187 protein-coding genes and 1 tRNA gene (2 of these 188 running past the window's edge) are annotated in these 230686 nt (G+C 66.9%); 116 read left to right on the top strand and 72 right to left on the bottom strand.

Annotated elements, in window-relative coordinates; translation table 11 throughout:
• Positions 1 to 144, bottom strand: the start of a protein-coding gene (locus ACFWZ1_RS09775) for a phosphatase PAP2 family protein (protein WP_231320289.1). It extends 474 nt beyond the left edge of the window; the window shows 144 of its 618 coding nt (coding positions 1-144); the start codon lies at positions 142 to 144; its stop codon lies off the left edge, out of view.
• Positions 145 to 259: 115 nt separating this feature from the next.
• Here ACFWZ1_RS09775 and ligA point away from each other — a divergent pair, with 115 nt between their 5' ends.
• The 5 genes from ligA (at position 260) to ACFWZ1_RS09750 (ending at position 5537) form a co-directional block, all read left to right on the top strand.
• Positions 260 to 2641 (top strand): NAD-dependent DNA ligase LigA, encoded by a 2382-nt coding sequence (gene ligA / locus ACFWZ1_RS09770; protein WP_439666277.1) that lies wholly within the window; start codon positions 260 to 262, stop codon positions 2639 to 2641.
• An 11-nt stretch (positions 2642 to 2652) separates the two neighbouring features.
• Positions 2653 to 3033, top strand: coding sequence for a VOC family protein (locus tag ACFWZ1_RS09765; RefSeq protein ID WP_439666276.1), 381 nt, complete (start codon positions 2653 to 2655; stop codon positions 3031 to 3033).
• A complete protein-coding gene (gene epmA, locus ACFWZ1_RS09760) occupies positions 3030 to 3989 on the top strand; it encodes an EF-P lysine aminoacylase EpmA (RefSeq protein WP_439666275.1) in 960 nt (319 codons plus the stop codon). Before ACFWZ1_RS09765 ends, epmA begins: the two co-directional genes overlap by 4 nt.
• A gap of 65 nt (positions 3990 to 4054) precedes the next feature.
• Positions 4055 to 4219, top strand: a complete 165-nt coding sequence (locus ACFWZ1_RS09755; RefSeq protein WP_231320285.1) for a LiaI-LiaF-like domain-containing protein — start codon at positions 4055 to 4057, stop codon at positions 4217 to 4219.
• Positions 4220 to 4241: 22 nt separating this feature from the next.
• A complete protein-coding gene (locus tag ACFWZ1_RS09750; RefSeq protein WP_439666274.1) occupies positions 4242 to 5537 on the top strand; it encodes an MFS transporter in 1296 nt (431 codons plus the stop codon).
• A 21-nt stretch (positions 5538 to 5558) separates the two neighbouring features.
• Here ACFWZ1_RS09750 and ACFWZ1_RS09745 read toward each other — a convergent pair whose 3' ends face one another.
• Together ACFWZ1_RS09745 and sbcB are read right to left on the bottom strand one after the other, a co-directional pair.
• Positions 5559 to 6242: a DUF2461 domain-containing protein gene (locus ACFWZ1_RS09745; protein ID WP_439666892.1), complete on the bottom strand. Its 684-nt coding sequence runs from the start codon at positions 6240 to 6242 to the stop codon at positions 5559 to 5561.
• Positions 6243 to 6380: 138 nt separating this feature from the next.
• Entirely contained in the window at positions 6381 to 7829 is a 1449-nt protein-coding gene (sbcB, locus tag ACFWZ1_RS09740) for an exodeoxyribonuclease I (protein WP_439666273.1), read from the bottom strand.
• 72 nt (positions 7830 to 7901) lie between these two features.
• Here sbcB and orn point away from each other — a divergent pair, with 72 nt between their 5' ends.
• Genes orn through ACFWZ1_RS09720 form a run of 4 tightly spaced genes read left to right on the top strand, consistent with a single transcriptional unit; the run spans position 7902 to position 11723 of the window.
• The gene (orn, locus tag ACFWZ1_RS09735) at positions 7902 to 8462 is read left to right on the top strand and encodes an oligoribonuclease (protein WP_231325824.1); all 561 of its coding nucleotides are present in this window, start codon (positions 7902 to 7904) and stop codon (positions 8460 to 8462) included.
• 8 nt (positions 8463 to 8470) lie between these two features.
• Complete coding sequence (gene folP, locus ACFWZ1_RS09730) at positions 8471 to 9379, top strand: dihydropteroate synthase (protein ID WP_439666272.1); 909 nt, start codon at positions 8471 to 8473, stop codon at positions 9377 to 9379.
• Between the two features lie 47 nt (positions 9380 to 9426).
• The gene (gene glmM / locus ACFWZ1_RS09725) at positions 9427 to 10794 is read left to right on the top strand and encodes a phosphoglucosamine mutase (RefSeq protein ID WP_439666271.1); all 1368 of its coding nucleotides are present in this window, start codon (positions 9427 to 9429) and stop codon (positions 10792 to 10794) included.
• Entirely contained in the window at positions 10791 to 11723 is a 933-nt protein-coding gene (locus ACFWZ1_RS09720; protein ID WP_439666270.1) for an isopenicillin N synthase family dioxygenase, read from the top strand. The genes glmM and ACFWZ1_RS09720 overlap by 4 nt, the downstream gene beginning before the upstream one ends.
• Positions 11724 to 11855: 132 nt before the next feature.
• Here the strand turns inward: ACFWZ1_RS09720 and ACFWZ1_RS09715 are convergent, their stop codons facing one another.
• The gene (locus ACFWZ1_RS09715; protein ID WP_231325818.1) at positions 11856 to 12530 is read right to left on the bottom strand and encodes a DUF6445 family protein; all 675 of its coding nucleotides are present in this window, start codon (positions 12528 to 12530) and stop codon (positions 11856 to 11858) included.
• A gap of 55 nt (positions 12531 to 12585) precedes the next feature.
• Positions 12586 to 13392, bottom strand: a complete 807-nt coding sequence (locus ACFWZ1_RS09710; protein ID WP_439666269.1) for an SDR family NAD(P)-dependent oxidoreductase — start codon at positions 13390 to 13392, stop codon at positions 12586 to 12588.
• 121 nt (positions 13393 to 13513) lie between these two features.
• On the opposite strand from ACFWZ1_RS09710, the gene tpiA reads away from it, so the two are divergent.
• From tpiA to ACFWZ1_RS09680, 6 genes are all read left to right on the top strand, one after another.
• Positions 13514 to 14263: a triose-phosphate isomerase gene (tpiA, locus tag ACFWZ1_RS09705; protein ID WP_439666268.1), complete on the top strand. Its 750-nt coding sequence runs from the start codon at positions 13514 to 13516 to the stop codon at positions 14261 to 14263.
• A gap of 22 nt (positions 14264 to 14285) precedes the next feature.
• Positions 14286 to 14717, top strand: a complete 432-nt coding sequence (gene secG, locus ACFWZ1_RS09700) for a preprotein translocase subunit SecG (RefSeq protein WP_231325815.1) — start codon at positions 14286 to 14288, stop codon at positions 14715 to 14717.
• 16 nt (positions 14718 to 14733) lie between these two features.
• Positions 14734 to 14818, top strand: a tRNA-Leu gene (locus ACFWZ1_RS09695).
• Positions 14819 to 14993: 175 nt separating this feature from the next.
• Complete coding sequence (locus tag ACFWZ1_RS09690; protein ID WP_439666267.1) at positions 14994 to 16568, top strand: tyrosine-type recombinase/integrase; 1575 nt, start codon at positions 14994 to 14996, stop codon at positions 16566 to 16568.
• 311 nt (positions 16569 to 16879) lie between these two features.
• A complete protein-coding gene (locus ACFWZ1_RS09685) occupies positions 16880 to 18736 on the top strand; it encodes a hypothetical protein (protein ID WP_439666266.1) in 1857 nt (618 codons plus the stop codon).
• Positions 18737 to 18789: 53 nt separating this feature from the next.
• Entirely contained in the window at positions 18790 to 20334 is a 1545-nt protein-coding gene (locus ACFWZ1_RS09680; protein WP_439666265.1) for a DUF2357 domain-containing protein, read from the top strand.
• Here ACFWZ1_RS09680 and ACFWZ1_RS09675 read toward each other — a convergent pair.
• Positions 20312 to 24241, bottom strand: coding sequence for a DNA methyltransferase (locus ACFWZ1_RS09675; RefSeq protein ID WP_439666264.1), 3930 nt, complete (start codon positions 24239 to 24241; stop codon positions 20312 to 20314). The genes ACFWZ1_RS09680 and ACFWZ1_RS09675 overlap by 23 nt on opposite strands.
• A gap of 219 nt (positions 24242 to 24460) precedes the next feature.
• On the opposite strand from ACFWZ1_RS09675, the gene ACFWZ1_RS09670 reads away from it, so the two are divergent.
• Both ACFWZ1_RS09670 and ACFWZ1_RS09665 read left to right on the top strand, forming a co-directional pair.
• A complete protein-coding gene (locus ACFWZ1_RS09670; RefSeq protein ID WP_439666263.1) occupies positions 24461 to 27820 on the top strand; it encodes an STY4851/ECs_5259 family protein in 3360 nt (1119 codons plus the stop codon).
• Entirely contained in the window at positions 27817 to 33948 is a 6132-nt protein-coding gene (locus tag ACFWZ1_RS09665; RefSeq protein ID WP_439666262.1) for a DEAD/DEAH box helicase, read from the top strand. Before ACFWZ1_RS09670 ends, ACFWZ1_RS09665 begins: the two co-directional genes overlap by 4 nt.
• A gap of 188 nt (positions 33949 to 34136) precedes the next feature.
• Here the strand turns inward: ACFWZ1_RS09665 and ACFWZ1_RS09660 are convergent, their stop codons facing one another.
• The 3 genes from ACFWZ1_RS09660 to ACFWZ1_RS09650 form a co-directional block, all read right to left on the bottom strand.
• A complete protein-coding gene (locus tag ACFWZ1_RS09660; protein WP_439666261.1) occupies positions 34137 to 35024 on the bottom strand; it encodes a recombination directionality factor in 888 nt (295 codons plus the stop codon).
• A 212-nt stretch (positions 35025 to 35236) separates the two neighbouring features.
• The gene (locus ACFWZ1_RS09655) at positions 35237 to 35659 is read right to left on the bottom strand and encodes a hypothetical protein (protein ID WP_439666260.1); all 423 of its coding nucleotides are present in this window, start codon (positions 35657 to 35659) and stop codon (positions 35237 to 35239) included.
• 120 nt (positions 35660 to 35779) lie between these two features.
• Positions 35780 to 36337, bottom strand: a complete 558-nt coding sequence (locus ACFWZ1_RS09650; protein ID WP_439666259.1) for a DUF4339 domain-containing protein — start codon at positions 36335 to 36337, stop codon at positions 35780 to 35782.
• A 295-nt stretch (positions 36338 to 36632) separates the two neighbouring features.
• On the opposite strand from ACFWZ1_RS09650, the gene ACFWZ1_RS09645 reads away from it, so the two are divergent.
• Positions 36633 to 36980 carry a helix-turn-helix domain-containing protein gene (locus ACFWZ1_RS09645; RefSeq protein WP_439666258.1) on the top strand — a complete coding sequence of 116 codons (348 nt, stop codon included), beginning with the start codon at positions 36633 to 36635 and terminating at the stop codon, positions 36978 to 36980.
• Between the two features lie 83 nt (positions 36981 to 37063).
• Here the strand turns inward: ACFWZ1_RS09645 and ACFWZ1_RS09640 are convergent, their stop codons facing one another.
• The 5 genes from ACFWZ1_RS09640 to ACFWZ1_RS09620 form a co-directional block, all read right to left on the bottom strand.
• Positions 37064 to 38038 (bottom strand): YqaJ viral recombinase family protein, encoded by a 975-nt coding sequence (locus ACFWZ1_RS09640; protein WP_439666257.1) that lies wholly within the window; start codon positions 38036 to 38038, stop codon positions 37064 to 37066.
• Positions 38039 to 38124: 86 nt separating this feature from the next.
• Positions 38125 to 38535 (bottom strand): JAB domain-containing protein, encoded by a 411-nt coding sequence (locus ACFWZ1_RS09635; protein WP_439666256.1) that lies wholly within the window; start codon positions 38533 to 38535, stop codon positions 38125 to 38127.
• 95 nt (positions 38536 to 38630) lie between these two features.
• The gene (locus tag ACFWZ1_RS09630; protein ID WP_439666255.1) at positions 38631 to 39587 is read right to left on the bottom strand and encodes a DUF932 domain-containing protein; all 957 of its coding nucleotides are present in this window, start codon (positions 39585 to 39587) and stop codon (positions 38631 to 38633) included.
• Between the two features lie 388 nt (positions 39588 to 39975).
• Complete coding sequence (locus ACFWZ1_RS09625; protein ID WP_439666254.1) at positions 39976 to 41361, bottom strand: DUF3987 domain-containing protein; 1386 nt, start codon at positions 41359 to 41361, stop codon at positions 39976 to 39978.
• A gap of 192 nt (positions 41362 to 41553) precedes the next feature.
• Complete coding sequence (locus tag ACFWZ1_RS09620; RefSeq protein ID WP_439666253.1) at positions 41554 to 41886, bottom strand: hypothetical protein; 333 nt, start codon at positions 41884 to 41886, stop codon at positions 41554 to 41556.
• A gap of 137 nt (positions 41887 to 42023) precedes the next feature.
• Between ACFWZ1_RS09620 and ACFWZ1_RS09615 the strand changes: the two genes are divergently transcribed.
• Both ACFWZ1_RS09615 and ACFWZ1_RS09610 read left to right on the top strand, forming a co-directional pair.
• The gene (locus tag ACFWZ1_RS09615; protein ID WP_439666252.1) at positions 42024 to 42227 is read left to right on the top strand and encodes a hypothetical protein; all 204 of its coding nucleotides are present in this window, start codon (positions 42024 to 42026) and stop codon (positions 42225 to 42227) included.
• Between the two features lie 16 nt (positions 42228 to 42243).
• Complete coding sequence (locus ACFWZ1_RS09610; protein ID WP_439666251.1) at positions 42244 to 43449, top strand: hypothetical protein; 1206 nt, start codon at positions 42244 to 42246, stop codon at positions 43447 to 43449.
• 71 nt (positions 43450 to 43520) lie between these two features.
• On the opposite strand, the gene ACFWZ1_RS09605 is transcribed toward ACFWZ1_RS09610, so the two are convergent.
• From ACFWZ1_RS09605 to ACFWZ1_RS09590, 4 genes are all read right to left on the bottom strand, one after another.
• Positions 43521 to 44096 (bottom strand): hypothetical protein, encoded by a 576-nt coding sequence (locus ACFWZ1_RS09605; RefSeq protein ID WP_439666250.1) that lies wholly within the window; start codon positions 44094 to 44096, stop codon positions 43521 to 43523.
• Between the two features lie 491 nt (positions 44097 to 44587).
• Positions 44588 to 45553: a hypothetical protein gene (locus ACFWZ1_RS09600; protein WP_439666249.1), complete on the bottom strand. Its 966-nt coding sequence runs from the start codon at positions 45551 to 45553 to the stop codon at positions 44588 to 44590.
• Positions 45554 to 46098: 545 nt separating this feature from the next.
• On the bottom strand, positions 46099 to 46956 hold the full coding sequence (locus tag ACFWZ1_RS09595; protein WP_439666248.1) for a ribonuclease H-like domain-containing protein: 858 nt from the start codon (positions 46954 to 46956) through the stop codon (positions 46099 to 46101).
• Positions 46953 to 49322, bottom strand: coding sequence for a DEAD/DEAH box helicase (locus ACFWZ1_RS09590; protein WP_439666247.1), 2370 nt, complete (start codon positions 49320 to 49322; stop codon positions 46953 to 46955). The genes ACFWZ1_RS09595 and ACFWZ1_RS09590 overlap by 4 nt, the downstream gene beginning before the upstream one ends.
• A gap of 205 nt (positions 49323 to 49527) precedes the next feature.
• On the opposite strand from ACFWZ1_RS09590, the gene ACFWZ1_RS09585 reads away from it, so the two are divergent.
• The 4 genes from ACFWZ1_RS09585 (at position 49528) to ACFWZ1_RS09570 (ending at position 51840) form a co-directional block, all read left to right on the top strand.
• Positions 49528 to 50496, top strand: a complete 969-nt coding sequence (locus tag ACFWZ1_RS09585; protein WP_439666246.1) for an SOS response-associated peptidase family protein — start codon at positions 49528 to 49530, stop codon at positions 50494 to 50496.
• Positions 50497 to 50533: 37 nt separating this feature from the next.
• Entirely contained in the window at positions 50534 to 50827 is a 294-nt protein-coding gene (locus ACFWZ1_RS09580; RefSeq protein ID WP_439666245.1) for a hypothetical protein, read from the top strand.
• Positions 50796 to 51329 carry a 2'-5' RNA ligase family protein gene (locus tag ACFWZ1_RS09575; RefSeq protein ID WP_439666244.1) on the top strand — a complete coding sequence of 178 codons (534 nt, stop codon included), beginning with the start codon at positions 50796 to 50798 and terminating at the stop codon, positions 51327 to 51329. Before ACFWZ1_RS09580 ends, ACFWZ1_RS09575 begins: the two co-directional genes overlap by 32 nt.
• Positions 51330 to 51603: 274 nt before the next feature.
• Positions 51604 to 51840, top strand: coding sequence for a hypothetical protein (locus ACFWZ1_RS09570; protein ID WP_439666243.1), 237 nt, complete (start codon positions 51604 to 51606; stop codon positions 51838 to 51840).
• Positions 51841 to 51876: 36 nt separating this feature from the next.
• On the opposite strand, the gene ACFWZ1_RS09565 is transcribed toward ACFWZ1_RS09570, so the two are convergent.
• Positions 51877 to 52638 carry a S1/P1 nuclease gene (locus ACFWZ1_RS09565; RefSeq protein WP_439666242.1) on the bottom strand — a complete coding sequence of 254 codons (762 nt, stop codon included), beginning with the start codon at positions 52636 to 52638 and terminating at the stop codon, positions 51877 to 51879.
• A gap of 66 nt (positions 52639 to 52704) precedes the next feature.
• Positions 52705 to 52920 (bottom strand): hypothetical protein, encoded by a 216-nt coding sequence (locus tag ACFWZ1_RS09560; protein WP_007508478.1) that lies wholly within the window; start codon positions 52918 to 52920, stop codon positions 52705 to 52707.
• A 183-nt stretch (positions 52921 to 53103) separates the two neighbouring features.
• Here ACFWZ1_RS09560 and ACFWZ1_RS09555 point away from each other — a divergent pair, with 183 nt between their 5' ends.
• The 12 genes from ACFWZ1_RS09555 to ACFWZ1_RS09500 all read left to right on the top strand — a co-directional run bounded on the left by ACFWZ1_RS09555 (position 53104) and on the right by ACFWZ1_RS09500 (position 66845).
• Positions 53104 to 53679: a LexA family protein gene (locus tag ACFWZ1_RS09555; protein ID WP_439666241.1), complete on the top strand. Its 576-nt coding sequence runs from the start codon at positions 53104 to 53106 to the stop codon at positions 53677 to 53679.
• On the top strand, positions 53679 to 54968 hold the full coding sequence (locus ACFWZ1_RS09550) for a Y-family DNA polymerase (protein WP_439666240.1): 1290 nt from the start codon (positions 53679 to 53681) through the stop codon (positions 54966 to 54968). Before ACFWZ1_RS09555 ends, ACFWZ1_RS09550 begins: the two co-directional genes overlap by 1 nt.
• A 194-nt stretch (positions 54969 to 55162) precedes the next feature.
• Complete coding sequence (rmuC, locus tag ACFWZ1_RS09545) at positions 55163 to 56812, top strand: DNA recombination protein RmuC (protein WP_439666239.1); 1650 nt, start codon at positions 55163 to 55165, stop codon at positions 56810 to 56812.
• A 579-nt stretch (positions 56813 to 57391) separates the two neighbouring features.
• Positions 57392 to 58156, top strand: a complete 765-nt coding sequence (locus ACFWZ1_RS09540; RefSeq protein ID WP_439666238.1) for an RNA polymerase sigma factor — start codon at positions 57392 to 57394, stop codon at positions 58154 to 58156.
• A complete protein-coding gene (locus ACFWZ1_RS09535) occupies positions 58153 to 58782 on the top strand; it encodes a hypothetical protein (protein ID WP_439666237.1) in 630 nt (209 codons plus the stop codon). Before ACFWZ1_RS09540 ends, ACFWZ1_RS09535 begins: the two co-directional genes overlap by 4 nt.
• 3 nt (positions 58783 to 58785) lie before the next feature.
• Positions 58786 to 62157 carry a UvrD-helicase domain-containing protein gene (locus ACFWZ1_RS09530; protein ID WP_439666236.1) on the top strand — a complete coding sequence of 1124 codons (3372 nt, stop codon included), beginning with the start codon at positions 58786 to 58788 and terminating at the stop codon, positions 62155 to 62157.
• Between the two features lie 131 nt (positions 62158 to 62288).
• Complete coding sequence (locus ACFWZ1_RS09525; RefSeq protein ID WP_439666235.1) at positions 62289 to 62792, top strand: hypothetical protein; 504 nt, start codon at positions 62289 to 62291, stop codon at positions 62790 to 62792.
• Between the two features lies 1 nt (position 62793).
• Entirely contained in the window at positions 62794 to 63249 is a 456-nt protein-coding gene (locus tag ACFWZ1_RS09520; protein WP_439666234.1) for a DUF7665 family protein, read from the top strand.
• 7 nt (positions 63250 to 63256) lie between these two features.
• Entirely contained in the window at positions 63257 to 63721 is a 465-nt protein-coding gene (locus tag ACFWZ1_RS09515) for a hypothetical protein (RefSeq protein ID WP_439666233.1), read from the top strand.
• Positions 63714 to 65093: a ThiF family adenylyltransferase gene (locus tag ACFWZ1_RS09510; RefSeq protein ID WP_439666232.1), complete on the top strand. Its 1380-nt coding sequence runs from the start codon at positions 63714 to 63716 to the stop codon at positions 65091 to 65093. Before ACFWZ1_RS09515 ends, ACFWZ1_RS09510 begins: the two co-directional genes overlap by 8 nt.
• 321 nt (positions 65094 to 65414) lie before the next feature.
• Positions 65415 to 65891, top strand: a complete 477-nt coding sequence (locus ACFWZ1_RS09505) for a DUF6998 domain-containing protein (RefSeq protein ID WP_439666231.1) — start codon at positions 65415 to 65417, stop codon at positions 65889 to 65891.
• Between the two features lie 303 nt (positions 65892 to 66194).
• Positions 66195 to 66845 carry a response regulator gene (locus tag ACFWZ1_RS09500; protein WP_231325814.1) on the top strand — a complete coding sequence of 217 codons (651 nt, stop codon included), beginning with the start codon at positions 66195 to 66197 and terminating at the stop codon, positions 66843 to 66845.
• Positions 66846 to 67032: 187 nt separating this feature from the next.
• Here ACFWZ1_RS09500 and ACFWZ1_RS09495 read toward each other — a convergent pair whose 3' ends face one another.
• Complete coding sequence (locus tag ACFWZ1_RS09495; protein ID WP_439666230.1) at positions 67033 to 69993, bottom strand: Rne/Rng family ribonuclease; 2961 nt, start codon at positions 69991 to 69993, stop codon at positions 67033 to 67035.
• Between the two features lie 341 nt (positions 69994 to 70334).
• Between ACFWZ1_RS09495 and ACFWZ1_RS09490 the strand changes: the two genes are divergently transcribed.
• Positions 70335 to 71351, top strand: a complete 1017-nt coding sequence (locus ACFWZ1_RS09490) for an RluA family pseudouridine synthase (protein ID WP_439666229.1) — start codon at positions 70335 to 70337, stop codon at positions 71349 to 71351.
• Here ACFWZ1_RS09490 and ACFWZ1_RS09485 read toward each other — a convergent pair.
• Positions 71305 to 71643: a 4a-hydroxytetrahydrobiopterin dehydratase gene (locus ACFWZ1_RS09485; protein ID WP_231325812.1), complete on the bottom strand. Its 339-nt coding sequence runs from the start codon at positions 71641 to 71643 to the stop codon at positions 71305 to 71307. The genes ACFWZ1_RS09490 and ACFWZ1_RS09485 overlap by 47 nt on opposite strands.
• Positions 71644 to 71870: 227 nt before the next feature.
• On the opposite strand from ACFWZ1_RS09485, the gene ACFWZ1_RS09480 reads away from it, so the two are divergent.
• Entirely contained in the window at positions 71871 to 72476 is a 606-nt protein-coding gene (locus ACFWZ1_RS09480) for an NfuA family Fe-S biogenesis protein (RefSeq protein WP_231325810.1), read from the top strand.
• A 188-nt stretch (positions 72477 to 72664) separates the two neighbouring features.
• Here the strand turns inward: ACFWZ1_RS09480 and ACFWZ1_RS09475 are convergent, their stop codons facing one another.
• From ACFWZ1_RS09475 to ACFWZ1_RS09450, 6 genes are all read right to left on the bottom strand, one after another.
• Positions 72665 to 73018: a c-type cytochrome gene (locus tag ACFWZ1_RS09475; RefSeq protein WP_231325808.1), complete on the bottom strand. Its 354-nt coding sequence runs from the start codon at positions 73016 to 73018 to the stop codon at positions 72665 to 72667.
• 18 nt (positions 73019 to 73036) lie between these two features.
• Positions 73037 to 73360 (bottom strand): c-type cytochrome, encoded by a 324-nt coding sequence (locus ACFWZ1_RS09470; protein WP_231325806.1) that lies wholly within the window; start codon positions 73358 to 73360, stop codon positions 73037 to 73039.
• A 112-nt stretch (positions 73361 to 73472) separates the two neighbouring features.
• On the bottom strand, positions 73473 to 74699 hold the full coding sequence (locus ACFWZ1_RS09465) for a TraB/GumN family protein (RefSeq protein WP_439666228.1): 1227 nt from the start codon (positions 74697 to 74699) through the stop codon (positions 73473 to 73475).
• 78 nt (positions 74700 to 74777) lie between these two features.
• Complete coding sequence (locus ACFWZ1_RS09460; RefSeq protein ID WP_439666227.1) at positions 74778 to 75668, bottom strand: carbon-nitrogen hydrolase; 891 nt, start codon at positions 75666 to 75668, stop codon at positions 74778 to 74780.
• Between the two features lie 86 nt (positions 75669 to 75754).
• Positions 75755 to 76792, bottom strand: a complete 1038-nt coding sequence (locus ACFWZ1_RS09455; RefSeq protein WP_439666226.1) for an agmatine deiminase family protein — start codon at positions 76790 to 76792, stop codon at positions 75755 to 75757.
• A gap of 125 nt (positions 76793 to 76917) precedes the next feature.
• On the bottom strand, positions 76918 to 77253 hold the full coding sequence (locus tag ACFWZ1_RS09450) for a hypothetical protein (protein ID WP_439666225.1): 336 nt from the start codon (positions 77251 to 77253) through the stop codon (positions 76918 to 76920).
• Between the two features lie 144 nt (positions 77254 to 77397).
• On the opposite strand from ACFWZ1_RS09450, the gene ACFWZ1_RS09445 reads away from it, so the two are divergent.
• The 6 genes from ACFWZ1_RS09445 to ACFWZ1_RS09420 all read left to right on the top strand — a co-directional run bounded on the left by ACFWZ1_RS09445 (position 77398) and on the right by ACFWZ1_RS09420 (position 85327).
• Complete coding sequence (locus ACFWZ1_RS09445; protein ID WP_439666224.1) at positions 77398 to 79446, top strand: ABC-F family ATP-binding cassette domain-containing protein; 2049 nt, start codon at positions 77398 to 77400, stop codon at positions 79444 to 79446.
• Positions 79443 to 80378: a phosphoglycerate mutase gene (locus ACFWZ1_RS09440; RefSeq protein ID WP_439666223.1), complete on the top strand. Its 936-nt coding sequence runs from the start codon at positions 79443 to 79445 to the stop codon at positions 80376 to 80378. The genes ACFWZ1_RS09445 and ACFWZ1_RS09440 overlap by 4 nt, the downstream gene beginning before the upstream one ends.
• Positions 80375 to 82159, top strand: a complete 1785-nt coding sequence (locus ACFWZ1_RS09435; RefSeq protein WP_439666222.1) for a DHH family phosphoesterase — start codon at positions 80375 to 80377, stop codon at positions 82157 to 82159. Before ACFWZ1_RS09440 ends, ACFWZ1_RS09435 begins: the two co-directional genes overlap by 4 nt.
• A 176-nt stretch (positions 82160 to 82335) precedes the next feature.
• The gene (locus ACFWZ1_RS09430) at positions 82336 to 82719 is read left to right on the top strand and encodes an STAS/SEC14 domain-containing protein (protein WP_231325798.1); all 384 of its coding nucleotides are present in this window, start codon (positions 82336 to 82338) and stop codon (positions 82717 to 82719) included.
• Positions 82720 to 82981: 262 nt separating this feature from the next.
• Positions 82982 to 84670 carry an asparagine synthase B gene (asnB, locus tag ACFWZ1_RS09425; protein ID WP_439666221.1) on the top strand — a complete coding sequence of 563 codons (1689 nt, stop codon included), beginning with the start codon at positions 82982 to 82984 and terminating at the stop codon, positions 84668 to 84670.
• 243 nt (positions 84671 to 84913) lie between these two features.
• Positions 84914 to 85327: a VOC family protein gene (locus ACFWZ1_RS09420; protein WP_439666220.1), complete on the top strand. Its 414-nt coding sequence runs from the start codon at positions 84914 to 84916 to the stop codon at positions 85325 to 85327.
• A gap of 7 nt (positions 85328 to 85334) precedes the next feature.
• On the opposite strand, the gene ACFWZ1_RS09415 is transcribed toward ACFWZ1_RS09420, so the two are convergent.
• Entirely contained in the window at positions 85335 to 85694 is a 360-nt protein-coding gene (locus ACFWZ1_RS09415) for a response regulator (protein WP_231325794.1), read from the bottom strand.
• 1 nt (position 85695) lies between these two features.
• Entirely contained in the window at positions 85696 to 87102 is a 1407-nt protein-coding gene (locus ACFWZ1_RS09410) for an RAD55 family ATPase (protein ID WP_439666219.1), read from the bottom strand.
• Between the two features lie 490 nt (positions 87103 to 87592).
• Between ACFWZ1_RS09410 and ACFWZ1_RS09405 the strand changes: the two genes are divergently transcribed.
• Positions 87593 to 88930 carry a tyrosinase family protein gene (locus ACFWZ1_RS09405; protein WP_439666218.1) on the top strand — a complete coding sequence of 446 codons (1338 nt, stop codon included), beginning with the start codon at positions 87593 to 87595 and terminating at the stop codon, positions 88928 to 88930.
• Positions 88931 to 89020: 90 nt separating this feature from the next.
• On the opposite strand, the gene ACFWZ1_RS09400 is transcribed toward ACFWZ1_RS09405, so the two are convergent.
• The gene (locus ACFWZ1_RS09400; protein WP_439666217.1) at positions 89021 to 89821 is read right to left on the bottom strand and encodes a glucose 1-dehydrogenase; all 801 of its coding nucleotides are present in this window, start codon (positions 89819 to 89821) and stop codon (positions 89021 to 89023) included.
• Positions 89822 to 89955: 134 nt separating this feature from the next.
• On the opposite strand from ACFWZ1_RS09400, the gene ACFWZ1_RS09395 reads away from it, so the two are divergent.
• Positions 89956 to 90729, top strand: coding sequence for a CPBP family intramembrane glutamic endopeptidase (locus ACFWZ1_RS09395; protein ID WP_439666216.1), 774 nt, complete (start codon positions 89956 to 89958; stop codon positions 90727 to 90729).
• A gap of 10 nt (positions 90730 to 90739) precedes the next feature.
• On the opposite strand, the gene ACFWZ1_RS09390 is transcribed toward ACFWZ1_RS09395, so the two are convergent.
• Positions 90740 to 91774, bottom strand: coding sequence for an NADP-dependent oxidoreductase (locus ACFWZ1_RS09390; protein WP_439666215.1), 1035 nt, complete (start codon positions 91772 to 91774; stop codon positions 90740 to 90742).
• Between the two features lie 220 nt (positions 91775 to 91994).
• On the opposite strand from ACFWZ1_RS09390, the gene ACFWZ1_RS09385 reads away from it, so the two are divergent.
• Positions 91995 to 93485 (top strand): ATPase domain-containing protein, encoded by a 1491-nt coding sequence (locus ACFWZ1_RS09385; protein WP_231325981.1) that lies wholly within the window; start codon positions 91995 to 91997, stop codon positions 93483 to 93485.
• Positions 93482 to 95515 (top strand): ATP-binding protein, encoded by a 2034-nt coding sequence (locus ACFWZ1_RS09380; protein ID WP_439666214.1) that lies wholly within the window; start codon positions 93482 to 93484, stop codon positions 95513 to 95515. Before ACFWZ1_RS09385 ends, ACFWZ1_RS09380 begins: the two co-directional genes overlap by 4 nt.
• Positions 95516 to 95622: 107 nt before the next feature.
• Here the strand turns inward: ACFWZ1_RS09380 and ACFWZ1_RS09375 are convergent, their stop codons facing one another.
• Positions 95623 to 97092: an acetyl-CoA hydrolase/transferase family protein gene (locus ACFWZ1_RS09375; protein WP_439666891.1), complete on the bottom strand. Its 1470-nt coding sequence runs from the start codon at positions 97090 to 97092 to the stop codon at positions 95623 to 95625.
• 347 nt (positions 97093 to 97439) lie between these two features.
• On the opposite strand from ACFWZ1_RS09375, the gene ACFWZ1_RS09370 reads away from it, so the two are divergent.
• Positions 97440 to 98441: a sensor histidine kinase gene (locus ACFWZ1_RS09370; RefSeq protein WP_439666213.1), complete on the top strand. Its 1002-nt coding sequence runs from the start codon at positions 97440 to 97442 to the stop codon at positions 98439 to 98441.
• Between the two features lie 30 nt (positions 98442 to 98471).
• Here ACFWZ1_RS09370 and ACFWZ1_RS09365 read toward each other — a convergent pair whose 3' ends face one another.
• Positions 98472 to 98900, bottom strand: a complete 429-nt coding sequence (locus ACFWZ1_RS09365) for a hypothetical protein (protein ID WP_439666212.1) — start codon at positions 98898 to 98900, stop codon at positions 98472 to 98474.
• A gap of 450 nt (positions 98901 to 99350) precedes the next feature.
• On the opposite strand from ACFWZ1_RS09365, the gene ACFWZ1_RS09360 reads away from it, so the two are divergent.
• The 8 genes from ACFWZ1_RS09360 (at position 99351) to ACFWZ1_RS09325 (ending at position 112024) form a co-directional block, all read left to right on the top strand.
• Complete coding sequence (locus tag ACFWZ1_RS09360) at positions 99351 to 100238, top strand: restriction endonuclease (RefSeq protein ID WP_439666211.1); 888 nt, start codon at positions 99351 to 99353, stop codon at positions 100236 to 100238.
• A 47-nt stretch (positions 100239 to 100285) separates the two neighbouring features.
• Positions 100286 to 101770, top strand: coding sequence for a type I restriction-modification system subunit M (locus tag ACFWZ1_RS09355; protein WP_439666210.1), 1485 nt, complete (start codon positions 100286 to 100288; stop codon positions 101768 to 101770).
• On the top strand, positions 101767 to 102948 hold the full coding sequence (locus ACFWZ1_RS09350) for a restriction endonuclease subunit S (protein ID WP_439666209.1): 1182 nt from the start codon (positions 101767 to 101769) through the stop codon (positions 102946 to 102948). The genes ACFWZ1_RS09355 and ACFWZ1_RS09350 overlap by 4 nt, the downstream gene beginning before the upstream one ends.
• Positions 102949 to 102950: 2 nt before the next feature.
• The gene (locus tag ACFWZ1_RS09345; protein WP_439666208.1) at positions 102951 to 106427 is read left to right on the top strand and encodes a DEAD/DEAH box helicase family protein; all 3477 of its coding nucleotides are present in this window, start codon (positions 102951 to 102953) and stop codon (positions 106425 to 106427) included.
• 296 nt (positions 106428 to 106723) lie between these two features.
• Entirely contained in the window at positions 106724 to 107482 is a 759-nt protein-coding gene (locus ACFWZ1_RS09340) for a hypothetical protein (protein WP_439666207.1), read from the top strand.
• A 399-nt stretch (positions 107483 to 107881) separates the two neighbouring features.
• Entirely contained in the window at positions 107882 to 110527 is a 2646-nt protein-coding gene (locus tag ACFWZ1_RS09335; RefSeq protein WP_439666206.1) for a M1 family metallopeptidase, read from the top strand.
• A 346-nt stretch (positions 110528 to 110873) separates the two neighbouring features.
• Positions 110874 to 111257, top strand: a complete 384-nt coding sequence (locus tag ACFWZ1_RS09330) for a carboxypeptidase-like regulatory domain-containing protein (protein ID WP_439666205.1) — start codon at positions 110874 to 110876, stop codon at positions 111255 to 111257.
• A 398-nt stretch (positions 111258 to 111655) separates the two neighbouring features.
• Positions 111656 to 112024, top strand: coding sequence for a carboxypeptidase-like regulatory domain-containing protein (locus ACFWZ1_RS09325; protein WP_231325777.1), 369 nt, complete (start codon positions 111656 to 111658; stop codon positions 112022 to 112024).
• A 182-nt stretch (positions 112025 to 112206) separates the two neighbouring features.
• On the opposite strand, the gene ACFWZ1_RS09320 is transcribed toward ACFWZ1_RS09325, so the two are convergent.
• From ACFWZ1_RS09320 to ACFWZ1_RS09310, 3 genes are all read right to left on the bottom strand, one after another.
• Positions 112207 to 113412, bottom strand: coding sequence for an acetyl-CoA C-acyltransferase (locus ACFWZ1_RS09320; RefSeq protein WP_231325776.1), 1206 nt, complete (start codon positions 113410 to 113412; stop codon positions 112207 to 112209).
• Positions 113413 to 113488: 76 nt separating this feature from the next.
• Positions 113489 to 115858: a 3-hydroxyacyl-CoA dehydrogenase/enoyl-CoA hydratase family protein gene (locus ACFWZ1_RS09315; protein ID WP_439666204.1), complete on the bottom strand. Its 2370-nt coding sequence runs from the start codon at positions 115856 to 115858 to the stop codon at positions 113489 to 113491.
• A gap of 80 nt (positions 115859 to 115938) precedes the next feature.
• Entirely contained in the window at positions 115939 to 116553 is a 615-nt protein-coding gene (locus ACFWZ1_RS09310; protein WP_231325774.1) for a TetR/AcrR family transcriptional regulator, read from the bottom strand.
• 227 nt (positions 116554 to 116780) lie between these two features.
• Between ACFWZ1_RS09310 and ndk the strand changes: the two genes are divergently transcribed.
• The 7 genes from ndk (at position 116781) to der (ending at position 123644) form a co-directional block, all read left to right on the top strand.
• Positions 116781 to 117206 (top strand): nucleoside-diphosphate kinase, encoded by a 426-nt coding sequence (gene ndk, locus ACFWZ1_RS09305; protein WP_231325773.1) that lies wholly within the window; start codon positions 116781 to 116783, stop codon positions 117204 to 117206.
• Positions 117207 to 117214: 8 nt separating this feature from the next.
• A complete protein-coding gene (gene rlmN / locus ACFWZ1_RS09300; RefSeq protein ID WP_439666203.1) occupies positions 117215 to 118381 on the top strand; it encodes a 23S rRNA (adenine(2503)-C(2))-methyltransferase RlmN in 1167 nt (388 codons plus the stop codon).
• A complete protein-coding gene (pilW, locus tag ACFWZ1_RS09295) occupies positions 118371 to 119156 on the top strand; it encodes a type IV pilus biogenesis/stability protein PilW (RefSeq protein WP_231325771.1) in 786 nt (261 codons plus the stop codon). The genes rlmN and pilW overlap by 11 nt, the downstream gene beginning before the upstream one ends.
• Complete coding sequence (locus ACFWZ1_RS09290; protein WP_439666202.1) at positions 119153 to 120133, top strand: helix-turn-helix domain-containing protein; 981 nt, start codon at positions 119153 to 119155, stop codon at positions 120131 to 120133. The genes pilW and ACFWZ1_RS09290 overlap by 4 nt, the downstream gene beginning before the upstream one ends.
• 223 nt (positions 120134 to 120356) lie before the next feature.
• A complete protein-coding gene (locus tag ACFWZ1_RS09285; protein WP_439666201.1) occupies positions 120357 to 121007 on the top strand; it encodes a YfgM family protein in 651 nt (216 codons plus the stop codon).
• 11 nt (positions 121008 to 121018) lie between these two features.
• Positions 121019 to 122218: an outer membrane protein assembly factor BamB gene (gene bamB / locus ACFWZ1_RS09280; RefSeq protein WP_439666200.1), complete on the top strand. Its 1200-nt coding sequence runs from the start codon at positions 121019 to 121021 to the stop codon at positions 122216 to 122218.
• A gap of 25 nt (positions 122219 to 122243) precedes the next feature.
• The gene (gene der, locus ACFWZ1_RS09275; RefSeq protein WP_439666199.1) at positions 122244 to 123644 is read left to right on the top strand and encodes a ribosome biogenesis GTPase Der; all 1401 of its coding nucleotides are present in this window, start codon (positions 122244 to 122246) and stop codon (positions 123642 to 123644) included.
• On the opposite strand, the gene ACFWZ1_RS09270 is transcribed toward der, so the two are convergent.
• The gene (locus ACFWZ1_RS09270; protein ID WP_439666198.1) at positions 123580 to 124251 is read right to left on the bottom strand and encodes a GNAT family N-acetyltransferase; all 672 of its coding nucleotides are present in this window, start codon (positions 124249 to 124251) and stop codon (positions 123580 to 123582) included. The genes der and ACFWZ1_RS09270 overlap by 65 nt on opposite strands.
• A gap of 159 nt (positions 124252 to 124410) precedes the next feature.
• On the opposite strand from ACFWZ1_RS09270, the gene folD reads away from it, so the two are divergent.
• The 4 genes from folD (at position 124411) to tadA (ending at position 129113) form a co-directional block, all read left to right on the top strand.
• Positions 124411 to 125262 carry a bifunctional methylenetetrahydrofolate dehydrogenase/methenyltetrahydrofolate cyclohydrolase FolD gene (gene folD, locus ACFWZ1_RS09265; protein ID WP_439666197.1) on the top strand — a complete coding sequence of 284 codons (852 nt, stop codon included), beginning with the start codon at positions 124411 to 124413 and terminating at the stop codon, positions 125260 to 125262.
• A 160-nt stretch (positions 125263 to 125422) separates the two neighbouring features.
• Positions 125423 to 126880, top strand: coding sequence for an IMP dehydrogenase (gene guaB, locus ACFWZ1_RS09260; RefSeq protein ID WP_439666196.1), 1458 nt, complete (start codon positions 125423 to 125425; stop codon positions 126878 to 126880).
• A 147-nt stretch (positions 126881 to 127027) separates the two neighbouring features.
• Positions 127028 to 128608: a glutamine-hydrolyzing GMP synthase gene (gene guaA, locus ACFWZ1_RS09255; protein ID WP_439666195.1), complete on the top strand. Its 1581-nt coding sequence runs from the start codon at positions 127028 to 127030 to the stop codon at positions 128606 to 128608.
• Between the two features lie 22 nt (positions 128609 to 128630).
• Positions 128631 to 129113 carry a tRNA adenosine(34) deaminase TadA gene (gene tadA / locus ACFWZ1_RS09250; protein WP_439666194.1) on the top strand — a complete coding sequence of 161 codons (483 nt, stop codon included), beginning with the start codon at positions 128631 to 128633 and terminating at the stop codon, positions 129111 to 129113.
• An 86-nt stretch (positions 129114 to 129199) separates the two neighbouring features.
• Here the strand turns inward: tadA and ACFWZ1_RS09245 are convergent, their stop codons facing one another.
• Complete coding sequence (locus ACFWZ1_RS09245; RefSeq protein ID WP_231325761.1) at positions 129200 to 130009, bottom strand: NAD-dependent protein deacetylase; 810 nt, start codon at positions 130007 to 130009, stop codon at positions 129200 to 129202.
• 212 nt (positions 130010 to 130221) lie between these two features.
• Between ACFWZ1_RS09245 and ACFWZ1_RS09240 the strand changes: the two genes are divergently transcribed.
• From ACFWZ1_RS09240 to ACFWZ1_RS09195, 10 genes are all read left to right on the top strand, one after another.
• Positions 130222 to 130437, top strand: a complete 216-nt coding sequence (locus ACFWZ1_RS09240; protein WP_209618091.1) for a DUF3606 domain-containing protein — start codon at positions 130222 to 130224, stop codon at positions 130435 to 130437.
• A 113-nt stretch (positions 130438 to 130550) separates the two neighbouring features.
• The gene (locus ACFWZ1_RS09235; protein WP_439666193.1) at positions 130551 to 133679 is read left to right on the top strand and encodes a maltotransferase domain-containing protein; all 3129 of its coding nucleotides are present in this window, start codon (positions 130551 to 130553) and stop codon (positions 133677 to 133679) included.
• A 169-nt stretch (positions 133680 to 133848) separates the two neighbouring features.
• Positions 133849 to 137151 (top strand): maltose alpha-D-glucosyltransferase, encoded by a 3303-nt coding sequence (gene treS, locus ACFWZ1_RS09230; protein WP_439666192.1) that lies wholly within the window; start codon positions 133849 to 133851, stop codon positions 137149 to 137151.
• The gene (gene glgB / locus ACFWZ1_RS09225) at positions 137148 to 139325 is read left to right on the top strand and encodes a 1,4-alpha-glucan branching protein GlgB (protein WP_439666191.1); all 2178 of its coding nucleotides are present in this window, start codon (positions 137148 to 137150) and stop codon (positions 139323 to 139325) included. Before treS ends, glgB begins: the two co-directional genes overlap by 4 nt.
• A gap of 133 nt (positions 139326 to 139458) precedes the next feature.
• Positions 139459 to 141642, top strand: a complete 2184-nt coding sequence (gene glgX / locus ACFWZ1_RS09220; protein WP_439666190.1) for a glycogen debranching protein GlgX — start codon at positions 139459 to 139461, stop codon at positions 141640 to 141642.
• On the top strand, positions 141639 to 143408 hold the full coding sequence (gene treZ, locus ACFWZ1_RS09215; protein WP_439666189.1) for a malto-oligosyltrehalose trehalohydrolase: 1770 nt from the start codon (positions 141639 to 141641) through the stop codon (positions 143406 to 143408). Before glgX ends, treZ begins: the two co-directional genes overlap by 4 nt.
• Positions 143409 to 143556: 148 nt before the next feature.
• Positions 143557 to 145653, top strand: coding sequence for a 4-alpha-glucanotransferase (malQ, locus tag ACFWZ1_RS09210; protein WP_439666188.1), 2097 nt, complete (start codon positions 143557 to 143559; stop codon positions 145651 to 145653).
• 181 nt (positions 145654 to 145834) lie between these two features.
• Positions 145835 to 148516, top strand: a complete 2682-nt coding sequence (treY, locus tag ACFWZ1_RS09205; protein ID WP_439666187.1) for a malto-oligosyltrehalose synthase — start codon at positions 145835 to 145837, stop codon at positions 148514 to 148516.
• Between the two features lie 93 nt (positions 148517 to 148609).
• Positions 148610 to 149236: a sigma-70 family RNA polymerase sigma factor gene (locus ACFWZ1_RS09200; RefSeq protein ID WP_425600842.1), complete on the top strand. Its 627-nt coding sequence runs from the start codon at positions 148610 to 148612 to the stop codon at positions 149234 to 149236.
• 5 nt (positions 149237 to 149241) lie between these two features.
• Positions 149242 to 149901 (top strand): ChrR family anti-sigma-E factor, encoded by a 660-nt coding sequence (locus ACFWZ1_RS09195; RefSeq protein WP_231325751.1) that lies wholly within the window; start codon positions 149242 to 149244, stop codon positions 149899 to 149901.
• Between the two features lie 106 nt (positions 149902 to 150007).
• On the opposite strand, the gene ACFWZ1_RS09190 is transcribed toward ACFWZ1_RS09195, so the two are convergent.
• Positions 150008 to 150586: a lipocalin family protein gene (locus ACFWZ1_RS09190; RefSeq protein WP_439666186.1), complete on the bottom strand. Its 579-nt coding sequence runs from the start codon at positions 150584 to 150586 to the stop codon at positions 150008 to 150010.
• Positions 150587 to 150819: 233 nt separating this feature from the next.
• Between ACFWZ1_RS09190 and ACFWZ1_RS09185 the strand changes: the two genes are divergently transcribed.
• Positions 150820 to 151317, top strand: a complete 498-nt coding sequence (locus tag ACFWZ1_RS09185) for a TspO/MBR family protein (RefSeq protein ID WP_439666185.1) — start codon at positions 150820 to 150822, stop codon at positions 151315 to 151317.
• A 10-nt stretch (positions 151318 to 151327) separates the two neighbouring features.
• On the opposite strand, the gene ACFWZ1_RS09180 is transcribed toward ACFWZ1_RS09185, so the two are convergent.
• The 11 genes from ACFWZ1_RS09180 to ACFWZ1_RS09130 all read right to left on the bottom strand — a co-directional run bounded on the left by ACFWZ1_RS09180 (position 151328) and on the right by ACFWZ1_RS09130 (position 161140).
• Entirely contained in the window at positions 151328 to 152743 is a 1416-nt protein-coding gene (locus tag ACFWZ1_RS09180) for a cryptochrome/photolyase family protein (RefSeq protein WP_439666184.1), read from the bottom strand.
• A 265-nt stretch (positions 152744 to 153008) separates the two neighbouring features.
• Positions 153009 to 153281, bottom strand: coding sequence for a hypothetical protein (locus ACFWZ1_RS09175; protein WP_231325746.1), 273 nt, complete (start codon positions 153279 to 153281; stop codon positions 153009 to 153011).
• A gap of 128 nt (positions 153282 to 153409) precedes the next feature.
• Positions 153410 to 154210 carry a 4-hydroxy-tetrahydrodipicolinate reductase gene (gene dapB / locus ACFWZ1_RS09170; protein WP_439666183.1) on the bottom strand — a complete coding sequence of 267 codons (801 nt, stop codon included), beginning with the start codon at positions 154208 to 154210 and terminating at the stop codon, positions 153410 to 153412.
• 167 nt (positions 154211 to 154377) lie between these two features.
• Complete coding sequence (locus tag ACFWZ1_RS09165) at positions 154378 to 155217, bottom strand: class I SAM-dependent methyltransferase (RefSeq protein ID WP_439666182.1); 840 nt, start codon at positions 155215 to 155217, stop codon at positions 154378 to 154380.
• 199 nt (positions 155218 to 155416) lie between these two features.
• The gene (locus ACFWZ1_RS09160) at positions 155417 to 155872 is read right to left on the bottom strand and encodes a DUF411 domain-containing protein (protein WP_439666181.1); all 456 of its coding nucleotides are present in this window, start codon (positions 155870 to 155872) and stop codon (positions 155417 to 155419) included.
• Positions 155869 to 156930: a c-type cytochrome gene (locus ACFWZ1_RS09155; RefSeq protein ID WP_439666180.1), complete on the bottom strand. Its 1062-nt coding sequence runs from the start codon at positions 156928 to 156930 to the stop codon at positions 155869 to 155871. Before ACFWZ1_RS09155 ends, ACFWZ1_RS09160 begins: the two co-directional genes overlap by 4 nt.
• A 9-nt stretch (positions 156931 to 156939) precedes the next feature.
• Positions 156940 to 157812, bottom strand: coding sequence for a copper resistance protein B (locus tag ACFWZ1_RS09150; protein ID WP_439666890.1), 873 nt, complete (start codon positions 157810 to 157812; stop codon positions 156940 to 156942).
• 254 nt (positions 157813 to 158066) lie between these two features.
• A complete protein-coding gene (locus tag ACFWZ1_RS09145; protein WP_439666179.1) occupies positions 158067 to 159800 on the bottom strand; it encodes a copper resistance system multicopper oxidase in 1734 nt (577 codons plus the stop codon).
• A gap of 98 nt (positions 159801 to 159898) precedes the next feature.
• The gene (locus ACFWZ1_RS09140; protein ID WP_439666178.1) at positions 159899 to 160303 is read right to left on the bottom strand and encodes a hypothetical protein; all 405 of its coding nucleotides are present in this window, start codon (positions 160301 to 160303) and stop codon (positions 159899 to 159901) included.
• 59 nt (positions 160304 to 160362) lie between these two features.
• Positions 160363 to 160713 (bottom strand): hypothetical protein, encoded by a 351-nt coding sequence (locus tag ACFWZ1_RS09135; protein WP_439666177.1) that lies wholly within the window; start codon positions 160711 to 160713, stop codon positions 160363 to 160365.
• 97 nt (positions 160714 to 160810) lie between these two features.
• On the bottom strand, positions 160811 to 161140 hold the full coding sequence (locus ACFWZ1_RS09130) for a ferredoxin (protein ID WP_231325733.1): 330 nt from the start codon (positions 161138 to 161140) through the stop codon (positions 160811 to 160813).
• 147 nt (positions 161141 to 161287) lie between these two features.
• On the opposite strand from ACFWZ1_RS09130, the gene ACFWZ1_RS09125 reads away from it, so the two are divergent.
• The 3 genes from ACFWZ1_RS09125 (at position 161288) to ACFWZ1_RS09115 (ending at position 163827) form a co-directional block, all read left to right on the top strand.
• The gene (locus ACFWZ1_RS09125; RefSeq protein ID WP_231325732.1) at positions 161288 to 161938 is read left to right on the top strand and encodes a trimeric intracellular cation channel family protein; all 651 of its coding nucleotides are present in this window, start codon (positions 161288 to 161290) and stop codon (positions 161936 to 161938) included.
• A gap of 207 nt (positions 161939 to 162145) precedes the next feature.
• Positions 162146 to 163078 (top strand): L,D-transpeptidase family protein, encoded by a 933-nt coding sequence (locus tag ACFWZ1_RS09120; protein WP_439666176.1) that lies wholly within the window; start codon positions 162146 to 162148, stop codon positions 163076 to 163078.
• A gap of 53 nt (positions 163079 to 163131) precedes the next feature.
• Complete coding sequence (locus ACFWZ1_RS09115) at positions 163132 to 163827, top strand: murein L,D-transpeptidase catalytic domain family protein (RefSeq protein ID WP_439666175.1); 696 nt, start codon at positions 163132 to 163134, stop codon at positions 163825 to 163827.
• Here ACFWZ1_RS09115 and ACFWZ1_RS09110 read toward each other — a convergent pair.
• From ACFWZ1_RS09110 to ACFWZ1_RS09100, 3 genes are all read right to left on the bottom strand, one after another.
• A complete protein-coding gene (locus ACFWZ1_RS09110; RefSeq protein WP_439666889.1) occupies positions 163746 to 165032 on the bottom strand; it encodes an acetate/propionate family kinase in 1287 nt (428 codons plus the stop codon). The genes ACFWZ1_RS09115 and ACFWZ1_RS09110 overlap by 82 nt on opposite strands.
• On the bottom strand, positions 165005 to 167386 hold the full coding sequence (locus ACFWZ1_RS09105; protein ID WP_439666174.1) for a phosphoketolase family protein: 2382 nt from the start codon (positions 167384 to 167386) through the stop codon (positions 165005 to 165007). The genes ACFWZ1_RS09110 and ACFWZ1_RS09105 overlap by 28 nt, the downstream gene beginning before the upstream one ends.
• A gap of 77 nt (positions 167387 to 167463) precedes the next feature.
• Positions 167464 to 168267, bottom strand: a complete 804-nt coding sequence (locus tag ACFWZ1_RS09100; RefSeq protein ID WP_439666173.1) for a universal stress protein — start codon at positions 168265 to 168267, stop codon at positions 167464 to 167466.
• Positions 168268 to 168551: 284 nt separating this feature from the next.
• Between ACFWZ1_RS09100 and ACFWZ1_RS09095 the strand changes: the two genes are divergently transcribed.
• The 4 genes from ACFWZ1_RS09095 (at position 168552) to ACFWZ1_RS09080 (ending at position 171232) form a co-directional block, all read left to right on the top strand.
• A complete protein-coding gene (locus tag ACFWZ1_RS09095; RefSeq protein ID WP_439666172.1) occupies positions 168552 to 168989 on the top strand; it encodes a universal stress protein in 438 nt (145 codons plus the stop codon).
• Positions 168990 to 169121: 132 nt separating this feature from the next.
• Positions 169122 to 169694, top strand: coding sequence for a GNAT family N-acetyltransferase (locus tag ACFWZ1_RS09090; RefSeq protein ID WP_231325724.1), 573 nt, complete (start codon positions 169122 to 169124; stop codon positions 169692 to 169694).
• 10 nt (positions 169695 to 169704) lie between these two features.
• Positions 169705 to 170595 (top strand): universal stress protein, encoded by an 891-nt coding sequence (locus ACFWZ1_RS09085; protein ID WP_439666171.1) that lies wholly within the window; start codon positions 169705 to 169707, stop codon positions 170593 to 170595.
• 76 nt (positions 170596 to 170671) lie between these two features.
• Entirely contained in the window at positions 170672 to 171232 is a 561-nt protein-coding gene (locus ACFWZ1_RS09080; protein WP_439666170.1) for a cytochrome b, read from the top strand.
• Positions 171233 to 171340: 108 nt separating this feature from the next.
• Here the strand turns inward: ACFWZ1_RS09080 and ACFWZ1_RS09075 are convergent, their stop codons facing one another.
• On the bottom strand, positions 171341 to 172144 hold the full coding sequence (locus ACFWZ1_RS09075; RefSeq protein ID WP_231325721.1) for a universal stress protein: 804 nt from the start codon (positions 172142 to 172144) through the stop codon (positions 171341 to 171343).
• A 203-nt stretch (positions 172145 to 172347) separates the two neighbouring features.
• Here ACFWZ1_RS09075 and ACFWZ1_RS09070 point away from each other — a divergent pair, with 203 nt between their 5' ends.
• From ACFWZ1_RS09070 to ACFWZ1_RS09060, 3 genes are all read left to right on the top strand, one after another.
• A complete protein-coding gene (locus tag ACFWZ1_RS09070; RefSeq protein WP_231325720.1) occupies positions 172348 to 173175 on the top strand; it encodes a universal stress protein in 828 nt (275 codons plus the stop codon).
• Positions 173176 to 173184: 9 nt separating this feature from the next.
• Positions 173185 to 174168 carry a zinc-dependent alcohol dehydrogenase family protein gene (locus ACFWZ1_RS09065; protein WP_439666169.1) on the top strand — a complete coding sequence of 328 codons (984 nt, stop codon included), beginning with the start codon at positions 173185 to 173187 and terminating at the stop codon, positions 174166 to 174168.
• 110 nt (positions 174169 to 174278) lie between these two features.
• The gene (locus tag ACFWZ1_RS09060; RefSeq protein ID WP_439666168.1) at positions 174279 to 175001 is read left to right on the top strand and encodes a Crp/Fnr family transcriptional regulator; all 723 of its coding nucleotides are present in this window, start codon (positions 174279 to 174281) and stop codon (positions 174999 to 175001) included.
• Positions 175002 to 175006: 5 nt separating this feature from the next.
• On the opposite strand, the gene ACFWZ1_RS09055 is transcribed toward ACFWZ1_RS09060, so the two are convergent.
• On the bottom strand, positions 175007 to 177037 hold the full coding sequence (locus ACFWZ1_RS09055; RefSeq protein ID WP_439666167.1) for an ATP-binding protein: 2031 nt from the start codon (positions 177035 to 177037) through the stop codon (positions 175007 to 175009).
• Positions 177038 to 177041: 4 nt separating this feature from the next.
• Complete coding sequence (locus ACFWZ1_RS09050; RefSeq protein WP_231325715.1) at positions 177042 to 177788, bottom strand: response regulator; 747 nt, start codon at positions 177786 to 177788, stop codon at positions 177042 to 177044.
• Between the two features lie 224 nt (positions 177789 to 178012).
• Here ACFWZ1_RS09050 and ACFWZ1_RS09045 point away from each other — a divergent pair, with 224 nt between their 5' ends.
• Positions 178013 to 178804: a universal stress protein gene (locus tag ACFWZ1_RS09045; RefSeq protein ID WP_231325713.1), complete on the top strand. Its 792-nt coding sequence runs from the start codon at positions 178013 to 178015 to the stop codon at positions 178802 to 178804.
• 100 nt (positions 178805 to 178904) lie between these two features.
• On the opposite strand, the gene ACFWZ1_RS09040 is transcribed toward ACFWZ1_RS09045, so the two are convergent.
• Positions 178905 to 179327: a host attachment protein gene (locus ACFWZ1_RS09040; RefSeq protein WP_231325711.1), complete on the bottom strand. Its 423-nt coding sequence runs from the start codon at positions 179325 to 179327 to the stop codon at positions 178905 to 178907.
• A 167-nt stretch (positions 179328 to 179494) separates the two neighbouring features.
• On the opposite strand from ACFWZ1_RS09040, the gene ACFWZ1_RS09035 reads away from it, so the two are divergent.
• From ACFWZ1_RS09035 to ACFWZ1_RS09025, 3 genes are read left to right on the top strand one after another with little or no spacing between them, the layout of a single operon-like run.
• The gene (locus ACFWZ1_RS09035) at positions 179495 to 179941 is read left to right on the top strand and encodes a CBS domain-containing protein (protein WP_439666166.1); all 447 of its coding nucleotides are present in this window, start codon (positions 179495 to 179497) and stop codon (positions 179939 to 179941) included.
• Between the two features lie 9 nt (positions 179942 to 179950).
• Positions 179951 to 181486 carry a thymidine phosphorylase family protein gene (locus ACFWZ1_RS09030; protein ID WP_439666165.1) on the top strand — a complete coding sequence of 512 codons (1536 nt, stop codon included), beginning with the start codon at positions 179951 to 179953 and terminating at the stop codon, positions 181484 to 181486.
• Complete coding sequence (locus tag ACFWZ1_RS09025) at positions 181483 to 182376, top strand: ribose-phosphate diphosphokinase (RefSeq protein WP_439666164.1); 894 nt, start codon at positions 181483 to 181485, stop codon at positions 182374 to 182376. The genes ACFWZ1_RS09030 and ACFWZ1_RS09025 overlap by 4 nt, the downstream gene beginning before the upstream one ends.
• A gap of 32 nt (positions 182377 to 182408) precedes the next feature.
• Here the strand turns inward: ACFWZ1_RS09025 and ACFWZ1_RS09020 are convergent, their stop codons facing one another.
• Entirely contained in the window at positions 182409 to 183200 is a 792-nt protein-coding gene (locus ACFWZ1_RS09020) for a universal stress protein (RefSeq protein WP_439666163.1), read from the bottom strand.
• A gap of 104 nt (positions 183201 to 183304) precedes the next feature.
• The gene (locus ACFWZ1_RS09015) at positions 183305 to 183649 is read right to left on the bottom strand and encodes an ArsR/SmtB family transcription factor (RefSeq protein WP_439666162.1); all 345 of its coding nucleotides are present in this window, start codon (positions 183647 to 183649) and stop codon (positions 183305 to 183307) included.
• A gap of 140 nt (positions 183650 to 183789) precedes the next feature.
• On the opposite strand from ACFWZ1_RS09015, the gene ACFWZ1_RS09010 reads away from it, so the two are divergent.
• From ACFWZ1_RS09010 to ACFWZ1_RS08975, 8 genes are all read left to right on the top strand, one after another.
• Positions 183790 to 185091, top strand: a complete 1302-nt coding sequence (locus ACFWZ1_RS09010; RefSeq protein ID WP_439666161.1) for an NAD(P)/FAD-dependent oxidoreductase — start codon at positions 183790 to 183792, stop codon at positions 185089 to 185091.
• Positions 185088 to 185294, top strand: a complete 207-nt coding sequence (locus ACFWZ1_RS09005) for a YgaP family membrane protein (protein WP_439666160.1) — start codon at positions 185088 to 185090, stop codon at positions 185292 to 185294. Before ACFWZ1_RS09010 ends, ACFWZ1_RS09005 begins: the two co-directional genes overlap by 4 nt.
• Positions 185295 to 185314: 20 nt before the next feature.
• Positions 185315 to 185698, top strand: a complete 384-nt coding sequence (locus tag ACFWZ1_RS09000; protein WP_439666159.1) for a DUF302 domain-containing protein — start codon at positions 185315 to 185317, stop codon at positions 185696 to 185698.
• Positions 185698 to 186774 (top strand): efflux RND transporter periplasmic adaptor subunit, encoded by a 1077-nt coding sequence (locus ACFWZ1_RS08995; RefSeq protein WP_439666158.1) that lies wholly within the window; start codon positions 185698 to 185700, stop codon positions 186772 to 186774. The genes ACFWZ1_RS09000 and ACFWZ1_RS08995 overlap by 1 nt, the downstream gene beginning before the upstream one ends.
• Positions 186771 to 190001 carry an efflux RND transporter permease subunit gene (locus ACFWZ1_RS08990; RefSeq protein WP_439666157.1) on the top strand — a complete coding sequence of 1077 codons (3231 nt, stop codon included), beginning with the start codon at positions 186771 to 186773 and terminating at the stop codon, positions 189999 to 190001. Before ACFWZ1_RS08995 ends, ACFWZ1_RS08990 begins: the two co-directional genes overlap by 4 nt.
• A complete protein-coding gene (locus ACFWZ1_RS08985) occupies positions 189998 to 190477 on the top strand; it encodes an OsmC family protein (protein ID WP_439666156.1) in 480 nt (159 codons plus the stop codon). Before ACFWZ1_RS08990 ends, ACFWZ1_RS08985 begins: the two co-directional genes overlap by 4 nt.
• Positions 190478 to 190570: 93 nt before the next feature.
• Positions 190571 to 190774: a dodecin family protein gene (locus ACFWZ1_RS08980; RefSeq protein WP_231325692.1), complete on the top strand. Its 204-nt coding sequence runs from the start codon at positions 190571 to 190573 to the stop codon at positions 190772 to 190774.
• Between the two features lie 53 nt (positions 190775 to 190827).
• Complete coding sequence (locus ACFWZ1_RS08975; RefSeq protein WP_439666155.1) at positions 190828 to 192198, top strand: alpha/beta family hydrolase; 1371 nt, start codon at positions 190828 to 190830, stop codon at positions 192196 to 192198.
• A gap of 112 nt (positions 192199 to 192310) precedes the next feature.
• Here ACFWZ1_RS08975 and ACFWZ1_RS08970 read toward each other — a convergent pair whose 3' ends face one another.
• From ACFWZ1_RS08970 to ACFWZ1_RS08960, 3 genes are read right to left on the bottom strand one after another with little or no spacing between them, the layout of a single operon-like run.
• On the bottom strand, positions 192311 to 192985 hold the full coding sequence (locus tag ACFWZ1_RS08970; protein WP_439666154.1) for an ABC transporter ATP-binding protein: 675 nt from the start codon (positions 192983 to 192985) through the stop codon (positions 192311 to 192313).
• Complete coding sequence (locus ACFWZ1_RS08965) at positions 192985 to 194232, bottom strand: ABC transporter permease (protein WP_439666153.1); 1248 nt, start codon at positions 194230 to 194232, stop codon at positions 192985 to 192987. The genes ACFWZ1_RS08970 and ACFWZ1_RS08965 overlap by 1 nt, the downstream gene beginning before the upstream one ends.
• Positions 194229 to 195311, bottom strand: coding sequence for an efflux RND transporter periplasmic adaptor subunit (locus tag ACFWZ1_RS08960; RefSeq protein ID WP_439666152.1), 1083 nt, complete (start codon positions 195309 to 195311; stop codon positions 194229 to 194231). The genes ACFWZ1_RS08965 and ACFWZ1_RS08960 overlap by 4 nt, the downstream gene beginning before the upstream one ends.
• Before the next feature lie 680 nt (positions 195312 to 195991).
• Here ACFWZ1_RS08960 and ACFWZ1_RS08955 point away from each other — a divergent pair.
• The 11 genes from ACFWZ1_RS08955 (at position 195992) to trhA (ending at position 208018) form a co-directional block, all read left to right on the top strand.
• Entirely contained in the window at positions 195992 to 197200 is a 1209-nt protein-coding gene (locus ACFWZ1_RS08955) for a tyrosinase family protein (protein WP_439666151.1), read from the top strand.
• Positions 197201 to 197360: 160 nt separating this feature from the next.
• Positions 197361 to 198896 (top strand): copper-containing nitrite reductase, encoded by a 1536-nt coding sequence (gene nirK, locus ACFWZ1_RS08950; RefSeq protein ID WP_439666150.1) that lies wholly within the window; start codon positions 197361 to 197363, stop codon positions 198894 to 198896.
• 218 nt (positions 198897 to 199114) lie between these two features.
• Positions 199115 to 200308, top strand: a complete 1194-nt coding sequence (locus tag ACFWZ1_RS08945; protein WP_439666149.1) for an alginate export family protein — start codon at positions 199115 to 199117, stop codon at positions 200306 to 200308.
• Positions 200309 to 200549: 241 nt separating this feature from the next.
• Entirely contained in the window at positions 200550 to 200795 is a 246-nt protein-coding gene (locus ACFWZ1_RS08940) for a DUF2249 domain-containing protein (RefSeq protein ID WP_439666148.1), read from the top strand.
• Positions 200776 to 202020, top strand: coding sequence for a hypothetical protein (locus ACFWZ1_RS08935; RefSeq protein ID WP_439666147.1), 1245 nt, complete (start codon positions 200776 to 200778; stop codon positions 202018 to 202020). The genes ACFWZ1_RS08940 and ACFWZ1_RS08935 overlap by 20 nt, the downstream gene beginning before the upstream one ends.
• Positions 202017 to 202877 carry a ubiquinone anaerobic biosynthesis accessory factor UbiT gene (gene ubiT / locus ACFWZ1_RS08930; RefSeq protein ID WP_439666146.1) on the top strand — a complete coding sequence of 287 codons (861 nt, stop codon included), beginning with the start codon at positions 202017 to 202019 and terminating at the stop codon, positions 202875 to 202877. The genes ACFWZ1_RS08935 and ubiT overlap by 4 nt, the downstream gene beginning before the upstream one ends.
• Before the next feature lie 16 nt (positions 202878 to 202893).
• Positions 202894 to 203919, top strand: coding sequence for a quinolinate synthase NadA (nadA, locus tag ACFWZ1_RS08925; protein WP_439666145.1), 1026 nt, complete (start codon positions 202894 to 202896; stop codon positions 203917 to 203919).
• Complete coding sequence (locus tag ACFWZ1_RS08920; RefSeq protein WP_439666144.1) at positions 203919 to 205352, top strand: L-aspartate oxidase; 1434 nt, start codon at positions 203919 to 203921, stop codon at positions 205350 to 205352. The genes nadA and ACFWZ1_RS08920 overlap by 1 nt, the downstream gene beginning before the upstream one ends.
• 283 nt (positions 205353 to 205635) lie before the next feature.
• Complete coding sequence (gene fabA / locus ACFWZ1_RS08915; protein WP_231325674.1) at positions 205636 to 206151, top strand: 3-hydroxyacyl-[acyl-carrier-protein] dehydratase FabA; 516 nt, start codon at positions 205636 to 205638, stop codon at positions 206149 to 206151.
• Positions 206151 to 207359 (top strand): beta-ketoacyl-ACP synthase I, encoded by a 1209-nt coding sequence (gene fabB / locus ACFWZ1_RS08910; RefSeq protein ID WP_439666143.1) that lies wholly within the window; start codon positions 206151 to 206153, stop codon positions 207357 to 207359. The genes fabA and fabB overlap by 1 nt, the downstream gene beginning before the upstream one ends.
• Positions 207356 to 208018: a PAQR family membrane homeostasis protein TrhA gene (gene trhA, locus ACFWZ1_RS08905; RefSeq protein WP_439666142.1), complete on the top strand. Its 663-nt coding sequence runs from the start codon at positions 207356 to 207358 to the stop codon at positions 208016 to 208018. The genes fabB and trhA overlap by 4 nt, the downstream gene beginning before the upstream one ends.
• Before the next feature lie 21 nt (positions 208019 to 208039).
• On the opposite strand, the gene ACFWZ1_RS08900 is transcribed toward trhA, so the two are convergent.
• Complete coding sequence (locus ACFWZ1_RS08900) at positions 208040 to 208915, bottom strand: U32 family peptidase (protein ID WP_439666141.1); 876 nt, start codon at positions 208913 to 208915, stop codon at positions 208040 to 208042.
• 14 nt (positions 208916 to 208929) lie between these two features.
• A complete protein-coding gene (gene ubiU / locus ACFWZ1_RS08895; RefSeq protein ID WP_439666888.1) occupies positions 208930 to 210042 on the bottom strand; it encodes a ubiquinone anaerobic biosynthesis protein UbiU in 1113 nt (370 codons plus the stop codon).
• 42 nt (positions 210043 to 210084) lie between these two features.
• Here ubiU and ACFWZ1_RS08890 point away from each other — a divergent pair, with 42 nt between their 5' ends.
• Positions 210085 to 210555, top strand: coding sequence for a DnrO protein (locus ACFWZ1_RS08890; protein WP_439666140.1), 471 nt, complete (start codon positions 210085 to 210087; stop codon positions 210553 to 210555).
• A gap of 125 nt (positions 210556 to 210680) precedes the next feature.
• Here the strand turns inward: ACFWZ1_RS08890 and ACFWZ1_RS08885 are convergent, their stop codons facing one another.
• From ACFWZ1_RS08885 to ygiD, 7 genes are all read right to left on the bottom strand, one after another.
• Complete coding sequence (locus ACFWZ1_RS08885; protein ID WP_439666139.1) at positions 210681 to 212162, bottom strand: UbiD family decarboxylase; 1482 nt, start codon at positions 212160 to 212162, stop codon at positions 210681 to 210683.
• A 128-nt stretch (positions 212163 to 212290) separates the two neighbouring features.
• Positions 212291 to 213394, bottom strand: a complete 1104-nt coding sequence (locus ACFWZ1_RS08880; protein WP_439666138.1) for a diguanylate cyclase — start codon at positions 213392 to 213394, stop codon at positions 212291 to 212293.
• The gene (locus ACFWZ1_RS08875) at positions 213373 to 214482 is read right to left on the bottom strand and encodes a PLP-dependent cysteine synthase family protein (protein WP_439666137.1); all 1110 of its coding nucleotides are present in this window, start codon (positions 214480 to 214482) and stop codon (positions 213373 to 213375) included. The genes ACFWZ1_RS08880 and ACFWZ1_RS08875 overlap by 22 nt, the downstream gene beginning before the upstream one ends.
• An 8-nt stretch (positions 214483 to 214490) precedes the next feature.
• Positions 214491 to 216434, bottom strand: coding sequence for a pyridoxal phosphate-dependent decarboxylase family protein (locus ACFWZ1_RS08870; RefSeq protein WP_439666136.1), 1944 nt, complete (start codon positions 216432 to 216434; stop codon positions 214491 to 214493).
• Complete coding sequence (locus ACFWZ1_RS08865; RefSeq protein WP_439666887.1) at positions 216431 to 216835, bottom strand: SirB2 family protein; 405 nt, start codon at positions 216833 to 216835, stop codon at positions 216431 to 216433. The genes ACFWZ1_RS08870 and ACFWZ1_RS08865 overlap by 4 nt, the downstream gene beginning before the upstream one ends.
• A gap of 191 nt (positions 216836 to 217026) precedes the next feature.
• A complete protein-coding gene (locus tag ACFWZ1_RS08860; protein ID WP_439666135.1) occupies positions 217027 to 219309 on the bottom strand; it encodes a nitric-oxide reductase large subunit in 2283 nt (760 codons plus the stop codon).
• Between the two features lie 125 nt (positions 219310 to 219434).
• Positions 219435 to 220211, bottom strand: coding sequence for a 4,5-DOPA dioxygenase extradiol (gene ygiD, locus ACFWZ1_RS08855; RefSeq protein WP_439666134.1), 777 nt, complete (start codon positions 220209 to 220211; stop codon positions 219435 to 219437).
• A 178-nt stretch (positions 220212 to 220389) separates the two neighbouring features.
• Here ygiD and ACFWZ1_RS08850 point away from each other — a divergent pair, with 178 nt between their 5' ends.
• The 3 genes from ACFWZ1_RS08850 to ACFWZ1_RS08840 all read left to right on the top strand — a co-directional run.
• Positions 220390 to 220962 (top strand): NADPH-dependent FMN reductase, encoded by a 573-nt coding sequence (locus tag ACFWZ1_RS08850; RefSeq protein ID WP_439666133.1) that lies wholly within the window; start codon positions 220390 to 220392, stop codon positions 220960 to 220962.
• A gap of 324 nt (positions 220963 to 221286) precedes the next feature.
• Positions 221287 to 221451, top strand: coding sequence for a hypothetical protein (locus ACFWZ1_RS08845; protein WP_439666132.1), 165 nt, complete (start codon positions 221287 to 221289; stop codon positions 221449 to 221451).
• A gap of 81 nt (positions 221452 to 221532) precedes the next feature.
• On the top strand, positions 221533 to 230686 hold the 5' portion of the coding sequence (locus tag ACFWZ1_RS08840; RefSeq protein WP_439666131.1) for a putative Ig domain-containing protein. It continues 4250 nt past the right edge of the window; the window shows 9154 of its 13404 coding nt (coding positions 1-9154); the start codon lies at positions 221533 to 221535; the stop codon falls past the right edge of the window.

Below are 230686 nucleotides of genomic sequence, written 5' to 3'. Positions count from 1 at the left end.
CAACAGCGCCTTCTGGTTGCTGCGCTTCCAGATGCCGCTGTTGTCGTAGTGCAGGCGGTGGTCGATGCCGAGCGGGCCGCCGCTGGCAAAAACAGGCCCCGAGGCCAGGAAAAGCACGCAGGCAAACCACTGGAAAGGACGCACGGCCCACCTCCCGCGGCGGCAAGAGGCCACCGGCACCGGCACGCTAGCGCCGCGCGCTTTCGGTTCCCTTAGCGACGGCCTGCCGCACATACGGGCGTGTCGCTACACTCGCGCCATGCATCCGAACACTCCCGACTGGCGGGTCCGCGCCGCCGAACTGCGCGAGCGCATCGAACAGGCCAACTACTGCTACCACGTCCTCGACGAGCCGGAGATCACCGACGCCGAGTACGACGCACTGATGCGCGAACTGGAAGCGCTCGAACTCGCGCACCCGGAGCTGGCCACGCCCGACTCGCCCACCCGCCGCGTCGGCGCCCGCGCCCACGGCGGCTTTGCCGAGGTGCGCCACGCGTTGCCGATGCTGTCGCTCGGCAACGCCTTCGAGCAGGAGGGCGACACCGAGCGCGAGCGCTTCCGCGAGATCGCCGAGTTCGAACGGCGCGTCGAGCAGACGCTCGACCGGCGCGAACCGGTGTTCTCGGTCGAGCCCAAGCTCGACGGCCTGGCGATCAGCCTGCGCTATGAGCAGGGCGCGTTCGTGCAGGGCGCCACGCGCGGTGACGGCGAGACCGGCGAGGACGTCACCGCCAATCTGCGTACAGTGCGAGCGATCCCGCTCAGGTTGCGCGGTACCGGCTGGCCCGGCGTACTGGAGGTGCGTGGCGAAGTGATCATGCTGCGCAAGGATTTCGAAGCGTTCAACGATTACGCCCGCACGCACGGAGAGAAGCCCCTGGCGAACCCGCGCAACGGCGCGGCCGGCTCGCTGCGCCAGCTCGATCCGGCGATCACCGCGAAGCGCAGGCTGAGTTTCTTCGCCTATGCGGTCGGCGTGGTCGAGGGCGGGGAGCTGCCGGCGACCCACTCGCTGACGCTCGCATGCCTGCGCAAGTGGGGTTTCCCGGTCTCGCCCGAGGCGGACGTGGCGCGCGGGTTCGATGGTCTGATCGCCTACTACAAGCGCATCGGCGCCAGGCGTGACGCACTGCCTTACGACATCGACGGCGTGGTCTACAAGCTGGACGACTACGAAGGCCAGCGCGAGATGGGCTTTGTTTCCCGCGCGCCGCGCTGGGCCATCGCGCACAAGTTCCCGGCGCAGGAACAGAGCACGCAGGTCGAGGCGATCGAGATCCAGATCGGCCGTACCGGGGCGGCCACACCGGTCGCGCGGCTCACGCCGGTGCAGGTGGCGGGTGTCACCGTCACCAACGCCACCCTCCACAACGCCGACCAGATCGCGCGGCTGGACGTGCGCGTGGGCGACACGGTGATCGTGCGCCGCGCCGGCGACGTGATCCCCGAGGTCGTGCGCGTGCAGACCGAACATCGACCTGCCGGCACGCACCCGTGGACGATGCCGGCGCGATGCCCGGTGTGCGGCTCGGCGCTGATGCGCGAAGAGGGCGAGGCGGCCTGGCGTTGCAGTGGCGGCCTGGTCTGCCCGGCGCAGCGCAAGGAAGCGCTGATCCACTTCGCGTCGCGTCGTGCGATGGACATCGAAGGCCTGGGCAGTCGCTTCGTCGATGCCCTGGTCGAACTGGACATGGTGCGCACGCCGGCCGATCTGTACGACCTGACGGTCGAGCGCTTCGTGGCCATGAAGCAGACCATCGACGAGCGAGAGGGCACCACACCGGAAACCGTCAAGGCCGGCAAGATCGCCACGAAGTGGGCGGAAAACCTGGTCGAGGGCATCGACGCCAGCCGGCGCACCACGCTGCCGCGCTTCCTGTTCGCGCTGGGCATCATGCACATCGGTGAAAGCACCGCGCGCACGCTGGCTACATGGCTCGGCAGCCTGGACATGGTGCGCAGCATGCCAGCGGCCGTGCTGCGCGCGCTGCCGGACATCGGCGAGGAAGTGGCGTCTTCCATTGCCGGTTTCTTCGCACAGGAAGGCAACCAGCGCGTGGTCGATGCGCTGCTGGCCGCGGGCATCACTTTCGCCGACGAAACGCCGCCATCCCCGCGCCTGCGCGAGAAGCTTGGCCTGGCCGCGCTGCTCGACCACGCGAAGGTGTCCAAGCTCGGACCCAAGAGCACGCAACTTCTGGTGGAGCACTTCCCCACGCTCGATCGCCTTATCGCAGCGGGTGAGGCGCAATGGATCACCCACGGCCTGCCGCAGGCCGCGGCCAGCAATCTTGCGGCCTTCCTGGCCGACGAAACCGGCCTCGCGCCGTTGCGCGACGCCGAAGCGGCCATCCAGCGCCTGCTTGCCGCCGTTCCGCAGGCCGACGTCAGCGCCGCGCCGCTGGAGGGGCAGACCGTCGTCCTCACGGGCACGCTGCCCACGCTGAGCCGCGACGAAGCCAAGCAGCGGCTGGAGGCGCTAGGTGCCAAGGTGGCGGGCTCGGTATCGAAGAAAACCTCGTTCGTGGTGGCGGGCGAGGCGGCCGGTTCCAAACTCGACAAGGCGCAGGAGCTCGGCGTGCCGGTGTGGGACGAAGCGCAGTTGCTGGCGTTGCTGGCGGAGCATGAGGCGTCATGACAGGCGCAGTCATGCGCGTTGCGCGAGCGTGCCGTGATATCGATGCGATCGCCGCCCAGTACGTCGGCGGACTCGGCTTCGACGTGCTTTCCTCGTTTCGGGATCACGAAGGCTTCGACGGGATCATCCTCGGGCATCCGCGTGGGCCCTACCACCTGGAGTTCATCCGCGATCACCGGGCGCCGCCGCCGCCGCCATCGCCACACGAGGAACAACTGCTGGTCTTCTATCTGGACGAGGTGGTGGACTGGCAGCGCCGCTGCGACGCGATGCTTGCGGCAGGGTTCACTGTCGTGCAGAACGCCAACCCGTTCTGGGAGAGGAACGGCCGCACGTTCATGGATATGGAAGGTGGCCGGGTGGTGCTGCATCGCGGTGCCTGGCCTCGATGAACACGCATTCTCCGCAAGAGGCGTTGCACCTGCGTGCCGGGCTCTACCGGCTGCTGCGTACCTTCTTTTTCGAACGCGACGTGCTCGAGGTCGAAACGCCCATCCTTTCCGCCGCCGGCAATACCGAGCCCAACATCGAAAGCTTCACCACGGTATTCCATGGGCATGTGGACGCCGGCGTGCGCGAGCGGTGGCTGCGCACGTCGCCCGAATACCCGCTGAAACGCCTGCTCGCGGCCGGCCTGGGTGACTGTTACGAGCTGGGCCGCGTGTTCCGCAACGGCGAGGCGGGCGGGCGGCACAATCCCGAGTTCACCATGCTCGAGTGGTACCGCGTCGGCTGGGACCATCGGCGACTGGCGGGAGAGGCCATCGAATTGGTGCAGGCCGCGCTCGCCCTCGTTGGCCGCCGCGCCGAAGTGCGGGCGTGCAGCTATCGGGAGCTGTTCCTCGACGCGCTGGGCCTGGATCCGCTCACCGCGCCGCTCGAAGCGCTGAAGCAGGCGCTGGGCCGGTCCAGCATCGACCCGCAAGGCCTCACCCGCGACGACTGGCTGGACCTGCTCATCACCCATCGCCTGCAACCGGATTTTCCGCGCGAGCGCATGACGCTCATTTACGACTACCCGGCCAGCCAGTGCGCGCTGGCCCGGGTCCGTCGCGACGACCCGCCGGTGGCCGAACGTTTCGAGCTCTACCTCGGCCCCTACGAGCTGGCCAACGGTTACCACGAACTCAACGATGCCGCCGAGCAGCGCGCGCGCTTCGAACGCGACAACTCGCGGCGCCGCGCCCGCAACCAGCGCGAGGTGCCGATCGACGAGCGCTTGCTGGCCGTCCTAGACGCGATGCCCGACTGCGCCGGCGTTGCGCTGGGTGTCGAACGATTGCTGATGTGCCTGGCCGGCACCGACGCGATCGCCGACGTGCTGGCGTTTCCTTTCGCCAGGGCGTGATGGGACGTTGACGGGCGGAGGTGTCGTGCGCACAGTGGCCGCTTCCGTCCCTACCGAGATAACCGATGCGCCCGAGCGTGCCCGGCATCCTGCTGATCGTCATCGGCATCCTGTTCCTGTTGCGCAACCTGGGTTTCGACCTGCACCTCGGCGAGCTCTTCGCCACCTGGTGGCCGCTGGCGCTGGTAGCACTGGGCGCAGGCATGATGTTCAAGAACGCTCGCGGCTGACGGCGAGCGGCCGGGGGATCGCATGAACGCATCGACGCTTGCCTTGAATGCCGGGCGCCTCCGGCGTGCGGACATGCGCACGCTGGCGCTGGCGGCGCTCGGTGGCGCGCTGGAGTTCTACGACTTCGTGGTGTTCGTGTTTTTCGCGATTCCGCTCAGCAAGCTGTTCTTTCCGCCCGACAGCGCGGCGTGGCTCGCGCAGGTCAAGATCTACGGCATTTTTGCCGCCGGCTATCTCGCGCGCCCGCTCGGCGGCATCGTGATGGCGCACTACGGCGACAAGCTCGGGCGCAAGCGGATGTTCACGCTGAGCGTGTTCCTGATGGCGCTGCCTACGCTGGGTATCGGTCTGCTGCCGGTCTACGCGCAGATCGGCATGCTGGCGCCGTTGCTGCTGTTGCTGTTGCGGGTGGTGCAGGGGATCGCCGTGGGTGGCGAGGTGCCGGGGGCGTGGGTGTTCGTCGCCGAGCACGTGCCACCGCAAAGGGTGGGCTTTGCCTGCGCCAGCCTGACCTCCGGGCTCACCGTGGGTATCCTGATCGGCTCGCTGGTCGCCGCGGGCCTCAACCGGTCACTCTCGCCGGACGCACTGCTTGATTACGGTTGGCGGTTGCCGTTCCTGATCGGCGGCGTGTTCGGCTTCCTGGCGGTGTGGCTGCGCCGCTGGCTCAGCGAGACGCCGGTGTTCGAGGCCATGCACGCGCGACGCGAACTGGTCGCCGGGCTGCCGCTGGCGCAGGTGGCCGCACGACACCAGCGCGCGGTCCTGCTCTCGATGCTGGTGACCTGGATGCTGACCGCGGCGATCGTGGTGCTGATCCTGATGACACCCTCGCTGGTGCAGTCCGTGTTCCACGTCGCGCCGGCACGGGCGTTCCTGGGCAACAACGTGGCGTCGTTCGCGCTGGCGGTGGGCTGCCTCTTCTATGGCGGCGTGTCGGACCGCATCGGGCCGGCGCGGGCGCTGCTGTTCGGTGCGGCCGGGCTGCTGATGGCCGCGTACGCGTTGTACATGGACCTGGCGGCGGGCGGCGCGCATTTCGTGATGTTGTACGCCCTCGCTGGGTTCGCGGTGGGCGTGGTCGGCGTGGTGCCGGTGCTGATGGTGCTGGCATTTCCGCCGGCCGTGCGATTCTCGGGGCTGTCGGCCTCGTACAACGTCGCCTATGCGCTGTTCGGTGGCCTGACGCCGCCTTTGATCGGGCTGCTGGTGAAGCGCTTCGGGGTGCTGGCGCCGGCGCACTACGTGGCGGCGACGGCGGTGCTCGGGATGGTGGTGGCGCTGGTGCTGCTGCGTCGCCAGCGCGTACCCCTTTAAGGCGCTCTTACAGCGCTGCGGCTAGAACTCGAGTTCCTGCGCGGCGCACAGGTAATCGACCATCGGCGCCACGCGCCGGAAGCTCTCCACCGCCCACGGCAGCAGTTCCGACGAACAGGCGAAAGCGTCGTCGAAGTTCTCACCGGCGGCAAAATCCTTGCGCTTGAGATCGTCGATCAGTTCGTGATCCGGATCGAAGCCCCGCGGCGGGCGACTCAGGCTCTCGCCCCAGAAGCTCAAGCCCTGGAAGGATTTGCCGCGAGTGGCGCGCTTCCAGGCTTCGGGGTTGTCGGCGAGGAAGCCACGGATGTTCTTGAGCGTGTCCGCTTCCGGATGCCACATGCCGCCGCCTGCGAAGCAGTCGCCCGGCTCGATGTGCAGGTAGAACGACGGCGCCGGGATCTCGTGGCGGCGCGCGTGGAAGAAGCGCGACCCTTGCCAGGTCTTGTAAGGCAGCTTGTTGTTGGAAAAACGCGTATCGCGGTGGATGCGGAACAGCGAGCCGCCGTTCTTGCGTGCGTCGGCGCGATAGTGCGGACTGATCTTTCCCAGCGGCGCGGCCATGTCGGCGATCAGCGCCAGGAACGGCTCGCGCACGTGGCGCTCGTAGTCGGGCTTGTGTGCCGCGAACCATTCGCGGCTGTTGTTGCGGCCGAGGGCACGCAGGAAGCGGAAAGTGGCGGGGGTGAAGTAGGGCTGTGGCATCGGCCGATTATCGGTCATTCGTGTTCGCCTGCAGGAACGGCTCTGCGCGTGGCGCGGATAACGGCCGCACACAGGATGCGCTCCTGCAGATGCGTGCGCGCGACCGGGATGATCCACGGTCGCGCCCAAGGGGCGCTCCTACAGGAGGTCTGCGGCCATGGCCGGGATCGGGGCGAGTTCGCGGCCCCAGGCTTCGAGCTGGTCGAGCAGGGCGGCCTGGTCGGGGCGCTCGGGCCGCAAGGTGGCGATGCGCGCGAAATAGTCATCGAGCGTGCGCGCGGTCAGCGCGGTGGGGCGAGTGAGGCGCGCCAGCCGGAAGGTTTCCCAGCGCGCTTGCTCCCCGGCATCCAGGCTGTGGGGCCAATTGCGCGCTCGGTAGCGGAACAGCAGTTCCGGGTAACGCGGGTCGCGGAACGGAAAGTTGCGCCGGCCCAGTTGTTCGGGGGGCGTGGCGCGGACCTCGGCCAGCAGGCGCTTGTCGGCGTCGGGCAGGAAACCGCTGTAAAGGGCGAGTTCGGGATCTTCCGGCGCGGGCATCTCGGAGGCGCGGGCGAACACGTGGCGCAGTTTGTCGACCAGGCCTTCGGTGGCGCGCAGCAGCGCGTGGTGGCGCAGGCAGCGCTCCAGGTCGAGCTGCAGACGACCATGGTCCACATCGCGCAGGACCGACAAGGGCGCCAGCGCAGGTGCGCGGTTGGCGCGCACGGTGCGCAGCGGGATGCGCTCGATCCCCTCGGGAAGGTCCGCCCGCGCGGTGAATATGCGGTCGGCGATGTCGTCCTCGTCCAGGTCGAGCCACGTCGCCGGATCGGCGTCCAGGTCGTAGATGATCACTTCACCTGGCCGCGACGGGTGCGGCGCCAGCGGTGCGATCACCGCCAGGCAATGGCGGCTGGCCGGGTAGCGCGAGGACACGTGCACCAGCGGCGTCATGCCCGCCACGTCGAGCAGGCCGAAGACCTTCTGCTTGCGACGCAGCTCGAAGTGCCAGTCCCACAGCCGCGGCTGGCGCACGCGAATCAGCCGCGCCAGGTCGATCAGCGCGTAGACATCGGACAGGGCATCGTGCGCGCGCTCCTGCTTGAGATGGTTGGCCGCGGCCAGGTGTTCGAGCCTGAAGCTGGGCGTGCCGTCCTCGCGCGTGGGCCAGGCGATGCCCTCGGGCCGCAGCGCCTGGCACATGCGCACCAGGTCGATCAGGTCCCAGCGCGAGTTGCCGTTCTCCCATTCGCGACCGTACGGATCGAAGAAATTCCGGTACAGCAGCTGCCGGGTGAATTCGTCATCGAAGCGCAGCGAGTTGTAGCCCACGCCGCAGGTGCCGGGCAGGGCCATTTGTTCGTGCACGCGGGCGGCGAACTCGGCCTCGCAGACGCCTTCGCGCTCGGCCTGCTGTGGCGTGATGCCGGTGATCAGGCAGGCGTCCGGGTCCGGCGCCATGTCGCGCGGTGGGCGGGCGAAGAACATTACCGGCTCGCCGACGATCTCCAGGTCCGCCGTGGTGCGGATGCCCGCGAACTGCGCCGACCGGTCGCGCCGGCTGTCCGCGCCGAAGGTTTCGTAGTCGTGCCAGAGGAAGGTCTGCATGGCCTCGATCATCGCATGGCACGGGGCTTTGGGCGGGCTCCTGCGCTAGACTGCGCGCTCCAAGGAGGATGCATGAACCAAGCGAACGACGACAACCTGATCTGGATCGATCTGGAAATGACCGGCCTGGATACGGACAACGATTCCATCCTGGAAATCGCCACGATCGTGACGGACAAGGAGCTGAACGTGCTCGCCGAAGGGCCGGTCTTCGCGATCCGCCACGAGGTCGACCGGCTGGAATCGATGGACAGCTGGAACCGCAACCAGCACAGCAAGTCGGGTCTGTGGCAGCAGGTGCTCGATTCGACCACCGATCACGCGCAGGCCGAACAGGCCACGCTCGAATTCCTCAAGGTGTGGACGCCGCCGGGCAAGTCCCCGATGTGCGGCAACTCGATCTGCCAGGACCGGCGTTTCCTGCATCGTCAGATGCCCCGCCTGGAGCGACATTTCCACTATCGAAACCTGGACGTTTCCACGCTCAAGGAACTGTCGCGCCGCTGGTCGCCGACGATCGCGCGCGGCCTGAGCAAGGAGTCGGCGCACACCGCGCTGTCCGACATCCGCGATTCGATCGACGAGCTGCGCTACTACCGCCAGCACATGGGCGCGCTCGGCGGCCAGGCCTGAGCCAGACGATGTTCGACGACCCCTTCGCAACCGTGCTCGACTGCGCCGGCCGCGCCCTCGTGCTCGACCGCCCGCGCGTGGTCGGCATCCTCAACGTGACGCCCGATTCGTTCTCCGACGGCGGTGCCTTTGCCGACACGGACGCGGCCGTGGCGCATGGCCTGGCGATGGCGGAGCAGGGCGCCGACATGCTGGATGTCGGCGGCGAGTCCACGCGGCCCGGTGCCGACGATGTCCCGGTCGACGAGGAACTGCGTCGCGTGATTCCAGTGATCGAGCAGCTCGTCGCGCGTACCGCGCTGCCGATCGCCATCGACACCTCCAAGCCCGAGGTGATGCGTGCCGCGGTGGCCGCCGGCGCGGGCATGATCAACGATGTCTACGCGCTGCGCCGCGAGGGCGCGCTGGATGCCGCTGCCGAGCTGCGCGTGCCGGTCTGCCTGATGCACATGCAGGGCGAGCCGCGCGGCATGCAGGACGATCCGCAGTACGACGACGTGGTGGGCGAAGTCCACCGTTTCCTCACCGACCGCCTGTTCGGATGCGAGCTGGCCGGCATCGACAAGCGACGCGTGCTGGTCGATCCGGGCTTCGGTTTCGGCAAGGCGCTGGAACACAACCTCGCGTTGCTGCGTGCGCTGGAGCGTTTTGCCGATCTGGGTGCGGGCGTCTACGTGGGCCTGTCGCGCAAGTCCATGATCGGTACGCTGACCGGTCGTCCTTCCGGCGAGGCGCGCGCCGCGGGCTCCGCCGCGGCGGCGTTGATCGCCGTGCAGCGTGGCGCGCGCATGGTGCGCGTACACGACGTCGCCGCCACCGTCGACGCCCTTGCCGTCTGGCGTGCGGTGCACGAAGGCGATACGCCCGCACGACGTGATACGCGTCCGCCGGCTCCACGCTGGCCAGACGAAGATTGAGTTATCTAGGTGACGCCCGCCCCGTGGCGCCACCACAAGGAAAGATGATGAGCACACGCAAGTATTTCGGCACCGATGGAATCCGTGGCCAGGTCGGGGAGTGGCCGATCAGCGCCGATTTCATGCTGCGCCTCGGTCGCGCCGCGGGCGCGGTGCTGGCCCGCGGATCAAGTCGCAAGCCGACCGTGTTGATCGGCAAGGACACGCGCGTGTCGGGCTACATGTTCGAGTCCGCGCTGGAGGCGGGCCTGGTCGCCGCCGGTGTGGACGTGGGGCTGCTCGGCCCGATGCCCACGCCCGCCGTGGCTTTCCTCACGCGCTCGATGCGGGCGGCTGCCGGCATCGTGATCAGCGCCTCGCACAATCCGCATACCGACAACGGCATCAAGTTCTTCTCGGCGATGGGCGAGAAGTTTTCCGACGAGGTCGAGCAGGCGATCGAGGAAGAGCTGGACGCGGAGTTCGTCACGGTGTCCTCCGAACAGCTCGGCAAGGCGACCCGGGTGGCCGACGCGGTCGCGCGCTACGCCGAGTACTGCAAGGCGACCGTGCCGGAGGAATTCACCCTGCGCGGCACGAAGATCGTGCTCGACTGTGCGCATGGCGCGACCTATCAGGTGGCGCCCAAGGTTTTCGCCGAACTCGGCGCCGACGTCACCGCCATCGGGGACAAGCCGGACGGCTTCAACATCAACCGCGACGTGGGCTCGACCCATCCGCAGGCGCTGCAGCAGGCGGTGCTGGCGCAGAGCGCCGACGTCGGCATCGCCTTCGACGGCGACGGCGATCGGGTCATCCTGGTCGATCGTAACGGCACCATCGCCGATGGCGACGACATCCTCTACGTGCTCGCGCGCAGCCTGTTCGCGCGCGGCTGCCTGCGCGGGCCGGTGGTCGGCACGCTGATGAGCAACTACGGCCTGGAGCAGGCGCTGGCGGAGTTGGAAGTGCCGCTGATCCGCGCCAACGTGGGCGACCGTTACGTGCTCCAGCAGCTGAAGGCCAATGGCGGCATGCTCGGTGGCGAGACCTCAGGCCACATCCTTTGCCTGGACCGTGCCACCACCGGTGACGGCATCATCGCCGCGCTGGCGGTGCTGGAGACGCTGGCGGCGTCCGATCAGGACCTGGCGCTGGCGCGCCGCGGCCTGCAGAAGTTGCCGCAGGTGATGGTGAACGTGCGCGCACCCGGTGCGCGCGAGGCGCTGGCGAGCGATACCGTGCGCCACGCGCTGACCGAGGTCGAGCGCACGTTGCAGGGGCGCGGGCGCGTCGTGTTGCGCGCGTCCGGCACCGAACCCCTGGTGCGCGTCACCATCGAGGGTGCCGATGCCGGCGAGGTGCAGCAATTGGCCGGCTGGCTGGCCGACGCCGTAAAATCCGCCGCGCATGTGCACATGACGGAAAACCCATGAAGCAAGTCCCCACGCTCGACATCCGCCGCTACGACACCGACCGCGATGCCTTCGTCGCCGAACTGGGCGCGGCCTACCGCCAGTTCGGCTTCTGCTGCATCAGCGGCCACGGCATTCCGCGCGAGCTGATCGACGGCGCCTACCGGGCATTCGAGCAGTTCTTCGCGCTGCCGGCCGACACCAAGATGAAGTACCACGTGCCCGGTTCCGGCGGCGCGCGTGGCTATACCCCGTTCAAGGTCGAAACGGCCAAGGACAGCCGCTATCCGGACCTCAAGGAGTTCTGGCACGTCGGCCGCGAGATCCCGCGCGATTCCAGGTTCGCCGACGTGATGCCGCCGAATCTGTGGCCTGAGGAAGTGCCGCAGTTCAAGCCCTGCGGCTACGGCCTGTACGAGGCGCTGGACCAGCTAGGCACCCGCGTGCTGCGCGCGCTGGCGCTGCACATCGACTTGCCCGAGAACTATTTCGAAGACAAGACCGACCAGGGCAACTCGATCCTGCGGCCGATCCACTACCCGCCGATCACCCAGGAAAACATCCCCAACGTGCGCGCCGGTGCCCACGAGGACATCAACTTCATCACCCTGCTGGTCGGCGCCAGCGCCGAGGGCCTGGAGGTGTTGAGCGAGGGCGAGTGGCTGCCGATCACCACCGAGGGCGATGCCATCGTGGTCAACATCGGCGACATGCTGCAGCGGCTGACCAACCACGTGTATCCGTCGACCTCGCACCGCGTGGTCAACCCGCAGAACGAGAACGCGCGCAAGCCGCGCTACTCGGTGCCGTTCTTCCTGCACCCGAACCCCGACGTGGTGCTCGACCCGCTGCCTCAATGCGTGACGCCGGACAACCCGAGCCGATACGACACATCGCTGACCTCGCACGAATACCTGATGCAGCGGCTGCGCGAGATCAAGCTGATCTGACGCAACCCACGCCCTCTCCCCGTCCGGGAGAGGGCGAGCGTGAAGGGCGATGCCCCCCTCGAACCACGCCGCTTCCTCGCTTGTGGCGCGTACGGGTGCCGTGACCGCGGGCCGAAGCGCACCCTGCGCAGTTCAGGCCATCCAGAAAAACACCGCGGTCATGCGTTTGCTGGCCATGTCCTCCAGCCCCCAATACGCGCTGGCGCTGTGCACGATGTTGGCCTTGTAGACCAGCAGCCGGTTGAAGCGGTGCGCCACGCGCACGTCCTCGGCAAAAGCATTGGGCATCACGAAGCGGTTTCCCAACGCATCGACCAGGTTGCGATGCGGCGGCGCGACCATGTTGCCGCCCAGCTGGCCGTTGGGCATGCGCTGGCGGAAAAAACTGGTGCCGCAGCTATCCGGTACCGCGGGATTGAGGTACAGCACGGCTGCATAGCGGCACAGGTTCAACGAGTCGGTATGCGGTTTGACAGCTCCCTCGACTGCGCCGACGACCTGCACGCAGTTGTGATTGAGCTTGTGTCCGGCTTCGGTTTCGCCGACCCAGAGTTTCTTTGCGCCGGTGACATGCCGCACCTTCGCCTCGATGGCGGCGAGCTCGTCCAGCTCCAGGGCCGGCATGGTCCGCATCCCGGGCCAGACTTCGCCGGTGGTCGGAAAGCCGTACTCCCAGTCGGTCTTGGCCAAACAACGTTCGCGCACCGCCATCGGGTCGGGCAGTGCATCGTCGATCACCCAGTAGTCGCGTCCCTCGGTGGGTTTGCGATAAGGCAGCGGGCGCATCTGGGTCGGAAACAGGCTCATGGTCATCTCGCGAGCGGCAGGCGGTTGACGTTAGCGCAGTCGGCCCGTGTTCGCGTCAATCGAGTTGACGATAGCGCCGGGATTCGCGCGCCGAGAGCCACAGCGCGAAGCGGTCGGGCATCAGCTTGGCCAGTGCCTTGATCGCACGGTTCACGCGCCCGGTGACGCGCACCGCTTCGCCGCGCTCGACCGCGTCGATGCCTTCGCGCACGACCGACTGCGCGTCCTGCCACATGAAGCGTGGCAGCTTGCCGACCAGCGCGCGGGTGCCGGTGACGTCGTGGAATTCCGACCATGTGAAACCGGGGCAAAGTGCGCATACGTTCACGCCCCGGTGCCGGTTTTCCAGCGCCAGCGATTGCGAAAATTTGATCAGGTACGCCTTGCTGGCCGCATACAACGTGTGCCCGGCCGATCCCGGCACATGCCCGGCCAGCGAAGCGACGTTGACGATGCGGCCGTAGCCGCGCTCGAGCATGCCGGGAAGCAGCCGCCACGCCAGCTCGGTGGGTGCAGTAAGCAGCACCTGCAGGAATTCCGCATGGACCGGCCATTCGCTGGCCTCGAACGTGCCGGGCACGCCGTAACCGGCATTGTTGATGAGCCAGTCCACTGCCAGTCCCTGCTTGCGGAGCGCATCGGCCAGCTGGCGCGGCGCGTCCGGATTGGCGAGGTCCGAGGGCAATACGTGGATCTGCGCGCCCTGGTGCCCGCGCAATTCTTCCGCCAGTGCGTGCAGACGCTCGGCACGGCGCGCCACCAGCACCAGGTCATGCCCGCGCGAGGCCAGTTCCCGCGCGAATGCGGCACCGATACCAGCCGAGGCACCCGTGACCAGGCTTAAGGGACGATGGCTGGACATCCGCGTTTCCATGAGATGGGTCGGGCCATGATCGCCGAGCCCGGACCTCGCGGCCAGCGCCCGTTTGCCGGCCTGCGGGGCGGTCGCTATGCTTGCCGTTTTTCATCGGACGACTCCGCATATGCGCAGGAAACTCATCGCCGGCAACTGGAAGATGCATGGCAGCCGCTCGATGGCCGAGGCCCTGGTATCCGAGATCGTTGCGCAGCGCCCGCAGACCGCCGATGTGCTGGTGTTCCCGCCGTTTCCCTACCTGGCCGAGCTGGCCGCGCGCCACGGTGCCGGCGGCATCGGTTTCGGCGCCCAGGACGTCAGCGAGCACGAGGGGCAGGGCGCCTATACCGGTGAGGTATCGGCCGCGATGCTCGCCGACGTTGGCGCGCAGTGGACGCTGGTCGGCCATTCCGAGCGTCGGCATTACCATCGTGAAAGCGACGAGCTGGTGGCGCGCAAGTTCGCCGCAGCCTGCGCTGCCGGCCTCACGCCGATCCTGTGCATCGGCGAAACGCTGGAAGAGCGCCAGTCGGGCCAGACCGAAGCGGTGCTCTCGCGCCAGCTCGGCGCCGTGATCGCCCACTGCGGCATCGCCCCGTTCTACACCGCCGTGATCGCCTACGAACCGGTGTGGGCGATCGGCACTGGCCAGACGGCCTCGCCGGAGCAGGCGCAGCAGGCGCACGCGTTCATTCGTAGCCAACTGGAACGTGAGGATGGTATGATTGCCCGTCTGACCCGGCTGCTTTACGGCGGCAGCGTCAAGGCGGCGAATGCCGCGGCATTGTTCGCGCAGCCGGACGTGGATGGGGGCCTGATCGGCGGTGCTTCGCTCACCGCAGACGATTTCCTCGGCATCTGCGCCGCAGCGCATTGAAGCCTACGGATCCCTAAAGAACATGTTCGTCATCTTCAGCGTGTTTTACATCCTGATCGCCGCGGCGATGATCGTGCTGATCCTGATGCAGCGCGGCGCCGGTGCCGATGCGGGCTCCGGTTTCGGCGGCGGAGCATCGGCCACGGTGTTCGGTGCGCGCGGCTCGGCCAGCTTCCTCACCCGCGCGACTGCGGTGCTGGCGGCGCTGTTCTTCGTGCTGAGCCTCGGCATGGGTATCTACCTGAGCCGCAACGGCGCGCCGCAGGCGAAGCAGGCCGATCTCGGCGTGATGTCCGGTCTTGCCAAGAAGCCCGCGCCCGCCCAGAATGCGCAGCCCGCGGCTCCGGCCGGCAGCGACGTGCCGCAGGCGCCGGCCAAGAACAATAGCGATGTGCCGGCCGCCGGCGCTCCCGCGAAGTCGGACGTTCCCGCCCCGGCGGGTTCGACGAAGTAACACAGGCAACACACCTGCCCAGGTGGCGGAATTGGTAGACGCACTACCTTGAGGTGGTAGCGCCGAGAGGCGTGGGGGTTCGAGTCCCCCCTTGGGCACCAACACTAGATTCTGAACAGTCCACTATCGTTCGGAATTGCACATAACCCCGCGATTCGCGGGGTTTTTTTGTGCCTGACTATCGAAGTCGTCCGATCGTGTCCGAGGGTGTCCGAGAATTTTGGGTATAAATTTGGGTACAATTTGCATCGTTTGTACCCAAGTAGGTCCCAAACCATGCCCCGCCTCGCGGTCTCACTGACAGAGCTACAAGTTCGTCGGGCCAAGCCAGGCAACAAGCCGTACTGCATGTCCGATGGCAACGGGCTGGTGCTTTGGGTGAGCCCGGCTGGCCTCAAGGCTTGGCGGGTGCGCTATCGCCTTCCGGATGGCTCCAGACCTGCTCCCGCGACGATCGGGCACTACCCAGAGGTGTCGTTGAGCCAGGCGCGCATCAAGGCGATCGAGATACAGCGCGCGGCCAAGCAAGGCAAAACTGCGGCGGGAATTCGAAAGGCGCAGCAGGAGGCGAGGGCTGCACTCGGGGCCCGACAGGATGCCGTAGCGCAAGAGCGCTCTGAAATTGAGCACGCGTCCTTGCGTGCTGTGTCGGCCCGATGGATGGCGGAAAAGCGTGCAACTTGGGCGATGGAGACCTACCGCAAGGCCCGCTTGGTGGTGGAGTCCTACCTCGTACCCAAGGTCGGCGACCTCGACGTTCGAACGATGGAGACGAAGGATGTCCGCCCTTTGCTGGTCGAGATGGCCAAGGAAACCCCGCAGCTTGCCCGTAAGGCACGGCAATACATGGCCAGCATCGTGGAGCATGCCATCAACGAAGGCCTGCGCCCCGACGACAGCCGGCTCCGGCTGGACCGCATCCTGCCGACCCATCGCAGCGGCCATATGCCCGCGGTAACCGAAAACGCCAGCAAACTGGGCGATGTCATGCGGGCGATCGATGCGCACGAAAACCGTGTCGTACGTGCCGCTCTGGTCTTGGCCGCCTTGACAGCGATGCGATCAGGCGTAGTGGCCAGCGCTCGATGGGATGAGATCGACTTGGAGGCTGCCGAATGGCGTGTACCCGGGAAGAATCCGGATGGCACCCATCGCATGAAGACGGGGCAGGACTACAGCACGTCGCTGCCTCGGCAGGCTCTCCAAGTGTTGCGTGAGATGCGGGAGCGGAACATGGGAAGCGAATACGTGTTCCCTCCCCAAGCTCGCCAGAAATCGGCGCATCTCAGTCGAGATGCCTTGAGCAAGGCCTTGCGCGAGATGGGCTTTCAGGGCGAGCACACCACCCATGGCTTCCGTGCATCACTACGTACCCTGGGGCGTGAGCGCCTGGGTATCGACGTAGACGTGCTCGAAGCCCAATTGGCCCATGCGCCTAAGGACGAGGTGGAGGCGGCTTACGCGCGCGTCAAATTTCGCGAGAAGCGTCGTGAGGTCATGCAGGCGTGGGCCGACTATTTGGATCAGCTGAGGATTGGCCCGCGAAAGCCTGTCCCCTCTAACAAGGTGATACCACAAGGGGCTGTCGCCCCAGCCCAGGCTAAGCCTGCAGAACCACGTTCAACTCCTGACCGTTGCGATCAGCAAGCGGCCATTCTTCATAGGGAACAAATGTCAACGCGCCGTAAGCCATGGTTGAAAGATCGAGGGGCGCAAAGCGCGGTTCCAGATGTAGGAGCTCAATCAGTCAAGTGTCCTGCATCTGTCGATGGGGTCGGAGAGCGGAAGGATGCGCTTAACGGAAAAAAAATCTCTGAACGCTCTAAGCCGTGGTTGCGTAAAGATTCTTGATCAAGCAACTGCCAGTGCAGCTGACGCATACACCAGGGGAGGGCGGCGGTTGCTTTTTTGGTGATTGTTGCCAGGATGGCAACGACGATGGAGAGCGGGGGTGTAACTCTGGATTCGTGTTTCTTTTTTGCTTCGACAGCGCCTAGTCAACTACCCTCTCGATGGGCCTGTATTCCGACGCAAGACAAATTCGGGGTCCCCTAAAGATGGCGCGCTGGTGTCTTTGCATGTGACGCTTGCTTAAGGCAACATCGTTTGGGACCTTGGGCGGTTGTCGTCAAGGGTTAACTCGCAAGAAGGCTACGCAAGTCATGGCGCTGAGCGCGATCGATCAACGTGCAATGCTCAAGGGGTTTGAGGCTGGCGGCTACGCGCTCACCCAACAGCAATCTCCGCTGCCGGCCAATCCAATGCGCTTGAAATGGCGCGTGGAAGGTAAGGAAATCGCCGTCCGAATGTGGGTGTTTCAGATCACCCCTGGGGGCGGCGGCTCCGAAGTGCGGGCAGCAGATGAATTTCGAATTCAAATAACAAACGGGCCTGCCAGGACGGCGGAGTTCGACAAGGGTGGATACGTCGATCTGCTCTTTGGTTATGCGCCTGGAGAAGAAGACGCAATAGTCGCGATTGATCGGCAATATCTGGAGCTTTGGACGAAGCGAGAAGAAGAAAAGCCAGGAAGTGGGGGGTCACCTTCAGTTCAAATCAAGGACGCGGACATCCGGAGCGGGGTATCGAATGGAATTCATCATTTCAAGAAGGCTACCAAGCTCTTCGGTGACGTTAACATTGTCTCCATGCATCCTAATTTTCTGCCCGGATATTTGATGGAATCGCAGCAAGTCTTGGGCGGAGCCCTTGACGCGGAAGCCGTCAGTGATCTAATTCCTCCCGCAGATGCTTTAGACATCGTGGAGTATTGTGAGGAGCGTGGTTTTGCTTTCGAGCCGGAACTCGTTGCGCGTTACATTGCATCGTTTCTGACGAAGCCGTTCGTTATCCTCGCCGGGGTAAGTGGCACAGGAAAATCAAAGCTGGCCGAATTGGTGGCTGAGTTTTACAGTCGAAAGCCAGCTGATTACGCAGCCCTAAGTTCGCAAGACGCCGCGCCCGATGTTGCGGAAGGGCCTGATTTTATCTTCGAGAATCGTTCCTTTGCAAAAGATCCCACACGGTCTGCCCTTGTCGCCGTGCGGCCCGATTGGCTCGACAACCAATCCGTGTTTGGGTTCGTCAATCCCATCACACAAGCCTATGAATCGACCCAAGCGCTGGATCTGATTCTTCGTGCGAAGGACGCATTAACGTCGTCCTCGGTTGCAGAAGAGAGCCCGCGTTATTTCATGCTGCTCGACGAAATGAACCTGGCGAAGGTCGAACACTATTTCTCAGACTGGTTGGCGTGCTCGGAGAGTCGTCGCTACCAGCCGGATGGCTCGATCTCACAACAGCCCATCGCGCTGCATCGATCTGCAGACGATCTGCATGCATTGGTTACCGACTGTGACGGCAACGAGCATTCATTCACCGTTCCCAAAAGCTTGGAGCTCCCCATCAACCTTGTGGTGACAGGCACGGTAAACGTCGACGAGACGACGTATGGCATGAGTCCAAAGGTCCTCGATCGTGCGATGGTGTTGGAATTCGATGCTGTTGATTTGGATCGTATGCGGGGTGGGATCGAAGTTGGCGAGGGTGAATTTCGTTTCCCAGCTACACTGCCGAAATTTCAACTTCCAAGCGCGGGCGATTACGAAAGTATGCCCGAGGAGACGCACCGGCATCTCAAGAACATCAACGGTATCTTAGAGGGAGCGCGCCTCCATTTTGGTTACCGATCGGCGGCTGAAATGGCGCGATTCATGGCGATATACAACGACTTTCTCCCGGAGCTCGTGGCCCCTAGCGAAGACAAGGAATGGATGCGCGCGCTCGATATTGCGCTACTCCAGAAAGTGCTGCCGCGTCTCCAGGGCAACCGTGCGAAATTGGAAGGGGCCTTGGTTGGTCTCTGTGCATATCTGCGAGATGGTGCCCTCAGCAAGGGTCTGGCGACGACAACCGTCTTTGACGCGAACGCACAAGCAGTATTGCCAAAATCATATCGTCGGGCGTTGGATATGCTCGAATCACTGCGTGATTTTGGATTTGTTTCTTTCTTCAAATGACGGAAGCGTTTCGCTATCGGCTTCGTCGTGGGGACCCTCAAGAACACATAGCTGTGGTCGGCACTTCAATCGACTTTGAAGAGCGACGCGAATACCTGCTGACGTTCCCTGAGGCTTGTGACCTGCGCTTACGAGCGCAGATTACCGAGCTAGGCGGGGAGATGCTTGGAGATGACACCGCCCTCATTGGCTTTGGCAATTTTGTCGGCGAAACCCAGTTGGCCGGGGTCGCGATCGATGTGATCTCCAGCAAGATTGGTCCGGACGGCGTTTCTAAGCTGCTGGAGGAGGTCTCTGAGCTCGCCACTTCCCTGATCTTCTCGCATGGCTCGCCCACCATTTTTCGGTCGGATGGCGTTCAAAGCCACACCTCGCCGGTGCCTTACCACCAGCTTCAATTGCTCCGAAAAACTATGCTGGGTGACCAGCCCGGTAGGAGACTCCAGGACTGGCTGGCGGTGATTGAGCGCAACCCTACCCGTCGTTTCGAGCAGGAGCGACCGGTAGTATCTGTTGATCGCGTACGTCGATTGGACCAGCGCGCCATGGCGTCGGTATTTCACCGGATGGAGCGACTCTCGGTCGTGCCCGCTGGGTCCGCCGTGGTAACAAGCCCGTTGGCTAAGGTCCTTAAATTCGGTGCGCCGCCGGCGCTCCATTTCCCCAACCACGTGGCCACCCCGCGTGGTCGGCTCTCCTACGATACCGCGGAAAACCGGTTCGTTCGGCATGCCGTGGAGGGGTGCCTGGCTCTGATCTATCGCTTTGTTGATCATCCCAAGCTTCACCCGCGATTACGGGCCGATTGCCGGTTAATGCTATCTATCCTGGAGCACACGACGGCTCAGCCGTTCGTCACTGGTGCTACGCGCCTCAATGGCTTCGCGTCACCAAGCCAGGCGCTGGCAAAGGCTGACGGCTATCGGGAAGTATTTAGTTTCTGGATGCGGCTCCAAGAGCAAGTTTCGTTGCCCACCGAGCCGGGCGAGACCCAGCGACTACTGGAAGGTCGCGACATGGCCTCGCTTTACGAATACTGGGTCTTCATGAAAGTGTTGGAGGCGGTAGTGGCGGCCACTGGCGTACCACCTGATGCGCCCCCGACGATCATCCGTAATGAGATGGGCGACAGTATCCAGATCGCTTTACCCACCTTCCTCGGTGAGGATCTGTCGGTCTCGTATAATCCGAGCTATACGCGATCCGAGCAATCGGCCTATTCGACCCCTCTTCGGCCTGACGTAATCCTTCGCGTCGGAGCAGACCTCCACGCGTTTGACGCCAAATATCGATTGGATTTTTTGAACACCAATGAAGACGATGCCGACGAGGATTCGGCGACCTACAAGCGTGCGGATCTTTACAAGATGCACACCTACCGGGACGCTATTCGCGGTCTCAAAACGGCGTTTGTGGTTTACCCAGGATCACAGTTCCGCTTCTTCGATCGCCAAGCAGGTTTGGCGATTGATCCTCAGCATCTCGTCTCGGCCGACGGCGTCGGAGCGATACCGCTTCGGCCGGCGACGGTTGAAGCGGCCGCCGCGCTGCGCGTAACCATCCAACGACTCATTGCTATTTCTTACGCTTGCTCTTGAGCTCGTGAGTGAATGCTTCACAGATGGTACGCACGTCTCCGTAGTCCACGAAACGTTCCGAACCCAGCGAGGCGAGACGCCGCATCACCTCGGCATGGACCCCTTGAATACCGTGTGCGATCTTGGTGCTCTTAACGACACTCCGAACGAGCTCGAACAACTCTTCGCGCGACGGAGGATTGACCTTCGCGTGCGCCGACGAAGGCGCTTCGGGGTCGAGCGGCTTGCGCAAGTTGAAAATCACATCGAAGTGAGCCACATCCTCGGCACCGGACTTGCCCTTGTAGCCTTTGTGGCTTTGTTGCTTGCGATCCAGTGATGTCGCCTGATGGAAGGTGAACCCTGCACGCGCAGAAGCATCTCGGATCGACTGCCAAACCTCGGCATCCGTATTATGAAAGACAACCGTGGCCCAGCCGCCTGGCTTAAGCACGCGTGCGATTTCCTTCATCGCGTTTTCCATGAGGTCCGTATAACCTCTGAGCGTTTTACCGCCATTTTCCTCGCGCAGGGATCGGTTGATGACGGCTTCGTTCGTGCGGTTGGTCAATCGGCCGAGCCATGATTCCCAGATCAGATTGCAGTCGGCATAAAACAGGTTAGATCCAAACGGCGGATCGGTGAACACATAATCGATGCTGCCGCTTTCAATCTGGCTAAGATCCGTCGCGCTGCCAATTTGGACGTAGACGTTGCCGCCCTCGGCCGCCTTAAACGACTCGTAATAACGCCGAAGCTGCTTGATCTTGTTGCGCATGACTTCGAGCACGTTGGCTTCGGACGACAATTGAGGGATATAAAGCGTTCCTGTCAACGGCCGCTGGCCCCCGCGCGCGTTGAATCGGCGCATGCGCGTGCCATGCCATGCCGTATTGGTGAAGGCGAACGCCAGCGCGCGGCGGGTACGGTCGTCCGGCTCCTCCTGGATCGCGTTCCATAGCATCGACAGCGCTTTTAAATTCCGCGGGGTATAGAAGTCGGCGACTGACGCGACACCCTGGCGGCCCAACGCACACCGGATATACATCTCGCGATCTTGGCCAATGGGGACCGCCGGAAACCATTTGTCGATCGTATCGCGGCTATGGGCTAGAGCGAGTTTTACATCGTGGGCCGAGGCCGCCTTTTCGTGACGCTTGCCATCCTTCGTCTCATACGCAATCCATACAGGGATCGACCCCAATGATTCCAGCCGGGAGCGCTTGATATCGTCACCGCACTTGGGACATTGAATCAGGCTGCCCAGCCGCCCCGTGACTTGGTCCATCGCATCCCATAGGCGAAACTTCTTGCCGCACTCGGGACAGAGGTGTTCGGTGCTCCAAAGGGTCCAATGGATATAACCCGCCCCCCCCTTTGGGTGGCGAGTGGCATACATGGTTTCAAAGACCTTTAACAGACGTGCTTCAATCGTTGCAAAGGCTTTTTCGAGCACGTCCGGATCAACCGCATGGGTGTGGTTCCACGCGAGATGCGCGGCGGCCGGTGACAGGTCATTCAAAATGGCCTTTCGCCCCGACATAGCCGCGGCCACGCCCGTCATGCCCGATCCGCAGAAGGGATCCAAAATCACGTCGCCAGGTTTCGTGAAGTGCGCGATAAACGGCGCAATCGATTCGGGCGGCACTTTCGTGTGATAGCTGTGCGCTTGGTAAAATGGGCTGGAACGGCTGCCCGGTACGCTGCGCGCGACCGGTGCGGACGCCGGCGTCTCGCTGCCAGTGCTCCGCGGCAGATCAACCGGATTGGCGAGGTAACCCGCGACGAAATCGTGCTCCTGAATGATGTTCACCTCGAACTGCCAATGGCCATCCACCTCCCGCGCGCCAAGGGCGCGGCACTTGGAGGCGATCGCTGGCATCGTGATGCCGGCCACGGAGAAATGGGCCGCGAGACTGGCGCGGATCACTGCCGAGTAGACTTCATCGGTGCGACAACGGGACGCTTTCACGGTATCTCGGATCACTTGTTCCACGAATCCGATTGGGGGGCCATTCTCCACGTCGGTGGCAACCGATACCGATGTCTTGGAGGTGTGCTTCAGGCACAGAAGCAAGTCAAGAGTGGTTACGGATTCTTTGCCGGTCACGCCCTTGACGCCTTTGATCGAGGGTTGCCCCTTGTTCAACACGTGGACGCTTGCGCTCTCAAACCCCGCCTCTCGGAGCGCGTCCTGAACCGCGGTCCAAACCTTGTCGTCCGAGTTGGAAAAGGCCAGGACCGCGCGGCCTCCGGGCTTGAGAACTCGCGACGTATGCGAAAACGCTTGCTGCATGAGGTCGCCGTAGTCACTGAGGCTTTTGCCGCCCATTGAACCTTTGCGACTTTTATTGACGACAATTTCTGCGTTTTCATCGGTTAGCCGACCCAGCCATGAATCCCACAGTAGAGACGCGTCGGCATAGAAAATGTTGGACCCAAACGGTGGATCCATAAAAACCATGTCGATGGAGCGATCGGGCAGGCAGTCTAGATCGGCAGCGGACCGCTGAAAAACGTCCACCTTGGCGCCGGTAGACGGGAACTTCGTGTAGTAGCGAAGCGCATCCTCGGCCTTACGGCGAAATAAGCTCCAGACGTTCCATTCATAACGCAAGGACGAGATATAAAGAGTCCCAGTCATCACGTTAGTAGGCCGTTTCGCATTCCATTGGTAGCGCTTCGAAGCTCGATTGACGCACGCTGTGAACGCAAACATTAATGCTTCCCGCACTCGTCCGGTCGATTCGCACACGATCGCGTGCCGCAAGGCCGCCAGCGCATGTAAGTTGCGACGCGTGAAAAACCCCTCGATAGTTGTAATACCCATGGCGCGATGACTACCGCGCCACATTTCGCGTTCGGGGCCGAACGGAATGTGCGGGGTCCAGTAGGGGATGGGCGCGGCGTTGGCATCTTCGATTAGCGCCAACTCGTGCCGGGTCATCGCATGGCTATTGATGCGATTCGAGGTGCCTGACGATGTGTGACTTTGGACCGCCTGCTCTCCAATCCACGTGAGCTCCGTTTTGCGATGGGCTACTTTGCAGTGCGTGCAGAGAATTCGGTCTGTGTCCGATGTCACACTGGCTTGTACAGCATCCCAATACAAAATTGGTCCAGCGCAGGTGGGGCAACGGAAGATATCGCTCCATGTCGTGTATTCCACGAACCCGTCGTGGTTCAGCGGCCGATAGAGCCAATCCATGGTCGAGCGCACTGCGGTAAAGACGCGGAATAGCCCTGCGGATAGCTCATCCGGAGAACACGGAGCTGTGTAGTTGCGAGCGATGTGGACCGCCGACGGCGACAGGTCGGAGAGCAAGCCGTTTCGGCCCTCTGATAGCGCCGCCACTCCTGTCATTCCTGAGCCGCAGAAGGGATCAAAAATTGTTTCACCTGGACGCGTGAAAGCACGAATGAAGGGCGTGATGGCCTCCGGCGGCACCTTGGTGTGGTAACTGTGAGCGCGGTAGGACGTCGAAGTTTTCTGCGCGTCAATGCGCTCCGGAATGGCTGCGTTACTGGCGCGGCTAATCGTCGGTGTCGCGCCTGCGATCGGAACAAATGAGGGCACGTCGGCATAGTGCACGGCCTCGGCTTCACAGAATTGGCGAATGGCCGCGACCGCGGCAGAGGCGTCCGAATCAAAGATGTCTCTAACGTCTTCCGGCATCCTTCCGGAGCCCAGCATGAGAAGCTCGGTTGGCATTCGTAACAGCGTGGCCAACGAACTCACCTGCTCATTGGTGAGCGGTCGGTTGCCATTCTCGATATGGCTGAGCGCTGATTTGGTGATGCCGAGGGACGCTGCCAAATCAGTTTGAGAAAGGTTCAGTTGTTCGCGACGGGCGCGAACGGCACGGTGTAGGGACCAGGTCATAGTGGAATAGTATTCGTGTTGACAAAGGCGGTAAACACCGATCATCAGTGGAGGTCGTCTCAGTCGCTGCGACCCACCGTGACCACAATCGGCAGCCCTGTCCCTGGCGTGAGCGCTTCGGTGCCCTCGACGTGCTCGCAACTGCATAGGCTTGCTCGCGCAAAGCGATCTAGAGGGAGCGATCAGCCTCGCCGTTGCGTGACGCGGTAGGGTCGGGTGCGCAGATCACGTAGGCCAACCGGTACAGCGCGCGCCAACCGGGCGATGAACAGCCCGAGACACGGCTCCGCGGCGAGCGAACGCGAGGCCCCAGCGCCGAATCCTCACGTTCGGCTTACCGATGTGATAGAAACAGGCACTAGGGGGCGCGACATGGTTGTGATTGATAGGACGGCGGTTCGGGGGCCGGCTGCGGTACTCGACAGGATGTTGCAGGCGCGGGGTCTACCAGCTGGGCCCGACGGAAGAGCGCTTTACCGATACGAATGCGATCCCGCCGACCTGGCGGCCTTGGAAGCATTCTTGGCTGACGCTCTCTATCCACTTGAGCAGAGAATGCGACTCGTTCCCTTGGTGGCGGCAGAGCGTTTCCGGCGCTCCTACCGTGAAGGTCCTTGGTCCTGGGATCACTGCGGGCCCGCCATTGTGGCGCTTCGTCGGGCAGGGGGATTGCGCTTTGGTCCTCTGCTGTTTCAAGCCCTGAATTTTTGGAAGCTACAAGTGATCAGGGGCGACGGTATGCGTCGCCAGTTCCTGGAGACCCTCGTTGTCAATGGCGGGTTTCCAGTGGCCTTTGTCGAGGGCCAGAGCGCACTGCGCGCGCTACTGAAGCGGCTGATTGCGGAGCATGTTCGTAATGGTGAAGCGGCGGCGCAACACCGAGCCGCCCTCGAGATTCCCGTGTCTCGGCTGCCACGGGGCTACCGCCAATCGCAAGATTTCGAGCGCTTGTGCGTCGAGTTGACTGGGCAGCTTTCACTGCTGGCAAGGGGCCATGACCCTAGTTTCGAACCGCTTTCGGAGTATTTGGAAGGAGTCCCTGGCTGGGAAAGTCGATTGCCGCTGCGACTGGATTCGCACGAAGCAAAACAGCTCGTCGAGGAGTTGCTGCTTACCGCTCGGGAGGCACGCAACACCGGGACGCTGGACAGCGCGGTTTGCATTCGCAAGCTGCACTTCGAAGCTGGAATGTGGCGTGCCATGACCTTCTTAGCGCCCTTGCCCGACTCCCTCGAGCTTCCGGGTAGCGAGGTTCCCGCGGTACTCAGACTGGGCGTGACGGCTGACGGCGTAGCGGTACGACAGCTGGCCTCTCTATCCCGGCAGCCTAGCGGCAGGTATGCCGTTCGGCCCCGGCCGGTGGACTCACAGCTACGAATTCCTGCGCCGTTCGATAGTCCAAACATCGCAATTGGACTCGCTGCCACGGGGGCGGGTTACCTAAGCACGTTGCCCGTGCGGGACGGTGATGCGCTCGATCACGAAATGCCCTGGGTATTCGTCAGGCGTGACGCACCTATTCCTGGCATGCCGAGCGAGGATTGGCGTTTTCTTGCGCAGGGTGATGCCCGCGCCCGAGACGAAAGCGTGCTGCTGTGCATTCCAGAGGGATCCAGCGTCGAGGGTGATGCCGTGGACCGAGGGTTCATTGGACTCCATTCGGGACGCCGGCAGCTGGTAGAGGTGGCGGGACGCACTGAAGTGCGGTGCGGCGGTGAGTCTTTTGTCATCCGAACCGGCGACACTGCCGACACGGTTGCTATCGATCTGCGGGGCGCACTGCTGTCGTTGCGCTCGCCTGACGCTCCAGCGGTGTTCGCCGGTGCACCAACTGCGCAACTACGGGAGGCTGATCCGGGGACCGTTGTTGAATGGAGATCAAGCCATGGCAGTCAGTGGTCCCCGACGCTTCGGGACGCGATAGGGCTAGTGGTGTATCGGGCGCGCGTCGGCGAGAAGGTGGTGGCTCGTCGGAAAGCGCTCGTCTTGCCCGCGCAGTTTGAGTTGCGTCTTCAGCCGGGCAACGAGTTTCGTCTGACTCTGGCGCCGGGCTGGTTTGCCGCAGGCAAGCCGCCCAGCCCACGACAGGCCCCAGACCTAACTGGCCAGTGGTATGTGGCGGCTGAGGCCAACCCAGGCCAGCCCGCCAAGGCTACCGTCATGGTGCGACCACCGAAGAACGCCCCGGCTTCGGTGGCGACCATAGAGCTGCGCTCGCACGCACGAACTTCCGGCTTTCGTGAATTGGTCACGGGATCAGTGGCACCGCCGAGGGCAGCCCTTGACGAAATCGGCCGCTACGAGGCGTTCATCGCCCGCCATGCGGGTCGGCTGGTGCATGTTAGCTGGGGCGGTAACCGCACTATGCCGGTAGCGTGCGAACTGGAACACGCCGACGGGTTTAGCTTGCCCTTGTCGTGGATATCGGACGATCTTCGTGACCTTCAAACGAGCCGTGAGCTCATGGACGAGTCGCTCCGCTTGGAATTGTTCGACCGGGGCAGTACAAGCGTGTTGGAGATTGCGCCGGCTCGATTACGGCGCCAAGGCGACCGCATAACAGTGCTGGGGGTGCGCGCGGTCGACAAGCTTGAGCTCGTGGTCCGTCACTTCTCTTCAGATGCCTTGGCGGTTCTTTCGCGTGATCCAGATCTGCCTGGGGACTGGCAATTGCCCGGCGTCTTTGAGCCAGGATGGGCGCTGGTCTCGGCCAACTTGCCCTCGATCCGGCCCATGGCTGTGTTGTTTGGCGAAGAGCCAGGCAAACCGGAGGAGCATTCGCTCGCTTCCATTCTCCAGGTCGATCAATCTGTTGACGAGCGCATCCGCATGCTTCGCGAGCGCCTGCTCGCAGTCGCCGAAGAGCCGCTCAAGCCGGCCAATGACGTCGATCTTGCTTTTCTCAACAGCTGGCTGCGGCGCTTTCGCGATGTGCCAGGGCCATACTTGGACATCGTGAAAGCGCTGGTCGATGCGCCCGAGGCCATGGTCCGGTTGATCGCTTACTCTGGTGCCGGCTCCTCTGATGCGCTGGTACAGCGGGCGGACGAATCTGCGTTGTGGTGGCATCTGGTGCCGGTTCGTACGTGGCAGGGGCTGTCAACCTGGTGGGCGAAGGCCATGCTGGGAGTGAACAACAGCCACGCGGTGGACCCAGCAGTGTTCGACAGTGTGGTCACCGCCTGCACGGAAAGCCTCCACCTCTCCGATGCCGATCGTGGCGCATTTGCAAGCGTGCTGCAGAACGCTGTTGTTAGCCAACGTCTCACGCAGCCCCAAAGGGTCGCGCTAGGTGCGCAGGCCGCATCGCGCTACGCCCACGAATTCGAACAGTGGAACCAATGCCTCGCCACAGCGGAAGACGGGGGCGCGCGGTTGTCTCCGCTCAGTGCCCTGGCTGAGCAGGCCAGCGTTGTGCAGCGCTTGCTTCCCGCTGCATTGCCAAGGGCATGCGACCCAGATCGCCTGCCTTATCTCATTGCGCCGGTTGTATGCGCCCTTGCTCCCGATGCCGGCGCGGTTGGTCCCGATTTGCGCCGGGAACTCGTGCTCGCCCGTCGCTTTGACCGGGGCCTCTTCGACTCGTTGTTCGCCCTCTCTCGAATCCAGCTCGCCTGCGCATGAAAACCAACAACTACTTGAAGGTCGCCCCTTTGCTGGAGGCGCTCCCGGCCCGTGTGGCTGACGCCGCGGTGAGCATGCTGCGTCCCGCCAACGATTCCCTACGCGCGCTAATGCATAGGGTGTTCTCTGCGCCCGCAGGAAGCGCCCCAGGCATCACCGCTGACCCTGCCTTTGAAGCGATGTTCGGGTGGGAGCAGGCTCCGGTCACGCTTGGGCAGCTGGCGCAAGAAGGTCTACTTGACGCTCGATTCATAGATGCGATCGGTGATCCGGCGCCCCGCTATGCGGCTGAATACGCGTTTCCGGCGACGCGCCAGCCTTTTGCCCACCAGTTGGCGGCGTGGCGTGCTGCGCTCGAGGAGCGCAAGAGCGTCCTGGTCTCAAGTGGTACCGGCTCGGGCAAGACCGAAGCGTTCTTGTTTCCCATCCTTAGCGATTTGTCGCGCAGTCTCGATGATCACCCGGGTGCTGGGGTGCGCGCCCTCTTTATTTATCCGCTCAATGCGCTCATCCGTAGCCAGCGGGAGCGCTTGGCCGCATGGACTGAGCCGTATGGTGGTCGCATCCGTTTTTGTCTGTACAACGGACGGCTAGAGGATGAGTTGCCACAGCGGATCCGCGCGAATTACTCGGCGGCTGAGGTGCCTGATCGCAAAGAGCTACGCCGCAACCCGCCGCAGCTGCTGATCACCAACACGACGATGCTGGAATACATGCTCGTTCGCCACGAGGACGCCCCGATACTCAATGCGTCGCACGGCAAATTGCGCTGGATTGTGATCGATGAAGCTCACTCGTACATGGGCACACAGGCGGCGGAACTGGCACTACAGCTGCGGCGAACGATGCAGGGATTTGGTGTCAAACCGGATCAAGTCCAAATCATCGCTACGTCGGCAACCATTGGGGATGACTCGCCAGCTTCGGACGAGGCATTGCGTCGCTTCCTGGCTGACTTGTCGGGTACCTCGATCGAGCGCGTGTCGGTGGTTAGGGGGCGTCGCCAGATCCCGACATTGAGCGACAGCCGCCATGGTGGCCAGGAACCATCCCTCGATGAGCTGGAAGCCGAGCAGGACGGGGCCAGGCTCTTCGAGCGGCTCGCGGGTTGTCGGCGTGCCCTTGAATTGCGTGCCGTTCTTGGAAGTCGACCACGTAGCCTGTCAGAGATCGCATCACGGCTGGGCGTTGGTTTGGCGGATGCCGCACGGTGGGTGGATGTGGCCAGCTCCGGTGTCGCCGGCGAAGGCATGTTACCGGAGGGGCAGGATGCGCGATTCTTGCCGCTGCGTGCCCACGTCATGCAGCAAACCGTCGAGGGTGCTTGGGCCTGCCTCAATCGCGACTGCCCTGGCCGGGCGGAGCAAGAACTGGACGAGCGCTGGGCTTTCGGCCCGGTCTTCTTCAAGGAACACCGTGCCTGCATGCACTGCGAATCGGTCGTGTTGCCGTTACGCCTGTGCGTGCACTGTGGCGCCGAGTCGTTGGACGCAACGGCGGTCGCGCGCGACGGTCGCATGTATCTGGCGGGCGATGCGTCACGTGAGGACGAGTTTCTTTGTGACATGGATGGAGGCGATCCCGTCGAGGACAGCAACGACGCCGAACTGGAGACTACGTCGACACCAGCAGTGCAAACCGCTTACGTAGTGTTGCCTCAGCCTTCTGAGCTTGGGGGAGACGTCCTGGAGTCAATGCAGATCGACTGCCGGACCGGCGAGGCATACGGGGATAACTGGCAGACCGAGCTGACGGTTGGTGAGCGCACTCACCTTACAATCTGCCCGGCTTGCGGAGGCGACTGGCGCTCGACGCGCGCGCGCCGCGAGGTTCGCGTGCCCGGGCCGTTCACCCTAGGGACCGTTATTCCGGAGCTGTTGCGTGCGGCACCTCCGGACCCCGATGTAGGCGACGGTCCGGAGGTGCTAATGCAAGGTCGCCGGCTACTGGCGTTTACCGACAGCCGCCAGGGCACGGCACGGGGCGCGGTTCGGTTATACGACCGTTCTTTGCGTGAGTTCATCCGCTCAGCCGTTCCACACATGCTTGCGGAAGCCCGTCTGGACGCGGGGGCGTCTGTGGATCGGGACTACTTGGAGATGGCCAGGGTTGGTTTCGCGCAGCAGATGGCCACAGCCACCGACGAGCCGCAGCGGCGCGTAGTAGCAGAGAAACTGGCCGCTTTTGAGGCGAAGTTCGCCCCCAAGAGCGGCTGTATGACCTGGAAGGAGATGACTGCGCGTCTTGCCGGACGAGTCGAGCTCGAGCACATTGCGCGCTATTTCGGGGAGGTTGCCAGGCTCTTCGGCCACCCTCGCGAGGCTGCCGACCAATTGTTGCTCCGCGAGCTTTACCGCCGCCCCAAGCGCATGAATTCGCTTGAGACGCTAGGCGTGGCAGAGTTGCGTTACGACGGTCTCACAGCGCTGCGCGCGCCGCAAAGCTGGCGTGGCCTCGGGGGCTCGGATGAGACCTGGCGAGATCTCCTCACGATCATCTTGGACATGCTCGTTCGTGAGAACGCTGCTGTCGACATCAGCGATGACAGCGCGCGCTGGATCGGCGCGCCCTTGATGGCCAAGCGCCTCTACAGACACCGCGAGGAGGTTCCCCGACCTCGCTCTGGAGAATGGGGACCGCGCATGCGCCCCCTTTTTTGGCCCGCCCCGTTGCGAGCCGGACGTTTGCCCCGCCATCGCCTGCATCGCCTGGTCATAGCGGCATATCAGCTCGATCCGCTCGATCCGGACGTGCTGGCTTTGCTCAACGCTGTGTTTGACGATGCCATTGGCCAGCTTGCCCGTGGCGTGCGACCACTGCTTCACGCGGATGGCAATGGTTACTTCCTTCGGCTCCAAGACCACAAGATTGCCGAACCCGATCGACTCTGGTTGTGTCCGGTCACCAATCGCTTGTTGTCCACGACACTGAACCAGGTCACCCCCTACCTGCCAGATATGGGGGGCGAGCATTCGCGGTCCCGAGCTGTCGCCTTGCCGAAAATCCCAATCGCGCATTGGCGAGAGGGGCATCAGGTCTGGCCGATGGAGCGCCGGAAAGCGTGGCTTAGTGCGCAGCCTGAAGTGGAGGCCCTTCGTCGCGCGGGTGTCTGGAACGATGCCCTGGACCTCGCGTATCTGGGTGCGGACTTCTTCGCTGTGCGAGAGCACTCGGCTCAGATTACGAGCGCAACTCTGGACCGGCTCACCGAGGCGTTTAAGGCGGGCGAGCTCAATGTACTCAGCTGCTCCACGACGATGGAAATGGGCGTGGACATCGGCGGTCTATCTGTGGTCGCGATGACCAATCCACCGCCGCTTGCTGCGAACTACTTGCAGCGGGCCGGCCGCGCCGGCCGCCGAGGCGAGACACGTGCTCTCGCCTACACGCTTTGTCGGCCGGAGCCGCGCGCACAGGCGCTTTTTGACCAACCAGGCGCTTATCTCTCACAAGTAACTCGCGTCCCCCGGGTAAGCCTGGAAAGTGCTCTGATCGTGCAGCGGCATGTGAACGCCTGGTTGCTTGGTCACTTTCTCAACCTCAAGGGAACCCCGCGCGGGGACAAGCTGTCCGCCGGGCTCTTCTTCGGTGCGCTTGAAAATGGGTCGCGGGCAAACTCGCCAGAGGACAAGGAGGCATCTCCAGCGATGCGCTTGGCGGACCGACTGCGTACGCATCCGTTGGCGGGAAATGAAGAGGAAGTCCTGGCGACGCTCGTAAAGGGTAGCCCGCTTGCAGGCCGTGCCGCGGAAGACTTGGCCTACGCTTGCGGCCAGGCCCTATGCGCCGTACTAGACGCGTGGTGGGCTGAATACGTACCGCTGCTTGAGGAGATGGAGGAGGCGACCGGCCGGGCGCGCCAGGCAATTGGCCTTAGGCTGGAATACCTGCGTGATCAACCGTTGCTCTCGTTGCTCGCGACGAAAGGTTTCCTGCCCACGCGAGGTTTCCCTACTCACGTACGCGAACTCGTTTTGCCTGACGCCCAACATCGTGAGGGGGAGGGGGATAGTAAGCGCGACAGCAGCCTGAGTCGGCCCATGGCAATCGCATTGCGCGAATACCAACCCGGGGTCGACATCGTCGTCAATGGCGCCAAATATCGCGTTGGCGGGGTGACGCTCAACTGGAAGCGCCCTGCCTCCGAGGACGACGGGCGCTCACTACAAAACTTCCGCTGGTTTGCGCGATGCAACCGCTGCGGTACCGTCTCAGAAGAAAGCCACCGGCCGATCGCGTGCCGCGGTTGTGGCGAGGATGGCGCCGCTCTCCAGCGTACTGAGTACTTGGAGCCAGCTGGCTTCGCGGTAGGCATCGAGTGCAAGCCCAGTGACGAAGTCTCGCTTCCGGCATACCGGCCGCTTGAGCCGCCTGCGTTTGCCGTGCCGGCGACCTGGGCTGAGCTCCCGGGCGGTGTTGGGCGAGTCCGCGCTGCTGCCGAGAGCGAGGTCTTCTACGTCGCCCGCGGCGAACACTACACCGGGTTCGACGTGTGCCTACAGTGCGGGCGTTCAGAATCGGCGCACGCGGATCCCACGAGCGTCGCGCTCCCTGCGAGGCACTTGCGCCTGCGGCGTGGCGGATGGTGCGAGTCGGAGGATAGGCCCTGGTCAATCAAGCGCGTCGGTGCCCTCGGCACGCGCGAGCTCAGTGACGTGCTTGAGCTCCAGTTGGTCGACGTGGCCGGGCTGCCCCTGGCGGATGAGTCCACTGCAGTGTCATTTGCGCTCCTGCTGCGCAACGCCGCCGCCGAGCATCTGAGTATCGAGCCGGATGAGTTGGGCTTTGCGGCCCAGCGGGCGTTGCATGGCTGCCACCTGGGCTATTCAGTCGTGTTATTCGATCGAGCCTCCGGTGGGGCAGGGTACGCCACCAAAGCCCTGGATGACATCGCGCAGTTGGTGCGCCGCGTGGCAGAGCTCGCACGGTGTGCAAAGGGCTGTGAACGCGCCTGTACCCACTGCATGCTCTCGCACGATGCGAAGGACGTTGGCGAGAAACTTGACCGCCACAAGGTCATCCGGCTGTTGGCTCCTGACTTGCTAAATCGCTTCGCCCTTCCTGCGGAACAGCAAGTTTTCGGGGCCTCAAGCGTCGTCGAGACGGCGCCGGTTGGCCTCTCAATCGGGCGGGCGCTTATGTCTGGCGGCGGAACGCTGCGCGTATTCGTGCGTGCGGACCAAGGTTGGGATGCTGGCGTATGGCCATTGCGTCAGGTCCTTCTGCAGAATGCCGCCGACGTCGTAGCCCCGGCAGCGGTGTATATCGTGCTCATGACGTCGCTGGACTCGATGGATCCTGCCGCACGCGATGACTTGAACGCGTGGTTGGCGGCGGACCTCGTAGACGCGGTGGAAGTGACTGAGCCTCGCTCAGACTTGGTTTTCCCGTTGGCGGAGTACGTTGGCGGTGATGGTTTAACGCGCGCCTGGGCGATTGTCGGGCCGGACGCCTCATCACTCCGACCAGGCTTAAACTGGGGCACTGGTGGGGTCGTGGTTCGGGGAAGCGTGGCATTCGATAGCCTGTACGCAACGGTCGATCCTGCACAGTTGCAACGCTCGCCACGTGGCGGAAACGCCGGTCACGTGACAGTCGGCGCACATGGACCGATCCCAGCACGTCGATTTGGCGAGTGGCTGGCCAGCGAGCTGGAAAAAGCGTTGCCGGGTGTGCGCGAGAGATTGGAGCAGCGTCCGCAGCGGATCGAATACTCCGACCGCTATTTCCGTAGTTTCGATTCCCCCGCAGTCTTGGCCGCATTCGTCCAGATGCTCGCCCCTCCTGGGGACGCACCCGTACCAGTCTGTATCCGGACTGCCGAACTCGAACGCTGTGACCATAAAGGAAGCGGCCGAGATTTCGCTGACGAGCGAGCGCGGGAACGCGCAATCAAGGAGGCGTTCAAGGCGAGGCCTGACTTCGCTATCGAAAGCACGGTTCGAAGCAAGCCGCAGGTCGAGCACGCACGTCTGCTCAAAGCTTGCTACAGGGACGGTAGCACGCTAACTCTCCACTTAGACCAGGGCGTAGATTACTGGGCCTGCGACCCGCCGCTGGGCCTGGAGGGGCGAATCCGGCCGAGATACCCTAGGCAGAAAACGAAGGTCACCGCGTGGGTCGAATAGCTGCGCCGAGTTGTCGCGGCACTCTAAAAAAAAAGAGCGACAAAATTGAAGGGCGTGGGGGGCCTGAGCCCCCCTCGCTTTATGCTTCCGTTGCCTCTGGGCATTATTTGCGTGTGAGTTCTTCCCTGGCCTGTACAAAGCAATACCACAGCTTGCTAGCGCCAACTGCTTTGAATGCTGCACGCCCTCTAGGTTGCCGCATTACGCACCACCTTCGCGTGCAAGCATTCGCGTAGATTGCCTGTCGGTGCCTGGAAAGTGCCCTCGGCAACACCGATGGACAGAAACTCCTCCACCACCGCTGACCCATCCTCTTCAAGTTCTTCGAAGGCACCATTGGCGAAGCCGCGGTGCGCCGCCTGATCCAACGCCACCTGATCGAAACCCGCCTCATGGCGGCGCGCGGCAGCCTGCTGCGCATCCGCAATGGCCTGTTCCAGCGACAGCCCTGCACGCGGTACCAAATCGACATAGTAGATCGGTGCTCCGAAGCTCATGGCCGTGGACTTGCCCCGCAGCTTGAGTTCCAGCGGCAGGCAGGCGAGGTTCCCACCGGACGCCGCGTGGAGGTACTCCAGTCGGGCCGCGAGCGTGCGAATGGTGTTGTAGGAGGTGGTACGAAGCACGAAACCGCCGAGCTCATCGCCCTCACCATCGCTCACCAGCGCATGCAGGCGGGCGTACGCCTTGCAATCACCCTGCGCGAAGCCGCAGGCATCCGCTCCGGGGCAGGGCAGTTGCTCGATCGCGTCCTTTCCCCGTCGCCGGCACGTCTCTCCGTTGCCCACGCAAATCGGCCGGCCCTTGGTACGGTCGAAGAGCGAGTAGTTTGCGCGCAGGTTGAGCGCCGGGTCGTTGAACAGCATCCGCACGGGAATCGACCGCAACTTTCCCCCGGCGGCCTTGCGCAGATCTTCGTCCAGCGGATGAAGCACCCAGCCATCGCGGGTCTGCACTTGGGTGGTGAGGGTGAACTGGTCGTCCTTTTCGGGCAGCCGCTTGCCGTTGCGTTCGACCACGCGGCCGATGGAAATGCGCCCGATGACGGGCGGGGTGATAGCCAAGCCCTTGAGCATGATTGTTTTCCTCGTGGGTTTCGGAAATCAAATACCTGCTGCGCGAGGGGAGGGCGCGACCGCCGCATTCCGGTGTTTCGAGAGGCTCGGCGTCGGCCTTCCGATCGGTGCAGCCTGCCTGCAGGTTTGTAGGTAGCAGAAACGCCAAGAGCCCGGCATGCCGGGCTCTTGGTTTGACTAGCGCTGGAGACAGTCTGGTGGCTGCCGGCCCTTCAGAAGCCTGGGGCGTGCTTTCTTTCCTTGCACCAGCTGTTCCACTCGTCAAGCTGATCCTGCGTGACCACGGCATCTTCGCCCACTTCTTTGCGGTAGGCATCGGTCCAATGACCGACGCATTGGTCTGCATCATTACTGGATGGCTCGCTCATGGCGGCGTCCAGGTCGGCAAGGGTCTTGTAAGCGGGCGCCGTATTTTCGGCCTGCGCATAGTTGGTGGCCATGTGGTTGCCAATCAGCAAGCAGATCCCGCCCAGCACCCAGGCTCCCACCATCAGGAACCACCACTGCCACAACTGGCGCTTGGTGGGGGTGATCTTCTTCTTGCGCAGCCGGATCCGGTTGGCAATACCGAAACCGAAAAAGAACCAGCCAACGATCGTCAGGATCTTGCTCAGCCCGGTGAAAAATTCAGCCATCGTCATTCTCCATGTCACAACAGAGTCGTCCCATGTGCGCAAGCGTCATGGGTTGGTGCCTAGAGGGGCATCAGGAAGGAAGGGGAGCGGATGCGCAGGCCGCGCATCGCGAGGCAGCAGTCAGGTGAGCAGCGTGAGGACGAAGCAGGCCATCCAGACGATGAAGTAGCCGAGGCTCTGATTCAGGGCCTTGGCACGCTTGTACAGGTACACCGGCACAAGCCAGGCCAGGGCCTTGAATTTCCCGGTGTCATAGCCGGCACGATTGAGCCTGCCTTCATCGAAATACGAGAGACCGACGTTCAGCGCGAGCGTGATGAACCAGTACTTCGAGTCGCTCATGGCGGCATCCGCCGCGCTGTCGCTGCTATTGACGGCGTAGGCGAAGGCGCTTTCGAGAACGTAGCCGATGAGCGGGGCGAAGGCGAGCGTCCACACTACGCCGTTGCCAATGTGCTTGCCCGTGATCGGGGGCGGTGCCACGCGCTCCAGATGGCTTCGCAGCTCGCTGTCCTCGGCCTTCAGCCACTCGGGAAACCCGGCCTTCCAGATCAGCGTGCCGTAGGTGACGATGCCCTGTTTGATCAAAGCGAGCATGCCTTCTTCGGAAACTGGCCCCTTGCGTTGTCCATCCGTTTCGTAGAACCAGCTCACCGTTTCGGTGGTTGATGCGTCCATCTGCACTCCTTTGGCGCGAGGTGTTCGAGAGGTTGAGAGGCGTTAGGTGCCGGACACACGGTGAGAGGAGCCAAGGCGTAGCCATAGCCATCGGCACAAGATGGAAGAGTCAGCGGCAGACAATCGGCTGCAACGGCAACATGCCGTTCATGTATGCGACGCAAGGCGTGCCCCCTGGCTGCTTCAGGCCGCGTGAGGCCTGCTTCGTCGTGCGATATATACTGTTGCGGTATAGTCTGTCGCACGATGCAAGCTTGCGCAATGCTGGGGCCGCCAGACCAAGCCCTGCCGCCCCTTGTCCAAGCCCATCGGATCCATCTTTGCGACACGTCTGAAGGCCGCGCGCGAAATGCGTGGTCTATCCCAGCGCGCGCTTGGAGGCCTTGTGTCCGAGAGCAAGAGCAACGGAAGCGTCCGAATCAACCGCTACGAGCAGGGCGTCAATCGCGCGGACATGGACACAGCGGCGGCGCTTGCCGAGGCACTGGACGTGCCGCTGGCCTATCTGTTTGCCGAGAAAGACGACCAGGCCGAGTTGCTGCTCGCCTTCGCCAAGCTATCAAATGCGGATCGCGCCAAGCTGGTTGCACTGGCCAAGCAGATGGGCGAAAAGCGCGACAGCAAGGGCGCGAAAGCTCCTTGAGGAATATGCCGGAGCGTACTCGCATCCTGATCACCCCGAAGCCTGGCGCCTATAGCGCGCCCACTGAGCCGCGACCAGGTCGTTCATGCTTTATGAGGCGTCAGGACAAACCGTCGTGTGCCGGGTCGGGTGACCACATATTGCGCGGCAATTCCCGGGTGCTCGGCGGCGAGCCTTTTGAGATCGACGGTGGCTCCATCCTTAGCGCGCTTGAACGTCACCTCGCCGCTGGCAAAACGCGCCTTGCTGGCGTCGCCCATTGCTTCCTGGATCGTCTGCTTGAGCTGCTCGGCACGCCCTTCCGTTGCGTTGAGCTCGCCCTTGAGCTCCACCAAAGATTCGAAGACTGTATTTAGTGCGGGATCCCCGGTGAAGTCCAGGCTGGTGTCGTTGCCTGGGTACAGTTGACGCAGGGCCTGGGCGGCCGAGGCACTCCCATCTGCCGGTGGTGGCGTGTCGGATTCCACGTGCTCCCAGAACCGCGTCTCCAGGATGATCAGGCGGGCGATAAGATCGTTGTCCCGCTCGATCCGGTGAATGGTCAGCTGCTGCCCGCACAGCAATACCGCCACGTCCGCCGCCTGCTTGCCGGTGACGGCCAGCTGATGCTGAACTTGCAGCTGCACGTAGTCAGGCACTCCGTCCTTCCACAGCCGCGCCCCGAATTCGCCGGCGGTCTTGCATTCCAGAATCTGCACGTCCGGATTGCCTACGATTTCCCGGTCCAGGTTCGCGAGCATGAAGGGGAATGTGGGGTGCTGCAGGACCGCATTGACCCTGCGCACCTTGCGCTGGGTCTTGGCCTGGTAAGCCGCGGCCACATAGGGCTCCAGAAGGGTGCCCCAATAGCGGGGATCGTCCATGGCCTGGGCACTGGCCTCTTCAGGTGGGCTGCGCCCGGTCTTGTCCATCCACAGCGCCAGCGGACTCTTGTAAGGATTGAGGCCCACGGCCGCCGCGGCGTCGGAGCTACCGATGCCGCCACGACGCACCTCCAGCCACTGACGTCGATCAAGGGTGCGCGTGTCGACCAGCCGTAATGCTGCTTGCTTCTTCATGTGATCTCCCAAAAAGAAACGCCCGGCCTCATGGTCGGGCGCTATGTCGATTGCCTCGTCGGATGCCGCTGGTCGGCGCACTCGCTCTACATCAAGCCGCGGGTCGCCATTGAAACTGCTTGCTGGGCGGTGACCACGAAGTGATCCAACACCCGCACATCGACCAGGGACAACGCCTCCCGCAGCCGAAACGTCAGCGACCGGTCGGCGGTCGACGGCTCTGCTTGCCCGCTGGGGTGGTTGTGGGCCAGCAAGACGGCCGCCGCGTTCAAAGCGAGGGCGCGCTGCACGACGACCCGGGGATGTACCTCTGTGGCCTGGATGGAACCGGAGAACAGGCGTTCGGCCGAAATCAGCCGGTGCTGGTTGTCGAGGAACGCGACCTCGAAGTGCTCGCGCATCTCACTACCCAACCGTAGGCGAAAGAAGTGCCCGCAGGTTTGCGGATCGCTCAACAGCTCACCGGAGGTTGCGGCCCGGCCCTCGAGGATGCGCAAGGCCCGCTCGATGGCCCAGTCCTCGCTGGCACGGGATGGCCGGCGTGTTGCCGACCCCGCCGGCTCCCCGGGCCGTTGTGTGGAGAGCGCACGCATCAGGCCACCAGCTTCATCAGTTCATCCCACGCCCGCTGTTTGATCTGGGCGCCCTGGCCGAACCAGGCGGCATCCCGGCGGTGATCGTCCGTACGGGCTCGCCGGTGGTGGTCGACGAACTCGGTCACGCTGTTGAGCAGGCCCCAGGCCGTTCCGCGGCTGGAAGCCATCTGGGCACCCCGGCCACCGCCTTCGTACAACGCCCGCACCGCAGTGACGGCCTGCTCGTTCACGACGGCAGTTCGCCCGTCCTGTCCCGGATAGGTCAACGCTCGGCGTAGCAGGCCCTCGGCCCAGTCTGGGTCAACCGGCTTGTCGACCAGCGCTTTCATCCGGGCGACGAAGCCGTCCCAGGACGACACCGTGATGCCGAGCTGGCGTTTCACCGCATCGGCATCGAAATGGCTGCGGTGTGGCACCTTGATGACCCCCTGGCCCTTGCCCAGCGCGATCTGCAACGTGTTGTTGCAGACCACACGGACGCTGGTGAACTGCGCCGTGGTGGCCAGCGTGCCATCGCAGGCCGTGGCCAGCAGCAGGTATCCTTCCACCTTGTCCTTGCCGCGCAACGTCACGTTGTGGCCCGTGCGGGCCAGCGCCCAGAACTTGCGACCTTCGCGCAGCACGCCGGCGGTCTCCAGCTCGAACCCGCCAACCTCGGTCAGGTCGCGGTAGAACTCCAGGATCTCGCCCGGCTGGACGACCTGGAAGCGCTTGGAGACCACCGCCAGCGGCGCCTTGGTATCCGAGCGGTACAGCACCCTGTGGCTCGGAAAGGACTGGATGACGCCCAGCCCCTGGTTCCCCACCACGTAGCGCACGTCGGCGTCCTCGATGGACCAATTCATGCCGGCGCGCGCCCTCCAGACCTCGATGGGCTGGCCGGCTTCGAGCCGGGTGCCCAGGCCGTGCCAGGGTTTCTCGCCTCGATAGGCGATCGATTCGACCAGATGCATGTGCAATTCCTCGTTCAGGCGGCAGAAACGCCGAAGGCCCGGTTTCCCGGGCCTTCGGCGAGTCCTGGCGGTTCGGTGGACGGGTCAGGGAACCTTGGTGAGGTTCCCTGAGCAGCGGACGAAGCCCAGCAGCAGCGCGGCGGTGACCACCAGGACGCAGGTCAGCGGGTTGGGTTTTTCGGCAAGCATGAAACATCTCCGTTGAAAGCAGGCATCAAAGCGGACGCCGCTCACGCGATGCTGAGAATCTACCCAGCTCCGGAAGGTGATATAGGCTTCAAAAAAGTTTCATTTACGAAGATATCGCCCCGCTTGATCGGGCTTGTCATCGTGAAGAGCCAGATGGCGCTCAACGGATGGGTAGTGGGCTCATCGATGGGGCCACGAATTAAAGTGACGCTGTTGCCCAGTGGCGTGATTGTTCGATGCCCGTTTCAACGAAGAATTTCGGAAGGAACCGAATAATGGGATCTCTGCCGCCCAGCATTTCCACCTGGCCGCCGCTTTGCATGTGGGCGAGCACGGTCGAGAACTTGTGCGCGCTCAACCACGAAAGCCGCTGGGCGAGACTCCACGGCATGGTCTCGATACCGTTCATGCGCAAGTGGTTGTACAGGTGTCCCTTGGCACTGCGCGCCTCCTCCAGCTGGCGCTCCTTGACCCTCGATGGCTTGGGTGGCTTGGGCATGGGGGGCGGAAAGACCTTCGAAAACTGTCCAAGGGACCACTCGACAATCGCCCACGCCTGGCGGACGGTTTGGGCAGGGATCGGTGGGAAGGGAGGGAGGGGATCGCTAGCAGTTGTCGGGACAGGGAAGGACTGGTAGCAGTGCAAGATCGCCGCGATCCGCCAGGTCTTCTCGGTGGCGCGGCCGGCTGAGTCCTGATAAGCATGGAAGCCGGAGGCTGCGCGCGCCTCGATGTCCTGTTTCAGGTGTACCCAGCATGCCTGCGCTTCCTGGGACAGGGACAGCATTACCCGGTCCGTCTGCCCAGCCAGCAGGCGTTGAAGACGTTGCTCCAAGAACCAGACGGCAAGACGGTGGAACTCGTCGAGAGCCGGTGTTGCCATGTTTGGCACCTGGGTGCCACGTCCCTGCAATGTGTGAGCGAAAAGAATCCTGGACGCCAGGCCGGACTTGCGATCGCTGTTGCGCGTCGCGAGCTGGTAGTCCTGGTAGATGTCGGGCTGGACCAAGCCACAGATGCCCACCGAAGGATAGTAGGCAACAAGGCGGTCATGATCACGGCGAATGAGCGACTCCTTGATGGAGCCGTCAAAGAAGCGGTTGAGCTTCCCTCGGCGCTTCATGACATCGCTCTTCAGCAGATCGAAGCAGTCGTCGTCCGCGATCGTCAAGCCGAGGCCTCTGCCCTCGAGTGCCTCAATTAAGGACGACCCCGTGACATCCATCTGGAGGACATCACGGAAGGCCGGATGACTGCGCCGCTCGGTATTTAGGGCGCGACGCTCGTCGAGCGCCTGGTCGAAGTTGCGAATGGGCGCGTAGAACTCCCGCATCGCGGAAGACTTGCCGCATACCGGCGGGCCAACGCCAAAGCAGTACAAGGCGAGTGGCATCCAGCCACCACCCGGGGGGCGGAGCGCGAAACCGTGCAAGGACGTCGACATCGCGGAAATTGCCACGAGGATGACGATCTCGATGGGGGCCCCCGTTTTGTTGTGTACCTCCAGAATGGCGCTGGCGATATTGGGTGGCAGATTTTTAATCAATTCGAAGTTCGGATCGGTCATGTTGGGGTTGGGGTACACCTACGCCTCCATGGGCCTGTTCGCAGCAACGCCCAGCCTGGGCGGGGCGGTTGGCGATGGGCCTCGAGTGTTGGATGCCGGCACGCGGCTGTGCTCGCCGTCTCTGCAAAGGTCGCGTGGGTCACCGGAGGCCTCGACGATCCCACATGGGAACGGATCTCGCTCCCCCGGGAATGACCACATTTCCTGTGTCTAGTCAGGAATCCGGCGGTGGGACAATGGCTTAGACAGCAAAAAAGTCGTGTTACCCGCAAGGCTTCCCGCTGCTCCAGCAGTCCCGAACATAACGTCGATTTTCTTTTTTTTCGTGGGCAGTTGGCGCGAGGCCTTGAGAACGCACAGGTCCACGTGGAGGGCGAAAAAAAATTCGTGTCGCCCATATTGCAAAAGCGTATCCCTAGCCGCGGTGCCACCGCTGACCCGCTTGGCTGACTTTAGGAGCGGTAGCTTCGGCGGCAAATCATTGATGCGCTTTGTAAAGCGGTGAGCCGTCAATCCAGGCGCTTCCAAACTGCCGATATTCATCTGCGGTGCCAAGCGTTGCTTAGTGATATCACTTACGGGTCGCTCCCCGACATACCGGGTGCGGCGGCCGATCCATCGGGCTTCAACTCGACGGGTTGTCGGTGTTTTCTGGCGCTATCTCAACATGGCTTTTTTTGTTGAACGAGATGCGCCGAATTGCTGGTGCAATCGGACGCTTACTTGCTAAGCATGTGAGTCGGGAGGCTTTTTTGTTTCCGGTTCGTATTCTTTTTAGATCAATCAACCTATTTGGTAATCGATTAGTGATCAAAGGTAGTTTGGTTGAATCGGCGGCGTTGCGGGTGGGTACATTAACGACGACAAAGGATCCGATGATGTGATCACGGATGGAGTGGAATGAATTTGATGGATATTGAGCAAGAGTGCATACGTAGGGAGCGGTTTCATAACCTGGTGTCCTCGGGCCTCCTGAATCCGCGCGACTATTACGACGACATAGGGAGGGTCGCCCATGTCTATGAAGTGGATGCGAATCGGCGCGCCAAGGATCACTTGCGTATGCTGAAGAAGGCGGTAAGGCAGGTCGCGGAGACGACAACTGTGCCAATCAAGCGCCAGGAGATGGGGGGCGTTGTCCGCTATGCCTTGTCCCGGGAAGCGCGTCGACTGTGGCACGCCATGCGGGGCATTGGCCTTGCGCCGAAGGCGTGGGGTCGCGAGCGTGAGATGCATCCGCACCTTGCTCTCGGCATGCGCATGGCACGGAAGTGGGAACCGAAGTTGCGGTACTTCAAGAACACCAGCGATGAGCTGCTGGTCAACGAGGAATACCCGAGGCGCATTCTGACCCACGTGGTGAAGGTCATCCGGCGTGTTGGTTGCTCACCTAAGGTAATCAGTCGGATCCAGCGACTGACTCGCCAGCGTTCGGATAACCTCGAGGAGTGCTGCAAATACGTCCTGGCTATCCTCCGGGTGCATGCTCGCCCCTTGGTGCTTCGTGTTGATCTGTACGTCGAGGCCGAGGCGAAGGAGGCCGCCAAGGAAGGCAAGATCAAGCGGGCCTTGCGCAAGCTCGCTCGTAACCTCGGCGAAGACCGTATCGTCCCTGATGTTCTTGGTTACATCATCAAGCTTGAGAACGGCTACGACCGCGGTATCCATCTGCACGTCATGGTCATCCTTGACGGAGACAAGCACTTCCAGTCGTACAAGTTGGCTGAGCAGCTCAGGATGTACTGGATCCACGAGTGTGTGGGGTCGCCGCAGTTTGCGTCAGGCTTCAACTGCTATCTTCGAAAGGACGAGTACCCCTTCAACTGCATCGGTCACGTCCATTACCTGGACGGGAACGCGCTGCGAGGGGTCCTCGAGGCGCTGAAGTACGTCACGAAGACAGACATGGAATTCCTGCTGCCCAAATCCTTGGGGAAGTCCCTGCGCAAGGGCCAGGTCCCCCCGGTGCCGCTGGATGGGAAGCGGCGTGGAGCGCCTCGGAAGAATGGGGACGACGTGGCGCTTGCCGAAGGCATCCTGCTCGGGTGGAAAGCTGAGCAGCGCTCGGCAAGGAAGGGCTCCAGGAGGACGCCTCAGAGGGTCTGACTGCTGCCAAAAAAAAGGAGCCGCTCGTTTTGCACGAGCGGCTCCTGGCGCTGGGAGCTTGGTGGCCCGGTCTACCACTTCACAGCGTGGGCACGACGGCGGAAAAGTCGGAGGATTGCCTGCCGCTCCCCGCAAAGGAACCCGAAGGCCTTCAGCTTCTCGTCCAGATCAGCCGTGGTCAACGGGTTCACGCGCGGCTGGATCGACCGCTGACCCTGTTCGAGCGTCCACCACTTGGCCGCGCAAATGATCAAGCTCAATCCGGCGGTCAGGTGGGCGTCTCCGGGGAACGTCTGCCTGAACCAACTCAGCGTTTCATGGTTAAACCGCGCGCTGTTTGCGCCATGCCCTCGCGGATTGATGAACTTGAAGGCTTGGCGGACGACATAGCCGTACTTGAAGGGCGAATGGGGTGGGAGCTTGCCCAGACGCTGAATCACCGCCTCCTCACCCAAACGTCGGTTCAGAAGGCCCGGAAAAAGTTCGGTGGCGGTCTTGTACATCGCGAAAACTGCGGGTGCGCTGATGCACAGGCCATGTGGATCTACGGAGTTCGACTCAACTGCTGCGGTGACGCCGAAAGCCCCACCGTGGCAGGCCTCTTTCGAGGCAAGATGCTCCTCATTCACCGCATCAAGCATGCTCATGCCCCCCCCTTGATCGGGGTTTGCTCAATCAGCGCCCGGATGCTCTCGACACGCCATGCAGCAATTCGTGGGCCCAGTGCACGACTCGGCGGGGGGAAGCGGCCGCTCCGGACCCCAGCCCACCAGGTCGAGCTGCTGACGGGGATGACCGGCGGGATTGCCGGTGAGCGTGCGGTGGCCTGTTTGCCGATGATATCGCGAAGACGAACGTAACCGGTTGCTGGGAGGTTGCGCGGCTCAGGAACCAGAGAGCGATCAGGGCTCCACACAGGCGTCCGGGCGTTTTGTTGAACTACCGGATTTGCATCCGACACGTGCTGAAGGGCCAAAACATCATCGTGCGGCGCGTCAGCGCCGCCTGAAGTAACCGTATGTGACATGGGTCGTTTCTCCGTTGTACAGCGGCACCCAATTGCGTCGCTGTCCGGCGGAGTCTCAGGAGGTGCAACACGCTTGCCGACGCGATTGCCGGCTATTGGCTTGACAAGGTCTTACTTGTGTCGTAGAGGATTCTTGGCGTGATGGGCCTGGTGATGTGCCCGTTCGAACGCGGTCACAAGCTCAGGGTACATCGGCTTCTTGGCAGTAACCCACTTGATTAACGTGTCGAGGATCCGATGTTCCGGCTTATTGGTAGTCTTTTTGCCTGAAGTTGCTTGCGCGTTGTAGCGTGCTAAGACCGCTGCCTGGCGAGGGTCGCGCTGAATATTTTCCACCACGATACCCAAGAGATGGATTGGATCCGTCATTTTTTTGGTCACCTCAAGAGCGTTGAGCTCGTTGGTTACCATGGTCGCGACGGCATCCCTAAGTGCCTTGCCTTGCTTTCCACCCGCATCGCTCTTGGCTTCGCTTTCTGTCCTGGCTGAAAGGGTTTTTCCGATATTCCTCCAGCACTCAATCAGGGCATGTAGACAGCGTAGGTCGTCGTGGTCTTTCCTCGCATTGGTTGCCTCAATCCAGTAGGCTATTGCGACCTCAACAATGTCGTCGATCTCAAACTTGATTTTTGCTTCAAAATTCTCGCATTCGCGCTCTGCGGCTTCGAAGGCATTATCGCACTCTACCCCTAGGGCCGGATCCTTTTGACGATCAATCGATATGCGTTCAACCCAAAGAGCGGCTGCCTTTTTCCGAAGCTCCTCCATTGCCTGGATCGGTTTTTTCGCAAGTGATGCGCTCTTCCAATGCTCGAAGGACGTTGCATTCTTTTGATGCTCCAGTCCCTTGCACACCTTGTTCCAGAGCTTGTTGAAGTCCTGGGATCCTCGATCCCGAATCACGTGCGCCCGTTCGATGTCCTCAAGCGTTCGCTCAAGGAGCCGATCAAGGTCGGGGAGGCCGGCGCTCTCGTACTTTCCCGAATCTCGCGTAGAGTTGCGCAGGGTCGTAGGAACGCGTGGCATGTCATCTACACGCCGGTTGGCAAATGAATTGAGCGGGGCGTAAAGTTTCATGGAATGCCGAAGTTGTTAGAAAACAGGATGGTCCAAGACATTAGTAACCGTGACGATATGCGGCACCCTTACTACGAATAATGGGTCGCAGCGCAACGACAACCGGTTCATGATGAGGTTTCGCCACTTTATCGCTGACTGGCTCAGGTCGACGAGGATTTTCGACCTTGCAGCCTGGGGCATCCCGTCCCGGAGCATTTCGGTCGCTTGCTGAGGAGCCCGGTGCTGTTCGTGACAGCTTACGTGGAACTGGACGACTTCGAGCCCTTCAAGACCTCTACGCACGCTTCCGTGGAGACGGGATGACCAAGTTGCTCGGCGGCATCTTGGCCGCACGTCAATGCGCACGCCGACTTCGTGACCAATCAGCGGCGACGAAAAGCTGCCACGGTGTTGACAGGCCTTCGCACAGGTTGCGCGCCCTGTTCGACTCGCACACTTCAGTCATGGATTCCCTCCTGGCAGCTTTCGGCGAAGCGTTGCAACCAAACGCCAGCAGCTTCTACATGCGCAAATCGCTTTTAGCCGGTAGCAGATATGCTGAATTACGCAACCTCTCCTGCGACCGGCGGATTCGCGCCGAGCGTCGAAACCCGCAGGAGCACGCCGGCTAAGCTACGAAGGTCCTGCGCATTGTGGTGAGCCACGCGACGTAGGTTCGTGGCCGGCCCGCCTCGCAGGAATGTCAGCCAAGCCGCGGGCGCTTCCGACCCCGGAAGGTCGTCGTCGCGCACCACGCCCAGAAGCTGCCGCTCGGCGGTCGCGAGGCGGCAGTTGTCCCAGACGCCTTTCCAGCGCCGGCGGACCGGGTGGAGCAGGTCGAGATGGCCGAGGCCCGTGAGTGGGTTGGGCAACCGCGCCAGTCGGTAGCGAGTTGCGAGCAGCGGCGCGTCGTAGCTCTTGCCGTTGTAGCTGACGAGTACGGTGTCCTCGCGCAGCCAGCCGGCGAAGGTCTGCAGCATCGCGGTCTCGGCCGCCATGGTGGTGATCGTCAGCTGGCGGATGCGGAAGCGGCCGTCCGGCTCCCAATGGGCCGCGCCGATCATGAAGGCGCGGGTGCCGGTACCGCCGGCCAGCCCGGTGGTTTCCGTATCGAAATGCAGCAGCCGGCCGCTGGCGACCGCCTCGCTCCAGCGGGCGAACGCCGTGTCGAGCACGGGCGGTGGCGGCAGCCAGTCAACCACCGCTTCGGTGAGGAACAGCCCGTCGGCGATCTCTTTGCCCGGCACCATGCGATCCGAAGAGGTCGCGCGTGGCGCCGCGCGCTGCATCCGCGAACGGCCGTAGATCAGGCGCAGCACATCGGCCGGCAGGGCGGGTTTCGGCGGCGACGTCGGAGCTGCTGGGACCGATAGTCCGGATTGCGTCCGCAGTTGGCGCAGCCGATCGGCAAGCGCGCTCACAGAGCCACCAGCAGGCCCAGGACTCGCAAGGCCAGGGCCTTGGGCGTGTCCGCGGCTGCCTCGTCTGCGGCCAGGATCGGTCCGACGCAGGCCGGGCAGCCGGCCGCACATTCGCAGCGCTCGACCAGCGTCAAAGCCAGGCGGACAAGGTCCTCGCGCCGCTCGAACAACGGCGCGCTCAGGCCCACGCCGCCGGGGAAGGCGTCGTAGAGATAAACCGTCGGGGTGAAGGGCGCATCGGGCGCCAGCGCCGTGGGCTGTCCGTCCATCCCGCGCAGCTGGCCACGGCCCGCGATGTCCGAGGCGACGAACCACGCCCCGTCTGCGCTGCCCACCGACTTCTGCAAATCGCGAGACTCAGCCATCACCGCCACGGTGGCGACGATGTGCAGCGCATAGGTGGCCCCGAGGAAACCGTCCAGCGCCTGCTGTCGACCATCGAAGGCCTGCTCGAGCTCGCGCTGGGCTAGCTGCCACCAGACGGCGGTGGTGTGCAGCTCCTGGTCGGGCAGGTTGACCGGGCCGTAGCCGATGTTTTCGTGGGTGTAGTAGCGGATCTTCTTGTAGCCCGCCACGCGCCGGACCACGTGCACCTCGCCGTGGTGGGCCTCGCCGCGCCCCGCGCTGGAGCTGCCGAAGCAGTCGAGGACCTTGAGCTTGGTGTAGTCGATGGCGTCGGTGTAGTAGTCCACCTGGGTGCGCGTCACGAACGCCTTGCGGCCCTCCCAGTCGAACCGTTCGACCTGGTAGGGCATCGACTGGATCATGTGGATCGCCCCTTCGTAGAGCGTCACCGGCACAGCGGTGAAGTCGACCTCGGCGATGATGGTCTGCTTGCCGCCGGTGCGGTCGACCACCACGAAGTTGCCATCGGCCACGCTGCGCAGCGAGACCGCGTTGGCCGGATAACTGTCAGCGATCCATTCCCAGCGGTCGCATTCGCGGTGGAGCACGCCCTCCTCACCGAGCACTTCCAGCCAGGGCGTGGCCGCACCCGGTCCGAACTCCTCGGCGCCCACGAACGGCAGCTCGAACGCGGCGCAGCGGATATGGTCGAGCAGGATCAGCGGCTGGTCCGCCGCGATGCGCGCGTGCTCGGGTGGGGCGCCCTCGAAGAACTCCGGATGGCGCACCAGGTACTGGTCCAGCGGATCGCTACTGGCCACCAGCACGCCCAGCGCCGGCTGCTGGCGGCGGCCCGCCCGGCCAAAGCGCTGCCAGGTCGCAGCCATGGACCCCGGGTAGCCGTTGAGTACCACGACATCGAGGCTGCCAATGTCCACGCCCAGCTCAAGCGCCGAGGTACTCACGATGCCGTCGATGCTACCTGCGCGCATCTCACGCTCGGCGGCGCGCCGCTCGGTCGGCAGGTAGCCGCCGCGATAGGCACGGATACGTGGAGGTTTGCGTGGATCGTGATCGAAGACGTCCTTCAGGTACTTGGTCAGCACCTCGACCATAGTGCGGCTCTGCGCGAACACGAGAGTCTTCATGCCGGCCTTGATGGCCAGCCGGGCGATCCGGTTTGTCTGCGAGCGTGCCGACGCGCGCAGGCCAAGGTCCGGGTTGACCACGGGCGGATTCCACAGCAGCACGTGCTTGTCGCTCGAGGGCGCGCCGCTCTGTGTGATGGCGGTGATCGGGTGCTCGATCAGCGCCTCGGCGTGCTCCCTGGGGTTGCCAATGGTCGCCGAGCACAGGATGAACTGTGGGGTGACGCCGTAGAACGCGCACACGCGCTTGAGCCGGCGAATCACGTTGGCCACGTGCGAGCCGAACACGCCGCGGTACGTATGCACCTCGTCGATCACGATGTAGCGGAGGTTCTCGAAGAACTGCGCCCATTTGGTGTGATGCGGCAGGATGGCCTGGTGCAGCATGTCCGGGTTGCTCACCACGATATCGCCGTGAAGACGGATCGCCTGGCGGGCATCGCCGGGCGTATCGCCGTCGAAGGTGAACGCCTTGACCCCAAGCTCGCCGGCCTTGTTGAGCTCCAGTAGCTCGGCGACCTGGTCCTGCGCCAGAGCCTTGGTCGGAAAAAGGTACAGCGCCTTCGCTCCCTGCTGCATGGCAGCACTGATGACCGGCAGGGTGTAGCAGAGCGACTTGCCCGAGGCCGTCGGGGTCACGATCGCTACCTGTTCGCCACGTTGCGCGGCGGCCCAGGCCTCGGCCTGGTGGCTGTAGAGCGCATCGATGCCACGCGAGCGCAGGGCCGTCGCGAGTGCTGGCGGTAGATCCGCGGGTAAGGGTTCGAATGAGCCCTCGCGGCCCGGAACAACGAAGGCACCGGTGATGCGTTCGGCGTACCGTTTGGAAAGGCGCTGGGCGAGCGCGCGGCCGTCGCTGGGGCCGGGTAGCATGAGATCATCAGAGGCTTGATATCGGTCGGGAAGAGCGTTCAATGGAGGAGCCGCCTGTGTTCGTTGGCGGCAGTACATGGGCAGAGCGTCTCGCCAGGTGAGACTGTCAGGCTCTCTGGTGCATGAAGCTCAGCCAGGATGCCGTTGTCCGCGCGCCTTCGACATGCGGTCGGTATGCTGGTTCTCCCGCGCCGGAGCCTCCGCCATGTGTTACTCCGCCCAGATAAAGGCCGACTATGTCCGCTACGTTCGCCACTTTGGCGCAACGATCAGTCTGCAACGCTTCACCGAACTCTTCTGGGAACGCCGCCGGGACGGCACGTGGACGAAGATCCCGAAGGCCTTGCGCGAGAGCTTCCGGCATCCGGACAGCGAAGCCGGCTTTGAACTCGCCAAACTGGTGGCGGAAGGGGATCGCGAGTTGGAGCAGCGCTATCGGGAGGACCTGGTGGCCCAGCGGGAGCGTCTGACCAAGGCAGAGGCCGTGCTGGCTGGCCCAAAGCCGACCAAGAAGGCGGCTGAGGACAAACGAATCGCGAACAATAAGATCGCGGCGACAGAGGCCAACCTGGCTGCACTCCAGCGACGCGACCTGGTCGACGACGACGCCCGCATCTTCCCAGGCTCGTATGCGCCGGTGCTGATCGAGCGCGATGGACAAAGGTTCGTGGTACCCATGCGCTACCAATGCCGCATGCCCGGCTGGACTGCCGCCGTGGAGCGCAAGTATCCCGGCACCTACAACGCCAGGCGCGACAAGCTGGAGGAATCTTGGGGCCAGCTCTTCGGTTACCGCCACGGCATCCTGGTGATCACCCGCTTCTATGAGAACGTGGCGCGCCACCGGCGGGAGGGCAGAGAGTTGGCGCCGGGCGAAAAGGAGGAGAACGCAGTGCTCGCCTTCGACCCTCAGCCGCCTCAGGACATGCTGGTGGCCTGCCTGTGGAACGTGTCCAAGGGGGCGGACAACGGCTCCGATCTCTTCACCTTTGCCGCCATTACGGACGAACCCCCGCCCGAAGTCGCGGCCGCAGGCCACGACCGCTGCATCGTCCCCATCAAGCCCGAGCACGTCGATGCGTGGCTGAATCCGGCAGTGGCGCCGCGCGAGGCGCTGTACGCCATCCTGGATGATCGAGCGCGGCCGTACTACCAGCACCGGCTCGCGGCTTAGCCTGCCGGTGTTTGGGTAGACGGCGTAAAATCGAGCCATGAACGAACCCACCGCCGAAGGCCGCCGCCGCTATCCGTACACGCACGGGTACTTCCCCGACCCGGGGCAGATTGAGGCTGCTCCGGACCGAGAGTTGCCCTGCACCTGCACGAATGGGTGCCCGAGCCGCTGCGCAGGAGAGTGCGGCTGCAAAGCGTGCGAACAGGCCTTTGCCGAGTTTTGTGATGTGGCGGGCTTCTACGGTCCCGGCGAGTTCGATGAAGCCGCCGCGCTGTCGGCCTATCGCGAGGTGCACGTGCATGGCGGCGTTCCTGGCGGTACTGGCGCCTGAAGCCGACGCCGTTGTCGGGCACTTGCGCGAGCGCTGGGATCCGTCAGTGCAGCGCGGGCTCGGCGCGCACATCACCCTTCGCTACCCGTTCCTCCCGCTCAGGGCGCTGAGTACACGCGATCGGGAGATGTTGGTGGACGCGATCGCCTCGGTGCCCAGCTTTCACTACACGCTTGCGCGCGTTTCCAATTTCCCATCGACGGTGTTCCTCGACCCGGAGCCGGTCTCACCGTTTGCCGCCCTCCGCGCCGCGGTGGATCAGGCGTTCGAGCGGCGACTGCCGGAGGACCCGTTCCCACGGTATGCGCCGCATCTGTCGGTGGCACGCCAAGTACGGAAAGACCGCACAGAGGTCATGGAAGCGCTTGGAGCAGCTCTGGCCGGCAGCGGTGATGGTGCAATTCACGCGACGTGCAAGATGGTCATGCTGCTAGAGCGAACATGTGGCGGCCCATGGCAAGTGCAACTGGACTTGCCGCTCGGCCCGCCTCGCATTGGTTGAGGGAACCCGGTCCCGCCAGGGACCATGCACCTTCATGCCATCCGGCCTTGCGATGGAGAGACGGTGTGCTACCAGGCAGTGCGCGGAAGAAGTATCGGTGTTGCCCTACAAAACGAGGAGCGGGCGCCTGATAGGCGGGCAATGCAACACGCAGCAAGCTATGGCTGCCCCGCGAGTCAGGTCCAAGGCGACAGGGAGTCAGGCGCGAGCCGACGATGGGATGTCCAGGCGCGGACCGATGACCGGGGTTCCTTCCTTTTCTTGAGCATGACCCATGCGGTTCGTCTTTTCCGTCGAAGAGAGCGCTGTGGGCTGGCGCGTGCGTGAAGGTAAGTCCGGTGTCGCCGAAGGGCTCACCTTGGGCAAGGCCATCAAACGTGCGCGACAGCTAGGCCGCGAGCGTCACGAACGCACGGAGTTCGCGGTCACCGTCGAGTTGGTCATTCCCGAGAAGACGTTGCTGCTGGCGCAGTATCCGCGTCAGATCAGGGAAGCGACGGCCGCGGCCTAAAGCTTGGGGTGCGAGGCAGCGAGTTGCCGTCAGCCCTTAGCCCAAGAGGCGGTTGAGGACGGCGGCCAAGCGCAACCCGGCCTGTCCCAAGCGCTGCTCGACCACGGGGCGCCACACACGCACGTATTCGACGCCGACCTTGCGGGGCGGGTAAAAGCCCGGCGAGCCAACCAGTGCTCCGCTCTCGTGAACCCAATCCTCGACGTCGCCACCGGTCGGCGCATGGGGCACGTCCATCTCGACTCGGCGCGCCAAGTCGGTCGGTGCCAGCCCGAACGTCTCGATCAGCCCCGTGTCCCAGATGTGGTGCAGGTTCGATCCGCGTCCCTGCCAACGCACCTGATACGTATTGCCGCCCTTGTCGTCGCCGTAGCCGGCATGCAGCGGCTGGTGCGCGTCACCCACCAGGTGGACCACATAGCGCAGTGCCTTTGCCCGATCCTCGTCTGAGGCATGGCGGTTGCCCAGCACCAGCTCCTGACGTTTCAGTGCAGCAACCAGGCACTGGTCGCCGCCGGGACATTGCTCGGGCGTGTAGTGAAAGTCCGAACCGCGTGGAAAATTGACGTAGTGCCACTTGCCCGTGGCGGGGTTGCGGTGCTCGTCGGCCCAGGAGGCGATGGATTCCAACGTGGCGCCTGGCTCCAAGCTGAGCAGCCGCTGGATTTCCGCGTGGGCGGCGGGCGTCAGGTGATCGGCAGCAATCCGGGCGACGACGGCATGGCCGTCGCGACCCCATGCGTAAAGATGGGTGGCAGGCAGGAGGAGGGCGAGAGCCAACAGGAGGCGTGTATTCATCACGCCATGGTAGCGGCTGGTCGACCGGATCTCGGCGCCAGGCAGCGCTTTTGGGGCCGCGCAGGTCTAGCGCGTACGGGCTGCAATGAGTTGCTGCAGGTAGGCGATCCCTTCCTCTTCCGGAAAGAAGGTCACGACGTCCGCGACGGTCAGGCCGTAGCGCTTCCTGAGGGCGAGAAACTCTTCCTTTGCGAGTTCCATGGGCGTCTTGGAAGGGCGACTCGCATCAAGGGCCGCCAGTTCGGCCTGGAAACGGCGGAAGGCGTCGGTAGGCATGGTCATTAGCGCATTCTCCCATGCGGCTGGAACGGTGATCACTTGATCGGTGGTGCCGGTCAGAGGCAAGCCGGCCTGGAGGACGTCAAGACCCCGGACTCAAGGTACGGCGCGGGCTAGGTAGCCGATCTCGCGTTGTGAGCCAGACTGCGTGGTAGCTTTGATTTCTGTCCCAGAAATCAAACAAGCATGAGCACGTCCAGCAACAACCGCGGGGGCATCCGCCCCGGCGCCGGCCGGCCCGGCGCGCCCTCTCAGCGTATCCGCGTCCCCGAGCCCCACGTGCCCGTGGTCCTTAGCTTGATCGAACGTCTGCGCAGGGAGGACGCCGAGGGCATCGAGCACCTCGGCATCGTCGCCGAGGCCAGCCCCTGGCTACTCCGACACTTCACCGAGGTGCCGTGCGGTTTTGCGTCCCCCGCCGAGGACTACGAAGAGAGCCCGATCGACCTCAACACGGTGGTGATGGATCCGCATCACCGTGAGGCGACCTACCTGGTGCGCGCCAAGGGGCACTCGATGACCGGCGCGGGCATCAACGATGGTGACGAGCTGGTCGTCGATCGCGCCCTGGAGCCGCGCAATGGCTCCATCGTCATCGCCGTCTACCAGGGCAAGGCCACCTGCAAACGCTTGCGCTACATGGCGAACGGCCGCCCCTTCCTGAAAGCCGAGAATCCTCACTACGAGGACCGCATCATCGCCGAAGGCGACGAATTCGAGATCTGGGGCGTGGTCCGGTACGCCTTGCACAAGCTCATCTGATGGCCACGCGCTTCGCGCTCGTGGACGTCAACAACTTCTACGTCTCCTGCGAGCGGTTGTATGACCCTACGCTCCTCGGCGTGCCGACGGTCGTTCTCTCCAACGGGGACGGTTGCGTGGTCGCGCGCTCGGCGGAGGTAAAGGCGCTGGGGGTGCGCATGGGGACCCCTTGGCATCAGATGCAGGGCTTGGCGCAACAGCATGGCATTCAGTACCGGTCCTCGAACTACACCCTCTATGGGGATATGAGCCGTCGAACGATGAACGTGATCGGGCAGTTCGTGGCGCGCCAAGACCAGGAGGTCTACAGCATCGACGAATCGTTCCTGGATCTCCGTCGCTACCCGCGCGCAGATGGTGCTGCACTAGGCAGGCAGATCCGCCAGCGTGTAGCCCAGTGGTGCGGGCTGCCGGTATGCGTCGGCGTGGGTGCCACACGCACGCTGGCCAAACTGGCCAATCACCTGGCGAAGAAGCGGCCGGAGTTCGGTGGAGTGTGTGACCTCACGGCCATGGCTGCTCGGGATTTCACCGACGTTGCCGCGACGGTCGCCGTCGGCGACGTTTGGGGCATCGGCGGCAAGCTCTCGGCCCACCTGAACAGCATGGGCATCCATACGGTCGCGCAGCTTACGGGCACTGACCCCAAACGCCTGCGGGAACGCCTGGGCGTGGTGGTCGAGCGCACGGTACGCGAGCTCCAAGGGATCGCCTGCCAAGGGCTGGACGTGGTCGGACCGCGCCAGCAAATCATTGCCTCGCGGTCCTTCGGCAACCCGGTTTACACGCATGAGGATCTGAAGGCGGCAGTGCAGACCCACGTCGGCCGCGCGACTTACAAGTTGCGGGGGCAGGGGAGTCGGGCCGGCACCGTGAAGGTCTGGCTGGAAACCAATCGCTTCCGACCGCAGGACGCGCAATACCACCCTTGTGCCGGGGTGCGCCTGCCAACCCCAAGCGATGATCTGGCCGAGTTGACGCGCGCCGCCGACGTCGTGCTCGCGCGGATTTTCAAGGCGGGCTACCGCTACACCAAGGCCGGCGTCACGCTCGAAGACCTGGCCGACCAAACGCACGTGCAAGGAGGGTTGTTCGATGCGGCCGAGGCAAGCCCCCGACGCCAAACCTTGATGGGCACGCTCGATCGCATCCACGCCCGTTTCGGGCGCATGGAAATTGGCATGGGGCACGCCGGCGTCAAAGCAAGCAAGGGATGGACGATGCGGCGCGGGCAGCTCTCTCCGGCGTACACCACCGACTGGGCCCAACTGCTGGTCGTCGAAGCGTAGTTCACCAAGTTATCGGGGTAGGGTCGACGTCTGCTTCCGACCCGAAGCGGACATTCGGGCGAAAAACTTGAATCGAGGCAACTCCGGGTTGCTACGTCTGAATGGGGCGCCTCAGGGTTCTGGCGACAACGGGGTTGCGGGGTTTGCGCCCGCACGCCCCTGTGCGTAGGCTTTAATGCACAGGGGGGAGTGCCATGGTGATGCCGATTTGGGGATGGGGTCTTGTCGTACTGGCGAGCACTTTGGGTGTGCTCTGGCGCTGGACGACGCGCCGCCAGCTGCTCAGCCAACTCAGCGAGCGCGATCGTCAGGTCCAAGAGCTACGCGATCGCGTTGACGCACTCGCCCGTGATGCGGCACGCCTGCCGGACGCCTTGGATCGGGTCGTCGAAATGGAGACCACGGCCAAGCAGCTCCAGCAGGCAATCACCGAGGCCACCGCCCGAGAGGCGGGTCTGCAGGCCCAGCGGCAAACCGCGCTGGAGCAGGTCGCGGTCCTACAACAAGAACGGGACACTGCCCGCGCTTCCCTTGAGCTCGAGAGAGACGCAGCGTCCCAGTTGCGGGCCGCACACGAGCGGGCTGCGGCCGAACGCACGGCCGCCACCGACCAAGCGGGTGTCCTGCAGGCGGAACGCGATGCTGCCCGGCTCGCACTCGATGCGGAGAAGGACGCGACGGCCCAACTGCGCGCCGCGAACGCGCGCGCCATTGCCGAACGCGCGGCCGCCGTTGAGGCCTACGAGGGCGTCAAGCAATTCCTGACCAACGCAGAAGAACAGCTGCGCAACGCATTTCTTGCCGCGTCGAGCCAGGTATTTGATCAGAAGGCCGCCGCGCTCGATCAACGCATCAAGGACTCCGGCGAGGCTTCCAAACGCGGTCTCGATGAGACCTTGAAGCCCTTCGCAGACCGCATCGCGGAATTCCAGGCCGAGGCGCGCAAGTTGCACGACGACTCGGCCACTAAGGTCGCCACACTCACCGGCAATATCCAAAATCTCCAGACGCTGAACCAGCACATGGCGACCGCGACGGAGAATCTAGCGCGCGCGCTCAAGGGCAACGCCAAAGCGCGTGGCGACTGGGGCGAAATGATTCTCGATACCGTACTCAAGGCCTCGGGCCTCGAAGAAGGCACGAACTTCCTCAAGCAAGATCCCAACCGCGACGAGGAATCCGGCCGTTTGCGCAAGCCCGACGTCATCGTGAACCTGCCCGACGGACAGCAGGTCGTTGTCGACTCCAAGGTCAACTTGGTCGCTTGGGCAGACGCATGCAATGCGGAGTCGCCGGAAAGCTACCAAGACGCGCTCATTCGCCACACGGCCGCGCTGCGCCAGCACGTGCGGGACTTGGCCGACAAGAATTACCCCAAGGTCGTCGGTCCGTCCGCATTGGACATGACCATTCTCTTCGTACCGATCGAGGGGGCGTTGGCGGCCGCCCTGTCGGTCAACCACGACCTGCAGACCGAGGCGTTTGCCAAGCGCGTCGTGTTCGCATCACCCAACACGCTTATGGCGATGCTGCGAGTGGTCGAACGTCTGTGGATGCGCGACAAGCTTCAGAAACAAGTCGGCAAGATCGGTGAGGAAGCCGGCAAGCTGCTCGATTCGCTGGCGGCATTCTTGGAGGAATTCCAAGCCATCGGCAACAGTCTCGACAAGACCCGCGGCGTCTTCGACACGGCGCGCAACCGCCTCATCGAGTCGCCGCAATCGGTGACTGCGCGCGCCAAGCGCCTGGTCGAGGCCGGGGCCAAAGGGAAGAAGGCTCTCCCCGATGAGCTGCTGCCTGTCATGGATGTCCCCGCGCTTTCGCTGGAGACGACGCTCGACTAGTCCGGGCGACGACCCTGTACTGCGCCGGCACGGAAGCGGTTGCAGGTCCAATCAAGCAGCCGTTGAAGCCTAAGAGAAGGGAGGCCGCTTTAACCCGAAGCGGACATCGGAATGTTCAAGGCGCATTTCCTGTCAGCAGATTCGTAATCCCGTCGTCGTCCGGATAGATAGGTAAATCAGGGTGCAGGCCGCTGCCGGGGCTGACCCGGCAGCGGCGGGGGCTTTCCGGCTTTTAGAAGGGGGGCGATTGGCTGACCAGTGACTCGATCGTCGGGGCATGGGGACTTCCGGTTTTTCCGCCCAGGGCCCGACCGAAGGTATGCTCCTCCAGGGTTGGGGGCGCCGGCAAGGACTTCCGGTTTTTGAGCCGACGCTTCGACTGGGGACACTAAACGACCCGCTGCTCGGGGGCGTGCCGAAGGGCTTCCGGTTTTTTTACCCACGCTACGACTGGTGGGGAAACGACCCCATTGCACGTTCGACGCTGGCCCGTGGCCTGCCGCGATCGCGTAAGGCGCCAGATCGGATGGTCCGCTCTTGCGCTCGAAGAGGTCGGAAAGCCTGGAGGAAAGTAGCCGCATGAAAGCCGACCTAGAACCACCTGACAGCGAACGAGGGCAGCCGCCCCAAGGCCGACTTCCCGAAGTGATAAGCCAAATCGACGCACTCGAAGCGCTCAGCCGCGATGAGCGACTGGCCCGCCTCAAGCAAGCGGCACGAAAGAGAGATCTGCGCGCCGAAGCGTTGCTGTACAGCGTATGTGCAGGCCATGACGCCAGAGACCAAGAGCTTTACTGGGCCGCATTCGAGGCTTTGGTCAAAGCCGCCACCCCGATGATCGCCGGCCGCATGCGCCGGTTGTACGGCATCTCCCATGACGATCTGCTCGATCACCAGCAGCTGATCTTCGAGAGCGTGCTCAAGAGCGTAGAACGCAAAGATCCGGGCCTGGAGTACGGCATCCGACGCTTCTCCTCTTACCTGATCTGTCGTTCGATCGATGCCATGCGCTCGCGGCACCACCCCTGGACGCGCAACCTCGAGCCGGCGTTGGAAAAGGTCGATGAGGATGACGACGGCGACGGCAAGCTGATCGCGCCTGACTGGGATCCGCCGGATCTGGAGTTCGAGCCCGAAGCCCGTGCTCTGGCTCACGAAGAGCTCGTGGCTCTCCAGCGCCGCCTGTCCGATCTGCCCCAAAAGGCCATCGAAGCGTTCTTGCTCTGGCGCGTGCTGCAACGAACCCAACCCCAAATTGCACAGCAGCTGGGCGTCTCCGACCGCACCGTTCGCGAGTGGGTCGGCAAGGTCGCCAAAGCGCTTGGTGAAAGGAAAGATCTATGAACCACAAGAATATTCCCGACGACGTCCTCGGCGCCTTCGCCGCGGCGGCAGACCGCCCGTCCAAGGCCCTAGTGGACGAATGGACCGAAAAGTACCCGCAGTTCGAGAAGGAAATCGTCGACTTCGCCCTCGAATGGATGGCGACGGTGCTGGTCGGCAGCGAGCCGCTAGCCGAAGAGGACGAAGACCAGCTAGTCAGCAACACCATAAGCCACCTGCAGCGGGTTAGCCAAAATCAAGATCATGTCGCCGCCGCGCCGGCGCCGGAGCGATCGGCCGGAGCGACCCGCGACCAGATCCAGCGCGTGGAGGCGGCGTTTCGTGCGCGCGGACCCCAGGCCGCGTGGACGAAGAGCCTGGGAATCGACGATTCAATCCTGGCTCTGTTTGAGGAGCACATGATCTTGCCGCCGGTGCCTCAACGTCTGCTCAGCGCCCTTTCGTCCGCGCTCAACGAAAGCGTGGAGGCAGTCAGCGCCTGGTTGTTTCAAAGTAACCGGCGAGTGGTCCTGGCGCGCTCGGCGACCAAAGCACCCACGCGTACGCACTGGACGTTCAAGCAGGCCGTCGAAAACTCCACGCTATCGGATGAAGCCAAGCAGCAATGGCTTCGTGAGAGCGTATAGACCATGCCCGCCGTGGATGCGTTCATTTCGGTCCGACTCCAGGCGCAAGAGGTGCGCGAGCGCCTGCAGCAAAAAACAAGCTGTGGCCAAGCGGCCCAGGAGCTGTTGCAGGCCGCGATGGAGGATGCCGAGCTCACCGTCTTGCACGTGCCCGCCGACTACCCCTTGCTCGGGGGCGGCATGGGCGCGCTGCAACGCAAGAGTCAGCGCATCATCGTTTCTGCCGCGCTTGGCCCGGAAGCGAAGGTCTTCGTCCAAGCCCACGAGTTCGGTCATTGGGTGATTGAATCGCCCGCCGATCCGGTGCTGGTGAGCTTTGATGTCGACCCCGAAGGCCCTGAGCAGGCCACGCCCCTCGGCATCGGGCGCGTGGAAGGCTACAGCGCGCTGGAATTGCGCGAGCGCTATGCCAACGTGTTCGCGCGCGAATTCTTGTTGCCGGTCGGCCTAGCCCGGCACCTGTTCATCGAGCAGCAGTGGCCGGCCTCGAAGATCGCCAGCGAGCTTGGAATAGCATCGGGCTTGGTCTACCAACAGCTTCAGTACGCCTTGCTGGTGCCCGATCCGCCGCCTGTGCAACCGGACAAACCGCTCGCGAGACTGGACCCGTCACAGCGAATCGCCGCCCATCACGTAGGCACGCCGGCGCTGGTGGAAGCCGGGCCGGGCACGGGCAAGACGCGCACGCTGATTGGGCGCATCGAGCATCTGCTCAAGGAGGACACCGATCCGCGTTCGATCTTGGCGCTGACCTTCTCCAACAAGGCGGCGCGCGAGATCAAAGAGCGCATTGCACGCACTATCCCGGCCGCGAACGAGCTGTGGGCTGGGACCTTCCACGCCTTCGGCCTGGAATTGTTGCGCAAACACGCCGCCCAAGCGGGCCTACCCGAGCCAGTGCGCGTGGTGGATCCGGCCGAAGCCCTCGAGCGCCTGGAAGCGGTGCTGCCCAGCCTGGAGTTGCACTACTACCTGCGCGTGAACGATCCGCTCGCCCAGATCCAGCCGGTGCTGGGCGCGATCTCGCGCGCCAAGGATGAGCTATGCACGCCGGCCCAATACGCCGCGTTGGCGGCGCAAATGGCCCAGGGCGCGCAAACCGATGCCGAACGCGAAGCGGCTGAACGAGCCGACGAAGTATCGAGGGTCTATGCCCGCTACGAGTTGATGCTCGAAGAAGCGGGGGCGGTGGACTTCGGCGACCTGATCTGGCGCGCCATCCGCCTGCTGGAAGAGCACCCCGAGGTACTGACCGAGGTCCGCGGCCAGTTCGCCCACGTGCTCGTGGACGAATACCAGGACGTCAACCGCGCTAGCTCGCGCTTGCTGAAGTTGCTTGCGGGCGAGGGCGAGCGCTTATGGGTGGTCGGTGATGTGCGCCAGGCGATCTACCGGTTCCGCGGCGCATCGCCGGGCAACATGCGCCTGTTCACCACCGAATACCCAGGGGCCAAGGTGTTGCCGCTGGAGTGCAACTACCGCTCCGGGCAACGCATCATCGATACCTACACGACCTTTGCCCGAAGCCTGGACGATTCGGTCTGGCGCGCGGCCATGCAGCTCAATGCCGATCGTGGGGAAGGCCATTGGCCCCAACTGCTGGCCGCACCGGACCTAGATTCGGAAGTCAGTGCCATCGCGCAGACGATTGAGGCCCACCGCCAGCAAGGCGTGGCCTACCGCGACCAGGCCATCATCGTGCGCACTCATACCCACGCCGAGCGTATCGCCGTGCGTTTGCAGGCATTGGGCGTACCGTCGATGTATTTGGGGGACATCTTCGAGCGCGCGGAAGTGCGCGATTTGCTGGCGCTGATTTCGTTCGTCGCCGAACCCAGCCGCGGTGCCCTGCTGCGACTGGCGGCCACCGGCGCCTACGGCATGCCCCTGGAGGACGTGCGCGCCTTCTTGCAGCACGCGCACGCGGCCCAGCGCATGCCGCTAGCGGCTTTATCAGACCCCGTGGTCGTCGCCGCGTGCTCGCCGGCCGGGCGCGCGGCCCTGGAGCGCCTGCGCGATGACCTGGCCGGCGTGTCGTTCGAATCGACCGTCCCGCAAGTGCTCCATCACGTGCTGTTCGAGCGCCGCGCCCTAATCGATGCGCTCTTGGAAGGAGAGGGTAGCTCCGCCCAGCAGCGCCGTCTGGCCGTCTTCCAGCTGCTGCAGTTCGCCGCCGAACATTTTGACCCACGCAAGGGCAACTCCAAGAAGAACCTGTTGCGCTGGATCCGCCGGCTCGAGCAATTCGGTGAGGAGCGAGCCCTTCGCGAGTTGCCGGTGGCCGCCGCCTCGATCGATGCGGTGCGGCTGATGACAGTCCACGCGAGCAAGGGCCTGGAATTTCCGGTGGTGTACGTGCCGTACCTGGCCACCAGCCACTTTCCGCAGTCAGGCCGGTACGTTCCGTGCCCGCCGCCGACCGGCATGCTGCGCGCCGAGGATGTTAGCGACCGGTTCGAGGAAGAGAGCTTGTTCTACGTGGCGCTCTCTCGCGCACGCGACCATCTGCATCTGTCGCGAGCCCAGCGGCTGGGCGCACGCAATGCCTCCGAATCCAAGTTCCTGTCGGCCATCGCGGGGCATGTGACGCGCACCAACGCCCCCCAATGCGCGTCCTTGCCGATCGCCGAAGACCTGCCCGCGCGCCCAGAGCTCAAGCTGGAGCCGCCGATCCACGAGGCACGCGAGCTGGACCAGTACGAGCGGTGTCCACGCAAGTACGCCTACTCACGAAGCTTGGGTCTGCACGCCAGCGGGGACGATGACGGCTACGCACGCTTCCACCGTTCGGTCTACGCGGTCTTGTCGTGGGTGTTGCAGCAGCGGCAAACGCGTGAGGTGCCACTGGAGGAGTACTGGCCTCAGCTTGAGCAAGTGTGGGCGACCCAAGGGCCCGGCGATCATCCGTTTTCGCCGCTCTACAAAGACTTCGCCGTGCGCTTGCTCACCAAGGCGCAAGAGCATCTAAGCGCGCCCGGGGCGATTTCCCAGCCGGTGGAGGTGGACGTGGGCGGCGTGCGCGTGCGCGTGGAGCTCGACCAAGCCGAACCGGGCAACGGCGGCATGGTGCGCCGCTACAAGACTGGACGCCGCCCCAAAAAAGTGAAGGCGGAGCTGCCCGACATCTTGCGGCTGCTGGCCGGCCAGCAGCTCTACGGAAAGCGCGCCCGTTTGCAGATGCACTATCTGACCTCCGGCGACACCGTCGATCTGGAAATCACCGGCAAGCAGTTCGATGCCACCGTGGACCAGGTGCGCACGATTGCCAACGCCATCGCGGCCGGCGATTTCCCTCCAAACATCAGCGATCAATGCCCACGTTGCCCCTTCTTCTTTTTGTGCCCAGCGATTCCGGCGGTCGCGGTGGCTTCCTGAGTCGGGCGCGCCTGGCCGCTGTTTCTTCGCGACTTTCATAATCATCTTCCGGTTTTTTCTAGCGCTACGCGACTAGCTGTGTGACGGCATTGGAATTCCCCAATGACGAATGACACAGAGGGTGCTGTAGCGTGAAAAACATCAAGATCGTATTGCAGCGCGGCGGCGCTGCGCGGGTGCTGGTCGGCGACGTGAACGGCCAACAGACGGTAGGTGAGGCGCTCGAGGCGCTGGGCGGCACCGACATCGGGCAGGACTTAATTCACGCCGAGGACCACGACGGTCCGGTCGACCTGAAGACGCCGGTACAGGCGCTGGTTTCGGGCGAAGGCGAGGGCGGGCCGGCGCTGCTGCGCTTGCACCAGGGACGCTGCCAGCGCGTCAGCGTCAACGTCACATTCAACGGGGTGACGAAGTCGCGCGACTTCCCCCCGGTGACGCGAGTGGGCCACGTGCATCAGTGGGCGACGCACAGTGCCTTCGGGATGTCGCCGCGCGATGCGGCCGAGCACGTGCTCGAGCTCGAGGGTGGCGACGAACGCCCCGACTCGGACACCCAGATCGGCACGCAGACCGATGGCACGCTGTGCGCGGTGGCCTTCGACCTGGTGCCCTTCAAGCGGGTGGAGGGCTGACATGACGTCCTTGGATCAACAGGCCTTCGAGGCCGACGTCAATTCCGGGGCTTTCCTCAATGGCTCTTTTTCGGGCCGTTGGGGACTGAACTCGATCGCCTGGCCGCACGCACTGATCTGGGTGCGTGCCGGCGACGGCAGCCAGCTGCTGCTGCGCTTCGAGCTGACCAACTACCCGCGCGACGCACCCACGGCGCAGCCGTGGGATGGCGAGTCCAACGCCGCCCTGCCTCCGTCGCGTTGGCCGCGCGGCCACGACCGGATCAACGCCGCGTTCAACCCGAACTGGAACGCCAGCGCGCTGTACATCCCTTGCGATCGCATCGCGATCCAGGGGCACGAGGCCTGGCGCCAGCAGCATCCGTCGATGCTGTGGGATCCGGCCGTGGGTATCCACCGTTACGTGCGGGTCGTGTCCGACCTGCTGGGGTCGCCTGATTATGCCCGCGCCCAGTGAACTTCGGATGCCGTGCCGGCTGTGGGACGGTCTGGTCGCGCAATTGCATGCGCGCACTGGCGGCGAGACCCACGAATCGGGCGCCTTCCTGCTCGGGCAGATGACCGAGCACGTCCGTCGCGTCAGCGAAGTGCTGTACTTCGATGACCTGCACCCGGATGTGCACGCCCGTGGCGTCGTGGACTTGCCCGCGGCGGCGTTTCGCCGTCTGTGGGCGATCGTGCGCGAGCGCGGCGTGCAGGTGGTGGGCGATATGCACGTGCACCCGCGCAGCGCCCGTCAAAGCTGCATCGATCGCCAGAACCCGCTGATCGCCATGCGCGGCCACGTCGCAATCATCTTGCCCAACTTCGCGCGACCGCGAATCCGCCGCTGGTCAGTGGGCGTGTACGTCTACGAAGGGGACCACCAATGGCAGGCGGTAGGCGGGTGCGGCCACCGGTTCTTGGTGCTGGAGGATGACCATGAGTGAGTCGATGGAAGAACTGGGCGAGCGCCTGAGCCGCGTGCTCAAGATGGTTCTGGACACCGGCGAGGCGGCTTCCGAGGCCGAGGCGCTGGAAATTTTTGCCCGCTATCGCGTGCAGCTGATCTTTGGTCCCGACTTGGATGAGATGGCGCAAGCCGCCTTGCTCACTGCCGCCGCCACCGCGTTGCCGTGCCTGCTGGGCGGCGTGAGCTACCTGGGGCCCGAGCAGCCGCTGCGCGCGCGCTGGCGGGGGCATCCGGATGCGCCGGCGCCTTCGGGCTTGGCCGCGACCCTGGAAGCCTTCGGTGTCACGCGAGCAAGCGGGCGAGATCCCCAGCTGCCTTGCCTGGTGATCGGACGGGCGCAGGCCGACGGTTTTGGCGTGCGCGCCAGCTTCGATGGATGGACAGCCGCGGTGCTGCAGTTGGAAGACGAGCCACTGGCCGAGCAGGGCAACTGCGCGGCCGCGGCCGTGCTCGCAGGCGCGATGGCAGTGAGCGAGATCTTCCAGTTCTTCCGGGGCACGCAGCCGCTGGCCTGCCATCGGCGCATCGGCTGGTCGTTGTGGGATCCCGCGGTGCCGTGGGCGGCGGCCGCGCCTGGTCCGGCGCTCACGGTGCTGCCGCAAGCGGCATGGCTGGTGGGCTTGGGAAACTTGGGCCAGGCCTACCTCTGGACCTTGGGCCTGCTGCCTTACGGCGCCGACCCGTGCGAGCTGGTGCTGCAGGATTTCGATCGGGTTTCGCTCGCGAATAAGAGCACCTCTTTGCTCAGCCGCGAGGTCGATATGGGACGCCGCAAGACGCGCATGGCGGCGGACTGGGCCGAGCACCGCGGCTTTCGCACGACGCTCATCGAACGGCGTTTCGCCGCCAACTTCACCATAGCCAACGACGAGCCGGTCGTGGCGCTGATGGGTGTGGACAATCCGGCGGCGCGACGGCTGGTCGAGCAGGTGGGCTTTTCCCGGGTGATCGAAGCCGGCCTCGGACGCGGCCCGGGGGATTACCTCGGCATCACCGTGCACACGTTTCCGGCCTCGCGGCCGGCGCTGGATTGCTGGAGGGACCCGGCAACCGTGCAGAGCGACGTGACTCCAGTTCCCTTCGACCAAGCGGCCTACCAGCAGTTGCTGGCCGACAGCGGCGATCGCTGCGGCGCACTGCGCCTGGCCGGGCGCAGCGTTGCCACGCCCTTCACTGGTGCGGTCGCGGGCGCGTTAGTGATCGGCGAGTTGCTGCGGCTTTGTCACGGCGGGGCGCGAGTGGAGTACACCGCGCTGCATCTGGCTCGGCCGCATGAGCGCACGGTCGTGGCCGGGGTGCCGTGGCCGGTCAGCAACCCGGGGCTCGTCGCGCCCGCGCTGCCGGTGTAGGCGAGCCTGGAGTTAACGCAGCTGCTTGTACACGGCCGCGCCGGCGGACGTGTGTTTTGGGACTGAACACGCTGCGGATGTCCGCTTTTGGCCGGGAGCAGACACCTGGCCCTCGACCATAGCTCGTCGCGTTCGCGGAGCGCGCGCTGTGATGCGACCATGGCACTGGTGAGAGCGCTGCATTTCGACGGTCGAGGCCAGCTACGGCTGTTTGAGCAGCCGCCGCGAAGCGCGAGCAAGAGCTTCCTCGTCGTTGATCAAAAACCCGTCCGGCACCAACTGATGCCCCGTCTCAAAATTATCGTCACCTAGGGATTTCGCATGGCAGCTCTAACGATTCCCGGCGCCGTGGTCCAACTACTTGCGATCGTCGAGCAACTTCGTGCTAGCTACCCAAGTAAGCGGTTCACGCTCGACGGCCGACTGGTCGGCGACATCGGCGAAATCCTCGTCGAGCAATCCTACGCCTTGAGGCTTCACGAGGGCTTGCAACGTCACCATGACGGGATTTGCTGGGCCGGGCGCAATGTGCAGATCAAGGCTACGCTGAAAGACAGCGTGACCTTTCCATGCGACCACGTCCCCGATCACTACATCGCGGTCAAGATCAGGCCGGACGGTTCGTTCGACGAAGTGTTCAACGGGCCTGGGGCGGTAGCGCAACGGGCGATTGCCAAGCGCAAGGTCAGCAAGACGAACTTGCATTCGATCTCACTCAGCGCCCTCCGCAGTTTGCAGAAGACAGTCAGACAGCAGGATCAAATCCCGCGGCGCGCGGAGCTTGAAGTGGTCACCTAGCCTAATGCGCTAAAAGCCGGTCCGCGCGCGAGCGGCGGACAGCTAGATGGGCGAGCGCTCTCTCGATATTTTGGGTACATGCGTGGGTATAAATGGCACTCCATGCTTAACAGACGCCAATCTAAACAATGGTTTGTGCTGCTTTACGAGTCTCCCCTTGGCACCAACATCGGAGCGAACGATTCGTACGCTTCCCGAAAGACCCGCCGGATGGCGGGTTTTTTGTTTGCGCGGCGCGCGAATGCTTGCATTGCGGAGAGCGCCCGCCTACTTTTCGTTGACTATTCCCAAGGAGGGCTTGAAGTGATCAACATCGTGCTCGTGGACGATCACGAACTGGTACGTACCGGCTTTCGGATGATCCTGCAGCAGCAGCCGGACGTACGCATCAAGGGTGAGGCAGGGACGGCGGAAGAGGGGTTGCGGTTGATCCGCACGCTGGCGCCGGACGTGGCGCTGGTCGACGTACACATGCCGGGCATGAGCGGCATCGAGCTGACCGAGCGGGTCATCCGCGCCAAGCTCAACACCCACATCATCATCATCACCGTGGTCGACGACGCGCGCTTTCCCAAGCGGCTGCTCGACGCGGGCGCGCTCGGCTACCTGACCAAGGGTTGCTCGGCCGACGAATTGCTGGTGGCGGTGCGCCAGGTGGCCAGTGGGCGCCGTTACCTGGCGCCGGCGGTCGCGCAACAACTGGCCCTGGCTACGCTCGACGGCAACAGCGGCTCGCCGTTCGACGCGCTGTCCAGCCGCGAGCTGGAGGTCGCCATGATGCTGGTCCGCGGCAAGCCGCTGACGGTGATCGGCGATCAGCTCAACCTGAGCCCCAAGACCGTTTCCACCTACAAGCAGCGGCTGATGGAGAAGCTGCAGGTGGAGCACGTGATCGGCCTGGCGCACCTGATGACGGTGCACGGACTGCTGGACGCACCCAACCAGGTGGGCTGAGGCCTGCGCGCACGGCCACCTGCAGGCAGGCACGGCTATTCCAGACGGGTTGCGGGAGAGCATCTGCGCGCGACCATCATGTCCGGTCACAGCACAGCCGCGCTCCTGCAATCGACGTTCGCTGGTCGGGGACAAAAAAAAAGCCGGACTTGCGTCCGGCTTTTTCATGCTTCGGTTCGGCGAAATCTCAGCCCTGCGCGGCATCCTTGGGGGGATGCTGGTCATTCGACGGTGCCGGCTCATGCGGCGCTTCCACGGGCGGGACGACGCTCGCGCGAGGGGTTGCCTGACCAAGCAGATCGCCCTGCTTCGGCATCGGCGCCGGAGCGGGAGCTTCGGACGGAGCCGGTTGTTGCCCGGCTTCCTCGCGAGTTGGCGTTTCCGCCTCCGTCGCGGGTTCGGCGGCCATGACCGGCGTTGCGGGCGGTTCCTGCACCGGTTCCGGCGCGGAAATGGCCAGCGGAGCCTCCGGCACGGGTGCCTGGACTGGCACCGCAGCCACGGGGGTAGCAGCCGGCGCAGGTGCCGATTCCTCGACATCGACCCCGGTCGCAGCCGGGATCGGCGGAAGCGGCGGCAGGTTGAATGCGGTGGGCGTCGGCGCGGGAGTGACTGCCTCCGGCACCCTGGACTCGCCTGGCTGGAATTCGGCCCGCGATGTGACCGCCGGCATGGCCTCGGTCTCGACCTGGATCGACTCGAGGCCCGGACCAGCGGCCACGGCGGCGGTGACGGCCGCGGCTACCGGGGCACTCGACGGCGCCTGATCTGCGCGGCCGGTCGGTGCGTCGGATTCGCCACCCTCGCCACCCTCGCGATCCTCATCATCCAGCTCATCGAGCTGGGTCGACGCTCCATCCTGGGCGACCGTGCCATCCTCGTGACGGCGACGACGACGACCACCACGACGGCCACGACGGCGACGCGGCTGGCTGCCTTCCGACTCGGGCTTGGCTTCCGGAGCGACAACACCCGTATCGGTCTGGGTCACGACCGGTGCCTCGATCTCCTTGACCGGCTCGCTGGCCGGTGTCGGCGCGGAGGCCACAGCCGGCTGCTCCGCCCGCGGCGGACGCGGGGCGCGCTCCGGCCTGGCTGGCGTCTGCTTGCGCGGCTCCTGGTTCTCGTTGCTGGCCGACATCTCGGGGGCGGGTTTGGGCTGGCGCGGTTGCTGCTCCTTGGCCGGCTGCTGCTGCGGTTGACGCGAACCCGCCTCGTTGCCGCGCTGGCGCGGGTTGTTGTTCTTCCCCGCGCCGCCCTTCGGTTGCTGCTGCGACTGTGCCTGAGCCTGGTCACGACGTCCCGAGCGCTGGCCATTCTGGCCCTGCTGCTGCGGGCGGTTGCGATCGTCGCGACGACCCTGGCGGGTGGTCGGCTGCTCGGTCCGTTTACGTTCCCTGGTTTCGACAGGTGCCGGTTCGGCGGTGCCGCGGAACCAACCCAGCAGGCGCGAAATCACGCCGCCCTGCGGAGCGGGCGCGCTTGCAGGACGCGGACGCGGTGCGGCCGGGGCGGGCGCCGGAGCCGGCGTTTCCTCGCGCACCGGCGCCGGCGTGGCCGGCACGATGCCGCTGACGGCCGGTTGCTCGGAGCTGCCCAAGGCCTGGCCCATCTTCGGGATCGGCGCGGCCTCGACTGCGGTCAGGCGCTCGTAGCTGGGCTTGCTGTGCTCGCCCATATCCGCTTCGCGGATGCGCTGGATCTCGATATGCGGGGTTTCGAGGTTGTCGTCGGCGACGATGACCACGTGCACCTTGTTGCGCAGCTCGATCTCGACCACGCTGGCGCGCTTCTCGTTGAGCATGAAGTTGGCCACCGCGGGCGGGGCCTGCACCAGCACCTGGCCGGTGTTGTCCTTCATGGCATGCTCTTCGATCAGCCGCAGGGTCGAGAGCGCCAGCGATTCGATACCACGGATGTGGCCGTGGCCCTCGCAGCGCGGGCAGACGATCTGAGTGGCTTCGCCCAGGCTCGGGCGCAGGCGCTGGCGCGACATTTCCAGCAGGCCGAAGCGGCTGATGCGGCCAATCTGGACACGTGCGCGATCGAGCTTGAGCGCGTCCTTGAGCTTTTCCTCGACCTCGCGCTGGTGGCGCGGACTGTCCATGTCGATGAAGTCGATGACGATCAGGCCGCCGGCGTCGCGGATGCGCAGCTGGCGGGCGATCTCGACCGCCGCTTCGACGTTGGTGTTGAACGCGGTCTCCTCGATGTCCGAGCCCTTGGTGGCCTTGGAGGAGTTGATGTCGATCGCGGTCAGCGCTTCGGTCTGGTCGATCACGATCGAGCCGCCCGAAGGCAGGCGGACCTGGCGGTCGAACGCGCTCTCGATCTGCGTTTCGATCTGGTAGCGCGAGAAGAGCGGGGTATCGTCCTTGTACAGCTTGAGCTTGCGCAGCGCGTTGGGCATCACCTGCTGCATGAACTCGCGCGCGTCGTTGTATAGCGATTCCTCGTCGATGAGGATCTCGCCGATGTCGTTGCGCAGGTAATCGCGCAGGGCGCGGATGAAGAGCTTCGATTCCTGGTAGATCAGGAACGGGGCCTTCTGCTTGGCCGCGGCCTCGGAGATCGAGCGCCACAGGGTGAGCAGGTAGTCCAGGTCCCACTGCAGCTCTTCGGCGTCGCGGCCCATGCCGGCGGTGCGCACGATCAGGCCGACGTCTTCGGGAACGGTGAGATGGTCGAGCGCTTCCTTAAGGGCCTGGCGGTCCTCGCCCTCGATCCGGCGCGAGACGCCGCCGGCCTTGGGGTTGTTCGGCATCAGCACCATGTAGCGGCCGGCCAGCGAGATGAACGTGGTCAGCGCCGCGCCCTTGTTGCCGCGCTCTTCCTTCTCGACCTGGACGACCAGTTCCTGGCCTTCCTTGAGCAGCTCGCGAATGCTGGACTTGTTCGGGTTCAGGCCCGGGGTGAAGTACTGGTCGGCGATTTCCTTCAACGGAAGGAAGCCGTGGCGCTCGGCGCCATAGTCGATGAAGCAGGCTTCGAGCGATTGCTCGACGCGGGTGATGCGGCCTTTGTAGATGTTGGCCTTTTTCTGCTCGCGGGAGGGGATCTCGATATCGAGGTCGTACAGGGTCTGGCCATCGACAATGGCCACGCGCAACTCTTCACGCTGAGTTGCGTTGATCAACATGCGTTTCATTGTAGTTATCTTCCTTCGGCCTGGCCGCGCGTCGCGTGCCACGGTGGCGCCTAGAGGGGCTGCCTGCCGGGATCGCGCCGCTGCGGGTGGGCGGCAAATAAAACCGGCATCGTCCGACACCGGGGTGATTCGTGGCACGCGCTCCTGCCGTCTCGCCACCCCCTGGCGGCGGACAACGACACCCCGAACCGTTACGATGAAAGGGAGTTTACGGCCGGCTGCCGGGGTGGCCACCGGCGCAATCCTCGCCGACGTCGCGGACGGGCGTCCCCCACCAAATCGAGCTCGATAGAGGGACATAAAGCGCCCGCCGAGTATCCTATTACCCCAGGTTTTTTTCAATGCAGACGGTAACTTCCCATGACGCACCTAAAGGTGTGCGTCAAGTCGATATCGGCCCCGAGCGCGACGGCCAGCGGATCGACAATGCCTTGGTGACCCTGCTCAAGGGCGTCCCCAAGAGCATGATCTACCGCCTGCTGAGGACCGGGCAGGTGCGAGTGAACGGCAAGCGGGCCAAGCCGGACACCCGTCTCAGCGCTGGCGATACGCTGCGCATCCCGCCGGTGCGCACGGCCGAGAAGGCGCCCGATCGAGGGCCGTCCGCCGAGATGGTGGCCGCGGTCGCCGAAGCGGTCATCTTCGAGGACAAGCACTTCCTGGCGATCGACAAGCCCTCCGGGATTGCCAGCCATGGCGGCTCCGGCGTGAGCCACGGCGCCATCGAACTGCTGCGCGCCGCCCGTCCGGACCAGCACCTGGAACTGGTTCATCGGCTCGACCGGGATACCAGCGGCGTGCTGGTGTTTGCCAAGACCCGCGCCGGACTTACCGGGCTCCAGGCGGCGATCCGCGCCGGCGAGGTCACCAAGCAATACCTCTGCCTGATGGTCGGCCATCCGCCCAAGGCGCGCTTCGACGTCAACGCGCCCCTGCTGAAATCGGTGCTCCAGGGCGGAGAACGAATGGTAAGAGTGTCCGATAACGGCAAGCCGTCATTGACTTTTTTCCGCGAGATGGAGCAGCTCACCGGCGCCCGCCTGATGCAGGCGACCTTGGGCACCGGGCGAACCCACCAGATCCGCGTGCACGCGGCCCACATCGGCCATCCCCTGGCCGGTGACACCAAGTACGGTGATCGCGAGGCCAACAAGCGCTTCCGCGAAAAGGGGTTGCAGCGGCTGTTCCTGCATGCCGCGCACATGGGTTTCGAGTTGGAAGGCCGGGCGTATGGCTTCTCCGCCCCCTTGCCGGACGACTTGAAGAATTTCCTCGATGTCCTTGGTGACAAAGGGAAAAGCAACCGCTGGCTCAGGCCAGCAGCGCCTCGACCCGGGCCGCGCAAACAAAATCGTTGAGTGAAAGACCGCCCACGTCGTGGGTCGACCACAGCACTTGGCAATGCCCGTAACCGGCCTCGAGATCGGGGTGGTGGTCCTCGCGATTGGCCATGAAGCCGACCGCGTTGATGAAACCCAGGGTGCGGTGGAAGTCCTCGAAGCGGAAGTCCTTGACGATGGCCTTGCCGTCGTTGGCCAGCTCCCAACCGGGTAGTTGCGCCAGCAGTTCCTGCACCTGGTGTGGTGCGATCGCGTGTTCCTTGCCCTTGCGCGGTTGGCAGTGCTGGTTGGAAAGATCGGTGCGGTTCATTGCGGACTCCGGCCATGGAAAAGGCGAAGCGTCCGAGTTGCACCGGAAAAAGTCAAAACTGACCGGTACGGGGCCACTGGTGGGTCATGCTGTTTGGCTCCGAACGCCAACGCATCGCCCACAAGTGAGTCCCTGCGAAGAGGGGATGGCCGGACTTTTGCGCGAAACAGGACTAAAATGGTGCTGTTTCGCCGGACGTCCCCGCCGGCGCTGGAGAGTTCGCCCAGATGATCGATATTTCCGACCGCGCACAACAGCATTTCCGCCGCCTGCTCGCACAGCAGGGCGATGAGCTGGGCATCCTGCTGCGCGTGACCGAGCCGGGCACGCCGGCGGCCAACTGCGAGCTGGAGTTCTGCGAGCCGCGCGACCTGGCCGGCAACGAGTGGCTGGTCGAGTGCGAGGGATTCAATTTCTACCTGGAAGGCGACAGCGCGCGCTGGCTGGATGGCGCGAGCATCGATTACGAACCCAATCCCACTGGCGGCCAGCTCAACATCCGCGCGCCCAGGATCAAGGGCGAGGTTCCCGGCGCCGACGCGGGCCTGATCGAGCGGGTGCGCTACGTGCTGGAGGCCGAGATCAATCCGCGGATCGCCTCGCATGGCGGGCGTGTGAGCCTGCTCGAAGTGACCTCGGATGGCGCCGTGCTGCTCCAGTTCGGTGGCGGCTGCCACGGCTGCAGCATGGTGGACGTGACGCTCAAGAACGGCGTGGAGAAGACGCTGCGCGAGCGGGTGCCGGAGATCACCGCGGTGCGCGATGCGACCGACCACACTGGCGGGCGCAATCCGTACTACAAGGAAAAGGCTGGCAGCTCGGCGATGGGGTGAAGCCTTTGCCTCGCTCCCTCTCCCTTCGGGGTGAGGGGCGGGGCTCGCGACTCTGCAGCATCAAGGCGTGCCCCTGAGAGTGCTCGCCGCCAGTCTTGTCCCCTCACCCAACCCTCTCCCGGAGATGAGAGGGGCAAACGAAAAAGGCCCGCCGAGGCGGGCCTTTTGCTGTATCGAATAAGGGCGGGTTACTTGTCGCCCTGGATGTGTCCGTCCAGCGTGTGCAGCTTGGTCGGCAGGCTCGAGAAGTAGGCGGCGACGTCCTCGATGTCCTGGTCGGACAGGGTGGCGACGAAGCCCTTCATGATCGGGTTGTTGCGGCGGCCGTCCTTGTATTCGTGCAGCGCCTGCTGCAGGTACATATTGTACTGGCCGGCCAGGCGCGGGTACTGCGGATCGACTGCGTTGCCGTCCGCACCGTGGCAGGCGAAACAGGCCGCGGCCTTGGTCTTGCCGTCGGCTGCCGTGCCTTCGGCCAGCAGCGCGGTGGAGGACAACGCCAGCACGGCGCCGAAGATGAGCAGGGTGAGCGCACGCTTCATGCGGGATTCCTTCGAGACTTACTTGGCGAGGCTGGAAAGATAGGCGGCGATGTCGTCGATGTCCTGGTCGGACAGACTCTGTGCCTGCGCCATCATGGTCGGATGCGTGCGGTCGCCGGTCTTGTAGCCATGCAGCGCGTTGATGATGTACTGCTCGTTCTGCCCGGCGATCTTCGGCACGGGGTAGTCCGGGTAGGCGTTGGTGTAGCCATCGACACCGTGGCAACCGTTGCAGGTATAGACCAGCTTGCGGCCGTTGGCCTTGTCGCCAGCGGCATGTGCGTTGCCGGCGGCGAGGAGGGCTGCGGCCACGGTCAGGCCGAGCAGTTGCAGTCGAATCATCGAGTCATTCCCACGCTTGGGGTACAAAGTCGCGGAAGTATAGTGTCTGCGTCAGGCGACGGACAACTTGACGCATCGCCCTGATCGAAATCAGGCGGCCGCGGGCGCACTTTCAGAACAGGCTCTTGACGATCTGGATGCCGGCGGCGTACTCGCCGATCACCGTGCCTGCGCTTACCAGGATGAAGTTGAGCAGCGTGCGCGCCACGCGGTTCTTCCACCAGCCCTTCCAGTCGGCGATGTCGTCGCGCAACGTCTCGAAGTCGGCCACGCGAGGACGGCGAATCCAGGCTTCGGCCATCGCGCTGATGCCGCCAGCCGGAATGCCGGGCCGGAACGGCTTGATCGGCGCGGCGATGAAGGCCGCCAGGATGCTCAGCGGATGCCCGCCCGCCGCCAGTGCGCCCAGTGCGGCGCAGCCGCCGGTGAACAGCACCCAGTTGCGCAGCGCCAGCGCCCCGAGCGATGGGTTGCGATGGAACGCGTAGGCGATGGCCGCGAACACCAGCAACACCAAGCCCAGCGCGAGCCACTTGGGCCAGCGCGCCTTGGGTGGCAGTTTCGCCAGTTCGGCGATGCGCTTGGCTGGGGGTTCCTGCTGCTCGCGCAGGTATCCGCTCAGGCCCTTGAGATGGCCGGCGCCGATCACTACCAGCACGCGGCGCACGGCCGGCGCGCCTTGCGCCTGCTCGCGCAGGCGTAAGGCCATGTATTCGTCGCGCTCGCCGATCAGGCTGTTGTAGAGCGGCGCCGAATTCTGCGCAAACTCGCCGAACGCGCTCTCCAGAAGGTCCCCCTCCTTGAGCTTTTCGATCTCTTTTTCGTCGACCTGCTCGCGCTCGAACACGCTGGCGACCAGCCCGCCGAGCAGGCCGAAGCGCGCCCACGTGCCGACGCTGCGCCAGGCGCGCTTGAGCGTGGTGCCGACCTCGCGATCGATCAGCCAGACTGGCAGGTTGGCGCGCTCGGCGCCGTCCATCGCCGCCTTCATCTCGGCGCCGGGCTGGATGCCGTACTGCGCGGCCAGCCGTTGCTGGAAGGAGGACAGCACCAGGCTTGCCGCCACCATGCCGACCTTGCCCTGGCGGATTACGTGGAACAGGTCCATCTGCTTGAACGCGTCCGGATTGCGCATGCCCTCGGCGCGGCTCGGGCAGAGCTCGACCGCGATCGCGTCGAATGATTCGTTGGCCACCAGCGACTCGACCGCCGCCACGCTGGCGCGGGACACGTGCGCCGTGCCCAGCACGACGTATTCCACGCCGTCGCGGGTCACGCGCTCCAGTGGCTGGTCGAGCAGGGCGTTGGGCTGGGCGACGTCGGAATCGGGGAGGGTCATGCGTGGTCCGGGATGCGGGTGGTGGGCGGAAGCCCACCCTACAGGGTGATTCGTTGGATGGGCTTCAGCCCACCGTTTTCAATCCCGATAGCGTTTGAGGAGATCGCCGTACGCATCGATGCGCCGATCGCGCAGGAACGGCCAGATCCGCCGCACGTGCTCGCTGCGCTCCAGGTCGACGTCGACCACCAGCAGCTCGCGCCCGTCGGTGTTCGCCTTGGCCAGAAACTCGCCCTGTGGTCCGGCCACGAAGCTGGTGCCCCAGAACTGGATGCCCGCGCCCACGCCCGAGGGGTCGGCTTCGTAACCGGTGCGGTTGCAGGCCAGCAACGGCAACCCGTTGGCGACGGCATGGCCGCGCTGCACGGTGACCCAGGCCTCGCGCTGGCGATCCTTCTCCGCCAGTTCGTCGTTCGGATCCCAGCCGATCGCCGTTGGATAGAGCAGCATCTGCGCGCCGGCCAGCGCCATCAGCCGCGCGGCCTCCGGATACCACTGGTCCCAGCACACCAGCACGCCCAGTCGACCGACCGACGTATCGATGGGCTCGAAGCCCATGTCGCCCGGCGTGAAGTAGAACTTCTCGTAGAACGCCGGATCATCGGGAATGTGCATCTTGCGGTACTTGCCCGCGATGGTCGCGGAGCGATCGAAGACCACGGCGGTGTTGTGATACAGGCCCGTGGCGCGCTTCTCGAAAATCGAAGCCACCACGACGAGCTTGAGTTCCTCCGCCAACTTGCCGATGCGCTCGGTGCCGGGGCCGGGAATGGTTTCAGCCAGTTCGAACTCGCCCACGCACTCGCGCTGGCAGAAGTACGGGCCGTTGTGCAGCTCCTGCAGCAGCACGAGCCGCGCGCCGGCCGCCGCGGCTTCGCGCAGGCCGGCCTCGATCGCGTCGAGATTCGCGTCGCGGTTGCCGCGGTTGGTTTCCTGCAGCAGCGCCACCTTGAGTGTCTTGCCGGTCATGCCTGTCTCTTGCACTGAGTCGAGACAGGCAGTTTAGCGGAGCAGGGTGGCGCGGTTGTCGCCAAAGTGTTGCCGGCGGCGTGTGTTCAGCCCAGCAAGCCGGCCGGCAGCTGCATGGTGATGCAGTGAAGGCTGCCGTTCTGCCAGATCAGCGGGCGGCACGGCACCTGAACGACCTCGCGCCCGGGGTAGGCGGCGCCGATGATGCGTGCCGCCTCGTCGTCCGCGGCGTCGCCATAAGCGGGCACCAGCACGGCGCCGTTGATGACGAGGTAGTTGGCGTAGGAAGCGGCCAGTCGGCGCCCTTCGTCCAGGATGGGCTGCGCCCAGGGCAGCGGCGAGAGACGGTAGGGCTTGCCTTCGGGCGTGCGCAGCGAGGCGAGCTCGGCGGCCATCCGGCCCAGTTCCTGATGATGCGGGTCCGCCGGATCGTCGCAAGCCTGGAACACGATGCGCTCGCCCGGCGCGAAGCGGGCGAGGGTGTCGATGTGGGCGTCGGTGTCGTCGCCCTCGAGGTAGCCGTGATCCAGCCACAGCACGCGCGGGGCATGCAGGCTTTCGCGCAGGATAGCGTCCATCGCCTCGCGCGATTGCTCGGGATGGCGCTGGTGCAGGCAGCGCCAGGTGGTCAGCACGGTGCTGCCGCCATCGCTCTCGATGCCGCCACCTTCCAATGCCCAATCCACGCGCTCGTGCGCGGCGGGGCCGAACACGCCGGCGGCGACCAGGCCGGCGACCAGCGCGTCGTCCTGGTCGGCGCCGAACTTGCCGCCCCAGCCGGTGAAGCGGAAATCGGTGAGCTGGAAGCCCTGGGCCGAGACGAGCGTGATCGGGCCGGAGTCGCGCAACCAGGTGTCGTCGTAGGGAAGTTCGACGAAGCGGACGCGCTCCAGGTCAACGCCCGCGCCATGGAGCGCGCGTTCGGCGGTCGCGCGCACGCCCTCGTCGGCGACGATCACGACCAGCGGCTGGAAACGGGTGACTGCGGCGGCCAGCGCGGTATAGGTGGTCTCCACCTCGGCCAGGCGCTCGGCCCAGTCGGTGCCTTCGTGCGGCCAGGCGATCAGCACCGCGTCCTGCGGTTCCCATTCGGCCGGCAGGCGCAGGTTGGGAGAGGAGGTCATCGCGCGCTCGCTTGAAGTCGGAAAGCGGCGGAGTGTAGTCGAGCGGGCGACACCGGGCGATGAGGCCCAAACGAAAACGGACCCTCGCCATCGCGGAGGTCCGTTGTGGTGTGCTGCCGTGGGGCTTACTGCGCCGCGGCGGGATTGTGGTTGTTGCCGGCGGGCGTATTGAGCACCGAATGGATCACGTGGTCGTGCTCGAAGTACACGATGAAGGTCTTGTAGTCCCAGCGGTTGATCACCGGATGCTTCTGGCTGTCGCCACCGCGCGGCTGCAGCTTGCGCTCGGGCGCGCCGTAGCGCTTTTCCACCTGCGCCATGGTCATGCCGCGGGTGGGCAGGTTCATCCCCTGTTCCTGCTGCACGCGATTGATCAGCAGGCTGTCGCCCGCATGCGCGGCCATCGGTGCGCCGAACGCGATCGCGGCGAGCATCGCCAGACCGCCAGTGAGCTTGACCATGATTCCCCTCTCCGCAAAGGTCCTGTGCGGCGCCGTTGTAGCAGATGTGCGACAACGGCGCCACGGCGACCGCTGGCGTCTGCGATGGGCTAGGCATTCCAAGGCCGGCTATCATGGCGGGTCGCCCGTGCACGTTTCCTACCGATGATCGCGTTCCGCCATTTCGCCCTCCGCCGTGGCAGCCGCCTGCTGCTGTCCGATATCGATCTCACCATCCAGAGCGGCTGGCGCCTGGGCGTGATCGGCCGCAACGGCTGCGGCAAGTCCAGCCTGTTCGCCGTCCTGCAGGGACGGTTGGAGGCGGACGCGGGCGAACTGGACCTGCCGGCGAAGCTGCGCCTGGCGTCGGTGGCGCAGGAGACGCCCGCGTTGCCGGACGCCGCGCTTGACTACGTGCTCGGCGGCGACGAGGAAGTCGCGGCGGTCCTGCGCGAGGAGGCCGATGCCCAGGCACGCGGTGACGCCGAGGCGATGGCGCGCGCTCACCACCGCATCGAAGAGTTGCACGGCTACGACGCCCGCGCCCGCGCCGGCCGCCTGATGCATGGCCTGGGCTTCGCGCCGGAAACCCACGAGCGGGCGGTGAAGGAGTTCTCGGGCGGCTGGCGCGTGCGCCTGAACCTGGCGCGTGCGCTGATGGCGCCGTCCGACCTCCTGCTGCTCGACGAGCCGACCAACCATCTGGATCTGGATGCCGTGCTGTGGCTGGAGGAGTGGCTGCGCCGCTACCAGGGTACGTTGCTGGTCATCTCGCACGATCGCGAGTTCCTCGATGCGGTTACTTCGCACACGCTGCATCTGCACGACGGTGGCGCGCGGCTGTACACGGGCAACTACACCGCGTTTGAACGCCTGCGCGCCGAGCAGCTGCGCCAGCAGCAGATCACGCACGAGCGCGAGCAGGCCGAGCGCGCGCACCTGCAGTCGTTCGTCGATCGCTTCAAGGCGAAGGCGAGCAAGGCCAAGCAGGCGCAGTCGCGCATGAAGCGGCTGGAAAAGCTGGCTGGCACCGAAGCGGTGCGCGCCGAGCGGCCGTTCCGGTTCCAGTTCGCGGTGCCGGATCGGTTGCCCGATTCGATGCTGCAGCTGGAAGAGGTGTCGGCGGGCTACTCGGCTCTGCCCCCTCTCCCCGCTGGGGTGAGCGGCGGGGCTCGCGGGGATGTTGGTTCGGGGCATTTGGTGGAGTTCGGGGCAAGCCTTGGCCCCTCACCCCAACCTTTTCCCCCGGGGGGAGAGGGAGCGGACGTCGTCCTTGCGGACGAGAGTTATCGATCAAAGGCAGCAGTCGTCCTTACGGATGTCCGCTTTCGGTTGGAAGCCGGCGAACGCATCGGCCTGCTCGGCCCCAACGGCGCCGGCAAGTCGACCCTGGTCAAGACGCTGGTCGGCGAGCTGCCGCCGCTGGCCGGTGAGCGCAAGGCCCACAAGGACCTGAAAATCGGCTATTTCGCCCAGCACACGGTCGAAAGCCTGCGCGAGGGCGCCAGCCCGTTCGACCACCTGCAGGACAAGGCGCCGGGCGTGGCCGCGCAGGTGCTGCGCGACTTCCTCGGCGGCTGGAACTTCGCCGGCGACCGCGCGTTCGAGTCGGTCAATGGTTTCTCCGGTGGCGAGCGGGCGCGCCTGGCGCTGGCGCTCATCGCCTGGGACAAGCCCAACCTGCTGCTGCTCGACGAGCCGACCAACCACCTGGACCTCGATATGCGCGAGGCGCTGGCCGATGCGCTGGCGGACTTCGATGGCGCGCTGGTGCTGGTGTCGCACGATCGCCACCTGCTCGGCCTGGTCTGCGACAGCTTCTGGCGCGTCGCGGACGGCGCGGTGGAATCGTTCGACGGCGACCTGGACGACTACGCACGCTGGCTGCGCTCGCGTGGTGCGGCCGTAAGGAAGGCCAACGAGCCGGCCGAATCCGCCGAATCCGCCGCCGACCGCCGCCGCGCCGCCGCCGCACAGCGCGAACAGGACAAGACCGCGAAGGCCCGGGTCAGGAAGATCGAAGCGCGCGTCGCGGCGATCGATGCGGACCTGGTTGCCCTCGAGGCGAAGCTGGCCGACCCGGCAACCTACAACGGTTCCACCGCCGAGCTCATGAAGCTGGGCCAGCGCCAGGCCGACCTGCGTCGCGAGAAGGAAACGCTCGAGGCCGAATGGCTGGAGCTGTACGAGCAACTGGAGGCCGCCAGCGCATGAGCGTGGAACTGTGGCTGCCCGCGCTCGTGCGCTTCGAGCCCGCGCATCCGCTGCGCCGCCTGTTGGTCCGCGCCGATCGCCTCGAAGATGGCCCAAGGGGATACCTGGCCGGGTTGGCCACCTGGTTCGATGTCCCGCAACCGCTGCCCGCCGGTGCGCTCACCCGGCAGCTGGCCGCCGGCGATGCCGATGACGCCTTGTGGATGAGCGCCGACCCGGCCTGGATCGAGCCGGACATGAACGGTGCGCGCCTGCTCGCCTGCGGGCAGATGCAATTGACCGCAGGCGATGCCGCCGCGCTGGCCGAGCCGCTCGCGCCGCTGTTCGAAGAGCAGGGCATGCGGCTGGAACTGACCTCGTCCGATCGCTGGCACCTGCGCCTGCCGCCAGGCACGGCCGTGCCGACGTTCCCGGCGCCCGAGCAGGCGCTCGGCGAAAACCTGCTGCAGCATCTGCCGCAGGGTGCCGATGGGCGCCGCTGGCGAATCCTGCAGAACGACATCCAGGTGTTGCTGCATCAGCACCCGCTGAACGCGCAGCGTCGCGCCGCCGGTCAACCCCCGGTCAACAATCTGTGGCTGTGGGGGGCAGGCACGTTGCCCGAGACCGTGGCGACCTCGCTTCGCGGCGTCGTCAGCGACGATCCGTTGCTGCGGGCGCTGGCGGCGCGGTCGGGCATTGCGCATCGCTTGCGGACCCCGGCCCGCGAGACCCAGGCCACTTCCGCAGCGCCGACGGCGGCGGGCGAACTCGCCGCTCATTGGCTGATCGACCTGCAGGACCTGCCGGCCCAGATCATCGCCGACCAATGGTGGCCCATGATCGACACGCTCGCCCGCCAGCGGCCCCTGTGCCTGACCTTCGCCAGTGGCGAGCGCCGGGATCTGCGTCCCTGGCATCGCTGGCGTTTCTGGCGCGGGATGCGCGCATGAGCGCACCGACGTTGCGTCGCCGGCTGGTGGCGGGCGCGCCCGAGGGCTGGAGCGATGCGGTGCACCCGGTGCTGCGCCAGGTCTACGCCGCGCGCGGCGTCCTGCATCCGGCGCAGGCCGAGCATCGCTTGCGCCATTTGCTGGCGCCGCAGGCACTGGGTGGGCTCGATCGTGCCGTCGCGCTGCTGATCGAGGCGATCACCGGCGACTGGTCGATCGTCATCGCCGGCGACTACGACTGCGACGGCGCCACCGGCACTGCCCTGGCCGTGCGCGGCCTGCGCCTGCTCGGCGCGCGGCGCGTGGATTACGTGATTCCCAACCGCTTCGCGCACGGCTACGGTCTGAGTCCCGCGCTGGTCGCCTCGCTGGAACCCGCGCCGCAGCTGATCGTCACCGTCGACAACGGCGTGGCCAGCATCGCCGGCGTGGCCGCGGCGAAGGCGCGCGGCATCCGCGTGATCGTCACCGACCACCACTTGCCGGGCGATCAGTTGCCGGCCGCCGACGCGCTGGTCAATCCCAACGTGCTCGAGGTGCGTGCATGCGGGCATGGCGAGCCCGCCTGCGAGTCATGCACCGGCGATGCGCGGATGAACCAGGCTTTCGCCAGTCGCGCGCTGGCGGGCGTCGGCGTGATGTTCTACCTGCTGCTGGCCGTGCGTGCGGAGTTGCGCGGGCGCGGGGCTTTCGCCGGGCGCGAGGAGCCGGACCTGGGCAACCTGCTCGACCTGGTCGCGCTCGGCACGGTAGCCGACCTGGTACCGCTGGATTTCAACAACCGCGTGCTGGTCGAGGCGGGTATCGGCCGCATCCGCAGCGGTCGCGCCTGCCCGGGCATCACCGCGCTGGTGGAGGCTGGCAAGCGCAGCCTGTCCGGCGTCTGCGCCAGCGATCTTGGTTATGCCGTCGGCCCGCGCCTCAACGCCGCGGGCCGGTTGGAAGACATGCGCCTGGGCGTCGAATGCCTGCTCACCGACGACCCGGTACAGGCGCGCGCGCTGGCCGAGCGGCTCAGCGCGATCAACCAGGAACGCCGCGAGCTTCAGGAGGCGATGGTCGCCGAGGCCGAGGCGATGATCGGCGCGCTCGGACTGGAAGGCCTGGGCGAGCGCACCGGCGTGAGCCTGTACGAACCCACATGGCACGCGGGCGTGGTCGGACTGGTGGCGTCCAAGCTCAAGGAACGGTTGCACCGCCCGGTGATCGCCTTTGCGCCGGCTGACGAGGACCGGCCCGAGGAACTGCGGGGTTCCGCGCGCTCCATCGCCGGCTTCCACGTGCGCGACGCGCTGGCGGCGATCGACGCACGCCTGCCCGGCCTGATCGAGCGCTTCGGTGGCCACGCCATGGCGGCCGGGCTGAGCCTGAAGACCGCCGACTACCCCCGCTTCGCCGACGCCTTCGACGCGATCGCGCGCGAATGGCTGGACGAGGAACGCCTGCAGGCGGTGCTCTACACCGACGGCGAACTGCCGCCCGGTACCTTCACCCTCGACCTTGCGCGCCAGCTGCGTGACGGCGGGCCGTGGGGGCAGGGCTTCCCCGAACCGCTGTTCGACAACCTGTTCGAGTGCGCGCAGTGGCGCCTGATGGGCGAGCGGCACTGGCGGCTGAGCCTGCGCGATCCGCGCGATGGCGCCGTACACGAGGCGGTGATGTTCAACGTGCGCGCAGCCGCGCCACCGCCGCGGCTGCGCGCGGTATACGAGCTGACGATCAACGAATGGCAGGGCAGGGAAAGCGCGCGTCTGCTGGTGCGCCACGTCGAACCCGCCTGACGCAGCCGGCTTTTCGCAGAGGCCCGGTTGCGGCGACGGTTTTTTATCTCCGCCAGGAACATCGCCCGCAAGCGGGCCATTGCAGCGTTGCCGCCGAACCGGGCTTTCACGCACCCACGCTTGCATAGCCGCGCCCGCCGCGCTTGGATGGAGTTCCGACCACGCGGAGACACCCCATGATCGAGCAGATGACCGACCTCCCCGCCGGCGCGCTGGGCTTCACCGCGCGCGGCAAGGTGACCGCGGCCGACTACGAGAACGTGTTCGTGCCGGACGTGGAGGCCGCCTTCGCGCTCAACCGCAAATTGCGCCTGCTCTACCACGTCGGTCCCGACTTCACCGGCTTCGAGCCCGGCGCCATGTGGGACGACACCAAACTGGGCTTTCGCCACTGGAGCGGCTGGGAGCGCATCGCGCTGGTCACCGACGTCAACTGGCTGCGGCTGGTGGCACGCACCATGGGTTTCACCGTGCCGGGCGAGTTCCGCCTGTACCGCAACGACCAGTTGATGGAAGCCAAGGCCTGGATCAGCGAATCGTTCCGCGAACACCACGCCTGAACGGCAGACACCCGCTTGCGCGCCTTGTGAAATCCTGCTCCACTCGCGCCATGTCCATGCCGACCACGCATTCCGTCTTCGCCACCGCGCCCTGCGCGGCACGCGTGCGGCCGGCCCTGGACAACCGCTCGAACAATAATCGTCGCCTGCACAAGGGGGCCGGCGCGTAGCCGCAAGTTCGAGCAACAACTACGCGACGAAGGCCCGCCCCGTGCGGGCCTTCGTCGTTTTCGGGTCATGGAAAACGCGAGGGAGACAAATCATGTGCGCCATCTTCGGGATGTTCGATCTTGCACCGGGTGACGACCTGGCCGCGCTGCGCCGGCAGGCGCTGGAGCTTTCGCAGCGCCAGCGCCACCGCGGGCCGGACTGGTCCGGCGTGTTCATCGATGCCGGGGCGATCCTGGTGCACGAGCGCCTGGCGATCGTCGATCCGGCCAGCGGCGCGCAACCGCTGCGTTCGCGCGATGGCGCGCTGGCGCTGGCGGTCAACGGCGAGATCTACAACCACGGCGAGTTGCGCCTGGGCAGTGGCTATGACTTCACCACGGGTTCGGATTGCGAGGTGATCAACGCGCTCTACCGTGATGGCGCGGACCCGGCCGAGTGGATCGCCGGCCTCAACGGCATCTTCGCCTTCGCGCTGTGGGACGGCGTCGCGCAACGCTACCTCGTCGCACGCGATCCGCTCGGCGTGTGCCCGCTCTACTGGGGCCATGATGCGGCCGGCCGGCTGTGCGTGGCCTCCGAGATGAAGGCGCTGGCGGGCGTGTGCGCCGATGTGACCATGTTCCCGCCCGGACATGTCTACGACAGCGCCAGCGGTGAGCTGCGCCGCTATTACCAGCGCCCTTGGCGCGAGTACGCGGCGACGCAGGGCAGGGCGCCGGGCGATCTGCGCGTGGCGCTGGAACAGGCGGTGCAGCGCCAGCTCATGTCCGACGTGCCTTACGGCGTGCTGCTCTCCGGCGGGCTGGATTCCTCGCTGGTCGCCGCCTGCGCCGCGCGCTTCGCCCGCGAACGCGTCGAGGACGGCGGCCAGAGCGAAGCCTGGTGGCCGCGCCTGCACTCCTTCGCGATCGGGCTGGAGGGCTCGCCGGACCTCGCCGCCGCGCAATTGGCCGCCGAAGCGCTGGGCACCGTGCACCACGGTTTCGTCTATACCTTCTGGGAAGGACTGGACGCATTGCCGGAAACGATCCGCCACATCGAGAGCTACGACGTGACTACCGTGCGTGCCTCCACGCCGATGTTCCTGCTGGCCCGGCGCATCAAGGCGATGGGCGTGAAGATGGTGCTCTCGGGCGAGGGCTCCGACGAACTGTTCGGCGGCTATCTCTACTTCCACAAGGCGCCCTCGGCGCAAGCCTTCCACGAGGAAACCGTGCGCAAGCTCGACGCGCTGCACCGCTACGACTGCCTGCGGGCGAACAAGGCGATGATGGCCTGGGGCGTGGAGGCGCGCGTGCCGTTCCTGGACCTGGCCTTCGTCGAATCGGCCATGGCCTTCGATGCACGCCACAAGATGGCCGGACACGGTCGCATCGAGAAGGCGGTGCTGCGCGAAGCCTTCGTCGGTGCACTGCCCGACGCCATCCTCTGGCGCCAGAAGGAGCAGTTCAGCGACGGCGTCGGCTATGGCTGGATCGACGGGCTCAAGGCGTACGCCGAACAAGCGGTGAGCGACCGCGAAATGACCGCCGCGGCCGCACGCTGGCCGCACAACACGCCGGCAACCAAGGAAGCCTATCTCTACCGCGCCTTGTTCGAGAAGTTCTTCCCGGGCGAGGCCTGCGCGGCAACCGTTCCCGGCGGCAAGTCGATCGCCTGTTCCTCGCCGGCGGCGCTGGCGTGGGACCCGGCCTTCGCCGGCAGCGCCGACCCGTCCGGACGTGCCGTGCACGGCATACACACCCAATCCTTGTCGCCCCTTGCCCTCGCCACCTCGTAGGAGCGCGCCTGTGCGCGAGCGCCATGCAGGTCCGGGCTCAGCGGCCGTGAACCGATGCGCTCCTCAATCTGGATGCACTGGATCGCCCATTGTCCCGTCGACCCTTGCAGGAGCGCATTCGTGCGCGACCGCCATGCCCGGCCCGCGAAAGAGTCGCGCACAGGGCGCGCTGCTGAGATCGATGCACTGGCTCGACGGCGCGCGCCCGGCTTACGCTCTGCCTTTCCGCCCGAGGCCAGGAACATGGCATTGCTCCCCTACATTTACTTCAACGGCAGTTGCGAGGAAGCGCTGTCCTTCTACGCCGCCTGCCTCGGCGGCGGCGTCGGGTTTCTCGAGTTGCACCGCTTCGCCGGTTCGCCGATGGCGGCCAACGCACCCGCGGGCTGGGACCAGAAGATCATGCACGCCAGCCTTGGCAGCGAAGGCCAACCGCTGATGCTGGCCTCCGACGGCATGCCGGACATGCCCAGCGAAGCGCCGCGCGGGTTCTCGCTCGCTTTCGCTGCGCCGACGGTGGAAGAGGCCGAGCGCGTGTTCGCCGATCTGGCCGAAGGCGGGCGCATCGAGATGCCGATCGGGCCGACCTTCTTCGCGGCCCGCTTCGGCATGCTCACCGATCGCTACGGCATCGCCTGGATGGTCAATTGCGACTAGCGGACCGCTAGCGGCCCAGCTGCACGCGGAAGGCTTCGACCAGCGTCAGCAGCGCGCGCGTGCCATAGGGCTTGGCCAGGTAGGCGTCGTAGCCCGGTTGGCGGGGAAGATGCTCTTCAGGGATGGCCGTGGTGAGGATGATCGGATGCTCGTAGCCGGCCCCGCGCAGGCGCTCGATCATCTCCAAACCGCTCAGGCACGGCATCATGAAGTCGGTGACGACGAGCTCGGGCAGTTCCTGCAGCGCGATCTCCAGGCCCTCGCATCCGTCGGAGGCGACGGTCACGTGGTAGCCCGCCTCCTCCAGCACGGTGGCGGCTACCAGGGAGACGTCGGGTTCGTCCTCGACCAGAAGTACGCGCAGCATGTCAGCCTGCTTCCCGGGACTCGGCAACCCTGGGGTCCGGTCCGAAGGCGATGCCGCGGGCATTGACGTGGAACTCGTGCGTGCGCGGGTCGAAATCGCTGTCGCGCAGCTTGATCACCGAGAGGTAGCGCCGGAACGCATGCCCGCGCCGCCCGGTGTTGAGCAGGAGCACGTTGTCGACCATCGCCGACAACTCGTCGCTGGGCATCATCGCCTGGTCCAGTTGCAGCTCCGGGATCTCCGAGGTGTAGACGACGCTCGCGCCGATCGCGCCCAATTGCATGCTCAGCGCGTTGATCACGTAGGGCATGCGCTCGGGAATCACCAGGCTGTCGCGGATCGCCACCAGGCCGTCGACGAAGACGCGCTTGGCCTTGCGCGCGCGGGCGCGGCTGACGATGTCGCGCACCAGTTCGTCGACGATGTTCTCCGCCGGCGGCAGCCATGAAATTTCCAGCGTTCCGTCGCCGAGCGGCGTGTCCAGGTCGAGGCCGATGCTGCGCGCCTTCTGGAGCAGGTGCGCGGGCGTTTCGTAAAAGCCGAACATCAACCCCGGCTCCTGCGCACTGGACAACGAGAGGTAGTGCAAGCCGAGCGTGGTCTTGCCCGCACCCGTGGGTCCCACCAGCAACGTGGCCGAACCGGCCGGCAGGCCACCTTGCAGGAGCGTGTCCAGCCCTTCGTGCCCGGAGGTCACGCGATGGGCCTCGGCACGGGCGGCGGGCGCCGCTTCCAATGCGCTTTCGACGCGCGGGAACACCGCCACGCCTTCCCCTGTGATGCGCACGCGGTGCTTGCCCGGGAGAATTGCCGCGCCGCGGTGTTTCCTGACCTGGATCGTGCGGTAGGCGCGAAAACCTTGCGTCTCGTCGCTCAGCTCGATCCAGCCGTCCACCATGGTGTGTTCGGGACAGCTGGAATCGCGGTTCTGGTGGGTGAGCATGACCAGCACGGCGTCGGCCATTCCCGCCACGCCCTGCAATGCATGGATGAACGCGCGGAACTCCTGTTCCGAGGCGACCGACTGCGCCACGAACGTGCCATCGAGCACCATCGCGGTGGCGCGGTGTCGCTTGAGCTCGTGCTGGACCAGCTTGAGCAGTCCGGGCAGGCCTTCGCGCTCGAGCACGCCATATCCGCTGATGTACTGCATCGCGTCGGGCAGCGCGCTGCCCTCGAAAAAGTCCATCTGGCTGACGTAGGCGAGCATCCGCGAGCTCGATTCGGCCAGCAGCGTCATATAGAGCGCACGTCCGCCTGCGCGCACGTGGGCGTAGCAGAACTGGTTGGCCAGGATCGTTTTGCCCGCTCCGGGCGGCCCCTGGACGATGTAGGCCGAGCCGCGGAGAAAACCGCCATCGGTCAGCTGGTCCAGCCCCTCGATGCCGGTCGAGAATTTTTCGATCACTATCCGCTCCACTATGTGCCTGCCCGGGGAACCGTACGTGGCGTGCCGGTGTAGACGAACTGTGCATGGTAGCCGCAGGCGAGGTTTCTTGGGCAAGCACCGCTCCGGCCGCGCTCGGATCGCGGCATTCCGGCCGTGCCCGCATGCCGTGCTGATCCCGCGCCGGGCGGGTTCGGCAGTCCCGTTGACTGCCCATTGACGCGTCCAGCTATTCACTGCGCGGGCCCCCAAAGGCAGGAGCCCGGGCGATGAGGAAACGGCAGTGTGCGGCGCAGATGCCCGGCTGCCGTTTTTGCGTGCCTCACGCCCGAAGCACAGACGTTGATTGCGTGTCATGGGCCTCGTCCCACGACCGTTCGGCCGACCTGGATGTTGCGCCGGCCGGGCGCGAGGTCCTTAGGTCTCCACGGAGAAGATCATGATTTCCAGAAGGCGTTTTCTTCAGTCTTCGCTTTCGCTGGCACTGGTCCCGCTGTTGCCACGCGTGGCCATGTCCACCACCCTGAGCGTGCGGCCCAGCTGGCCGGTGTTCTGCCTCACTCCCCAGCTGCAGTCCTTCTACAACGCGGTCGCCGCGATGAAGGCCGTCAAGGACAGCACCAACCCGAACAGCTGGGCGTATTGGGTCGAGACGCATCGTGCCAATTGCCCTCACGGCGTGTCGTACTTCCTGGCGTGGCATCGCGGTTTCCTCCATCGCTTCGAAGCGAAGCTGAAGGAGATTTCCGGAGATTCCAGCTTAGTGCTGCCGTACTGGAACTACTACGACTCGCCGAGCATCCCGCCGGAGTTCCTGGATCCTTCCTCGCCGCTGTACCGCAGCGACCGCACCGGCACCGACGTCACCGGTGCGCTCAGTTACGACGCCTTCGCCGATACCGTCATCCGCTTCCAGCGGGGCAAGTCGCACGCGTTCGAGACCATCGTGGAGTCGCGCCCGCACAACCTGGTCCACAACCTGATCGGCGGCTCGATGGCCTCGATCAGGATCTCGCCCAGGGATCCGGTGTTCTGGGTCCACCACGCGAACATCGATCGCCTCTGGGTCGCCTGGCTCAAGGCCGGCGGCGGGCGCAAGGAGCCCCTGACGACCAATACCTACTGGTCGGGCGACCTCTATTACGGGCCGGCCGTGGACGGCATGCCGCGGGTGTGGACCGCGGATACCACCAGCTACCTCGGTTACCAATATGACAACGAAACCATGCCCAGCCAGTCCAGCAGCTCCGTGATGGCCGCCAGTGCGATGGCCACCAGTGGCGCGCCGCTGCGTCCTGCCACCCGCGTGAGCGTGCCGTTCGGCAAGTCGCGCGCGCTGTCGCTCGACGAGCAGTCCCTGAATGTCGACGTGGCGCTCGGTGCGACCGATGCCGCCCGCGTGCGTTCGCTCATGCTGCGGCCGACCGCCGGTTCCACGGAGAACGGCCCGGTGCGCGTGGTCCTCGATGGTGTGCACCTGACCGGCCTTGGCCACAAGGGCGGTTACTTCTACAACGTCTATCTCAACCTGCCCGCGCAGCCTGGTACCGGCCAGGCCGCCGGCGCCTATCTGCTGGGTTCGGTGGGCGCTTTCGAGATCAGCGTGGCGCAGATGAAGGCGAGCATGAAGGGCATGCATGGCATGTCGGACATGGCTGGCACGGCGACATCGCACGGCCACGGCGTGCGGCTGGTCTTCCCGGCGACCGAGGTGCTGCAGAGGATCTGGCCGGACAACCTGGACAAGCTCAGCGTGTCCTTCGTGCGTGTCGATGGCAGCCGGCACCCGACGAAAGGCGTGGTGATGAAGGTCGACGGGTTCCGTGTCGAAGCCGACCCCTCGATGTGACCGCGTGGCGCGCCGGTGACCCGGCGCGCAATCCGGACCACGAGGGCTGCTCGCGAGGGACGCCGCCAAGTGCGGCGCCCGTCGCGCACGTCAGGCGTACTGCATCTTGATCGTCATGCCACCGTCGATCACGAAGTGCTGGCCGGTGACAAACGCCGATTGCGCGGACAACAGGTAGACCGCCAGCGCGCCGATATCCCTCGGCGTGCCCACGCGGCCGGCAGGGTGCTGCGTATGGTCCTTGCGGCTGAGCCTCGGCGCGTGGCGCTCGGCGGGCTTCTGCCACGCGTCCGTGGCGATCCACCCCGGCAGGATCGCGTTCACCCGTACCGATGGCCCGGCGCTGACCGCCAACGCATGGGTGAAGGCCAGCATGCCGCCCTTGCTCGCGGCGTAGGCCTCGGTGTCCGGTTCGGATTGCAGCGCGCGGGTCGAGGCGATGTTGACGATCGCGCCGGTGGCTTCGGCCAGCGCGGGCAGGGCGTGCTTGCTGCAGAGGAAGGTGCCGGTGAGGTTGGTGGCGAGGTAGCGGTTCCAGTCCGCCAGCGACAGCGATGCGAGCGGCGCGCGATGCGGATCGGCGATGCCGGCATTGTTGACCAGGCCGTCGATGCGTCCGAACCGCGAGAGCGCCGCCTGCACCCAGCGCTGAACGCTGGCCTCGCGCGCCACGTCCAGCAACGTGAAGGCAGCGCGCGCGCCGACGTCCCATTCGGCCAGGCAGGCGAGGCCGGCCTCCTTGTCCAGGTCACCGATCATCACCCGGCCGCCCGCACCCAGCACCGCCTGGGCGATGCCGCGCCCGATGCCTTGGGCGCCGCCGGTGACCAGCACCACGCGTTCGCTGAGCGGCCGTGCGTCGTAGTCGTGGATGGCGGGAGCCTGGGTCATGAGGAACCTGCAGATCAGCGGATGAGTGAAGGCCCGAGCCTGTATCCGCACTCGTGATGCGGGCGTCGCTTGCGCCCGTCGGCGTATTACCATGCGCCGCCGCGAGTGAGCGGCATGCCGCTGCGGATACCCCGATGAGACAACCCCTCGCCATCCTTGCCTGGTTGCTGGGTTTCGTTGCGCTGGACCTGTACGTCAACCTGGTGCCCCGGCTGGTCGGCGTGGCGGTGCCGGTGTGGCTGGCGTACGTCGCGGGCTTCTTCGTGCTCGTCTTCGTCGTGTGCCGCCATGGGCTGGGAATCACCCGTGCCGAGCCGCTGGGCCTGGGCCGGCCGGGCGGTTGGTCGCGCTGGCTGTGGACCGGTTTCGCCATCGGCTTCGGCATCTGGGCGCTGAAGAACCTGGTCCTCCTCGCCATGGGCAAATTCGAGGTGGTGGGCTGGCGCGATATCGGCTTCGCGCTGCCGCTGTTGGGCCAGGCCCTGTTCGCCATGTTCTTCGCTTCGGCGATCAACGACCTGATGATCCGCGGTTACGGCCTGGCCTTCTGCCGTCGTTTCGGGTTCATGCGCTGGTACGTACCGCTCACCGTGCTGGTCTATGCGCTGGACGACAGCTGGAACGAGGGCATCGACCCGGGCAACCTGCTGTTCTCGGCCATCCTCGGCCTCTCGCTTGCCTGGACCGTGCTCAAGACCGGCACGCTGTGGATGAGCATCGGCATCCATTGGGGCAGCAATGTCTGCTACCGCTTCATGTCGGGTTTCGACGGCCGGGGCGTACCCCGGCTGGAGCATGTCATCGAAGGCGCGCGGTTCGACTACGCCGCCATGGCAATCACCGCGCTGATGTTCCCGCTGGTGATGCTGGCGGTGCGACGGGCCGGGACGCAGCCAACCACGCGCTGACCGCCCACGCTTATTCCTCGGCGATGCGTACCACCAGCTTGCCGAAGTTCCGGCCCTCGAGCATGCCGATGAAGGCACGCGGCGCGTTCTCCAGGCCTTCGACCACATCCTCGCGGTACTTGATCTTCCCCTGCCGGACCCATTCGCCCATGGCCGCCAGGAACTCGCCGAAGCGTGACCCGTAGTCGTCGAAGATGATGAAGCCCTGCATCCTGATGCGCTTGGTCAGCAGCGTGCGCATGAGCAGACCCAGCCGGTCGGGGCCGGGAGGCAGCTCGGTATCGTTGTATTGCGCGATCAGCCCGCACAGCGGCACGCGCGCCTTGGTGTTGAGCAGCGGCAGCACCGCGTCGAACACCGCGCCGCCCACGCTTTCGAAATAGACGTCGATACCCTGGCGGCAGGCGGCCTCCAGCTGCTGTGGGAAACCCTCGGCGTGGTGGTCTGCGCAGGCGTCGAAGCCCAGCTCGTCCACCACGTAGCCGCACTTCTCGTTGCCGCCGGCGATACCTACGACATGGCAACCCTTGAGTTTTGCGATCTGCCCCACCACGGAGCCCACCGCACCGCTGGCCGCGGCCACCACCACCGTCTCGCCGGGCTTGGGCTGGCCGATGTCCAGCAACCCCATGTACGCGGTGAACCCTGGCATGCCCAGCACGCCCAGCGCCAGCGAGGGATGCGCCATGCCCGGGTCCAGCCGATTCAAGTCCCGGCCGTCCGACAGCGCGTAGTCCTGCCAGCCGCCGTAGGCCAGCACGAGGTCGCCGGCCCGCCAGTCCGGATGCCGGGAGGACGCCACCCGCGCGACGGTGCCGCCGACCATCACGTCGCCCACCGCCAACGGCGTGGCGTACGACTCCGCATCGCTCATGCGCCCGCGCATGTAGGGATCGAGCGAGAGGTAAAGATTGCGTAACAGCACCTGGCCGTCGCCGGGAGCGCTCACCGGCTGCTCAATCAGTCCGAAATCGCTGGCGGTCGGCGCGCCGACCGGGCGGGAGGCGAGGGTGATCTGGCGATTGGCGCTGGAAAGGGTAGCCATGGGGATGCCTTGTCACGGCTTGTCGTGCCGGAAGCGTGTGTGAAAATCGCGGTTCGCGGGCAACCATGGGCCATGCGCCGTGGCCTCCGCGTGGAAGACAGGCCGGTCGCTGGCAACGTTTCGAGCCATCGGACACGGGCCCCAGCAGGCGTGCGGCGCCTTTGCTTCACCTGCAGCCTGCCTGTGGTATGACTTTGGTTTCTTTTTTCGGGTTTACGTCCTGGAGGGTCGTTTGACAGAACAGTTATCCGTGGGAGTAACGGGCCTCGACGATGTCTTGAATGGCGGCCTCTCGAGAGGCCGGCTGTTCCTGCTCGAGGGCAGCCCGGGTACGGGCAAGACCACCATCGGTCTCCAGTTCCTGCTGGCGGGCAGGGATGCCGGGGAGCGGGTGCTCTACGTGACCATGTCCGAAACCGAGGACGAGTTGCGCGCCACCGCCAAATCGCACGGATGGTCGATCGACGGCGTGGACGTCTTCGAACTCGTGCCGCCGGAAAACCTCTTGGACGAAGCACAGCAGCAAAGCCTGCTGTATTCCTCCGACCTGGAGCTTGGCGAAACCACCAGCCGGATCTTCGAAGTGTTCGAACGGATCAATCCGGACCGGGTGGTGATCGACAGCCTCTCGGAAATCCGCCTGCTTGCTCAGGGCTCGCTGCGCTATCGGCGCCAGATACTGACGCTCAAGCATTACTTCGCCCAGGCCAAGGCCACCGTGCTGATGCTGGACGACCTCACCAGCGAGAGCAACGACAAGACGGTACACAGCGTCGCGCACGGCGTCCTGCGCCTGGAAGAGCTTTCGCCGGACTACGGTGCCGAGCGCCGTCGCTTGCGTGTCCTCAAGTACCGGGGCCGCCAGTTCCGCGGCGGTCACCACGATTTCGTGATCCGTTCCGGCGGCGTGCAGGTCTATCCGCGGCTAGTCTCCAGCGAACACGGTGAAGGTTTTTCTCGGGACGTGGTGCCTTCCCCGGTGCCCGGGCTCAACGCGCTGCTCGGGGGAGGCATCGAGCGCGGATCGAGCGTGCTGGTGCTGGGGCCGGCGGGAACCGGAAAGTCGCTGCTTACGCTGACCCTCCTTGTCGGAGCCGTCGAGCGGGGCGAGCGCGCCGCCATGTTCATCTTCGACGAGGAACGGCCCTTGCTGGTCCAGCGGGCGCTCGGCCTGGGGATAGACATGCAGCGCATGATCGATGCCGGCCAACTGGTGGTCGAGCAGGTGGACGCGGCGCAGATGACGCCGGGCGAGTTCTCCGCGCGCGTGCGCCACCACGTGGATGCCGGCGTGCGCACCGTGGCCATCGACAGCCTCAACGGCTACCAGGCCGCGATGCCGCAAGAGCAGGCGCTGGTGCTTCACGTCCACGAGCTTCTGCAATACCTCAACCGGCGCGGGGCCACGGCGTACCTCACCGTGGCCCAGCACGGACTGGTCGGCGACATGAAGTCCCCCGTGGACGTCACCTACCTGGCCGATACGGTCGTGCTGCTGCGCTATTTCGAGGCCGCCGGGCGGGTGCGCCGCGCAATCTCGGTGGTGAAGAAGCGCGCGAGCGCGCACGAGGACACCATCCGCGAATACCGCCTCGGACCTGGCGGCCTCCAGCTGGGCGAACCGTTGACCCAGTTCCAGGGCGTGTTGCGCGGCGTGCCGAGCATGACCGGCGCCGAGCCCGAGCGGCGGCTGATGCCGGACCCGTCGTGATCCCGCATCTTTCCGAACGCATCCTGATCCTGGCGCCGCGGGGACGCGACGCACAGGTCGCCGGAGCCATCGTGGCCGAAGCCGGGTTGCGCTGGCTTTCCTGCGCGTCGCTGGAGACGCTGGTGGAGGGCATGGCCGCGGGTGCCGGCACCGCGCTGGTGACCGAGGAGAGCCTGCTCGAAGGCGACCTGCATGCGCTCTCCGCGTGGCTCGAGGCGCAGCCGCAATGGTCCGATTTTCCTTTCATCCTGGTGACCAGCCGCGGCGGCATCGAGCGCAACCCGGCGGCCGGCCGGCTGCTTACCGTGCTGGGTAACGTCACGTTCCTGGAGCGGCCGTTCCACCCGACCACGCTGGTCAGCCTCGCGCAGGCCGCCCTGCGCGGCCGGCGCCGGCAGTACGAGGCGCGGGAGCGCCTGACCGCTCTGTACGAGAGCGAGCAACGCTTCCGCGCGGCGATCCAGGCGGTGCAGGGAGTGCTGTGGACCACCAATGCGCAAGGCGAGATGGTGGGTGACCAGCCAGGATGGAGTGCGTTGACCGGGCAGACGTTGGTCGATTATGTCGGCAACGGATGGGCCGCGGCCCTGCACCCGGACGACGTGCATCCGACGCTCGGCGCCTGGGCGGCTGCGGTCGCCGAAAAGCGGGCCTACCGTTGCGAACAGCGCGTGCGCGTGCGCAATGGAGACTGGCGGACATTCAGCGTAAGGGCGATCCCGACATTCGACCGCGAAGGCGTGATCCACGAATGGGTCGGCGTGCATACCGACGTGACCGAGCAGCGGGCGACGGAGCACTCCCTTCGCGAGCTCACCGCGACACTCGAGCAGCGCGTGCGCGAAGAAACCGCCGCCCGCCAGGAAGCGCTGGTCAAGCTGCACGAGGCGCAGAAGCTTGAAACCATCGGCCAGCTCACCGGCGGCGTCGCGCACGACTTCAACAATCTCTTGATGCCGATCACCGGCGCGCTGGACCTGCTGCAGCGTCGCTTCGCCGATGCGGACGCTCGTGCCGGCCGGTTGATCGACGGCGCCCTGCAATCGGCCGAGCGTGCGAAGACCCTGGTGCAGCGGCTGCTGGGTTTTGCGCGGCGCCAGACCCTGCAGACGCAGGCCGTCGATCTGGAGAGGCTGCTGGAGGGCATGCACGACCTGATCAGGAGTTCGGTCGGATCGACCATCGAATTGCACACGGTCTGCCCGTCCCACCTGCCACAGGCCGTGGCCGATCCCAACCAGTTGGAGCTGGCGCTCCTCAACCTCTGCGTCAACGCGCGCGACGCCATGCCCAAGGGCGGCACGCTCACCATTGCGGCCGATGTGGTGGCGCCGGGCCCGGAACAGTCGGAACTGCCCCAGCGTGAATACGTGCGCGTGTCCGTGACCGATACGGGCACCGGCATGGACCAGCAGACCCTGGCGCGTGCCATCGAGCCGTTCTTCTCGACCAAGGAAACCGGCCGCGGCACCGGCCTGGGCCTGTCGATGGTGCACGGGCTGGCCGGTCAGCTCGGTGGGCACTTTGCCATCTCCAGTACGCCCGGCAAGGGCACTCGCGTGGAGTTGTGGCTGCCCAAGGCGTCGGGAGCCACGGCATCGATCAGGCGCGAGACGCAGCCGGAGCGACTCCGTACGCCTACTCGTGCCCTCAATGTGCTCCTCGTCGACGACGAACAGCTGGTGCGCGATGGCACGGCTGCGATGCTGCGCGAACTCGGCCACCGCGTGGTGGAGGTCGGCGGTGCTGGCGAAGCTCTCGAAAAACTCCAGGATGGTCTGCAGATCGACGTGGTCGTGACCGACTACAAGATGCCGCGCATGGATGGCGCGGAACTCGCGCGCCGACTGCGCCGCGTGCAACCGGCCTTGCCCGTCCTGCTCATCACCGGCTACAGCGGTCATGCGGACGACACCCGCGGGCTGTCGCGCCTGGCCAAGCCTTTCCGCCAGGCCGACATCGCGGCCGCGCTGGAGGAGCTCATGCCGTCCGCCTCCGCCGCCATCACGGTCGGTACGCTGGAGGGGTGATCCTTCCCAACGGTAGGCCTCCTCCGGGGACTCGAGGATATTACGCGGCGACCACCCCACCGGCATGGGATACGCGCGCCGGAGTGCTGGCCTCGCGGGCGCTGGCGCTAGGCCCGCATGCTGCCGGTGTCCAGGTAGCGCTGATGCCAGGACAGTGCCTCGGTCAGCAGCGAGGGTGACTGCTGTCCATAGGCATGCGCCCGTGCGCGCTCGAAGTAATCGGCCAGCGCGGGGCGATAGTCGGGATGCGCACAGCGGTCGATGATCAAGCGCGCACGCTGCTTGGGCGAGAGCCCGCGCAGGTCGGCCAACCCCTGCTCGGTGACGATCACCTGCACGTCCTGCGGGATGTGGTCGACGTGGCTGGCCTGCGGCACGATCGCGGAGATGCGCCCGTCCTTGGCGGTCGAAGGCGTTATGAAGATCGAGATGTAGGCGTTGCGTGCGAAGTCGCCCGAGCCGCCGATGCCGTTCTGGATGCGCGAGCCCATCACGTGGGTGGAGTTGACCGCGCCGTAGATGTCCGCCTCGATCAGCCCGTTCATCGCCAGGCAACCGAGCCGGCGGATCACCTCCGGGTGATTGCTGATCTCCTGCGGCCGCAGCAGGATGTGGTCGCGATAGCGGGCCACGTTGGCGTTGAAGCTGGCCGCCGCCTCCGGGCTGAGCGAGAAACCGGTTGCCGAGATCACGCCCAGCCGGCCGGCCGCCAGCAGGTCGAGCATGCCGTCCTGGATCACCTCGGTATAGGCATTCATGCGCTCGAACGGGCTGTCCAGCAGGCCTCCCAGCACCGCGTTGGGAATGTTGCCCACGCCCGACTGGATCGGCAGCAGCGCGGGAGGCAACCGCCCGACCTTAACCTCGTGGCGCAGGAATTCGAGCAGGTGGCCGGCAATCGCGCGGGCAGCCGCGTCCGGCGCCCGAAAGGGCAGGTTGCGATCCGGCGCATCGGTTTCCACCACGGCGACCACCCTGTCCGGATCGCATCGCAGATACGGCTCGCCGATGCGGTCGCCCGGCCGGACGATCGGAATGGGTACGCGGTTGGGCGGCAGCGCGGTCCCGTAGTAGATGTCGTGCATGCCATCGAGCGCCGCGCTCTGCCAGCGGTTGACCTCCACGATCACCTGGCGCGCCTGGTCGATCCAGGTCTTGTTGTTGCCGACCGAGGACGAGGGCACCAGCGCCCCGTCCGCCGTGATGCCGCTGACCTCGATCACCGCCGTGTCCAGTGGCCCCAGGAACCCTTGCCAGGCCATTGGCGCGACCTGGCTCAGGTGCAGGTCGAAATACTCCATGCGTCCGGAATTGATCTGCTCGCGCACCAGCGGATCGGAGTTGTAGGGCAGGCGGAACTCGATGCCTTCGGCCCGCGCCAGCGCGCCGTCCAGTTCCGGCCCGGTCGACGCCCCGGTCCACACCCGGACGCGGAACGGCCGTCCGGCCGCATGTTCGGCCTCGATACGCGCCGCCAGCGCCATCGGCACCGCCTTGGGATAGCCCGAACCGGTGAAACCGCTCATCCCCACCGCGCTGCCCGGCGCGATGAAGCGTGCCGCCTGGTCGGCGCCCATCACCTTCCCACGCAGACGCGCACACTGGATCCGCTGTCCGTCGTTCACCGTCGTCTCCTCGCAACTGCTGTTGAAACGAAGGGGCACGCTACGCCCGTCGCCGCGGCGGGTATGTGTGCGCTGGATTCGAGGGTCCGTCGCGAGCGTGACGAACATCTTGCACGCGTTCGGATCGCTCCTGGGCCCGACACTGGCGCGGTACCGGAACGGCAGCGTGACCGGGACCCGGCGCTACCTTGCCACCCGTAACAAGGCGGCCCGAGAGCTCTATCGATTTATTAACGGATCCTGCGCGCACGCCTAACGTTGAAGTCACATACCTTGCGACGTGACGTAGGTGGCGGCGCATGGAAAACCTGATCGTCAGGGTACTGTCCCGCAAGCGGCCTCCGGCCGCCGTGGGCTACGTCGTGACGCTCGGGCTGGTGCTCGCGGTCCTGCTGTTCGAGTACATGTATCGCCCCGCGCTGCACCGCTACTTGCCGTTCCTGCCGGTCGTGTTCGTGTCGGCGCTGTTTTTCGGACGTCCCGCCGGGCTCTTCGCGACGCTCCTCAGCGCCGCCCTTGGCGACGACGTCATAGACCTGCTGCGGGATGGATCCGCGCCGCAGCCGACGGAGATGCTCTTCATCGTCCTGTACGTATCGGTCGGCTGCGCCACCGCGTGGCTGATCGAAGCGCTGCGCTCGGCCGTCTGCAAGCTGCTCGACGCGGAGGCGGAAACCTCGCTGCTGCTGGACGAACTGGCGCACCGCACCCGCAACGACCTGATGATGATCTCCTCGGTGCTCAACCTGCAGGCGATGCGCCAGACCGACGCGCATGCGCGTGAGGCGCTCGAGTCAGCGGTGGCGCGCGTGCGCGTGATCGCCGAAGCCCAGGAGCGCCTGCGCAAATCCGGCAAGCACGGCGAGGTGGAAGTGGCCGCCTACCTGCGGGCGCTCGGCCACGGCCTGGCCGAACTTCTGCGCGACGTGCGCCCGATCCGCGTGCGCGTCCTGGCCACTCCCATGTTCGTGGATGCGCCGGTGGCCGTGTCCATCGGCCTGATCGCCAACGAGCTTGTCACCAACGCCTTCAAGTACGCCTTTCCGGACGGGCAGGGCGGCACCGTGCAGATCACGTTGGAATTGACCGCCGCAGGCGTTGTCCTGAGTGTGGAAGACGATGGCGTGGGCGTCCCGCCTTCAAAGAAGGACGGCCTGGGCACACGGCTCGTGCAACTACTCGCCTCGCACCTGGGCGGAACGGTCCAGGCGATGCCCCGCGAGTACGGACATGGCGTCAAGGTGTTGCTGCCGATCAAGCCTGCCGCGGTAGTGCTCACGGCCGTCAGTACTGACGGTTGATCCTTGCAGGCGACGCTGGCCGCCGATCGGCTAGTGCACGACAAAAGAACTGTGCAGGGGAATGGATATGTTGCGGACGTGATCTTTCACCGTGACGGTGACCTGCCAGACCCCGCGCGGGTCACCCGGATCATCCGTGTACGTCATCGACGCGTTCGACAAATAGACGTTGCCAGGATCGCCGGGTCGGATCTTCAGGCAGGGCAGATCCTGCTGCCGGACCGAATCCGTTCCGTCGGGCCGCACCACGGCAAAGTCGCAGGTGATGTCGGTCATCCCCGAGGCCGGATCCACTTTCACGTTGGACACGAACGTAAGGATGAACAGCGCACCGCCCGGCCGTACCTCCCGCGTCTGATCGAAGTGAGGTGTGGTCTCGGGCGCCGTGTTCCACTTGGCCTGCCAGTCCTTGTCGGGCGTGATCAGAAGCGCCGCGCCCAGACCGTCACGCGACTTCATCGCCTCCGTCTCCGGAATGGGTTTGCCCGAGCGGTCGTGCCAGAACTGCGCCGAAGCTGACAGCGAAAGGGAAGCTGCTACAAGACCTACCAACCAACGTCGAAATATCACGGCGCGTCCTTTATCCGATTGGTTGACGCGTGGGCGGCGTACACCAGTTCATTACCGGACAGATCATTGCGCGCCAGCAAGCCATGGGGGAAGTGCTAGCGTGGACCAGGCGCCGCTTCGTCCGAGAAAGACGAGGCAACACCTGCGCCGCCCCTGGGCAAGTGTTGGGTGCGAGCTCGGGGCTATCGGGAAACGAGAGTCCCGCAGTGTGGAATCTTGGGCAGCGAGGTCGAGCGGCGCCCAGCCGTTCGGGGCCCTCTCTTATGCCTCGAGCCGCCGTAGGTTTGAGCTGACAAAGCCTGCGCCGTAAAGTGCGACGAGGACTCAAGGGGAATCACCGTGGCAGACATCACCAAGGCCAGGAAAGGCCAGCTCGTTCGTGCGTTGTTCGACATCCTTCTGGAGCAGCCCGAGGGCATGTATGCGTCCGATGCGTTGCAGGTGCTCGCCGAGCGCATGAAGCCCACTGATTACGAAGCGGGAAACTTCGATTCTGGGGGACGGCGCTTCGAGCGCATCGTTCGCTTCAACACCATCGCGTCGGTCAAGGCGGGCTGGCTCGTGAAGCGCAAGGGGGTCTGGACGGTCACGGATGAGGGACGGGCCGCGGCCCAGGCCTACCCGGATGCCTCGCGGTTCTTTGACGAAGCCAAGAAGCTCTACCGCAAATGGCGAAAAGGGCAACCAGCCGCGATCGAAGAACAGGTGGACGACGAGGCGGTCGAGAACTCGTCCGCTGTCACGCTCGAGCAAGCAGAGGAGATGGCCTGGAAAGAGATCGAGGACTATCTGGCCGAGATGCCGCCCTACGATTTTCAGGAGCTGGTGGGCGAACTGCTGAAGGCCATGGGTTACCACATCGCCTGGGTGGCGCCGCCGGGCAAGGACGGGGGCGTGGACCTCGTCGCCTATAACGATCCGCTCGGCACCAAGCCCCCACGCATCAAGGTCCAAGTCAAGCGCAACGCCAACTCACCCAAGATCGACGTGATCGGTCTGCGGAGCTTCATGGCGGTGCTTGGCGAGGGCGATGTCGGCCTGTTCGTGGCGCTTTCCGGCTTCACCAAGGATGCGGAATGGGAGGCGCGCCAGTCGCACCGGCGCCTCACCTTGCTGGATACCGCCAAGCTGCTGGAACTCTGGACGAGCCACTACAGCAAGCTGGAAGACGCTGCGCGTCGCCGGCTGCCGCTCAAGCCAGTCTGGTTCCTGGCTGGCGAAGACTGACGATTTCGCTTTGCGGCGACAACCATTCGATCGAGGCAGTAAGCATCGTGATCACAGGCACCATCAAATCCCAGGTCGACCAGATCTGGAACGCGTTCTGGAGCGGCGGCATTTCCAACCCCATGGAGGTCATCGAGCAGATGACCTACCTGCTCTTCATCAAACGACTGGACGAGCTGCATACGGCTCGCGAGAAGAAGGCCAATCGCCTCAAGCAGCCCATCGAGAACCCCATCTTCAATCGCAACCAGCAGAAGCTGCGCTGGTCGTACCTCAAGGATCTCGGCGACCCAGGGCTGCTCTACTACATAGTCTCGGAAGAGGTGTTCCCCTTCATCAAGAAGCTGGGCGGTACGCACGGCGAGTCCACCTACGCCACCCACATGAAGGATGCGCGCTTCACCATCCCCACGCCGGCGCTGCTGGCCAAGGTGGTGGACATGCTCGATGCCATCCCCATGGAGGATCGCGACACCAAGGGCGATCTCTACGAGTACATGCTCGGCAAGATCGCCAGCGCCGGGCAGAACGGCCAGTTCCGCACGCCACGCCACATCATCAAGCTGATGGTGGAGATGATGGCGCCCAAGCCCAGCGACGTGATCTGTGATCCCGCCTGCGGCACGGCCGGCTTCCTGGTGGCCGCGGCCGAATACCTCGACCAGCACCACCGCGACGAAATCTACGCAGACAAGAAAACGCTCAAGCGCTTCAACCACGACACCTTCCACGGCTTCGACTTCGACAGCACCATGCTGCGCGTCGGCTCCATGAACATGCTGCTGCATGGCGTGGAAGACCCGGCCATCGAGAACCGCGACTCCTTGAGCGAGAGCCACGCCGGCGTCGAGGACCAGTTCAGCCTGATCCTGGCCAACCCGCCGTTCGCTGGCAGCCTGGACTACCAGAGCACCGCCAAGGACCTGCAGGCCATCGTCAAGACCAAGAAGACCGAGCTGCTGTTCGTGGCGCTGTTCCTGCGCCTGCTGAAGGCCGGCGGTCGGGCCGCGGTGATCGTGCCGGATGGCGTGCTGTTCGGCTCCTCCAAGGCGCACAAGACGCTGCGCCGCCTGCTGGTGGAAGAGCACAAGCTGGACGGCATCGTCTCCATGCCCTCGGGCGTGTTCCGCCCCTACGCCGGCGTGTCCACCGCCATCCTGCTGTTCACCAAGACCAACTCCGGCGGCACCGACCATGTGTGGTTCTACGACATGCAGGCTGACGGCTACTCGCTGGACGACAAGCGCAATCCGCTGGACCCGACTAAGCACGAGACCAACAACCTGCCGGACCTCCTAGCCCGCTGGCAGCATCGGGACAAAGAAGCCAAACGCGCCCGCACCGAGCAGAGCTTCCTGGTGCCCAAGGCCGAGATCGCCGCTAACGATTACGACCTGTCGATCAACCGCTACAAGCAGGTGGTGTACGAGGAAGTGCAGCACGCTTCACCGCAGGTGATCCTGGCCGAGCTGAAGGCGCTGGAGGGGGAGATCATGCGGGGGATGGAGGAGCTTGAGGGAATGTTGAAGTGAATTGGCGAACTGCCACCTTGGAGGATATTTGCGTTTTTATACGTAACGGAAAGTCCATCCAGCAATCAAAGGAAGTAGATGGCCTGCCGATTACCCGCATAGAAACCATCGCCAATGAGTCAATCGACGAGCACCGTGTGGGTTATGCCGGGGTGACAGAAGATGAAGCGGGTGATCACCTCCTCCAGACTGGCGACATACTTTTCAGTCACATTAATAGCCTTGATCACCTTGGAAAGACGGCAATCTATGAAGGTCGGCCGAGGCAGCTCGTGCATGGGATGAATCTTCTTAACCTTCGGCCTGACCAAGCTGCGGTACTTCCCAGCTATCTGTTGCACGTCTTGCGTGCTCCCATGAGCAGAGCCAAGTTCCAGCGGATCGCAAATAAGTCGGTCAACCAGGCCAGCATTTCCGCGGGCAACTTGAAGAAAGTAGTGGTGCCGCTGCCGCCGCTGGCCGAGCAACGCCGCATCGCGGCAATTCTGGACAAGGCCGACGCGCTGCGCGCCAAGCGCCGCGAAGCCATCGCAAAGCTCGGTAAGCTGCTGCAGTCCGTATTCCTGGACATGTTCGGCGATCCAGTGACGAATCCGAAGGGTTGGCCGAGGGCTTCGATAGGAAGTTTCGCGTCCTTCATCACAAGCGGGTCGCGTGGTTGGGCCAAGTACTATGCCGATTCGGGTGCGAAATTCATCCGCATCCAAAATTTGGTTAACGGCGAACTGGATATGGAGGAGTGCGCATTTGTTCGTGCACCTGAATCCGCGGAGGCCCGCAGAACGCTTGTACAAGAGGGGGACGTGCTGGTCAGCATTACTGCCGACCTTGGGCGGACCGCAGTGGTGCCAGAGGGGCTTGGCGCGGCCCACATTAATCAACATATCGCCATTCTTCGACTCTCTGGAATTGACCCGTCTTACGTTTCGCACTTTCTCGCTGGTCCTGGCGGGCAAATTCAGTTCGAGAAATTGAACCGTTCGGCGGTAAAGGCTGGTCTAAATTTTGATGACCTGAGGTCGCTGCAAATTTTTGTTCCTCCGGTTGATGTTCAGGGTCAATATTTACAGAGAATTGAGTCGATCAAGAACCTCAGGCGGAGTAACGATCTTGATTTCCTTGGTTTAGACAAGCTGTTCTTTGGCCTTCAGCAAAGAGCCTTCGCAGGGACGCTCTAACCATGACCAACTTCCAGTTCCTCCTCCCCGAGTTCAAACCGCTCTACGAGCCGGCAAAGGGCGCGGAGCAACTGGTCTATTCCGATCCGCGCGCCTGCTGCATGCGCACCCGCCATGCGCTGGAGCAGGCGGTGCACTGGCTGTACGAGCACGACCGCGACCTCCGCATGCCGTACGACAGCGGCCTCAATGTGCTGCTGACGGACCACGACTTCCAGCAGCTGCTGCCGCCGCATATCCACCAGAAGACCCGTCTGATCCAGAAGCTGGGCAACCAGGCAGTGCATGCCGGTCAGCCGATCGGGCAGCTGGATGCGCTGCGGCTGGTGCGCGAGCTGTTCCACGTGCTGTTCTGGCTGGTGCGCAACTACACCCGCGCCAGCGATCCCAAATCGCTGGAGGCCAGCTTTGACGAAAAGCGCGTGCCGCGGCTGGTGCGTGCCGACGAAGCCATCGCGCTGACCCGCGAGGAGCTGAAAAAGCAGGAGGCGAAGTTCCAGCAGCAGATTGCCGCCCAGCACGCTGCGCTGGAACAGCGCGAGGCGGCGATTGCCGAGCAGGCCGCCACGCTGGCCGAGCGCGAGGCGCTACTGGCGCAGGTGAACGCGAAGCTGGCCGAAGCCCGCGCCGAGCTGGCCCAGGCCAAGGCCGCCAATATCGCCGTGCCCGACACGCACGACTACGACGAGGCGGACACGCGCCGCTTCTTCATCGACGTTTTGCTGCGCGAGGCCGGCTGGACGGTGGGCGGCAATGCCTCGGTGGAAGTGCCGGTGACCGGCATGCCCAACAATAAGGGCGAGGGTTTCGTCGACTACGTGCTGTGGGGCAAGGACGGCCTGCCGCTGGCGGTGGTGGAGGCCAAGCGCAGCCTGAAAGACCCGGACGTGGGCCAGCAGCAAGCCAGGCTCTATGCCGACTGCCTGGAGGCCGAGAAGGGCCGCCGACCGCTGATCTTCTACACCAACGGCAACACCACCTGGCTGTGGGACGACCGCCGCGCGCCGCCGCGTGAGGTGCAGGGCTTTTACACCCGTGAGGAACTGGAGCTGGCGATCCAGCGCCGGGGCATGCAGGGTGACCCGCGCGCGCTGGCGATCAACACCGCCATCGTGGAGCGCCCTTACCAGCAACGCGCCATCCGCGCGATGGTCGAGGCGCTAGCCAGCGGCCGCCGCGCGGGCCTGCTGACCATGGCCACCGGCACCGGCAAGACCCGCACCGCCATCGCTTTGGTGGAGCTGCTGATGCGCGCCAACTGGGTGAAGCGCGTGCTGTTCCTGGCCGACCGCGTGGCGCTGGTGAACCAGGCGGCCGGGGCGTTCAAGGAGCATCTGCCTGATTCCAGTCCGGTGAACCTGGTGACCAAGAAGCACGGGCAGGGCCGGGTGTACCTCAGCACCTATCCGACCATGATGGGCCTGATCGACCAGATGGACGGCGATACCCGTCGCTACGGCGTCGGGCATTTCGACCTGGTGATCGTCGACGAGGCGCACCGCAGCGTGTACCAGAAGTACGGCGCGATCTTCCGCTACTTCGACAGCTACCTGGTGGGCCTCACCGCCACCCCGCGCGACGAGGTGGACCGCGACACCTACCATCTGTTCGGCCTGGAAACTGGCGTGCCCACCGACGCCTACTCGCTGGACGAGGCGGTGGCCGACGGCTTCCTGGTGCCGCCTAAGGCGCACTCGGTGCCGATGAAGTTCGTCCGCGAAGGCATCAAGTACGACGAGCTGAGTGACGAGGAAAAGGAGCACTGGGAGTCGCTGGACTGGGGCGACCGCGCCGGCGAGAGCGAAGAGGCGCCCAACGAGGTGGCGGCTTCCGACATCAACAAGAAGCTGTTCAACCAGGACACCGTCGACAAGATGCTCCGCCACCTGATGGAGCACGGCCTGAAAGTGGACGGCGGCGACAAGCTGGGCAAGACCATCATCTTCGCGGTGAACCAGAAGCATGCCGAGTTCATCGCCAGGCGCTTCAACGACAACTACCCGCATTACAAAGGCGAGTTCGCCCGCGTGATCACCCATGCGGTGAATTACGCCCAGAGCCTGATCGACGACTTCGGCAGCAAGCTCAACAAGCTGCCGCAGATCGCCATTTCGGTGGACATGCTGGACACCGGCATCGACGTGCCGCAGGTGCTGAACCTGGTGTTCTTCAAGGCGGTGCGCTCGAAGGTGAAGTTCCTGCAGATGATCGGCCGAGGCACCCGCCTGTGCCCGGAACTGTTCGCACCGGGCGCGCACAAAACCGAGTTCTACATCTTCGACTTCTGCGCCAACTTCGAATACTTCAACGAGAATCCGAAGGGCGCGCTGGGAGGGCTGGCTGAGCCTCTTGGCAAGCGCTTGTTCAAGGCGCGGCTTGACCTGCTGTCATTGCTGCCGGACGGGCAGTTCCCCGATCCACATACCAGCTCGGACCAGCCGGGTAGGTACGACGCGCTCGGCGCGCTGCGGGCGTCGCTGACCGACGAGCTGCATGGGGAAGTCGTCGCGATGAATCTGGACAACTTCATCGTGCGGACGGAGCGCGAGCACGTGACCCGGTTCCGCGAGCGCGAGTCATGGCTGTCGCTGGACGATTCGGCTCTAGGCGACCTGCGCGCCCATGTAGCCGGACTGCCGAGCGAGCGCGAGCCGGAACACATTACGGCCAAGCTGTTCGACCTGATCTGCCTGAACCTGCAGTTGGCCCTGGTGCGCTCTACCGCGGATTTCATCGCCTATCGGGACAAGGTAATCGAGCTGGCCAGCGAGCTAGAAACAAAGGAGGCGATTCCTTCCGTGCGCGCGGAGCTGGCGCTGATCCAGGACGTGCAAACCGAGGAGTACTGGAAGGACATCACTCTGCCGATGATCGAGCACGTGCGGCGGCACCTACGCGGGCTGATCCAGTTCATCGAACGCAAGTCCTCCAAGCCGGTGTACAGCGTGCTCACCGACCAGATTGGCGAGGGGAGCGAAGTCACTCTTAAGGACTTCAGCACCGGCGTCAACCTCGCCCAGTACAAGAAGAAGGTAGAGGCGTACATCCGCGCCAACGAGAACCATGTCGCGATCGCCAAGCTCAAGCACAACAAGCCGCTGACGCCAACAGACCTGCACGAACTGGAGCGTTTCGTCTACGAGTCCGAGCCTGTGGAGAGCCGGGCGCGATTCGAGCAGTGTTATGGCGATGGGGCACCGCTCGCGCGGTTTGTCCGGTCGCTGGTCGGCCTGGACCGGAATGCCGCCAAGGAGGCGTTCGGCCACTTCCTGGATGAAGCCCGCTACAGCAGTCAGCAAATCCGCTTCATTGAAATGATGATCGACCGCCTCACCATGCGCGGGGTGATGGAGCCGGGTCAGCTCTACGAGCCGCCATTTACCAGGCTGCATCACGAGGGGCTTGATGGGGCTTTTGGCGATGGCGATGCTGATGCCATTCTTGCCGTATTGGCCGACATCAACCAAAGGGCCGCCTAGTTGCGGTCTCCCAACAGGTTGCTATGACTGAGGCCGGCCCGGTGCTACCGCTTTCTGGCTCCTTCGCCTTGGCTGCTGCCTTAGTCCGAAGTTATGAGACTACGCTGCATTAGCTTGTAAGGACCGGTATAAGCCGGGCATGCCTCCGTGGAGACTGACGTGGCCAAGAACGTATTTGCATTCATTGGCTTGTGGGTAGTTGTTGCCGCGACACAGCGGCTGATGCGAGTATGTCAGCAGGCAGCCAACGCCGAGTGACTGGCTAATGCTTAGCCTGCAGACGACCATACAGGGGAATGAATTTGAAAGCCATTTTGAAAAAATGCACGGACGAAGACTTTCAGTATGTTTCTGAGGTTCTGGATAATTACGCTTCGTTTACTAATGATAGTAAGCGCAAAAAGTTGCTTAGAGATCCATCCAAGAGAGAAGAGCTGATTGATTTGCTGGACGAGCAGATCAGGTACTTCGGTTCCGCCGATCTTGCTTACTTCGCGCGGGCAGTGTCGAGCAGAGATCCCGGGATCTCATCGAGTGAGCTAGTCGCTGATGTTTGCGAGAAACTAAAAGTTAAGATCAGGCAAGGAGCAAGCATCGAAGCCATGCTTGAACAGTTGGTCGCCGCGACGGTAGACAAGGAACTGCGGAGCAAGTCCGCCGAGGACCTCGCCAAAACTTTCAGGGACTTTAAGATCGGTGACAAGGAACGCGATCTGTTCCTCGAGCACGTTAAAACGAAGGGCGAAGTTCTTGTTCCCCTGCTTATCGAAGTACTCGGTCCCAAGGTCGCTACCGGAGTCATCGAAACTGTCGTCGTGGGTATTATCGCCCGTTTTATTGGCCAACAGGCAGCCAAGAAGCTGGTGACGGAAGTGATTAAGCGGAACCCGTGGTTGAATGCGCTGGGGCCTGCGGTGTGGGTCGCATCGGGCGCCTGGCTGGCATTCGACATGCAAGGACCTGCATTCCGCAAAACCATACCCATTTGCTTATATCTAGGGTTGGTCGCATTGCGCGATGGGCGGGAAGCTATCGCTGCGACCGAAGTGGCCTAAGTAAGAAGAGTTAGCAGGTCGCGATAAGCCTTTAATTGAGGTTTGTAGGGCTTGGGAATGGCGATCGCTCTTTTGGAGCTAAGCCAAGCTTGGCTAAGCCAAAACTCTGGGCCAGTAACGCAAGCATTTTTAAAGGTCTGGCTCGCGCAACTGGCGCAGGGTCGTTCGAAGGCTGGTTTGCGCGCGCTCGCTACCAAATCGAGTGCGAAGGTGCTTTAGGTGTCGCGCGCGTTCTCAATCAGCGAGCGACGCTCTCTTCCGGCGATGGCCCACCCCATGACTTCCGGCCGTGTCCCTCACGCCCGACTCGGGCAACACTCGCGGGGCTCTATGCCGTTCGTCACCCCCGCGGTGCCGCCGGCACTGCCCGTCGCACCGCTCATCCCCACAAGGACCCCTATGCGCCGTTCACTAGCTTCCGCAATCTGCCTGGCCCTGGCCGGGCTTTCCATGGCTCCGTTGGGGGTCGCTTCGGCGGCCGAGGTGCGGGAGGCGACGACGCAGTTGCCGCGGGGGGTGGTGCCTTCGCACTACGACGTGGCGGTGACGCCGCATGCGGAGAAGATGACGTTCGATGGCCAGGTGACGATCACCCTGACGGTGGTCAAGCCGACCAGCTCGATCACGCTCAATGCCGCGGACCTGACCTTCTCCAAGGCCTCGCTGACGGCGGAGAAGGGCAAGATGGCGTTCGCCGCGCCAAAGATCGCGGTGGATGAGAAGGCGCAGACCGCGACCTTCACCTTCGACCATCCGATCCCCGCGGGCACCTACCGCCTGGCGATGACCTACGCCGGCAAGATCGGCACCCAGGCCAACGGCCTGTTCGCGCTGGACTACGACACCAAGGCCGGCAAGAAGCGCGCGCTGTACACGCAGTTCGAGAACTCCGACGCCCGCCGCTTCATTCCCTCGTGGGACGAGCCCAACTACAAGGCCACCTTCACCCTGACGGCCACCGTGCCGACGGGCGAGATGGCGGTGAGCAACCTGCCGATCGCTTCGAAGAAGGACCTGGGCAACGGCATGACCGAAGTCCACTTCGGCCAGTCGCCGAAGATGTCGACCTACCTGCTGTTCTTCGGCCTGGGTGATTTCGAGCGCGCGACGCTCGACGCCGAAGGCACCGAGATCGGCGTAATCACGCAGAAGGGCATGGTCGACCAGGCGCAGTTCGCGCTGGATTCGTCCAAGCTGGTGCTGAAGGAATACAACGACTACTTCGGCGTGCCGTACCCGCTGCCGAAGCTGGACAACATCGCGGCGCCGGGCCAGAGCCAGTTCTTTTCGGCGATGGAGAACTGGGGCGCGATCTTCACCTTCGAGTATTCGCTGCTGATGAACCCGCACATCTCCACGCAGCGGGACAAGGAGCGCGTGTTCAACGTCGCCGCGCACGAGATGGCGCACCAGTGGTTCGGCGACCTGGTGACGATGAGCTGGTGGGACGACCTGTGGCTCAACGAGGGCTTCGCCTCGTGGATGGCCGCGCGCACCACCCAGAAGCTGCACCCGGAATGGCACACCGAGCTGGACGCGGTCGGCGTGCGCGAAGGCGCGATGAGCCAGGATTCGGTCGTCACCACGCATCCGGTGGTGCAACACGTAGAGACGGTGGAGCAGGCCAGCCAGGCGTTCGACGCGATCACCTATTCCAAGGGCGAGGCGGTGATCCACATGCTGGAAGGCTACGTGGGCGAAGAGGCCTGGCGCACCGGCGTGCGCAACTACATCAAGGCGCACGAGCACGGCAACACGGTGTCGGACGACCTGTGGAAGTCGGTGCAGGCCGCGGCCGGCAAGCCGATCACGCAGATCGCGCACGACTTCACGCTGCAGCCGGGCATTCCGATGCTCGAGGTGCGCGCGGCCGCGTGCACCAATGGCAAGACCAGCATCGCGCTGCGCCAGGGCGAGTTCACCCGTGACCGGCCGGAGAAGAAGCCGCTTCGCTGGCACGTGCCGGTGATCGCCCAGACGGTCGGCGGCGAGCCGGTGCGCATGGTGGTCGACGGCAAGGCCACGATGACCGTGCCGGGCTGTGGCCCGGTGCTGGTCAACGCCGGCCAGACCGGCTACTACCGCACGCTCTACGCGCAGAACAACTTCGACGCGCTGAAGGGCCAGTTCGCCAAGCTCGCGCCGATCGACCAGCTCGGTCTGCTGGGCGACACCTGGGCGCTGGGCATGGCCGGCAACGAGCCGGTGTCCAACGTGCTGGCGTTGATCACCGCGACGCCGGCCGACGCCGACCCGCAGGTGTGGTCCGAGGTGGCCGGTTACCTCTCGGCGCTGGACAACTACTACCGCGGCGACCAGGCACGGCAGCAGCGCCTGCGCAGCTTCGCGCTGGGCCAGCTGCAGCCGGTGTTTGCCAAGATCGGCTGGGAGGCCAGGCCGGGCGAGAGCGCGCCGACCGCCAACCTGCGCCAGGAGCTGATCGGCACGATGGCAGGCCTGGGCGACGAGCAGGTGATCAACGAGGCCCGTCGCCGCTTCGCCGCGCAGAAGACCGATCCGAACGCCGTGCCGGTGGCGCTGCGCAAGACCATCACCGCGATCGTCGCGCAGAAGGCCGATCAGTCGACCTGGGACCAGCTGCACGCCCAGGCCAAGGCCGAGACCACGCCGCTGATCAAGGACCAGCTCTACAGCATGCTCTCGATCCCCGAGAACGATGCGCTGGCACAGCGTGCGCTCGACCTGGCACTCACCGACGAGCCGGGTGCGACCAACAGCGCGGGCATGATCCGTGCGGTGGGCTTCTACCATCCGGAGATGGCGTTCGACTTCGCCGTGGCCCACCGCGAGCAAGTCAACAAGCTGGTCGATTCGACCTCCAGCAGCCGCTACTACCCGGTGCTGGGCGCAAGCTCGACCAAGCCGGAGATGATCCAGAAGATCCAGGACTACGCGCAGAAGTACATCGCGCCGACCTCGCGCCGCGTGGCCGAGCAGGTGGTCGCGAACATTAAGTACCGCATGATGATCCGCAAGGATCGCCTGTCGGAAATCGACGCGTGGCTGGACAAGCACGCCGGCTGATCCGGCCGGGTCGGTGAGAGAGGAAGGCCCCGCATGGCGGGGCCTTTTTCTTTGCGTGCCGCGGGGACCTCAGCCACGCTGGCGGGTGATCGGCTGCCTTGATCGGGCCTTGACGAAAATCCCTTCCACGGCATGACCTCTGGCCCTATCCGATCGCCATGGTCGGCATACGCTGATCGCGCCGTCTGATGGATGGCTCTTTCATCGATGGGACGGCCGTGGGCGGTGCCTGTGGCAGGCGATCATCCGTGCGTGTGGCAGGCGGACCGTCCGAAACCTCATGAGCGATAAGCCAAACCCCTGGCCGCTCATGGGTCCCCCACGTCGATGAGAAGCAGGTATCCCCATGAACGCATGCTCTGCAATCCGCATACACCGCCGCCTTGCGGCGGGGGCCTTGGCGCTGGCGGTCGTTGGCGTCTTCGGTGCACTGGGCTCCGCTACGGTTTCGGCCAACGAGATCACGACGGGCAGGGTATTCGGCAGGGCGCCCGCGGGCGCCACCGTGCTGGTCAGCAGTCCCGAGATCGGCATCCATCGCACGATCCGCGCAAATGACCGGGGCCTCTATCGGATGGGCTGGGTGCCGGTAGGCATCTATTCGGTCACGGTGCTCGACAACGGCCAGCCTACGGTCATGCACCCGAATGTGCAGGTGCTCGTGGACACCGGTTCCAGGGTGGATTTTGGTTGTTTCCATGGACGGTGCTCGGAGGTCGCGGCGAACTAACGAAGGGGCCCCGGCAAGGGCGTCGACGATACGCAAGGCATCTGGCGCCCGGCGCGGAAACGCCGGGCGCTTTATGCGACCGGGCGTCGGCGTGGACCTGGCCTGCTCTTCCCACGGGAATGGGCGGGAACGCCACCGTCCACTACGGCTGCGCCGGTGCAAGCCTGTTGTGGATCTTCTTCCGCCGGGGTGACTTCTTACCCTTCGGCCGCTCCGGGCAATCGAGTACGCTGCGCACGCCGCACGGAGGCGCATGCCTGGTGCGCGGCTGCGGAGGGTGTTGGTTGGTGGCTCGTCGAGCGCCGGTCGAAGCCATCCGCACGATCCGCGGGCACAACGCCAAACCCCTGGCGGCCCGCGGTTCTCCCCACATCGATAACGAAAAGAAGGAAAAACCCATGAGCAAGCTCCACTCGATCAAAACGGGTTCGATCCGTCGTGGCTTCGTGGCGGCCGCCGCCGTCGCATTGTTCGGCATGGCGGGTTCCGCCGCGGTCCACGCGCAGGCCACCGCCGGCGAAGTGTTCGGCAACGCGCCGGCCGGCAGCACCGTCCTGGCCAAGAGCACGACCACCGGCACCCAGCGCGAGGTCCAGGCTGACGAGAAGGGCCGCTACGCGATCCGTGCGCTGCCGATCGGCGTCTACACGGTGACGCTGTCGGAGAACGGCCAGCCGGTCGCCAAGCACGTCAACGTGCCGGTGGTGGTGGGTCGCGGCATCAAGGTGGATTTCGACGGTCAGGCGTCGGCCACCGGCCAGCAGTAAGGCGTCGAGCCGGGCGTCCAGGCGTCCGGCGAAACGAAAAGCCAGCGCCGCAAGGCGCTGGCTTTTTTTGTCAGAAGCGCCCTTAGGCGCGAACCGGGTGTCCGAGGTGGCGATCACCCGAACCGCGGTCGCGCCCAAGCGCTCCTACAACGGTGGCGGCTCCTCCCGGCGAGGGAAGTCCGTCAGAGCGCTTCGAAGATGCCCGCCGCGCCCATGCCGGTGCCGATGCACATGGTGACCATCCCGTACTTCTGCTTGTGCCGGCGCAGGCCGTGCACCAGCGTCGCCACACGCACGGCACCCGTGGCGCCGAGCGGATGGCCCAGCGCGATGGCGCCGCCCAGCGGGTTGACCTTGGCCGGGTCAAGCTCGAGATCCTTCATCACGGCCAGCGCCTGGGCGGCGAAGGCTTCGTTGAGCTCGATCCAGTCGAGCTGCTCACGACTGATGCCGGTGCGCTTGAGCGCCAGCGGGATCGCTTCCTTGGGACCGATGCCCATCACCTCCGGCGGCACGCCGGCGACGGCGAAGCCGACGAACCGGGCCAGCGGCTGCAGGTTGTATTCCTTGATGGCCTTCTCGCTGGCGATCAGCACGGCGCCGGCGCCATCGGACATCTGGCTGGAGTTGCCCGCGGTGACGCTGCCACCGAACTGACCGTTGCGGAAAACCGGCTTGAGCTTGGCCAGCACGTCGGGCGTGCTACCCGGGCGGGGACCTTCGTCCTGGCTGATGACGCGGCTGTCGGTGACGATCGTGTCATTGGCCAGGTCCGGATAATGGTCGTCGAGCTGGAACGGGGTGATCTCGTCCTTGAACTCACCGGCGGCCTGCGCGGCCAGCGCGCGCTCGTGGCTGCGCGCGGCGAAGGCGTCCTGCTCCTCGCGGCTGACCTTCCATTGCTTGGCGACGTTCTCGGCAGTGATACCCATGCCGTAAGCGATGCCGATGTGCTCGTTGTCGAAGATCGCCGGGTTCATCGCGACCTTGTGGCCCATCATCGGTACCATGCTCATGCTCTCGGTACCGCCGGCGAGCATCAGGTCGGCCTCGCCCAGGCGGATCGCGTCCGCCGCGTAGGCCACGGCCTGCAGGCCCGAGGAGCAGAAGCGGTTGATGGTGACGCCGGGCACGGTGTGCGGCAGGCCGGCGAGCAGCACGCCGATGCGCGCTACGTTCATGCCTTGCTCGGCCTCGGGCATGGCGCAGCCGATCACGGCGTCGCCGATGCGGTGCGGGTCGATGCCCGGCGCCTGCGCCATCACGGCGCGGATCACGTGGGCGAGCATGTCATCCGGGCGGGTGTTCCTGAAGACGCCGCGCGGCGCCTTGCCGACCGGCGTGCGCGTGGCGGCGACGATGTAGGCGTCCTGGATTTGCTTGGTCATCGTTTTGCTCCGTCGCGTCGCGCTTGTCTGAAGCGCCGACGCGTTGTGGTTTGCGTTCGTGGGCCTGTCGCGCGGATCAGTTGCGCAGCGGCTTGCCGGTGGTCATGGTGTGGGCGATGCGGGCCTGGGTCTTCTCGGTCTTGGCCAGTTCCACGAAGTGCTTGCGCTCGAGCTTGAGCAGCCAGGCCTCATCGACCAGCGAGCCGCGCTCGATGCCACCGCCGCACAGCGTGTCCGCGATGCGGCTGGCGATCGCCACGTCGTGCTCGGAGGCGAAGTAGCCGGCCTGCAGGTTGACCAGCGACGCCTTGAAGGTCGCCGTGCCGGTGTCGCCGGCGACCGGGATCGCGCGGGCGGGCAGGGGCGGGCGCCAGCCGCTCTCGGCAAGCGCCGAGGCGACCTTCCTGGCCACGTAGAGCAACTCGTAGGCGTTGAACACCACGACGTCGGACTCGCGCAGCAGGCCCAGCTGCTTCGCTTCGAACGCACTGGCGGAAACCTTGGCCATGGCCACCGTCTCGAACACCTTCTTGAGCGATTCGAACGGATCGGCCGGGTTGGCGTTCGCCGCACGTACGGCCAGCTCTTTCAGGCCGCCGCCCGCAGGCAGCAGACCCACGCCGGCTTCGACCAGGCCGATGTAGCTTTCCAGCGCGGCCACGGTGCGTGCCGAATGCATCTGGAATTCGCAGCCGCCGCCCAGGCACAGCCCGCGCACGGCGGCGACGACGGGAACCAGCGAGTGCTTGATGCGCATGCTCGTGCGCTGGAAGTTTTCCACCATCGACTCGAAGGCGTCGAACTTGCCGTCCTTCAGCAGGCCGAGCGCACCCTTCAGGTCCGCGCCGGCGGAGAACGGTTCGCCGGTCTGCCAGATCACCACCGCCTTGAGCTTCTCCTCCGCCACCCCGATGGCGTGCTGGATGCCGTCGAGCACGTGGTCGTTGACCGTGTTCATCTTGGTCTTGAACGAGAGGATGCCGACGCCGTCGTCGCCCAGCGTCCACAGGCGGACGCCCTCGTTCTCCCACACGGTGGTGCCCTGGTCGAACTTCTCGCCGAGGATCGCGTCAGGGAAGAGCTGGCGCGCGTAGACGGCGTGGGTGGAGCGCGGCTTGTCGGTGTTCGACGCGGCCGAGTAGGAGCCCGCCTTGCCGTGCACGCCGTTGCGGCCGTCGGTGACCCAGGCGGGCAGCGGCGCATCGCTCATCGCCTTGCCGGCCTTGATGTCCTCGGCGATCCAGTTCGCCACTTGCTGCCAGCCGGCGGCCTGCCAGGTTTCGAAGGGACCGAGCTTCCAGCCGTAGCCCCAGCGGATGGCGAAGTCGACGTCGCGCGCGGTGTCGGCGATGTCGGCCAGGTGGTAGGCGGTGTAGTGGAACAGGTCGCAGAAGATCGCCCACAGGAACTGCGCCTGCGGATCGCTGGACGCGCGCAGTTTCGTGAACCTTTCGGCCGGGTCCTTGATCGCGAGGATGGCGGCGACTTCATCGGACGCCTTCTGTTCGGAAGGCACGTAGTCGCGCCTGGCCGGGTCCAGGACAAGGATGTCCTTGCCGACCTTCTTGTAGAAGCCGGCGCCGGTCTTCTGGCCGAGTGCGCCGGCGTCGATCAGGCCCTGCAGCACCGCCGGTGTCTTGAAATACCTGTGCCACGGATCATCGGCCAAGGTGTCGCCCATGGTCTTGATCACGTGCGCCATGGTGTCCAGGCCGACCACGTCCGCGGTGCGGTAGGTGGCGCTCTTGGGGCGGCCGATCGCAGGCCCGGTCAGCGCGTCGACCGTGTCGAAGCCGAGCTTGAACTGCTCCGTGTGGTGCATGGTCGCGAGCATCGAGAACACACCGATGCGGTTGCCGATGAAGTTCGGGGTGTCCTTGGCGATCACCACGCCCTTGCCGACCGTGGTGGCGAGGAAGGCTTCCAGGCCTTCGATCACGCTGGCATCGGTGAGGCGCGTGGGGATCAGCTCGACCAGGTGCATGTAACGCGGGGGATTGAAGAAGTGCACGCCGCAGAAGCGGTGGCGCATTTCTTCGGGGAGCGCTTCGGCCAGCGTGTTGATCGACAGGCCGGAGGTGTTGGACGCGATGACCGCGGTTTTCGAAAGGTGCGTGGCGATCTTCCTGTAGAGATCGAGCTTCCAGTCCATCCGCTCGGCGATCGCCTCGATGACCAGGTCGACCTCCTTAAGATGATCGAGGTCCTCGTCGTAGTTGGCCGGGATGATCGCGGCGGCGAGATTCTTGTCCGCCAGTGGAGCAGGCGAGAGCTTGGCGAGGTTGGCGATCGCCTTGATCGCGATGCCGCTCTTGGGACCTTCCTTGGAGGGAAGGTCGAACAGCACGGTTTCGAGACCGGCGTTGGTCAGGTGCGCGGCGATCTGCGCGCCCATGACGCCGGCGCCCAGCACGGCGGCCTTGCGGATGCGGAGTGTTGCGGGCATTGGCTTCTCCAGGGGATGCGGACAGCGAAACGAATGAGGCTAGGCAGCCAGCCGTGGCTGGCCGGTGAGTTCGGAAGGGCTCAGGGGTGGCTGAGGCCGGCGCTGGCGAAGCGGATCAGGTGCGCGATCGTCTGCTCGCGGTGGGCGGCCTCGCTGACGCCGCCCTTGCGCTGGATCATGCCGAAGCCGGACATGGCATGGGTCAGCGCACCGGTCACCAGGTCGATGCGCCAGTAAAGTTCCTCGCGGCTGAGCCCGGGCAGCAGTCGGGCGAACTCGGCGGTGAACTGGCGCATGACATGTCCGTAGTTCTCGGACATGAACTGGCGCAAATGGTCGTCGTGCTCCGCGAATGCGCGTGCCAGCACGCGCATGAACAGCGAGCCGCTGCCGTCGCCGGAGAGCGCCAGGGCAGGGCGGATGAAGGCGTCGAGCACGGCCTCGAGCGTCGTGCCGGGCTGGCCGGCGACCTTCGAGAGCGCTCCCAGTCGGTGTGCGTTCAGCGTATCGAGGCGGCGGCGGAACACCTCCTCGACGAGCTTGTCCTTGGATCCGAAGTGGTAGTTCACTGCGGCCAGGTTGACTCCGGCGGCGGCCGTCAACTGGCGCAACGACGCGCCATCGAAGCCGCGCTGGGCGAAAAGCACCTCGGCGGCACAGAGGATGCGTTCCTTGGTCGAGGCGGAACTGTTCACGCTTGGGCTCGCTCGCAGGGAAGGAATCAAACGATCGTTTGAGCATACGCGGGGCGCTTCGGGCCCGTCAAACGGCCGTTTGGTTCACGCCGTGTCCGCTTGCGATCAGGCTAGAATCTGTCAAACTTTCGTGAGCTAAATCCGCATTTCGTGTCGGATTTAGCCCTACATTGATCGGCAAGACAGCCGATAGCCCACTCAGATACCAGTTTTCCCGGAGCAGACCCATGGCGCTGGAGCGCACCCTTTCCATCATCAAGCCCGACGCCGTCGCCAAGAACGTGATCGGCCAGATCTACTCCCGTTTCGAGCAGGCCGGCCTGAAGGTCATCGCCGCGAAGATGAAGCAGCTGTCCCGCAAGGAAGCCGAGGGCTTCTATGCAGTGCACAAGGAGCGCCCGTTCTTCAACGCGCTGGTGGAGTTCATGATCTCCGGTCCGGTGATGATCCAGGTGCTGCAGGGCGAGAACGCCGTGCTGAAGCATCGCGATCTGATGGGCGCCACCAACCCGAAGGACGCTGCGCCGGGCACGATCCGCGCTGACTTCGCCGATTCGATCGACGCCAACGCGGTGCACGGCTCCGATGCCGCCGAGACCGCCAAGGTCGAAATTGCCTACTTCTTTGCGGAGACGGAAGTCTCCCCGCGGTGAGATAAGTTGTGAACCAGGTTGTAGCCATCCCTTCCATCGACCCGAAAGCGACAAGCGACAAGGTCAACCTGCTCGATTTCGATCGCCAGGGGCTGCGTGATTTCTTCGCGCAGCTCGGCGAGAAGCCTTATCGCGCCGAGCAGGTGATGAAGTGGATCTACCACCGCCTGGAAGACGACTTCGGCAGGATGACCGACGTGGGCAAGGCGCTGCGCGCCAAGCTCGAGGCCACGTGCTACGTCGGTCCCCCGAAGACGCTGTTCGACAAGGCTGCAGCCGACGGCACGCACAAGTGGCTGCTTGGCATGGATGGCGGCAACGCCATCGAGGCGGTCTACATTCCCGAGCCGACCCGCGGCACGCTGTGCGTGTCCTCGCAGGTCGGCTGCGGCTTGAATTGCCAGTTCTGCTCGACCGCGACGCAGGGCTTCAACCGCAACCTGGCTGCATCCGAAGTCATCGGGCAGATGTGGGTGGCGGCCAAGCACCTGGGCAACGTCACGCACCAGAACCGTCGCATCACCAACGTGGTGATGATGGGCATGGGCGAGCCGCTGCTGAACTTCGACAACGTGGTCACCGCGATGAGCCTGATGCGCGATGACCTGGGCTTCGGCCTGGCGTCCAAGCGCGTGACGCTCTCGACCGCCGGCCTGGTGCCGATGATCGACAAGCTGTCCGAAACGATCGACGTCTCGCTGGCGGTGTCGCTGCACGCGGCCAACGACGAACTGCGCACGGAACTGGTCCCGCTCAACAAGCGCTACCCGATCGCCGAACTGCTGGGCGCCTGCCTGCGCTGGATCGAGCGCCGTCCGCGCACTTCGATCACCTTTGAATACACACTGATGAAGGGTGTGAACGACCAGCCCGAGCATGCGAAGCAGCTGATCAAGCTGATGCGCAAGCTGCCCACCGGCAGCGCGAAGGTGAACCTGATCCCGTTCAACCCCTTCCCGGGCACGCGCTTCGATCGCTCGGACGCCGAGGTCATCCGCGCGTTCCAGACGCAGCTGCTCAACGCGAACGTCCTTACCATGCTGCGCCGCACGCGTGGCGACGACATCGATGCAGCCTGTGGCCAGTTGAAGGGCCAGGTGCTGGACCGCACGCGCCGGCAGGCCGAGTTCCGCAAACGCCTTGATCAGGGACAAGGAGTCGTGCATGCGTCTTGAACGCTGGATGGGGGCAGCGCTGGCGCTGGTGCTCGCGGGGTGCGTCACCACGACCACCGAGGAAGGCAGCCTCGGCAAGGTGCCGCATTCGAGCCAGAGCCAGGAGGCACAGGATGCCGCGCGCGTCCATACCGAGCTCGGCCAGCAGTACATGGCCAACGGCGACCTCAAGACGGCGCTGGACAAGCTCAACAAGGCGCTGCAGTTCGACGAGGACTATGCGCCGGCGCACACCGTCATTGCCGTCCTCGACGAGCGCATCAATCGCCCGGAGCAGGCTGAGCAGCATTACCGCCGCGCGGTCCAGCTGGAGCCGGACAAGGGCATGCCGAACAACAACCTCGGCACGTTCCTCTGCCGCGTCGGCAAGGGCGCCGAGGCGCTCAGGTACTTCGATACCGCGCTGAAAGACCCGTTCTACCAGACCCCGGACATCGCGCTGACCAACAAGGGCATCTGCCAGCTGCGCATGAACGACGTGGCTGGTGCCGAAGGCACCCTGCGCAAGGCGCTGGACGCCAACCCGCAGAACGGCGATGCCCTGTTGCATTTGGCCAAAGCCCTGTACCTGAACAACGACGCGTTCCGCGCGCGTGCGTTCATCCAGCGCTTCGACGCGCTGGGACAGCCTAGCGCCGACGCCCTCAAGCTCGGCCACGACATCGAAACCCGCCTGGGTAACACGGATGCTGCCCAAAACTACCGCAGGCGACTGCAAAGCCAGTTCCCGGATTCGGATCAGGCCCGCGCCCTCGACGCACCCGCTAGCCCATGACCTTCCAGCAGTCCAATCCCGGCCATCGTGCGATTGATCTGTTCGCCGTCGCGGCGATCACGGATGGCCCGTCGAACGATCAGTCCCCCAGTTTCGGCAGCCGTTTGCGCGCCGCCCGCGAAGCGCGCAGCCTCGACATCGACGCCTGCGCACATGCCCTCAAGCTTCCGGCGCGCGTGTTGCGCCAGCTGGAGAGCAACCAGCGCGAGGGCATCGACTACGCCGTGTACCTGGCCAGCTACATCGGCAAGTACGCGCGTCATCTGGGCGTGGACGAGGACGCCATCCAGGCGGAACTCGCGAGCCTCAAGCGCGCCGAGCCCACGTTGGTGGCCACAGGCGGCATGTCGCACTCGCGCTACCTGCTCGAGCGCTATGCCACCGCCGCGACGTACGTAGTGCTGACCGCGGTGATCGTGGTGCCGATGGTGTGGCTGGGCGTGCGCGGCACGCTCGACCGCGATCTGAGCCACCTGGCGCCGCTGGACGCCACACCGGTTGCCCAACAGGACGCCCCGGCGCACGTCGCCAGCAACAATGCCCAGACCACGGTGGCGGCACCTGCTCGCAAGGCGGCTGCCACTGCGCCGGCCGAGGAGCAACCGTTGCTGGCCTCGATGGCACCGTTCCCGGGTCTGGACAGCGGCAGCCTGAGTGTCGCCAAGCCTGAAGCCGCGACCACCGCGCCGGCCCCCGTGGCCGCCGCCCCTGGTGGGCACAGCGTGAGCCTGACGCTGGACGAAGCGAGTTGGGTCGAAGTGGTTGCCGCCGACGGTTCCCGCCTGGAATACGGCCTGCTGCCGGCCGGCGTCAGCAAGACCTGGAACAGCGCGCAACCGCTGGACGTGCGCATCGGCAACGCCGGTGGCGCACAGGTCAGCATCGACGGCCAGCCGCTGCCACTGGATGCCTATCGCCGCGCCAATGTGGCGCACTTTCGCGTCCAGGACGGCAAGCCCGCGCCCAGCGGCGCCTGATCCGGCCGTCGGTTGCAGGAGCGCACCCGTGCGCGACCGCCATGGCGGTCGGGCCGGGTGCGTTTCCATATGACGACCTGTGGATTTTGCCCGTCCCCGCGGCGCTTCGGTTATGCTTGTCCATTGACCGCGATGCACCCGCGGTCATGGCATTCCAATCTTCTTTTTCCCAGCGCCGGGTCGGCTTATGCCGTCGCGGCGCGCGCTTTTGACGGACAAATGCATGGCATTCGACGCATACGACGATTACGAGCAAGGCGAACGCGTACAGCAATGGCTGCGCCAGAACGGCCTGTCCATCGTCATCGGCATCGTCATCGGCCTGGTCGCGATCTTCGGCTGGCAGCAGTGGCGCAACCACCAGGCCACGCGCGAGATGGAGGCGTCCAACCTCTACCAGCAACTGCAGACCGCGCTGGCCTCCGGCAACACCGGCGAGGCTGGCAAGCTGGTCGATCGCCTGGAGAAGGACTACGCCAAGTCCACCTATGCCGTGTTCGCCGCCAGCGACCAGGCGCAGCGGCTGGTCGAGGCCAAGCAGCTGGACAAGGCACTTGCCTCGCTCCAGTGGGCGCGCAGCCACGTCGGCGACAACGCGCTCAAGCCGCTGGTGGAACTGCGCACCGCCAAGGTGCAGATGGCCGCCGACAAGGCCAAGGACGCCCTGGCCACCCTCGACGCGGTCACCGCGAAGGGTTACGAGGCGCTGCGCCAGGAACTACGCGGCGATGCGCTGGTCAAGCTTGGTCGCGCGGACGAAGCGCGCAAGGCCTACCAGGCGGCGCTGGCTGCCATGGCTGAAGACGCGCCACAGCGCGCTGCCTTGCAACTCAAACTCGACGATCTGGCCGTGGCCGGGAAGCAGGGCGCATGAAGGTGATTGGCATGAAGCGGGCGGTAATGGTGGCGCTGGTCGGCCTGGTCGCGTTGGCCGGTTGCCATAACGCCAAGAAGGAAAACGTCCAGCCGCCGACGCCGCTGTCCAAGGACTTCAAGCCCACGGTGCAGGTCACCCGCCTGTGGCACGAGACCATCGGCGACGGCGCCAAGGACACCGGCGTGCGCCTGCGTCCGACGGTGGTCGATGGCGTGCTCTATGCCGACAGCGCCGACGGCAAGCTGGTCGCGCTCGATGCCAATACCGGCAAGACGATCTGGGCCAAGAGCTCGCGCACCCACGGTTGGTTCGGCTGGGGCGACAAGAAGCGCAAGGACGCTTTCTACGCCGGCGGCCCGGCGGTCAGCGGCGACCTGCTTGCCGTCGGGACGCTCGATGGCCACGTCTACGGCGTCAACGCGAAAGACGGCAGCCCGCGCTGGGAAGCGACGCTCAAGTCCGAGGTGCTGGCCTCCCCGGTGATCGTGGGCAACCTGGTGGTGGTGCGCACCGGCGACGGTCGCGTCTATGGCCTGGATGCCGCCACGGGCGAGCGCCGCTGGGTCTACGACCAGAGTGAGGTGCCGCTGCTCAGCCTGCGCGGCAACGGTCCGCTGCTGGTGGCCAATGGCGTGGTGTTCTTCGGCAGCGACGGCGGCAAGCTGGTCGCGCTGCGGCTGGACAACGGCGAGAAACTGTGGGAACAGAATCTTGCCAGCGGCGAAGGCCGCACCGAGATCGAGCGCCTGGACGACGCCGACGGCTCGATCCTGCTCGATGGCCGCACGCTCTACGGCGGCGCCTACCACGGCAACCTCGTGTCCATCGACGGCCCCACCGGCCGGCCGATCTGGGCGCATCCATTCTCCACCTACACCTCGCTGGCGACCAAGGGCAACGCGCTCTACGCGGTGGATGAGGACTCGCAGGCGTGGGCGTTCGACAAGAGCTCCGGCGCCGAGATGTGGAAGAACGACAAGCTCAAGTACCGCTGGCTGACCGGGCCGGAGGTGCAGGGCGACTATGTGGTGGTCGGCGACATCGAAGGCTACGTGCACTGGCTGCAGACCGGAGACGGTGCGCTGGCCGCGCGCGAGCGGCTGTCCAAGCACGCCATCCGCGCCCAACCGCTGGTGGTCGGTGATGTCGTGTACGTCGAAGACGTGGAGGGCCGTATCGGCGCCTACCGTCTCGGCGGCGCGCGCTGATCGCCCGCAAGGAAGATGCTGAATCATGCTGCCCGTCGTCGCCCTGGTCGGTCGCCCCAACGTCGGTAAATCGACCCTCTTCAACGCCATGACGCGCAGCCGCGACGCCCTGGTGGCCGACATGCCGGGCGTCACCCGCGATCGCCACTACGGTGTGTGCCACCTCGGCCCGCGACCGTTCGTGGTGGTCGACACCGGCGGCCTGTCCGGCGTCGAGGAAGGCCTCGATGCACTCACCGCGCAGCAGGTGCGCCTGGCGATCGATGAGGCGCAGGTCCTGGTGTTCGTGGTCGACGCGCGCGACGGATTGCTGCCGCAGGACCAGGGCATCCTCGGCGAGCTGCGCCGCAGCGGCAAGCCAATCCTGTTGGCGGTGAACAAGACCGACGGCCTGGAAGAGCAGGACGCCCTTGGCGAATTCGCCCGTTTCGGCATTGCCGCGATGCTGCCGCTGTCGGCCGCACACAACCGTGGCACCGAGGAGTTGATCGCCGCGGCATTGCCGTTGTTGCCGCCGGACGAGGACGAAGCCGAGTCGCACGTCGAGGACGACAGCATCCGCGTCGCCATCGTCGGCCGTCCGAATGCCGGCAAGTCCACCCTGATCAACCGGCTGCTCGGCGAGAACCGGCTGATCGTCTCCGACGTCGCCGGCACCACGCGCGATCCCATCCGCGTGCCGCTGGAGCGTGACGGCAAGCGCTACACGCTGATCGACACCGCTGGCGTGCGCCGCAGGGCGCGCGTGGAAGAAGCCGTGGAGAAGTTCAGCGTCATCAAGACGCTGCAGTCGATGGCCGCGAGCCAGGTCGTCGTGCTGATGATCGACGCCCGCGAGAACCTGGCCGACCAGGACCTCACCCTGATTGGCCACGCGGTCGAAGAGGGCCGCGCGCTGGTGATCGCCGTCAACAAGTGGGATGGCATGGACGCGTACCAGCGCGAGCAGTGCCAGCGCACGCTCGAGCGCAAGCTGGTCTTCGTCGACTGGGCCAAGACGGTCTTTATCTCGGCGTTGCACGGTTCGGGCCTGCGCGAGCTGATGCGCGCGGTCGTCCGCGCGCACACCTCGGCCACCCATGAACTGGGGTCCTCCGATCTCACCCGCACGCTGGAAAAGGCCTACGAGGCCTACCAGCCGCCGCTGGTGCGCGGCCACGCGCCCAAGCTCCGGTTCGCGCATCCGGGCGGGTCCAACCCGCCGACCATCGTCATCCACGGCAGCCGCACCAAGCACATCGCGCCGGCCTACCGCCGCTACCTCGAGAACTTCTTCCGCAAGCGCTACAAGCTGGAAGGCACGCCGATCCGGATCGACTTCCGCGATGGCGACAACCCGTTTGCCGGGCGCAAGAACGTCCTCACCGAAGGCCAGCAGCGCAAGCGCCAGCGGATGATCCGCGAGATGAAGAAGCGCAAGAAGTAGCCGCTTCGGTTCCGTCCGTAGCTAGGATCGAAGTCAGCACCGCCTGGCTGTCGACCAGATCCCCAGGCACCAGCGCGTACACCGCCGCGTCGCAGGCCTCGTCGCGCACCCACAGTCGGTGTCGCGCGATGCATTCGAACCGTGCCCCGGCCTGCTCGGCCGTCCGCCGGCTCGCCTGGTTGTCGACCAGGGCGACGATTTCGATGCGCACCAGGCCAAGCGTCTCTAAGCCGAAACCTGCCGCAAGCTTCGCCGCCCGACGCGCGATCCCCTCGCCCTGGCGCGACTGGCGGACCCAGTAGCCCAGCGCCGCGCTGCGATGCATGCGATTGCGCTGGTTCAGCCCGACGCTGCCCAGCAAAGTTCCGCTGGCCCGTTCGAACACGCCGAACGCGAAGTGCTCTTCCTTTGCCCAGCCCTCGCGGCAGTGACGTATCCACGCCTGTGCCTCGTCGAGGTCGTAGCCGGCGTGGCACCAGGGAAGCCAGCGGCCGACGGTTTCCAGCGACTCCTGGACTGCCATGTGCAGCGCCGGTGCGTCGTCCGGTCGCCACGCGCGCAAGAGCAGCGGGCCCTCGGCAAGTTCCATGTCGGCGTGCAAAGCCACGGCGCCTCCTTTGTGTTTGCTGTGTAGGGCGGGCTTCAGCCGCGCCACGCCAGGTACGACCAACGGAGCGGGGCTGAAGCCCACCCTACGATGCCCGGCGTGTTTGTGCACGGTCGGTGGCGACGGGATAATAGGCGCCTTTGCAGAGCAGGCAGCCCCATGACCGCACGCATCCTCGACGGCAAACGCATCGCGCAGGAACTGCTGGAGCGGGTAGGGCGGCGCGTGTCCGATCGCAGGGCGCAGGGCCTGCCCGAACCGGGCCTGGCAGTGGTGCTGGTGGGCGAGGATGCGGCGTCGTCCGTGTACGTGCGCAACAAGCGCAAAGCCTGCCACCAGGTCGGGTTCCGTTCCTTCGATTACGACCTGCCGGCCAGCACCACGCAGGCGGAACTGTTCGCGCTGATCGACAAGCTCAACGCCGACCCGGCCGTGCACGGCATCCTGGTGCAATCGCCCCTGCCGCCGCACATCGACGAGGACGCGCTGGTCGACCGCATCGATGCAAACAAGGACGTGGATGGTTTCCAGGCGGTGAACGTGGGGCGCCTGGCATTGCGCCGTTTCGGCCTGCGTCCGTGCACGCCCAAGGGCGTGATGACGCTGCTCGGGCACACCGACCGCCCGGTACGCGGCCAGCACGCGGTGGTCGTGGGCGTGTCCAACCACGTCGGGCGACCGCTCGCGCTGGAACTGCTGATCGCCGGCTGCACGACCACCTGCTGCCACCGCTTCACCCGCGACCTGGAATCGTTCGTGCGCCAGGCCGACATCGTGATCGTCGCGGTGGGTCGGCCGGGCCTGGTCAGGGGCGAGTGGATCAAGCCAGGCGCGGTAGTCATCGATGTGGGCATCAATCGGCTCGATGACGGCCGCCTCGTAGGCGACGTCGAGTTCGCTCCCGCGGCCGAACGCGCCAGCTGGATCACGCCGGTGCCCGGCGGCGTGGGGCCCATGACCGTCGCCACGCTGATCGAGAACACCCTCGAAGCGGCCGAAGCCCGCGCATAGCTCGTGCAGCAGCCCACTTGTGGGCGACGGCCGGCTCCGATCGGTATCGAACAAAGAACATCGGTTACAAGAGGGCGCCTGCTGGTTTCAGGATTGACGCATCTGGCGAGCACCACACCCACGCGCGTATAATCCCATCTTTGCAGCGAGACCCACCCGCATGCGCATCCTCGCCGAGGCTCTGACCTACGACGACGTGTACCTCGTTCCGGCCCATTCGGCCGTCCTGCCACGCGACGTCGACACCTCCACGCGGTTGACCCGCAACCTGCGCCTGAACATCCCCATCGTGTCCGCCGCCATGGACACCGTGACCGAGGCGCGGCTGGCCATCACGATGGCCCAGCAGGGCGGCATCGGCATCATCCACAAGAACATGACCGCCGCGCAGCAGGCCGCCGAAGTGCGCCTGGTGAAGAAGTTCGAGGCCGGCGTGATCCGCAGTCCGATCAGCGTCGGCCCCAACACCTCCATCCGCGAAGTGCTGCAGCTCACTCGCGCGCACAACATCTCGGGCGTGCCAGTGGTCGATGGCGAGAAGCTCATCGGCATCGTCACCAGCCGCGACCTGCGCTTCGAGCGCAAGCTGGAAGACCCGGTGCGCAACATCATGACGCGCCAGGACAAGCTCGTGACCGTGCGCGAGGGCGCGAGCCAGGACGAAGTGCTGCAGCTGCTGCACAAGTTCCGCATCGAGAAGGTTCTGGTGGTCAACGACGACTTCCAGCTGCGCGGTCTGATCACCGTCAAGGACATCCAGAAGGCGCGCGACAACCCGCATGCCGCCAAGGACGCGCACGAGCGCCTGCTGGTCGGCGCGGCGGTCGGCGTGGGCGGCGACACCGAGCAGCGCATCGAGGCCCTGGCCGACGCCGGGGTGGACGTGTTGGTGGTCGACACCGCGCACGGCCATTCGCAGGGCGTGATCGAGCGCGCCGGCTGGGTCAAGAAGCGCTACCCACAGGTGCAGGTGATCGCCGGCAACATCGTCACGGGCGAGGCGGCGCGTGCGCTGCTCGATGCCGGCGTGGACGCGGTCAAGGTCGGCGTGGGCCCGGGGTCGATCTGCACCACCCGCGTGGTCGCCGGCGTCGGCGTGCCGCAGATCACCGCGATCGACCTGGTCGCCAGCGCGCTCAAGGACGAGATCCCGCTGATCGCCGACGGCGGCATCCGCTACTCGGGAGACATTCCCAAGGCGCTGGCCGCCGGTGCGTCCACCGTGATGCTCGGCTCGATGTTCGCCGGCACCGAAGAATCGCCAGGCGAGGTGGAACTGTTCCAGGGACGCTCCTACAAGAGCTATCGCGGCATGGGCTCGCTCGGGGCGATGGCGCTGGGCTCCAAGGACCGCTACTTCCAGGACGAGGCCGACGCGGACAAGCTGGTGCCCGAAGGCATCGAAGGCCGCGTGCCGTACCGCGGCCCGCTGCGCAACATCATCCACCAGCTGATCGGCGGCCTGCGTGCTTCGATGGGGTATCTGGGCGCCGCCACGGTCGAGGACGTGCGCCAGAACGCGCAATTCGTGAAGGTGACTTCCGCCGGCGTGACCGAGGCGCACCCGCATGACATCCAGATCACCAAGGAAGCGCCGAATTACCGGCTGAATTCGTGACATGACACGGGGCCCGGCATCGGGCCCCGGATTTTTCATGGCGCCGTTTCCGCAGCGGTGGAATCCACTCCGTCCCGGTAGGGGATTCCCGCGCTCCCGGGAATGGCGCCGGCCCGTTTCTGGCGACAGCCCAAAGAGTCCGGTCCGATGCAGAACATCCATTCCGACAAGATCCTCATCCTCGACTTCGGCGCGCAGTACACCCAGCTGATCGCGCGCCGCGTGCGCGAGCTCGGCGTCTACTGCGAGATCTGGGCGTGGGATCACGACCCCTCGCAAATCGCCGGCTTCGGCGCCAAGGGCATCATCCTGTCCGGCGGCCCCGAGTCCACCACGCTGCCGGGCGCACCCGCGGCGCCGCAGGAAGTGTTCGATTCGGGCCTGCCGATCCTCGGCATCTGCTACGGCATGCAGACGCTGGCCGCGCAGCTCGGCGGCGCCACCGAGGCGGCCGACCAGCGCGAATTCGGCCACGCCCAGGTGGATATCGCCGGCAACAGCCGCCTGTTCGATGGCCTCACCGACCATGCCGGCGCGCACAAGCTCGACGTGTGGATGAGTCACGGCGACCACGTCAGCAAGGCGCCGCCGGGCTTCGCCATCACCGGCACCACCGATCGCATCCCGGTCGCCGTGATGGAGAACGAGGACAAGCGCTGGTACGGCGTGCAGTTCCATCCCGAAGTCACCCATACGAAGCAGGGCAGCGCGCTGCTCCGGCGCTTCGTGGTCGACATCTGCGGCTGCGCCACGCTGTGGACTGCAGCCAACATCATCGACGACCAGATCGAGCGCGTGCGCGCGAAGGTCGGTAGCGACCACGTGCTGCTGGGGCTCTCCGGAGGCGTGGATTCGTCGGTCGTCGCCGCACTGCTGCACAAGGCGATCGGCGACCAGCTCACCTGCGTGTTCGTGGACACCGGCCTGCTGCGCTTCAAGGAAGGCGACCAGGTGATGGCCACGATGGCGCAGCACATGGGCGTCAAGGTGATCCGCGTCGATGCCGCCGACCGCTACTTCAAGTCGCTCGAGGGCGTGGCCGATCCCGAGGCCAAGCGCAAGATCATCGGTCGCCTGTTCGTGGAAATTTTCGACGAGGAGTCGGCCAAGGTCACCGAAGCCGGCCACGGCCAGGTCAAGTGGCTGGCACAGGGCACCATCTACCCGGACGTGATCGAATCGGCCGGCAGCAAGACCGGCAAGGCGCACGTCATCAAGAGTCATCACAATGTCGGCGGCCTGCCGGAGGACATGAAGCTCGGCCTCGTCGAGCCGCTGCGCGAGCTGTTCAAGGACGAGGTGCGCCGTATCGGCGTGGCGCTCGGCCTGCCGCGCGAGATGGTCTACCGCCACCCGTTCCCGGGGCCCGGCCTGGGCGTCCGCATCCTGGGTGAGGTGAAGCGCGAGTACGCCGAACTGCTCGCCCGTGCCGATGCGATCTTCATCGAAGAGCTGCGCAAGGCGGACCTTTACGACAAGACGAGCCAGGCCTTCGCCGTGTTCCTTCCGGTGAAGTCGGTGGGCGTGGTGGGCGATGCTCGCGCCTACGAATGGGTGATCGCGCTACGCGCCGTGGAAACCATCGACTTCATGACGGCGCACTGGGCGCACCTGCCGTACGAGTTCCTCGGCAAGGTGTCCAACCGCATCATCAACGAATTGCGCGGCGTCTCGCGCGTGGTCTACGACATCAGCGGCAAGCCGCCGGCCACCATCGAGTGGGAGTGAGGCGGCAGCGCCTCCGGTCCGGATGAACAGCGAACTACCGTCCGTGTCCTTCACCGACGAGGACACCCAGCACATGCGCCGCGCGCTGCAGCTGGCAGCGCACGCGCGCGATGCGGAGAACGAAGTGCCGGTAGGCGCCGTGCTGGTGCACGAAGGCCAGATCGTCGGACTGGGCTGGAACCGCAACATCACCCTGCATGATCCGACCGCGCATGCGGAGATCATGGCCTTGCGCGCCGCGGGCGAGAAATTGGCCAACCACCGCATCGTCGGCGCCACGCTTTACGTCACGCTGGAGCCGTGTGCGATGTGCGCCATGGCGCTGGTGCATGCGCGGATCGGGCGCGTGGTCTACGCGGCGACCGATCCCAAGACCGGCGCCGCCGGCAGTGTGTTCGACACGCTGGTGTCCGATCGGCACAACCATCGCGTGCTGGTGCAGGGCGGCTTGCTGGCGGCCGAATCGGGCGCGATGTTGCGCGAATTCTTCCGCTCGCGGCGATAAGTCCAAACGCGACCGTAAAGAGGGTTTAGCCGACCGCCGCGGCGCCGGAACGGCAGGCTGACGCCCACCCTGCAAGCCTGCCAGGCTCAAGCCAGCAGGAACGCCAACGCCTCCGCGCACGGCTGCTCCACTTTCAGGCTCAGCAACGGGTCGGCGCGCGTCCTTCCAAGATTCACCGCCGCCACCGGCTTGCCGGCGCGCGCCGCCGCATGCACGAAGCGGTAGCCGGAGAACACCATCAGCGAGGAACCGACGACCAGCACCGCGTCGGCGACTTCCAGCGCCTGCATCGCCTGCACCACCCGCTCGCGCGGCACGTTCTCGCCGAAGAACACCACGTCCGGCTTGAGCACGCCGCCGCAGGCCGGGCACGGCGGTATCACGAAATCGCCGAAGTGCGCCGCTTCCAGGTCGGCATCGCCGTCCGGCGCTTCGACGGCATCGAGCTCGGCCCAGCCCGGGTTGAGATGGTCGAGTTCCTGCTGGAAGGCCTCGCGCGACTGGCGCCACGCGCAACCCATGCAGCGCACCTCATCCAGCCGTCCGTGCAGGTCGACCACCTGGCGCTGGCCGGCACGCTGGTGCAGTCCGTCCACGTTCTGCGTGACCAGCAGTTCGAGCCGCCCCTGCGCCTCCAGCCGCTGCAGTGCGTGGTGGGTGCCGTTGGGCTGGGCGCGGCCGAAGTGGCGCCAGCCGACCAGGCTGCGCGCCCAGTACCGCTTGCGCGTGCATTCCTCGCCCATGAAGGCCTGGTAGGTCACCGGTGGGCTGCGTTTCCAGGCACCGTCGCTGTCGCGGTAGTCGGGGATCCCCGAGTCCGTGCTGCAGCCGGCGCCGGTCAGCACGAACAGACGAGGATGGGTGTCGATGAAACCGGCGAGCGGGGCAGGGTGCATGCCGGCAAGTATGCCGCCGCACGGCTGTTTGCAGGAGCGCACCGGTGTGCAACCGCGCGCTACGGCGTTGCCTCGCGGTCGCGCGCAGGGCGCGCCCACGCGAGGTTTCACGGAACGCTTTACGACTGCCTCATCTTTCCGTGACGGCGCCTTCAATGCGCGACGACCAAGATGCAAGCGCTGCCGCAGCACCGCGCGGCCATGGGTGAATCATGAGCCAGTCCGACCGGACCCTGAGCACGATCAACGACAGAGATCCGTTCGCGATGCGGTACTGGTCCAAGCAACTGCGTATTTCCGAGCGCGACCTGCGCGAGGCGATCGCCGTGGTCGGCACCAACACCCAGGCGGTGCGCCAGTACACCAACCGGCCGCAGGCCAGCCATGCGGACAGGCCGCGCGGCGCCAGCCGCCGACGCGGCGACTGATGGCCCGGCGCCAGGGGACAGCGGACGTGCCCGTCCAGTCCGGCGCCCGCGGTCAGCGCAAGCGCCGCCCGGCAACCGCCGCGGCAGGCCCATCCTCGAATCCGGGAGCCACCATGTCGGCACACGCGGCCGCGCCGCCTTGCATCTTCAGTCTTCCCGCCGGGTTCGCCGCCGACAGCGGCGCGCGTACGCGCTGGCTGACGCATGCCGCCGAGCTCGGCTTCAACCATGTGCTCGCGCCCGTGACCCTGCTCGACGAAGGCGCCAGCGCGATCGGCACCCTGGCCTGCATCTGCCGCGACCACAGGCTGGGTTTGCTGCTCGACGTGGACGTGGCGCGACCGATGCCGGCCGACGCACCGCTGCGCGCCGAACATCCGGACTGGTTCCACGCGCTGCCCGATCCGTCGGTGCTGCCCGACCCGCGCCGCCCCGCGGCGGAGGCCGGCGTGCGTTGGCGCTTCCACGACGATGCGGTGGCGCCGGAGGCGCTGGCCTGGTGGTGCGAGCGCCTGCGCGAGGCACTGCATGCCGGAGCGGCGGGACTGCGGCTGCTGTCGCTCGACGCGGCGCCTGCCGCGTGGTGGGCGCACCTGATCGATGGTTTGCGCGGAAAGGCGCCCGAGGCGCGGTTTCTGGGTTGGACACAGGGCCTGGCGCCCGTCGAGCTCGCCGGCCTCACCGACGTCGCCTTCGACTACGCCTTCTGCTCGGCCGAGTGGTGGGATTTCCGCGCCGGCTGGCTCGGTCGCGAATTGCGTCGCGTGGCCGAGGTGGCGCCACCGCTGGCCTGTGCCGCGGCGCCCTTTGGCGATCCCGACGCCGACCGGGGCTTCGGCGAGCGCGACCATGCCGATCACCATCGCCGCCGCGCTGCCTGGTTTGCCGCAGCCTGCGCCACCGGCTGGCTGATGCCGGCCGGCTTCGCGCGCGACGAGCAACAGGCACTGGATGTGACGGGCGAGATCCGCGCCATCAACGACTGGTTGCGGGACTTCGGCGAGCAGGCGCGCGAGCCGGCGGCGATCCACATCGACGATGCCTGGGTCGGCGTGCTGCGGCGCCAGGGCGAACGCGCGTGGCTGTCGCTCTTCAACGCGCGGCTGGATGCCGCGACGCCGGTAGACCTGGGCGCCATCGCCGGCGGCGCGGCCAGTGACTATGGCGACTGGACGGCTCCCGATGGCGCGCCCATGGCCGGGCCGATCATGCTGGGCCCTGGCGAGGCGCGCCTCCTCGAGGGCGCGCGCACGCAGCCGGTCGCCATCCGCGGCAGCGCCGCCGCGTACAAGCAGGCCATCGCCGCGGCCACGCAGGCGCCGCGCATCGCCATCGAAGCCGTCAGCCCTTGCGTGGACGACGGCCGCTTCGCGGTCAAGCGCGTGGTCGGCGACGTCGTCGAGGTCGAGGCGGACGTCTTCATGGACGGCCACGACAAGCTCGCCGTGGCGCTGCGCTGGCGCGCGCTGGACGAGAAGCAGTGGCACGAGCAACGCATGGAGCCATTGGGCAACGACCGCTACCGCGGCCACTTCGTACCCACCCGCATGGGTCGCCACGAGTACACCGTGCAGGCGTGGCGCGACGCATACGCGAGCTATCGCCACGAGATCGTCGCCAAGCACGACGCCGGCGTGCCGATCGCGCTGGAAATGCGCGAAGGCCAGCACCTGGTCGAGCAGACCGCAGCCGGCACCGCACCGGCGAAACGAAAAGCCCTGCGCGCCCTGGCCGCCGCCCTGGCCAAGGCCGAAGACGACGAGGCGCGTTATCGGCTGATGATCGCGCAGGACACCGCCCGGGCGATGACCGACGGCGACCTGCGCGCGTTCGCCGCAGAACATCCGCCGCTGCGGCTGGAAGTCGATCGCCGCGCGGCGCAGTTCGCCAGCTGGTACGAACTCTTCCCGCGTTCCATTACCGACGATCCCGCGCGCCACGGCACCTTCCGCGACGTCATCGGGCGATTGCCAGCGATCCAGGCGATGGGTTTCGACGTGCTGTACTTCCCGCCGATCCATCCGATCGGACGCGCCTTCCGCAAGGGCCGCAACAACACGCTGACGCCGGGCGAGCACGACCCGGGCAGCCCGTACGCCATCGGCTCGGCCGAAGGCGGGCATACGGACATCCATCCCGAACTGGGCACCATCGAGGATTTCCGCGCGTTGCGGGACGCCGCGCTACAGCACGGGCTGGAGCTGGCGCTCGACTTCGCCATCCAGTGCTCGCCCGATCATCCGTGGCTCACGGAACACCCCGAATGGTTCGACTGGCGCCCGGACGGCAGCCTGCGCTACGCCGAAAACCCGCCGAAGAAATACCAGGACATCGTCAACGTCGACTTCTACGAAGAGGGCGCGATCCCGTCGCTGTGGCAGGCGCTGTGTGACGTGGTGCTTTACTGGGCGGGCGAGGGCGTGCGCGTCTTCCGCGTGGACAACCCGCACACCAAGCCGTTCCCGTTCTGGGAGTGGATGATCGGCCGCGTGCGCAGCCAGTACCCGGACACGCTGTTCCTGTCCGAGGCATTCACCCGGCCCAAGCCGATGTACCGGCTGGCCAAGCTCGGCTTCAGCCAGTCCTATACCTACTTCACCTGGCGCCACACCAAGCAGGAATTCACCGAGTACCTGACCGAACTGACCCAGGGTCCGCCGCGCGATTTCTTCCGTCCCAACTTCTTCGTCAACACGCCGGACATCAATCCCTACTTCCTGCAGCATTCCGGCCGCAGCGGTTTCCTGATCCGCGCGGCGCTGGCGACCACGCTGTCGGGCCTGTGGGGCATGTACTCGGGTTTCGAGCTGTGCGAGTCGATCCCGGTTCCGGGCAAGGAGGAATACTTCGATTCGGAGAAGTACGAGATCAAGCCACGTGACTGGGAAGCCCCCGGCAACATCATTGCCGAGATCACCCGGCTCAACATGATCCGCCGCGAGCAGCCCGCGCTGCAGAGCCACCTGGGCGTGCGGTTCCTGCGCGCCGACAACGACCATGTGCTGTTCTTCGAAAGGACAGCACGCGGACGCGATCGCGTGCTGGTGGCGATCAACCTCGACCCGCACCACGCGCAGGCGACCGACTTGCACCTGCCGCTGGCCGACTGGGGCGTGGGCGAGGACACGCCGATAACCGTCGAGGACCTGATCCACGGCGCGACGCTGATCTGGCGCGGCGGTCGCCAACAGGTATGGCTGGGGCAGGGCATGCCCTATGCGATCTGGCGGGTGGAGGCATGAACGCCCGTCAGCCCGCCGCCACATGCAGGAGCGCCCTTGGACGCGACTGCCACGCCACGCCGGTGCCCCGCAGTCGCGCCCAAGGGCGCTCCTGCACCCGCGGCCGGTCTCGGGAACCAGCGCTGCCTGCGCGCGGGAGCCGGTGGCAGCGAACCGGAAGGAACCCCGCATGAGCGCCCATCCCAGAACCCCCAAGCGCAGCTTCACCAGCGACCCGCTCTGGTACAAGGACGCGATCATCTACCAGGTGCACGTCAAGTCGTTCTTCGACTCCAACGACGACGGCGTGGGCGACTTCCAGGGCCTGATCGACAAGCTCGACTACATCGCGGAGCTCGGCGTCAACACGCTCTGGCTGCTGCCGTTCTATCCCAGCCCGCGGCGCGACGACGGCTACGACATCTCCGAATACAAGGACGTCCATCCGGACTACGGGCGGCTCGGCGACGCCAAGCGCTTCATCGCCGCCGCGCATGCGCGCGGCTTGCGCGTGATCACCGAGCTGGTCATCAACCACACCTCCGACCAGCACCCGTGGTTCCAGCGCGCCCGACTGGCCAAGCCCGGTTCGGCCGCGCGCAACTTCTACGTGTGGTCGGACACGGACCAGGCCTATTCGGGCACCCGCATCATCTTCCTCGACACCGAGAAGTCGAATTGGACCTGGGACGCGGTCGCCGGCCAGTACTTCTGGCATCGCTTCTTCTCGCACCAGCCGGATCTCAACTTCGACAACCCGGCGGTGCTCAAGGCCGTGCTCGGCGTGATGCGCTTCTGGCTGGACATCGGCGTCGACGGCCTGCGGCTGGACGCGGTGCCTTACCTCATCGAGCGCGAGGGCACCAACAACGAGAACCTCCCCGAGACGCACGACATCCTCAAACTGATCCGCAAGGAGATCGACGAGCACTATCCCGATCGCATGCTGCTGGCCGAGGCCAACCAGTGGCCGGAAGACACCCAGGACTATTTCGGCGACGGCGACGAATGCCACATGGCGTTCCACTTCCCGCTGATGCCGCGCATGTACATGGCGATCGCGCGCGAGGACCGCTTCCCGATCACCGACATCATGCGCCAGACCCCGGCGATCCCGGAGAACTGCCAGTGGGCGATCTTCCTGCGCAACCATGACGAGCTGACGCTCGAAATGGTCACCGACGCCGAGCGCGACTACCTGTGGGAGACCTACGCGGCCGACCGCCGCGCGCGCATCAACCTGGGCATCCGCCGTCGCCTGTCGCCGCTGCTGGAGCGCGACCGCCGACGCATCGAGCTGATGAACTCGCTGGTCATCACCATGCCCGGCACGCCGGTGCTGTACTACGGCGACGAGCTGGGCATGGGCGACAACATTCACCTGGGCGACCGCGACGGCGTGCGCACGCCCATGCAATGGTCGATGGACCGTAACGGCGGTTTTTCCAAGGCCGATCCGGCCAAGCTGGTGCTGCCGCCGATCATGGATCCGCTGTACGGGTACCAGGCGGTCAACGCCGAGGCGCAGGCGCGCGATCCGCATTCGCTGCTCAACTGGACCCGCCGCGTGCTGGCCGTGCGCAAGCGTTACCGGGCGTTCGGGCGCGGCAGCATCCGGTTCCTGTTCCCGGGCAACCGCAAGATCCTCGCCTATCTGCGCGAGTACGAGGACGAGCAGGTGCTGTGCGTGGCCAACATGTCGCGCACGCTGCAGGCGGTGGAGCTCGACCTGGGCGCGTTCGATGGCCGCGTGCCGGTGGAGATCCTCGGCGGCACCTCGTTCCCGCCGATCGGGCGCCTGCCGTACCTGCTCACCCTCCCGCCGTTCGGCTTCTATGCCTTCCAGCTCTGCGCCAACGCGCAGATGCCGGCGTGGCACCAGCCGCCGGCCGAGCCGATGCCGGACTTCGAAACGCTGGTGCTGCGCGGCCCGCTGGTGGAAGGCCCGGTCATGGCGCACCACCGCGGCGCGCTGGAGCGCGACGTGCTGCCCACCTATCTGGGCCGGCGGCGCTGGTTCGGCGCCAAGGACCGCGGCATCGCCTCGATCAGCGTGATGTACGGCCAGCCCTGGCCGGACCGTGGCGAAGACCTGGTGATCACCGAGATCATCGCCACCCTGAACGACGGCGGCATCGAACGCTACTGCCTGCCACTGGGCATCATCTGGGAGGACGAGAACCCGCCCGCCCGCGCCCAGCAACTGGCGCTGGCGCGCGTGCGCCGCGGGCGGCGCGTGGGCTACCTCACCGATGGCTTCGTACTCGATGCCTTCGTCTCCGGCCTGCTGCGCGGGCTGCGCAATCGCCAGGAGCTGCCGCTCAAGCGCGGCGGGGTGATCCAGTTCAGCGCGACGGCCGCGTTCGATGCGCTGGAGTTTCCGCCCGATGCGGAGAACCGCTGGCTGTCGGCCGAGCAGTCCAACAGCTCCGTGATCGTGCACGAACGCGGCATGCTCAAGCTCTACCGGCACATCGCGCACGGCATCAACCCGGAACTGGAGATGGGCCGCCACCTGACCCGCGTGGGGTACGCCAATACGCCACCGCTGCTGGGTGAAGTACTGCACGTCGGGGCCGATGGCATTCCGTCTGCGCTGGCGGTGCTGCAGGGTTTCGTGCGCAACCAGGGCGACGCCTGGCGATGGACGCTGGATTACCTGCAGCGCACCTGGGACGAGTTCAGCCACGCCGAGGACGATGCGGCGCGCGCGGAAATCCTGGCGGACTACGACAGCTTTGCCGCCGCGGTGGGCACGCGCCTGGGCGAACTGCACGCCGTACTCGCGCAGCCGAGCGAGGACGACGCCTTCCGGCCCGAAACCGCCGACGCCAGCCACCTGGATGGCTGGGCCGCGGACGCCCGCGCGCAACTCCAGCGCGCGCTGGATGCCCTGGAAAGCCTCGACCCGGAGGACGGTGGCCTGCGCGCGCAGCGCGATCGCTTGTTCGCGCGCCGCGAGGCCCTGTGCCAGCGCATCGATACGCTGGCGCGACACGGTGCAGGTGCGCTGCGCACGCGCGTGCATGGCGACTTCCACCTGGGCCAGGTGCTGGTGGTGCAGGGCGACGCCTGGTTGATCGACTTCGAAGGGGAACCGGCGCGTCCGCTGGAAGACCGGCGCATCAAGACCACGCCGCTGCGTGACGTGGCCGGCTTCCTGCGCTCGCTGGACTATGTCGCCGCGGTGGCGCAGCGCGGCGAGGAAGGGGTGGCGCCGATCGAGGATCCATTGTTCGCGCCGTTCCTGGAACGCTTCCGTTTGCGCGCATCGGAGGTGTTCCTGGGCGCCTATGTCGCGGTGCTCGAGCGCGCGCCGGTGCGTTGGATCAGCGCCAAAGCGCTGGCGCCGATGCTCGAGCTGTTCCTGCTCGACAAGGCCGCCTACGAAATCGCGTACGAAGCCGCGAACCGGCCGGGCTGGCTCGGCGTGCCGTTGCAGGGCCTGCTGCGGCTGACCGACGAGGCCGCCATCGGCGAGGCGGCCCCGTGAACGGCCGGGGCCAACTCGATCCCGGCGCGGTGGATGCGCTGCTACGGGCACGCCACGCCGATCCGTTCGCCGTACTGGGGCCGCACCGCGTCGAGGGCCAGCGCCTGGTGCGTACGCTGCAGCCCGGCGCGCAGGCCGTCGAGGCGATCGACGGACAGGGCCGGGTACTCGCTCCGCTGGAGACGGTTGCCGAGGGACTGTTCGCCGGCGCGGTGCCGGGCGAGGGCGCCTATCGCCTGCGCGTGCATTGGCCGACGGCGGTGCAGGAGCTGGACGATCCCTACGCCTTCGGCGCGTTGCTGGCCGAGCACGACCTGGACCTGATCGCCCAGGGCCAGCATCCGGAACTCTGGCGCCAGCTCGGCGCGCACCCGGTCGAACGCGACGGCGTGATGGGCGTCCGCTTCGCCGTGTGGGCACCCAATGCGCGGCGGGTCAGCGTGGTCGGCGACTTCAACCACTGGGACGGCCGCCGCAACCCGATGCGCCTGCGCTTGCCGCACGGCGTGTGGGAACTGTTCGTACCGGGTCTTCGGGCCGGCGCTCGCTACAAGTACGAGATCCTCGGCGCGGACTTTTCGGTCCAGCAGAAGGCCGATCCGGTGGCGCTGGCCGCCGAGGCGCCGCCGGCCACCGCGTCGGTGGTTGCCGCCGACGCACCGTTTCGCTGGACCGACCATGCCTGGATGGCCGATCGCGCGGCACGCCAGCGGCTGGACGCGCCGCTGTCGATCTACGAACTGCACGCCGGCTCCTGGTGGCGCGACGACCGGGGCGAGTCGCCCGGCTGGGATGCGCTGGCCGAGCGTTTGATTCCCTATCTCATCGGAATGGGCTTCACCCACCTCGAACTGCTTCCGATCGCCGAGCACCCGTTCGGCGGCTCCTGGGGCTACCAGCCGCTGGGCCAGTACGCGCCGACCGCGCGCTTCGGCCCGCCCGAGGCCTTCGCCCGCTTCGTCGACCGCTGCCACGAGGCGGGGCTGGGCGTGATCGTCGACTGGGTGCCCGCGCACTTCCCGACCGACGCGCACGGGCTGGCGCACTTCGACGGCACTGCGCTGTACGAACACGCCGACCCCCGCGAAGGCTTCCACCAGGATTGGAACACGCTGATCTACAACCTGGGCCGCAACGAGGTCTCAGGCTTCCTGATCGGCAGCGCACTGGCCTGGCTGGAACGCTTCCACATCGACGGCCTGCGCGTGGACGCGGTCGCTTCCATGCTCTACCGCGACTACAGCCGCAAGCACGACGAATGGGTGCCCAACATCCACGGCGGTCGCGAGAACCTCGAGTCGATCGCCTTCCTCAAGCGCTTCAACACGGTCGTGCACCAGCACCATCCCGGCGTGCTCACCATCGCCGAGGAATCGACCGCGTGGCCCGGTGTCACCCGCGCGCCGACCGAGGGCGGCCTGGGCTTCGACTACAAATGGAACATGGGCTGGATGCACGACACGCTCGAGTACATGTCGCGCGATCCGATCCATCGGCGCTGGCATCACCACGAGATGACCTTCTCGATGGTCTACGCCTATTCGGAGCACTACGTGCTGCCGCTGTCCCACGACGAGGTGGTGCATGGCAAGCGCTCGCTGCTCGGCCGCATGCCGGGCGACGACTGGCAACGCTTCGCCAACCTGCGCGCCTACTACGGCTTCATGTGGGCGCATCCGGGCAAGAAGCTGCTGTTCGCCGGCGGCGAACTGGGGCAGCCGACGGAGTGGAACCACGATGCGCAGCTGCCGTGGGAGTTGCTGGACGATCCCCGCCACCGCGGGGTACAGCAGCTGTTGCGCGACTTGAATCACCTGCTCGCGCACGAGCCGGCGCTGCATGCCTGGGACAGCGACCCGCGCGGCTTCCGCTGGGCGATCGGCGACGATGCAGGCAACAGCGTGTTCGCCTGGCTGCGCTTCGCCGAGGGCGCGCGCCCTGCGCTGGTGGTGAGCAATCTCACGCCGGCGCCGCTGCATGATTACCGCATCGGCGTGCCGCGCGACGGGCGCTGGGAACTGGCGATCAACAGCGACGATGTCGCCTACGGCGGTTCCGGCATGGGGCAGGGCGAGGCGCACGCCGAGCCGGCGCCGATCCACGGGCAGTCGCATTCGCTCGCTCTGACGCTGCCGCCGCTGGCCACGGTGATCTATCTGGCCGGCCAGCCATGAGCTACCTGAACTTTTGCAGGAGCGCCCTCGGGCGCGACCGTCAAACCTCATCGGCACCGCGCGGTCGCGCCCAGGGGCGCTCCTGCACGGGCTTGCCTGGGCTTCGTAGGAGCGCACCAGATGCGCGGCCGCCATGCCACGCCGTAACCGCGCGGTCGCGCACGGATTGCGTTCCCGCGAATTCGCCGACACGGAAGACACGCTGATGCCCACCCTCCCCGAACGCATGCAGCCCGGCACGCCCTATCCCCTGGGCGCGCACTGCGACGGCATCGGCACCAACTTCGCGGTGTTCTCGGCCCACGCCGAGCGCATCGAGCTGTGCCTGTTCGATCCCTCCGGCCGGCGCGAGATCGCCCGCTACGTACTGCCCGAGTGCACCGACGAGATCTGGCACGGCTACCTGCCGCGCCTGCGCGGCGGACAGCTCTACGGCTACCGCGCCTACGGTCCGTACGAGCCGGAGCAGGGCCACCGCTTCAACCCGAACAAGCTGCTGCTCGATCCTTACGCGCGCCAGCTCGCCGGGCAGTTGCGCTGGTCGGACGTGTTGCACGGCTACCGCGTGTCTTCGCCGCGCGCGGACCTGTCCTTCGACCGCCGCGACAGCGCCGCGGCGATGCCCAAGGCGGTAGTGGTCGATGAGCCGATGCACTGGGAAGGGCGCACGCACCGCCCGCGCACGCCCTGGTCGAAAACCATCGTCTACGAGGCGCACGTCAAGGGTCTGACCCGCACGCTCAAGCGCATCCGCCCGCACGAGCGCGGCACCTTCCTGGCGCTGGCCGATCCCTACGTGATCGACCACCTGGTGCACCTGGGCGTTACCGCGATCGAGCTGCTGCCGATCCACGCCTTCGTGCAGGACCGGCGCCTGACCGAAATGAAGCTGCGCAACTACTGGGGCTACAACACGCTGGCGTTCTTCGCTCCGGAACCCTCGTACATGGCGGAGGGCGCGCTCAACGAGTTGCGCGCCGCGGTACAGGCGCTGCACGTGGCCGGCATCGAGGTGATCCTGGACGTCGTCTACAACCACACCGGGGAGGGCAGCGAACTGGGCCCCACGCTGAGCTTCCGTGGACTGGACAACGCCAGCTACTACCGCCTGCTGCCGGACGATCCGCGCCACTGCATCAACGATACCGGTACCGGCAACACCGTCAATACCGCGCACCCGCGCGTGCTGCAGCTGGTGATGGACTCGCTGCGCTACTGGGTACAGAACTTCCACATCGACGGGTTCCGGTTCGACCTCGGCGTCACGCTGGGCCGCGAGGCGAACGGCTTCGATCCGAACTGCGGCCTGTTCGACGCCATGCGCCAGGACCCGGTGCTCAACGGCGTCAAGCTGATTTCCGAGCCGTGGGACGTCGGTCCCGGCGGCTACCAGCTGGGCAACCATCCGCCCGGCTTCGGCGAGTGGAACGGCCAGTTCCGCGACGACGTGCGTCGCTTCTGGAAAGGCGACGATGGACTGCGCGGCGCGCTCGCCGGCCGGTTGCAGGGATCGGCCGACCTGTTCGACCACCAGCACCGGCGTCCATGGGCTTCGGTCAACTTCGTCACCGCGCACGACGGCTACACCCTGCAGGACCTGGTCAGCTACGAACAGAAGCACAACGAGGCCAACGGCGAGGACAACCGCGACGGCGCCAACGACAACGAGAGCAACAACCACGGCGCCGAGGGCCCGACCGAGGACGCCGCCATCCTCGACGCGCGCGGCCGCGCCAAACGCGCCATGCTGGCCACGCTGCTGTTCTCGCATGGCACGCCCATGCTGCTGGGCGGCGACGAGTTCGGCCGCAGCCAGGGCGGCAACAACAACGCCTACTGCCAGGACAACGAGATCTCCTGGCTCGACTGGAAGCTGGCGCAATCCGACGGCGGCCGTGCGCTCATCGACTTCGTCGCGCGGCTGATCCGCCTGCGCGAGCAGCACCCGACCCTGCGCGCGGACTGTTTCATGCACGGCGGCGCCGACCTGCTGCCGGGCCTGGCGCCGGTGTCCTGGTACAACGAACGCGCCAGCGCCATGAAGCAGAGCGACTGGAACGATGCCCAGGGCCGCCTGCTGATGCTTCGCCGCGCGCTGCCCAAGGGGAAGCGCCACCTCGACGTGACCCTGTTGTTGATCAACGGCACCGGCGAGCCCCACGCCTTCGCGCTTCCCGAGCCGAAGTTGCCCTGGCGCCTGCGCATCGACACCGGCAACCCCGAAGCGCCCGAGCGCAACGTCGAGGAGCCCACGCTCGAACTCAAGGGACTGAGCGTCATGCTGCTTTCCGCCGCGCCGCGGCAGGACGGTGCATGAGCGCGCGCTTCCACCACGCCATGCCCTACGGCGCCGAACTGCATGGCGACGGACGCACGCGCTTCCGGTTGTGGGCGCCCGATGTGGCGCAAGTGCAGCTGGAACTCGAATCGATGGCCACCCAGCCGATGCGCGCACTGGACGATGGCTGGCACGAGTGCATCCGCGAGGCGCCTGCCGGCACCCGCTATCGCTTCCACGTCGGCAAGGACCTGCGCGTTCCCGACCCCGCCTCGCGGCTGCAGGAGGCGGGCGACGTACTCGGCGCCAGCGTCGTGGTCGATCCGGTCGCGTTCGACTGGCGACATGCCGACTGGCGCGGGCGACCGTGGCGCGAGGCCGTGGTGTACGAACTGCACGTGGGCGCCTGCGGCGGCTTCCGCGGCGTGCAGGCCATGCTTCCGCGCCTGCAGGCGCTGGGCGTCACCGCGATCGAGCTGATGCCCATTGCGCAGTTCCCCGGCGACCGCAACTGGGGCTATGACGGCGTGCTGCCGTTCGCGCCGGCGGCGGCCTACGGCTCGCCCGACGAGCTCAAGGCGTTGGTCGATGCGGCGCACGGGTTGGGCCTCACGATGATCCTGGACGTGGTCTACAACCACTTCGGCCCGGACGGGAATTACCTGGGTGCCTACGCCTCGCCGTTCTTCCGCAGCGAAGGCCCGCCGACGCCATGGGGCGCGGCGATCGACGTGGCGCTGCCGCCGGTGGGCGACTTCTTCGTGCACAACGCGTTGTACTGGCTCCAGGAGTACCGCTTCGATGGCCTGCGCCTGGATGCGGTGCATGCGCTGCACAATCCGGCATGGCTGCTCTCGCTCGCCGCCCGCGTGCGCGCAGCGACGGACGGGCGGCAGGTGCACCTGATCCTGGAAAACGAAGCCAATCTGGCGCACCTGCTGGGCCCGGATCGCTTCGACGCGCAGTGGAACGACGACTTCCACAACGCGGTGCACGTCCTGCTCACCGGCGAGCGCGCCGGCTACTACGGCGCCTACGCCGACGATCCGCTGGACAAGCTCGTGCGCTGCCTGGCCGAGGGCTTCGCCTGGCAGGGCGAACCGATGCGCGGCAAGCCACGCGGCGAACCGAGCGCCCATCTGGCTCCCCTGTGCTTCGTCGACTTCCTGCAGAACCACGACCAGATCGGCAATCGCGCGCGGGGCGAACGCCTCACCGCCCTGACCGATGCGGACAAGCTCGAGGCGGCGTATGCGCTGTTGCTGCTGACGCCGTCGGTGCCGATGCTGTTCATGGGCGAGGAGTGGGGCAGCCGCCGGCCGTTCCTGTACTTCACCGACCACCAGAGCGAACAACTGCGCACCGCCGTGCGCGAGGGCAGGCGCAAGGAATTCGCCGAGTTCGAAGGCCACGGCGCGGGCGACGTGCCCGACCCGAACGCGCCCGCCACCTTCGAAGAATCCACGCTGGATCCGACCGAAGCCGCCAGCGCGGAGGGCGTCGCACGCCTGACCCTGGTCCGCCTGCTCCTGGCGCAGCGCCGCGAGCACCTCGCGCCATGGCTGGAGCAGGCGCGACCGTTGGACGCGCGTGCCATCGGCGAGCGCGCGTTGCAGGCACATTGGCAATTGGGCGATGCGCGGCTGCACGTCTACTGCAACCTGGGCGAACGCGCAGCACACGTCGACGCCAAGCCAACACCCGCTGCGCGATGGTTGCACGGCGAGGCGTCGGCGATCGCCGCCTTGGCCGAAGGCCGCCTCGATCCCGCCCGCACCCTGGTTTTCCTGGAACCTTCGGCATGAGCTTCAGCGTCATCCCCCGCGCCCCGACAGGAGCGCACCCAGCGCGCGACCTGCGTGGCAGCGCGACCGCCTGGCACGGTCTTCGTCGCCCGTCCTGCAAGGATTGCTCGCGCGGCGCGCGCTCGCGCACGTTCCCACGAGCGTGGTCGTGAGCGACCTCGACACCCGTCTCGCCGAGCTCGCCGGGCAGGCCGGGGTGGACGTGCAGTGGCGCGATGCCAACGACCGTCCGCAACAGGTCGCCCCGCCCACCCTGCGCGCGGTGCTCGACGCGCTCGGCCTGCCATGCGCGAACGAAGCCGACATCGACGCCAGCCTCGAACGGTTGCGCCGCGAACGCGAAGGCACGCAACTGCCGCGCCTGGTGGTCGCCGACGCCGGCAACGCCTTCCCGCTGCCGCCGGCCAATGCGCCGCGCCGTTACCGCATCGAGGACGAACAGGGCAATGCGGTCGACGAAGGCACCGTCACCGCGGACGAACGCATGCTGCGGGCGCCGGCGTCCTGGGGCTACTACCGCCTGTTGATCGGCGAGGACGAATGCACGCTCGCCGCCGCCCCGCCACGCGCGTTCGGCGTGGGCGACATCGCTGGCGCCCGTCGCCGTCCCTGGGGCGTGGCCGTGCAGCTGTCCAGCCTGCGCCGGCCGGGTGACGGTGGCATCGGCGACTTCACCGCGCTGGAGCAATGCGCCCGCGCCGCGGCCTCGCGCGGCGCCGATGCGCTGGCGATCAGTCCCGTGCACGCGCTGTTCGCCGCGGCGCCCGAGCGCTACAGCCCGTATGCGCCTTCCAGCCGACTGTTCCTCAATCCGCTCTACGTCGACCCGGGTCGCGTGGGCGGCGCGTCGGCGCTGCGCACCGTGACCGATGCGCACAACCTGCGCCAGGAGTTGGCCGAGCTGGAATGGCTAGACCTGATCGACTGGCCGCGCGCGGCGCGTGCGCGCATGACGCTGCTGCGCACGCTGTTCGAATGGTCCACCGCCGACTCCAAACTGACCCAGGCGCTGTGCGCCTTCCGCCGCGAACAGGGCGAAGCGCTCGAACGCCACGCGCGTTACGAGGCACTGCAGGTGCACTTCCGCGCGCACGATACGCCCGGTGGCTGGCAGGCCTGGCCTTCGGAGTACCACGACCCGGCCAGCCCCGCGGTCGCAACCTTCGCGCGCGAGCACAGCCGCGAGGTGGCATTCCACGCGTTCCTGCAATGGATGGCGATGCGCGGCCTGGAGGATGCGCAGCACGCGGCGCGCGCCTCGGGCATGGCGATCGGGCTGATCTCGGACCTTGCGGTCGGCACCGACTCCGGGGGCAGCCAGGCCTGGAGCCACCAGGGCGAATTGCTGCACGGCCTGTCGGTCGGCGCGCCGCCGGACCTGCTCAATCGCAACGGGCAGGACTGGGGGCTGACTACGTTCTCGCCTTCGGGATTGAAGCGCAGCGGCTACGCCGGCTACCTCGCCATGCTGCGCGCAGCGTTGGCGCATGCCGGTGGCGTGCGCATCGACCACGTGCTGGGCTTGAAGCGCCTGTGGCTGGTGCCGCATGGGCACGGCGCCACCGAGGGTGCCTACGTGCGTTACCCCTTCGAGGACATGCTGCGGCTGCTGGCGATCGAGTCGCACCGCAACCGTGCGGTGGTGATCGGCGAGGATCTGGGCACGGTGCCGGCCGACTTCCGCCAGCGCGTCGGCGAGGCCGGCGTGCTCGGCATCCGCGTGCTGTGGTTCGAGCGTGCGGCCGACTGCGGCTTCATCGCACCGAAGCACTGGTCACCCGACGCGATGGCGACCACCTCGACCCACGACGTGCCGACGGTCGCGGGCTGGTGGAGCGGACGCGACATCGAATGGCGCGCGCGGGCCGGCCTGGCCGAGCCGGGCGTGGACGAGATCGCCGAGCGCGCGCTCGACCGCAGCCGGCTGTGGCGCGCGCTGTGTGCTTCGGGCGCGGCGCACGCCGCCGGTGGCTTGCCGGACGAGGACAGGCCGCCCTCGCCGGAGGATGTGACGCCGGTGGCCATCGCCGCGGCCGGCCACGTGGCGCGCGCGCCGGCACCGCTGGTGGTGATTCCGGCCGAGGACCTGCTGGCGTTGCCGGAGCAACCCAACCTGCCCGGACCCACCGACGCGCTGCATCCGAACTGGCGTCGCCGACTGCCCGAGTCGGCCGCGCTGCTGTTCGACGGCGCGGTTGCGCAGGCGTGCTGTGGCGCTGTTGTTGCAGCACGTGACGCATCGTGAGCGGGCACGTGTTCGTTGCGCACGCCGCACAGGAAGAAAAGGCACGGCTCATGCCGCGAGATGTGCCGCCAGCCCGGTCGCTCCCCCAAGCCCTTTTCCAGGAGGGGAGGAGGTTTGGGGTCAAGACACGCGCGATGAGGCTTGGTTTGAGTGTCGCGAAGCGAAGCCGAAGGGCCTCGCCGTGAGCGACCCCGCGCCCGTCCCGCCGCGTGCGCTCGCGCGCCTGCAACTCCATGCCGGCTTCACGCTGGACGATGCCGCCGCCCAGGTCGACTACTACGCCGACCTGGGCGTGAGCCATCTCTATGCCTCGCCGCTGTTCACCGCGCGCCGCGGCTCGACGCACGGCTACGACGTCGTGGACTACCACCACGTCAATCCCGAATTGGGCGGCGAGCCGGCGTTGCAGCGGCTGGTGCGCAAGCTGCGCGCGCGCGGCATGGGCCTGGTGCTGGACATCGTGCCGAACCACATGTTCGCCGGCCCGGGCAACGCCTGGTGGATGGACGTGCTGCGCCACGGCCGCGCCAGCCCGCATGCGGGCTACTTCGACATCGACTGGCGCAGCCCGGACCCGCTGGTGCGCGGGCTCGTGCTGCTGCCTATTCTCGGCAAGCCCTACGCGCAGGCGCTGCGCGACGGCGACGTGCGCCTGGACCGCGAGGGCCAGGACTACGCATTGCGCGTTCACGACCATCCCTTGCCGCTCTCGCCATCCACGCTCGACACACTGCGCGGGGCAGGGGAGTTCTCGGCCGTGCTGGCCGCGCACGACGGCAGGCAGGAGGCCGGCTTCCACCGGCTGCACGCCCTGTTGGAGCGGCAGCATTACCGCCTCGCGCTGTGGAAGCTCGCCAACGACATGGTCGACTACCGGCGCTTCTTCGACATCAACGAACTGGTCGGCCTGCGCATGGATCGCACGCGGGTGTTCGAGGACAGCCATGCGCTGGTTTTCCGGCTCTACGCCGAAGGACTGATCGACGGCCTGCGCGTGGACCACATCGATGGCCTGGCCGATCCCCACCGCTATTGCCGCCAGCTTCGCCATCGCCTGCGTCGCCTGCAGCGCCAGCGTCCGGCCGGCGCGCCACGCGGGCCGGCCTACCTCGTGGTGGAAAAAATCCTGGCCGAGGGCGAGCGCCTTCGCCCGGACTGGCGCATGGACGGCACCACCGGCTACGAGTTCATGGACCAGGTCGGCGCGTTGCTGCACGACGGCGCCGGCGAGGCGATGCTGACCGAACTGTGGCAGGCGATCAGCGGCGAGCGCGCCGACTTCGCCACGGTGGCGCGCACCGCGCGGCGGCAGATCCTGGTCGACAGCTTCGAAGCGGAACTGGACCGCACCGCGCGGGCCCTGTTCGACGCCGCCCGCGCCGACATCTCCACCCGTGACGTCAGTCTGCCGGCGATCCGCCGTGTGCTGGTCGAACTGCTGGTGCATTTCCCGGTGTACCGCACCTACGCCGGCGGCCTGGGCCGCGATGCCGTCGACGAGGGCGTGTTCCAGCAGGCCTACGCACACGCGCGCCACCACGTGCGCATCGAGGACCGCGAGCTGCTGGCCGAGGTGGCCGCATGGCTGGGTGGGCAGGCACCGCGCGGCCTGCCGCCGGGCCGCGTGCGGCACGCGCGCGAACGTGCGATGCGGATCTTCCAGCAGGCCACCTCACCGATGGCCGCCAAGGCGGTGGAGGACACCGCCTGCTACCGCTACGGCCGCCTGCTTTCGCGCAACGAGGTCGGCGCCGATCCGGGTCACCTGGCGCTGGACATCCCCACCTTCCACGCGTTGTGCGCCGAGCGCGCACGCGACTATCCGCACAACCTCCTCGCCACCGCCACTCACGACCACAAGCGTGGCGAGGATGCACGCGCCCGCCTGGCGGTGCTCTCGCAGGCCGCCGTGGCGCCGCACTGGGCCGGCACGGTGGAGCGCTGGCGCGACCGCCATGCCGGCCTGCGCGTGGCGATCGATGGCGGCAAGGCGCCGTCCGCGGCCGATGAGTACATGCTCTACCAGAGCCTGGTCGGCGCCTGGCCGCCGACACTCGCACCGGATGATCGGGAAGGCCTGGCCGCCTTCGGCGAGCGCATCGCCCAGTGGCAGCGCAAGGCGTTGCGCGAAGCCAAGCGCCGTTCCCGCTGGAGCCTCCCCAACGAGCCCTACGAGGATGCCTGCGAGGCTTTCCTTGCCGCGCTGCTGGAGCCTGCCAACGGATTCGCCACGGAACTGCACGCCTTCGTGCAGCGCATCGAGGTCGCGGGCGCCGCCAACAGCCTGGTGCAGGCGACGCTGCGGCTGACCACGCCTGGCGTGCCGGACACCTACCAGGGCACCGAGTTCTGGGATTTCAGCCTGGTCGATCCGGACAACCGCCACCCGGTCGACTTCGACGCGCGCCGTGCGTCGCTGGCCAGCGACGCTCCGTGGGAGGGGCTGATCGACCGATGGCGCGATGGTGCGCTCAAGCAGCGCGTGCTCCAGGAACTGCTTCAGTTGCGGGCCCGCCATCCGTCCCTGTTCGCGCAGGGCTGCTACCGCCAGTTGACGGTGGAGAAACCCGGGGGCGCCGCCGAGGATCGGTTGCTGGCGTTCCAGCGCAAGCTCGACGGGCATGCGATCGTCGTGCTGGCGTTGCGGCACACGGCCGGCGTGATGCTGGACGCGCGCGAACCGCGCTGGGGCGCCGCGGCGACGTCCGCGCTGATCCCGGGGGAAGTGCGTCTGCAGGGCGTCGCTCCAGGCAGATACCGCAACCTGCTCGGCGGGCGCGAGGGAACGGTTGCCCTCGCGCTGTCGCCCGCGCACTGGCTGTCGCCGCTGCCGATGGCCGTGCTGGAACCGCTAGCGTCCTGATCCAGCGCCGGTGCGCAGCGCCGATAGCGCCTGCCTGCATCCATTCGTCCCGAGGCCGCGTAAAGGTTGCCGACCACCCCGGCGACCATGGCTATGATGGACCTGGATTACCCCACCAAGACGGTGGCGCGTTTCGAGGCTGCGAGACCCTTGCAAAGACCCCCATCCGCCGCACGACACGACTGGGCCGTGCTGGTGGAGGCGGTGGCGCGTCGTCGCGACCGCAACAGCTTCCTGCACATCTACGACTACTTCGCGCCGCGGCTGCGCCGCTACCTGCTGGGCCTGGGCGGCGACGAGGGAGTGGCCGAGGAACTCTCCCAGGAAGCGTTGCTGCGCCTGTGGCAGCGGGCGGCGCAGTACGACCCCACGCGCAGCAGCCTGAGCACCTGGCTGTTCCGCATCGCCCGCAACCTGTTCATCGACCGCACCCGCAAGGAACCGGTGTGGAGCCAGACACAGGAGTATCTCGAAGACATGGGCGTGCTCGATGGTCCCGGTGGCGAAGACGAGCCGCCCGGCACCGAGGCGCTCACCGAAGAGGCCAACATACGACGCGCCATCGGCCAGCTGCCCGCGGTGCAGGCGAGATTGATCCGCATGTCCTACTTCGAAGCCAAGAGCCATCAGGTCATCGCCGACGAGCTCGGCATGCCATTGGGGACCGTCAAGTCCCATTTGCGCCGGGCTTTCCTCAAGCTGCAGAACGAGCTCCGATGAGACCGATGAATCCACGCCATCACCTGGGTGAAGCGACGCTGCTCAGCTACGCCGCCGGTGCGCTGCCTACCGCGTTGGGAGTGGTCGCCGCGGCGCACCTGAGCGTCTGCGCCGAATGCCGTCAGCAGTTGCGCCTGGCCGAACGCATCGGCGGCGGCCTGATCGAGATGCAGCACGACCGGCCCTCGCCGGAACAGGCGCGGCAGGCCATGCTCGCCAGGCTCGACGACACGCCCGCGCCCGCGGGTGCCTCTCTCTTGCCGCCAGCCAGCCTGGCGGATGATCCCGACGCGCTGCCGGCACCGCTGCATCCGTACTTCGGCCCGTCGCTGAGCGGGCTGCGCTGGCGCTGGCTGGCGCCAGGCGTCCACCTGGTCCGGGCCAAGGTCGACGAGGGCAACCTGTTCATGCTGCGCATCGGCCCGGGGAAGAGCATGCCGGTGCACGGCCACCACGGAAGCGAACTGACGCAGATTCTCCAGGGCGCCTACAACGACCACCTGGGGCTTTTCGCCCCTGGCGACATGGCGGACCTGGATGACGAGATCCAGCACCAGCCGGTTACCGCACCTGGCGGGGCATGCATCTGCGTGGCCGCGCTGGATGGCACGCTGCGCTTCGACGGCTGGTTCGCGCGGACGCTGCAGCCGCTGTTCGGGCTCTAGGCGCGGCCGTTCCCCGGGCAGGCACGAGCTTCCGCAGCGCGCGCGTTGACATGACGGATCCGGTGGAGGCTCGCTCTGGTGCGCCGCGAGCCAGGCGATTGCCCGGCTATCGGCAATCGGCGATTGCACCGTCGATGGCCTGCGCCACGCCGGTGTCCGGCCATCGCTGCGGCACCTTGACCACCTGCGCGGGGTCATAGCCCAGTGCCGCCACCCGCGTGAGCATCGCCTGGTAGTCGGCCGCAGGCACCTGCGGCGTGCGCGCCATGTACCAGAGGTAGTCGCGCTTGTCGCGGGCGACGATGACCTGTCCGTAATCCGGCGCGAGCCAGGCGACGAGGTACTGGGTCTTGAAGAACCAGGCGAAGTGGACGTGCCAGCGCGCCCGGCTGGGATCGGCGTCCACCGTGGCGACCGAACCGATGGTGTCGATCGGCCCCTCGAAGCCGCCCTGGCGGTGGACGTAGCGGGTACATATCTCTCCGTCGGGCGTGAGCTGGTAGAGCTCGACGGCGTTGTGGCTGTTCCGTTCTGGGCGGGTGGGAATCGCGGCGATCACGTACCAGCGGCCCATGTAACGCGGCACGTCGACGTGGGCGACCGGCGCGATCGGCGGCTGGTCGGCCCGGGCGCACCCGGGCAGGCCGATGGCCGCCAGCAGGCAATACAGCATGGGTGACTTCATCGCGGGTCCCTTGCTGGAAGGTGAGGACGACCGGCCGGGCCGGACGGAACCGCCGTTGTACGTGCGCGTTGCCGCCGACGGATGCAGCACCCGGTGCCGGTGATCCGTTCGACCGTGCTTGCCGTACACGTAACCGGGGCGCCCGTGAGTACGGCCCGTCATCCACGCGCGTCGTCGCCCTCGCAAGACGCGCGCCGCGGTAATTTCCATCGACCCTTCGCAGGAGTTCGCCCATGCCATCGACGAGACCATCCCACCCCTGGCTCGGCCTGGCAGGCTGGTGGCTGTTGAGCTTTGCTGCGGCAGCCATCGGCGCGCTCGCCTCGATCCAGGCCGCGGCGTTTTACGGCCAGCTCGTGCAACCGTCGTGGGCCCCGCCATCGTCGGTTTTCGGGCCCGTGTGGACCGTGCTGTACGCGCTGATGGGCATCGCCGCATGGTGCGTCTGGCGCAGGGTTGGCCGTCCGGGACGACAACGGGCGCTGGTCCTGTTCCTGGTGCAACTGGTCCTCAACGCGGCATGGAGCTGGCTGTTCTTCGGCTGGCACCTGGGTGGATGGGCTTTCGCCGACATCGTGGCGCTGTGGTTGTGGCTGGCGGCCACGGTCGTCGCGTTCTGGCGCGTGCACGCGATCGCCGGCGCGTTGCTGCTGCCTTACCTCGCCTGGGTGAGCTTCGCCGCCGCGCTGAACTGGGCCGTGTGGCAGCTCAATCCAGTGGCCCTGGGATGAACCGGCCCGCTCAGCCCTTCAGGCGCTGGTAGGCATCGAGCGCGCGCTGGCGCGACTGGCCCAGCTCCACCATCGGCGCCGGATACCCGCTGCGTCGAAGCAGCGCCGGGTCCTTCCACGGTTCGTGCATCAGCGCCGGCGGCACGTCGGCCAGCTCCGGTAGCCAGCGGGTGAGGTAGGCGCCTTGCGGGTCGAAGCGCTGCGCCTGCGTGACGGGATTAAACACGCGAAAGTAGGGTGCCGCGTCCGCGCCGCAACCGGCCACCCATTGCCAACCCATCGTGTTGTTGGCCAGGTCGGCATCCACCAGCGTGTCCCAGAACCAGCGCGCCCCGTGGTGCCAGTGCTGGCGCAGGTTCTTGGTCAGGAAGCTGGCGACGATCATGCGCACGCGATTGTGCATCCAGCCGGTGTGCCACAGCTCGCGCATGCCGGCGTCCACCAGCGGTATGCCGGTGCGGCCGCGTCGCCACCGCTCCAGCGCTGGCTCGTCCGGCGGCTCCCACAACCGGTCGTCGAAACGCGGGTTGAAGTTGCGACCGGGCGTGTCGGGAAAGTGGAACAACAGGTGGTGCGCGAACTCGCGCCAGCCGAGCTCGCGCAGGTAGGGTTCGAGGTCCGCCCGCCGTCGTACGTCGGCGCGCGCGTTGCGCCGTTCCAGCTCGTAGTGGATCTGCCGCGGCGAGATCTCGCCGAAGTGCAGGTGGGGCGACAGCCGCGAGGTGCCGTGGCGCGCAGGCAGGTCGCGCGCCTGGGCATAGTTCGCCAGCGCGTCGTCCGCGAAGACCTCGAGCCATTCGTGCGCGCCGGCCTCGCCGGGTCGCCACGTGGCTGCCAGGCCGCCGTACCAGGCTATTGCCGGCAACAGATCCAGCGCGGCCAGCGGCTGCGCGCCCGGCAGCGCCGTCCATTCGCGAAAGACCGGCACTGGCAAGGGTTCCTGCACGGCCAGTTGCGTGCGCAGGTTGCGCCAGTAGGGAGTGAATACGCGGTACGGATCACCGGCCTGGGTAGCGATGGACCAGGGCTCGCACCACAACGCGGCGTTGTGGCTATGCACCTCGATGCCGCGTTCCTGCAATGCGGTCTTCAGGCGGGTGTCCTGTGCGATGGCGCCCGGTTCGTAACGACGATTCCAGTGCACCGTGCGCGCGCCGCTGCGGGCGATCAGGTCGAGCAGGGTGTCCAATGTCGGCCCCTGCGCAAGGTGCAGCCCGGCCTGGCGTTCGCGCAGGTCCCGCTCCAGGGCGTCCAGCGAATGGTGCAACCACCACCGGCTGGCGGCCCCGGGAGCGGAATCGCCGTCCTCGGCGGGCGCGTGGATGTAGACCGGTAGCACGCGCGCGTGCGATGCGCAGGCCGCGCTCAGGGCCGGATTGTCGGCAACGCGAAGGTCGCGCCGGAAGAGCACCAGCGCGGTCGTCATGGCAGGCAGGGGAAGGGGCGGCAGGCGCCACCCGGTGCGGACAAAGGCATGGCGCAGCCTAGCGTTGCGTGGGGTTCCGCTCAATGGCCAAGTGCACGACCTGCATGGCCTCTGCCCGCGTGGAGCCTTTGCCTGCCAAACGCGCTTGACTCGATGGCCGCGGATAGCACGCAACGCATCGCTGTCCGGTCACCGCGCATCGGGCAAGCGAAAGGGCGCGTTCCTGAAACGCGCCCTTTAGGGATAAGGATTTGGCGCTCGCCTGTCAGATCAGCCAGCAGGTGGCCGGCTGCGTGGGCGAGATCCAGGGGAACTGGTCGTCTTCGTCCGGTTCCGGCGTGGGCACCGGCATGCGCGGGGTACGGCGATCTTCGGTCGGCCATTCGATGTCGCTGTGGCGACGATCGAGCGGCGCGTCCTGGTCGGTCGGCCAGCGGGGTGTCTGCTCGGGGCCGACCGCCGGGCCATTGATGGTCCAGTCGTGGTCGCGGCTGAAACCGGGGTGGCGGCGGAGGGTCGAGGGGCTGCAGGCGTTCATGGTCATCGGTCGAAACACGTTCCAAAACAACTGGATGTAGTTTCTGGTCGCCCCTGTCTACGCGATGCGAAAGGAAGGCTAGGGACGTTTTAACGAGCCGGCCGGGCACCCTGGCGGCAGGCTTCGGTTCAGAGATCGAGCACCCGGTCCAGCCCGCGGTGCAACCCGACCAGCGTCGGCACCTTGCGTACCGCCAGCAATGCGCCGTCCACGTAGGGCAGGGCGCTGCTGCCGGCGTCGTGCCGCAGGGTCAGCTTCTGGTCGGGCATGCCGAAGATGACTTCCGCACTGATCACGAAGCCCGGCAGCCGGATCGAGTGCACCTGCGATCCGGTGAGCGTCGCGCCCCGCGCCTCGCGCACACCGGCGGTCTGCTCCAGCGGCACCGTCGGCTGCGGCGCCTGCACGCGACCAAGCCGGCTGGCCAGCTCGCGCGCGGTGCCGCTGGGCGCATCGCGCTTGCCGTCGTGCGCGTAGTCGATGATTTCCCACTGCGGGATGTAGCGGGCAGCCATCTCGGCGAACTTCTGCAACAGCACCACCGTCAGCGCGAAGTTGCCGCAGGCGAGCACGCCCAGGCCCTTCGATCGGGCGAGCGCGTCGATCTGGGCGTAGTCCTCGTCACTCAGGCCGGAGGAGCCGACGACGACATGCGCGCCATGTTCGAGCGCGGCAAGGACGTTGGCCTTGGCGGCTGCCACACCGGTGTACTCGACGAACACGTCACAGCGTTGCGCGAGCGCCTCGTTGGCGCTGGCGAAGACCGGGCATCCGAACGGTCCATCGCCGAGCGCCTCGCCCAGGTCTTGCCCGGCGTGGCGGCGCGATACCGCTGCCACGAGTGCAAGGTCGTGCGCCTGCGCCATCGCCCGGGCCAGTTCCGATCCGGCCCAGCCCGTCGCACCGGCAAGGCAGACTTCAAGGTTCATCGTCGATCCTCCATTCCTGTCGGCAGGCGCGGGTGGCGCGTCCGGACAAGCATACCGGCGGGGTCACCGGGGCTTGCTGTGGAAAGCGCAGTCACGCTCTCTTCCATCGCGGCGATGGTGCCGCGTCACTGAAAGCCTGATCGCTGACGACGACAAGACGCGACGCGTCAGGCCTGGCCGACCGCCAGGGTGAAGCTCTGCAGGAAATGGAAGTCCGGCCGGCGCAGCGCGAAATCGGGGTGCCGTGGATCGCACAACCGCACCAGCGCCGCGTAGTCGTCCGCGTCGAGGTACGGCTGCAGCCGTTCGCCCCAGGTGCCGCCGAAGATCGTCTCCAGCAGGTAGTCCGCGCTCGCCGGGTCCAGCGGCGCCACGCGCTCGATCATGAAGGTACGCGCCGTAACGTTGCGCAGCCCCGCGCGGCGCAGGCGGCCGACCAGGGCGCGCACGTCGGCCAGTTCGCGTTCGCTCACCTGATACCGGTCGCGGTAGTACTGGCGCACCGCTTCGTTGACCATCCGCTCCAGCCGCGCGTCCCAGGCGAAATACATGTCCGGCAGCAGCGAGCTCTGGCCCAGCGCGATACGCCCGCCGGGGCGGAGCAAAGTGGCCAGGGTATGCAGTGCGTCGACCGGGTCGCGCAGGTGGTTGAGGGTGTTGACCGACCAGACCAGGTCCACACTGCCGCACGCCAGCGGCAAGTGCGCGAGGTTCGCCTGGACGACCGACGCACCCGGGGGCGTGATCGTCCGCGCCGCCCTGGCATGGGCCAGTGCCAGGTCGATGCCCACGATCATGCCGTCGGGTCCCACTCCGGAAGACAACCAGGCCAGTGCCTCGCCGCTGCCGCAACCGGCATCCAGCACCCGCATGCCCGGCCGTAGCGCGAGGCTCGCGATGGCCTGGCGAAGCTCCGGCGCGGCGAACGCGTTGAACCGGCGCAGCTTGCCCACGTAGTCGCGGGCCGCGGTGTCGCCGAGCAGTCCGGTCGCGGTGGATCGATTCATGCGGGCTCACGTCGGTCGCGGGGCTACATCATCCAATGGAAACGCCGTTGCGCGCTGCATCGCCCAGACCGGCCGCGGCCCGAGGCCACTCGTGCAGGATGGACCGGCGCCAGCGCCCTCAAGACATGCGTGAAGCTGCAAGGCTGATCGGGCGAGGCGTCGGCAGGTCCGTGGAAGCGAAGGCTGGCGGCCAACAGCTTCAGGCGTCCGGCCCGTGCATGGCGAATACCCGCGTGCTGCCATCGGTTCCGATCAGCAGTACCGGATAGCGCTGGGCCGTTCCCATCTCCATCCCGGGCGAACCCATCGGCATGCCCGGCGCAGCCAGGCCGCGGGCGTGCGGATGCTCGGCGAGCAGCTTGCGGATGTCCTCCACCGGGACGTGGCCTTCGATGACGTAGCCGCCGATCCGCGCCGTGTGGCACGAGGCCGCCTCGCCCGGGACGCCCAGGCGCTGCTTGAGCGTGGCCATGGCGGGTTCCTCATGGTCGACCACGGAGTAGCCGTGGTCGCGCAGGTAGGCGATCCACGCCTTGCAGCAACCGCAGGAGGGGTCGCGGTAGACCTCCGCGACGGGCGCGGCGACCGCGGCGAGCGGCAGTGCCAGCGCCAGGGCGAACGCCAGGCGGCGCAGCAAGGTGGTGCGGGTGTTCATGGTTGGGTCTCCGGGGTGGTCTGCCATTGCACGGCGATGATCTTCCAGGCCGAGCCGAGCTTCTTCAGGGTGAGCCGTTCCTTGCCACTCAGGGTTCGCGGTTTGCCCGCGTCGGTGATGACGATGCGCATCGTGCTGCCGACGGTGGCCGCCTCGCCCATGGACATCGATCCCATCCAGAGCGGCATGACCTTGGCGTGTTTCATGAAGGCCAGGTCTTCGCCCAGATGGTGTGCCGCGTAGGCCTCGCGCGACTGGGTCTGGCCGGCTTCGGTGATGGTCGCCTCCGGCGCCAGGATGCCCAGGACCACCGCGCGGTCGCCGTGTTCCAGCGCACCGTGGAAGGCCTGCGCGGTCGCTTCCGCATCCGGCGCTGCGCGCGGCGTGAGGCCGTCGAGCGAGAGCGCTGCATTCGCATGCATGGGCGAGGGGCGTGCGGGGGCGTCGGCCATGCTGCCGGGCCCGCCCTGGTGATGCGCGTGCCCGGCCTCGTCACCCGGATGTCGAGGGCCGTCCTTGTCGCCCATGTCCATGTCCTCGTCCGGCGGCGCCCTGGCGACCATGGCCTCGTATTCCTGTGCGGACATGTCGGGCAGCTTCTGCAGAAAGGCCACCATGCTCCAGATGGTCGGGTCGTCGTGCGTCGTGCCCCAGGCCGGCATGGCGCTCATCTTGATGCCGTGCTTGATGGTCCAGAACGCCGCCCGCGGGTCGACCCGCACCTGCGACAGGTTGGGCGGTTGCGGGTAGAGGCCAGGGCGTATCTCCGAGTCGTCCATGCCAGGCTTGAGGTGGCAGTCCGTGCACATCGCGGCGTACTGGCCGGCGCCCTTGAGGATCCGTTGCGGGTCCCGGAGATCGGGCACGGCGATGTCGCGCGCCCGCACGGCGATCGAGCGCTCGCGCAGGGTCTGCATGAGGGCGAACACGGGGCGCGCGTGATGCCTGTCCGCACCGACGTTGTAGAGCCCCGAGTAGACGAAGACCGCGCCGCCCGCGACCAGGATGACGAGCAGGACCGCGGCGCCGATGCCGTACTGCGTGATGCCTCGTTTCATGGTGATCCCTCAGAACCAGATGCGGACGCCGGCCACCCACTGCCGGTCGAACCGGTCTTGCCCGTGCTGGCGGGCCAGGTCCGCCGTGCCGCCGAAGCGGCGGGACCAGACGACGCCCACGTAGGGCGCGAACTGCCGGTGGAACTCATAGCGTAGGCGCAAACCCAGCGACATGTCGGAGACGCCGCTGCCCAGCCCTCGCGCCGGGTCCGACCTGCCGTACGCGTTGGCTTCGAATTCCGGCTGCAGGATCAGGCGCTGGGTGAACAGCAGTTCGTACTCGGCGCGGAAGCGTGCCGCGGTGCGACCCGCCGGCCCCACGTAGCCGGTGGCCTCCAGTTCGAACCAGTAGGGCGCGAGGCCCTGCAGGCCGAAGGCGGCCCATGATCGGTCCGGTCCTTCGCCGGCGTCCGTGCGCACACCGAGCTGGGTGTTCCAGAAGGCGGCGACCGCGTGGCTCCACAGCAGTTCGCTACTGGCGTCCTCCAGCCGGCCACTGCGCCGCTCGCCCTCGGTGCGCAGCCACAGCTTGTCGTAGTCGTTGCCGTACCGGCCCTCGATATCCCACTGCTGGCCGTTGCCGTCCTGGTTGTGGAACGCTTCCAGCTGATCGACCAGCAGCATGCCGTAGCGGGCGTCGCCTTCCATCGCCATGCCCATGCCGTGGGTGGGGCCGTAGGCGATGCCATCGGAGTAGTCCGGACTGCGGGCGCCAGATGGCGGACTGCCGCGCTGCATGGCGCCATGTTTCATGCCCTGCATCGAGCCATGGTCCATGCCCTTCATGGAGCCGTGGTCCATGCCCTCCATGGAGTCGTGATCCACGTCCTCCATGGAGCCGTGGTCCATGCCCTCCATGAAGCCGTGGTCGATGCTTTCCATGGAGTCGTGGTCCATGTTCCCCGATGGGTTCGTCGCAGGGACAGCGGTTTCGGGTCGCGATGGAGACGCCTCGGTCGGCATGACCGGCGCGGGGGCGGTGGCCGCCGATGCGGGCATGTCGCGTTCCTGTTCCGCGCCTGCCGCGCTACTGGCGGGTGCCGGTGCCGCCTGCGCAAATGCCATGAACGGAGCCAGCGACAGCGGGGCGCCGCCGAGCGCCAGCGCGAGTGCGCGCAAGGGAAGGATGCGGCGACTCATGACACCACCACCTCGCGGAACATGCCCGCTTCCATGTGGTACATCAGGTGGCAGTGGTAGGCCCAGCGCCCGGGGGCGTCGGCGCTGACGCGGTAGGAGACCCGCTGCGCCGGCTGCACGTTGATGGTGTGTTTGCGGGCCAGGAATCGCCCGTCCGGATCCTCCAGTTCGCTGAACATGCCGTGCAGGTGGATCGGGTGATTCATCATCGTGTCGTTGACCAGCACGATGCGCAGGCGCTCGCCGAAGTTGAAATGCATCGGCCTGGCCCGCGCGAACTCCAGGCCGTCGAACGACCACATGAAGCGTTCCATGTTGCCGGTCAGGTGCAGCTCGATCTCGCGCTCGGGTTCGCGCGGGTCGATCGGCCCATCCAGCGAGCGCAGGTCGGCATAGGTCAGCGCCCGGCGGCCGTTGTCGCGCAGGCCGATGCCGGGGTCGTCCAGGTTGGTGCGGGGCGTGTCCACGCGCATGTCCACGCCGGCGCCGTATTCGCTGCGCGCGTGATGGACCGCAGGGGACGGGGCCATCGCCCTGCCAGGCGCGTGCGTCGTTCCGTGATGGTCGCCCGCGGCTTCCATCGGCATGGCACCCATCATGTCGCGCATGCCCAGCCACACGCGCGGGTCCATGGCGGGCACGTCGGCTTCCATCCCTTCGCGTGGCGCCAGCGTGCCGCGGGCATAGCCGCTGCGGTCGATCGACTGGGCGAACACGGTGTAGGCGCGCTCGTCCTGCGGCTCGACGATCACGTCGTAGGTCTCGGCGACCGAGATGCGGAACTCGTCCACCGGCACCGGGTGGATGTCCTGCCCGTCGGCCGAGATCACCGTCATCTTCAGCCCCGGTATGCGGACGTCGAAGATCGTCGAGGACGAGCCGTTGATGAAGCGCAGGCGGATTTTCTCGCCGGGCCTGAAAAGCCCCGTCCAGTTGCCGGCCGGCGCCGCGCCGTTCATGAGGTAGGTGTAGGTGTAGCCGCCGACATCGGACAGGTCGGTGGGATTCATGCGCATCCGGTTCCACATCCGGCGCATGGCCAGCGCCTGGCTCAGTCCGTGCTCCCGCGCATCGCGGAAGAAGTCCGGCACGGCCGGCTGGTGGAAGTTGTAGTAGTCGCTGCGCTTCTTGAGCCTGGCGAAGATGCGTTCGGGATCCTCGTCGGTCCAGTCGTTGAGCATGACCACGTAGTCGCGGTCGGTGGGGTAGCGCTCCGGTCCGGCCGGTTCGATCACCAGCGGCCCGAACAATCCGGTCTGCTCCTGGAAACCCGAGTGCGAGTGGTACCAGTAGGTGCCCGACTGGCGCACCTCGAAGCGGTAGACGAAGGTCTCGCCCGGCGCGATGCCATCGAAAGCCAGGCCGGGCACGCCGTCCATCTGGAAGGGCAGCAGGATGCCGTGCCAGTGGATCGAGGTGGGGGCGCGCAACCGGTTGGTCACGCGCAGGGTGACGGTGGTGCCTTCCTTCCAGCGCAGGGTCGGACCCGGCACGCTGCCGTTGACGGTGGTGGCTGGACGCACCACGCCGGTGTAGTTGACCGGCGTTTCCGCGACCTCCAGGTGGAAATCGGTGCCACGGAGCACGGTGGGCTGGCCTGGGCTGGCCAACGCCCGGGCGCTGGACGGGCGCAGCAGCCCGAAGCCGGCGACCGCACCGCCCACGGCCACGCCCTGGACAAAACGCCGGCGCGACAGGTCGGCCGTCGGGGATGGGTGAAACCACTTCATGGGGAAACTCTCCGGAGGCGCCGGCATTGCCGGTGCGACACATCACGGTGCGGGCAGCAACAGGCGTTGCGACCGCGCAAGGCAGGGAAGACGGAGAGTCAGGCCAACGGTGGTCGCAGCGGCGGCACCCTCGGCGTCGAAGGTGCGCGCACCTGCAAGGGCGGAGCGTAGGCTCGCGTGGCGGGCAGGGCGGTCATCGCGCTGGCGGGCATCGCCGGCACGGCGCTGGCGCACAGGCCGGCGCAGCCGCACGCGTGCCCGAGGGCGCCGCCGCAGCAGCGGTCGTGCGCGTGGTGGCAGTCATCCTTCGACAGCAGGTGCGCCACGCCCGGATGAGTGGGCTGGGCGGCCATTGCTCCCGCGTGGGAACCCGTCGCCGCGTGGGCCTGCGCCATGCCGAAGGGCGCGCCGGTCAGCGAGCTCAACACCAGCATCAGCCACGCCAGCAGGCCCAAGGCGCGAAGGCCACGGGAACGTGCGATCAGGCGCAGCGACGGGGACATGCCGCCAGCGTACCGACACGATCCCACCCCCTCAACCCTGGAGGATGCTCCATGCGGCCTTACGGTTTGCTGTAACCCATATGCACCGTGATCTTGTCGCCGGCGGCGAGGTTCGCCACCGCCGCGGGCGGGAAATGCACCTTCAGCGACATGCCCTCGGCATTGACGTCCACCAGGCCGGTCTGTTTGTCCACCGAATTCACCGTCGCGGGCATCGCATGCATGCCCATCATGTTCATGTGCATGCTCTTCATCGGGTCGTGCCCGCCGTGCATGGTGCCCATGGTGTCCGGGTCATGGGCACTGTCGGTCGGCATGGTGTTCTGGGCCAGCGCCACGCCCCCGCTTGCCAGCGCGAGAAGCAGGCCGGCGAGCACTCCGGTCAGCGGATGATGCGCAAGCGTTTTCATGGTGACCTCCTTTGGTCGGAACAGGATCGAAGCATGCGGCGGCGCATGTGCAGGGGATCGGAAGGCGTACCGCGGCATGCACACCTTGACGGTGGCTTCATGCAGCCATCTTGCGGCAACTTTCCGCGCAGGTCCGGCACGCCTGCACGCACTCGTCCATGCCACCGACCTTGGCGCAACTCTCCGCGCAGGCGGCGCAGAATTCGGCGCAGGCGCGACACATCGCCGGATGCTGGGGCGACTGGTCGAGCATCACCGCCGCCGCGGTGCGGCAGACCTCCGCGCAGCTCAACATCAAGCGCATGTGTTCCGGCGCCACGTGCGCGCCGCCCTGTTCCAGGCACATCCCTGCCGCGTTCGACTGACAGGACTGGTAGCAGCGCAGGCAATCCTGGATGCAGCTCTGGGCGGAAGCGGACATCGTCATGGACGGCTCCTTCGATCGAGAAAAGTTGCGTCGATGGTCGCAAGGGTGTCGTCCGCGTCCCGTGACCAGCCGGCCACATGAAAGACGGACCCGCGCACCTGCTTTAAGCTGCAGCGGGCGAACGCATGGAACGGGGCAGGGCAACAAATGATCGACACGACGCGGGCGCTCCACACGCTGCTTCTGGTCCTGGACCTGTTTGGCACGTTCGTGTTTGCGCTCAGCGGCGCGCTGGTCGCCGTGCGGCGCGGCCTGGACCTCTTCGGCGTACTGGTGCTCTCCTTCGCCGCGAGCAGTGCCGGCGGCATCACCCGAGACCTGCTGATCGGCGCCACGCCGCCGGCGGCCATCGAGGACTGGCGCTACCTCGGCGTATCGCTGCTGGCCGGCCTGCTGACCTTCTTCCGTTATGCCGACATCGAACGCATGCGCAATCCGATGCAGCTGTCGGACGCGGCCGGGCTCGCCCTGTTCGCGGTGGCCGGGGCGCAGAAGGCGCTCGCCTACGATCTTCCGCCGGGCATGGCCGCGCTGCTGGGCATGCTCACCGGCATCGGCGGCGGCATGCTGCGCGACGTGCTGGTGTCGGACATCCCCGCGGTGCTGCGTGCCGAGCTCTACGCGGTGGCCGCGCTGGCGGGCGCCGGCGTGGTGGTGTTGGGCGATCTGCTGCACATGCCGCCCACGGCGACCACGCTGACCGGCGCCGGCCTGTGTTTCGGCCTGCGTTTCATGGCCATCCGTTACGGCTGGCGGCTACCGGTCGCCCGGCCGCCGGATGCGGACCGGCACGGCTGATCCGGTCGCGTGCATGCCGGACGGGCTGAACCCCCGGCGACTGTCGCGGTCCCCTGTTGATCCTGGTCAACCGGATCCGGCCTTCCATTGACGAGGATGCGTCCGGCCCAACGCGAGATGCCTGTGGAACGTTTCGACGAGTTCGAGCGAGCGACGGGACCGCGCCGCGCGGTTCGCTCCGGCTTGCTCATGTTCCTGTGGAGCGTCATGGCGCTCCTGGCGTGGCCGGCTGCGGGCCGTGTCGCGGACAAGCCGTTCTGGCGCCCCGAACTGGCCCCGGTGGGGCCGATGGTGATGCTGGTCAGCCTCGACGAACAGCGCATGTATGTCTATCGAAACGGCGTGGCGATCGGCGCAAGCCGCATCAGCTCCGGACGCAGCGGCCACGAAACGCCGACCGGCGTCTACACCATCCTGCAGAAGGAACGCGAGCACCGTTCCAACCTTTACGACAACGCGCCGATGCCCTTCATGCAGCGCCTGACCTGGGACGGGCTGGCGCTCCACGCCGGCACGCTGCCGGGCCATCCCGCCTCGCACGGGTGCATCCGCCTGCCGGAGAGCTTTGCCGAGAGCCTGTTCGAGATCAGTCCGCGCGGCACGGTGGTGGTGGTGACCGACCAGCGTGTGGCGCCACCGGAGATCAATCATCCCGCGGCGATCGCCCCGCTCGGGCTGGGCGGCGACGAACCCGCGCCGGCGGGCGCGGACGGCGAGCCCTGGCCGGCGGACGACGGCGGACCGGTCAGCGTGGTGGCGAGCACCCACGACCGGGCGCTCTACGTGCTGCAGTCGGGCCGGTTGATCGCGAGCACGCCCCTAAGCGTGCCGGAGGGTTTTACCGTCGGCGGCATGCTGTTGTATGTCCGGCGTGCGGAAGCCGTCGGCCTCGCCGAACAGGACGGCGGACTGTGGTCGGCCTATCGCGTGCTGGGCGAGGGGCCGGCGCCCGCGCCGCGGGCGTTGGCCCGCGAGCTCAAGGTGCCCGACGCGTTCGGCGCCCGGTTGCGCGAGCGCATCGCGACCGGAACCACGGTGCTGGTCACCGACCTGCCGGCGCGCGGCGGCCAGCCGGTGCCCTACGGCACGCTGCTGGAGGCGCGGGAGGCGGTTCCCAAGGCGGGGCCCGGCCATCCCTAGCGCTTTATTAAGGCAGGAGGCGGCAAGCTGCGTTTTTCAGTGCCACACACGACATGCCCGCCTTCGCCCGACGCCTTGCCGCCGCCGCGCTCTTGCTCGCCCCCCTGGCAGCCGGCGCATCTCCCGCCGCCGCCGACAGCCTGGCCCGGGCCCTGAGCCAGGCGGCCCCCGAGGCCAATCCGAAAGTGCTGGCGCTGGCGTCCCGGGCGCTGACCTGCGTGCAACGCAGCAGGCCGGCGAACACGCTGAGTGTGATCGACTATTCGCTTCCCTCCACCACGCCCCGGTTGTGGGTGTTCCAGCTTGGCCAGCAGCCGCGCCTGTTGTTCCAGGAGCGTGTCGCACACGGGCGCAACAGTGGCGACAACATGGCGACGCGTTTTTCCAACCAGCCGGGCAGCCTGATGTCGAGCCTGGGCACCTTCGTCACCGACGGCACCTACACCGGGCACAACGGCTATTCGCTGCGGCTGAAGGGTGTCGACGGACGCTTCAACGACCGCGCGGAGGAACGCGCGATCGTGATCCATGGCGCGAGCTACGTGAGCGAAGCCTTCGCCCGGAGCCAGGGCCGGCTGGGCCGCAGCTGGGGATGCCCGGCGGTGCGCGCGGGCGTCGCGCACAAGCTGATCGACGCGATCGCCGACCACTCGGTGGTGTTCGCCTACTACCCGGATCCGGCCTGGTTGCAGGCGTCGAAACTGCTCGGCGACTGCGGCGGTGGCGACGAGGCGCTGTCCTCGCGCTGATCGCCCGCGCCGGCCAGCAAAACGTGCACGTGGCGGCAGATCTGGCGCTCCTCTTCCGAAGGCATGACGCGCACCTCGCAGGCGGCGTCGCGCGTGCCGATGCGCAGTGCGCCGCCCCGGTTGCGTGATTCGTCCAGCCGGATCCCCGCCCACCCCAGCCCTTCGCAGATATCCGCGCGTGCCTGCGCGTCGTGTTCGCCGATCCCGCCGGTGAACACCAGTGCGTCGATGCCGTGCAGCACCGCCGCCATTGCGGCGATCTGCTTGCGCACCGAGAGCACGAACATGTCGATCGCCAGCTTCGCGACCGGTTCCTTGCGTTCCAGCTGGCGCAGCCGGCGCAGGTCGCCGCTGATCCCCGACACGCCGAGCAGGCCGGAGCGATGATCGATCAGGCGTTCGAGGCCGCGCGCGTCCATGCCTTTCTCGCGGACCAGCCAGGCCAGCACGCCCGGGTCCAGGTCGCCGCTGCGCGTGGCCATCATCACGCCGCCGTTGGGCGTCATGCCCATGCTGGTGTCGACGGAGCGGCCATCGCGTACCGCGGTGACGCTGGCGCCGCTGCCCAGGTGGGCGATCACCAGCCGCGGCGGCGCCTCCGGCCAATGCGCCAGGATTGATGCGCAGGACAGCCCGTGGAAGCCGTAGCGCTGCACGCCATCGGCCTGCAGCGCGCGGTCGATGGGCAACGTACGTGCCGCTTCGGGGAGGCCGGCATGGAATGCGGTGTCGAGGCAGGCCACCTGCGGCAGCGAGGGATAGCGCGCCTGCGCGGCGCGGACCACCGCCAGCGCCGTGGGCACGTGCAGCGGCGCGAAGATGCTGGCCGCCTCCAGCTGCGCCATTACGGCCGCATCGATGCGCGCATGCGTGCGCAACTGCGGCCCTCCGTGCACGATCCGGTGGCCGATCGCATCGGGCGCCGGCACGTCCAGGCCGGCCAGCAGCCGGGCGATGCGCGTGAAGGCCTGCACGCTGTCGGCGATCGCGACGGTTTCCTCGTGCAGGGTGGTGCCGCCGCGGCCGTCGCGCACGCGCAGCAGGCCCGCCGAGCTGCCGATCGCCTGCGCCTCGCCGGTGACGCGCGGATGCATCTCGCAGCCGCGCGCGCCGAACAGCCCGAACTTCAGCGAGGACGAGCCGCAGTTGAGCGCCAGTACGTGGAAGCCACCGGGGTTCACGTCGGAGGCGTCCCGGGCGTCCATTGCCACGTGGCCACTTCCGGCAGGTCCTCGCCGTGCTCGCTGATGTACAGGCGGTGGCGCTCCATCGTGGTCCAGTAGCGGTCGGTCGCGTCCGAGGCGAGGTGCGCGAGGCGCGGCACGCGCAGGATCGCGTCCAGTGCGAGCTGGTAGCGGTCCAGGTTGTTCATCACCGTCATGTCGAACGGCGTGGTGGTGGTGCCTTCTTCCTTGTAGCCGCGCACGTGCAGGTTGTCGTGGTTGTGGCGGCGGTAGGCGAGGCGATGGATCAGGCCGGGGTAGCCATGGAACGCGAAGATCACCGGCCTGTCGCGGGTGAACAGCGCATCGAAGTCGTGATCGCTCAATGCGTGCGGATGCTCGCCCGGCGGCTGCAGCACCATCAGGTCGACCACGTTGACCACGCGCACGCGCAGGTCCGGCGCGTAGTCGCGCAACAGCGTGACGGCGGCGAGCGTTTCCAGCGTCGGCACGTCGCCGGCGCACGCCATCACCACGTCGGGTTCGGCGTCGCCGGCGTTGCCGGCCCATGTCCAGATGCCCGCGCCGACGCTGCAGTGGCGGGCGGCCGCGTCGATGTCCAGCCACTGCGGAGCGGGCTGCTTCCCGGCTACGATCACGTTGACGTAGTTGCGGCTGCGCAGGCAGTGGTCGGCCACCGACAGCAGGCAGTTGGCATCGGGCGGCAGGTAGATGCGAACCACGTCGGCCTTCTTGTTTGCGACGTGGTCGAGGAAGCCCGGGTCCTGGTGCGAGAAGCCGTTGTGGTCCTGTCGCCACACGTGCGAGCTGAGCAGGTAGTTGAGCGAGGCGATCGGGGCGCGCCAGGGAATCTGCCGCGTGGTCTTGAGCCACTTGGCGTGCTGGTTGAACATCGAGTCGATGATGTGGATGAACGCCTCGTAGCAGGAGAACAACCCGTGCCGGCCGGTCAGCAGATAGCCCTCCAGCCAGCCCTGGCACAGGTGCTCGCTCAGCACCTCCATCACGCGCCCCTCCGGCGCGAGGTTCACGTCCACCGGTTCGATCGCCGCCATCCATGCCTTGGAGGTGGCCTCGAAGACGTCCTGCAGGCGGTTGGAGGCGGTCTCGTCGGGACCGAACAGGCGGAAGTTGCATGCGTCCGCGTTCAGTCGCATCACCTCGCGCAGGTAGCGGCCAAGCGCGCGGGTGGATTCCATTTCCACCGCGCCCGGTGAGGGCACGGCGGCGGCGTGGTTGCGGAACGGGGGCAGGGTGAGCGGCTGCAGCAGCATGCCGCCGTTGGCGTGTGGATTGGCGCCCATGCGCCGGCGCCCGGTCGGCGCAAGTTCGGCCAGTTCCGGCCTTAGGCGGCCCTCGGCGTCGAACAGTTCGCGCGGGCGGTAGCTCAGCAGCCAGTCCTCAAGCAGCTTCACGTGCCCGGGCTTGTCGAAGTCCTTCAGCGGCACCTGGTGCGCGCGCCAGGTGCCTTCCACCGGCAGGCCATCGACCACTTTCGGACCGGTCCAGCCCTTGGGCGTGCGGAACACGATCATCGGCCAGCGCGGCCGTTCCGGCGGGTGGCCGTCCGTCGCCGCCCGGGCGCTGCGCTGGATCTCGCCGATTCGCGCGAGTGCGAGGTCCAGCGCGGAGGCGAGCTGCCGATGCACCGTGGCCGGATCGTCGCCCTCGACCAGCAGCGGCTCGTAGCCGTAACCGCGGAAAAGCGCGTCCAGTTCCTCGGGGGTGATGCGCGCCAGCAGCGTCGGGTTGGCGATCTTGTAGCCGTTCAGATGCAGGATGGGCAGCACCGCGCCGTCGCGCACCGGGTCGAGGAATTTGTTCGAGTGCCAGCTGGTCGCCAGCGCGCCGGTCTCGGCCTCCCCGTCGCCCACGATGCACGCGACGATCAGGTCGGGGTTGTCGAACGCGGCGCCGTAGGCGTGCGCCAGCGAGTAGCCGAGCTCGCCGCCTTCGTGAATCGAGCCCGGCGTTTCCGGCGCCACGTGGCTGGGCACGCCGTAGGGCCAGGAGAACTGGCGGAACAGCCGTCGCATGCCGTTGCTGTCGCGCTCGATGTCCGGGTACGTCTCGGTGTAGGTGCCTTCCAGATACGACTGCGCGACCAGGCCGGGACCGCCGTGTCCCGGGCCGATCACGTAGATCATGGACAGGTCGTGCGCCTTGATCAGGCGGTTCAGGTGCACGTAGATGAAGTTGAGCCCGGTGGTGGTGCCCCAGTGCCCGAGCAGGCGCGGCTTGATGTGCCGGCGCTCCAGCGGCACCTCCAGCAGCGGGTTGTCCTGCAGGTAGATCTGGCCGACCGTGAGGTAGTTGGCCGCGCGCCAATAGGCGTCCATGCGGCCGAGCAGCTCGTCGGACAGCGGCGTGGGCATGGCAGGCTCCGGGACTCGCGCTGGGTCGTCGGTGAACATGGCTCCGGCTCCGCGTGGATGGGGTGAACACCTAGCGCTCAGTGCGCGAGCAGCAGCGGCAACTGCGCGTGCGAGAGCACGTGATGGGTGGTCCCGCCGAGCACCAGTTCGCTGATCCGCGAGCGTCCCCATGCGCCCATGACCAGCAGGTCCGCGCGCATGGCCTCGGCCTCGCGCAGCAGGTGCACGCCGGCGTCCTCGCCGGGATGGAACGGGCGTCGCTGCCGCACGGTCACGCCCTGGCGCGCCAGCCATTCGCCCACGGCGAGGGTGGGCGGCCCGAAGCCCGGCAGGGTTTCGTGCCATCCGTCGAGCAGGTGAACCTCCGACGCCTCGCGCAGCAGCGGCAGCGCGGCACGGATCGCCTCGGTGGATTCGCCCGAGCCGTTCCACGCCACCAGCACGCGCTCGGGCGCGCCACGCACTTCATAGTCATCAGGCGCCAGCAGCACCGGCACGCCGCCGGCGAAGAGGGTGCGCGTGACGTTGTCCCAGCCGACTGGCAGATCCCGGTGGCCCGCCGGTGAGCTGCACACGAGCAGGTCGGCCATCCGCGAGCGGGTCGCCAGCACCGGGACGTACACGCCGCGGAAGACCTCCCAGCTGCCTTCCACGTTCGCGCGATGGCACAACTCCTGCCACCAGGGCGCGCGCCGACGCGCCGATTCCTCCTCCGCCTCGAGGATCGCCAGCGCATCGGGGATCGCCGTCACCGAGGGCATCTGCGCGACGATATGGACGCCCGCCACGAACGCCTGCTGCTGCCGCGCGACGGCAAGGCCGAGCCGGATGGCGGGCAGATCCTCGCGCATCTGGTCGACGTCGATGATCATTTCGTACATGGCGTTTCTCCCGGCGGGGGCTTCATCCTCGGGCGGGACGCAGGCGTCGCGCTTGATCAGGATCAACCGCGCGCGGGGTGCCGGGCCGGCTGCATCGCGCGCCATCGCCCGCCGGGTGGGGCGTGGCCCCACGCCGTCCTCGCGGCCCTGAAAAATCGCGGCGACGACGCTTCGCCCGAACCGCTCCCGCGTTGACCGAAATCAAGTCGCGATGGCGACGGCGGCCTAGGCTGCCCTGCAGTCACCGCCCACAGCCGCGGCTGCCGCCGCCGAAGGAGAAGCGCATGTACAAGCACATCCTGTTGCCGACCGACGGTTCCGAAGTGTCCAGGCGGGCGGTGGACATGGGCCTGGAACTGGCCCAGGCGCTGAAGGCTCGCGTGTATGCATTGCACGTGATCCTGCCGTTCCAGGCGCTTTCCTACATGACGCAGATCATTCCCGAGAGCGAGACCAGCTACACCGAGGAGTCGGTGCGCTGGGCCGAACGCTATCTCGGCGAAGTGCGCGACAAGGCCATGCGCGCCGGCGTGCCCTGCGACAGCGATTTCGTGTTCGACAAGCATCCCTGCGACGCGATCCTGGACACCGCGAAGAAGCGCGAGTGCGACCTGATCGTGATGGGCTCGCACGGCTGGCACGGCTTCACCAAGCTGTTGCTGGGCAGCGAAACGCAGAAGGTGCTCGTGCGCAGCCAGTTGCCGGTACTGGTCTGCCGTTGAGTTCCGTGCCCGGTGCGGGCCGCCACGTGGGTGCCACCTGACCGCGCCGGGAATTGACGAGGATCAATCCGGCCCGGTTGACGGCATGCGCCAATGAACGCACAGGGGTATCACACGCGACGAGGTTCGCCCATGGCCACGCTACCCACCGGGATTCCTTCCCCCGCCAACGCCAGCCCACCCGTGCTGCTGGAGGGAACGCACTGGATCGACCACCTGCGCGACGGCACGGTGGTGCTGATCCGGCCGCTGCGCCCGGATGACCGCGAACGCGAGGAAGACTTCCTGCGCGCGATGTCGCCGGACGCCAAGCGCCTGCGCTTCATGTGCAGCTTCCGCGAAGCGAGCCCGGCGCTGGTCGACCAGCTGATGGACGTTGATTACGACAACCGCATGGCATTCGTCGCGCTGGCGCACGAGGACGGCACGTTGCGCGAGGTCGGCATCAGCCGCTACAGCACCAACGGGGACCGCACGCGCTGCGAATGCGCCGTCACCGTGGCCGAACACTGGCGCCACCGCGGGCTGGCCGTGACGCTGATGCGCCACCTGATCGACATGGCCCGCCAGCACGGATTCAAGACGATGTATTCGGTCGACTCGGCGGACAACCGGGCGATGCAGGAGCTCGCCGCCTACCTGGGGTTCGAGCGCGCGCTCGATCCGAGCGACTCCACCCAGGTCATCCATACGCTGGCCTTGTGAGGAGCGCGCCATGAATGCGGTAGTCCATGCCCAGAACCGCGTGCCCGATGGTGCCGCCAGGCCGACGCTGCCGGTGGCTAACCAACCGTCGGACATCGTGGCGATCGCCACGACGACCTCTCCCTGGAATCCCGCCGTGCAGGTGGCCGCGACGCTGGCCGCACGCTGGCACAGCCTGCTCACGGGCTGTTTCGTGGACGAGTCGCTGCGGATGCTGCGCGGCCCGGAAAGCGAGCCGTCCGTGATGGGCCTGCTGCTGGACACCTCCGTGCAGGACTTCGAGGAAGGGGACGCCTTCCGCGCCTTCGCGCGATCCTGCGGCGTGCCGCACGCCTCGTGGGTGGTGGCGCACACCGGGCTTGCGCGCGTCCTGCGCGAACTGGGCGCGTGGCACAGCCTGGCCGTGCTGGAACGCGACCTCGTCGACGCCGAAGCCCTGACCGAACTGCTCGGCGAAGTGCTGCTGACCTGCCGGTTGCCAAGCCTGATCCTGCCCCCCGGCTGGAGCCGCGAAAAACCATTCCAGCGCGTGCTGGTGGCATGGGACGGCAGCACCGAGGCCACCCGGGCCATCCATGCGGCCCTGCCTTTCCTCCAGGGCGCCCGGCGTGTGGTGCTGCTCGATGGCGGCCGCCCGCACAGCCCGGAGGGCGAGTGCTATCTCCCGCACTTCGAGCCTTTCGTGTACATGGCCCGCCATGGCATCGAAGCGGACCCGATGTGCGTGGGCGTACCGGCGCGCACCGCGGGCGCGGCCCTGCTGAAGAAAGCCGATCAGGTCGGTGCCGACCTGATCGTGATGGGCGCCTTCGCCCATTCGCGCATGCGCGAACGGGCGATCGGCTGCGCGACGCGCTACGTGCTGGAACACGCGCAGATCCCGATCTTCCTCCAGCACTGAGGCCATCCCATCGCCGGTGCACATGGAAGCGGCGCATCGCACGAGGCGACAGATCAACACGAACAGGAAACTTCACATGAGCAAACAGGGCAAACCCGCCGGTGAGCGCTACACCGGCCTGTCGATCGGCGTGCACTGGCTGACGCTGGCGCTGCTGGTGGGCGTCTACGCCTGTATCGAACTGCGCGAGTTATTTCCCCGTGGCAGCGACACCCGCCAGGCGCTGGCGACCTGGCATTACATGCTTGGACTGGCCACGTTCGCACTGGTCTTCCTGCGTCTGGCGTTCCGCCTGGCCGGGCGCACGCCACCGATCCAGCCACCGCCGCCGCGCTGGCAGCAACGGCTGGCTGGCCTGGTGCACCTGGCCTTGTATGCCTTCCTCGTGGCGGTGCCGCTGCTCGGCTGGCTCATCCTGAGCACGGAGAACGAACCGGTGCCGTTCTTCGGCATGCAACTGCCGCCCCTGGCCGCGCCGGACCGTGCGCTCAGCCACAGCCTGGAAGAGATCCACGAAACCATCGGCACCGCCGGCTACTACCTGATCGGCCTGCACGCCGCCGCCGCGTTGTTCCATCACTACTTCATGCGGGACAACACGCTGCTGCGCATGCTGCCGCGCCACGGCCACGAGTGAAATGCAACCGCAGGAGCGCATCCTGTGCGCGATCGCGCGGCATCATCGTGCCGGTGCGGTCGCACATCGCCGCGTGCCTGCAGGAGCCGTGCATGCGAAAAGCCTGCTTCAGTGCTTCAGCAATACCGGCAGGCGGCTGCGCGCCAGCACGGCGCCGGTGGTGGAGCCGAGGGGACGTTCGCCCGGACGGGGGCGTCCGCTGGCGCCCATGACGATCAGGTCTGCCCGCGTATCGCTGGCGTAGGCCAGTACCTGGTCGCTGGCGTCCTCGTCCGTGCCGGTGACGGTTTCGACCGCGGCGACGGGGACGCCATGCGCGCGCAGGTGTGCGAGCGCATCCGGCAGTCTGCCGCCGTCGCGAACGGCAGCCTGTTGCAGCAGGGAGACGACCTTTGCGCCGCGCAGAAGGGGCAGCGCGGCGTGCAGTGCACGGCTGGATGAAGTCGAGCCGTTCCAGGCCACCATCGCATGTACCACGGGGCCGGGTGCGTGGTTGGCGTCGGGCACGGCGATGCAGGTGGCACCGGAAAGCAAGGCCTCGGCGACCAACCGCTCGTCCGGGAATCCCGGTGACGCATTACCCTGCAACACCAGCAGATCGTGCCAGTCGCCGATCGTCGCCAGGGCGTCGGGCGCCTGGCCGATCGCGACCTGCCAGTACGTATCGGTGACCCCCAACTGGCCCGCCCATGCCGCGAAATCGCGCCCGGCGAGCATCGCCTGGTGCAGGTCGTCCTGCGCATAGGCGGCCATCTCCGCGGCGAGCTGAGCTGGCCCGGGCACCGTACCGCTGCGCGGTGCGATGAAGAGGCCGGTCAGCGTGGCGTGCATCGAGACGGCCAGTTGCGCCGCGTAACGCACGCTGCCATGCCAGGTCCGGTATCCCGGGCTATGGACCACGATATCGCGCACGGCAGACTCCTCGATCGCGGGCCGGCCCGCTGGCGAAGCGTGCGCCAACGCCCGAGGACGAATTTGATCCAGGTCAGCACCGCGCGAAGCAAGCGACACGCGTGCAGTTGACCTGCATCACCTCGCGCCGCGGCCGCTGGCCTAGTGTCGCTGCAATGCCAACCGCTACCCCCCCCCCCGCGGCGCGACACGGAGCCACCGACATGTACGACATCCTGATCAACTCGCTCAACTACGAGGATTGGTCCCGAGGCGTCCAGTACGGCACGCAGCTGGCGACCCTGATGCAGGCGTCGGTCACAGGCGCATACATCTACCCCTCGCCGCTCTATGCCACGCCGAGCTTCAGCACGCCCGAACTGATCGAGGCGGTGTTGGAGACGGCACGCACGCTGGAGGCCAGCGCGCTGGCGGCCGAGCGTCCATTCGTGAGCTGGGCCAGCGCCATGGGCATCGAGCACGCCGCGTGGGTAGTGGGGCAGGGCATCCTGTCCGACGCGCTGGTGCAGATCGCCTGCTGGCATGACCTGCTGGTGCTCGAACGCGATCCGATGCGGACCTGGGCATCGCCCACCGACCTGGCCGCGCTGATCCTCGCGGTGGGCCTGCCGTGCATCGTGGTGCCGCCCCAGCCGGTGCGTGGCGTCGGTTTGTCGCGCGTGGCCATCGCATGGAATGGCGCGCCCGAGGCGATCCGCGCCGTGCATTCGGCCTTGCCGTTGCTGCAGCGGGCGGACGAGGTGGTGTTGCTGCGCGGCGCGCCCAAGGAAACGTTCCACGATGTGACCTGGAAGCCGCCGTTCGACATCGACGCCTATCTTCAGCGCCACGGCATCCGCGCCCGTTCGCAGGACCTGCTCACCAACGAGCACGACGCCGGCGAGGCGCTGCTCGAACAGGCGGATCGCTTCCACGCTGATCTTTTGGTGATGGGCGCCTATGGCCGTAGCCGGTTCAGTGAGTGGGCGCTCGGTGGCGCTACGCGGCATGTGTTGTGGCATGCGCGGTTGCCGGTGCTGTTCCGCCACTGAGTCTCGTCCATGCGCGCGATGGTGCTCGAAGCCGTGGGGGAGCCGCTCGTGCTGCGGCAGGCGGCCGACCCGGAGCCGGGCTCCGGCGAGATTCGCTTGCGCGTGGAAGCCTGCGGCGTATGCCGCACCGATCTGCACGTGGTGGATGGCGAGCTGCCGGCGATAGCCACGCCGGTCGTGCCCGGACACGAAGTGGTCGGCCGGATCGACCGGATCGGGAAGGGCGTGCACCAGCTCGGCCCTGGCCAGCGCGTGGGCGTGCCCTGGCTGGGCTCGACCTGCGGCACTTGCGAGTACTGCCTTTGCGGACGCGAGAACCTGTGCGATACGCCGGGCTTCACCGGTTACACCCGGCCCGGCGGATTCGCCAGCCACCTGGTCGCGCGTGCCGAGTTCTGCATTCCGCTCGCGGAGGACGCCGATCCGGTCGCGACCGCGCCGTTGCTGTGCGCGGGGCTGGTCGGCTGGCGCGCGCTCTGCCGGACGGGACAGGCGCGCGTCCTGGGCATCTACGGTTTCGGCGCAGCCGCCCACCTGCTGGCGCAGGTCGCGCGACACCAGGGGCGGCGGGTGTACGCGTTCACCCGGAACGGGGACCTGGCGGCGCAGGCCTTCGCCCGCTCGCAGGGCGTGGCATGGGCGGGCGACGCCGACGCGACTGCGCCGGAGCCGCTGGATGCGGCGATCATCTTCGCTCCTGCCGGCGAGCTGGTGCCGGTCGCGTTGAAGGCGGTGCGCAAGGGCGGCCGGGTGGTGTGCGGCGGCATCCACATGTCCGACATCCCGGGGTTTCCCTACCGGCTGTTGTGGGAGGAACGCGAGCTGGTTTCAGTGGCTAACCTGACCCGCGCGGACGCCCCTGCCTTCTTCGCCGAAGCCGCCAGGGCAGGGGTGTGCGCCACGACGAGGCGCTACCCGCTCGAAGCGGCGAACGAGGCGCTCGACGACCTGCGCCACGGCAGGCTCGACGGCGCCGCCGTCCTGGTGCCGTAACTGTCGCCGGCAAGACCGTTACGGACCGTTACACGGGGTTGCGCAGCCGACGTCGTCTTGTGGCAATGGATGGCTAACGTGGACCCGTCGCCAGATCCGGGAAGACCGCCATGAACGCCCTTGCCACCCATATCCCGATGCCCGCTCCTGTGGCCGTGCAGCAAGGAATGGCTGCGGCCGGGCCCATCGACGTCGAACAGCTCTCGCGCCACGTGCAGGTGCTGCGCCGCAAGCTCGCGCCCGGCCAGCATGTCTACCGGGCCGGGCAACCGTTCCATGCGATCTACCTGGTGCACGCGGGCTTCCTCAAGACCTGCGAGCTTTCCGAGGATGGCCGCGAGCGGGTGACCAGCTTCCGCATGCGCGGCGACCTGGTCGGCGTCGAGTCCATCGGCCTGGCGCACTACGCCTGCGACGTGGTGGCGCTGGACGACAGCGAGATCTGGGAGCTGCCGTACCCGCCGGTGCTGCACGCCTGCCTGCAGATGCCCGAGCTGCAGATCCGGCTGACCGCGGCACTGGCCGGGGAGATCCGCAACGACCGCGCGTGGATGCTGGCCCTGGGCACGCTCACCGCCGAGCAGCGCGTGGCCGCCTTCCTGCTGGACATGGCCGAGCGCCACATGCGGCTGGGCTTCAGCCCGCGCCATTTCCTGCTGCGCATGGGCCGCGCCGACATCGCCAGTTTCCTGGGGATCAAGCACGAGACGGTGACCCGCGCGCTGTCCAGGCTCGACCGGCTGCAGTGCATCGACGTGCAGCGACGCGAGATCCGGCTGCTCGATACGGACGGCCTGCGCCGCATGGCCGGGCAGGGTGCGACCATCCACTGAGGCAGTCAGCCCGAGCGCCCTTCCAGCGCCTGCGCCAGCGCCTCGCCCAATTGTTCCCGGCGGTAGGGCTTTCGCAACAGGCCTACGCCGCTCTGCAGCGCCTCGTCGGCGCCCTCGGTGGAACGCTCGTACCCGGAAGTCAGCAGTGCCGGCAGTGCGGGGCGCAGACGGCGGGCCTCGCGCACCAGCTCGAAACCGTTGGTGCCGTTGCCCAGCGCCACGTCCGAGAACAGCAACTGGATACCGCGGTCGATGCGCAGCAGCGCCAGCGCCTGCTCCGCGTCCCCGGCCTCCAGCGTGTCGTAGCCGAGCGCATGCAGGAAACGGACGGCGACCTTGCGCACGCCCGGCTCGTCCTCGACCACCAGCACCCGTGCGTGCCCGGGACTGACGCTGCCGGGCGTGCGGGCTTCGCCGGTCTCGTCTTCCGCCGGCGCAGTCGGCAGCAGGATTTCCACGCGCGTGCCGCGACCGGGCTGGCTACCGATGGTCACGCGTCCGCCCGATTGCTTGACGAAGCCATAGACCATGCTGAGCCCCAGGCCGCTGCCCTTGCCTGCCTCCTTGGTGGTAAAGAACGGTTCCAGCGCATGGTCGAGCACGTCTTGCGTCATGCCGCTGCCGCTGTCTTCGACCAGGAACACGACGTACCGGCCCGGACGAAGGGCGCCCGCCTCGTTCGGCCCGATCGCGCGCGCGCGGGCGCTGATGCGCAGCGAACCACCCTCGGGCATCGCATCGCGCGCATTGATCGCGAGGTTGACCAGCGCCGTCTCCAGTTCGCCCGGATCGGCATACACGGCCGGGACGTGGGCGGGACAGTCCAGGGCAATGTGGATGCGTGCGCCCAGCGTGCGCGCCAGCATCTCGCCCAGCTCGTCGAAGATCTGATGCGGCCGCACGCCTCGCGGCGTCAAGGAGCGGCGGCGCGAGAAGCCCAGCAGCTTGCGGGTCAGGTTGATGCAGCGGTCGACGGCGCGCGAGGCGCCATCGATCAGCTCGCGCGCATCGGCCACCTCGCCGTACTCGGCGTCAAGGATCTGCAGGTTGCCCGAGACCACGGTCAGCAGGTTGTTGAAGTCGTGCGCGATGCCGCCGGTCAGCTGGCCCAAAGCATCGAGTCGTTGGGCGTGAGCGAGCTGTTCCTGGCTGCGGCCGCGCAGGACGGCCGCAGCCAGCATGTTGGCCGCCAATTGCAGGAAACCCAGTTGATCGCCATCCCACTCGCCTGGCTTCCGGACGAGCGCGAGCAACGCACCGGTGGCTTCGTGACGGTCCAGCAGCGGCACGATTGCCGCGTCGGCGAACCCATGCACGGCGAGCGCGGCGCGCAGCGCAGGCAATGCTTCGGCGGGGCCGTCCGACAGCATCCACACGCCCGGCGGCTGCCTTTCGCCAAGCCGCGCCGCGAGACCGTCGCGCGCGAAAGCATCGCCCAAGGCGTCGAGCGCATCGATCGGAAGGCCGGCGGCCGAGCGGATTGGCAGCGCCTTGCCACCGGCCAAGCCCACCGCCACGGCGACGGCGTCGACGCCCAACGCCCGGGCGATCAGATCGGACACCGACACGCGCAGGGAACCATCGTTGCCGGCCTCGAGCATCAGTCGGCCCAACTCGGCCAGGTAGCCGTCGCGCTGCGCACGCCGCAGGGCCTGTCGTGTGCGGTGTGCTTCGGAAATGTCGCGGATGGAGGCGGAATATCGTCCGCTGCCTGCCGGGCTCAGCGCGATTTCCATGGGGAAGGTGGCGCCGTCGCTGCGCACGCCGATCAGTTCATAGCCCGCACCCATCGGGCGCACCCGGGGATGGGCCATGTAGCCCGCGCGATGGACCACATGCGCGGCCCGCGCGGCTTCGGGCATCAGGTTCTCCACCCGCAGGCCGACCAGCGCGCCGGGGGCGTAGCCGAACAGCCGGTGCGCCTGCGGATTGGCCAGCACGATATCGCCCGCCGCGTCGACCACCACCATCGCGTCCGGCGCGGTTTCGAAGAGCGTGCGGAACAGGCTTTCGTCGCCGGTGGCTGGGGATGGCATGACGCTACTCCGGGCGTGCCGTGTCGCTGAAAATGTAGCCGGCCCCCCGCACCGACTTGATGAGCACCGGCGAGGCCGGGTCGGGCTCGATCTTTCGCCGCAGGCGGCCGACCTGCACGTCCACCGCGCGGTCGAAGGGACCCGAATCCCTTCCGTACAGATGGTTCATGAGTTCGTCGCGCGAAAGCACCCGGTTGGCGTGGGTGACCAGCACGCGCAGCAGCCCGAACTCCCCGCTGGTGAGCGGTACGGTTTCGCCCGAGGGCGAAACCAGGGTGCGACTGTCCAACTCCAGGCGAAAGCCGGCGAAGCGGTAGACCACCGGTCGCGACATCGCCTGGCGCGGACGCTCGCCGGTGCGGCGCAGCACGCTGCGGATGCGCGCCAGCAGTTCGCGCAGCTCGAACGGTTTGGTCACGTAGTCGTCGGCACCCACTTCGAGTCCCACGATGCGATCGACGGAGTCGCCGCGTCCGGTGACGATGATCACCGGCCCGCGCCAGTGCTCGTGCAGGTGGCGCGTCAGCTCCAGGCCGTCCTCGCCGGGCAGGCCGAGGTCGAGCAGCACCAGGTCGATCGAATCGGTGGCCAGCAGCGCGAGCATGTCCTGGCCGTTGCCGACCGTGCTCACCTGGAAACCCTGGGCCGCGAGGTAGCGCTTGAGCAGCGTCGCGACATCGACGTCGTCGTCGACGACCAGCAGGTGGGCCTGCCGGAGCAACGCGGTCTTGTCATGGTCCTGAGCCGACACGAGAGCCCCATCGCATGCTGGTGTGCGTGGCATTCGCCACAAACCGCGCGGGCCCGCGGACCCGCTACATGGCGCAACCCCCGGCTATATACCAGATAAGGTCCAGTCCGCGCGAAGGCTTTCAGGGTGCGTCGAAACGCCCGACGGACGTGGTTGATCCTCGTCAAACCGGGCGGGCGCGCCTCGCGCGATGCTGGTGTCGGCCCCGACCGAGGAATGCCGCCATGTTCGAGATGCTTGTGGACGCCGGCCCCCATGCGGGAGGGCCCTTCCTGGCGACGGCGCTCTCACTGGCCAGTCGCGTGGAAGCCTTCGCGTGCGGCTTCCAGGTATTGCCGCTGCAACCGCCCGTGGCGTTGTCCTTCGAAACGGCCTTGCTGGAGGCCGAAGCGCAGAGCGCGCGGGCGCGGCGCGACTGGTGGCTGGCGCAGTGCACGCAGGCGGGCGTCGAAGGCGAGTGGGAAGTCCTGCGCGGCGAGGTCGGCCCGGCCATCGCCAAGCGCTCGCGGCTGGCCGACCTGGTCTGCCTGGAAGTCTCCGTGGCAGGCGGTGCGCGTGACGTGCTCTCGCCCGAACCCGACCGCGCGCTGGTGCAGACCGCCGGTCCGTTGCTCCTGCTGCCCTCCGTCTGGAACGGGCCGACGGCCACGCGCGTGCTGGTGGCGTGGAACGGTTCGGCCGAGGCGGCCAATGCCATCCGCGCCGCGATGCCGCTGCTGGCCAGGGCCACCGACATCTGCGTGCTCGACGGCGAGCAGGCTTGCCTGCCGGGCATCTCCCCTTCGCCCTTGCCGCTGCAGGCGTGGATGAGCCGGCACGGCATCCAGGCGCAGTGGGAATCGCTCGACCCTTCGCGCCAGCGCGAACTGTCCATCGCCGACGTCGCCCGTCGCATGGGCGCGGACCTGCTGGTGATGGGCGCCTACGGCCACCACTGGGCCAGCGCCTTCGGGCGCAGCCAGATGACCCGGACACTGCTCAGCCACATCGACCGGCCGATCCTGCTCTCGCATTGAGCCGGGCGCCGCGCGGCCCGCGGCGATGCTCCTGGTGCACCAGCGGGCAGCCGCATCGCCCCGGGCGGGTCCGGTGGGTTCGGGGCGGTCGGATGACGGATCAGTCGAGCAGGTAGTTGCGGATGCCGTCGCTGTCCAGGGCGGTCAGGTTTCGCCCGATCTCGCGGCTCACGCAGTGCTGCAGCGACTTGTCCAGTTTGCCGTGCAAGGTGCCCAGGAAGCGCGGGGACGCGGCGATCACGAGCGAGGTGAAGCGCTGCTCGTCGTGAGCGCTGCGCAACGCGGCGGCGAGCGTCGAGGCGAAGCGCGTGGCGGCCTTGTCCTTCGGATCGGTACGCGGTTCGATCGCGTGCCGTGCCCCGCCCACGCTTTCCTGCACCCGCGGCGGGCGCTCGGGAAGCGGCCCTTGCGTGGTGTCGGCGTTAACGAAGCAGGCCGTCTCCGACCATGGCCCGCGGCAGCGCTCGTACTCGAAGAGCCGCGCCTTCTCGCTGTCGGCCACCAGCACCCACGTCTTGTTCATGCTCTATCTCCGACCGGGCAGGGACATGCAAGGCCAGGGTAGCGAGGCCGCCGGAAGGCCAATTGATGCCGGTCAACAAAGCCACTGCCGCGCCAGTTGATCCTGGTCAACCGGGTGGGCGTGCGAACCGTCATCCTGTGCCATCCGCGGTGGCCGAGGAAACCTTCATGCGCGCAATCGACATCGGCACCCGGCGTGTCATCCAGGCCGCCGCCTCGGCAACGGTCGCCGAGGCTGCCGGCATCATGCGCAGGCAGCAGGCCGGCTGCCTGGTGGTGACGCGCGAGCAGGACGACCGGGTGGAATCGGTCGGCATCGTCACCGACCGCGACCTGGTCACGCGCTGCATCGCCGCGCATTTCGATCCGGCCACGACCCCGCTGGAGTGCGTGATGTCCGCGCCGCTGCTGTGCTGCCGCCCGGACGCGCCGATCGACGAGATCGTCGACACCATGCAGCAGCGCGGCGTGCGCCGGCTGCCGCTGATCGATACCGCCGGCACGCTCGTGGGCATCGTGAGCACCGACGACGTACTGGCGGCGCTCGCCGAGTTGGCCGACCGGGTCAACCAGACACTCAACGCCCAGCCGATGCTCGACCGGGCCTACCTCTAGGAGCCATGCGTGCCTGCCGCCCCCTTGCCGGAGCTGCCGTTCCCGGGCGAACGCCTGCGCCCGCGCCGTATCGGCATCGACACCGGCGGCGAGCACGTGGCCTACCTGCCGCTGGGTTCGTCCGCCTGCCATGGCGAGGGTTTCGGGCCGCACTCGCGGCTGCAGGTAAGCGTCGGCAGCCGCGGATTGATGGCGACGCTGGCGATCATGCACGGCGACGCGCTGGCGCCGGACGAGGTGGGGCTGTCCGAATCGGCCTGGCTGCGTCTGCAACCTGCGGCGCACGAGCAGGTGGCGCTGGCGCATCCGCCGAGCGTCGAGTCGCTCTCAAGCGTTCGCGCGAAGCTCTACGGCCGCACTCTCGCCGATGCCGAGATACGGGCGATCGTCATGGACATCGCCGCCCAGCGCTATTCGAATCTCGAACTGGCGACCTTCATTGCCGCCTGCAGCAATGACCACCTGGCCCTGGACGAGGTGGTCGCGCTGACCGGCGCGATGGTCGACAGCGGCGCGCGGCTGCACTGGCCGGGCGCGGTCATCGTGGACAAGCATTGCGTCGGCGGGCTGCCGGGCAACCGCACGACGCCGATCGTGGTCGCGATCTGCACCGCGCTGGGACTGGTCATGCCCAAGACCTCCTCGCGCGCGATCACCTCCCCGGCAGGCACCGCCGACACCATGGCGATGCTCGCGCCCGTGGATCTGGATCTCGCGCGGATGCGCCGCACCGTCGAGCGCACCGGCGGCTGCATCGTGTGGGGCGGGGCGATCAACCTGGCGCCGGTGGACGACACGCTGATCCGCATCGAGCGGGCGCTGGACATCGACAGTCCGGGGCAGTTGGTCGCCTCGATCCTTTCCAAGAAGATCGCCGCCGGCTCCAACCGCGTGGTGATCGACGTGCCAGTCGGCCCGACCGCCAAGGTGCGCGAGGCGCGTCATGCGCGCACGCTGGAACGGATGCTGCGCGCGGTGGCCGGGCGTTTCGGCCTGGAACTGACGGTGCTGCGCACCGACGGGCTGCAGCCGGTCGGCCGCGGTGTGGGGCCTGCACTGGAGGCCCGCGACGTACTGGCCGTGCTGCAGGATCGGCCGCAGCAGCCGCGGGATCTTCGCGAGCGCGCGCTGGCGCTCGCGGCCGCGGTGATCGAGGCCGGCGGCCTGGCGGCCGGAACGGACGCGCTGGCGTTGGCGCGCGAATGCCTGGACTCCGGCCGCGCGTGGCGCCAGTTCCAGGCGATCTGCGAAGCCCAGGGTGGCATGCGCGCTCCCGGCGTCGCGCCCTACCGGCATCCGGTGGCGGCCGTGAGGGATAGCCGTGTCGAGGCGATCGACAACCGTCGCCTCGCGCAGGCCGCCAAGCTCGCCGGTGCGCCGCTCTCGCCACTGGCCGGGCTCGTGATCGACGTGCGCGTGGGCGATCCGGTCACCACCGGCCAGCCACTCTTCACCCTGCATGCGCAGAGCCCGGGCGAACTTGCCTACGCCATGGAGTACGTCTCGCGTCATCCCGACATCGTCCGCCTCGGAACCGGCCCATGAGCCTCCTGTACGCGTTGCCGGGCAACGCCGCGTTTGCCCGCGCGCTGTGTCGCCACACGGGCTGGCAGCGAGGCCAGCTGGAACTGCACCGGTTCCCCGATGGCGAATCGCTGCTGCGGCTCGCCACGCCGCCGCGCGGCGTCGTGGCCCTGGCCTGTTCGCTGCAGCGGCCGGATGCCAAGCTGTTCGCGCTGATAGCCGCGGCGGCGACCGCACGCGAACTCGGGGCGACGCAGGTCGGCCTGGTCGCACCATACCTGGCCTACATGCGCCAGGACGCGCGCTTCCGGCCGGGCGAGGCGATCTCGGCGCGGGTCATCGGCAACCTGCTTGGCAGCGCGTTCGACTGGGTCGTGACGGTCGACCCGCACCTGCATCGCATCCACGACCTCGCCGAGGTATTCGCCTGCCGCACGACGGTCGTCCAGGCGGCGCCGGAGGTGGCCGCGTGGATCAGGGCGAACGTGCGCTCGCCGCTGCTGGTCGGGCCGGACGGGGAGAGCGCGCAATGGGTGCAGGCGGTGGCGGACCGGCTCGGCGCGCCCTGCGTGGTGGCGCGCAAGCAGCGCCGCGGAGACCGCGACGTCAGCGTGCGGCTGCCGTCACTGGCCCGCTGGCGCGGGCACACGCCGGTGCTGCTGGACGACATTGCCGCCTCCGGACACACGCTCATCGACACCGCCCGGGGCGTACGCGAGCAACTGCCGCAGGCCGCGCCGGTCGCGGTGGTGGTGCATGGGCTGCTGGGGCGTCGCTCGCGGGAGGCATTGCGCGGCGCCGGCATCGCCCGCCTGGTGACCACCAATACCGTACCGGGCGAACTGGCGGCGATCGACGTCAGCGCCCGCGTCGCGCAGGCCCTGGCGACCCTCGGCGCCGAGGCAGGCTAGGGGACGATCCGCCGCGCCTCGTCCTTTGTCCCTCAAGGCGCGAGCAGCAGCGGCACGCGGCTGTGGCGCAGCGAATGGCGCGTCGCGCCGCCGAGCAACCGCTCGCTGGTCCGCCGGCGACCCCAGGCGCCTTGCACCAGCAGATCGACACAGAGGCGGCCTGCTTCGGCGTGGATGGCCTCACCCACGTCGCCCCGGGGCTGGAACGGCAGCCAGTCGCACGAAACGCTCTGACGGGCGAGCCACTCACGCAACGGCGCCCCGGTTTTGCCACCGAGGCCGTGCGTGCCATCGAGCACGGTCACCCGAGCGGCCATCCGCAGCAGGGGCAGCGCCGCACGCGCCGCGCGCGCGGCCGGCGCGCTGCCGTTCCAGGCGAGCAGCACATGGCCGATCGCCGGCCGCGCGACCCAGTCGTCCGGAACGAGGACGATCGGGCAACCACCGTGCACCAGCGTTTCGGCCAGCCGGCGCGAGGCATCCTGCAGGCTGGCGGGCCGACCCGGCAGGCGCCCGACGACCAGATCGGCCAGGCTCGCGCGCTCGGCCACCACCTTGCGATAGACGCCGCGGGCCACCTCCCAGCCGCCGCCGACGCCCGCCGCCTTGCAGCGCCCTTGCCACCAGGCTTCGTCGGCCAGCGCGTCCCGTTCCTCGGCAGCCAGCAGGCCCGCCGCATCGGGCAGGGCCATCACCACCGCATCGATCGGGATCACGCACAGCCCGGTGACCCAGGCGTGCCACTGGCGGGCCAGCGAGAACGCGTAATCCAGCAAGGGCGCCTCGCGTTCGGGTTCGCCCACGGTAACGATCAGCTCGGTCATTGGCCTGGCTCGCGCAGACGTGTGCGCAGAGCATGCGCGGGCGGCGCAATAGTGCTGTTGACCGGGATCAACCCGGGCCGTCGCCAGGTGCGACGCGCGGCGGGCTAGCGCCGGCCGGTTCTGCGCCGGGCCGAAGGTGCGCAATAGGCGCCATACAGGGTCTCGATCACCGCCTGCGCGGGGCCGGGCTCAAGTGCGTAGTGGATCGACTGCGCCTCGCGTCGCGTGCTCACCAGGCCTTCCTCGCGCAGCCGCGCCAGGTGCTGGGATAGGGCCGACTGGCTCAGGTCAGGCAGTGCCTTGTGGATCTGGCCCACCGAAAGCTCGCCATCGACCAGGAGGCACAGCACGCGCAGTCGTTGCGGGTTGCCCAATGCCTTGAGCAGGCGCGCGGCCTCGTCGGCGCGGGCGTGCATGGCGGAAAGATCGAGTGACGGGTCGACGGACATGGTGGCTTGACTTTAGCAGACCTGAATATTAGTGTTCTCTAACATTAGCAATAACTAATATGCAGCAGGGTTGATGCCGGTCAAACGGCACCGGACAGGCGGGGGCGACCCTGCCACGGCAACCATCAGGAGCGATCGACATGGCCAACATTATCGTTCTGGGCGCCGGGCTGGGCGGCACTGCCGCGGCCTACGAGATCCGTGCCGTGCTCGGCAGGGAGCACACCGTGACGCTGGTCGGCGACGGGCCGCGCTTCAGCTTCACCCCGTCCAACCCGTGGCTGGCGCTCGGCTCGCGCAAACGCGAAGACATCGGATTCCCCATCGCAGCGCCGATGTCGCACCACGACATCCGCTTCGTCGAGGTGCCCGCCGAGAAGGTGCTGGCGGCGGAGAGCCGCGTGCGGCTGCGCGACGGGCAGGTGCTGGACTACGACTACCTGGTGATCGCCACCGGCCCGCGGCTGGCGTTCGACGAGGTGCCCGGGCTGGGCCCGGACGGCCATACGCAGTCGGTCTGCACCGCCGACCATGCCCAGCGAGCGTGGGAGGCCTACCAAACATTCCTGGACGCGCCGGGCCCGGTGGTGGTCGGCGCGGCGGCAGGCGCCAGTTGCTTCGGCCCAGCCTACGAGTTCGTATTGTTGCTGGACGCCGACCTGCGCAAACGCAAACTGCGCCAGCGCGTGCCGATCACCTACGTCACGCCGGAGCCGTACATCGGCCACATGGGCCTGGGCGGCGTAGGCGATTCGAAGGGCCTGCTGGAGCACGAGCTGCGCCAGCGCGAGATCAAGTGGATCACCAGCGCGAAGGTGCTCGGCGCCGAGGCCGGCAAGCTCCGGTTGCAGGAGGTCGATGCGAGAGGCGCGGCGGTGGGCGAGAGCGAACTGCCGTTCGCCTACGCCATGCTGCTGCCGGCCTTCACCGGCGTGGACGCGGTGCGCGGCATCGAGGGGCTGACCAACCCGCGCGGCTTCATCCTGATCGACGAGCACCAGCGCAACCCGCGCTTCCGCAATATTTTCGCCGCCGGCGTATGCGTGGCGATCCCGCCGGTGGAAGCCACGCCGGTGCCGACCGGCGCGCCCAAGACCGGCTTCATGATCGAGTCGATGGTCACCGCCATTGCGCACAACCTGCGCGAGGAGATCGCCGGCCGCCAGCCCGATGCGCGCGCAACCTGGAACGCGGTGTGCCTGGCCGACATGGGCGACACCGGCGCGGCCTTCGTGGCGTTGCCGCAGATTCCGCCACGCAACGTCACCTGGGCGAAGCAGGGCAAGTGGGTGCACCTGGCCAAGCTCGCCTTCGAGAAGTACTACCTGCACAAGATCCGCACCGGCAACACCGAGCCGGTCTACGAGAAGTACGTGCTCAAGCTGCTGGGCATCGAGCGGCTCCGGCCGCCCGTCAAACATTCGCAAGGAGACCTTCCATGAACATCGATCGCGTCGTGCTCGGCTTTGCCGGCAGCATGGTGTTGCTGTCCGTTGCGCTGGGCTGGTGGATGTCGCCGGCGTGGCTGTGGCTGGCCGTATTCGTCGGCGCCAACCTGTTGCAGTCCTCGTTCACCGGCTTCTGTCCGCTGGCGATGATCCTCAAGGGACTCGGATTGAAGCCCGGCTCCGCCTTTTCCCGCTGACCACCATCGAGGCATCCGTCGTGTACTACATCGCCGAAACCCCCAAGCCTTTCGTCCAGGCCGCCGAGGACCTGGATGCCGCCGTTCGCCGCCATGGCTTTGGCGTGCTTCATGTGCACGACATCGGCGCCACGCTGCGCGGCAAGGGGCTGCCTTTCCAGCGCGAGTGCAAAGTGTTCGAGGTATGCAACCCGCGACAGGCGGCAAGCGTGATGGCCACGGACATGCGGTTGAACATGGCGCTTCCGTGCCGGATCTCGGTCTATACCGAAGGCGGCCAAACCCGCATCGGCATGATCGAACCAGACCATCTGCTGGGCATGCTGTCGGACGATCCCGCGCTCACGTCCATCGCGAACGAAGTGGGAACGCAGATGCGCCGGATGATCGACGAGGCCCGCTGATGCGCCAGTCCCGGCCACTGACCGCGCTGGCCCTCGCCATCGCGCTGCTGGCCGGGTGCCGCAGCGGCGAGGCGCCGACGCACCGCGAGTCATCCGCGCCGGTGGACCTGGCCAGCCGCGTAGTTCACTTGCAGGAGGCGCCGCGCGAGCAGGCCTGGGACGGCGTGGTCGAGGCCGTCAACCAGGCCACCGTGTCGGCGCAGACCGCCGGCCGCGTGATCGAGTTGCCCTACGACGTCAACGACACCGTGCCGGAGGGCGCGGTGATCGTGCGCTTCACCGACGTCGAGCAGAAATCCGCGCACAACCGCGCGCAGGCGCAGATCGCCGCCGCACAGGCGTCCTATGACGAGGCCGAGGCGTCGTACAAGCGGGTCGCGGCCATTGCCGAGCGCGGCCTCGTCGCACGCCAGCAGCTGGACCAGGAACGCGCGAGGCGTGATGCGGCGAGGGCCGCGTTGCAGGCGGCGCAGGCACAATGGCGCGAGGTCGGCCAGCAGCTGGACTACACCGTGGTGCGTGCGCCGTACGCCGGCATCGTCACGCGCCGGTTCGTGCAGCTGGGCGAATCGGTGCAGCCGGGCCAGCCGCTGATGGCCGGGGTCTCGCTGAAGGATCTTCGCGTCACCGTGCAGGTGCCGCAGAGCGCGGTCGATGCCATCCGCCGGCTCAATCATGCCGAGGTGCTGCTGGCCGATGGCGCGCGCCGCGTGGTCGCCACGAAGCTGACGGTCTTTCCCTATGCCGACCCGGACACGCACACCTTCAGCGTGCGGCTGGAACTGCCCGGTGACGACACCGGGTTGTATCCGGGCATGACGGTGAAGGTCGCCTTCGCGGTCGGGCGCGAGCGCCGGTTGCTGGTGCCGGCATCGGCACTGGTGCAGCGGGGCGAGCTGCAGGGCGTCTACGTGCTGGGGCAGGGCGCGCCGCAGTTGCGCCAGCTGCGCACCGGCGCGCGCTACGGCGACGCGGTCGAGGTGCTGGCGGGCCTGGACGACGGCGAGCGCATCGCGCTCGACCCGGCAGCGGCCGCCCGATGGGTCAGCGCGCATCGCAACGAGTCCGCGCCATGAGCGAGCCGAAGCTCGGCTTCTCCGGACGCATCGCCCGCGCCTTCCAGGCCTCCCCGCTCACCCCGATCCTGGCGCTGGCCGCGCTCCTGCTGGGACTGGCCGCGGCGGCGATCACGCCGCGCGAGGAAGAGCCGCAGATCGCCGTGACGATGGCCAATGTGATGGTGCCGTTCCCCGGCGCCGACGTGCGCGACGTGGAAAACCTGGTGGCCTTCCCGCTGGAGCAGAAGCTTTCCGAGATCGAGGGCGTCAAGCACGTCTATTCGGTGAGCCAGCCCGGCGTGGCCGTGCTGACGGTCGAGTTCCAGGTGGGTGTGCCGCGCCAGAGCGCGATCGTGCGGCTGTACAACCAGGTCTTCCAGAACCAGGACTTCGTGCCGCCCGGGCTGGGCGTCGGTCCGCCGCTGATCCGGCCGATGGGCATCGACGACGTGCCAGTGATGGCGATCACGCTGTGGAGCGATGCGCCGGCGCAGAACCCCACGCGGCTGGCCGAGGTGGCGCACACGCTGGAGACCGATCTGAAGCGCGTGTCCGGCACGCGCGACGTCTACACGCTGGGCGCGCCGACGCGCGCGGTGGTGGTGGAACTGGATGCCGCTCGGCTGGCCGCCTACGGCATGGCGGTCGGCGACCTCGCCGGCGCGCTCAAGGCGGCGAACGTGGTTGCCCAGGCCGGCGACCGGGTAGCCGGTGACCGCGACGTGCCAGTCACTGCCGGCACTTTCCTGGCCAGCGCCGGGGACGTGGCCCACCTGGTGATCGGCCTCAAGCACGGCCAGCCGGTGTTCCTCTCCGACGTGGCGCGCATCCATGCCGGCGCGGACCTGCCGAGCCGCTACGTCTGGTTCGGCGCGACGGCGGGCAACGGCGGGCCGGCCGGCAACGCACCGGCCGTCACCCTCGCGGTGGCCAAGAAGCCGGGCGCCAATGCCGCCGACATCACCACCGCCATCGCCGCGCGGCTGGCCGCGCTGCGCAACGTGACCATCCCGGCCGACGTGCACGTCACGGTGACCCGCGACTACGGACAGACCGCCACCGACAAGGCGGACAAGCTGATCCACAAGCTCATCTTCGCGACCGGCTCGGTGGTGCTGCTGGTGCTGTTCGCGCTGGGCTGGCGCGAGGCGATCGTGGTCGGGAGCGCGGTGGTCATCACACTGATGCTCACCCTGTTCGCCTCGTGGGCGATGGGCTTCACGCTCAACCGCGTATCGCTGTTCGCGCTGATCTTCTCGATCGGCATCCTGGTCGACGATGCGATCGTGGTGGTGGAAAACATCCACCGGCACATGGCGCTGGGCGGGCGCACCCTGCGCGAGGCGATCCCCGAGGCGGTGAGCGAGGTCGGCGGGCCGACGATCCTGGCGACCTTCACGGTGATCGCCGCGCTGCTGCCGATGGCCTTCGTGTCGGGGCTGATGGGGCCGTATATGCGGCCGATCCCGATCAACGCCTCGGCCGGCATGTTGCTGTCGCTGGCGGTGGCGCTGATCGTCACGCCATGGCTGGCACTCAAGCTGCTGGGCCACCACCGGCACGGCGGCGAAGGCGAAGGCGGCCACGCGCCGTCCGACAGCCGCCTGCATCGCCTCTTCGACCGGTTGATGACGCCGTTCATTGCCGGCGAAAAGGCACGCCGGCGGCGGCGCCTGCTGTTCGCCGCGATGGGCGTGCTGGTGCTGGTTGCGGTCGGGCTGGTGACGGTCAAGGCGGTGGTCCTTAAGATGCTGCCGTTCGACAACAAGTCCGAGTTCCAGGTGGTGCTGGACATGCCCGAGGGCAGCACGCTTCAGCACACCAACCGGGTGCTGGGCGAACTGGCCCGGGCCGTGGCCACGCTGCCGGAGGTTGCCAACTGGCAGGGCTACGCCGGCACCGCCGCGCCGATCACCTTCAACGGACTGGTGCGCCAGTACTACCTGCGCAGCGGCGCCAACGTCGGCGACCTGCAGGTGAACCTGGTCGACAAGTCGCTGCGCGACCGCCAGAGCCACGCCATCGCGTTGGCGATCCGCCCGGCGCTGGCGAAGATCGGCGCCCGCTACGGCGCGTCGGTGAAGATCGTCGAGGTGCCGCCCGGTCCGCCGGTGCTCGCGCCGATCGTCGCCGAGGTCTACGGGCCCGACTACGACACGGTGCGGCGCACGGCGCTGGCGCTGGAGAAACGCTTCAAGGCCAATACGGACGTGGTCGACGTCGACTCCAGCGTGGAGGACGCCGCGCCGCGCGAGGTGATGGTGGTCGACCGCGAGCGCGCCGCACGGCTGGGCCTGGACCAGGCCGGCATCGCGCAGGCCCTGCGCACCGCGCTATCCGGCGAGGACGCCACCTGGCTGATGGACGGCCACGCCCGCTACGCCGTGCCGGTGCGCCTGCGCCTGCCGGCCGGCGACCAGGCCTCGCTGGCGCAGTTGCTCGCGCTGGAAGTGCGCGCGCAGAACGGTGCGCTGGTGCCGCTATCCGAAGTGGTGAGCGTGCGTCCGGCCAGCTGGGAGCAGGCGATCTACCACAAGGACCTGCTGCCCTACGCTTTCGTCACCGGCGACGATGCCGGCGCCACCGACAGCCCGCTGTACGGCATGTTCAGCCTGGTCGGCGATCTGCGCGACCACGACGTCGCCGGCGCGCGGCTGGGCCAGCACTACATCGCGCAGCCGGAAGACACCAGCGCGCCCTCGGTGAAGTGGGACGGCGAGTGGCAGATCACCTACGAGACCTTCCGCGACATGGGCCTGGCCTACTCGGTGGGCCTGCTGCTGATCTACCTGCTGGTCGTCGGCCAGTTCAAGAGCTACCTGGTGCCGCTGATCATCATGGCGCCGATCCCGCTGACCGTGATCGGCGTGATGCCGGGCCATGCGCTGGTCGGCGCGCAGTACACCGCCACCTCGATGATCGGCATGATCGCGCTGGCCGGCATCATCGTGCGCAACTCGATCCTGCTGATCGACTTCATCAACCACGCGCTGGCCGCCGGGCGGCCGCTGGGCGAGGCGGTGGTCGAGGCGGCCGCGGTGCGCGCCAAGCCGATCGTGCTCACCGGCGTGGCCGCGATGGTCGGCGGCTTCTTCATCATCGACGATCCGATCTTCCAGGGCCTGGCGGTATCGCTGATCTTTGGCATCCTCGTGTCCACGGTGCTCACGCTGGTGGTGATTCCGCTGCTTTACTACGCATGGCTGGCGCACCGGGCGCCGCACATCGAAGGAGACGTGACGTGAGCGAGGCGCAGACGGTCGAAATCAGCCTGACCCAGGTGGGCGAATACGAGTTCAACGTGCGCTTCGACGGCACCGCGATCGCCGACCTGGCCACCGACGAGACGGCGCCACTGGGGCAGGGCCACGGTCCCAACCCGTCGCGCCTGCTGGCCACGGCGGTGGCCAATTGCCTGGCGGCGAGCCTGCTGTTCGCGTTGCGCAAGTTCGGCAACACGCCGGCGCCGATCACGGCCAAGGCCCGCGCGACCATCGCGCGCAACGCGGGCGGACGCTGGCGCGTGCCGCGCATCGAGGTCGACCTGCAATTGGCCGACGCGGCCGCGTCGCTCGAGCACCTGGACCGCGTGCTGGCGCAGTTCGAGGACTTCTGCGTGGTCACCGGCAGCGTGCGCCAGGGCGTCGAGGTCGATGTGCGGGTGCTCGATCCGGCGGGGGCGGTCTTGCCCTTGCGCGCGGCATCTCCGCTGGCGAGTTGATCCCGATCAACGCCGCCTTCGCCCGGGGGCCTAGGGTTGGACGTGTCCGGCGACCGACCGGTCCGGACGGCCAGCCAACCGGGAGGATGCGCCATGAGCGTCGCCAAGGTCATCGAGATCATTTCCGAATCACCCGACAGCGTGGAAGATGCCGTGCGACAGGGCCTGGAGCGGGCGGCCCAGACGCTGGACGGGATCAAGGGCGCCTGGATCAGCGAGACCAAGGTCGTCACCGGACCCGACGGCAAGATCACGGCCTGGCGCGTGTGCATGCGGGTCAGCTTCGTGATCGGCTGAACTCTGCGAAATCGCAAGTCGCCGCACGTCCAGTTGCGGCTGGAGCAACCGTCATGAAGGGCATGCTTCCATCGAGGACCCGGCGCTATGCCGACCGCGGCGACGCCGGCCGCCAATTGGCCCGGGCATTGGACAGCTACCGCGGCCAGCGCCCGCTGGTACTGGCCATCCCGCGCGGTGGCGTGCCGATCGGACGCATCGTTGCCGATGCGCTGGACGGCGACCTCGACGTGATCCTGGTGCGCAAGCTCGGTTCGCCGATCAACTGCGAGGTTGCCATCGGCGCCGTCGACGAGCAGGGGCGCGTCCAGCTCATGGCCCGCTCCGAAATGGTCGGCGCGGGCATGAACTACGTGCGCGCCGAGGCGGCCCGGCAGCTCGCGCTGATCCGCAAGCGCCGCGCCAGCTACAGCCCGAATGCGCATCCGGTCGATCCCACCGGTCGCGTGGTGATCGTGGTCGATGACGGACTGGCGACCGGCGCGACCATGCGCGCCGCGCTGCATGCCCTGCGCCAGCAGCACCCGGCCGCGCTAGTGGCGGCCGTGCCGGTGGCGGCGCCGGACAGCCTGCAGAGCCTGGAGGACCTGGCCGACGATGTCGTGTGCCTGCACGCGCCGGCGCACTTCCGGGCGGTCGGGGCGTTCTACGAAGACTTCCATCCGGTCGACGACACGGAGGTGCTGCGGCTGCTGTCGGCCCCGTCCCGGGCCGCCGCCGGGTTGCCGGTGGCCGAACCGGTCACGTTCGACCTGCCGGACGCGTGTCTGCCCGGCGACCTGGCGATGCCGCCCCATGCGCGCGGGGTGGTGATCTTCGCCCACGGCAGCGGCGCCGACCGGGACAGCCCGCGCGACCGCCGCCTGGCGCAGTTCCTCCAGCAGGCAGGGATGGGCACGTTGCTGTTCAACCTGCTGACGCCGGAAGAGGAGCTTTCGCGCGCCGCGGTCTTCGACATCGCGACGCTCGCCTGCCGGCTCGCCTCGGTGGTGGCGAAGGTGCGGCTCGATCCGGTACTCGGCCAGCTGCCGCTGGGATTGTTCGGCGCCGGTACCGGCGCCGCTGCGGCGCTGGTGGTCGCGGCGCAGCGACCGCGCGACATCGTCGCGGTGGTCCTGCGCAGCGGGCGACCCGACCTCGCCGGCGCGGGCACGCTGGCCCGCGTGACCGCACCGACCCTGCTGGTCGTCGCCGGCGAAGACCGGCAGGTGCTCTCGCTCAATCGCGCCGCGCAGCGCCGCATCCCCGGCAAGAACGAACTGGCCGTGGTGCCGGGAGCGACCCACCTGTTCAAGGAGCCCGGCACCCTCGAGGCCGCCTCGAAGCTCGCCCGCGACTGGTTCGCCCGCTGGCTGGGCGCCCGCGCCCGTCCACCGCGCCGGAGGCCGACGGACGGACGGGACACGCACCGCCTCGCCGGTTAGAGGCGGGCAAGCCCGGCGCCGTTCTTCGCAGGCGTGCGGGCAATGCATGGCTCGTGGTTCGCGGTCGCGCTCCGAAGGCCGCTGCACGGGACGCGTCTTCAGCCGGCTGCCGCTATGGCTGGATGCGTCCGTCGACGATGCGGATGCGCCGGTCCGCCTGGGCGGCGAAATCCGGATCGTGCGTCACCACCGCCACCGCGCGTCCCTGCTCGTGCGCCAGCGCGAGGATGGTGCGCTGGACGTTGCGGCTGGCCACGCTGTCCAGGTTGCCGGTCGGCTCGTCGGCCAGCACCAGCATCGGGTCGTTGGCGAGCGCGCGGGCGATCGCCACGCGCTGGCTCTGGCCGCCGGACAGCTGGCGCGGCGCCTTGTCCAGCTGCGAGCCGAGGTCCAGCCCGGAGAGGAGGGCGCACGCCCGCTCGCGGATCGTCGCCTCGTCGTAGGCACCAAGGCGGCGCATCGGCAGCATCACGTTCTCGCAGGCGCTGAACTCCGGCAGCAGGAAGTGCGACTGGAACACGAAGCCGATCGCCTGCAACCGTGCCCCGGAGCGCTCGGCCTCGCCGTAGTCGGCGGTGTCCGCGCCGCCCAGCCAGATGCGTCCCGCGCTGGGCAGGTCGAGCAGGCCCATCAGATAGAGCAGGGAGGATTTTCCCGACCCGGACGGGCCGGTGATCGCCACGCACTCGCCACCGTCGATGCGCAGGCTGGCGTCGTCCACCAGCGTCACCGGCACCTCGCCCCCGAGGCGTCGCGTCACATGCTCCAGGCGGATCGCCTCGGCCATCAGGTGCCACCGCGCAGCACGTCGACCGGCTCGACCTTGGCCGCGCGCCGCGCCGGCAGGTAGGCCGCGATCATCGCCGCGAGCATGGCCACCCCGCCGGCCAGGACGAACTGGAACGGGCTCCAGTCAATCGCCAGGTAGTTGACGTCGGTGCTGCCGGGGACGCGGAAGTGGATGCGCATCAGCCCGGCCATCAACCCGCAGCCCAGCCCGATGCCGAACACGTTGCCGACAGCGCCGATCAGCGCGCCCTGGGCGAGGAACATGCTCTCGATGTCGCGCGCCTGGAAGCCCATCGCGCGCAGGATGGCGATGTCGCGCTGCTTCTCCAGCACCACCGTGGAGATCACGTTGTAGATGCCGAACGCGGCCACCACGAGCACCGCGCCGACCACCGCGTACATGATCACGCTGCGGATCGCCAGCGCGCTCATCAGGTCCTCCGAGCGCTCCTGCCAGGACACCGTCTTGTAGCGCACGCGCTCCTCAATGCGCGCCGCCTCGGTGCGCGCGGCGTTGGGGTCGGCGAGCCTGATCACGATGGTGTTGATGCGGTTGGGGCGGTCGAGCATCGACTGCACGCGCTTAAGCGCGACGAAGGCCTGCCCGGCATCGAAGTCCGATCGCCCCGTGTGGAACAGGCCGATGATCTTGAACGTGCGCACCTGGCCGGTGGTGCTGGCCACGCGCAGGTTGTTGCCCATGCCCAGACTCATCCGCCGCGCCAGTTCGTCGCCGATGACGATGCCGTTCGGATTGGCCTCCAGTTCGTCCAGCGTGCCCTGCACCATGTAGCGGCGGATCGTCGAGACCTGTGCGTACTCGCTGGCGACGATGCCGTACAGGCCGATCGCGCGGTCCTTGCCGGCGAAGCTCGCCAGCGCCTGGCCGCTCAGTACCGCCGATGCGCGCAGGCCCGGCGTGCGCCGCAGGTAGTCCAGTATCTGCGGGTAGCCGCGGATGCCACGCGTCTCGGTCTGCGGAACCAGGTGATGCAGTTGCACGGCGGCGTCCGGGAACAGCTGGCTTACCGGCTGCAGGGTCGGATTGCGGTATTCGTCCTCGATGGTGATGTGCGGCGCGTTGTCCACCAGGCGGTGGATGATGTCCTGCTCCGAGCCGCGCATCATTGCGGAGATCGACAGGAAGAAGGACACGCCCAGCACCACGCCCAGCAACGAGACGATGCTCTGCCGACGCCGCGCCAGCAGGTGCCGTGCGGCGACGTCCACGAGCAGGCGGATCATGGGCCGGCTCCCATAGCCACCGCACGCACCTTTGCGTTCGCGCGAAGGTCTCCCGCCGGCATCGCCACGACGGCATCGTCAGCGGACAGGCCTGTCGTGATCTCGACCTGCCGCTCGCCGCGGATCCCGACACCGACCCGCCGCGACTGCAGCCGTCCATTGCGTACGACCCACACCTGATCCCCGACCAGCGCGTCATCGGGCAGCAGCAGCGCGCGCTCGTGGCGGCGCACGATGATGTTGACGTCCGCAGTCATGCCCACCTGCAACGGCGTGCGCCCTTCGAACGCGATGCGCACGCGGTAGCTGCGGCCGGTCGGATCGCCCTTCGGCGTGATGCCGTGCACGCGGCCCTGGAATACCTTTCCCGGAAAGGCGTCGGCGCGGATCAGCACCGCCTGACCGGACGCCACCCGCGCAATGTCCTCCTCGTCGACGTCGGCGGTCACCCGCGGTGGCGAATCGACCGCCAGCCAGAACACGGTGCTCCCCGGCGTCATCAACTGGCCGATCTCGCCGTCGCGACGGATCACGGTGCCCGCCGTCGGCGCCAGCAGCCGGGCGTAGCGCAACTCGGCGGCGGCGCGGCTGGCGGCCGAGCGGGCCGACAGCCAGTCCGAGCGCGCCTTGTCGTACTGCGTGCGCGCGATGACGCCGCGCGGCAGCAGCGCGGCGTAGCGGCGGTATTCGTCGTGCGCGAAAGCTTCCTGCGAACGCAGCTGGGCGAGGTTGCTGGCCAGGTCGGTGTCCTCGAGCCTGGCCAACTGCTGGCCGGCGCGCACGCGATCGCCCTCGTCGGCGTCCAGTTCGACCAGGCGCGCGGTGATGCGCGCGGCAATCGGCAGCATGATGGTCGGCTCCACCGTGCCGGTCGCATAGACCGCCTCGATCGCGGTGCCGCGGTGCGCATGCACCACGGCCACCCGCGGGGGAAGCATTCGCCAGGTCGCGACCGCGATGATCACCAGGACGAGCGCAACAACTGCGACCCATGCCACCCCATGGTGGCGTCGCGCCGGCCGCGGCGACACGGCGTGGGCGGTCGTTGCCGGTGGGGCGTGGGGTGCATCGTTTGGCATGCGGCTGGCTCCTGCGAGCCGGTGCGGGGCCTTGCAGAGCGCGCCGAACCGTTCGCTCGGAGCATAGGTCGGCGTGGTCCGGCGGCTTTGATGCACGTCAAGGGCAGTGCCGCGTGCCGGACGAGGCGCATGAGGCGTTCGGGTTGGACTCCGATCAGATCCCCTCCGGTGGCGCGGCGGGAGCGAAGGTTTGCCGCGGCCATCGCAAAACGGATGACGTGGCCGAAGGTCAACGTCCGGCTCATCGTCTCCAGGGCTGATGGCGATAAGCGAACGCTATGGCGGCCGGGGCGGCGCTGCCGCCCGGGCGGTTAAAGCTCCAGGGAGGTTCCCGCGCCGCGCGCCTTTGCGGTCGAGTCCCTTCACTATCCCGCGCCCACCACCGCGTGACCGGTTGACGTGCATCAACGCCGGCCCTCGCCATCGCCCTAGGTTCCGGTTGCGCGCCGATGCGCGCGGCAAGACCGAGGGCTGCGGCGATGCTGGGCCGCCAGCCACGCACCGGAATGGAGGACACAATGATCAACCGGAGACAATTCCTGCAGGCGTCGGCATCACTGGCACTGGTCCCCATGCTCCCTCGCGGGGCCATGGCGGCGATTAGCTTGCGTACGCGGCCCTCGTGGCCGCAGTTCCGCGACGGCCCTCTGTATCAGGCCTTCCTTGACGCGATCGCCAAGATGCGCGCCAACCTGGACTCCACGAAGCCTGGCAGCTGGGCCTACTGGACGAACGTGCACGCCAACTTCTGTCCGCACGGCAAGCCGTATTTCCTTGCCTGGCATCGCGGTTTCCTGGCGCGCTTCGAGGCGCGACTGCGCAAGGTCTCGGGCAACAGCGCGCTGGCGCTGCCCTACTGGAACTACTACGAGTACCCGGTCATGCCTGCGGAATTCCAGGACCCCAGCTCACCGCTCTACCTGCGCAACCGCACCGGTACGGACGTTTCCGGCGCGTGCACCCTGGGCGCCTTCGATCCCGGCCTGACCAACTTCCAGCAGGGCAAACCCTACGCCTTCGAGCCGGCGGTGGAGACCGCGCCCCACAACGGCGTGCACAACCTGATCGGCGGGACCATGGACAACATCGCGGTGTCGCCGCGCGACCCGATCTTCTGGGTGCACCACGCGAACATCGACCGCCTGTGGGATGCCTGGGTGCTGGCCGGTGACGGACGGCACATGCCCGCCAAGACGGCCAGCTACTGGTCCGGATCGTTTTCCTATGGCGCCGCGGTGTCGGGCATGAAGCGGGTGGACACCTACGCGCCGAGCATCCTCGGCTATCGGTACGACGATACAACCCTGCCGGCGGGTCAGCCGAGCGGTTACGTCGCGCCGCTGCCCGCGATCCAGGACGCCTTTGCCTCCCCGCTGCCGGTGCAGGGTGCCTCGCTGGGCGGCATGGGCGGGCTGGCGCTGGGGCCACAGTCCACGCGCGTGCGGATTCCCCTGACCACGGACGGGCGCAATCGGTTGCGCAGCCTGGCTACCTCGCAGGGGCAGGGCGCGACGTCGCCCGGCAAGGCGGTGCGGATCGTGCTCGATGGTGTCGCCCTCACCGGGACGGGCACGCAGGGCGGCTATTTCTACAAGATCCTGTTGAACCTGCCTGCCGAAGGCCTGGCACAACCGGAACAGACCTACCTGGTCGGTACGCTCGGGCCCTTCGAGGTCAGCGTCGCACGCCACGCACGGATGATGGCCGGTGGCGGCATGGCCGCCATGCACGCGCCGGTGAGGATCGTGCTTCCAGCGCAGGACGTGCTCGCCCGGATCTGGCCCGCGCCGCTCGATGCACTGACGCTCAGCTTCGTGCGCGTCATTGCGGCGGGCGCGCCGGCGGGCGATGCGTTGGTGATCGACCGCCTCTGGGTGGAAGCCGACTGAGTGCCCCTGGTCAAAGTCCCGCCGGGACGCATGCGCCCGGCGGGAGCGGCCGGTGTGGCAGGCTGACGCAGCGGCCGCTTTCCTGTGGCGCGCCTGACGCAAGTCAAGCGCGGGTGAAGGCCCGAACCTACGCTGGCGTCGACACCACAGGAGACACCCCATGTCACGAATGCTGTCCACCGTGCTCGCGGCCGCCAGCATGCTGGCCCTCGCCGCCTGCTCCGGAAAGCAGGCTGCCGACGCGGCCTTGTCTGCCAGCCCGGCCGCCTACGCGGCGCCCGCGCCGCTGCCCGCGCCGACCGACTTCGGCCCGCCGCAGGGCGAGCCGATCCACGCGGTGCTGACCAGCCCGCCGCACGTGCCGCCGCCGATCCACCGCAACTACCCGGCGAAGGTCATCGTCGAGCTGGAAGTGATCGAGAAGGAGATGCCGATCTCAGAGGGCGTCACCTACACCTACTGGACCTTCGGCGGCACGGTGCCGGGCAGCTTCATCCGCGTGCGCCAGGGCGACACGGTCGAGTTCCACCTGAAGAATTCGCCGACCAGCAAGATGCCGCACAACATCGACCTGCACGGCGTGACCGGCCCGGGCGGTGGCGCGGCGTCGAGCTTCACCGCGCCGGGGCACGAGTCGCAGTTCACCTTCAAGGCGCTCAACGCCGGCATCTACGTCTACCACTGCGCCACCGCGCCGGTGGGCATGCACATTGCCAACGGCATGTACGGCCTGATCCTGGTCGAGCCGCCGGAAGGCCTGCCCAAGGTCGACCACGAGTACTACGTGATGCAGGGCGACTTCTACACCACCGGCAAGTACCGCGAGAAAGGCCACCAGCCCTTCGACATGGACAAAGCGATCGACGAGCGCCCGACCTACGTGCTGTTCAACGGCCACGAGGGCGCGCTCACCGGCGACAAGGCGCTGACCGCGAAGGTGGGCGAATCGGTGCGCCTGTTCGTGGGCAACGGCGGCCCGAACCTGGTCTCCAGCTTCCACGTGATCGGCGAGATCTTCGACCGCGTGCAGCAGGAAGGCGGCCTGCATCCGCAGGAGAACGTGCAGACCACGCTGATCCCCTCCGGCGGCGCGGCCATCGTGGAGTTCCACACCGACGTGCCGGGCAGCTACGTGCTGGTCGATCACTCGATCTTCCGCGCGTTCAACAAGGGCGCGTTGGGCATCCTGAAAGTGGATGGTCCGGAGAACAAGGCGATCTACTCGGGCAAGGAGGTCGACTCGGTCTACTTGGGCGACCGCGCCGAACCGAACCTGCATGCGGTGAGCACCGCGGCCAAGGCCAACGCCGCCGGCACGCTGAGCAAGGCCGACCAGGTCGCAGCCGGCAAGCAGCTGTTCACCGGCACCTGCTCGGTCTGCCACCAGGCCAACGGCGAAGGCCTGCCGGGCGTGTTCCCGCCGCTGGCCAAGTCCGACCTCGTGGCGAAGCTGGTGAAGGAAGACAAGGACAAGCTGATCGCGATCCCGCTGCACGGCCTGACCGGCAAGGTCACGGTCAACGGCAAGGAATACGACTCGGTGATGCCGCCGATGACGCAGCTGACCGACGACGAGGTCGCCAACCTGCTGACCTACGTGCTCAACAGCTGGGACAACCCGGGCGGGCAGGTGACCAAGGAAGAAGTGGCCAAGGTCCGTGCGCAGCCGGCCCCGGCGCCGACTGCGGAGCACTGAGCGGCGTATCGCGTCGCCTGATCCGCCGGTGACAGCCAACCTGTCACCGGCCGGTTTTGGAGGTGGGCCTGGTGGCCCGCCTCTTTTTTTTGCGCAGATCGAACGGACGGCTGGACGTCCGCGGCGGGTTGCCGCACCGCCCCGGCCGCTTGACGCCCGTCAATCCCCCGCGCCTTCGCGCTCCCGACACTGCGCGCATTCCCCAAGGAGCGACACCCATGCATACGCGCCTCGCCACTGCCTGCCTGCTGGCCCTCGCCAGCGCCCCGGCCTGGCCCGCCGACACGCCCGCCCCGCTGCAACTGGAATGGGATGCGCGCGTCCGCCACGAACAGGTCGACAATGACGCGTTCGCGCGCGACGCCCGCGCCGATACCTTGCGCCTGCGGCTGGGCCTGCGCGCGCAGTTCGGCGCGGGCTTCGGCGGCTACCTCGAAGGCGCCGGCATGGCGGCTGCCGGTGGCCACTACAACAGCGGCGCCAACGGCCACACGCAATACCCCGCGATCACCGATCCGAAGGGCACTGAGCTCAACCAGGCGTACCTCGGCTGGCAGGGCGGCAGCGTCGGCGTGATCGCCGGACGCCAGCGCCTGCTGTTCGACAACCAGCGCTGGATCGGCAACGTGGGCTGGCGCCAGCACGAGCAGACTTTCGACGCCGTGGCGCTGCAGTGGCAGCCCGCCGCCGACTGGACCCTACGCTACGCCTGGCTCGACCGCGTGCACCGGGTCGCCGGCCGCGATGCGCTTGTGCCCATCGCGCGCGAGCGCAAGCTCGACACGCACCTGCTCAATGCCGCCTTCAAGCGCGGGACGCAGCAGTGGAGCGGCTACGCCTACCTGCACGAGGACCGCGACGTCGCCACCTCATCCAGCGCCACCTACGGTGCGCGCTGGAGCGGCAAACCCGCGGCCGACGGCTTCGGCTGGACGCTGGAGGCGGCGCATCAGGCCGACTACGCCAACAATCCCGACCGCTTTTCGCACGCCTACTGGCTGGCCGAACCCGCGTGGACGTTGCACGGCATCACCGGCAAGCTCGGTTGGGAGCACCTCGGCGGCAACGGCCGCCACGCGTTGCAGACACCGCTGGCCACACTGCACGCGTTCAATGGCTGGGACGACCAGTTCACGGTGACGCCAACCGGCGGCCTGGAAGATCGCTACGCCGCGGTCAACGGCGCCTTCGGCCCGCAGGCCCGCCTCGGCTGGGTGCTCGCCTGGCACGACTACCGTGCAGACCGTGGCGGACACTACGGCCGTGAATGGGACGGCTCGCTGGGGTATGCCTTCAGCCCGGCGGCGAATGGACTGCTCAAGCTCGCCCGCTATCAGGCCGACGGTTTCGGTCGCGACGACACGAAGCTGTGGCTGCAGCTGGAGTGGAAGGGCGTGCAGGCGTTGCGCTGAAGCTGCGGCTCCGGCGCCACGATCCTTCCTGTTTTGAAGCCCTCTCCTCTCCGGGGAGAGGGTTTGGGTGAGGGGCCGGGGCTCGCGGGTAGGCCAGCAATGCGTGGACGGGCAGGTCAAGAGCCACGCCTCTCGCGAGCCCTCTCAGCGAAAAAAAACACGTTCACTCTCGAGCGCAGTCTCCCATCGCGTTGACCTGCGTCAGCGCGTCCCCCGGCACCCGCGCGGTCCAATGACCGTCATGACCCCGTCCATCGAACTCGACCTGCGCCATCTCCCTTCGCCGCAGCCCCTGCTGCGTGCGCTCGAGGCGGCCGATGCCCTGCCGCCCGGCGAACAACTCACCATCGTCGCCCCGATGTTCCCGCGTCCGTTGCTGATGGAACTGGCCCAGCTCGGCTTCGAGGCCGAGCCGGGCGAGCCGCAAGCCGACGGCAGCGTGCGCGTGCAGATCCGCCGTCCGGACGATGCCGAAGCTGCGGCTTGACCAGCCGCCGCCGGCCACGTTGCCGCTGCGCTTCCTGCTCGCCATGCCCTGCTGGGGCGTGGCGGGCGGCGCGCTGTTGCTGGTCGACGGCGATGCCGCGTTGCTGACGCGCTGGCATCCGGCCACGCTCGCGCTGGTGCACGTGTGGACGCTTGGCGTGCTGGGCAACGCGATGTTCGGCAGCCTGCTGCAGTTCCTGCCCGCCGCCGTCGGCGCAGACCTGCGTGGCTGGCGAGGCGTGCCTGCGCTGCATGCCACGTTCAACCTTGGCGTGTTGCTGCTGGTGGCCGGACTTCATATGCAGGCGCGCTGGCCACTGCTGGCCGCCGGCGTCGCGTTGCCGGCAAGTTTCCTCTGGCTCGGCGCAATGACGCTTCCCGGCCTGGCGGCCGCCGCCGGTGAACGACTGCTGCGCACCGGCATCGGCCTCGCGCTCGGCTTCGGCATGCTCGCCGCGCTGGCCGGCGGCGGGCTGGCCCTGTTGCTGGCGCGGCGCATCGCATGGCCGCTGGTGGCGGTGGATGTCCACGCAGGCATCGGCGTACTGGGCTGGATGGTGCTCCTGTTGGCGACCGTGGCGCGGGTGGTCATGCCGATGTTCCAGGGCACCGGCCGCGTGCCCGCGCGCCTGCAGTCCGGCTGGCTCGCGGCCGTCGCGATCGCCTTGCTCGCGGCCACGGTCGTCCATCTGCGCGATGCGGGCGATCGCACGTTGTCGCTGGCGGTGGCCGCCGGCGGCGCCAGCTTCGCCCTCGGCGCGCTGTGGCTGCAGCGTCGGGTGCCACGCGCGCGCCATAACGCGCTGTTCCTGCACTGGCGCGCCGGACTTCTGGGGCTGGTGCTCGCCGCGCTGGCGCTTGCCGCGGGGCAGGGGATGGTCGCCGGTGCGCTTGCGCTGGGCGTCGGCTTGCCGCTGCTGGTCGGGGGCATGGCGCAGGAGATCGTGCCGTTCGTCGGCTGGATCGCGCTGCGCCGCCGCGTGCCGCGCGGCGTGCAGTTGCCCGGCGTACAACGCCTGCTGCCGGACCCTTCCAGGCACCGCGCCTTGCTCGCGCAGGGCGTCGCCGCCCCTTTGCTGGTGGCGGCCCTGTTGTGGCCGACGCCATGGCTCGCGCGAATGGCCGCGCTGGGGCAACTGGTCGCGTGGAGCGTCCACGGGCACGCGCTGGGGCGTGCGTTGCTTGCTGGTCGCGCTTTCCTCCGACGCGTCGGGCAACCCGCGTGAGTAGTGAGCCCGACCGGAAGGAGGCGATCCCGCCATCCTTCGCGCTGGCGAGCACGCGTGCTGCCATCGATGCGGTGGACGACGGCCTGCTCGCGCTGCTCGCGGCGCGTCGTCGACTGGTCGGCATGGTGGCGCGCCTCAAGCGGAGCGCCGGCATCCCATCGCGCGATCCGCAACGCGAACGGGTGGTGCGCCAACGCGCCCACGCCATGGCCCGACGCCTTGGCGTGCCAACGGCCACCGCGACACGGCTGCTCGACGTGGCCATCGGCGATGCCTGCACGCAGCAGGGCCTGGCGGTTGACCTGGATCAGGGCGAGCCCGACGGTACGCCGGTCATGCTCGATGGCATGAATCCCGACTTCGCCCACGCCGCGCCGATGCTGCGCCTGTTGCCGCCCCCACGGCACCTCGCCCCCTTGCTGCGCGTGGTTCCCGCGCGCTGGCAGCACGCGCTGCTGGAGCGCGCCATGGCACGCGTGCTGGCTGCGCCGCTGGCCGACCACGCACTCGATTTCATGGACGGCCGGCGTCTGGGCATCGAGGTCACCGACCTCAAACTGCGCTGGGTGCTGACGCTGCGCGAGGGCCACCTGGTCGTGATCGACGACGCATCCGAGGCCAGCGTGCGCGGCAGCGCCACCGACCTGCTGTTGCTCGCCAGCCGCCTGGACGATGCCGACACGCTGTTCTTCCAGCGCACGCTCGTGCTCACCGGCGACACGGAGCTCGGCCTCACCGCGCGCAACCTGCTCGATCGCCTGCCTTGGGAGTCGGTGCCGCTGGGCCTGCGCATCGCGCTCAACCGCGGCGCCCGCCTGGCACGCGCCGCGCGCGACGCGCATCGCCACGCCTGACTCCACGAGGATCGCCATGTCCCCGCGAACCGCCGCCACCGCGCCTGCCTGGCGCGACGGCCTGGAACACGAGTACGCCGGACTGGTGCAGCGGCTCGAACCGCTGCTGCCCTGCCTGGAGCTGCCGCTCCACCTGCCGTGGATCGACGCGATCAACGCGCTCAAGCGCGAGCGCGGCGCGGTGATCATGGCGCATAGCTACCAGTCGCCGGAGATCTTCCACGGCGTGGCCGACGTCACCGGCGATTCGCTGGCCCTGGCGCAGGCGGCGGCGGACTGCGAGGCCGACCTGATCGTGCTGTGCGGCGTCCACTTCATGGCCGAGAGCGCGAAGATCCTGGCTCCACGCAAGACCGTGCTGATCCCGGACCTCGAAGCCGGCTGCTCGCTCGCCTCGTCGATCACCGCCGCCGACGTGCGCGCGCTGCGTAAGCAATACCCCGGGGTGCCGGTGGTCAGCTACGTCAACACCTCCGCCGCGGTGAAGGCGGAGTCCGACGCCTGCTGCACCTCCGCCAACGCGGTGCAGGTGGTCGAGGCGATGGACTGCGGGCGGGTGATCTTCCTGCCCGACCGCTACCTCGGCCGCCACGTCGCCACGCAGACCGAGGTCGAGCTGATTCTCTGGCACGGCCAGTGCGAGGTGCACGAGAAGTTCACCGCGCAGGAGGCGCGCCATGCGCGCGAGCGCTACGACGCGAAGCTGGTGGCGCATCCCGAATGCCCGCCCGAGGTGCTGGCCGAGGCGGACTTCGTCGGATCGACCAGCGCCATGGGTCGCTGGCTGGAGCGCGAGAAGCCCGAGCGCGTGGCGCTGATCACCGAATGCTCGATGGCCGACAATCTGCGCACGCGGTTCCCGGCGACGCAGTTCATCAAGCCGTGCAACCTGTGCCCGCACATGCAGCGCATCACGCTGCCCAACATCCACGCCGCGCTGTGTGACATGAAACATGCGGTCGAAGTGCCCACCGACATCGCCGCGGCTGCCCGCCGTGCGCTGGAACGCATGCTGGCGGTGGGCCGGCGCGAGACCGTGTGATGCGCGCCGACGCGCCGTTGCTGATCGTCGGAGCGGGCGCCGCCGGCCTTTCCACCGCGCTCGCCGCCGCGCCGCGGCCGGTGCGCCTGTTGTGCCGGGCGCACGAGGGCACGGGCAGCGCCAGCGCACTGGCCCAGGGCGGCATCGCCGCGGCGATGGATGCGGCCGACAGACCCGCCGCGCATGCACGCGACACGCTGGCGGCCGGCGCCCACCATAACGATGCGGCCGCGGTGCGCTGGCTCACCGACATGGCGCCACTCACCGTCGACTGGCTTGCCGCGCAGGGCGTGGCATTCGATCGCCATCAGGACGGTACGCTGCGGCTCGGTCGCGAAGGCGGCCACGGCGTGCCGCGCATCGTGCATGCCGGCGGCGATGCCACCGGCGCGGCGCTGGTTCGCGCGCTGCGCACGCAGGCGCAACGCGCCTCGCACATCCAGTGGCGCGGCGGTGTCGACGTCGAAGCCCTGTTGTGGCGGGACGACCGCGTGGCCGGCCTGCGCACACGCGACGAGCGCGGTCGCGAGGAAACCCATCATGCCGCCCACGTGGTGCTTGCCACCGGCGGCATCGGCAGCCTGTTCGCACGCACCAGCAATCCGCCCGGCGCCGATGGCGCCGGTCTCGCCCTCGGCCTGGCCGCCGGGGCCGCGGCGCGCGACCTGGAGTTCGTGCAGTTCCACCCGACCGCGCTCGACCTGCCGCAGCGGCAGAGCCTGCCGCTGGTCACCGAAGCGCTGCGCGGCGCCGGCGCGCGGCTGCGCGACTCGCATGGCCGTCCGCTGATGGACGGCGTGCACCCGCTCGGCGACCTCGCGCCGCGCGACGTGGTTGCCCGGCGCGTGTGGATGGCCTGCCAGGAGGGAGGCGCCTGGCTCGATGCCACCGCCGTCACCGACTGGCCCGGCCGCTTTCCGACCGTGCTAGCCGCCTGCCTGGAGCACGGCATCGATCCGCGCACCGCGCCGATCCCGGTGACGCCCGCCGTCCACTTCCACATGGGCGGCCTCGCCACCGACCTCGACGGCGGCACCGGCGTGCCGGGCCTGCACGCGGTGGGCGAGGCAGCCTGCAACGGCGTGCACGGCGCCAACCGCCTGGCCAGCAACTCGCTGCTCGAAGGTGTGGCCTGCGGACGGCGGCTGGGCACGCGATTGGCGACGCTGCCATGGGCAAGGCGCGGGCAGGGCGCGATGCGCTGGATCGAGCGGGGTCCGTCGCTCGATGCCAACACGCTGACGGCGCTGCGCCAGCGCATGTGGACCGCCGCCGGCCCACAGCGCGATGCCGCCGCGTTGCGTGACGCGCTACGCCTGTGCGGACTCTGGCATGGCTGGCAGGCGCGGTTGGCCGAGGCGTTGTTGCTGGCAGCCCTGCGGCGGACCGCGAGCCTTGGCGCGCATTGCCGGAGGGATGCGCTGGCGGCGTAGCGCCCCGGCAAGGTATTGCCGTTTCGTCCTTCGGGAACATTCCCGCGCAAGCGGGGAAGGATCGATAGCGCGGCATCGCGATGCTCCGGGAGGAGCGGTAAAGCGGAAGATTCCGAATCCGGGCCTTCCCCCGTTCCACGGGAGGGTCCTCGAAGGGGGAAGGGGCGCCCCGCCGCACACCCCCATGCGACCAAACCGCACACCCGACGCCCCCTTGACCCGAATCAAGGCCGCCGCACAGGCCGCTGCCCAGACTCTCTCCACCTCCACCGAAGAACTCTCCATGACACGTCCTTCCTCGTTCGATCGCGAACAACTGCTTGCCTGCGCCCGCGGCGAACTGTTCGGCCCCGGCAACGCGCGCCTGCCGTCGCCGCCGATGCTCATGTTCGACCGCATCACGCACGTCGACGACCACGGCGGCGCGCATGGCAAAGGCGTGCTGCGCGCGGAGCTGGACATCCATCCGGAGCTCTGGTTCTTCGGCTGCCATTTCGCCGGCGACCCGGTGATGCCCGGCTGCCTCGGGCTCGACGCGATGTGGCAGCTCTCCGGCTTCTTCCTGCCGTGGCTGGGCGAACCCGGCCGCGGCCGTGCGCTGGGCGTGGGGCAGGTGAAGTTCACCGGCCAGGTGCTGCCGAGCGCGAAGCTGGTGCGCTACGAGATCGACGTGCGCCGCGTGGTCCGCGGCAAGCTCAACCTGGTGGTGAGCGACGGCAAGACCTTCGTCGACGACCGCCTGATCTACGTGGCGACCGACATGCGGGTAGGCCTGTTCCAGTCGACGGAGAACCTCTGATGCGTCGCGTAGTGGTCACCGGAATGGGCATCGTCTCGTGCCTGGGGAACGTGGCGGACACCGTCGCGCGCGCCTTGCGCGACATGAAGAGCGGCATCCGCGCGATGCCTGACTACGCCACCCGCGGCCTGCGCAGCCAGGTCGCCGGGGTGCCGCACATCGACCTGGAGGCGGCGATCGACCGCAAGCTGCGCCGCTTCATGGGCGACGCGGCAGCCTACGCCTACGTATCGATGCGCTCGGCCATCGCCGATGCCGGTCTGACGCACGAGCAGGTCAGCCATCCGCGCACCGGCGTGGTGGCCGGCTCGGGCGGCGGCTCGGCGCACTGGCAGATCGAGACCGCGGACCTGCTGCGCGAGAAGGGCGTGCGTCGCGTCGGCCCGTACATGGTGCCGCGCACGATGTGTTCCACGGTGTCGGCGACACTCGCTACCACGTTCGGCATCCTGGGGCTGAGCTATTCGATCGCGGCGGCGTGCGCCACCTCGGCGCATTGCATCGGCGCGGCCGCCGACCTGATCCGCCACGGAGCGCAGGATGTGGTCTTCGCTGGCGGCGGCGAAGAGGAGCATTGGGGCATGACCGCGCAGTTCGACGCGATGGGCGCGCTCGCCAGTGGCCGCAACGACACGCCCACCGCCGCCTCGCGCCCGTACGACGCGGGCCGAGACGGCTTCGTCATCGCCGGTGGTGGCGGCATGCTGGTGCTGGAGGACTACGAGCACGCCAGGGCACGCGGCGCGCACATCCACGCCGAGCTGGTCGGTTACGGCGTAACCTCCGACGGCGCCGACATGGTGGCGCCGAGCGGGGAGGGCGCGGTGCGCTGCATGCAGATGGCGCTGGCCGACCTCCAGCGGCCGGTCGACTACGTCAACACCCACGGCACCGCCACGCCGCTGGGCGACATCATCGAGCTCAACGCGATGCGCGAAGTGTTCGGCGAGGCGATGCCCCCGCTGTCCTCGACCAAGGCGTTGACCGGCCATTCGCTCGGTGCTGCCAGCGTGCACGAGGCGATCTACAGCCTGCTGATGATGCGCGGTGGCTTCGTCGCCGGCTCGGCCAACATCGACACGCTCGATGAGCGCGCCCAGGGTTTCCCGATCCTGCGCGAAAGCCGCCCGGCGCGGTTGGCGACGGTGATGTCCAACAGCTTCGGGTTCGGCGGCACCAACGCCAGCCTGGTGTTCGCGCGGGTATGAACCTCCCCCAGCGCATCCGCAAGCTCGCCCGCGCATCGAGCACCGGCGAAGAGATCGCCAACAGCATCAGCCATGGGCTGGGCCTGCTGCTGGCGATCGCGGGCCTGCCGCTGCTCATCCTGGACGCGCTGCAGCGCGGCGGTGCGCTGCCGGTGCTCGGCGCGGCGGTGTTCGGCGGCAGCGCCATCGTGCTGTACCTGGCGTCGACCCTGTACCACGCCATCCCGCATGCACGCGCCAAGTCGATGCTGCGACGGTTCGACCACGCAGCCATCTACCTGCTGATCGCCGGAACCTACACGCCGATCGCGCTGGGCGTTCTGCGCGGCGGCGTCGGCTGGGCGCTGCTCGCCGTGATCTGGACGCTCGCGGTGGCTGGCGTGATCTTCAAGCTGCTGGTCGGCGCACGCTTCCATCGCCTCTCCACCGGCCTGTACGTGGCGATGGGCTGGCTTGCGCTGGCCGCCATCCGCCCGCTGTGGCAGCACATGGCCCCCGGCGGGCTGGCCTGGCTGCTTGCCGGTGGCCTGGCCTACACCGTGGGCGTGGTGTTCTACCTGCTGCACGAGAAGCTGCGCTACAGCCATTTCGCCTGGCACCTGTTCGTGCTCGCCGGCACCGGCTGCCACTACTTCGCGGTGTGGCGCTACGCACACTGATCGGGCGCGGGGCGCAGGCAGTCAGGCTCCAGCCACCTGCATCCCCGGCTCGCCGAACCAGTACCCGTTGCGCGCCCCGATTCGCGGGGGCGGTTGCGGCGAGCGCCGGGCCAGATGGAAGTGCGCCACGACCTCGGCCATCCCCTCCGCCTGCGGATAGAGCCGCAGCACGTCCACGTCCAGTTCGCGCAGCATCGGCAGCTCCGGCCCCAGGTCGGTGATCTCCTCGCCTTGGATCTGGATGCCGTTGATGCGCAGGAAGGGTTTGCCCTCGCGGGTGGCCAGTGGCAGGCCGTCGGGATAGTCGAGGCAGCGGAAGCCGCACTGGTCCTTGGGCACGTCCAGCGCGCGGGCAGTGAAGCAGCGGGCGGAGAAGGAGAGCGGCAGGCGGCCGAAGGCGATCACTTCCACCTCCGGCATGGCGCCGCCGTCGGCGAGCATGGCGTCGCGCAGCTCCCTGATCAGCGCGTGTCCCTGCTCGACGCCCGGCACCCAGCGTCGCAGCCCGTCGTCCATCAGGAGCGCGAGTGCGCGGTGGTTGTAGACGTTGAGCGTGGGACCGGCGACGAACGGCACCCCGCGTTCGCGGCAGACCTGCACGGCGGACAGGTCGTTGGCTTCGATCCAGCCGTAGCCTTCGGCCACCAGTCGCTTGACCACGCCCACCTCCGATTCGGCCTCGATCAGCGCGAGCGAGGAAAGCACGACCTGCTTGCCGCTTCGGGCCAGCTCCGTGGCCAGGTCGATCCAGTCGCGGGTAGCCAGTTCCCGGCGCTTGCTGCACACCGTCTCGCCCAGGTAAATCACGTCGACCGGCCAATGCGCGGCTTCCCGGTAGAAGGCCAGCGTGCGTTCGCGCGGCCAGAAATACTGCAGCGGCCCGAGGCTGAGTTTCATGCGCTGCTCCTGCGTCAGTGCCAGCGGCGGTGGTAGGGACCGAGGGTGGTCTGGTGGCCTTCGGCATGGCGGGTCAGTGCCGTTTGCCATGCGGGCTGCGCCGACCAGGCATCGGGAGCGGCGCGGTAGCGATCCAGCGCATCGCGCCAGGTGTGGGTGACGGCGGTGACATAGGCCACGCCGCGCTGGCGGCCCTCGATCTTCAGGGCGGCGACGCCGGCCTTGGCCAAGCGCGGGAGCAGTTCGAGCGTGTTGAGGCTGGTCGGCTCCTCCAGCGCGTGGAAGGTTTCGCCACCGACGTCGAAGCGGCCCTTGCACACGGTCGGGTAACCGGCCGGTTCGGACGGCTCGAACCTGTCGATCAGCACATCGTTGAGGCGCACGCTGCGGCGCCCGTCGTCGTGTTCGTCCCAGCGCACGTACTTCGCCGGCGAGCACACGCCGTGGCGGTTGGGCGAAGCGCCGGTGACGTAGCTGGAGAGCTGGCAGCGCCCCTCGACCATGATGCACAGGCTGCCGAAGGCAAACACCTCCAGCGGCACCGGGCTGGTCTCGCACAGCCGCTCGACCTGCTGGATGGAGAGCACACGCGGCAGCACCGCGCGGCTGATGCCGAAGCGCTCGTGCATGTAGCGCAGCGCGGGCGCGGTGGTGGCCGAACCCTGCACGGAAAGGTGCCGCGCCATCGCCGGGTGCGTGCGCGAGGCGTAATCCAGCACCGCCAGTTCGGCCGCGATGATCGCATCGCAGCCCAGCACCGCGGCCTTGTCGACCGCTGCGTGCCATTGCGCCAGCCGCGCGCTGTCGGGGTAGGTGTTGAGCGCCAGGTAGACCTTGCGGCCGTGGGCGTGGGCATGGGCGATGCCTTGCTGCAGCTCCGCATCGGAGAAGTTGAGGCCGGGAAAGGCGCGGGCGTTGGTTTCGTCGCGCAAGCCCACGTAGACCGCGTCGGCGCCCGCGGCGATCGCCGCCTGCAGGGCCGGCAGGTTGCCGGCGGGACAGACCAGTTGCATGCGCACCTCGGTATCGGTGGAAGTGCGCGCATCGTGGTGGCCGCGAGCGGGCGCGGCGTTGACGTGGATCAGTTTGTCGCGGATCAAGGCACGCCGGCGGGCGATCGCTACCATCGTCACTGAAGCGGCATTCGCCGCACGCAGGAGCCTGCCCTCATGTCCCCGATGAAGCTGTCCGTCGTCCTGCTCGGTGTCCTCGCGGTGGCGCCGGGCGCCGCCCGTGCGCAACACGACCACGCCGCGCACGCACACATCACCCAGCCGGTGCCGCCGCCGACGCAACGCTGGGCGGCCGACGCGGCGCTGCGCGACGGCATGGGCCGCATCCACACGGCGCTGGAGGAACTGCGCCATTACGAGATGGGCCACATGGACGCGACCATGGCGCTGGATCGCGTCGGCCTGATCGAACAGGCCGCCACCGACATCTTCGCCAAGTGCAAGCTCGCGCCGGCGCAGGACGCCGTACTGCACGGCATGCTGGTGCCGTTGCTGGGCGCCGCGCAGAAGCTCAAGGCCGATCCGCAGGACATGGCCCAGGTGCAGGCGATGCGTAACGCGGTGGCGGACTATCCGCGGTATTTCGACGACCCGAGTTGGGCAGTGGCTTCCGGGCACGCGCACTGAGCGCATCGAGCGTTTAGAAACGACTGCGTGGATCGGGGATGGTGGACTGACGCCCACCCTGCATGGGCATCGACCGTAGGGCGGGTTCGGCCCGCCGGCACGTGGCAGGGCGGCACCTGGCCGCCCTAGCGCTCCTCGGCGCGCGGTCTCAACACGCTCCACAGAGCTTCGACGCGTGCCTCCACCGCCGCATCCGGCGCGATCGGCATGCCCCAGGCGCGGCTGGTTTCGCCCGGCCACTTGTTGGTCGCGTCGATGCCGAGTTTGGAGCCCATGCCCGCGACCGGGCTGGCGAAATCGAGGTAGTCGATCGGGGTGTTCTCCACCAGCATCGTGTCGCGCGCCGGATCCACCCGCGTGGCGATGGCCCAGATCACCTGCGACCAGTCGCGGACGTCGACGTCGGCATCGACCACGATCACGAACTTGGTGTAGGTGAACTGGCGCAGGTACGACCACACGCCCATCATCACGCGCCGTGCGTGGCCGGCGTACTGCTTGCCGATGGCGACCACCGCGACGCGATAGGAGCACGCTTCCGGCGGCAGATGGAAGTCGACGATCTCGGGGAACACCTTCTGCAGGATCGGCACGAAGATCTCGTTCAACGCCATCGCCAGCACCGAAGGCTCGTCGAACGGCGCGCGGCCCATGTAGCTGCCGTGGTAGATCGCCTCCTGGCGCAGGTGCATGCGCTCGATGGTGAGAACGGGGAAGTGGTCCTGTGCGTTGTAGTAGCCGGTGTGGTCGCCGAAGGGACCTTCCAGCGCGGTGTCGTCCGGGTGGATGAAGCCTTCGAGCAGGATCTCGGCGCCGGCGGGCGCGTCCAGCCCGGTCAGCTCGCTGCGCCACAGGCGCGTGCGTTCGGCGCGCAGCAGGCCGGCGAATTCGTATTCGGAAAGCGTGTCCGGCACCGGCGCCACGGCGGCAAGCAGCGTGGCGGGATCAGCGCCGATCGCGACCAGCACGGGGAAGGGCTGGCCCGGGCGATCGATGCGCCAGTCGGCATAGTCCAGCGCACCGCCGCGGTGCGGCAGCCAGCGCATGATCACGCGGTTGCGGCCGATCACCTGCTGGCGGTAGATCGCCACGTTCTGCCGGCGCTTGGCGGTGCCGCGGGTGACCACCAGCCCCAGCGTGACCAGCCGTCCCGCGTCGCCCGGCCAACACTGCTGGATGGGCAGTCGGGCGAGATCGACGTCCTCGCCCTCGACCGTTTCGTGCAGGAAGGCCGCCTCGTCGACGTGGCGCGGCGCGACGTGCGCCAATTGCGCCAGTTCCGGCCAGTTGGCGAGCGCCTGGCGCAGGTTGGCCGGCCAGCGCGGTTCCTTGATCGAGGCGAGCAACTGGCCCAGCTCGCGCAGGCTGGCGATCGGCCGGCCGGCGAGGGCCAGTTCGATGCGGCGGCGGTGGCCGAACAGGTTGCCGAGGAAGGCGTGGTCCGAGCCGACGGGGTGTTCCATCAGCAGCGCCGGTCCGCCTTCGCGCAGGGCGCGGTGGCAGAGCGCGGTGGTTTCCAGGTGCGGATCGACCGGCGCCTGCACGCGGGCGAGCTGGTGCTGGCGTTCGAGCTGGGCGAGGAAGGAGCGCAGGTCGTGGTGGCTCATGGCGGCGTCGGTGGCGTGTAGTGGTGCGAGGCTCGCCGGCATGGGAGCCTCGCGCCTTGACGCGCGTCAGTCGGAGCGTTGAAGCGCCGCCTGGAGGGACGTGGGCGGGCTGGAAGCCTGCGCGCCGGCTATCCGACCACGCACCGGTTGCGCCCGGACGCCTTGGCGCGATACAGCGCCGCATCGGCGCGTGCGACCAGGGCGCCCGGGGCTTCGCCTGCATCGCGGGTCGCCACTCCGATGCTCACCGTGACCTGCGCCGCGCCATCGGGCACCGGCACGTGCATCGTTGCGACAGCCAGGCGGATGCGTTCGGCGGTCGCCAGCGCATCGGTCGGGTCACAGGCAGGCAGCACGGCGAGAAATTCCTCGCCGCCGTGGCGCGCGGCCAGGTCGGAGGCCCGCAGCTCCCGCCGGAGCACCTGGGCGAGCGCCACCAGCACGCTGTCGCCGCCGGCGTGGCCATGACGGTCGTTGACGCGCTTGAAGTGATCCAGGTCGAGCATCAGCACCGACAGCGGCTCGTTGCGGCGATCGGCATCCGCACAGGCCGCCTGCAGGCGTGCGGTGGCGTGGCGCCGGTTGGCCAGGCCAGTGAGCGGATCGTGCGCGGCGTCGCGACGGGCGGCGAGCAGGCGCACCAGCAGGCGCAACTGGGCCTGGCCGGTCCACGTGCCGACGGCCACGATCAGGCCGAACAGCCAGACCCGGTTCCACAGCAACGCATCGGCAGACGCACCTTCCAGGGCAAGCAGCAAGGCGAGCTGGCTGGCTGCGAGCAGTGCCGCGAGCAGATTGCGCCACCACGGCAGCGGGAACAGCGCGAGCTGTGCGGCCATCAGGTAAGGAAACAGGCCATAACCGATCCGCAGCGAGTCCTCGTGCGGCGGTACCCGCCACTGCAGCAGTCCAAAGCCGACCGCCTGCAGCGCGAGCAGCAGCCACATGGCGGTGAAGCGTGGCAGTCGCCGGGCATGTTGCGACAAGGCGAGCAACCCGCCGGCGAGCGCCAGGCGCAGGACCAGTGCGGGCAAAGCGTCGGCAGCGCCGAGCGCCAACACGTCCAGCGGTATCCATGCCAGGGTGAGCGGCGCCAGCCACCGTGCGAAGGTCGCGGTGCGCAGGCGCACCAGTGCTTCGACGTGGGTCCGGCATTCGGGTGGTATGCGGTCACTGGCCGCGAGCGTGGCGGGGAGTCCGCGAAGCGTGATCAGGCGAGTGGGTGCGTCCACGTACCGGTGGCCAGGCAGCGTTCCAGCGCGGCGCGCGCAGGGGCGATGTCGATCGAACGGGCAGCGAGCCAGCCCGGGTCGAACAGGGTTTCAGTGTAGCGTTCGCCCGGATCGCACAGCAGGCTGACGATGCTGCCGCGTTCGCCTCGCGCACGCATGGCTGCGGCCAGTTGAAGGCAGGCCACCAGGTTGGTGCCCGACGAGCCGCCGTAGCGACGTCCGAGCAGGTCCTCGAGCATCCATGCCGCGGCCACCGAGGCGGTGTCCGGCACCTCGACCACGTGGTCGACCACCTCGAACAGGAAACCCGCTTCGACCCGCGGGCGACCAATCCCCTCGATCACCGTGGGCCGCCTGGCGACGGCGCCGCGATCGAGCGTGCGCCAGCCCTGCACGAAGCCGCTGCCGGTCGGCTCGGCCACGCACAGGCGGGTATCGAGGCGTCGGTAGCGCAAATAGCGGCCGATGGTCGCGGAGGTGCCGCCAGTGCCCGCCCCGCAGACGATCCACGCCGGCATCGGCTGCGGTTCGCGCGTCATCTGCTGGATGATCGACTCGGCGATGTTGTTGTTGCCGCGCCAGTCGGTGGCGCGCTCGGCCAGGCCGAACTGGTCCAGGTGGCAGGCGCCGCGCGCCGCGTGTTCGGCGGCGCGGGCGTGCACTTGCGCGGGGTCCTCGACCAGGTCGCAGCGGCCGCCGAGCGCCTGCACGTCGCGGATCTTGCGCGGCGCGGTGCAGGCGGGCATCACCGCGGTGAACGACAGGCCGAGCAGTCGCGCGAACCAGGCTTCTGAGATCGCGGTGCTGCCGGAGGAGGCGTCGACCACCGGCTGGCCTTCGTGCAGCCGGCCGTTGCACAACGCGTAGAGGTAGAGCGAGCGGGCCAGGCGGTGCTTCAGGCTGCCGCTGGGATGGGCGGCTTCGTCCTTGAAGTAGAAGTCGATCCCGGGAAAGCCGGGCAGGGCAAGCTTGAGCAGGTGTGTATCGGCCGAGCGCGCCGCTTCCTGCGCAAGCGAGGCGAGGGCGTCGTGCACCCATGCGCGGTCGTGGCTGGTGTGGTGCGGCTGCAATGAGATGGGATGGTTCATGGCGGATATCACCGTGCTGCGGCCAGCGCACGCAGACGCCGTCCGAGGTAATCGAAATAGCGGTCGATGTAGCTGATGCCGTTTTCGTGATCGATCAGGTACGGGTTCATCAACGTGTGGCGAAGGATCAGCAGGGAGTCTTCGTTGCCATCGAGCGCGAAGGGCTCCAGCCCCAGCGCGTCCAGGATGCGCCGGGTCTGCGCCTGGCCGAGCACGTCCGGGCGCAGGCTGGTGACCGAACCGAAGAACTCCTTCACCTGCAGCGGCTGGTGCACGTCGCAGCGCAGTTCGTCGTGCAGCGCGCGCACGAAGGCGTTGGCGACCGCCGCGTCGCGGTTGCCGTGGGGGTTGAGCGCCAGGCACACCAGGTTGCTGTCGGGCGCAAAGGGCACCAGCACATGCACGCAGCCGGCCAACTCGTCCGCGCAGCGCTTCGCCCGCGCGTGGAAGGCCTCGGCCGCCTGCAGGGTGGCGCGCGGCAGGCGGCCGAAGTGGGCGTGGTCCAGCGGCAGCACCTTGTGCGTGACGTAGACCGCGGCGGCGGTCGCGCCCGGCTTGGAGCCTTCGGGGATGTACTGGCCGAGGTTGCGGTAGCGGGTGAGGTAGTCGGCCGGCGTGGCGCCGTGGAAGACGTAGTCGGCACGCTCGGCGAGCAACGCCATGGCGCGGTGGTCGCGACAGACGAAGGCGCCGGCGCCGTAGGGCAGGTAGCCGAGCTTGTGCGGATCGACGGTGACCGAGTCGGTACCGCCCAGCGCGGCGAACGCGGCATGCACGTCGGGGGCCGGGAAATGCACGTAGTCGGCGGCGACTTCCTCGCGTGGCCTCAGGCTGCCGTCCTCGTGGCGAAACACCGTGGCGAGGTAGCCGCCCCAGGCGGCATCGACGTGCACGGCGAAATCCAGCCCGCTCGCACGGCTCGCCTCGCGGGCCTCCAACACCTCGTGTACGGGATCGATGGTGCCGTATTCGGTGCCGCCCAACACTGCCACGCACAGCAGCACCGGCTCGCGCGCCCGGGCCAGCCGCTGCAGCCGCTCGCCCAGGGCATCGGCGTCCAGCCGCATGTCGCGCGTGGGCAGCAGTTCGAGGTTCTCGCGGCCCAGTCCCAGCAGCTTGACGCCCTTGCTCCAGGAATAGTGCGCGGTGATCGGCGCCAGCACGCGCGGCACGCGCAACTGCGGGTGCGCGGCAAAGAAACCGGCCAGCCCGCGGTGTTCGACGCGTTCGGCCTCCACCCATGCACGCCATTGCGCGCGTACCGGCGAAGCCAGCGTGGCCAGCCAGCGCTGCCACTGCTCAAGCAGGCCGATCGCCGCGGCCGGCGAGAGATTGAAGGCGGTCCAGTCGTCTTCGGGCAGGACCAGGTCCGGCACCCGTGCCGCGCGCAGCGCGACCGGGAACGCCTTCAGCGCCAGCGCCAGGCGCAGCGCCTGGTAGTTGGCGACGGTGCCGCCGGAGGTGAGGTGGCCGAACGCGCAGTCCGGCCGCGCGGGGTCGTGCGGGTAGCCGAGCATGCGCGCCAGCTGCAAGCCGGTTTGCACTTCCAGGTCGACGGTGACGGGCGCGGCATCCTCGCTGACGTTGTTGGGGTTGTAGGGCAGGGTGAGCATCTGCGCCGCCAGTCCGGGCAGAAGCAGGTCCGAGGCCATGTGACCGATGTAGCGCGGGCTGTGGAACGGCACCGACTTCTTCAGCGCCGCCGAAAGCTGGTGCAGCTCGCGGCGCATGCGCGATTCGAAGGCGAGGTAGTCCGGATGACTGGCGGCCGAGGTGGCGATCGCCGGCGGGTCTTCCGGGTGGAAGTTGCGCCGCCAGTAGACGTGGTCGCGCAGGAACTCGACCAGCAGCTTCTCCAGCAGCGTGTCGTTCTCGCCGTAGGGGCCGAGGAAGCAGGCGTCCAGCGTGTGGTCGCGCGGTGCTTCAGGGGGCAGGTCGAATGCGGCGTTCATGCGATCCAACCATGCAGCCAGCCGAGCGGATGATGCATGCGCGCGATCCCCAGGATGAATACGTAGGCCGCTACCGCGGCGAGCAGGAACAAGCGACGCGCCCGCGGCGTGCGCGCGCGTTTGAGCGCGAGACTGCCGAGCACGACGTAGGCCACCACCAGCACCAGCTTCACCGTCAACCAGCCGTTGGCGAAGTAGCCCCGCGGAAGGATGGTCAGCAGCATCAGCGCGGCGGTAAGCAGCGTGGTGTCGATCGTGTAGCTGAGATAGCGCAGCGGCGCCCAGTGCGCCGCACCGGCGCGGCCGGCTTGCACCAGCAGCCCGCGCATCGCGAACAGCGCGCCGCTGAGCAGGACGCAGGCGATATGCACGGCCTTGATCTGGGGATAGAACTCGAACATGGGAAACCGGGACCAGGGCTCGGTAAGGGCGGGGCCTGCCGGTCTTTCGGGTGTCATTCCCGCGAAAGCCGGAATCGCTTGCAGGTAGATCGAAGTGGTTCCCGCTTTCGCGGGGATGACGCTCGGCAGGATCGTTTTTTTTTCTTCGACCAAAGGATCAGGGCGCGCCTCGCGGCGCGCCCTGATATCGGTCAAGCGTTCTCGCTCGCCGCCTGCGGCAGCGGCACCACCCTGGGCTCGCGTTTCCCACGGAGCCACAGCGAGGCCACGAACACGGAGGTCAGCAGTGCACCCACCGCGAACAGCGTGTCGCCCGGCACGCGCATCCACACCAGAAGGTGGATCAGCGGGCGGTCCATGAAGTGCTCCGAGCGGGCGAACCAATAGCCGTGGTCGAGCACCGCGTCGAGCTGCAGGATGCCCAGCGGCAACAAGGTCAGCAGGGCCATCATCGACAGGCCGATGTTGAGCGACCAGAACGCACCTTTCAGCCAGCCTTCGCGCCAGTGCGCCTCCGGCTTGATGCCGCGCAGGCAGAACAGCATCAGGCCCAGTCCGAGCATGCCGTACACGCCCATCAGTGCGGTGTGGCCGTGCGTGGCCGTCAGGTTCAGGCCCTGCATGTAGTACAGCGCGATCGGCGTGTTGACCAGGAAGCCGAACAGGCCGGCACCGATCAGGTTCCAGAAACTCACCGCCACGAAGAAGATGATCGGCCAGCGATAGCGCGCCATCCACGGCGCGGCGTGCTGCTTCTTCCAGTTGTCGTAGGCCTCAAGTCCAATGAGCGCCAGCGGCACCACTTCCAGCGCGGAGAAGCTCGCGCCCAGCGCGATGACCGCCGTGGTCGTGCCGGTGAAGTACAGGTGGTGCAGGGTGCCGAGCACGCCGCCAGCCATGAACACGATGGTGGCGAAGAGCACGTTCACCGTCGCGCTGTGCACGCGCAGCAAGCCAAGGCGCACGAACAGGTAGCTGATCACCGCGGTGGCGAACACCTCGAAGAAGCCTTCCACCCACAGGTGCACCACCCACCAGCGCCAGTACTCGACCATCGCGATGTGGGTGTGCTCGCCCCACATCAGGCCCGCGCCATAGAGCAGGCCGATCGCGATGGTGGAGAGGAACAACAGGCCCACGATGTTGGAGGTCTCGTCGCGGCGCTTGATCGCCGGCCACAGTGCACGGCCGACCAGGAACAGCCACAGCATCAGCCCGATGAACAGGAAGATCTGCCAGAAGCGGCCGATGTCGGTGTATTCCCAGCCCTGGTGGCCGAACCAGAAGTTGTACTTCAGGCCCATCTTGTCCATCACCGCGAACCATTGGCCGGCGAAGGAGCCGACCACGATCAGGATCAGGCACACCCACAGGAAATTGACGCCCAGGCGCTGGAACTTCGGTTCATGTCCGCCGATCACCGGCGCGATGTAGAGCCCCGTGGCCAGCCACGCGGTGGCGATCCACAGCACGGCCAGCTCGGTGTGCCAGGTGCGCGTGAGCGCATAGGGCAGGATGTTGGCCAGCGCGAAGCCGTAGGCCTGCTGGCCTTCCACCTGGTAGTGCGCGGTGGTCGCGCCAAGCAGGATCTGCGTGAGGAACAGGCCCATAACCGTCCAGAAATACTTGGCGGTCGCCTTCATCGAGGGCGTGGGCTTGAAGTCGGCCAGCGGATCGCGCGCCGGCGGCACGGCCGGGCTTTCCTTGTGGCTCTGCACGGCGTGGTGCCAGCCGAGCAGGCCGATGCCGAGGATCAGGAACAGGATGCTGAAGATCGACCAGATGAAGGTGGTGCCGCTGGGCTGGTTGCCCACCAGCGGATCGAACGGCCAGTTCTGCGTGTAGCTCACGCTGTGGCCGGGACGCTCGGCCGCAGCGGCCCAGCTGGTCCAGAAGAAGAACGCGGTGACAACGCGGCGATGCTCCATCTCGGCGATGGTGTTCTCGCGCATCGCGTAACCCTCGCGCAGCTTGTGCGTGGCCGGGTCGTTGCTGAACAGGCTGTCGTAGTGCCGCGCGACCACTTCCATCGCTTGCGCGCGCAGCGGCGACACCGTAATCGTGCCCTTGGCGGCGTCGTAGGTATTGGTGCGCTCTTCGGCCTGCACCCGCGCCTTCAGCGCAGCCTGTTGGCCAGCATCGAGCGAGGCGAACGAGGCGGCGCCTTCGTCACGGGCAAGCAGCTCGAGCATGGTGGTCGCTTCGCGGTGCAGCCAGTCCGCGCTCCAGTCCGGCGCGACCAGCGCGCCGTGGCCCCAGATCGAACCCAGCTGCTGGCCGCCGATGCTCTGCCACACCTGCCGGCCAAGCTCGATGTCGGCCCGCGTGTAGAGCGTATGGCCGTCCGCGGTGACGACCGCCGAAGGCAGCGGCGGCGCCTGCTGATGGACTTCCTTGCCGACCCATAGCAGGACAGCGAACGAGGCCAGCAGCAAAGCCGCCAGCCCCAGCCAGAGTTTTCGGGTGGTGCTCATTGCGCGTCTCCTTGAGGACGCGCGCATGGTCAGGGGCAGGGCAGGGAGCGCTCTTGATTCAGGTCAGGCGGGAAGGGCGCGGGGGAGTGGGCGATTTGTCGCAGGGCCTTACCGCGCCGGCACGCTCAGCCCAACTGGACGCTCAGCATCGAGATCGAGCCACCGTCCATGCCCTCGACGGGGAAAGACACCGGCTCACCCGGAGCGCTGGCGCCCAGCACGTACAGCAGCGGCAGGAAGTGATCCGGCGTCGGGATCGACAGCTCGGCGTCACGGCCGAGCAGTTCGTAGTCCAGCAGCGGCTGGTGCTCGCCCCGCTGCATCAGCTCGCGCGCCAGCGCCTCGAAGCGCAGTGCCCAGTCGAAGGGCTCCACCGGATGTCGCCCCCACGCGTAAGCGTGCAGGTTGTGCACCACGTCTCCGCTACCAACCAGCAGGACGCCCTCGTCGCGTAGCGGCCGCAGCAGCTGGCCCAAACCGTAGTGGAACGCCGACGGTTGCGAGTTGTCGATGGAAAGCTGCACCACGGGTATGTCGGCCGCCGGGAACACATGCCGCAGCACCGACCAAGTGCCGTGGTCCAGTCCCCACGAATGGTCCGCACGGACCTCCAGCGGCTGCAGCAGTTCGGCCACCCGGCGCGCCAGGTCCGGGTCGCCCGGCGCTGGGTATTGCACCTCGAAAAGCTCGCGCGGAAAGCCACCGAAATCGTGGATCGTGCGCGGCGCGGCCATTGCGGTCACCGCAGTTTCGGGCAAGTACCAGTGCGCCGATACCGAGAGAACCGCGCGCGGGCGCGGCAATCGCTCGCCGAGCGCCGCCCAGGCTTGGGTCCAGGGGTTGTCGTGTAACGCATTCATCGGATTGCCGTGTCCGAGGAACAGGGTAGGCAGGCGTGTCATGGCATGACTCCATGAATCGAAGGGAACGTCACAAAGGCCCCGGTGCACAGCTACATAGTGGTGACATTCACGGCGTTAACCTGCCGCGATCAGCGCGGCTTCCTGTCGACGCCGATGCCGCAGCGAGGCGCTACCGGACCAACCGCGGTGGTACGTCGTCCTGCGAGGAGTTCTCCCCATGAAGACATTCAAGGTCGGCTACATCGTCGGCAGTCTGGCCAAGGGCTCCATCAACCGCCTTCTGGCCAAGGCGCTCGCCCGCCTCGCGGCGCCGGGAATGGAACTGGTGGAAATCCCGATCGGGGACCTGCCGCTGTATAGCTACGACTACGACGCCGACTACCCGCAGGTGGCGCGCGATTTCAAGCAGGCGATCGCCGACGTGGACGCGGTGCTGTTCGTCACGCCCGAATACAACCGTTCGATTCCCGGTGCGCTGAAGAACGCCATCGACTGGGCGAGCCGGCCTTGGGGGAAGAACTCCTTCGCACGCAAGCCCTCGGGTGTCATCGGTACCTCGCCAGGCGCGATCGGCACCGCCGTGGCCCAGCAGCAGCTGCGCGGCGTGTTGTGCTTCTGCAACTCGCCACTGATGAACACGCTGGAGGCCTACATCCATTTCAAGCCGGGCCTGATTACCGAGGATGGTGACGTCACCGACGCATCCACGGCGGACTTCCTCCGCAACTACCTGAAGGAACTGCACGTCTTCATCGAACGTGTGCTCACCGTGCTGCCCAGGGAAGGCTAGCCCGCAGCGCCCGCGTGCGGGTGCCTCATGGAGCTTGCTGTGGCACCCTACGTAAGGCTGGCACCAGCCAATCTGAGGCCACAAGGCGCTGATCTTTTCATGAGTACTCACCGAATCCGCTCCGGAGCAACCATCGTTGAGGTGCTCCAAGCACTTTCGACCGCTCCCGCACAGCCAAAGCACACGGTTGGCAAGCAGCAGCCTGCGGCGTCGAGAGATCGGGCAGGCGCGCGCGACCCTGCTGCTTTACGACGAGCGCTGGCCGCGATGGCAGCGAGCGTGGATTTGGACTCCGAGCCGGCCGTGCGAGCACTCAGGAAGCCTATGGTTCGCCACATTCTCTTGTGGGAGTTCGGCGAGTCCTTCCTCGAACATCCGGACTTCACGAGCGCCGTGGCCCAGATCGAATCCGCCATGGACGCGGATCCAGCCATTCCAGCCACGTTTCTGGCAATGCTGAAGCAGCTGCGCGGCGACCGCGCCGCCTAAACTTTTTCCGCACTCCTTGGACTAGCCCCCGGACAGCCCGGCACTGGGTCGGGCATCCGGTTATCGGACAAGGGGAATGCCATGGTGGCGGTGATTTCGGGCAACGGGCTTGGGCTTCTGGGAACGTCAGCGTCGGTGCTCGGGCCTGGTGGCCAGTCCGGACTGGGCCAGAGCGGCGTAGCGCAATACGTCAACGTCGCCACCGGCAATTTGATTCTCACCAACCAGGACGAGCAGCTGGTCGCCCAAGGCTTGCTGGCGCGCGTCGTGCGCACGTACAACAGCTTGGGTAGCGCGGGAGACATCGGCGGGGGAGCCTGGCTGCTGGGACTCGACCGGCACGTGGGCAATCTCACTGGCAGCCTTGGCCAAACCGGCAGCACGGTGACCCGCACCGGAGGGGACGGCGAGGAAGAGTTGTTCACGTACGACCAGGTGCGTGGCCTCTACGTGGGCACCACCAGTGCGGGAGCCCACGACACGCTTGCCTGGGATGCGAATGCCCAGTCCTGGACCTATGTCGACGGCTCCTCCCAGGTCCACGAGGCCTATGACGCCGCAGGCATCTTGCGCACGCTACAGGACCCGACCACTGGGACTACCTTCAGTCTCGAGTACCACACGGACACGCACCAACTGGTCAGTGTGCTGGATGGCCTGGGCGAAGGTTTGCTCATCGGCTACGACCCCGAAGGTCGGGTCGCCACGCTGTCGACCTGCGAAATTCCGCCGGGCGGCAATAGCGCGCAGGTGATCGGCCGGGTCACCTACGGCTACGACGCGCTGAACCGCCTGACCGACGTACTGACGGACCTTACGCCGTCGGACGGCGCCGACACGCAGAACTTCTCCACCCACTACACCTACGACGGCGACAGCCTCCGGTTGGCCTCGCTGGAGCAAGGCGACGGGATCGCGGTTGCCTATACCTACGCACAAGACGCACAGGGCGCCTGGCGAATCGCATCGGTGACGCTAGGCACAGGCGCCGCCGCGCAACGCCAGGACTTCAGCTACGACCTGCAGGCCCGGACCACCACGGTGGCCGATGCCAGCGGCCGGGCCTGGACTTACGCGTACGACGCACAGGACTGGCTGACGTCGGTAACCTCGCCGGCCGTCAACGGGCAACGGCAAGTCACGGCGTACGGTTACACCGCGGACGGCCACCTCGCTTCGGTCACCGACGCGCTTGGCCGCACCACGATCTACCGCTACGACACGCATGGCAACCGGGTGCTCGAACGCGACGCGGATGGTCATACGGTGACTGCCACCTACAGCGCCACCGATCGTCTGCTGACGCGCACGGTCTACCAGGTCGCCGATCCGGAAGGCACCGACGCGGCGGACGCCGGCGCACCAGGCGCACCATCCACCACCCGCTACGTCTACGACGCCAGCGACCGACTGCGCTACTCGATCGATCCCGTCGGGGGCGTACAGGCGCGCGAGTACGACGCGCAGGGGCGGTTGGTGAAGGAGCGCACCTATCCGGCGACCGCGTATGACCTCGGCGGCGTCGCGCTGGAAGGGGCCCTCACGCTCGGGCAGTTGGATACCTGGGCAGCCGCTCAGGACACTGGCCGGAGCGCCCTCACCGAGTACCGCTACGACGCGGCGGGCCGGTTGGCCGGCAGGACCGTGTTCGACGCCGTTGACGCGCAGGGCAATGGCGTCGCCGACACAGGCGCGTCCATCACGACCTATGTCTATGACGCCCAGGGCCTACTGCGCCAGCAGATGACGCTGCGCGGAGCCGACCGCAGCGTGCAGGAGTCGGTGACCTACGGCTACGACGGGCTGGGACGGCTGCTCTCGCGCACCGATGCGGTCGATGGCAGTACCACCACCTACAGCTATGACGACGCCCAAGGTACGTTGCGCGTGAGTCAAGCCAACGGCCATGTGCACACCGAAGTCCGCAACAGTGCCGGCCACCTCGTCGCGGTGACCGAGTCCGCGACCGACGTGGCCCCGCGCACCGTCCGGTACTTCTACGATGCCGAGGGCCAGTTGCGCGCGGTGCAGAACGCCGGCGGCGCTTTCACGTACACGTTCTACGATGCGGCGGGGCAGGTGTCGGGCACGGTCGATGCGACCGGCGCAGTCGTCGCATACCAGCGCGACGCGGGCGGCCGGATGGTCTCCACGACCGCCTACGCGCAGCGGATCAACACTGCCGGCTGGATGGATAATGGAACCGGAGGGTTGCCGGCGGGCCTGTCTGCCATCCTGCCTGCGCCCGCGCCCGAGGACCGCACCAGTTACCGGGTCTACGACGCCGCCGGCCTGTTGTCGGCCACCGTGGATGCCGAAGGCTACGTTGTTACCTACGCCTACGATGGCGCCGGGCATCCGGTGGCAAGTACCGCCTATGCGACCGCGCTGGACTCGGCCAGCCGCGCGGCCCTGGCGACCACGCCAGACGTAACCACGCTTCAGGCCGGGCTGGTGGCCAGCGAACAGGATAGGACGCAGTACTCCTTCTACGACGTGGCAGGCCGTGTGGTCGCCACGCTCGACGCGGCCGGTTACGTCAGCACGATCGCCTACGACGGCGCCGGGCGCGCGCTGCGCACCTGTACGTATGCCACAGCCCTGGACTCCGCTCAGCTCGATCTCCTCGGCGACACGCCGGCGCTATCAGCGGTGCTGGCGGCCGTGTCCTCCAGCGACGACGATGCGGTCTCGCGGACCTGGTATGACGCTGCCGGCCGGGCCGTGGCGTCACTGGACGCAGACGGTTACCTCACCGTCACCACCCACGACGAAGCCGACCACACCACCATCACGACCCGCTACGCGGCGCCGCTGACCTCCGATCAGCGGACCACGCTGACCGGCCACGAAAGTCCGGCGGCGCTGGTCGCGTTGCTGCCCAGCCAGGCGGGCCAGACCGCGGTCCGGCAGTACGACGCCGACGGACGCCTGCATCAAAGCACGGCGGTGGATGGCGCGGTCACGGTGTATGCCTACGACAGCGCATCCAGTCAGCTCACCGGCACGGTCACCACGCCGGCGGAGCCGGGCGGGCAGGTACGCAGCACCAGCGCACAGGTCGATGGCCTTGGTGAGGTCGTCCAGAGCACTGACGGCAACCACGTCACCACCACGTACCGGTACAACGCGCTGGGTCAGCGGGTCCTGGCTACCGATGCCCAGGGCGATCAGGTCTGGTACTTCTACGACCTTGCGGGAAGGCTCGCTTATACCGTGCGCGGCATTGCCGATGCGAACGGGGTGCCCAACGCGCTCGGCGAAGTCGCGCAGCTGCAATACGACGCCTTCGGCGACGTCACCGGCACTACCGCCTTCGCGGCGCGCCTGGACGTGGTGGCGTTGGGGCTGGACACCACGACGTCGCTCTCGGCGATCGACGAAGCGGTCGCCGCGATAGCGGATCCGGAGCATGACGCGCATACCGCGGCGGTCTACGACCATCGGGGCGCGGCCGTTCTGCAATCCGATGGCGACGGGTACCGCGTCGCCTCGGCGTTCGATGCCTTCGGTGAGCTGGTGGCGCGCCAGAACCAGCTGAGCGAGCCCGGTCAAGCGCTGGACGCCAACAACAGCACGACCACGACCTACACCTACGACGCCCGCGGGCACGTTGCACGGACGCTCGAGGACGCGGGCGGATTGGCCCGCGTCACACAGGCCAGCTATGACGCTTTCGGGCGGCTGCAGAGCACCACCGATGCGCGTGATCACGTAGTCAGCTACACCTACGAGCACGACGACCAGGGCCGGCGCGTTGTGCTGGCGAGCCAGACAGTGCAGGGCGCCGTGCGTACGGTCGAAACGGTTTACGACGCGTTCGAGCGGCTGGTGCAGCGGATCGATGCGATGGGTGCGGTCACCCAGTACGCGTATCCAGACAACCACACGACCGTGGTTACCACGCCGGACGGCGTGACCCTGACTACCGTGCGTGACGCCTACGGCGACGTCACCACCGTCACGGACGCGACCGGCCGCAGCACCACCTACACCTACGCCTTCGACACCGATGGCAACGGCCGCCTGGTGACCACCACGGACGCACTTGGACACGCCAGCACCGACCACTACAACGCCCTGGGCGAGCTCGACCGGCATACCGACGCCAGCGGACGGGCGGTGAGCTACACCTACGATGCCGCGGGCCGCGTGCTGGCCCGCACGGTGGATCCGGATGGTCTGGCACAGACGACTACCTATGCCTATGACGGCCGTGGCCAGCAGATCAAGGTCACCGACGCCACCGGCGCGATTACCACCTACAGTTACGACGCCGACGGCAACGTGCTGTCCATGGTGCAGGACGTCGACGTGGGCGACGCTCACGCACTGACCAGCACCACGACCTGGACCTGGGATGGCGCCGGCCGCCAACTCACTGTCACCGAAGGTGAGGGCTCGACCGGGGCGCGCACCACGGCCTATAAATACGACCATCTGGGCCGGCGCACCCAGACGATCGTCGACCCGCAGGGTGAGGCGCTTGCAACCGTCTATACCTATGACGGCAACGACAATCTGCTCGCCGTCACGGACCCGATGGGGTACATCACCCGATACGTGTACGACGAGGGCAACGAGCGGATCTACACCATCACGTCCGCCTACGATCCGGCGGTGACCTCGACACCGGTGGGTGCGGTGGTGCAGGCGTTCTACGACGCCGACGGGCGGGTGACCGCCACCCGTACCTATGCCACACCCATCCCTCTCGACGGACTTACGCTGGCCCCTGGCCTGGACGATGTTGCCAGCCTGGTGACGCAGGCGAGCACCGACCAACGCCGCTACACGGTCTACGACGCCGGCGGACGCGTGCACTACACCGTCGATCCGCAAGGTTACGTCACCGAGACGACCTACGACGCCGACGGCCGTGTTGCCGAGACCGTCGCCTATGCCCATCTGGTCAGCGCCCAGGCGTTCACCAACGCCGGAATGTGGGACAAGCTGGTCGCTGGCACCGCCGACGCCGACATGGCTGCACTGATCATCGCCGCCGGCAACAGCGAAGCCAGCGCCGAGGCGACTCTCAACCTGTATGACGCCGACGGGCGGTTGACCTACGTTGTACGACAGGACCAGGTCGGCGGCAGCCGTGTTGGCGTCGTCACCGGACGCACCTACGATGCCGCGGGCCAGGTGCTGAGCGAGACTGCGTATGGCAAGACACTGCCGCTCGCCAGCGGTGCGCTCGCCCCCCAGTTGACCAGCGAAAGCGTCGCCGCGTCGCTGGTCGGCACACCCGCACACACCACCCGTTACGTCTACGACACGGCTGGTCATCGGCGCTACACCGTCGATGCGGGCAACTACGTCACCGAACAGCGATACGACGCCGATGGTCGCGTGACCGGATGGGTGGTCTACCTCAACGCGATCGCGCTGCCTTCGGTACTCGACGAAGCTCGGGTAGCCTCAGCAGTCAGTGCGGCCAATGACAGTTCGAGCACGCGCACGACGACGACCGACTACGACCACGCCGGCCGGATACGGGAGGTCGCGGACGGAGCCGGTACACGGTCATACACCTACAACGCAACCGGCCTCAAAGACTCCTACACGGATCGCGACGGCCATACCTGGAACTACACCTATGACGCGGCCGGTCGGCTCGAGACCGAAATCGCGCCTCTTACGAAGGTCGCAACCTTCACCACCGGCAACACGTTGACGACAGCCGACGTGCGGCTCGTCACGCGTTACGCGTACGACGACAACGGCAACGTGACCAGCCGTACCGAGGCAGACGCCACCACCGTCGCCCGCAAGATCGCCTACGCCTACGACAGCCAGAACCATCAAGTACGCACGACTTATCCCGACGCCGGTTCCGTTGACAGCGCCGGTGTGTTCCACGCCACCGGGCTGGGCGCCACCACTGCTGTAGTCACGTACGACACGCTGGGTCACGCGGTCGTCAACAAGGACGTGCGCGGCAAGTACCAATACAAGGCCTATGACGTTCGCGGCCAGGTCGCCTTCGAAGTAGAGGACGCCGGTGCAGACGACGCACACCAGGTCCTGTATGTCACCAGTTACACATACGACGCCTACGGGAACGTAACAGGCGTTTCCCGCTACGCCACGCCACTTGATATCAGCAAGATCAGCGGGTGGGCGAAAGGTTCACCGCTTTCGGTCAGCCAGATCAGCCAGGGCCTGGCCGCTTCCACGGCGGACCGCACGCTGACGACCACATACGACCTGCGCAACAACAAGGTGCAGGTACAACAATCGGCTATTACCTACGTGCTGGCCATGGGGCCCGGCGGCGGCACCGCGGATACCGGCCAGCCGACGACCAATTACACCTACGACGCCTACGGAAATCTGACCAGCGCCTCGGTGCTGATGCAGGACGCCTATGGCGCGCCCGGGCAGGCGAATTACTCGGACGCGGTCTGGGCGACGACTTTCAGCTACTACGACGTCCGCAACCAGAAGGTCAAGCAAGTCGACCCGCTGGGCTACGAGACCCGATGGATCTACAACGGTGCGGGGGGAGTCACCACGAGAGTCGAGTACGCCAATCGTCTCGACACCAGCTCGCTATCAACCGAAACCGTGCCGGGCGTACCGGCGCTGGGCGGCGGCGCCAGCGGCTACGACCGCTGGATCACCTATGACTACGATTCCGTGGGCCGAAAGACCAGCGAGAGCCTGAAAGGAGGCTTCAACTACATCAACGGCGTGGCGAGCCTCGTCTCAGCGAGCACACTCACCACCTACACCTATTACCGCGAGGACAGGGTCAAGACAGTAACCGTCAACGGCGCCACCACGACGACCGTGTACGACGCTCTCGGCCACGTGCAGTCCGTCACCGAGCCCACACGCAAGGCCTTGGCGAGTGGTTGGCAGACGAGCCTCAAGAACGACGCCAGCCTGGACCTGTCCGACTATTCGAACACCTCGCTCTACGCCGACGTCGCTCCGGTCACCACATTCACCTACGACGCCCTCGGGAATGCCGTACGCACGGTGAGATCCGCGGGAAGTGTGACGCAGACGACGATCGACCACTACGACAACCTTGGCCGAAAGGTCCTCGAAGTCGATGCTACAAACACCTCGTACTACTTTGCGTACGACGCGGCCGGCAATGTCACCAAGAGCTGGTACAACCTGACGACAAATGCCGATTCGCAACTTGTCACCACCACGTCAACCTACGACAACGTGGGGCAGCGCCTCAGCACGATCACCGTACGTGATAGCCATACGGACAGCGCCGTCTACGTCAAATACAACGCGTTCGGTGAAGTGGCCGCAAGGGGTGATGGCGTCAAGAACGGCTATAGCGCCGATGGCTACGAAGCCGTCTTCTCCTACAACGCAGCCGGTCAGCTGACCACGGCACCAGCCAGCGGTACGGGCGCAATCCATACCTACTACTACGACCTTGCCGGGCACCTCACCTTCGACGGCAGCGACGTCAGTGCCGCGGCCGGCCGTACCTGGACCCATTACGTCCTCGACCCGGATGGGCGGGCGACGTGGATCCGTCCCCCCTCCAATACCGCAGTTGCCGGTGTGAACGCGGCGGTGGAGACCACTTACACGTACGACCGTTGGGGCAACGTCCTGACCAGTACTGACGGACGTGGCTCCCTTACGACCTACCTCTACGACAGCCAGAACCATTGCATCCTGGAAACCCAGCCCGAGGTGCTGGTGGTCTCTGCGACGGGTGTGCGCTCGTTCCAGATTCCGAAACGGTATTGGTACTACGACCTCAATGGTCTGCTCGCGCGCACCACGGACGAGAACAGCCATAGCGTCTCGAACACGTACGATGCCGTCGGCCACTTGACCCAGGTCCAGGATGGTACCGGCGCGATCAGCTACACGGCGTACGACGCCCTGGGCCGAGCCGTGGCCGCACAGACGCCCACCATCCACACCGGCTCGGTCGCTGGCGCGGACGCGGACGTACATATCACTTACAACGTTTATAACGGCGACGACGACATCGTTCAGCAGGGTGACTTCGTTCTGCAGTCGTCAGGCACGCCGCGCACTACCGTTGTGCTCCAGACCTATGTGCTGGACGAAAACGGCAATCGGCGCAGGGTAACCGATGCGCTCGGCTACAGCACTTATGCGTTCGACAGCCAGGGGCGTGTACTGCAAAGCCAGACCCAGGAGCAGGCCGACCTTGGCAAGTCTGAGGTCTTTACCTACGACGTCAACGGCAACAAAACGGGCGAAACCACGGCCAACAATGATCACCAGTCGTGGTCGTACGACTATTTCGGGCGAGTGCGCTCGCATCATGATCTGCACAACGCCACCTACACCTACACGTATGACCCCGACTCCGGTCTCCTGAACGCGCAGACCTGCACCTGGAATCCTGACAATCAAGGGCAAGACAAGCCCGACTACCTCACCGGCGTGGTCGGCACGGCGAGCTCCATCGGCTACCTGTACTACGCCAATGGTCGTGTCAAGCAGGTCACGGAGAAGATCGATAGCACCGTGACCAATACCACTACGTATGCCTATGACGGCAACGGCAATGTGGTGGATACGGTGACGACCACTTCCGACGGAGCCGGCGCGGGCGTCGCGCTCGAGACCTTGGCCGAATACGACAGCCATAACCGGCTTTCGGTCGTCACCCAGAAGAACGTCACCAGCGGGAAGGGCATCGTTCGGACGGCCTATGTCTACGACGCCGTCGGCAACCGTCGTGCGGTATACGTGCAGAACGGCTCAAATGCCGGCTACACAGACATCGATATGTCCGGCACGGCGGTAACCGTGGGCACGGTGTCCAATCAGACGGCACAGCCTGGCGCGACCTACCGTTTCGACGCGTCCACGTTCTTCCACGACAAGCTAGGCTTTGGCCTGACGTGGAGCGTCGCCATGGCCGACGGCTCGACGTGGCCGAGTTGGTTGAGCCGTTCCGGCGGCGTATTCAGCGGCACGGCACCCGCTTCCGGAAGCTGGCGCTTCACGCTGACCGTGAAGGACGTCGAAGGCAACACGGCAACGGCAACCTTCACCTTGGCGGTCGCCAATGTCGCACCCGTGCTCGGTACGCCCGCCAACAAGACCGGCACGACCAACGTCACCATGGCCAGCTTCCAAGGTCCGGCTGCCACCGACGCGAACGGTGACGCGATCACCTACAGCGCGACGGGCATGCCACCGGGCATCGTGTTCAACGCCAGTACGCGCACCTTCTCCGGGGCGCCCACGAAGGCCGGCACTTTCACCG

Origin of the sequence: Frateuria sp. GZRe14 (assembly GCF_051900395.1) — a bacterium.
GTDB lineage: Bacteria > Pseudomonadota > Gammaproteobacteria > Xanthomonadales > Rhodanobacteraceae > Frateuria_A > Frateuria_A edaphi.
This window is presented reverse-complemented; position numbering and strand designations above follow the sequence as displayed.

What these genes read in the sequence shown, in the direction of transcription:
- ligA (WP_439666277.1), top strand. Translation starts at nt 260, where the DNA reads ATGCATCCGAACACTCCCGACTGGCGGGTCCGCGCCGCCGAACTGCGC.
- ACFWZ1_RS09765 (WP_439666276.1), top strand. Translation starts at nt 2,653, where the DNA reads ATGCGCGTTGCGCGAGCGTGCCGTGATATCGATGCGATCGCCGCCCAG.
- epmA (WP_439666275.1), top strand. Translation starts at nt 3,030, where the DNA reads ATGAACACGCATTCTCCGCAAGAGGCGTTGCACCTGCGTGCCGGGCTC.
- ACFWZ1_RS09755 (WP_231320285.1), top strand. Translation starts at nt 4,055, where the DNA reads ATGCGCCCGAGCGTGCCCGGCATCCTGCTGATCGTCATCGGCATCCTG.
- ACFWZ1_RS09750 (WP_439666274.1), top strand. Translation starts at nt 4,242, where the DNA reads ATGAACGCATCGACGCTTGCCTTGAATGCCGGGCGCCTCCGGCGTGCG.
- ACFWZ1_RS09745 (WP_439666892.1), bottom strand. Translation starts at nt 6,242, where the DNA reads ATGCCACAGCCCTACTTCACCCCCGCCACTTTCCGCTTCCTGCGTGCC.
- sbcB (WP_439666273.1), bottom strand. Translation starts at nt 7,829, where the DNA reads ATGCAGACCTTCCTCTGGCACGACTACGAAACCTTCGGCGCGGACAGC.
- orn (WP_231325824.1), top strand. Translation starts at nt 7,902, where the DNA reads ATGAACCAAGCGAACGACGACAACCTGATCTGGATCGATCTGGAAATG.
- folP (WP_439666272.1), top strand. Translation starts at nt 8,471, where the DNA reads ATGTTCGACGACCCCTTCGCAACCGTGCTCGACTGCGCCGGCCGCGCC.
- glmM (WP_439666271.1), top strand. Translation starts at nt 9,427, where the DNA reads ATGAGCACACGCAAGTATTTCGGCACCGATGGAATCCGTGGCCAGGTC.
- ACFWZ1_RS09720 (WP_439666270.1), top strand. Translation starts at nt 10,791, where the DNA reads ATGAAGCAAGTCCCCACGCTCGACATCCGCCGCTACGACACCGACCGC.
- ACFWZ1_RS09715 (WP_231325818.1), bottom strand. Translation starts at nt 12,530, where the DNA reads ATGAGCCTGTTTCCGACCCAGATGCGCCCGCTGCCTTATCGCAAACCC.
- ACFWZ1_RS09710 (WP_439666269.1), bottom strand. Translation starts at nt 13,392, where the DNA reads ATGTCCAGCCATCGTCCCTTAAGCCTGGTCACGGGTGCCTCGGCTGGT.
- tpiA (WP_439666268.1), top strand. Translation starts at nt 13,514, where the DNA reads ATGCGCAGGAAACTCATCGCCGGCAACTGGAAGATGCATGGCAGCCGC.
- secG (WP_231325815.1), top strand. Translation starts at nt 14,286, where the DNA reads ATGTTCGTCATCTTCAGCGTGTTTTACATCCTGATCGCCGCGGCGATG.
- ACFWZ1_RS09690 (WP_439666267.1), top strand. Translation starts at nt 14,994, where the DNA reads ATGCCCCGCCTCGCGGTCTCACTGACAGAGCTACAAGTTCGTCGGGCC.
- ACFWZ1_RS09685 (WP_439666266.1), top strand. Translation starts at nt 16,880, where the DNA reads ATGGCGCTGAGCGCGATCGATCAACGTGCAATGCTCAAGGGGTTTGAG.
- ACFWZ1_RS09675 (WP_439666264.1), bottom strand. Translation starts at nt 24,241, where the DNA reads ATGATCGGTGTTTACCGCCTTTGTCAACACGAATACTATTCCACTATG.
- ACFWZ1_RS09670 (WP_439666263.1), top strand. Translation starts at nt 24,461, where the DNA reads ATGAACAGCCCGAGACACGGCTCCGCGGCGAGCGAACGCGAGGCCCCA.
- ACFWZ1_RS09665 (WP_439666262.1), top strand. Translation starts at nt 27,817, where the DNA reads ATGAAAACCAACAACTACTTGAAGGTCGCCCCTTTGCTGGAGGCGCTC.
- ACFWZ1_RS09660 (WP_439666261.1), bottom strand. Translation starts at nt 35,024, where the DNA reads ATGCTCAAGGGCTTGGCTATCACCCCGCCCGTCATCGGGCGCATTTCC.
- ACFWZ1_RS09655 (WP_439666260.1), bottom strand. Translation starts at nt 35,659, where the DNA reads ATGGCTGAATTTTTCACCGGGCTGAGCAAGATCCTGACGATCGTTGGC.
- ACFWZ1_RS09650 (WP_439666259.1), bottom strand. Translation starts at nt 36,337, where the DNA reads ATGGACGCATCAACCACCGAAACGGTGAGCTGGTTCTACGAAACGGAT.
- ACFWZ1_RS09640 (WP_439666257.1), bottom strand. Translation starts at nt 38,038, where the DNA reads ATGAAGAAGCAAGCAGCATTACGGCTGGTCGACACGCGCACCCTTGAT.
- ACFWZ1_RS09630 (WP_439666255.1), bottom strand. Translation starts at nt 39,587, where the DNA reads ATGCATCTGGTCGAATCGATCGCCTATCGAGGCGAGAAACCCTGGCAC.
- ACFWZ1_RS09620 (WP_439666253.1), bottom strand. Translation starts at nt 41,886, where the DNA reads ATGAATATCGGCAGTTTGGAAGCGCCTGGATTGACGGCTCACCGCTTT.
- ACFWZ1_RS09610 (WP_439666251.1), top strand. Translation starts at nt 42,244, where the DNA reads ATGAATTTGATGGATATTGAGCAAGAGTGCATACGTAGGGAGCGGTTT.
- ACFWZ1_RS09605 (WP_439666250.1), bottom strand. Translation starts at nt 44,096, where the DNA reads ATGAGCATGCTTGATGCGGTGAATGAGGAGCATCTTGCCTCGAAAGAG.
- ACFWZ1_RS09600 (WP_439666249.1), bottom strand. Translation starts at nt 45,553, where the DNA reads ATGAAACTTTACGCCCCGCTCAATTCATTTGCCAACCGGCGTGTAGAT.
- ACFWZ1_RS09590 (WP_439666247.1), bottom strand. Translation starts at nt 49,322, where the DNA reads ATGCTACCCGGCCCCAGCGACGGCCGCGCGCTCGCCCAGCGCCTTTCC.
- ACFWZ1_RS09585 (WP_439666246.1), top strand. Translation starts at nt 49,528, where the DNA reads ATGTGTTACTCCGCCCAGATAAAGGCCGACTATGTCCGCTACGTTCGC.
- ACFWZ1_RS09580 (WP_439666245.1), top strand. Translation starts at nt 50,534, where the DNA reads ATGAACGAACCCACCGCCGAAGGCCGCCGCCGCTATCCGTACACGCAC.
- ACFWZ1_RS09575 (WP_439666244.1), top strand. Translation starts at nt 50,796, where the DNA reads ATGGCGGCGTTCCTGGCGGTACTGGCGCCTGAAGCCGACGCCGTTGTC.
- ACFWZ1_RS09570 (WP_439666243.1), top strand. Translation starts at nt 51,604, where the DNA reads ATGCGGTTCGTCTTTTCCGTCGAAGAGAGCGCTGTGGGCTGGCGCGTG.
- ACFWZ1_RS09565 (WP_439666242.1), bottom strand. Translation starts at nt 52,638, where the DNA reads ATGAATACACGCCTCCTGTTGGCTCTCGCCCTCCTCCTGCCTGCCACC.
- ACFWZ1_RS09560 (WP_007508478.1), bottom strand. Translation starts at nt 52,920, where the DNA reads ATGACCATGCCTACCGACGCCTTCCGCCGTTTCCAGGCCGAACTGGCG.
- ACFWZ1_RS09555 (WP_439666241.1), top strand. Translation starts at nt 53,104, where the DNA reads ATGAGCACGTCCAGCAACAACCGCGGGGGCATCCGCCCCGGCGCCGGC.
- ACFWZ1_RS09550 (WP_439666240.1), top strand. Translation starts at nt 53,679, where the DNA reads ATGGCCACGCGCTTCGCGCTCGTGGACGTCAACAACTTCTACGTCTCC.
- rmuC (WP_439666239.1), top strand. Translation starts at nt 55,163, where the DNA reads ATGGTGATGCCGATTTGGGGATGGGGTCTTGTCGTACTGGCGAGCACT.
- ACFWZ1_RS09540 (WP_439666238.1), top strand. Translation starts at nt 57,392, where the DNA reads ATGAAAGCCGACCTAGAACCACCTGACAGCGAACGAGGGCAGCCGCCC.
- ACFWZ1_RS09535 (WP_439666237.1), top strand. Translation starts at nt 58,153, where the DNA reads ATGAACCACAAGAATATTCCCGACGACGTCCTCGGCGCCTTCGCCGCG.
- ACFWZ1_RS09530 (WP_439666236.1), top strand. Translation starts at nt 58,786, where the DNA reads ATGCCCGCCGTGGATGCGTTCATTTCGGTCCGACTCCAGGCGCAAGAG.
- ACFWZ1_RS09520 (WP_439666234.1), top strand. Translation starts at nt 62,794, where the DNA reads ATGACGTCCTTGGATCAACAGGCCTTCGAGGCCGACGTCAATTCCGGG.
- ACFWZ1_RS09515 (WP_439666233.1), top strand. Translation starts at nt 63,257, where the DNA reads ATGCCGTGCCGGCTGTGGGACGGTCTGGTCGCGCAATTGCATGCGCGC.
- ACFWZ1_RS09510 (WP_439666232.1), top strand. Translation starts at nt 63,714, where the DNA reads ATGAGTGAGTCGATGGAAGAACTGGGCGAGCGCCTGAGCCGCGTGCTC.
- ACFWZ1_RS09505 (WP_439666231.1), top strand. Translation starts at nt 65,415, where the DNA reads ATGGCAGCTCTAACGATTCCCGGCGCCGTGGTCCAACTACTTGCGATC.
- ACFWZ1_RS09495 (WP_439666230.1), bottom strand. Translation starts at nt 69,993, where the DNA reads ATGAAACGCATGTTGATCAACGCAACTCAGCGTGAAGAGTTGCGCGTG.
- ACFWZ1_RS09490 (WP_439666229.1), top strand. Translation starts at nt 70,335, where the DNA reads ATGCAGACGGTAACTTCCCATGACGCACCTAAAGGTGTGCGTCAAGTC.
- ACFWZ1_RS09485 (WP_231325812.1), bottom strand. Translation starts at nt 71,643, where the DNA reads ATGAACCGCACCGATCTTTCCAACCAGCACTGCCAACCGCGCAAGGGC.
- ACFWZ1_RS09480 (WP_231325810.1), top strand. Translation starts at nt 71,871, where the DNA reads ATGATCGATATTTCCGACCGCGCACAACAGCATTTCCGCCGCCTGCTC.
- ACFWZ1_RS09475 (WP_231325808.1), bottom strand. Translation starts at nt 73,018, where the DNA reads ATGAAGCGTGCGCTCACCCTGCTCATCTTCGGCGCCGTGCTGGCGTTG.
- ACFWZ1_RS09470 (WP_231325806.1), bottom strand. Translation starts at nt 73,360, where the DNA reads ATGATTCGACTGCAACTGCTCGGCCTGACCGTGGCCGCAGCCCTCCTC.
- ACFWZ1_RS09465 (WP_439666228.1), bottom strand. Translation starts at nt 74,699, where the DNA reads ATGACCCTCCCCGATTCCGACGTCGCCCAGCCCAACGCCCTGCTCGAC.
- ACFWZ1_RS09460 (WP_439666227.1), bottom strand. Translation starts at nt 75,668, where the DNA reads ATGACCGGCAAGACACTCAAGGTGGCGCTGCTGCAGGAAACCAACCGC.
- ACFWZ1_RS09455 (WP_439666226.1), bottom strand. Translation starts at nt 76,792, where the DNA reads ATGACCTCCTCTCCCAACCTGCGCCTGCCGGCCGAATGGGAACCGCAG.
- ACFWZ1_RS09450 (WP_439666225.1), bottom strand. Translation starts at nt 77,253, where the DNA reads ATGGTCAAGCTCACTGGCGGTCTGGCGATGCTCGCCGCGATCGCGTTC.
- ACFWZ1_RS09445 (WP_439666224.1), top strand. Translation starts at nt 77,398, where the DNA reads ATGATCGCGTTCCGCCATTTCGCCCTCCGCCGTGGCAGCCGCCTGCTG.
- ACFWZ1_RS09440 (WP_439666223.1), top strand. Translation starts at nt 79,443, where the DNA reads ATGAGCGTGGAACTGTGGCTGCCCGCGCTCGTGCGCTTCGAGCCCGCG.
- ACFWZ1_RS09435 (WP_439666222.1), top strand. Translation starts at nt 80,375, where the DNA reads ATGAGCGCACCGACGTTGCGTCGCCGGCTGGTGGCGGGCGCGCCCGAG.
- ACFWZ1_RS09430 (WP_231325798.1), top strand. Translation starts at nt 82,336, where the DNA reads ATGATCGAGCAGATGACCGACCTCCCCGCCGGCGCGCTGGGCTTCACC.
- asnB (WP_439666221.1), top strand. Translation starts at nt 82,982, where the DNA reads ATGTGCGCCATCTTCGGGATGTTCGATCTTGCACCGGGTGACGACCTG.
- ACFWZ1_RS09420 (WP_439666220.1), top strand. Translation starts at nt 84,914, where the DNA reads ATGGCATTGCTCCCCTACATTTACTTCAACGGCAGTTGCGAGGAAGCG.
- ACFWZ1_RS09415 (WP_231325794.1), bottom strand. Translation starts at nt 85,694, where the DNA reads ATGCTGCGCGTACTTCTGGTCGAGGACGAACCCGACGTCTCCCTGGTA.
- ACFWZ1_RS09405 (WP_439666218.1), top strand. Translation starts at nt 87,593, where the DNA reads ATGTCCACCACCCTGAGCGTGCGGCCCAGCTGGCCGGTGTTCTGCCTC.
- ACFWZ1_RS09400 (WP_439666217.1), bottom strand. Translation starts at nt 89,821, where the DNA reads ATGACCCAGGCTCCCGCCATCCACGACTACGACGCACGGCCGCTCAGC.
- ACFWZ1_RS09395 (WP_439666216.1), top strand. Translation starts at nt 89,956, where the DNA reads ATGAGACAACCCCTCGCCATCCTTGCCTGGTTGCTGGGTTTCGTTGCG.
- ACFWZ1_RS09390 (WP_439666215.1), bottom strand. Translation starts at nt 91,774, where the DNA reads ATGGCTACCCTTTCCAGCGCCAATCGCCAGATCACCCTCGCCTCCCGC.
- ACFWZ1_RS09375 (WP_439666891.1), bottom strand. Translation starts at nt 97,092, where the DNA reads ATGGGCGCCGACCAGGCGGCACGCTTCATCGCGCCGGGCAGCGCGGTG.
- ACFWZ1_RS09370 (WP_439666213.1), top strand. Translation starts at nt 97,440, where the DNA reads ATGGAAAACCTGATCGTCAGGGTACTGTCCCGCAAGCGGCCTCCGGCC.
- ACFWZ1_RS09365 (WP_439666212.1), bottom strand. Translation starts at nt 98,900, where the DNA reads ATGAAGTCGCGTGACGGTCTGGGCGCGGCGCTTCTGATCACGCCCGAC.
- ACFWZ1_RS09345 (WP_439666208.1), top strand. Translation starts at nt 102,951, where the DNA reads ATGACCAACTTCCAGTTCCTCCTCCCCGAGTTCAAACCGCTCTACGAG.
- ACFWZ1_RS09340 (WP_439666207.1), top strand. Translation starts at nt 106,724, where the DNA reads ATGAATTTGAAAGCCATTTTGAAAAAATGCACGGACGAAGACTTTCAG.
- ACFWZ1_RS09335 (WP_439666206.1), top strand. Translation starts at nt 107,882, where the DNA reads ATGCGCCGTTCACTAGCTTCCGCAATCTGCCTGGCCCTGGCCGGGCTT.
- ACFWZ1_RS09330 (WP_439666205.1), top strand. Translation starts at nt 110,874, where the DNA reads ATGAACGCATGCTCTGCAATCCGCATACACCGCCGCCTTGCGGCGGGG.
- ACFWZ1_RS09325 (WP_231325777.1), top strand. Translation starts at nt 111,656, where the DNA reads ATGAGCAAGCTCCACTCGATCAAAACGGGTTCGATCCGTCGTGGCTTC.
- ACFWZ1_RS09320 (WP_231325776.1), bottom strand. Translation starts at nt 113,412, where the DNA reads ATGACCAAGCAAATCCAGGACGCCTACATCGTCGCCGCCACGCGCACG.
- ACFWZ1_RS09315 (WP_439666204.1), bottom strand. Translation starts at nt 115,858, where the DNA reads ATGCCCGCAACACTCCGCATCCGCAAGGCCGCCGTGCTGGGCGCCGGC.
- ndk (WP_231325773.1), top strand. Translation starts at nt 116,781, where the DNA reads ATGGCGCTGGAGCGCACCCTTTCCATCATCAAGCCCGACGCCGTCGCC.
- pilW (WP_231325771.1), top strand. Translation starts at nt 118,371, where the DNA reads ATGCGTCTTGAACGCTGGATGGGGGCAGCGCTGGCGCTGGTGCTCGCG.
- ACFWZ1_RS09290 (WP_439666202.1), top strand. Translation starts at nt 119,153, where the DNA reads ATGACCTTCCAGCAGTCCAATCCCGGCCATCGTGCGATTGATCTGTTC.
- ACFWZ1_RS09285 (WP_439666201.1), top strand. Translation starts at nt 120,357, where the DNA reads ATGGCATTCGACGCATACGACGATTACGAGCAAGGCGAACGCGTACAG.
- bamB (WP_439666200.1), top strand. Translation starts at nt 121,019, where the DNA reads ATGAAGCGGGCGGTAATGGTGGCGCTGGTCGGCCTGGTCGCGTTGGCC.
- der (WP_439666199.1), top strand. Translation starts at nt 122,244, where the DNA reads ATGCTGCCCGTCGTCGCCCTGGTCGGTCGCCCCAACGTCGGTAAATCG.
- folD (WP_439666197.1), top strand. Translation starts at nt 124,411, where the DNA reads ATGACCGCACGCATCCTCGACGGCAAACGCATCGCGCAGGAACTGCTG.
- guaB (WP_439666196.1), top strand. Translation starts at nt 125,423, where the DNA reads ATGCGCATCCTCGCCGAGGCTCTGACCTACGACGACGTGTACCTCGTT.
- guaA (WP_439666195.1), top strand. Translation starts at nt 127,028, where the DNA reads ATGCAGAACATCCATTCCGACAAGATCCTCATCCTCGACTTCGGCGCG.
- tadA (WP_439666194.1), top strand. Translation starts at nt 128,631, where the DNA reads ATGAACAGCGAACTACCGTCCGTGTCCTTCACCGACGAGGACACCCAG.
- ACFWZ1_RS09245 (WP_231325761.1), bottom strand. Translation starts at nt 130,009, where the DNA reads ATGCACCCTGCCCCGCTCGCCGGTTTCATCGACACCCATCCTCGTCTG.
- ACFWZ1_RS09240 (WP_209618091.1), top strand. Translation starts at nt 130,222, where the DNA reads ATGAGCCAGTCCGACCGGACCCTGAGCACGATCAACGACAGAGATCCG.
- ACFWZ1_RS09235 (WP_439666193.1), top strand. Translation starts at nt 130,551, where the DNA reads ATGTCGGCACACGCGGCCGCGCCGCCTTGCATCTTCAGTCTTCCCGCC.
- treS (WP_439666192.1), top strand. Translation starts at nt 133,849, where the DNA reads ATGAGCGCCCATCCCAGAACCCCCAAGCGCAGCTTCACCAGCGACCCG.
- glgX (WP_439666190.1), top strand. Translation starts at nt 139,459, where the DNA reads ATGCCACGCCGTAACCGCGCGGTCGCGCACGGATTGCGTTCCCGCGAA.
- treZ (WP_439666189.1), top strand. Translation starts at nt 141,639, where the DNA reads ATGAGCGCGCGCTTCCACCACGCCATGCCCTACGGCGCCGAACTGCAT.
- ACFWZ1_RS09200 (WP_425600842.1), top strand. Translation starts at nt 148,610, where the DNA reads ATGATGGACCTGGATTACCCCACCAAGACGGTGGCGCGTTTCGAGGCT.
- ACFWZ1_RS09195 (WP_231325751.1), top strand. Translation starts at nt 149,242, where the DNA reads ATGAATCCACGCCATCACCTGGGTGAAGCGACGCTGCTCAGCTACGCC.
- ACFWZ1_RS09190 (WP_439666186.1), bottom strand. Translation starts at nt 150,586, where the DNA reads ATGAAGTCACCCATGCTGTATTGCCTGCTGGCGGCCATCGGCCTGCCC.
- ACFWZ1_RS09185 (WP_439666185.1), top strand. Translation starts at nt 150,820, where the DNA reads ATGCCATCGACGAGACCATCCCACCCCTGGCTCGGCCTGGCAGGCTGG.
- ACFWZ1_RS09180 (WP_439666184.1), bottom strand. Translation starts at nt 152,743, where the DNA reads ATGACGACCGCGCTGGTGCTCTTCCGGCGCGACCTTCGCGTTGCCGAC.
- ACFWZ1_RS09175 (WP_231325746.1), bottom strand. Translation starts at nt 153,281, where the DNA reads ATGAACGCCTGCAGCCCCTCGACCCTCCGCCGCCACCCCGGTTTCAGC.
- dapB (WP_439666183.1), bottom strand. Translation starts at nt 154,210, where the DNA reads ATGAACCTTGAAGTCTGCCTTGCCGGTGCGACGGGCTGGGCCGGATCG.
- ACFWZ1_RS09165 (WP_439666182.1), bottom strand. Translation starts at nt 155,217, where the DNA reads ATGAATCGATCCACCGCGACCGGACTGCTCGGCGACACCGCGGCCCGC.
- ACFWZ1_RS09160 (WP_439666181.1), bottom strand. Translation starts at nt 155,872, where the DNA reads ATGAACACCCGCACCACCTTGCTGCGCCGCCTGGCGTTCGCCCTGGCG.
- ACFWZ1_RS09155 (WP_439666180.1), bottom strand. Translation starts at nt 156,930, where the DNA reads ATGAAACGAGGCATCACGCAGTACGGCATCGGCGCCGCGGTCCTGCTC.
- ACFWZ1_RS09150 (WP_439666890.1), bottom strand. Translation starts at nt 157,812, where the DNA reads ATGGAAAGCATCGACCACGGCTTCATGGAGGGCATGGACCACGGCTCC.
- ACFWZ1_RS09145 (WP_439666179.1), bottom strand. Translation starts at nt 159,800, where the DNA reads ATGAAGTGGTTTCACCCATCCCCGACGGCCGACCTGTCGCGCCGGCGT.
- ACFWZ1_RS09140 (WP_439666178.1), bottom strand. Translation starts at nt 160,303, where the DNA reads ATGTCCCCGTCGCTGCGCCTGATCGCACGTTCCCGTGGCCTTCGCGCC.
- ACFWZ1_RS09135 (WP_439666177.1), bottom strand. Translation starts at nt 160,713, where the DNA reads ATGAAAACGCTTGCGCATCATCCGCTGACCGGAGTGCTCGCCGGCCTG.
- ACFWZ1_RS09130 (WP_231325733.1), bottom strand. Translation starts at nt 161,140, where the DNA reads ATGACGATGTCCGCTTCCGCCCAGAGCTGCATCCAGGATTGCCTGCGC.
- ACFWZ1_RS09125 (WP_231325732.1), top strand. Translation starts at nt 161,288, where the DNA reads ATGATCGACACGACGCGGGCGCTCCACACGCTGCTTCTGGTCCTGGAC.
- ACFWZ1_RS09120 (WP_439666176.1), top strand. Translation starts at nt 162,146, where the DNA reads ATGGCGCTCCTGGCGTGGCCGGCTGCGGGCCGTGTCGCGGACAAGCCG.
- ACFWZ1_RS09115 (WP_439666175.1), top strand. Translation starts at nt 163,132, where the DNA reads ATGCCCGCCTTCGCCCGACGCCTTGCCGCCGCCGCGCTCTTGCTCGCC.
- ACFWZ1_RS09110 (WP_439666889.1), bottom strand. Translation starts at nt 165,032, where the DNA reads ATGGACGCCCGGGACGCCTCCGACGTGAACCCCGGTGGCTTCCACGTA.
- ACFWZ1_RS09105 (WP_439666174.1), bottom strand. Translation starts at nt 167,386, where the DNA reads ATGCCCACGCCGCTGTCCGACGAGCTGCTCGGCCGCATGGACGCCTAT.
- ACFWZ1_RS09100 (WP_439666173.1), bottom strand. Translation starts at nt 168,267, where the DNA reads ATGTACGAAATGATCATCGACGTCGACCAGATGCGCGAGGATCTGCCC.
- ACFWZ1_RS09095 (WP_439666172.1), top strand. Translation starts at nt 168,552, where the DNA reads ATGTACAAGCACATCCTGTTGCCGACCGACGGTTCCGAAGTGTCCAGG.
- ACFWZ1_RS09090 (WP_231325724.1), top strand. Translation starts at nt 169,122, where the DNA reads ATGGCCACGCTACCCACCGGGATTCCTTCCCCCGCCAACGCCAGCCCA.
- ACFWZ1_RS09085 (WP_439666171.1), top strand. Translation starts at nt 169,705, where the DNA reads ATGAATGCGGTAGTCCATGCCCAGAACCGCGTGCCCGATGGTGCCGCC.
- ACFWZ1_RS09080 (WP_439666170.1), top strand. Translation starts at nt 170,672, where the DNA reads ATGAGCAAACAGGGCAAACCCGCCGGTGAGCGCTACACCGGCCTGTCG.
- ACFWZ1_RS09070 (WP_231325720.1), top strand. Translation starts at nt 172,348, where the DNA reads ATGTACGACATCCTGATCAACTCGCTCAACTACGAGGATTGGTCCCGA.
- ACFWZ1_RS09065 (WP_439666169.1), top strand. Translation starts at nt 173,185, where the DNA reads ATGCGCGCGATGGTGCTCGAAGCCGTGGGGGAGCCGCTCGTGCTGCGG.
- ACFWZ1_RS09060 (WP_439666168.1), top strand. Translation starts at nt 174,279, where the DNA reads ATGAACGCCCTTGCCACCCATATCCCGATGCCCGCTCCTGTGGCCGTG.
- ACFWZ1_RS09055 (WP_439666167.1), bottom strand. Translation starts at nt 177,037, where the DNA reads ATGCCATCCCCAGCCACCGGCGACGAAAGCCTGTTCCGCACGCTCTTC.
- ACFWZ1_RS09045 (WP_231325713.1), top strand. Translation starts at nt 178,013, where the DNA reads ATGTTCGAGATGCTTGTGGACGCCGGCCCCCATGCGGGAGGGCCCTTC.
- ACFWZ1_RS09040 (WP_231325711.1), bottom strand. Translation starts at nt 179,327, where the DNA reads ATGAACAAGACGTGGGTGCTGGTGGCCGACAGCGAGAAGGCGCGGCTC.
- ACFWZ1_RS09035 (WP_439666166.1), top strand. Translation starts at nt 179,495, where the DNA reads ATGCGCGCAATCGACATCGGCACCCGGCGTGTCATCCAGGCCGCCGCC.
- ACFWZ1_RS09025 (WP_439666164.1), top strand. Translation starts at nt 181,483, where the DNA reads ATGAGCCTCCTGTACGCGTTGCCGGGCAACGCCGCGTTTGCCCGCGCG.
- ACFWZ1_RS09020 (WP_439666163.1), bottom strand. Translation starts at nt 183,200, where the DNA reads ATGACCGAGCTGATCGTTACCGTGGGCGAACCCGAACGCGAGGCGCCC.
- ACFWZ1_RS09015 (WP_439666162.1), bottom strand. Translation starts at nt 183,649, where the DNA reads ATGTCCGTCGACCCGTCACTCGATCTTTCCGCCATGCACGCCCGCGCC.
- ACFWZ1_RS09010 (WP_439666161.1), top strand. Translation starts at nt 183,790, where the DNA reads ATGGCCAACATTATCGTTCTGGGCGCCGGGCTGGGCGGCACTGCCGCG.
- ACFWZ1_RS09005 (WP_439666160.1), top strand. Translation starts at nt 185,088, where the DNA reads ATGAACATCGATCGCGTCGTGCTCGGCTTTGCCGGCAGCATGGTGTTG.
- ACFWZ1_RS08995 (WP_439666158.1), top strand. Translation starts at nt 185,698, where the DNA reads ATGCGCCAGTCCCGGCCACTGACCGCGCTGGCCCTCGCCATCGCGCTG.
- ACFWZ1_RS08990 (WP_439666157.1), top strand. Translation starts at nt 186,771, where the DNA reads ATGAGCGAGCCGAAGCTCGGCTTCTCCGGACGCATCGCCCGCGCCTTC.
- ACFWZ1_RS08980 (WP_231325692.1), top strand. Translation starts at nt 190,571, where the DNA reads ATGAGCGTCGCCAAGGTCATCGAGATCATTTCCGAATCACCCGACAGC.
- ACFWZ1_RS08975 (WP_439666155.1), top strand. Translation starts at nt 190,828, where the DNA reads ATGAAGGGCATGCTTCCATCGAGGACCCGGCGCTATGCCGACCGCGGC.
- ACFWZ1_RS08970 (WP_439666154.1), bottom strand. Translation starts at nt 192,985, where the DNA reads ATGGCCGAGGCGATCCGCCTGGAGCATGTGACGCGACGCCTCGGGGGC.
- ACFWZ1_RS08965 (WP_439666153.1), bottom strand. Translation starts at nt 194,232, where the DNA reads ATGATCCGCCTGCTCGTGGACGTCGCCGCACGGCACCTGCTGGCGCGG.
- ACFWZ1_RS08960 (WP_439666152.1), bottom strand. Translation starts at nt 195,311, where the DNA reads ATGCCAAACGATGCACCCCACGCCCCACCGGCAACGACCGCCCACGCC.
- ACFWZ1_RS08955 (WP_439666151.1), top strand. Translation starts at nt 195,992, where the DNA reads ATGCGCGCCAACCTGGACTCCACGAAGCCTGGCAGCTGGGCCTACTGG.
- nirK (WP_439666150.1), top strand. Translation starts at nt 197,361, where the DNA reads ATGTCACGAATGCTGTCCACCGTGCTCGCGGCCGCCAGCATGCTGGCC.
- ACFWZ1_RS08945 (WP_439666149.1), top strand. Translation starts at nt 199,115, where the DNA reads ATGCATACGCGCCTCGCCACTGCCTGCCTGCTGGCCCTCGCCAGCGCC.
- ACFWZ1_RS08940 (WP_439666148.1), top strand. Translation starts at nt 200,550, where the DNA reads ATGACCCCGTCCATCGAACTCGACCTGCGCCATCTCCCTTCGCCGCAG.
- ACFWZ1_RS08935 (WP_439666147.1), top strand. Translation starts at nt 200,776, where the DNA reads ATGCCGAAGCTGCGGCTTGACCAGCCGCCGCCGGCCACGTTGCCGCTG.
- nadA (WP_439666145.1), top strand. Translation starts at nt 202,894, where the DNA reads ATGTCCCCGCGAACCGCCGCCACCGCGCCTGCCTGGCGCGACGGCCTG.
- ACFWZ1_RS08920 (WP_439666144.1), top strand. Translation starts at nt 203,919, where the DNA reads ATGCGCGCCGACGCGCCGTTGCTGATCGTCGGAGCGGGCGCCGCCGGC.
- fabA (WP_231325674.1), top strand. Translation starts at nt 205,636, where the DNA reads ATGACACGTCCTTCCTCGTTCGATCGCGAACAACTGCTTGCCTGCGCC.
- fabB (WP_439666143.1), top strand. Translation starts at nt 206,151, where the DNA reads ATGCGTCGCGTAGTGGTCACCGGAATGGGCATCGTCTCGTGCCTGGGG.
- trhA (WP_439666142.1), top strand. Translation starts at nt 207,356, where the DNA reads ATGAACCTCCCCCAGCGCATCCGCAAGCTCGCCCGCGCATCGAGCACC.
- ACFWZ1_RS08900 (WP_439666141.1), bottom strand. Translation starts at nt 208,915, where the DNA reads ATGAAACTCAGCCTCGGGCCGCTGCAGTATTTCTGGCCGCGCGAACGC.
- ubiU (WP_439666888.1), bottom strand. Translation starts at nt 210,042, where the DNA reads ATGGTAGCGATCGCCCGCCGGCGTGCCTTGATCCGCGACAAACTGATC.
- ACFWZ1_RS08890 (WP_439666140.1), top strand. Translation starts at nt 210,085, where the DNA reads ATGTCCCCGATGAAGCTGTCCGTCGTCCTGCTCGGTGTCCTCGCGGTG.
- ACFWZ1_RS08885 (WP_439666139.1), bottom strand. Translation starts at nt 212,162, where the DNA reads ATGAGCCACCACGACCTGCGCTCCTTCCTCGCCCAGCTCGAACGCCAG.
- ACFWZ1_RS08875 (WP_439666137.1), bottom strand. Translation starts at nt 214,482, where the DNA reads ATGAACCATCCCATCTCATTGCAGCCGCACCACACCAGCCACGACCGC.
- ACFWZ1_RS08870 (WP_439666136.1), bottom strand. Translation starts at nt 216,434, where the DNA reads ATGAACGCCGCATTCGACCTGCCCCCTGAAGCACCGCGCGACCACACG.
- ACFWZ1_RS08865 (WP_439666887.1), bottom strand. Translation starts at nt 216,835, where the DNA reads ATGTTCGAGTTCTATCCCCAGATCAAGGCCGTGCATATCGCCTGCGTC.
- ACFWZ1_RS08860 (WP_439666135.1), bottom strand. Translation starts at nt 219,309, where the DNA reads ATGAGCACCACCCGAAAACTCTGGCTGGGGCTGGCGGCTTTGCTGCTG.
- ygiD (WP_439666134.1), bottom strand. Translation starts at nt 220,211, where the DNA reads ATGACACGCCTGCCTACCCTGTTCCTCGGACACGGCAATCCGATGAAT.
- ACFWZ1_RS08850 (WP_439666133.1), top strand. Translation starts at nt 220,390, where the DNA reads ATGAAGACATTCAAGGTCGGCTACATCGTCGGCAGTCTGGCCAAGGGC.
- ACFWZ1_RS08845 (WP_439666132.1), top strand. Translation starts at nt 221,287, where the DNA reads ATGGTTCGCCACATTCTCTTGTGGGAGTTCGGCGAGTCCTTCCTCGAA.